A 203,671-nucleotide genomic window follows, 5' to 3' on the forward strand; every position below is an offset into this window, starting at 1 on the left:
GAGTTTGCCCACGTTATCGTAGGTTTTATATCCACCGGCTGCCGTTCCAAACTTGTTAATATAATTGATAACACCCGAATTCGTTACTGCTCCATTGTAGGAATTTGTAGCATCGTCCGGGTCAGGATTGGAAAAAAAAGTCCCATCCGTTGCTGACCATTCTTTATTCCCATTTGAAACTGAACCAGAGGCCGTCCACTTTGTGGGTGCAACGTATTTAGCTTTCGAGCGCATCACGGCATTATCAATTGAATTGTCTTTGAAGTAAGAAAAAACTCCAAAGCGCATTTTGTCACCGTTCCTTTGTATTGCTCCTATTGGCTTGTATACGGTATTTGCGCCGCTACCATAGCCAACACAATTCGATTCCAATCCACCAACTGCGGAGTCATTCACACAGACTTTGGCTCGCACTCTGTATGTCGTGGTCGTTGCTCCGACGGTCACAGCCATCGACACACCCTGCCCCTGGTTGACTATCTTGCTTATGCTCGTATGAGGAGTGTCACCAGAACCGGAGTAGCTTTTGTCCGGGAAATTATTCGTTCCTCCTTGACCGCTCTGATAGGTACGCTCCAGGACGGTCAACGTGCTGGTATCACGGTAGCGGTTGCCGCCCGTCATCGCGTATCTGAACTCGTCCAAGCCGGTCATCGAGGCCCAATTCAAGAAATTTCCGCTCCACTTCGCTGTACAAGAGTGATTCGTCGCCAACCCCGCGGGCTCAAACCACTGGTTTGTTGCGTCGTACGTGTAGCATTTCTTGTCGTCAAAGATTCCCAGGTATGTATTTGTTCGGTTGTAGTCATTCGTCCCTTGATAAGCGGCCGTATTCGCTGTCGGAAATTCGACAGACAACGGGAAAATGACATTAGACGGAACGGGCGCGATCACGGAGAGCGGAGCGTCAGCCAATACGCCGGCAAATACGGGGCATGACGCCGCAGCAAAAATGCCAAAAGAGGAAACAAACAAGAGACGTTGCTTCATAGCACACTCCAAATCGATCATGAGCGCAAATAAAATTGATTACGATCTCGGTCGGCTACGCCAACTTACCAGCGGAAAAGCTCCACAAGATTGACGCGGGTTGATGCAACGCGTCCTCTGGCCTGACCGTAAATACGAAAGCAGGACAAGCCTGCGTCCTCTGTGTTTTGACCACATTCGAGACTGTCATCCAGGAGAACAACCAGATAGCGTGGCTGACCGGCAAGACCGGGGATCTCGGGAGACGTTTTTCTATCTGCCCTTGGGTCATAGGTGCCAAGGTTCGCACCCGGCGGCGTCCCGCTGGCGTACAGATCTACAAAAGGAGAGTTGTAAACATCGGACCTGCAAGAAAACCCGGGAATAGCGCCCTCGGGATGGCAACGCTTGTAGTCCAGTACAACAGGCGGATTCGCGAGCGCCGTCGAACGATCGTAACTTCCAGTAATCAGCATTTTTGCTTCTTCGATCGCGGCTTCTGCTGCCCTGAGGGCGATCTCCTGATCACGAAAGTTTCGCGCTATGCGCTCCTCCGTGGTAGCCGAATAGAAGACTCCGATACCGAGCATTGTCAAAACGACCAAGAATACTAGCGCGATGATCAGTGCGGAGCCGTTCTGGCCTGTCAGCTCCCACAACAACGCTTCATTACGCGAGAGAACGATCGCTGTTTCTCGATTCACAATTAGGCCTCTAAATAATCTCATTCTGCCTGCCGACTAGGGGCAGAGGTTACGCAACGCGATAGTCGTGCTCGTCTGCGCTCGCAGGCGCCCATCCGCAGGGGCGGTAAACACGCTTCCGCTATCTCCCGTTGGCGCCACGTTGCTGGGCGCATACCCCTGGTTCGCGGCTCCTCCATCCCCGAAATGGTTGAACACCCTGGTGGATTGCTGCGCAGCAACAGCGTTAGGGGAACGAACAACCAAGGAGACAATGACAGACCGGACGTTGTTAGGGGCGCTAATGGAACCGATCGGAGCAAACCGATCAGTGATGAGCCCGTCCGAGTCGCTGTCGTCTCCGTACAGAAGCTGCATACGTTCAACGCCCGGCACAAGGGCCACGTTTCCCGAGGCAGGTGAGTTAGAGGTATAGCAGAACAGTGCAGGCTCATTACCATTGGTGGAGTCTGCTGCCACGAAGAAAGTGTCCTCCGTGAGTGCATTACTTGCGACCGGGTTTCCTAAGCAATCGCGCACGCTTCCATCGGCCGTAAATGGAGAGAGCGTGAGGCCGTCACCGTAATAACGAACGCGGATAACGTCGCTATCCAGAACCGCAACTTCCGAGCCTCCGGTGAAACTTGGAGTCGTGGGGTCCACGGACGTCGCGTCATTCACGCCAGCCAGACGCGGGATTGGGGGACTGCTTGAGCCCATCGGGCAAAAGCGGTCCCCAATAGCCAGTTGGTTCTGGTACCCCGATTTCCTCAAAGCGTCCGCAAGCGCCAAGAATCCAAAACGTGCAGATTCTTGAAGACGGGCTGAGTCCGCTTGCGCCCTCTGTGTCGCAGTGGCATCGACATAAGCTTTCGTTACGACTAACGCGACCAGCAAGCCAATTGCCATAGCGACGAGCAACTCGACGAGCGAAAACCCGTACTTGGGTCGTCCTTCGGCACACGTCGTCATATTTGAGCGCTCAGACATGCATTACTCCAAGCTGATGAAACATGGCTCTCGTTCCAACATATCTTCACCGTCGAGCGAGGCGACCCCGAACTGGCATCGCAGGCCCAAGCGTCAGGTATACCGTCCTCCGGTGAGCTATCCAGACAAATCACCCCCGCACCGCCTGGAAGAACTGATCCCAGATTGTCCAGCCACATCCCATATCGCGTAGCCCGGATTTCTGCCGATGTACAGCCCGCCGATCTCAGGCAGTTTTGGGTCACGGTACTGGATGAGGCTGCAACAAAATCAGCGAAACCAGTCGGGTCAGCTTTCGCAAGTTCGACCATTTCCGCCAAATGCTGCGCCGCGATACTTCGGTAATTTGAACTCGAACTCGTCCGGAGCCCGTTGACGATCAAGCCCGACATCCCCAACAAACCAAATGAAAGAACGAGGATGGCGATCAAGACCTCAAGCATCGTGCTGCCCGACTGCAACCTCATGATGTTGTGTGCGTATTTTTGGCTCATAGAAAATTACCTAACCATCTCACCTAAGAGCAAGTAGAGATTTTCGTCACAAGCGATCTCCCCGTGACGGCGAGACTCAAGCTTCGGCCGTTTGCATCACCCGGAACACAGAGCGTAAACGTGCCTGCTGAGGTCGCCGCGCCGAAGGGGCGGAAGGTCATATAGCGAGTGGAGGAAAAGCCCGCCGCAGTCAACACGCTGCCGCCGTCAAGGGCGGGGGTCGCTCGAATAACGGCTTCTCCGGTATCGACCGTACCGTTTGCGTTCGGATCAGTGAAGATAATGCGCTGCCCTGACCAATCCGAACCTCCAATAGCACACGTATTCGCCGCTGTCGCTATGCAAATCGATACATTCGTCCTTCTAGCCCCTGCTTCACTCCGAGCCAACGAAATATCCGCCACCAGGTCGTTAATCTGTCGCGTTAATCGTGTGCTACGCAACAGTTGTAAAAAGCTCGGGACAGCAATCGTCAAGAGGACCCCAAGTACCACCAAGGCCATCATGAGCTCAATGATCGTAAAACCCTTCTGTGGGCAATTACGCCGAAGTATCGGCCATCGAACGTGCATTCCCAGCTCCGGCAAAAGGCAAAAAAACCAGAAAAAAACAACTCTTTGATCCTCGGATGAAATGGTAGCCAACATTTATGTTGTGCGTGAACGAGAAACGACGTACGGCAAAATTCACCGCATGAGTGGCTCTTCAGGAGCTTGTGACGTAACCTTCTACGAAGAGATCGCGGCACCGGCTCTCACCGTCTCTAGAAGGTACTTAATAACCCTTCGCAGCCTCTCAGATAAGGCTCGCTTATTGCAGGATAAAAGCGAGACTCCCTGCGCTCACGACCTCCGCCCGTAAGCCCGTAACGAAGCCAGATGGTAACGGGTGGCGATTGGGAAATGGCAACAGGGAAAGTGAAAAAAAAGTAAGTTCGGTACGTAGCCAATAGTCGCCATGCCGCGTATAATGCGCGCTCTTCCGCCGCTGTAGCTCAGTTGGTAGAGCAGCGCATTCGTAATGCGAAGGTCGCCAGTTCGACTCCGGCCAGCGGCACCAAACTTAAAAGAGATTGCAGAATCATATATTCTGCGATCTCTTTTGCTTTATTACATTCTTCCTCTTCCGCGTCGAAAAGAACCGAGGGACAGCACGCACATCACATCATGTCCTACGGCACATAGCGGAGACGCCAGGACGCCATCAACATCAATCAAGCCTTGCCAGCTTCGACTTCGCCAGCGGTGGATTCTTGGCAAAGTACTTACGAATGCCCGAGATGATCGCTTCCGCCATCTTGTCCTGGTACGCGTCATCGTTCAGCCGCCGTTCCTCTTCTGGATTCGAGATGAAGGCGGTTTCAATAAGGATGGATGGGATATCAGGTGCTTTGAGGACCGCGAACCCAGCCTGCTCGACGCTGGCTTTGTGCAGCCGGTTGATGCCGCCGATTTCGTTTAGGACGGCTTTGCCGAGCTTGAGGCTGTCGTTGATCGTGGCGGTCTGCGAAAGGTCGAGAAGGGTCCGAGCGAGCATTGGATCTTTTACATCGAGATTCACGCCGCCGACGAGGTCCGCAGCGTTCTCCTTTTGCGCCAGATAGCGAGCGGCCGAGCTTGAAGCGCCGCTTTCGGACAAAGCAAAAACGGACGACCCGTTGGCATCGGAGCGAACAAAAGCATCAGCATGTATCGAAACAAACAGATCCGATTGAATACGCCTCGCCTTCTGAACCCGCACATGCAGGGGAACGAAGAAATCGGTGTCGCGCGTCAATACGGCGCGCATATTCGGTTCAGCATCGATCTTTGCCTTCAGCCGTTTGGCTACCGCCAGCGTCACATGCTTCTCATAACTGCCACCGCGACCCACAGCACCCGGATCCTCTCCACCGTGGCCGGGATCGAGGGTAATGGTGACGAGACGGTCGACGATCGGCTTTCCGCTTCGAGCGCGCTCTGATTTTGTCTCCTCTCCGGGTTCGACTTTCTTGCCGTTTTCCGGGACCTCCACCGCAAAAGCATCGCTCTTCGCCAGCAATTGCATCAGGGGATCCGGCGGCTCCAATGGGTAGACATCGAGCACTAGGCGATGACCGTATTCGCCTACAGGAGGGAGAACAAAGACTTGCGGCTTGACCTCGTTTTTTAGCTCGAGGACGAGACGCACAACGCCCGGCTTGAAACGCCCTGCTCGAACAAGCTTGATGTTCGGGTCGTCGGCGGCGACCTTGTCGGCTAGGCTTTCGAGAACTCCGTTGAATTCGACGCCTTCCAAGTCGACAACCAAACGTTCGGGGTTCTTGATCGTGAAATGAGTGAACTTGAGCGGCGCGCTATGTTCGATGGTGACTCGGGTGTAGTCGGCAGCTGGCCAGACTCTGACGGCGATCACCCCTGATGACCGATCGATGGCGGCACGTCCGACCGGCGTGACCAGAAGCAAAAGAGACGCGCCGGCGCACTTGACTAGCTGCCGCCGCGCCTGATCCGGTTGCTCAGTTCGCCTAGGCATGCCCGCCCTTCTTGACTTCCCGCCCGAATCTCAACCAAGCGGCCGTTATTTTGACTTTCGGTATCACTACCGAAATGAAAGGTGAGCTCGAGGTCAGGCGCGGGAACATAGCCGGCGGCCTTTGCAGGCCATTCGACCAGGCAAATCGCGTTTTTTTGAAAGTACTCGCCCAAGCCGGCATCTTCAAATTCTTCAGGCTGATTGAAACGATAAAAATCAAAGTGATAGAAGTATATGCTCGAAACTACGTAAACTTCAACCAGCGTATAGGTAGGGCTTTTCACCGGGCCTTCATGACCTAGTGCGCGCAACATCGAACGGACCAATGATGTTTTCCCGGCGCCAAGGTCCCCGTCGAGCCAAACCACCATGCCAGGGAGCAATAGCTTAGCCAGACAACGACCGAGGGTTGCTGTCGCCGATTCATTCGGCAAGCTGACAGTAAGCGCGCCTTCGCCACGGGCCGCGCCGACCACAACGGGGCTATCATCTGAAACATGCATGAGAAGGACTCCGAAAGCCGAGAGCTGCGCGTCTCCGCGCCTGACGACCCCTATTGGGCGGACTTGGCAATGCGAATCAAGCGCTGGGGGCGCGACCTCGGTTTCGCTCAGGTCGGCATCAGCACCACCGACGTTTCGGCCGCCGGACCACGATTATTGCGCTGGCTTGAACTCGACCGCCACGGGGAAATGGATTATATGGCCAAACACGCGGCCTTACGCCTGGCCCCGACTCAACTGTTGCCAAAAACGCTTTCTGTCATATCGGCGCGCATCCCCTACTGGCCCGAAGCGGACGATAGCGAGCGCGTACTCTCCGAACCGGAACTGGCTTACGTGAGCCGCTATGCGTTGGGACGTGATTATCACAAAGTCGTTCGTACGCGACTGCAGAAGCTGGCTGATGGGATTCGTAACGATCTGGAAAGCCAAGGGGAACGTGAAGCCTTCATCTGCCGGGCGTTCTCCGATTCAGCCCCGGTCATGGAAGTTGAACTTGCACGTCAAGCGGGCGTTGGCTGGCGAGGAAAACACAGCTTGACGCTAACCCGCGAAGGTTCCTGGTTTTTTCTCGGTGAGCTGTACACCAACCTCCCGCTGCCGGCAGATGAGCCAGTTCAAGACCATTGCGGGACGTGCGAGCGATGCATCTCCGCCTGCCCGACACGAGCAATCGTGGCGCCATACGAGGTAGATGCCCGCCTCTGCATCTCCTATTTGACGATCGAACTACACGGCAGCATTCCCGAGCAGCTACGCCCTCTCATCGGAAATCGCATCTACGGATGCGATGACTGCCAGCTCTGCTGCCCCTGGAATCGGTTCGCCAAGATCGGTGATCCTGCCTTCGCCGTTCGCGAACGGCTGGACGCTACCTCCCTGGTCGAACTTTTCATGTGGTCGGCGGATGAGTTCGAGCAGCGGCTTGCCGGCAGCCCCATCCGGCGTATCGGCCACGAACGGTGGTTACGCAACATTGCCGTCGCGCTTGGAAACGGCCCTGCTTCGCCAACCGCCCTGGCTGCACTCCGTTCAAGAAGCGCCCACCCATCGCCTCTCGTTCGCGAACACGTGCTTTGGGCTCTATTCCGGCTGACGAGCGATTATTCTTGATTTCCTTAAGTTTTCCGATACCATTCCGTTGACATCTTGCCGGCGTTTCATCTCGGTAGCGAGCAGCTAATCCGCCGTATTCAGTGGTACGATAACCGCGACCAGTACTATGGAATGTGCAGGTCTCTGAAACAGGGCTAACCCGCCGAAAGACGGGGACGCAAAACCACCGGTCTACCGCTTCGACAGTCCGTTGAGGCCATGGCAGCGGGGTTACCAGAAAGCGGGGCAATTCGTGGCTCATTTCCTCCACCGTAAAACAACCGACAGCGCCTCCAGCGGAGACGGCGCTCTGCGGTTTTGCATCCCCGTATCGTGCTTCACTCGACTTGCGGCGGAGATTTCATCATGAACGAATCGTCCTTGCTCGCCAGCAATCGCGTCGTCTCGCTCAACACACCAGGCCGGGCGAGAAGCCCCGGGCTCCGACTCCTCGGAGAATGCCGCGACCAACTTGTAGAAGACTTGTGTGACTGGCTGCGCAGCGTTGCCACGCCAATCGCCGAAGAGCTTTTCGTTCTCGCGGATTCAACCCGCGACCGGTTGCTGCAAACACGCTATCTCGATCTTCGAGCCGATGTTGAAAAGAACTGGCCGCATCTCGTCGAGACGTTCAGACGTGAACTGTCTGCGGAAGCCGAACGTTGCCAGAATCAGGATGCTGCGAGAGAAACCGGGCGTGACGGCCCGTTCGAGATTCCTGATTTCGAAGGGCTGCAACTCGTCGCGGACGAGGACCTTTCCGAGCATATCGTCATCCGCGAATTCTCGGCACAGCTATCCGAATCGTGCGACGAAGAGCTTTATACGTTGAATCGACGCGTCGCTGCACTGCTTGGTGTTGATGAAATCGGCGACAACAGGAATCCGCTCGCACCGTCCATTGTTTGCCGAGCCATTTCCGACGCTTGCGGTGCGTTCGGCGCCGACGCGGAGAGTCGGCTGATCCTGCTCCGGCGACTGGAGCGTCATCTGCATGCATCGCTTCCGCCAGTCTATCGACGGATCAACGCTTACCTCGTCGAACGCGGGATTCTTCCTGACCTGAAGAGGACGTATCGGCGGAGCGCCGGGGAAGCGAATGCTCCTACATCGACGCCAGCGGCTAGTTCGCAGGCAGGCTCAACGACGATGGCTCCGACGTCTTTATCAGGAGAGGGAGTCCTGGATGCGCTCCAGCGTCTTGCGCAAGCCCGCATGGCGCAGATGGCTGCCAACCCGTTATCTGCGGCGCATGTCTCCGGAACGCCCGGAACCACCCAAGCCGGCGGATTTGGTGGTGCGATCGCCATTGACCAGGCGACGGTCAACAGTCTCCTTTTGTCCTCGCTTAACGAACTGCAGCACGCTGTTCCGGCGGTCGGCGCGGGGAACGCACTCGTCAATCAAGTCCGTCAGGTTCGAGAATCCGAAAACGCACGACAAGTTGGCGCGTTGGAGGCGGTGACGATCGATATCGTTGCCATGCTCTTCGACTTCATACTGGACGACCCACATGTTCCGGTCGCGACCAAAGCCTTGATCAGCCGTTTGCAGATTCCGGTGCTCAAGGTCGCGATGCTTGACCCCGCCTTCTTCTCCGATCGGCAGCACCCGACTCGGCGGTTTCTGAGCAGCATTTCGGGTATATCGGTCCGCTGGGGCGACGGCGTTGATGAGACTGATCCGTTTTATCGCAAACTCGCCGACCTCGTGGAGCGGATCCAGGTTGAGTTCGAGAGTGACGTAGAGGTATTCGGACGTGCGCTTGCAGAACTGGAAGCTTTTGTCGCCGAACGCGAAAAGGAGGAAGACAAGGCCGCCCTGCCCGCTGCCAATGTGGTACTGCAGCGCGAACGCGAAGCAGCGGCAATGGAGCGTGCGCAGAGTGCCGTCCGCGCCTTCCGAGGCAGCCGTTCGTTACCGCTCGCCGTAGTCGATTTCCTCGGTAGCCACTGGACAAGAGTCTTGCAAGCCGTCGCGCTCGACGAAAACGACTCTGCTTGGAACACAGCCAATGCGGTGATGAGCGACTTGGCGTGGAGTATTGAACCCAAGAAGTCGCCTGACGACCGTTTCAAGTTGGTCAGTCTGCTGCCGAAAATGCTCGCGGAGTTGAACAGAGGCTTGGATCGGGCCGGTGTTGAGCAGTCCGCTCGCGCCGCTTTTTTTGACGCCCTAGTGAAATTCCATTCAGCAGCACTGAAAGGCGATCTGTCAGCAGTATCTCAGCAAGCGGCGGCAGTTCCGGCCATAGCGAGTGAAGAAACGCCGAAGCCCTCACAGGAAGGCGATCTACTGGTAACGAGTAGCGTCGGCGACGGAGTAGAGGTGAAGGAAGTCGTCCTCGTCGGCGCCAGCCCGATATGGCGCGCGGACGACCGGGAAATCTTCCGCCAAGTAGGCGACCTTTGCCGTGGCGACTGGGTGGAGTTCCGCGATGATCAGGGAGCCAGCCACCGCGAACGACTCACATGGATCAGCCCACAACGGGGAATTCTGTTGTTCAGCAATCACCGCTCGTCGAAAGCAATCTCAATTACTCCCGATGCGTTAGCGCGGCAAATTCGTGATGGAAACGCGGCCATCGTGCACGAAGAGCAAATCTTTGAGCGAGCTCTCTCCGGCGCCCTGGAATCGATGAACGCGGCGTAAGTCAGACAGGCAACCCTACCGAACTACAAGAAGACCGCCTCGGGCTTCCGTTAGGTGGTCTTTCTGCCCTCAATCCCAGGGAATCAACGTTCCACCGGCCGGGACGGATCGCTACACCATTCGCTCCACGATCCGGCATAGAGCCGCGCTCCGCGGAGGCCCGCGATCTCCATCGCCAAGAGGTTATGGCAGGCTGTCACCCCCGAGCCGCACTGCATCACGGCGCGTTCCGGCGCGAACCGATCCAAAAGGCGCGAGAAGTTTTCGCGTAACTGCGCCGCCGGCCGGAAACGGCCCTCGCTGTCCAGATTGTCCCGGAAAAACCGGTTTCGCGCCCCGGGGATGTGGCCGCCCACGGGGTCGATCGTCTCATTCTCGCCGCGGAAGCGGTCCGGCCCGCGCGCATCGACGACGAGGAAATCGTCCTTGCCGATGTTTGCCTCAACCTCATCAACGCCAACGACCCATTCGGAACGCAAAGTAACCTCGAGCGATGTCGCGGAGGCCCGTGGAACTTCGACGATCAGCGGGCGGCCTTCTCGGACCCACTGTTGAATTCCTCCGTCGAGCACCGCGACCCGATCGTGCCCGAGCCAACGCGATAACCACCACAAGCGGCCAGCCACCATAGCACCGTCATCGTCGTACGCCACGATCTGCGTTCTGTCCGATACGCCAGCTTTCCCAAGCTTATCGGCAAGGGCGCGGGGGTCCGGCAGGGGATGACGCCCATTGTGCCCATTCATCGGCCCCGAAAGATCGCGGTCGAGGTGCATGAAGAATGCGCCCGGCAAATGGCCTTGGGCATAGACCCTCTCCCCATACCCCACATCGGAGAGTTGATGCCGGCAATCGAAGATATGCCAGTCCGGGTCGCCCTCGTGGCTGGCAACTTCCGCACACGTTACAAGCGTCGTGAAGCTCATGCGGCTTCGCTTTCGCCGTCCAGCCACGTGCATGCTTCGGCCTCATCCTCGAACACTCGCATTTCCGCCTTGACAAAAATCCGTGGAAGCCAAGCACTCCAGGCCACCCACTGACTATGCGTCAAAACGGCAATGCGATTGAAATCGTTGGGGTGCGCACGGGCAAAGACGATGTCTTCCCACGCAACGTCGAGCGTGAAATCCGCCATCTCGCGCAAATCGAAGATCAGGTCGACCGGCCCTTCAAAGCGGACCTTGTAGTTAACCATGTCTTCGAATTCCTTGTAGTCAGCCAGAGTGAACTCGCCATAGACGTTCACTTCGACGCGTCCGGGCTTGTGTTGAATGACGATCATTTTTGTCTCCTCTGGTGTTGGAGCCTCGGGGCTCAGTCCTGTTCGGCCGGGTTCGCGCGCGAAAACCAGGTGGCTACGAGGCCACTCGCGACAATAAGGGCGACGGCCGCCCAAGTAGCGGCTGACAGCGTGTCCTGCCAAAACAGCATACCGAAAAGGCTCGCAAAAATCACGGTTGAGTAAGCGAGACTTGCCGAAACCAGGACATTCCCCCGTTTGTAAGCGCGAGTCATGGCCAGCTGGCCAGCTGTGCCGAAAAATGCAACACCAAGCAGCAACAGGCCACCGCGACCGTCGATCGGATGCAGGTTTGAGAAGGCCATCCATGTCCCGCTGCAGACTGTCGACAACAGCGCAAAATAGAAGACTGTGCGTTCCTCTACTTCTCCGCGCTCGCCAAGTTCTTTGACATTGTAATAAGCCAGTCCCGCGAGGACTCCGCTCGCAAGGCCAACGACCCCACCGATAACCTGGTCGCCATGAAATGTTGGCCGCAAGGCCAACACGACGCCCAAGAATCCCAGAACGAGCGAACCGATCATCGGCCCCTTCAGATTCATTTTCCCGAACAAGGCCAGGAAAAGCGCCAGGAACAGAGGCGATGTGTAGTTCAGCGTCGCAGCAAGAGCAAGCGGCAACATCGACACGGAATAGAAATAGCACAGTAACGATACGAAGCCCGCCGCGCTACGGACAAGCTGGAACCTCCAATGCGGTGTCGGAACCCGAACGTTTCGTGTCCGCATCAATCCGAGTACGATCAGGACGGAAACTAGGCTGCGATAAAAGACGATTTCGGGTGCTGAAAACATGGCCGAAGCGAGCTTCACGAACACGCCCATCAAGGCGAAAGAGAAGCTCGCCGCGATCATCCAAAGCGACTGCATGGGATTTTTTCGAGAATTGGAGTAACGAACAGCGCGAAGCCGAGGCGCCGCGAGCTAGCCAAGTATTGCGCGACACAGGCATTCTAGTTCCTTTCAATTGACCGAGCGCTGCCGTTGAGCTATTTTTCATCGTTTGATCAAAGTATTGTTCATGGATCGAAATCAATCCGTACCACCTTCCGCTGACGAACTGCCTACGCCCGAGGGGAATGCCGCGAACGCGATGAAGTTTGAGACGGCGGTTGTGGAACTCGAGCAGATCGTCCAGAAAATGGAAAGCGGTCAGTTGTCACTTGAAGAATCGATCGCCGCCTACAAGCGCGGCAGTGAATTGCTGCAGCATTGCCAGAGACAATTGAGCGATGCGGAGCGGCAGATTCAGATACTGGAAAACGGCACCCTGCGGGATTTCGATACGGCGCTGGGAGACGGCCAGTGAGCGACAAGCAAAACGCTCCGCTAATCGGTGCCTCCGGGGATTTTCAGGAATGGATGCGAGCCGTCCAGCACCGGATGGAATCGGCATTGTCGCGTTTTCTCCCGCCCGAGGAAGCCATCCCGGCCCGCCTCCACCAAGCCATGCGTTACGCCACATTGAACGGTGGCAAGCGGGTGCGGCCGCTCCTCGCCTTTGCCGCAGGGGAACTCACGGATAGCTCCGCCGAACGGTTGGAGATCGTCGCTAGTGCGGTCGAACTGATTCACGCCTATTCACTCGTTCACGACGACCTTCCTTGTATGGACGACGACGTATTGCGGCGCGGACGGCCGACGTGCCACGTCGAATACGACGAGCCGACGGCGCTGCTGGTCGGCGATAGTCTGCAGTCGCTGGCGTTCGAACTGTTGTCGCGCGAGGCCCTTGGCGATCCCGCGCGCCAGCTTGAGATGGTCCGCCAATTGGCGCATGCGAGCGGTTCCTGCGGGATGGCTGGTGGGCAGGCGATTGATCTTGCCTCCGTCGGCCATGCGTTGAATCAGCCCGAGCTCGAACTTATGCATGCCCTCAAGACCGGGGCACTGATTCGGGCAGCAATCATGTTAGGTGCGCTCTGCGGCAAGGCGTTGCCAGAAGACCAATTGGCCGCGCTGGATCGCTTCGCCAAGCGTGCCGGGCTGCTCTTCCAGGTGGTGGACGACATCCTCGACTGCACTGCAAGCACGGCTACTCTAGGCAAAACAGCAGGCAAGGATGCCGCCGCAGACAAGCCGACCTATGTCGCTCTACTTGGTGTTGAGGGCGCGCGGGAACTCGCTGAGGGTTTGCACACTCAGGCTCTACAAGCGCTCGGTGCTTTTGGCAGTCGCGCAGAACGCCTGATCAGCCTTACTGACTTCATCACTCACCGCAAGTTCTAGCGGCGAAATCCGGCGGATCTCGCCGGCCCGATTTCGAGACAGCACAACAATGACATCCTACCCATTGCTCGACACCGTCAACAACCCAGCCGAGTTGCGTGCTCTGGACCGCAAGCAACTCCCGCAATTGGCCACCGAACTGCGCAGTTTCCTCGTCGATTCGGTATCGAGAACGGGCGGGCATCTCTCGTCGAATCTTGGCACGGTCGAACTGACGATTGCCCTCCATTACGTGTTCGACACGCCCGAAGACCGTCTGGTGTGGGACGTCGGCCACCAAACCTACGCGCACAAAGTGCTCACCGGACGGCGAGAGGGAATGGCGAAGCTGCGTACTCACGGAGGCGTGTCGGGCTTCCCCAAGCGCTGCGAGAGCGCTTACGACACTTTTGGCGTCGGCCACTCATCGACATCGATCTCCGCGGCACTCGGCATGGCGCTCGCCGCCAAACAGAAAGGGGAGACGCGGCGTACGGTAGCCATCATTGGTGACGGCGCCATGTCAGCCGGACAGGCCTTCGAAGCTCTAAACAACGCCGGCGTTGCCGATGCCGACATGCTCGTCATTCTCAACGACAACGACATGTCGATTTCTCATCCCGTCGGGGCGCTCAATAAGTATTTGGCCCGCCTCTTTTCGGGAAGCGCGTTCAACGCTGCACGCAAAGCTGGAGAGAAAGTGCTGGGGGTTTCGCCTTCCCTTCTCGAGTTCGCCAACCGTATCGAAGAGCATGTCAAAGGCATGTTGACGCCCGGCACTTTGTTTGAAGAGCTTGGCTTCAACTATATCGGTCCGATCGATGGCCATGACCTCGATTCTTTGATTCCCACGCTGCAAAACATGCAGAAGCTGAAGGGCCCCCGTTTCCTGCACGTCATCACGCGCAAGGGCCAAGGCTACAAGCTTGCCGAGGCCGACCCCATTCTCTATCACGGCGTATCGAAGTTCGAGCCAGAGGTTGGGATTGACGGCAGCAAGACCTCCGGCAAAGCAACCTACACAAAAGTCTTCGGCGATTGGCTGTGCGACATGGCGGCGGAAGATCCCAACCTGATGGCCATAACGCCAGCGATGGGTGAAGGCTCGGGGATGATGCGGTTTGCCGAACTCTACCCCGAGCGCTACTTCGACGTGGGCATCGCAGAACAACATGCGGTTACATTTGCCGCCGGGATTGCCTGCGAAGGGCTGCGGCCGGTACTCGCCATTTATTCAACGTTCCTGCAACGCGGGTATGACCAGCTTCTCCACGACGTTGCCCTGCAGAAGCTGCCTGTCGTCTTTGCACTGGACCGTGGTGGCCTCGTTGGCGCAGACGGACCGACGCACCACGGTGCGTTCGACCTTTCGTACCTGACGTGCATTCCGAACATGGTGGTCATGACCCCCTCCGACGAGAACGAATGCCGGAAGATGCTGACCACGGCTTATCGGATCGATGGCCCCAGTGCCGTCCGCTATCCACGCGGCTCCGGTCCCGGCGTTCGGATCGAGCCAGAGCTGGTCGGTCTTGCCGTGGGCAAGGGCGAGATTCGCCGCCACGGCGAAAGCATCGCGCTACTCGCCTTCGGTAGCATGCTGACGCCAGCGTTGCAGGCGGCTGAAGAGTTGAATGCGACTGTTGCCAACATGCGTTTTGTCAAGCCGGTCGACCGGGAGTTGATACTCCAGCTCGCAGCGGAACATTCAGTGCTTGTAAGCGTCGAAGAGAACGCCCTGATCGGCGGCGCTGGTGCGGAAGTAGCGCGCGTATTGGAAGAGGCTGGAGTGAGCGTGCGGTTCTCGCGCATCGGTCTTCCCGACCGCTTCGTGGACCACGGAGACCAAATGCGCTTGCTCGCCGAGGTGGGGCTCGATAAGGACGGAATCATCCGTCATGTACGTGCGCTAGGCCGGGATACTTCGTCTAGCGCTTGAAGACAGCGGCGGCAATTTCCGCGTGCTGCTGCATGAACTACTGGATTACTCATGAACGCTCCACACGCGCCCAACGTCCCCGCCGCCATGGCGGACGTCCAAAACCTTACGGACACTCGACGCATCGCCATCAACCGGGTGGGGATCAAGTCGATCCGCCACCCCGTTAAGGTCCTAGACCGCTCGGGTGGTATCCAGCATACGATCGCCGTCTTCAATATGTATGTCGGACTGCCTCACAATTTCAAGGGCACCCACATGTCGCGGTTCGTGGAAATACTCAATAGCCAGGAACGCGAGATTTCGGTTGAGAACTTCCCGATGATGCTTCGCGACATGGTGCACAAGCTTGAAGCAGAAACTGGTCACATCGAGATGAGCTTCCCGTACTTCATGAACAAGGCCGCCCCTGTGTCTGGGGTGCAAAGCTTGATGGATTACGACGTAACTCTGACCGGCGAAATCTGCCACGGAGAAATTGCTTCGACGCTGAAGGTGGTCGTTCCCGTCACCAGCCTGTGCCCCTGCTCCAAGAAGATATCGGAGCACGGAGCGCACAACCAACGGTCGCACGTGACCGTAACGGCGCGACTCCGAAAACGCGTCTGGATTGAAGAAGTCGTGGAAATGGTGGAAGCAGAAGCCTCGTGCGAGCTCTATGGCCTGCTCAAACGGCCCGACGAAAAATATGTTACGGAACGCGCCTACGATAACCCGAAGTTTGTCGAGGACATGGTACGGGACGTTGCGGCCCGGCTAAACGCCGAGCAGCGCATTCATTCCTACGTCGTCGAATCAGAGAATTTCGAGTCGATTCACAACCATTCCGCCTACGCACTGATAGAAAACGTCAACGCACCGCTCCGCTGACCAATCAAACGTGGGGCATGAAAAAGCGGAGCCGTGGCTCCGCTTTTTTTGACGCTGGAGTGCGCTTACTTTAGGCGTTCGCTGCCGCCTTATGCTTGTGTGCGAGCTTTTCCTTGATCCGTGCAGACTTCCCGGAACGCTCGCGGAGGTAGTACAGCTTGGCGCGACGAACATCTCCCCGGCGCTTCACCTCAATGGCCGCAACGAGCGGAGAATAGGTCTGGAACGTACGCTCCACGCCTTCACCCGACGAAATCTTGCGGACGATAAAACTCGAATTGAGGCCGCGGTTACGCTTGGCGATGACGACGCCTTCGTACGCCTGCAGACGCTCCCGCGTGCCTTCCTTAACCTTCACCTGCACAACCACCGTATCCCCCGGAGCGAAATCCGGGATGGTCTTGCCCAGGCGGGCGATTTCTTCTTGCTCAAGTTGCGCTATCAGATTCATTGTTGAACTCCTTTTTGATTTCCTGACCGCATTGCTCCTGAAACAGCGCCAGGAGTTGCGTTTCCTCTTTCGACATAGACCGCCCTTCTAGTAAATCAGGGCGCCTCTGCCACGTACGCCCCAGCGCCTTCTGCAGACGCCAACGACGTATCCCTTCGTGATGCCCTGACAACAAAACCTCGGGCACCCGCAACCCTTTGTACTCTTCGGGCCGCGTGTAGTGGGGGCAATCAAGCAAGCCCTCCACAAACGAATCCTGTGCCGCAGAGTCCGAATCGTTTAGGACCCCCGGCAGTTGCCTGACGACAGCATCAAGCAGCGCCATAGCTGGAATCTCGCCCCCAGAAAGGACAAAATCCCCGATCGATATCTCTTCGTCGACGCAACGTTCGATCAAGCGCTCGTCGATTCCCTCGTACCTCCCACAAAGCAAGATCAAACCTTGCTCACTCGCGGTATCAACGAACCGCATTACGCGCTCGTGCGTCAAACGCTTGCCTTGTGGCGAGAGACAAACCACCCGGCTGGCTCCCATCCCCGCCACTCGTTGACGGCTTTTAGCCGCTTCGATCGCGGCTTCCAATGGGCCGGGCATCATCACCATCCCAGGACCACCACCATAGGGTCGATCATCGACCGTCCGGTGAATATCCTCCGTGAAATCCCGCGGATTCCACAACTGCAAGGACCACAACCCGCGGTCCAAAGCTCGCCGGGTTACTCCAGACTGGGAGAGCGCGGCAAACATCTCGGGAAACAACGTGACGACATCCGCCGTCAACCGCGCTCCCCTCAGCGCCTCTGCTTCGCATTGCGCCACGCCGATCGCCCTTACCAATCAGCTTCCCAATCAACCAAGATGCGGCGATTGGCAATATCCACATCGCGAACGATGGCGGCAACGAAAGGCAGCAATCGCTCCTTTTCACTTCCGTCAGCCACTCGCAGGACGTCATTGGCTGCCGTTTCGATCAAACCAACGACCCGCCCGAGCGATTCGTCGCGAGAATTTCGCACTTCCAGGCCAATCAGGTCGGCCCAGTAATACTCATCTTTCCCCGCAGGCGGCAATTCCGCCTTTGGAACCCCAACCAAAAGGCCATCAATCGCCTCGGCCGCCGTCCGGTTCGTGACATCTTCGAACTGCGCGACGAGCATGTCGGCATGTACCTTACAGCTTCGCAGCCGCTTGCACCGCCAGGATGCGGGAGCATCCGGATCTTCGCCGAGATACCATTGACGAAGTTTTGCCCAACCTGACGCGTCGTCCGCAAACGGATGGATCTTTACCGCGCCACGCAAGCCATACGGTTCGACTATCTTGCCAAGGACGACAATATCCTCGGCGGACACACACGGGTTCTGATCAGGCTGCAACCGGAGCGCCGAGCTGCTTCACCAGACGGGCCACGGTCAGCGAGACTTGGGCGCCTTGTTGTTGCCAGTAGTTCAGGCGGTCCGAAGCGATGCGCAGCCCTTCTTCCTTCTCGGTCGCGATCGGATTGTAGAAACCGATACGTTCGATGAAGCGGCCGTCACGACGGGTCCGGGAGTCGGCAACAACGACGCTGTAGAAGGGACGCTTTTTCGCGCCACCACGGGCGAGACGAATAACAACCATAGGATTTATTCCGAACTCACAAAAAGGGCGTGATTATAACAAGAAGCCGCGAAAAAACAAGCGGCTAATGAATACTGAGCGTGTCGGCTGCCTTCCGGAAGCGTTCGACCGTACAATGATTCAACGTAGTACAACGAGCGACCAAACAACAAAAAACCATCGCATCAACCACATCGGAGGGAGGGCGCAATGAGCGACTCGGCTGTAGACGAACAGCATGGCGGCATAAACACATTTCCCGAAGGGCCGGTTGAAGCCATTCTCCTTTGGCTCACAGCGCCGCCAACAAGCCCTTCCGAGGAACTGGCACTACTGCATGACCATGTGCGTGCACAGCGTGGTGCTCCGATCGCGATTTTGCCTGAAGAGATTCAACATCGTGCTTTCAAGCGCTTGCGGCGTGCGTTCGATGAGCTGCTTCCAGTCCTTACCGAAATCTCGTTGCCGATCAGTCGCAAGACCCGGCAAATGGTACGCCGCATCCTTGATATTACGGCGGCGTTTGGGTGTGGAGACTCGCTCGATTCAGAAGAAAGAAATGGAAAAGCATCATCATCAATCCACCCAGCCCCTCTCGCTCTTGTATCGCTGCAGCGTAGATTGCAGGCCCTGCACTGGCACCTTTTGGTCAGCAATCTTGCCGCTACTCCGGCCGCGCTAGGTATTTGGCGGTGCCTGCATAAAATGCACGAAGCCATTCTCGCGGAACAACTTGACGAGTCGGCAGCAGCACACGTCAAGTCGACCTATTATTCGGCCGTGCTTCTCGCTTGTGCCCAGCCAGCGTCGTTCACTGCGGCGGAAGTCGGTTTTGTCACAGCCTACCTGGACCGATACGCTAACGAAATCGAGCCGCTAGATAGCCCAACGAATGGGCCAGCCGCTTTCTGGATCGACCGTAACCAAGACTGCCCGGCAATCGCCTGTTCGCGAAAGAGCGCTCCTCAAGGCACCAATGCACACTATTTTTCTTCTAGCAAGCTCGTTGCTCTGACGAAGCAAAAGCTCGCCGAACTGGACGCCGGAACATCCCCAGAGCAGATTGCCCTGCCCGAATATGCGGGAAGTCGAGCAGGACGCGGGGTTCTGCGGCGCCTTATCGCCTATTGGGGCGAACCGGCAAAACGCCGCTTCCCTCGCCGCCGACAAAGCTACCGTGCTGTACTTTGCCCCGGACTGCCCAACCTTTGCCGTTTGCTACAACCACAAAGCCCATCAGCTGCAGACGTCTCAACGTGGATGATCATCAACGAGTCGCCCGACGGCTATGCCGCGATGCACGTATCTGGAGAGACGGGGCCGATAGGCGTCGGCGACGTTGTCGCCATGCGCACCGAGTCTAGCGATCACTGGCAAATCTGCATCGTGCGCTGGGCGGTTTCCGAGAATCAGGAACACCTTGAAATCGGGCTGCAGATCCTCTCCACGCGTGCCGTGCCTGCGATCTTGGCTCTGCCCGGGACGTCTGGGCGAAAAAAAGTGCCGGTCCTCCTCCTACCTCAGGTCCGCGTGCTCTGTCCGATTGAGCGCATTGTGGTCCCGGCCCACATGCTGGATGACGCCCCGGGAAAAATCGTCCTCGTGATCGAAAAGGACAATATCGAGATACGCGAGATCACTGGCGCCGAAATCCACGAACAAAATAGCTTCGTGGAAGTACTGTCGATCGAACCCGCTCCGCTTAGCGTCTAAGCACGGCGCTCACTCGTTCTTGTGGAATTCGTGCAGAGTCGCGGCAATCAGGGCGCCTACAAGAATCACCGCCCAAGAAAGGTATAGCCAAACGAGGAAAATCGGAATAGTTGCGAACGCACCGTAAATGAGCGTATACGAGGGAAAATTCGAGAGGTACAACCCGAATCCCTTTTGCATCACGAGGAAGCCGAGTGCCGCGAAAAGGCCCGCCCACAGCCCATCGCGAAGTTTTACCCGCTTGTTCGGGACCGCGACGTACAGCCCGGCGAAAAAGAGTGCCGTGACCGCCACGCCAGTCAGTCTCAATAGCAAGCCACGCAGCCAGGGCGGCTCGTCGATCAGGCCGAGTGATGTCGTCACCGCGACGGATACGGCGGCGATCACGCCAGCCACAGCGATCGGCCACAAGGCGAGAACGGCCCCATATACCCGTAAGCGTCGCCACCAGCGGCGGTTCTGTGAGACACCCCACACGTGATTGAAGGCGCGCTCGATGGTGCGCAGCAAGGCATACACGGTAGCCACGAGGAAGAGCAGCCCCACCACGGTGACGTTCCCAGCGTTGTGGGAAAACTCGAGTACATATTGAACGATCATTCCGGCGCTACGTTCCGGCAAGAAGTTGCGTACGAGAAACTGATCGAACTGCCCCACCATGCCAAGAAACGCGGGCATTACCGACATGATCGCAAAAACCACCGCGACCAAAGGCACGATGGACAGCAGAGTAGTAAATGCGAGGCTCGCGCTAATCTGCGCAAAATCCTCCTCGATGAAGCGGCGAACGATCCTCGTAACGAACGGGATGAACAGCGAAAGCAGGTCGGTCATGCCACTATGATAACCTGCGTTTTTGGCCTGATTCGCCTTCACTACGCACGATGACAGCGCGCACCTATTGTCTGACCGCATCCGGCTGCCTAATTGCACTGACCTTTCTCTGTTTTGCCTGGGAAGCCCGTCTCGCGCCCGTCCAGCCCGGCGGCTCGTGGCTGGTTCTCAAATGCCTGCCATTACTGGCACCGCTCTTCGGCATCCTCCACGGCAAGCGATACACCTATCAGTGGTCCTCGATGCTCATCCTTGCCTATGTGACGGAAGGCATCGTCCGCGCCACCACTGAGCAAGGGCAAGCACGATGGCTGGCCATTTCGGAGATCGCCTTGTCCCTGGTCTTTTTCGTCGCCGCGATCGGATTTGTGCGCCGGACCGCACGGCCACGGAATTGAATTACGGCAGGCCGAACTGCCCGGGTGCTTACTCGGGTAGTTCGGCAAGAACCGTACTGGTCGCCGAAACCTTGTCGCCGATCACAACCTTGACCTTGCTGCCCAGCGGCATATACACGTCGACGCGGGAGCCGAAACGGATGAACCCGTAACGCTGGCCGGCTGCCAGGGCTGTCCCCGGTTCCACGTAATTGAGAATACGACGAGCGACGAGCCCCGCGATCTGCACGCAAGTAAGGTCGTGTCCTCGCGTCGTCCTTAAATGCAAGGCGCATCGCTCATTTTCCAGCGATGCTTTGGCCAGTGCCGCGTTGAGAAAGCTTCCCGGCTTGTACCATTTTTGCTGTACGGTGCATTCGATCGGGGACCGGTTGGAATGCACGTTGAACACGTTCATAAAAACGCTGACCTTGAGCGCACGACGGCCGAGGTAGGGATCCTCGCTTTCCTCCACGACGACAATACGCCCGTCCGCCGGAGCCAAAACGCTGTCCGGCCCTCCGGCAACGACCCGTCCCGGGTCGCGGAAAAACTGGACGCAAAAGACGAAGAGTATCCAGAAGGGTATCGACCAAGCGCCCATGGAGGACAACAGCAACGCCAGGATCAAGGTTGCGGCGATGAAAGGCCAGCCTTCCTTGGCAATAATCGGGTGAGGATAGTTCATGCGCAGCCTGCCATCGGTAATGGTTTGAGGAAAAGACAGGGGCGAGGAGGGCCGCTTTGCCGGCCTTCCTCGCCCCTTGATTCAGATGCCGTCAGTTCTTGGTCTGGTCAACAAGTTTGTTCTTCTTGATCCACGGCATCATATCGCGCAGCTTGCCGCCGACGATCTCGATCGGGTGAGCAGCCATCAAACGGCGGCGGGCCGTCATCGAGGGATAGTTCGTTTTACCTTCCTGAATAAACGCCTTGGCGTAGTCGCCATTCTGGATACGCTTCAGGGCCTCGCGCATTGCGCGCCGCGACTCGTCGTTGATCACTTCAGGGCCGGTCACGTACTCACCGTATTCGGCGTTGTTCGAGATCGAATAGTTCATGTTCGCGATGCCGCCTTCGTACATCAGGTCAACGATCAGCTTGAGTTCGTGCAGGCACTCAAAATAGGCCATTTCAGGTGCATAGCCCGCCTCGACCAGCGTTTCGAAGCCCGCCTTCACCAACTCGACGGCGCCGCCGCACAGCACAGTCTGCTCGCCGAAAAGGTCGGTTTCCGTTTCTTCACGGAAATTCGTCTCGATCACGCCACCCTTCGTGCCGCCGTTAGCCGCTGCATACGACAGAGCGATGTCCTTGGCCTTCTTCGAAACGTCTTGATGGACCGCGATCAGCGATGGAACTCCACCTCCTTTGAGGTATTCCGAGCGCACGGTGTGGCCCGGCCCTTTGGGCGCGATCATAATGACATCCAAGTCGGCGCGCGGCACCACCTGGTTGTAATGAACATTGAAGCCGTGGGCAAACGCGAGGGCCGCCCCTTTCTTGATATTCGGTTCGACGTCGCTGTAGTACACGCCCGGGATGCTTTCATCCGGCAGCAGCATCATGACGACATCGGCGCCCTTCACGGCCTTGGCCACTTCCTCGACCTTGAGGCCCGCCTTTTCCGCCTTCGTCCACGAAGCACCACCCTTGCGCAAGCCGACTGTTACCTTGACGCCAGAATCGCTCAGGTTTTGCGCATGCGCATGGCCTTGGGAGCCGTATCCCACGATCGTGACCTTCTTACCCTTTATCAGAGAGAGGTCGGCGTCCTTGTCGTAATAAACTTTCATGGTGTCCCTTTCATGGAAAATAGGCTTTAGAAAAACAGCCGGTCAAACTTTTAGGATTCTGTCGCCGCGTCCGATTCCGCTGACGCCCGTGCGCACGGTTTCGAGGATCAAGTCGCGGTTGATCGCCTGGATGAACGAGTCGAGCTTGGATCCGCTGCCAGTCAATTCGATGACGTAGGTGGTTTCCGTCACGTCGATAATGTTCCCGCGGAAAATGTCCGCCATGCGCTTCATTTCTTCGCGGTCCTTGCCTGACGCGCGAACCTTGATCAGCATCAACTCCCGCTCGAGATGCGCCGCTTCGGAAAGGTCGACGACTTTGACGACGTCGATCAATTTGTTCAGCTGTTTGGTGATCTGCTCGATCACCTCGTCACTGCCGCTCGTGACGATCGTTAGTCGCGACAACGAGGGATCTTCGGTTGGCGCCACCGTAAGGGTTTCGATGTTGTAGCCACGCGCCGAGAACAACCCCGCCACGCGCGAAAGAGCGCCGGCTTCGTTTTCCAACAAAATCGATATGATGTGTCGCATCGCGCCCCCTTACAGATCTTCGTCCGCCAGTATCATTTCGGACAACCCTTTGCCTGCTGCGACCATCGGGAAGACATTGGCCTCACGGCAAGTGCGTATGTCGAGGAAAACCAAGTCATCCTTGTGCTCTACGAAGGCCTTGCGCAAGGCTGGTTCCACGTCCTCCGACTTCTCGACGCGGATGCCGACGTGGCCGTATGCCTCGGCTAGTTTTACGAAATCAGGCAGCGAATCCATGTAGGTTTGCGAATACCGCCGGCTGTAGAACATCTCTTGCCACTGCCGCACCATTCCTAGATAGCGGTTGTTCAGGTTGATGATCTTGATCGGTAGCCCGAATTGCTTCGCCGTCGAGAGCTCCTGAATACACATCTGAATCGAGCCGTCCCCGGTGACGCAGGCAACAGCCCGATCCGGGTTGGCCAAGGAAGCACCGATCGCGTACGGGAGACCAACACCCATCGTTCCCAAGCCCCCAGAGGTCAACCAACGCCTCGGCGTATCGAACTTGTAGTACTGCGCCGACCACATCTGATGTTGGCCGACATCAGTTGCGACAATCGCTTCGCCGCGAGTGACCTCCCATAGCTTCTCGATCACGTATTGCGGCATGATTTCGTCGCTGCTCCGGTACTTAAGGCACTGCTTGCTGCGCCACCCCTCGATTTCCTGCCACCAAGCCGATATATCCGCTTTAGGCTGGTTGTCTTCGAGCAGTTTGAGCATTTCCTCGAGCACATCGCGAACGTTCCCTACAATCGGCACGTCAACGCGAACCCGTTTGGAGATCGACGAAGGATCAATATCGACATGAATGATCTTGCGCGGCACCGAACTGAAGTTCTCCGGGTTGCCGATAACGCGGTCGTCGAAACGCGTTCCGATCGCCAGAAGCACGTCGCAATGCTGCATGGCTAGGTTGGCCTCTACGGTCCCGTGCATACCGAGCATACCGAGGAATTTCGGGTCGCTCGCTGGGTAGCCGCCAAGCCCCATCAGTGTGTTGGTGATCGGGAAACCCAAGCGGCGAACCAAAGCTGTTAGTTCGGGCGCAGCATCCGAAAGCACCACCCCGCCTCCCGTATAGATGACCGGTCGCTTTGCCTTCAGTAAAAGTTGAACCGCTTTTTTGATTTGGCCCGAATGCCCACGTACGACGGGGTTGTACGACCGCATGTGGATTTCCTGCGGGTAGGCAAACTCGCACTTCGCCGCCGTGACATCTTTCGGAATATCGACGACGACAGGCCCTGGACGGCCACTATTGGCAATATAGAACGCCTTCTTCATGGTGTCCGCGATATCGCGGACGTCTTTGATGAGGAAGTTGTGCTTCACGCACGGGCGGGTAATACCGACAGTATCGCACTCCTGAAACGCATCCTGACCGATATACGAGGTCGGCACCTGCCCGGAAATGACGACCAACGGAATGGAGTCCATATAGGCGGTCGCGATCCCGGTCACGGCGTTCGTCGCGCCCGGCCCAGAGGTCACCAACGCCACACCGACTTTGTTCGACGAGCGGGACATCGCATCCGCCGCGTGCACGGCCGCCTGTTCATGCCTGACTAGAACATGCTTGATTTTGTCCTGCTTGAACAATTCGTCGTAAATATGTAAGACCGATCCCCCCGGGTACCCGAATACGTATTCAACCTTTTCTTCCTGCAGGCACCTGATTACAATCTCCGCACCGGTCATCATGGACCACCCCCGTATTTCGCTGCAAAATTCTCGAAAAAGCCAGTAACGTTAAAGCCTGCACCGCGATAGGTCAAGGCTTCCACCGATACCGGCCGACTTTTGAGGGTGTCGGCCCACCCAACAAGACCAAGGATCGCAACTCTGGCCAGCCAAAGGGAATTGTCGGATTTTCTCGCCTCGTCGGAACGACGCGCTTTCAAACAAGCGATGTTCGCGGTACGCAACGAGGAGTCGGCGCTCGACATCGTGCAGGACTCCATGATGAAGCTCGCCGAGAAGTACGGCGATCGGCCGGCCGAGGAATTCCCGATGCTGTTCCAGCGGATCATTCAAAACACCATCCGCGACCATTACCGGCGGACGAAAGTCCGGTCCCTCTGGACAACGTTGTTGTCTTCGTTCTCACCGGACGACGACGAGGATCATGATCCGTTGGAAACCATCGAGGCGGAAATGGCGTCCACGGCACACAACACGCCAGACGGAGAACTGCAACAGTCACAAATCCTGTTAATCATTGAAAACGAGATAAAATCGCTCCCCCCGCGTCAACGTGAAGCGTTCCTGATGCGTTATTGGGAGGACATGGACGTTGCGGAAACCGCGTCCGCAATGGGCTGCTCAGAAGGCAGCGTAAAGACGCACTGCTCGCGTGCCACACACACGCTGGCAGCGGCATTGAAGGCAAAAGGCATCACGTTATGAACGAACTCGAATTCGGGCAGAGGATCAGGCAGCAGTTGAACAGCGGCCTGCAAGATATCCATCCGGCAACGGCTCACCGCCTTAAAACGGCAAGGGAACGTGCTCTCGCATGCCAGAAGGTGGCCGTCCACCAATCAGCGCTCGTTGCGGTGGGTACGTTCATTCAACATCGATTCGACAACTTGCGCCTGACGCAGGTTTTGGCGGCATTCGCGTTGCTCCTTGGGGTCGCCCTTTCCACGGCATGGGTGGCAGATCAGCGGGTAGCTGAGCTTGGGGATATCGACAGCGCGTTGCTGAGCAATGATTTGCCGGTCGCCGCGTTTACGGACCGGGGCTTCGACGCATGGCTAAAGCGCACCTCGCCGGAGTAATATTCGGCTGCGTTTTAACCACCCTCGGTTGGGCGGCAACGTCCAGCCCCACGCTCATTGCGACTCCTCCACAGCCGAGTTGGAGCGAGCTTTCCGTTCAGCAGAAGATCATTCTCGCTCCCCTCAGTGACGACTGGGATTCGTTAGAGTATTACCGCCAAAAGAAATGGCTGGGCATTGCGGCGCGCTTTGCCACCATGTCACCTGAAGAGCAGCGCCGGATTCAAGTCCAGATGCAGGAATGGGGCAAGCTGACTTCCGAGCAAAGACAAGAAGCCCGGGAGAAATTTATCTCTGCAAGCCGTTTATCTGAAGAGAAAAAGCGGGAACTCAAGCAAAAGTGGGAGGAATACTTGAATCTTCCCGCAGAGGAAAAGGAAAAGCTCAAGCAGCAAGCCGCACAGGCGGAAAGCAAACCAGTGCCGAAACCCGGCCGAACTCCCGCCATGGCGGCTACCGCTCCCCGGCCTACCGGATCTCCCGCGGGGAACCCGCCCGCCGCCGCGCCACAATTGGCGCCGCCGGTCACAACAGCGACGTCTGATACCGCGTCGTCACCTTCTCCGGCAATCCACCCTTCCGCTGAACCCGCTGCGGCGAAGTGAGCTTCTCTGCACTGCGGGAACAACAACCGCAACGACCAGGATTCTGGCGGCGCGTTGGTGCGCTCGGATATGAGTCACTCCTGCTCTGTGCTGTGGTCGGTGTGGCCGTGGTGGCTCCTCACGTCTTAATCGGCATCCTGACTCGACGTATCGCGGCCGGTCCCGTGCTCTGGTTGCATCTTTTTCTCGTTCTATTTGTTTACTTCGGTTGGTTCTGGAGCAGCGGAAGGCAAACACTGGCAATGAAAACCTGGGGGCTTCGCTTAAGCGACAGCCGTGGAGTTCCCATAAAGCCGACGCGAGCCGCCCTGCGTTATCTCTATGCCTGGCTGAGTTTCTTAACGTGTGGAGCCGGTTTTTTGTGGGCGATTATCGATCGTGACGGGCAGTACCTGCATGATCGGCTCGCACACACCCGGCTGCTCTATGTGCCTCGCGTACCGCGCACTGAGCAAAAATAGCATAGCCACTAAATCGGCGCAGTGATCACAAACCCGCTCGATGCTGACCGCTGAAGCACCATTTGGATCGATCTGTCAGCGTCGTTCAGCCCACCAGATCATAGTGACTGCCGCGAGCATGAAAAGCGCAGAGGGCGCCACGGCGCTGACAAACGGGGACCAGCTGTTGATCGCACCGAGGTTGGAGAAAAGCCCGTTCAGCATGTGGAAGAATACGCCGATCATCACCCCCGAGAATATCTTGAAGCTAACACCGCTCACGCGGTTATGGGTGTAGCCGAACGGCAAGGCAAGAGCAACCATCACCAACGCCGCCAACGGGTAGATAATCTTCTTCCATAGCGCGATGTCGTAGCGTTGCGTCTTCTGGCTGTTTTCGGAAAGATGTTTGATATAAGAGGAAAGATGGAGCAACGACATTCGCTCCGGAGACACCATCAATACGGCCAGAATGTCGGGGTTCAGAGCCGATTTCCAATCCATGTCCGGGAGCCGAATCACTTCCGCACGATCTCCGTGCAGCACCGTGCGAACAACGCCTGTTAACCGCCAACTCGCCGGGGACACATAAACGCCTTCCGCCGCATCGGTGACCGAGCGCAATTGGGCTGTCTGGTCGAAATCGTAAATTCGAATCCCGCGCAGGCGGGTATCCGGCAAAACGACCTGGACGTTGATAAAGCTCCTCTCGTCCTTGACCCACAGTCCACTATTCAGATCCTGGCCGACGGTCCTTCCTTTTTGGCGCAGCTTCAACTGCTGAGCAGCGCGCTCAGCTGGCGGCGCCACCGCTTCCCCAATAAAGAACGTAAGCAACGCAAACACGAGCGCTACTTGGAATAGCCCGGCAAGCAAGTCGCTCGTGGACATCCCTGACGCACGAAGAACGGTAATCTCTGAATGCCGGGCCAGCGTAGAGAGGGCATATAGTGTCCCGATGAGCACCGCAACAGGCATCAGTTCGTATACCCGGCCGGGCATGCGCAACAGTACGAAGGCCAGCGCGTGATGCAACTGATACGCCCCTTCACCGACACTTTTGACCTCGTTAATCATGTCGAAAAAGCCGAACAGGGCAAGGAAGCCGGCGAGAACAAGGGCAATTCCAGCCGCGACTTCCCGAGCTAGATAACGACGGTAGATCTTCATCGGAAAAATCGCGCGAAGGAGAGGATGGCAATGCGCCGGTAGAACAACAATGGCAGCAAACACAACATCAATAGATGGACGGTAACCAGACCGGCAATAAATGAAATGCGGCCGCTTGCCACCCAAGCCTGACTAATCGTCAGCAGGTTGCTGTAAACGAGGTACGAAAAAAGAGCCAGCAACATGTTGGCCGAACGTCCGGCTCTCGGATTGACGAATGAAAGCGGGACAGCGAGTAAGGCCAGTATCACGGCCGAAATCGGGACGCTGAGGCGTGAAAGCAGTTCCGCCCGATACCTGGGCTGATCGTTCTCCAGTAGTTCCTGCGTTGGTGTGTTCCGCGGCGTTTTTTCGATTCCGCGCGCCTCCTTGGTTTCAATGCGGATAGCGTAACGAGCATATTCGAGAACCCGGAATTCAGGAGTTCCCGGCTCAACTTCATAGCGGCGGCCATTCTCAAGTACGAGGAAGCGATCACCATTGGTCGCAATCTCCTGACGTCCTCTTGCGGCCATGGTCACCCCAAGGCGCTGATTCTGTACGGACGTCACAAATACGTTTTTTACGTAACTTTCGTCATCGGCCACTGCCTCGACGAATATGACTCGGTCTCCCGAGGAAGACTCCTGAAAAGCGCCTGGCGTTGCCTGACCTGCGTCACGGCGGGTATCGAGGTTGCCACGGTATTCCGCACTTTTCGTCAACGCCCAAGGTGAAACGACAAGCGACAAAGCGCCGATAGCGACAACCAATGGAAGAATGAAAACCAGCACGGGACGAATCCACGCTGCCAGGGAAACGCCGGACGAGAACCAGACAACCATTTCCGAATCACGATAGCTTCGCGATAGCGCCAGAAGAATCGCGATGAATGCCGATAGTGAAAGCAGGGTCGGAATGTAATGCAACGCCGAAAAACCGAGAAGCGCGACGACGGCCTCAGGAGCGATCGAGCCCTGCGCGGCTTCGCCGAGAAAGCGGATCAATTGCGTAGTCAGCAGGATCGCGAAAAGGGCAATGAAAACGCCGGCCGCCGACTGCGTGAACTCGCGCCGAATGGCACGATCGAAGATCATTTTTTGACTTTAACGAAAAACTGCAGAGATAATCAAAGTTTGCCGCGCGATCAAGCAGCGGAAGGAGTCGCCCGTGGAATTTAGCATAAAAAGCGGAAGCCCGGAAAAGCAACGTACCGCGTGCGTTGTCGTCGGCGTTTTCGAACCCCGCAAGTTGAGCCTAGCCGCTGAGCTCGTCGATAACGTTTCCGGGCATTATCTTTCCGATGTCATACGCCGGGGCGATATGGACGGCAAAGCCGGATCCACACTGTTGCTGCATAACGTCCCATCCATGTTGTGCGATCGCGTACTGCTCGTAGGGCTTGGTAAAGAGAAGGACTTCCGAGACAAGGAGTATGGCGCCGCAATCCGTACGGCCATCAAGACATTGAACGACACCGGCGCATCCGAGGCAACGCTGTTTTTGACTGAATTAGCGATCAAGAAGCGTAGCGTTCCATGGCGCATACGTCAGGCCGCCATGGCGGCCGAGGAAACCGTTTACCGGTTTGACGAATTCAAGAGCAAGAAGGGTGAAGCCCGGCGCTTGCGCAAACTGACACTTACCATTGAACGCCGAAGCGAGCTCGCCGTCGCCGAGGAAGCTTTACGGCAAGGGAAAGCCATCGCCAGCGGCGTGGAACTCGCCCGCCGGCTTGGCAATCTCCCGGGAAACGTCTGTACACCGAGCTATCTTGCGGAAACCGCGCAGCAGATGGCGGTTGAGCACGGACTTGAGTGCCAGATTCTGGACCGCACCGAGATGGAAACGCTCGGCATGAACTCGTTCCTCTCCGTGGCCAAGGGCTCCGCTCAGCCGCCAAAATTGATCGTCCTTCATTACAAAGGTGCTGGCACAGAAAACACGGACAAAGGGGCCCGGAACAAGCCGGTCGTACTCGTTGGTAAGGGCATTACGTTCGACTCGGGCGGCATCTCGCTCAAACCCGGGGCGGACATGGACGAGATGAAATTCGACATGTGCGGGGCTGCAGCTGTGTTGGGAACCTTGCAGACCGTCGCAGAAATGAAGTTGCCCCTCGATCTAGTCGCCATCGTACCAACGACCGAAAACATGCCGAGCGGCACGGCATGCAAGCCAGGCGACATCGTCACTTCGATGTCCGGGCAAACGATCGAGGTCCTGAACACGGATGCCGAGGGCCGCCTTATCCTCTGCGACGCCCTGACCTATGCGGAACGTTTCACGCCGGGAACAGTGATCGACGTAGCCACGCTAACTGGTGCCTGTGTCATCGCCCTCGGACATGTGGCCACGGGGCTTTTCGCCAACGACGAAGGACTCTCTCGCGAGCTTGCTCACGCGGGCGACGAAGCGCTCGACCGCGCATGGCCGATGCCGCTTTGGGATGATTATCAGGATCTGCTGAAGAGCAATTTCGCCGATATGGCGAATATCGGCGGTCGTGCGGCGGGGAGCGTTTCAGCGGCCTGTTTCCTTTCCCGTTTCGCGAAAAAATTCGCTTGGGCACACCTGGACATCGCCGGCACGGCATGGAAATCGGGAGCCGACAAAGGGGCCACCGGACGGCCCGTCCCCTTGCTCGCCCATTATCTTTTGAAGCGCGCCGGCAAGCTCGGTTAAGCGATCAAATTGACGCAAATATTCTTCTATCACAACGCGGCCGACCGGATCGGCGCGACCGCTGCTCTCATTAGCCGCGCGTACGCGCAACGCAAGACGCTGCTCGTCTATGCCCCCGAGGCCGAGGTCGCGGGCGCACTGGATCGCCACCTGTGGATGTATCCTCCCGGCGGATTCGTTCCGCACGTCAGAGGCGACTCGCCGCTTGCCGGCGAAACTCCCATCGTTATCGCGGATTCGATCGAAGCCATACCGCACAGTGAGCGTCTGTTCAATCTGGCCCCGCATGTTCCGCCCGGGTTTTTGCGCTTTACGAGCCTGATCGAGGTCGTCGGTCGTGAAGAGGCCGACCGGCTCGCCGGCCGCGAACGAGTAAAGTTTTATCGGGATCGCGGATACGAGATCAGGTACTTCGATTTGACGGAGAAGCATTGATGGCCAACGGCGACGGTTTCGACCGCGCAAGAGCGTTTTCCTCAGCCAGCGGGACGCCTAGCGATAACGGCGGTGGGACTCGTCGGCGCCGCAATTTCATCGCACGCGCTGTGTCACAGGAAGCCCCCGTCACGCTTCCAGGCCGTGAAGAGGACGATATCCCCGTGTTGACCGAGGTGGTGTCCGAGGAAACAGGGGGGCCCGTGCGCGACGAGTCGGTACTCGACGACGAGCGTGTGGCGTTGCTGGCCACCGAGATGGCCGAGGCGGTCGGTCGCCAACTGGCCGCCGAATTGCCGACTTTGATCGAGGCGACGCTGATCACCGCCGGCCAGGATCTGCGAGCCGGGATTGCGTCCACGATGGAAACAGCGCTGCGCGATTTCGCCGCTCGGCGCAAGCAGCTTCGCCTCCCCTTCGAAGATCCCGATTTCGGCAAGTAATAACCTGACCGGGCGAAAGGGCGGGCAGGCCCATCCGGTATAATTCCTGGTTTTCCTCATTCGCTTTGCCCGCATTCTATGGAACTCGCCAAGAGCTTTGAACCGGCCGACATCGAGCGTCGCTGGTACCCCGAGTGGGAGAACAAAGGCTATTTCGCCGCTGGGCTCGACGCCGATAAGCCCAACGCTTTCTGCATTCTGTTACCGCCGCCGAACGTCACCGGCACCCTGCACATGGGGCACGGCTTCAATCAGGCCATCATGGACGCGCTCACGCGCTACCACCGTATGCGCGGCGACAACACGCTGTGGCAGCCGGGTACAGACCACGCGGGTATCGCCACGCAGATCGTCGTCGAACGCCAGCTCGATGCGCAAGGCATTTCGCGCCACGACCTTGGTCGCGAGAGGTTCCTGGAAAAAGTCTGGGAATGGAAGGAGTACTCCGGCAACACCATCACCCGCCAGATGCGTCGCCTCGGCACGTCGCCGGATTGGTCGCGTGAGCGTTTCACGATGGACGCCGGCCTGTCCAAGATCGTCACTGAGACCTTCGTCCGCCTCTACAACGAAGGTCTCATCTACCGCGGCAAGCGGCTGGTGAACTGGGATCCGGTATTGCACACGGCGGTCTCCGACCTGGAAGTGGTGCAGGAAGAAGAAGATGGCTTCATGTGGCACATCCGTTACCCGCTGGCTGATGGCTCTGGCGAACTGACAGTCGCCACCACCCGCCCGGAAACGATGCTCGGCGACACCGCCGTGATGGTGCACCCGGAGGATGAGCGCTACAAACACCTGATCGGCAAGATGGTGAAGCTACCGCTCACCGACCGCGAAATCCCGATCATCGCCGACGCCTACGTCGATCTCGAATTCGGCACGGGCTGCGTCAAGGTCACGCCGGCGCACGATTTCAACGACTATGCGGTCAGCCAGCGGCACAAGCTGCCGATCATTTCCATTCTCACGCTCGACGCCAAGATCAACGAGAACGCGCCCGAGAAGTTTCGCGGCATGGACCGCTTCGACGCGCGCAAGGCCGTTGTCGCCGACCTCGAAGCGCTCGGCATTTTGGTCAAGACCGACAAGCATAAACTTAAGGTACCACGTGGCGACCGCACCGGCGTCGTCATCGAGCCGATGCTCACCGACCAATGGTTCGTCGCCATGTCGAAGCCTGGTGCAGATGGCACCAGCATCGTCGGCAAGGCGCTCGAATGCGTCGCCTCGGGGGAGATCAAGTTCGTCCCGGAAAACTGGGTGAACACCTACAACCAGTGGCTCAACAACATCCAGGACTGGTGCATCTCGCGCCAGTTGTGGTGGGGCCACCAGATACCGGCGTGGTACGACGAGCAAGGCAATGTCTACGTCGCCCACAACGAGGCAGAAGCCAAGGCGCAGGCGGCCGCCAAGGGCATCAGCGGCACGCTCACGCGCGACCCCGACGTGCTTGACACCTGGTATTCCTCGGCCCTGTGGCCGTTCTCGACGCTCGACTGGACACCCGAGTGGCCGGAAAAGTCGAACCCGGCGCTCGATCTCTACCTGCCGTCGACGGTACTCGTGACCGGTTTCGATATCATCTTCTTCTGGGTGGCACGCATGGTCATGATGACCAAGCACATCACCGGCAAGATTCCGTTCAAGCACGTCTACGTGCACGGTCTGATCCGCGACGCGGAAGGCCAGAAGATGAGCAAGTCCAAGGGCAACGTGCTCGACCCGATCGACCTGATCGACGGCATCGGCATCGAGGACTTGGTCAAGAAGCGCACCACCGGCCTGATGAACCCGAAGCAGGCCGAGCAGATCGAGAAGCGCACGCGCAAGGAGTTCCCGGAAGGCATTCCGTCCTTCGGCACCGACGCGCTGCGTTTCACCTTCCTCTCGCTCGCCAGCCCCGGCCGCGACATCAAGTTCGACCTGCACCGCTGCGAAGGCTATCGCAACTTTTGCAACAAGCTGTGGAACGCCACGCGCTTCGTGCTGATGAACACCGAAGGCCAGGATTGCGGCATCGATCCGCAAGCTGTGCCCGAGATGAGTCCCGACGGCCTGCACTTCTCGTTCGCCGACCGCTGGATCGTCAGCAAGCTGCAACGCACCGAAGCCGAAGTCGCGCAGCATTTCGCCGACTACCGCTTCGACCTGCTGGCCCGCGCCATTTATGAATTCGTCTGGGACGAGTTCTGCGACTGGTATCTGGAACTCGCCAAGGTTCAGATCCAATCGGGCGATGCCAATGCGGCACGCGCCACGCGGCGCACTTTGCTGCGCGTTCTGGAAACCGTGCTGCGCCTCGCGCACCCCTTGATTCCGTTCATCACGGAAGAACTGTGGCAAGCAGTGGCTCCGCTGGCACACAAGAAAGCCGCTGCCTCGGTGATGCTTTCGGCCTACCCCAAGGCGGATCCGCTGAAATTCAACGAAGCCAGCGAAATCAAGGTGCAGCAGCTCAAGGATTTGGCCTACGCGTGCCGTAATCTGCGTGGGGAAATGGGCATTTCGCCGGCGCAGAAGGTTCCCCTCATCGCGACCGGCAACGCCGAGGTTCTCGAGCGGTGCGCGCCGTATTTGAAGGCGCTGGCAAAGCTTTCGGAGGTGCAAATCGTCGACCGCATGCCGGAAGACGCCAACGCGCCGGTTGCGGTCGTCGGCGAAATGCGCCTGATGCTCAAGATCGAGATTGACGTGGCCGCGGAAACCGAGCGTCTGACAAAGGAGATCGCGCGTTTGGAAGGCGAGGTTACAAAAGCCAAGGCGAAGCTCAGCAACGAAAGCTTTGTCGCCCGCGCTCCGGCTCAGGTCGTCGAACAGGAAAAGAAGCGGCTCGCCGACTTCACGGCGACGGCGGAAAAACTACGCGAGCAACTGACACGTTTGCGTTAAGAGAGGGCCGACACCGAACGTAGCCTCCAGTACTTCTCGGACATTACCGATGCATATGCCGGCGAGCGCGTTTCCGTGGCATTCAAGGGAGAAGCTCCTTACGCGGCCCCCGACGTGATTGCGGACAACGTCCGTACTGAGTGTAATCTCCCGGCCTATCAGGGCGCGGCGTTTGAGCGGGCTGCCGAAGCTGCCGGTATTCAGATAGAGCGCAAAAGCACCAAGGACCTGCCTGGCGCACCTCGCGCCATCCGCTTGCAGATTCTCAACGCTCTTTCCGCCGGAAACGCATTTATGGGCCACCGGAAACAGGTGACCCTTACGGCCAAGCTATATCGCGATGGTGCAGAGGTTTCAACGTTCAAAGCGACGCGATAATCGATGGGAGGAATCGCCGCGGGATTCAAGGGATCATGTGCTGTCCTGGAACGCTGTGCGGACACCCTCGGCGAGGACTTGGCGCGCTGGCTGAAAGGGCAAAGCACTATCGTGGAACCGGCGGGGGACTCGAAAAAATCCCCACTTCCGGCGGTGGAAGCAAAAACGACCGCAGGAACGACCCTGTGAGGAGTCGTCGCTAAAGGCGCATCCCTCGCGATCGTTACTTGCCGAGCGTAACGACGCGTCCTTTGAGGGCGACACCCGAGACCACGGCGCCGCTACCGCACATGTACTCGATCTCGCTGCTCCGCTCGTTGTTTTTGTAGTTGCTCTTGATGTCGATGATGGCGTTGCCACCCTCCTTGACTGCACGCTCCTGCAACTCAAGTACGGCACTCAGGAAGACCCATTCGCACGCTTCCTTATCCGATTTTCCGAAGGCGTTCGTTTTCTTGTTCGTTTTCCACTCACCGAAGTCTTTCACGACGGCCGAATGCTTCTGATTTCCGAAGTAGAGTTTGATGTCCGGATTGAGTTTCTCCTTGGCCTCCGGCACGTTAAGCGCGTCTTGCAAAGGCCACATGGCTTGTTCATCTCGCGCTGCCACCGGACCAGCGCTCACGGCTAACACAGTCATCAAGACAGCCAGAACGGATAGCGGACGTCTATTCATTTTCTTCTCCTTTCGAAACTCTGCTGTTGTCAGGCGGGTAACCGCCGAAATACGAGGCTCGCGTTGGTGCCCCCGAACCCCAAGCTGTTCGACATGATCGAATCGGCCTTTCGATCGACAGACTGATACAGGAGGGGCAGGCCGGCGCAGGCATCATCCGGTTTCTCTATGTTGGAGCAACCGGCCAGAAAGCCGCGATCGAGCATGAGCACGCAGTAAATCGCTTCGTGCGCACCCGAAGCAGCGATCGGGTGCCCAGTCAAACCTTTGGTCGACGAAATGTAGGGGATGTCCCCGTCAAAAGTCTGGCGAATAGCTTGAAGCTCGCTGGTATCCCCGGCCGGTGTCGACGTTGCATGGGCGTTGATGTAGTCGATCCTGCCGCCGGCTTCAGACCACGCCAAATGCATCGCCCGCGCAGCACCTTCTGCAGACGGGGTCACCATATCGGCACCATCGCAAGAGGCACCATAACCCGCGATTTCGGCATAGATGCGCGCTTTCCGTGCGACGGCATGGTCAAGTTCCTCTAGAACGAGCACCCCAGCACCACCCGCGATGACGAAACCATCACGGTCGGCATCAAACGGGCGTGATGCGGACGCGTCGTTATATGCCGTCGACAACGCGCCCATCGCATCGAACAGCGCTGTCGAGGTCCAGCGTACCTCTTCCGCGCCGCCGACGATCATTACATCCTGCTTGCCAAATGCGATCAGCTCGGCACCTTGCCCAATGCAATGAGCCCCTGTGGAACAGGCCGAGGTTATTGAATAGCTGACGCCCTGGATTCCGAAGGCCGTCGACAGGCAAGCGGAGGTGGTGCTCCCCATCACCCGCGGGACGATGTACGGAAGCACTTTGCCAAGCCCGCCCTCACGCAACTTATCAAGGGCGGTGAGGTGTTCGTAGGGGGAGCCGACTCCTGATCCAACGACAAGGCCTGTACGCGGGTGCGACACGTCGAGCAACGTAAGCTGGGCATCGTCCAGCGCTTTTCGGGCAGCATGGTAAGCATAGAGAGACGCGTCGCCCATGAACCGCCGCACTTTGCGGTCCGGGGCCGGTTCTCCGCCAACATCCGGAATGCCGGCGACATGGCTGCACAGACCGAGTTCAACGTATTCCGGGACTCGGACGATACCGGACTTTCCGAACTGCAATGCGGTCGTGACGGCGTCTAGATCGTTTCCAATACAGGAGACGATCCCCATGCCCGTAATGACGACTCGCCGCATTGTTTCATCTGTCCTTCTGATCAATAGGCGCGTTACATTCTCATAAATTCTATTCGGATCGCCTCTTTCATCTCATTGACATAACCGTTGTAGCGAGGATGAATCGAAGGCTGGCCATCGACGGTGGCGTAGTTCAGGTTGATGCTGTCACGATACGTGAGGGAGTAACTCTGCGGCTTGTAGGCAATTTCAACAAACATCGAGTGTCTGTCGCGGTTCCAACTCAACGACGCAATCATTTTCCCATCGGGCTGCTCGGTCACCACCCATTTCCGTCGTTCGGCGACGGCGCGGATTCCCTGCTTAACCTCGTCTGTCGTCAGTACCTTGCCGCTTCCGGTGGTGATGGGAACGTCGACATAGTTCACGATGGGTTCCGGAGCTCTAGCCGCGGAAGCACCACCTGAGAAGGTGAGGACGAAGGCGAACAAAAACCAGCTTACGAACTTCATTTTTTTCTCCCCATAAAATAAACATTCACCGGCACGCGAAACGGCAAAGCGGGCTTGCCGTACTGCGCACAAGACAAGCTAATTGTTTCTAGACGCGCTTGAACACGAGCGACGTATTCAAACCGCCGAACGCAAAATTGTTGCTCATCACAAACTCGGTATCGATGGACCGGCCTTCGGCGAGGTAGTCGAGCGTCGCACACGCCGAATCGACGTTCTGCAAGTTGATCGTCGGCGCAAAGAACGCTCGGCGCATCATCTCGATGGCCCACCATGCCTCGATCGCGCCGCACGCACCGAGCGTATGGCCGAGGTAGCTTTTCATTGAACTGATCGGTTTGCCTTCGCCGAGAACGCTCGCCGTCGCCTGGCTTTCCGCGATATCGCCACGGTCCGTCGCTGTGCCGTGAGCACTCACATAGCCGATCGCCGCGGCATCGATACTCGCGTCATTGAGTGCCTGGCGCATGACAATCGCCATCGTGGCGCTTTCCGGCTGGGTAACATGTACGCCGTCCGAATTGCTGGCAAAACCAACGATTTCCGCATAGATCGTCGCGCCGCGCGCCCTCGCATGTTCATATTCCTCGAGCACAAGCGTCGCCGCCCCTTCTCCAACCACGAGTCCGTCGCGATCGCGATCGAACGGCCTGGGTGTGGTGTGCGGCGAGTCATTACGACAGCTCGTGGCAAACAAGGTGTCAAACACCGCAGCGCTCGGCGCCGACAGTTCCTCGGCCCCACCGGCCAGCATCATCGCCTGTCGCCCGAACCGGATTGACTCGTAAGCGTAGCCGATCCCCTGGCTTCCCGATGTGCATGCGCTCGAGGTCGGTATGACACGGCCCTTGAGGCCAAAGTAGAGTCCTACATTCACCGCGGTCGTATGCGGCATCATCTGGATATAGCTTGTCGACGTAACACCCTGCATCGAGCCCGATTCGAGCATGTGCCCGAAAGTACGCACAGGCTCTATGCTTCCGGACGACGACCCGTAGGCGATGCCCATCCGGCCATCACGAATCGATGGATCGTCGAGCAGGCCCGCATCACCGAGCGCCATCTCGCTGGCCCGAACGGCCATCAGCGACACGCGTCCCATCGAACGTACCATCTTGCGCGGATAGTGGGCCGGAGTCTGGAAGTCGTCGACCGGAGCCCCCAAGCGCGTATTCAGCATTTCGAAGTAATCCCACTCCGGCATGCGTCGAACACCGCTGCGACGCGCTTGTAGGTTGCCTTCAATCGCTTCCCAGTTATCACCCAAAGCTGTAATCCCGGCCATGCCGGTCACAACGACGCGCTTCATCAAATCATTCCCCCATTGACTCCGAGCACCTGTCGCGTGATGTACGACGCATCGTCGGACATCAGAAACGAAACCGCCGCAGCCACTTCCTCCGCGCGGCCGATACGACGCATCGGAATCACGCGCGCCATATCGTCTATCGGCAGGTCGTTTGTCATGTCTGTCTCGATCAACCCGGGAGCGACGCAGTTCACCGTAATGTCGCGACTTGCCAGTTCGACAGCGAGTGCTTTCGTCGCCCCGATGAGCCCCGCCTTGGCTGCACTGTAGTTGACCTGCCCGCGGTTGCCAGCGACTCCGGACACCGACGCGACAGTGACGATCCGCCCACCTTGCTTGAGCCGCACGAGAGGCATGGTCAGAGGGTGCACAACGTTGAAAAAACCGTCAAGGCTCGTATCGACCACGTCGTCCCAGTCCTCCCCCGAAAGGGCCGGGAAGGCATTGTCTCGCGTTATGCCCGCATTGCATACGACGCCGTAATAGGCCCCATGCTTCTCAATATCGCTCTCCAGCAATCGGCGCGACTCGGCCCGATCTCTCACATCGAAGGTCAGTACAGACGCCAAGCCGCCTGCGGCAGTAATCTCTTGCGCGACTCTCTCTGCTTCCGCCAACGCCTGACGGCAATGTACGGTGACGGCGAAGCCGTCGCGCCCGAGACGCAGGGCAATCGCGCGTCCGAGTCCTCGACTTGATCCCGTGATCAAAACCCGGCGTTGCTTCATTGTTTGTTACTCCGCATGAAAGTCTCGAAATCCTCGGGTTCATAGGCCTTGAGGACGGCCTCGGCCAGGGTTATGCCACCTGATTCGATGGTGCATTCGTACGCGGCAAGTCCCCCTGGGTCGCACATGATCTGAGTGGCACGTAACGTCAGGGGTGACCCAGCTACAAACGCTGCCGCCGACGACCTATAACTTCGGGTACCGAGAAGCGCTCCCATTTTTGGCGGCAGACCGGAGAGGCGCTTCTCTAGCGCGACATGGGCGGCGATCGCCTGTGCCATGAGTTCCAGGCCGATCCACGCTGGCATATTGCCGTCCGCATCGACGTACCAAGCATCGCTTCGCGGCGTGTACTCGGCCATCACTGTCGCTCCAGCAAAGTCGACAACTCGATCGAGCAGCAGGAGGCTGCCCCGGTGCGGAATCAGTTCTTCAATGACTGGAAAATCGGTCGCCATAGGCCCTCTAGCGTCGATCGCCAATCAACAGCGTCGCATTGCTGCCGCCGAACGCAAACGAGTTACTCATGCATAGGCGCCGTGATTGCCGGCGAAAGGTCCCACCCTGGCCAACAGGCATGAAGCTCGGCAGACCCGGGTCCACCTCGCCATCCCATACATGAGGCGGAAGCCGATCGGCCTGCAGGGCTAGCCAGCAGAAGGCAAGTTCTGTGGCTCCGGCAGCGCCGAGCAGGTGCCCGGTCATCGGCTTGGTACCACTGGCCGGCACGTCGCCTCCGAAAACGCGGTGCATCGCTTTGGCTTCCATTTCATCGTTCTTCACGGTCGCGGTAGCGTGCATGTTCAGGTAGTCGACGTCTGCCGGGTCCAGCCTGGCGTCTGCCAGCGCCGCGCGCATGGCCGTCTCCGCCCCGACACCTTCTGGATGAGGTGCCGACATGTGGTGTGCGTCGCTACTTTCTCCCGCTCCGATGAACTCGATATCCGCGTAATCCCGGGTCATCAAAAACAGCGCGGCACCTTCGCCGATGTTGATGCCATTGCGGTTTCTACTCATCGGGTTGCAGATTCCGATCGAGGTCGACTCCAGCGCCGCAAAACCATTGACCGTCAATTTGCACAAGGAGTCGGCGCCGCCGACGAGGACCGCGTCGCAGAGCCCGTGACGCAGCAGGTTGCGGGCCGAAACGAAAGCTTTGGCACTGGAGGTACACGCTGTAGATACCACGTAGGCCGGGCCGGTGATGCCGAGGTACGCCGACAAGAAAGCCGCCGGCGTCCCGAGTTCCTGCTGCGTGTATCGATACGCCGATGGCAATTCGCCTCCGCCTCGCCGAGCAGCCACCGCAACTTCGCCTTCGGCAATACCCGATGTGCTGGTACCAAGAACGATGCCGACGCGGTGACGCCCACAGCGCTCGATCACCGCCTCGATCTCGGCTTTGATCTGATCCGCGGTCTGCATCAAGAGGCGATTGGTACGGCACGAAAACAGCGCAAGGGTATCGGGCAAATCCGGCAGTTCACCTCGAACCATCCCTACCCTCGCCACACGATCAGGAAGCCAACCATCTTCGACCACGAGGCCCGACGTATCGCCCGCAAAGAGCCGTTCAGCCACTTCCACCGCTCCGGACCCCAGCGCGTTGACGATACCTAAAGCGGGCAGAAAGAAACGGTCGCTCATTTCAACTCCAAGTCATCGAATGGAGCGATATGCAATTCAACACCAGCTTGCGGCAAAGCAATGTCTAGTTCTCCGACCGTTGTGCGGCCGACAGTATAGCGAACGTCAACCAGTGTCTTGTCGGCAAAGGCGACGCGACGCTCCCGTTCCGCTTCTACCAACGACAGGTTCTCGCTCAGGCCGGAACGTACGGCAGATTCCGGCCACAACGCGATCTGGAAAACCGCGAGCAGCAGCGCGGGATCAAGGCGTTTGTCCGGAATCTGCTCGGCGCTGACATTACGGTTGTCATAGCTTGCCTGTACGAGTTTTTGCCCGAACGGCGTCAGCGCCGCGAAGCGCATCTGACTCGCATCAACCTCCACGGTCGCGATCATCGACTGCGGTTTGCCGTCGAACGTTACCGTGACTCGCTGTTGCACTTCGAATCGCTCGACCAACGACGTGCCTTGCAGACAGTAACGGCCGCCACCCGGCAACCGCGGGCAGGAGGAGCCGCTCTCTGCGCACCCGCCCAGAGACAATGCCACGGTGATCAGCAGCGGCATCACCACACCCACTCTACCCATGTCGCCCTCTATTGTTCCCAATCACCAGCGAGATCGGGGCAAGCAGCGTAGCCAAGGCAATGCCAAGCAGAAGCGTCATGCCGAATCCCGAGAGTGCCGGCATGGAGCTGAAGGCAAGCAGCCCAAAGGAAAGCAAGGTGGTTCCGGCAGACAAAAGGACGCCTGCTAGGGCTGCGCCGGAATCCACACCGCCCTCGCGCAAGAAGATCGCATAATTGACGCCCACGCCCAAAACCAGCATCAGCCCCATCACGTTGAAGAGCGTAAGCGGCGAACCCACATAGCCGAGCACCCCTAACGTCGCCGCCATGGCAAGAACCGTCGGCATCAGCACACCGGCTGCGCCGCGAATGCCATAACGTGGCCACAGCACGAAAAAAACGAGACACAGCGCGGCTGTGAGCCAGAGTCCGCCCCACTGTCGATAAGCGCCGAACAATTGGGTCACGCTGCCCGCTTTGTCGACAAACGTGACGCCAGGAATACCTGCCGCCGCTTCAGCCACTCGTGCGACGTCGCGAACCCCATCGAGTTGGACGATCGACGCGGTGCCATGATCGGTAGCCCCCAGCCACAAGTGCTTGAACGGGAGGGCAATGGGCGACGCCAGCCAGTCGCCGATCGTCATGACCGTTCCCGCCGAAGCACGGAAGGCATGGAAGAATTCACCGATGACGTCATCGCGCACCCCGGCGTCGCTCATCAATTGCGCTACATGCCCTTCGTCGGAAAACACGGCGGTCTGCCACAAGCCCCGGTTTTCGCTTTGCCGCGCCGCGGACGGGACGAACGCGGAAGTGGCGACGAAACGCACGAGCGCTTGTTCCTTGATTAAGGTCTGCAACATCGGTGCGAGCCGCTCCTCGGCAGCAAGCACGGCCTCAGGCATTTCTCCCTCAACAAGGAAGAATTGCCCGCCCCCGCCGAGCCCCGTCAGTTCGCGGATTCTTTCCTCCTGAGCGGACAGCTCCGCTGGTCGAGAGACCAACAGGCGGATGTCGTCATTGCCTTGTAATCTGAGCCAACCCGGTGCAGAAACGGCGAGCAGCGCAGCCGCGATCAGCCACACGGTACGTTTGGTCGCCGTCCTCGTCCAGCGTTGCAATAGGCGTCGAGGAAATGCGGCGGCGCGTGCTCCATCCCGCTTGTCCGCGGATTGCAAGAAGGCTGGCAGCAACAAGACCACGGTCAGCCACGCGGCACCCAGCCCACTGAAGGCGAATAAGGCGATTTGCGAAAGCGCCGGAAACGGCGCCAGCATCAACGCGGCATAGCCGAGCAGGCTGGTTGCCAATGCCAGCGACAACCCTGGAAGAATCCGCCGAAGCCCGGCGGCCGCATCCCAACCGGCACCGGAGCCGAGCCGTGCGGCGAAGTACTGCACCGAGTAGTCGATGGCCTCGCCGATCAGGCTGGCGCCGAACACCAGCGTGATCAAATGAAGCTCTCTGAAAGCCGCCAACGTAACCACAGCGGCAGTCGCCACGCCAAATCCCACTGAAACCAAACCGAGGACAAGCGGCCGGATCGAGCGGAAGACGAGGTACAGCAGGACAAGCATGCCGATCAGGGAGCCGGCGCCGATCAGGTCCACCTCTCGCTTGGCGCTTTCTCTCGCATCGGCAGCGTAGAAGACCGCGCCAGTGCGTAATACCTCGGCATCCGGAAACGCCTGCCGCAAGCTCTTTTCCGCCTCCGCGACAGCGGTCATCACACCGATCTGAATGTCTCCGTCGTACGCCGAGCCAGGGAGTTCTCCTGTCACCAGGACCCACGTTCTTCCGTCTCCCCTCGAAACGAGCATCCCGTTGTCCCACTCCAGTTTTCCGCTACCCAACGGCACGCGAGAAAGCCAGGAGTCGAGAAAGCCGAACGGGTCGTCGGCAACCGTTGTAGCTACGCCGACGCGAAACGGAGAATAAAGCTTGCGTTGCAGTCGCTGCTCGAGTTCCGCATCGCCGCCACGCAGGCGCGCTCTGTCCTCCTCGCTGAGCAAGGTAAAGCGATGCCGGAGATAAATGCCTAGAAGCTGCTTCGGCGCAATCGGTGGAATTTCCGCCATCACCTGCTTGAATGTCTGTTTTGCTCTCAGTTGCCCGGCAAATGCACGCGCAGCCTCCCCGCTACGCTGCGGTGATGAAGCTCCAACCATAAACACGGCCCGATTGCCCACCGCGTCGGTGAGCTGGGTCAACGCCGTCTCGGCCACCGGATTACGCTCGGTCACCGGCAACAGGGCCAGCAGGTTTGTTTGCAAGCGAATTCCGGCCGACCATTGCGCGACAGCGGCAAGACCGACGCCGAGGGCCAGGATCAGCCAGGCGGCGGCACGCAGACGCGTTTGCGTCACGGCTTTCTGTCCCCGGAACCGTTGCCCGTGAACAGGCGTAATTCATCGACCGTCAAGGTTTCTGCGGCCGCTGACTGGCGGAACTGGATTCGCGTGCTGTCCCCCCCGGCCTCCGCCAATTCGACCGTTTCAATAAATCGCCCACCGCTGATCTGCATCGAGGAGAGAAACTGCGCAATCTGAGCCTGCCTGGGCGTCAGCCGCAGGGACCATTTTGCACTATCACCCTGAGCCGATAGATCGAAGTACTCCTGCAGCGGTGCCGTGTTGGCACCGAGCATGGCGCGGAAAACCCTACCTACCTGTGCCAGGCCAGGAACGTCGCGCACGCCGCGCTCACGCCTCACGCCGTCTTCACCGATTTCAGCAATGTGCTCTTCGGCGAGGACGTAAGTCATCCGGTATGGCCGCTCGATCTGCCACAGCACCCCCTGTGGCTGCGCGTAGACGAACCGGCCCGAAATGACGAGCGGTTTCTTCATCGCCGCCATCTGTTTTGTCTGCGTAAACTCGGCGCGTACCACCGGATAACGGCTGGCTTGAGCACTGATCTCCTTCAACAGCCCCTCAGTGGCTCGTGCACCTGGTATTCCGGCTAGAACAAAGATGATTGTGGCAAGAACGACAACGTTACGCTTCATTGAACGCCCATCTTATCGAGTTTCTCGAAAACGACGGCCGGCGAAACGAAGAGCAATTCCCGCGTCTGCGCGTCGACCGCCACCTGCACGGTATAGCCCTTCGTCATGCGTTCTCCGCTGGCTACGTCGCGAATCGTGTAGCCGATCTTGAGGCGATTCTCGAACTCGAGCAATTCGGCCTCAACCCGTAACCGCTGCCCATACAGCGCCGGGCGCACATACTTCAAATGGCATTCAACGATCGGCCACAGGTATCCCGATGCCTGCATTTGCGGGTAGTCATAGTCGAATGTCCGCAGAATCGCACAACGCGCGAGTTCGAAATATTTGACGTAATGGCCATGCCACGCCACGTTCATCGCATCCACGTCGTGAAACGGAACCTCGACCTCGATGCAAGCCGAGAGCCTAGTCGTTTTCATACAACACCCACTTCCCCTCCTTGATCCATTCGCACATTCGGCGTAGCTCGAACTCCAAGGGCCGGTCCTCATCGAGGAAAGGAACAGCCGCTCGAGTTTCGGCGATGAAGTCCTCGATCTGCGGCATCAAAGTCTTACTGACCCCGCCCTCGCTTCCAATGCGCAGTTGTACGGCCTGTACGGAAGCCTGCACGAGCGCCGCCGCAACCTGCTCGGTAAGCTGCAAGACCCGCAGGCAGTCGCGTGCCGCGATCGTGCCCATGCTCACCTTGTCCTGGTTGTGGCATTCCGTCGAACGCGAGAAAACGCTCGCCGGCATGGTGAGCTTCAACGCTTCTGCGGTCCAGGCCGAAGCGCCGATCTGCACCGCCTTAAACCCGTGATTGATCGCGGCACGCGTTCCCGTGCTGCCCGACAGATTTTGCGGCAATCCGTGGTTAAACTTGCTGTCGACGAGCAAGGCGAGCTGCCGATCCATCAGGTCAGCCAGATTGGCGACCGCGTTCTTCAATGCGTCCATGGCGAAGGCGATATGCCCGCCGTAGAAGTGGCCGCCGTGGAGGACAAGCCCGTTTTCGCTGTCGATCAATGGGTTGTCGTTCGCGCTGTTCAGTTCGTTCTCGATATCGCGTCGCATCCAGCCGAGCGCGTCACGCGCGACGCCAATCACATGCGGTGCGCAGCGGATCGAGTAGCGATCCTGCAGCCGGATCGTTTCGGCTTCGTCCGCATGGAGATCGGCAAAAATCCACGCTGCCGCCTCGTTCTGCCCGGCATGGGGCTTGGCGGCAAACAGTCGCGGATCGAAGTGACCTCGATTTCCGCGCAGAGCGATCGACGACAACGCCGTCAAACGGCAGCAGAGTTGCGTCAGGTAGTCCGCGCGCTTCCATGCGATGCAAGCCAGCGCAGTCATCACGGCCGTGCCGTTCATGATCGCCAGACCTTCCTTGGGCGCTAGGCGAAGCGGCCGCAAACCAAGTTCGTCGAGAACGACGCTGGCTTCTCGCCGCCGACCAGAAAAACGGACCTCACGCTCACCGATGAGCGCCGCTGCAACATACGAGAGCGGAGTCAGGTCACCACTCGCCCCAATCGACCCTTCTGCCGGGATGAACGGCAGCACGCGATGCCGGATTAGCGCCGCAAGCTGTTCGAGCAGTTCGTACCGGACGCCCGAGTATCCCTGGGCCAGCGAATTCAACCGGCACACGAGGACGGCAAGCGTCGCCTCGTCGTCGAGGTATTCGCCGAGACCGCAACCGTGGTAACGGGTCAAGTGAAGCGGCAGTTCGGCCACGAGTTCCGGTGGAATCGCGACGGTACATGAGTCGCCATAGCCGGTGGTGACGCCATAGACGACGCCATCGTTGGCGAGCAGTTCGGCAAGGAAACTCGCGCCACGGACGATCCGATCGCGAAACGCACCGCTTTTGGACAGACTGAGGGAAGCGGTGCCCCGAGCAACACCGAGGACGTCCTCGATACGCAGTCGCCCCTCGCCGACCGTTATCGTTCGTTGCCCGCGGTGATTTTCAGTCGCCGTATCCATGTCAAGGCTTTCTGTTGTCGGGCCGGGCCCAAAAGTCGAAGAAATTGAACCACTGTTCAGGCGCCATTAGGCAGTAGTGCTCGAGCCGTTCGGCGTACTTTTCCATGTAGTGCCGCAAACGCTCGGCACGGGCCGCTCTGGGAAGCTCGATCCGCTCGGCAAAATGTTCGAGGTAGGCGTGGAAGCCATCCTTGCTGCGCAAGCAAAAGAATAGAAAAACCGGACAGTCGAGCAGGCTGGCAAGAATGAACGGTCCTTGTGCGAAAGGCGCCGTCTCGCCGAGAAAATTGACGTGGGCCACACGGCTCGCCCCACCGGCGGCAGCCGGCGTGCGGTCCCCGACGATAACGACAAACTCGCCGCGATCAACCTTGTCTTTGAGCATGATCGCGGTTTCAGGCCCGAGGTCGGCGACCTCCACAAGGTTGACGCTGAAATCGGCGTTGGCTTGGCGCAATACCTCGTTGAAACGCCTGGCATGGTGGGTATAGACAACGGCGTTGACCGGAACGCGGCGCTCCCGTACGGCGAGAGCGCGGGTCATTTCTAGATTGCCCAGATGCGAGCCAATCAGGACAGCGCCTTTGCCGGCGGCGGCCATCGCTTCGAGTTGCGCGCGTCTGGGGAACTCGACCGGGATGGATGCCGAACGCCCCGACCAGACGGCAATTTTGTCGAGCGCCGATTGGCCGAACGCCATCATGTGGGCAAAGCAATCGCCCCACGTCGGCTCGCTCCTTCCGAGACGGTGGTATACGCGGCGCAGGTAATCAAGCGACGCATGACGCGCTTTTGTTCCGGTGAGAAAAAAATAGGCGACCACCGGGTAGAGCAGACAGCGTGCAGCGCGCGCGCCAAGCAAACGATAGCAAGCGAAAACGCTACGTAGGCCGACTGCGCAGCCGCGTTCGGAGAGGCGTGACCAATGCTCACCGCCCCGGCGGGATCCAGCCACCCGACGCCAAATGAACAACGGCAGGCGAACCAACATACCGAGTGTGAGGCGCGTATGCATCCAAGAGATGCGAAGGTTGTCCGCCAGCATGTCGAAGTGAGAGATTCCGCCAGGCGGGTAAATGACCCGGGTAGGTATATCGCGGCTCGGCACTCCGGCCCAGGCGAGTCGCACGAGGATCTCAATGTCGAACTCCATACGGGTCGGGATCGACACGCGGTCGATCAGCTTGCACGTCGCAGCGAGCGGATACAGCCGAAAGCCACACATCGCATCGCTCACGCACAAACGTAAGGTTTCCACTCCAACCCAGAAATGCGTCACGTAGCGCCCGTACAGGCGTCCCTTCGGAATGGAAGCGTCATACACGGGGCGGCCGCAGATCACGTCGGACGGATGGGCGGCTCCCGCGGCAAGGAAGCGAGGCACGTCTGTGGCGTCGTGTTGGCCGTCGGCATCGATCTGCAAGGCGTGCGTGAATCCCTCCGCGCACGCGATTCGAAGGCCGTACATGACGGCCGCACCCTTGCCGCCATTTTCCGGCAAGCGAAACAGGCGTACCTGCGCAAGGTCTTTGGCAAGCGAGGAAAGCCCGATTTGCGTCGCCTCGTCGCTGCCGTCATCGACGACGAAAATGGGAACCCCATAAACGAGGAGTCGTTCGACGGTGGCCCGGATCACGCTTCCATGGTTATAGATCGGGATCAGTAGGCAGGGCCGGAACGTCATGCATGCCCACCAAAGACAACGCGGCCTTTCGAATAGGCCCGCTCGCCGCCCGTATAGGCGAACTCCAAACGGCCGTTTGCGGCATTCCAGTCGAGCGACAGCTCGACAAGCGCGCCCGGCAGAATAAGTGCGGTGAATTTCACGTTCTCAAGCGAGAGAAAGTCTCCTGAGACACCGAGGTACTCGCGGCAAAACCGGATTGCCCAATCAACCTGCACCACCCCCGGCAATATCGGCATGCCGGGAAAATGCCCCGCGAAATGTTCCAAGCTGGGCGGAATCAGCATCGCGATCCTCACGCGTGCCTCGCTCCCTGTTTCCCGTTGGACGCGCTCAACAAGAGGCGAAAACGCTTCCTTCGCGGCGGACACGAAAAGCGCCGCAAGTATCGACTGGGACGTCTTGCCCCGCTCATCAACCGGCATCCGTTCGGGAAAACGCCACCGCCGCGGCAATAGGACTGGCTCGAAGTACTGAGCGAGACAATCGCGCAGTAGGCTGACCACGTATCGCTTCCCGTGGTGAGCCATGGCCTCCCGCCCCTCTCCGTTGACTTCGACAACGACACCCAGCACCTGCCGGTGTCCCATAACAGGAACCACGGCCGCCGCAGTCACCCACGGATGCTCGGCGAGCCTGGATTCCATGTCAGGAAGCGAAAGCCGCTTCTCCTCGATCTTCACGACGCGGTCCAAACGCCCGAGCAATCGGAAACGGCCACCGGGCAACCAATCAATCGCATCGTCCATCTGCCAGTAACTATCATCCGGAAGATAGGGTGATCGCAGCGACAAGGCGCCGTTTTGTGCTCGCCGGACCTCAATACCGGGGAAAGGAGCCCAACCATCGCTCTCAGCCTCCCCTTGGCATCGCCAAGCAATCCCACCTGTTTCCGTACTTCCAAAAATTTCCAGCGGGGACTGGCCAAGTTCTTTGGCGTATGACCGTGAGGACTCCGTCGGCAAAGCGCCGCCAGAGGAGAAGATCGTCGTCAATCGATAACGGAATCGTGACAGCGAGACGAGCTCCGGCAGGCGGACAAGATGCGCCGGGCTGGAGACCAATGTCGCCGGCCCGATGAACCGCAGTCGTTCCTCGATTTCATCGGGTTGCGCACAGGTGTGTGCGTCGAATGGCCGACCGGACGCCAAGGGCCAAAGTACACGGAACAACAAACCGTAAATGTGATGGCACGGAACCGTCGCGATCACCGGCGCCCCACCGAGTCGCTCACCCCAGACGCGTTCGAGCACCTCGACTTCGGCTTCAAGGTGAGCCAGCGTTTTGCGTATGCGTTTGGGTTGGCCGGTACTCCCCGAAGTGAAGAGGTCGATCACCGCTTCATCGAGATCAATTTCAGACAAGAACACCGCTGCATCCGCTGTCGGTTTACTTTGTTCCCAACGGGCGTCATACGCGTCGGCCAATGCCTCCAGTGTCCCGGGTTGCGTATTGTGCGGGATGACGACTTGCTTTCCGGCGGCCAGCAGAGAGAAGAAGCCGAGTGCAAATTGATAGGCGTTGGCTGCGGAAAGAACCCACCGTGCTTCAGTGCGGGAGCGCAAGGCCGCCGCGGATGCGCCGACCCGGCGGCGAAACTCGCTCCAAACGATTCGGTGATCGTCGCCATAGCAGACAACGGTGTCATCCGCGCGAGCAGCAGTGAGCAGCCGGTGCAGGGAAAGGAAAGGCGCCGCCGGTATGCTCATCTCCGGTTCCCTGTGACGAAAAGGTGTCGAAAGGCCCACTCTCCTGCGAACAAGACTCCCATCAACAAGTAGGCGAGAAAACCGTTATACCAAGCCCATGTTTCGCGGCTGGCAAGGAGCGCTGTATAGGCCGCCGCGCCCCCATTGCCAACGAAAAAGACACACCACACTACCGTTACCCGGCGCGTATAAACAATGGCCGCTTCCGGCAGGTCGGGTTCGGCCAGCCGCGCAAAGCGTTCCACCATCGACGGCGGCCGGATCAAAGACAAGCCAAAGAGCACCAGCATGCCGACATTCACGGCGGCGGGATACAAGCGCAAGAGCAACTCGCTATTAGTAAGGACGACCGTTGCGGCAAGTGCTGCAAGCCCGGCAAGAATCAGCCGGTCTACGATTCGCATCCCGGACAAGAATGCGGCGGCATTTCGCCATCGCCGCAAGATGAGAACGCCGATGAGAACGGCGGCCACATATCGGGGCTCGGTTACGCGCAGGCCGAACAGTATCGCCAGTGGATATACGATCCAAAGCAGCGCTTGCCACGGTATACGGCGCACCACGCCTCGGTTCTCCACCGAGGTCAAACTATGCGGCCATCAGTTGTTTGACGGTACTCACCACGTCGTCGACGCTGCGCACCGTCTTGAAGTCCTCGGGCTTGATCCGCTTACCCGTCATCTCCTGGAGCTTGATGGCCAGATCGACGGCATCGATGCTGTCCAGATCCAACTCGTCGAAAAGCTTGGCTTGCGGGACAACCCGCTCGGGGCTGATCTCGAAGGCGTCGAAAAGAATGGCCTTCAGTCTCTCGAGAATTTGTTCGTCGCTCATACGTCCCCCCACAACTTTCTTTCTGTTTTCAGTAATTTCAATAACACGACTACGCCCTGCTGCTTACCAGTTCGGCGAGTGCGTTAACCGACCGGAAATGCTCCCGGTTTCCGGCGTCATTGGCTTCCAGCTGCAACTGGTATTTCTTGCGTAAGGCGATCCCCAACTCGAGGGCATCAATCGAGTCCAGGCCAAGGCCGTCCTCTCCGAACAGGGCAATATCGTCGCCGATATCTTCCGGCTTCGTGTCCTCCAGGTCGAGCGCCTCAATGATCAGCTTTTTTAGTTCGAGTTTTAGTGCGTCCATGCCATCAGTTCCGAAGTGAAAAAACGTTCCAGGGCCCGTGTCAGTTTCCGGGCCGCAATCGTGCGCGGTTCCCCCGTAGGCACCCATTGTTCCGCGCTCGTCGGCTCGAGTACGCGAATGCGTAGATGAAAACGACTCGGCGGTATCTGATACCAGCGCTCGCGCTTGGTCAATGTACTCGGGCGACAATCAATCAGCACGGGCAGGATAGGAATTCTGCTCTGCAGGGCGATATAGGCCGCTCCACGCTGGAAGGCGAGGGGCTGTCCAGGCCGGGAGCGGGTTCCCTCGGGGAAAATGATCAGCGGCTTGCCCCGATGCAGGTCGCGCGCGCACTCCTCGACCAGTCGGTCGGAATCCGAATTACTGATGTATCCGGCGCCGCGCACAACACCGCCCAGCAGCGGGTTCTTCCATAAGGCGTGTTTGACGACGCAGCTGGCGTCGGGCATCAGGGAAATCATTGCCACGACGTCGATCAGGGTCGGATGATTGGCAAGCACTAGCACGTTGCGGCAATTCGCCAATCGCTCACGGCCGGAGACGTCGAAGCGCATGATGCCGACGGACTCCATCAGCCACATGAACGCGGCGAAGGACTTGTGAATGACCCATCGCACCCGTTCGGCCCGGGTCTTTCCAGGCAAGGCTCGAACGACCGGAAAAACGAGCGTCCAGAGCAGAAATCCACCTACCCCGAAAACGGCGAAGCATCCTCCGGTGGCTGCCAGACGCCAGAGATAATTCATGCGCTTCAGCACGTTCCGTCCTTCGAATCGCCGCTTCGTGACCAAGACCACTGCCGTCCCGCGCCGCACCACTCCGACGCGCCTTGCTGGAGGGCGCGCAGGAAAGCATAGGATTGAATCTCGCTGCTTTCGGGCACAGGGCTGTCGGTTGTATCGCACGAGATCCGCGTCGTAGCAGACGTATCCAAAAGCAACGCGACCGCGTGGATCCGGCTTTCCGGGGGGTTGCAATCCCCATAGACCGCAGGAACCAGCTCGTCCGAATACACGTAAAGGACGGGTTGCTCGGGGTAACTCGCTAACTGCAGGCTCGCCTCCATGAGGCCGTAACCAAAGCTGGCGCAACCTGCAGAGATAGCTGTCGCCGGCTCGGTGTTCTTAAGCAGGATGGAGAACAAGCCGGTCACCGCATTGAGCACCGACAGTCCAAATACGGTTGGTGACAGCGACTCTTTGTCCGCGAGCGACTCCAGCATGGAGGTCGTCCGCGCAATCTCACCGTGGCGTGAAGCATAGACGAAGCGGAACTGTTCGACGTCCTGTACGCAATCGTGCGCAGCACATAGCGTGACGCGAGCAAGAGGACTCAAACGGCGCCGGAGCATCGGCTCCACAAAGCCGAGGTCAACTGATGCACCGCCCGCCACTCCGTCCGGTTCACAGAAAGACCATCGCTGAATCGGAGCGATGCTTGAGGCATGATTCGTCTTCAATAAAGTACCCGCGCCGATTGCCTAGCGAATAAAACCGTCCACCACTACAAGAACAGACCCTCAAACGGCCGGGAATGTCGCGTTGGTGTACGGAATAGTTGTCGCGTCCCAGTGGCCGGCGCGAGATTATACTCGTTTGGCACCCGATACAGTGGGGCAGTAATCGCGTAACAGACTGATAAGCATTATTTTTTACCGAGAGGTGCGGAGACGAAATAGCACGGGAAATTTGCTATTGTGATTCGCGCTGCGTTGCTAACCTGATGCGGCCACCAGCCACAGTGCTCTCGAAGTTTCAATCCCGCCCGAACAAAGCGTATCTCAATCGAATGGAAAGACGTTCCTCGTCAAACCGCCGCGGGATAAACGTTTTCGAGGTGAAACCATCACCCAAGATCCCTTCGCTGGGCCCCGAGCGAAGAACAGAACGATCAGATCCGCCCCCGGGCGATCAGTCGCTAGCGCGATACTTCTGGTATGGCCCTTGGCGATATTCTGCTAAAAGAAGGCGACAGTGTGGAAACGCTGACCGCGCGTGCGATCCGCCAAGCCTTCGCAGAAAGCGGATTCCGAGTTCTTGATCAGCAAGACCAGGTGACGGCCGAGACCTACTTGGTCGATGCCGATATCGACAGGTTCTGGTCGAGGACGAACCCTGGGTTCGCGGCGATCACGCTTAGCACGGAAATTTCGGCGCAGGTCTCGATTCGTTCACCGCAAGGCGTCGAAAAACAAAGCGTTTCGATAAAAGCGGCCGATAACTACCAAACGGGAATGGAAGGGAACTGGATCGAGGTTGCCGGGAAAGCTCTACGCGCCTTCATCGACAACCTGAGGAACAGAATCAAGTAGTGTTCCCCGCCGAAGAGCGCAATGGAAAGCCGGCGCTTGCCCGGCTTTCCATCGTCCTTTAGCGTAACTAGATGCGTCGAATCAATTGCCAGAGAGCAACGCCGAGCAGTGCCAGGAAACAAATGCCCGACCAGTTGGCTAGGGACAAACCAAGGAAAACCCAGTCTTTATCCGTGCAAAAACCCGTCACCATGAACATGGCCGGCCATTGCGTTCCCAACCAGTTCACCACTTGCTCCAGGAGCGTCGGGTCGCCAAAGCCGCATTCGATCGCCTCTTGCGGGGCGTATTGCATCCAGCTCTGCTGAATCGCCGCCGCAAGGCCACCGGCGGCGGTGAGCACGAGCAGGGTCGCCCAGAATCGCCGCGCGCCGGGCCACACAACACCACACACCGAAAAGAACGCCAGCAACATGTAGATCAAGCGCTGAAAGTTGCACAAATGGCAAGGTTGAAGGCGGGCGATTTCCCCAATCACTAACCCGCCGCCCAAGAGGCCGGCGGAAACGATCGCCAACAGGGCGAAAACACTACGAGCTGAAAGACGCGTCATCGTCATAAGGTCGGTTGTACCTTGTGTGTGCAGCCAAGGCAAGGCGGTGATGGTGTTGGGCTATTATTGTGACACGGTGCCGGAACAAACGTGATCGCGACCGATAAGCGGCTTGTCCCGCTGCATCGACCGCTCGCCATACCGCGTGGTCTACGAGCCATGAAGGTCGAGATGAGTGGAGCCCTGCGGAAGAACAGACCATCTCGCCGACCCGTTGCGCATCGGGTATAGTCCTTCTCGCGCGCACCCAGCGCAACCAACCCGCTGATACTGTCTCCATGAAAACACGAATTCTTCTCGTCGAAGACGACGAGCGTCTTGCCGACCTGACGGCGGTATATCTGCGCAAGAACGATTTTGAGGTAGCTACGGAAATCCGCGGCGACATTGCGGAAACAAGGATACTGAAAGAGGATCCGGACCTGGTCATCCTCGACATCATGCTTCCAGGCAAGGATGGATTCGAGGTCTGCCGCGCCGTACGCGACAAATACAAGGGCGTCATCCTGATGTTGACGGCGCGCGACGAGGATCTGGACCAGATTCTCGGGCTCGAACTGGGTGCCGACGACTATATCGCCAAACCGGTGCAACCGCGCCTCCTGCTTGCCCGCATCAAGGCCCTCCTGCGCCGTGCGCCGGGAACATCCGGTGTGGACAGCGACGAGGTACCCGGGGAAACACAAGAACTCGAGTTCGGCAGTTTCCGCATCAGCCAAGCGACACGCAGCGCCATGCTCGGAAACGAATCCGTAGACCTTACGACAGCCGAGTTTGATCTCTTGTGGCTGCTCGCGTGCCATGCGGGGTCGGTACTGTCGCGCGATGATCTTTTGCAGCAATTGCGCGGCATTGGTTTCGACGGGCTCGACCGCTCGATCGACGCCCGCATCTCGCGGTTACGGCGCAAGCTCGGGGACGATCCCGAGAATCCGACACGAATCAAAACGGTGCGAGGGAAAGGCTACCTTTTCAGCAAGCATGACTGGTAACACTCAACACAATAGCCGGCTGTTATCGATACTCGGTCGCTACAAACCGGAACCCTGGCGCGGCGGCTACAGCTTGTCGCGGTTGTTCCTGAGTTTCTACCTGTTGGTGATGGGATCGTTCGTCGCCATTGCGATCTTTGCCGACTTTGTCATCTCGACGGCCGTCAAAGGAATTACGGACGACTACACCGGTCGTTTCATGCGCGGCACAATCGTTCTCATCGAGGACGAGCTTTTTCGCCACCCGAGAACCGAATGGCCAGACACGATCAAGGCCCTCGACGTCAAGTTCGCCTACCGGCTTAATATCGTCGACCGTTGGACCCTAAAACTTCCACCCAAGCAGGCGGAGAAGCTTGATTCGGGAGAACTGGCGATCGATTCGGAAGGCGACATTCTTTACCAACGCCTGAAGCAGACTTCGCAAGTACTCGTCGTCGGCCCCCTGTCGCCGTCAGCCAACCCTGATCGACCGCGTGCCCTACCCCTTGAATTACGTATACGTCTCTTGACGTGGAGCCTCATCGGGCTCTGCTTCGCCATCGCGGTTTGGTTCTGGGTGCGTCCGGTATGGCGGGATCTTGAAGCACTGCGGAAGACGGCGCGAGCGCTTGGCGAAGGCCATTTCGAAGCCCGTGCCCCGCAAGCCCGTTCGGCCGCGTTCGAGACGTTGACTGAGACGATGAATGGCATGGCCGAGCGAATTCAGCGCCTGATCGCGACGCAAAAAGAACTGTCGAGCGCGATCTCGCACGAACTCCGTACGCCAATCGCACGCATGCGGTTCGCGCTCGAGATGCTGACCGCTGCCGATGAGCCGGCCGAGCAGGAAAGACTGTGGAAAATGATGTCCGACGATCTCGGCGAGTTGGACAACCTAATCGATTCAAGCCTTACCTACTCGCGCTTCGAGCGCGAGCAGCCGCAGCCTCATTTAAGTTCGGTGGAGTTGGCTCCCTGGCTTGAGGACGAGGTTGAATCCATGCGCATCCTCAGCGGCAAGCTTGAACTGAGCGTAGACAATAGCCGGCTGCCTCCGGGACAGCGGGCCGAGTTTGACCTCAAGAGCATGCCGTATGCAATTACCAACCTCTTGCGCAACGCGTTCAAGTACGCCAAGTCGAAGATTGTCGTCAGTGCTGAAGTGGTCGACGATCGCGTGCGGATTTATGTCGACGACGACGGCATTGGCATTCCGCCGGATGAACGGCAACGCGTGTTCTTTGCATTCACGCGGCTGGACCGGTCTCGCGACAGAGGCACCGGAGGATATGGCCTGGGGTTGGCGATTGTTCGGCTGGTCCTCGAACAGCATGGCGGTACCGTCGCCGCCGATGATTCGCCACTGGGTGGTGCCCGCTTCACTTTGAGCTGGCCTCTGTTACAGAGCGTCACCGAAAGCTGACGAAGCGACTAAAGACGCCACCAAGCCTCGTGGCTATTATCGCGAGACTTCATGACAGAATTTTGACGGAAGATTTTGCATGGTAAAGCACGGTCAGACGCGACAGCGACTCGTCGTTGCCCACGGGGAATCAAAGGTTTGACAACGATGACCCCACCCCATACCACTTTCCCTGTTGCCGAGGGGGTCGGCATTTTCGTTGGGATTGTCGCATGGGATTTGCTGACTTCCGGACACATGGACATCGTCAAGGCCCTTCTTATCGCCGGCCCTTGTTCTTTGGTCTGGTTTGCTCTTCGCTGTTGGCGAGAAAAGCACCGCGACAGACACCACTAGAAACCGGCTCCGCCCCCTTCTTCACCCCCTCCCCGTCCTCTGCACCTCCCACACTAGAGTATCAACGTTTTAGACGCCCGCCCTTCCTTGCCCAATAAAGGTGACGAAAGGTTCCTCTTCTTTCCTTGCAGCGCGTTTCTTTTCTGTTACACACGGTCACGGAAAGTTCGAAGAAGCGCAACAGACAGAAGTGGTCAGGCCACTTACACTACGTCCAATGCTTCAGCGTACTGCTGAAAACGGTTGACCCTCCCTGACCCATCGCAATGATGGGACTTTTAATCCCGTGCCAGACCGGCGCGGGATTTTTTTATTTGCTTTCCAGCGGTACCGTGTTCGCCGGGACGGAAGGATAGGTGGGAGGCAAAGACCGCAACCGAAGGTCACGCTGCGGATAGGGAATCTCGATGCCGTTCGCCCGGAAAGCCTTGAGGATTTCCAGGCTGACGTCGGAGCGAACATTGCCGGTTCCGGCCTCCGGATCGTTAACCCAGAACCCGAGTTCGAGGTTGAGGCCGCTGTCACCAAAGCCGATCAGAGCGGCACCGGGGGCGGGATCGGCAAGCACACGCGGATGCCTCTTCGCGGCTTCCATCATCAGCCCCATGGCTTGGTCGACGTCGGTGTCGTAACTCACCTGAATAGCAATTGGAACGCGTACCCGCGTATCGGTGAACGAGAGGTTGCGCACCATATTGCTGACCAGGTACTCGTTCGGGATGATGACCTCTGTTCCGGTCAGCGTGCGGACCACGGTGTACCGGGTCGTGATCTGGGTTACCGTACCGGTCGTGTTGTCCTCCAGCACTACCAGATTCCCGAGCCTAATCGACCGGTCCAGCAGGATGATGAAGCCGCTAACGTAGTTGCTGGCGATCTTCTGCAACCCAAAGCCCAGGCCCACGGCGAAGGCGCCGCTGAAAACCGACAGCGTAGTCACGTCGATTCCGACTAGCGACAGGCTGAGAAGCAAAGCGACGATCGACAACAACGCTTTCGCCAAACGCGCCAGCACCTCGCGCACATTGCCGTCCATGTGACGCGCCGCCATCAGGCGGTTTTCGATCAAGCTAGCGACCCAAAGAGCAACAAGCAACGTAACGCAGACCACGACCGTCCCATGCAGAACCATCCAGAGATCGAGCCGTTGCTTGCCCACATGGAAAGTCACGAGTTCAAGCGTTTCGAGCGCCGGGTCGAGCAGTCCTGTCACGTCGAGGACCACCGCTCCCCAGATAAGGAACGTGATGACGCGCTCGAAGCTGGTGAGAAAGCCGCCTCGGGAAAAAATGCAGCGCAGGACGTAAACCAAAAAGCGGATCAACGCCCATGACGCGAGCAATGCGCCCGCCAAATAGAGCACGCTGATATGCGGCCAGCCGAGGGATACAAGAACAACGCGCAGGAGGAGAACCAGACCGAACGCCATCAAGGGGAAGGCAACGCGCTTCAATCCTCCGGCACCGAAGGCTCGCAACGTTCCCCAGGCGCTTTTGTCACTCGCGCTGCCGCGCTTGCGCAGTCGAAACGAAACTCCCCACGAGACGACGAGAATCAGGGCCAAGGCAGCCAATACCCAATAGAACTCAGGGTACCGAATATCTCCCCAGATTTGATGGATGAGCGCGAAAACCCGTCTTTCGTTCATTGCCGTTCCATCGCGACAGCAAAGAACCCGTCGGTTTGGTGCAGATGCGGAAGCAGCTGCATTCGCTCGCCGACACCGTCCAGGTGTATTCCCTGTTTACTGAGCACGTCCGCAGCGGGCAGCACGGCAAAATCGGCGTGACGATCGAGAAATGCCGAGACGATATCGTCGTTCTCTGCACGAAGCAGGCTGCATGTGGCATAAACCAGTCGGCCGCCCTTCTTCACCATCCCTGACGCCGCCTCGAGAATGGCACCTTGCTTCACGACGAGCTCGGCGACGCTTTCCGGAGTCTGGCGCCATTTGAGATCGGGATTCCGGCGTAGCGTACCCAAACCGGAGCATGGCGCGTCGACCAGAACGCGATCGAGCTTGCCCGCCAGGCGCTTGATCTTCACGTCGTTCTCGGATTCGATACGCGCCGGGTGCACGTTGGACAGTCCCGAACGCGCCAAACGCGGCTTCAACTTGGCCAATCGTTTTTCGGCTACGTCAAACGCATACAGGCGGCCCTGCGAACGCATGAGCGCGCCGAGGAGTAGTGTTTTTCCCCCGGCACCGGCGCAAAAGTCCGCCACCATCTCACCACGCTTCGGTTGCAGCAGAAAACCAAGAAGCTGGCTTCCTTCATCCTGCACCTCCACCGAGCCGTCAAGAAACAATGGATGGCGCGCGAGCGACGGCTTGCCGGAGAGACGGATGCCCAGCGGCGAATACCGGCAAGCTTCTGCCGCAACACCGCTTGCCAGAAGTTTGGCAAACACGTCCTCGCGGTCTGCTTTGATCGGATTGACCCGCAAATCAAGCGGTGCCGGCTGATTCAGTGCCTTCGCCAGTTTCTCCAGTTCCCCCGGTTCAAACTGCGTTAGCAGCGCGTCGTAAAGCCAATCAGGCATTTCGGCACGTACAGCAGGGCTCTGGTCTTCTAATTTCAGCGCCTTCGCTTCGGCCAGCCACTTTCCATCGGGCTGTGTCAGCAGCGGCTCGAGTTCGCGACGGTTCAGGCCTTGCACACACGCGAGGTCGGCGAGCAGCAGGCGGCGGGCGCTTGTCTCGTCGAAACAGCGCGCGATCAGCGAGCGCCTATGGCGAAGCACCGAGTAAACCGCCTCCGCAATCACGCCGCGATCGGCATGCCCCAACTCGCGGTGATCGCGAAAGTACCGCGAAACGACCGCATCCGCCGGGAATGAGGAGCGCAAGAGTTCGGAGACGAGCATTTCTGCATGCCGGAACAAAACCGGAGTAAAGCGCATTGTTATTCGCCTAATTTGAGTTCGGTGGCGACCAGGACATAGCTGTCGCCCTCTTTATCGACATGACGGATTTTAACCGGCAGCAGAACGTAATCGTAAGCCAGCCACACTTCGTTGAGCTGATCGCCCGCCGTCGCCCTGAGGTGTAAGGTCCGCATCGTGCCAGCCGGGGTCTCTATCTCTTCATCACCGGCGACTTCCAGACGATAGAGTGCAAACCGTTTTCCCGTTGCCAACCAGAGCGTGGCTCCGGCCTCAATACGCGGAACAAAGCCCAGTTGGTACCCGAAAGAAAGCAAATCCTGCGCTCCGTCCACCAGCGCCTGCTCGCCTCGGCCGCCAACACGGATTCTCATGTTGTTCCAGTCGAAAAACGCCTTTCCTTTTCCGTCCCGACCGTTGAGCGTTGTGATGAACACATCCGGACGGAAGCCCTCAGGAACCATCTCACCGAGACTTTCCATCTCTGAACGCACCGATTTGAACAATCGTATGAGTCCCGTCGTCTCCATTACGGAGACCAGTCGGTAACGCCCTTCGACGATTTCCCATTCCTGACGGGCAGAACCGATCTCGAAGTTCGAGTCGCCGCGGTCGACTCGGAAACTAATCTGCCCGCGCGGCGGCAAATTCCGTTCGGCGATGGCCGTCGGTTTTTCTGGCCCCGGCGGGCTACTAATCACGCTCTGAGGCTCAGGTGGAGGCTTCGGCTCACCGGGCACGAAGGCCACAGGTGATTCGATGGGAGCAACGACTTCAGGCCCAGCCTCCGGGACGCTCATCACTCTCGGACCGCTCGACACTTCGCTTTCGGCCCGACGTGGCGCCTTGGCCGGCGCTTTTCGCGGATTGCTGGGTTTCTTCTCGCTGACAGGCGGTGGCGCGGGTTGAGCCATCGGCGCCGGTCTTAACTCGGCGAGAATCGGCGGGTTTTCCGGTTTGGCCGACAGCTTGATATCGGCTCCGAACAAGACGAGGGCGTGCAAGCCGATCGACGCGGCGAAGGCGAGAAGCAACGCTAAGGGCATGGCCCCCCTTAAGGCGCCACCTGCGCCGGCGGAGAAACCAAAACAGCGGCGCCATCCTGCGGCGTATCCAGGAAAACCCGTCCTTCAACGAGCCGCACGCGACCTTCAGCCAACCAACGGATCGCGAGCGGATAGACGCAGTGTTCCTGAGCAAGAACACGCGCGGCTAGGCTGACTTCATCGTCCCCGTCGAGCACGGGCACGGCGGCCTGCACGATGATGGGACCGTGGTCGAGGGACGGCGTCACGAAATGCACGGTGCAACCATGGATGCGGGCGCCTTCCTGCAAGGCACGTCGATGCGTGTGAAGTCCTGTGAAGGAGGGTAACAAGGACGGATGAATGTTGATGAGCCGTCCCTGGAAATGCTGCACAAAGGCATCGCTGAGTATGCGCATGAATCCCGCAAGCACCACGAAGTCCGGGCCAAGCCCGTCGATCGTCTCCGCCATCGCCGCATCGAACGCTTCCCGCGACGCGTACTCCGTGTGATCGACAACCTGTGTCGGCACGCCGTACGCAGCGGCCGTGCGGAGGCCAACCGCATCGGGGCGATTGGATAGCACAGCGGAAATACGGACAGGCAACTCCCCGGCAGCGGTAGCTTTGAGCAACGATTCCATGTTGCTGCCCCGCCCGGATATGACGATTACGATTGATTTCATCGGATTCCCAAAGCGCTGACAGGCAGGAACAGCGCCGTCGCCAAGCTTTGTGTGAAGCGCGTTACGGACCGTCCATGCTGATCGGCGACTACGCCGGACAAAAAGTCCAGCAGGCCGATCATGCGGCCGAATTCGCGCTCGAAGCTGATATTGGGGTTGTTCGGATCGAGTTCGTTGGAAAGCAGGAGAGGTTCCCCGCTACTCGCTCGGCTCGAGGACATCTTCCAGATCGCAATCTCGATGTTACGTGCGCAATTGTAAAGCTTCTGTTCGTCGAGCGCGTCGAGGACGTAAAAATCCTCCTTGTTCTCGAATGCAGACTGGATCATGCCGCGCAGCCCAGCGATGACACCAAGGACACGGTCACCGTGGTAATTCGGACTGAAGGCAAAGAGGACAGCCGCACCTTCGCGGCGCCCTTCCAGTTCAGGGAAATCGACGCTGCCCGCAAACAGCCGTTCAAGAGCCGCTTCCATGGTCGAATGGCCAGCCTTCTTCCATTCTCTGGGATTGCGTTTGTAAAGTTTCTCCGCCACCCGGCGCAGACCACTCATAACGTCGGCGCGCACCGAATCGATCACCCGGTCGACCTCGGTTTTGGCGAGATAACGCGGCTCGAAACGCGTCTCCTTTTGCCCGCCGGAACCGACGCGCGTGGCGCAAGCCGACGCGAAGAGGGTTGAGGAAAGCATGAGGACCAACGGAAAGCGCCAATTCATCATGGCCGCATCATAACCCACCCCTAAGCTCCGGTTTCATTGGCGTTTGGAGCCCTATTTTCACCCCCAAGGAACATGGGTTCTGCCGCAACAATCACTTACCGTTACTCGAACCAACGTTAACTATTAATTACGGAACGCAGCCCCTAAACTGACTTGAAACGGCTTTCTGCAGGCAGCTCGGGGGACTCTCCATTTGACGCCCCGGGATTCCGAGAACCGGCCGGTCCGGCGGGTGTCGTAAGACGGCGAGCCAGGAATCGACAGCGAGTCGGGTTGATCAAGGGCGTCATTGCTCACCTTTTGCTCGGTGCCCCGTGCCCAAGCAAGGCTCAACGACAAGAACAGGGAGGTCCCGTGGACCAATCGAAACGTTATACGAATCTCGAATTGAGGGAAGAAGACTTGATTCGGGACGGCAAGCACATCCTGGTGGCGTACACGATGCGCCCACGGAACGGTATCGCTTATCTTGCGGCGGCGGCGCACTTTGCCGCCGAATCGTCGACGGGAACCAACGTCGACGTCTTCACAACCGACGACTTCACACGTGGCATCGATGCCATCGTTTATCACGCCGACGAGGCGAGCGAGGATCTGCGTATTGCCTTTCCGCTCGAATTGTTCGACCGCAACATGACCGATGGGCGCTTTATGCTGGTCTCCTTCCTGACGCTCGTCGTCGGCAACAACCAGGGCATGTCGGACATCGAGTATGCGCGGATGGTCGACTTCTACGTCCCGGAGCGCGTCATCCAGATGTTCGACGGACCGGCAAAGGGGATCGCCGATTTCTGGCGGATACTCGGACGGCCTGTTGCAGACGGCGGCTACATCGTCGGCGCCATTGTGAAGCCGAAACTCGGCCTGCGCCCGGAACCGTTCGCCGAAGCCGCCTACCAATTCTGGCTGGGCGGAGACTTCATCAAGAACGATGAGCCGCAGGGCAACCAGCTCTTCGCGCCGATCCGCACAACGCTGCCGCTCGTCTACGACGCGCTCAAGCGTGCCGAAGACGAAACCGGCGAAGCCAAGCTCTTCTCGATGAACATCACGGCCGACGACCATTACGAGATGTGCGCCCGTGCGGATTTCGCGCTCGAAACCTTCGGCCCCGACGCCGACAAGTTGGCCTTTCTCGTCGACGGATTTGTCGGCGGCCCGGGCATGGTGACAACGGCACGCCGACAGTACCCGAACCAGTTTCTGCATTATCACCGTGCAGGCCACGGTGCCGTGACATCACCAAAATCGAAACGCGGCTATAGCGCATTCGTCCTGGCCAAGATGAGCCGTTTGCAGGGTGTTTCGGGCATTCATGTGGGAACGATGGGTCACGGCAAAATGGAAGGCGGCGACGAAGACCGGCTGAGCGCTTTTATGATCGAACGCGACGAATGCCAGGGCCCGATTTATTACCAGAAATGGCACGGCATGAAACCGACGGCACCGATCATCTCGGGGGGAATGAACGCCATTCGCCTACCCGCTTTCCTTACCGCTTTGGGACACGGCAACGTCATCAACACCGCGGGTGGCGGCTGCTACGGTCATCTCGACTCGCCGGCCGCCGGCGCCCGGTCACTGCGGCAGGCATACGAATGCTGGAAAGCCGGTGCAGACCTTTTGCAGTGGGCGCAGGAGTATCAAGAGCTTGCCCGCGCCTTCGAATCGTTCCCGGGCGACGCCGACCGCTTGTATCCCGGATGGCGGCGCAAGCTACTGTGAACGCGCAGAGAGTCACTCGAATCGCTTGAGATACTCCGGCGCCGAGCCGAGGACAAAATCCCAGAAAACGCCAAGCGCGGGAGTCAGGCGCTTGCTTTTGTGCCGGACGAGATTCCAGCGACGCATAACCGGCGTCCCTTCGACCTTGAGCACGGCGAGCCGCCCGGTAGCGAGTTCGAGGCCGAGCGTATGGCGGGAGAGAAAGCTGATACCGAGCCCCGCAACAACCGCCTGCTTGATCGCCTCGTTGCTCCCCATCTCCATCGCCACCTGCGGCTCGATTGCGTACTCGCGGAAGAAACCCTCCATCGCCGAGCGCGTCCCGGATCCGACTTCGCGCACAATCATCGTTTCATCGGCAAGATCCGCCGCCAACAGACGGGAGCGCTTGGATAGCGGATGCCCTGCCGCCGCCACCATAACGAGAGGATGTGGTGCAAAACCCACATGTTCCGCCTCCATGTCCGCCGGCGGCCGCCCCATGATCGCCATATCGGCCTCATTCGCCAGCAACAGCCGGCTGACGGCGTCGCGATTGTCGACCAGCAGGCGTACGTTCACGTCAGGTTGCACCTTGCGGAACTCGGCCAATAAACCGGGCGCAAAGTATTCAGCCGTGCTCGTGACCGCTACGGAAATACGTCCCCCTTTGAGTCCTTTTAGGGCCATCAAGGAATCGTCGGCATCTTTGAGCGACTGAAGGATCTGCCGAGCATGATCGAGCAGGATGTGGCCGGCCTCGGTCAGATAGAGGCGTTTGCCGATGCGATCGAACAGCGCCGCCCCTGACACCTCTTCCAGTTGTTTGATTTGCAGAGAAATGGCAGCATGTGTCAAATGCAGTTGCTCGGCCGCGCGAGCGAACGATAGGTGCAGCGCGGCGACCGAGAATATCTGGAGTTGACGAATGGTCGCGTTTCTCATTGGTTATTTTTTCAAAAAGGACCGGCCCGCAATCTAAAGCTTTTCCTTAAGCTTTCGTTCTTCTAGCACACAACCAGAGTCCGCTCAACGGAACGTCCCAACAGCCATCCCGGAATCCCATCATGTTATTCGGACGCACCAACGTTAACAAGTTCATGGTTGAGGAACAGCGCCGCAACCCAGAACTGGCCGGCGATTTTTCCATGTTGATCAGCGACGTGGTGCGCTCGTGCAAGGCGGTGGCTGTCGCTGTCGCGCGTGGCGCGCTGGCGGCAGACTCGTCGAGCAATGCGGCGGACCGTCGGCAGGACGCGCAGCGCACGATGTTCGCCGAGTCCAACGAGACCATCCTCCAGCACTGCGAATGGGGCGGCCACGTCGCCGCCATGTCGTCGAGCGGCATGGATGAGATTTACGCGATTCCGGCCAACGGTCGGCGCGGCAAATACCTGCTCGTTTTTGATCCGCTTGATGGTTCTGCGAATACCGACGTCAACCTGACGGACGGCAGTATCTTCTCGGTGCTCCGCTGCCCCGATCGTGAACGCGAAGCCTCCGAAGACGAGTTCCTGCAGCCGGGTTCCCAGCAAATGGCCGCGGGGTACGCGCTTTACGGTTCGTCGACCATGCTCATTCTTACGGTCGGTACGGGCACGCATGGTTTCACCCTTGATCGGGAAATCGGCGAGTTTCTCCTCACTCACCCCAATTTGCACGTACCCGAAGAAACGCAGATTTTCTCGATCAACGCTTCCAAGAGCCGCTTCTGGGAGCCACCGGTGCGCCGCTATGTCGAGGAATGCCTCGACGGTCCGGCAGGGGTTCGGGGAAAAGAGTTCAACATGCGCTGGGCCGCGGCCATGGTCGCTGACGTGCACCGTATCCTCATGCGCGGCGGCGTTTTCATTTGCCCGCGCAATACGCGCGATCCCTCGATGCTCGGCCACTTGCCTCTGTTGCATAAAGCCAACCCGATCGCGATGATTATCGAGCAGGCGGGTGGTATGGCGACGACCGGTTACGAGCGCGTTCTCGACGTCGTGCCGACGGACCTACGGCAGAAGGTACCGCTGATCCTCGGTTCCCGGGCAGAAATCGAACGTATCAGCCGCTACCACAAGGAATATTTGAACGGCGAGGACAAGCCTTTCCGTTCGCCCCTGTTCGGCACGCGTTCGCTGTTCCGTTCCGACGAGTTCGCCTAGCGAGTCCGAGCCTCGGACCAGGAGAAACCGATGTCGATCAAACACCCTATCATCGCCGTGACCGGCTCCTCAGGTGCCGGCACAACGTCGATCACGCGGGCGTTTCAACACATCTTTCGGCGCGAACAACTGAACGTCGAGATGATCGAGGGCGACAGCTTCCATCGCTACGATCGTGCGACGATGCGCGCCAAGATGGAAGAGCTGAATACCAGCCATTTCAGTCATTTCGGTCCGGAAGCCAATCTGCTTGAGGAACTCGAGAACCTGTTCCGGCAATACGGAGAATCCGGACGCGGCCAGCGCCGCCACTATATTCACGACGAAGTTGAAGCGGCCCGCTTCGGAGGCGAACCTGGAACTTTCACGCCTTGGGAAGACCTGCCTGAACACACCGACGCCCTGTTCTACGAAGGGCTGCACGGTGCATTAAAGACCGATAAGGTTGACGTCGCGGCGCATGCGGACCTGCGCGTCGGCGTCGTGCCGATCATCAACCTCGAGTGGATCCAGAAAATCCACCGGGATCGGGCGCTACGCGGCTATTCCAGCGAGGCGGTGATGGACACGATCCTGCGCCGCATGCCGGACTATGTTCATTACATCTGCCCGCAGTTTTCGCGCACGCACGTCAATTTCCAGCGCGTGCCGACTGTGGATACGTCAAACCCGCTGATTGCCAAGGACATCCCGACCCTCGACGAGAGCTTCATGGTGATTCGCTTCGACAACCCGAAGGGAATCGATTTCCCTTACCTGCTCAGCATGCTGCATGACTCGTTCATGTCGCGGCCGAATATCATCGTCTGCCCGGGCGGCAAACTCGATCTGGCCATGCAGCTCATCCTGACACCGATGATCCTGCAGTTGATGGATAAAAAACGGCGCGCTTCGTAGGGCGAATCACGCCCTTGCGCGACGCTGCTGCAGCCACCCTACGACGACCGGGACCATGGAGACCGCGATGATGCCCAGGATAACTGCCGTCAAGTTGCTTTGTACCCAAGGCAGGTTGCCGAAAAAGTAACCAGCCAGCGTCAGCGAGAATACCCAGGCGGTGGCGCCGATCAGGTTGAAGAAGGTGAAGCGGGGATAGCTCATCGCCCCGATGCCGGCGACGAAGGGTGCAAAGGTACGAAACAAGGGGAGGAAGCGGGATATGACAAGCGTCTTTCCCCCGTGTTTTTCATAGAAGGCGTGCGTCTTCTGCAACGCTTCCTTGTTGAATAGGCGCGAACCTTCCCAATGAAAAACCTTCGGCCCGAGAAAACGCCCGATCTGGTAGTTCAGCATGTTGCCGAGGGTCGCGGCCGCCGCAAGCGTTGCCAAAAGAATCGTGATATCCATGCCACCAAGAGCCGCTAGCGCCCCGGCAACAAAGAGAAGGGAATCCCCTGGCAGGAACGGCGTCACGACGAAACCCGTCTCGCTGAAGATGATGGCGAAGAGGATCGCATAGATCCAAACCCCGTATTGCTGCACGAGAAGCGCCAGATGCTTGTCGAGATGAAGGACGATGTCGATAAAGGTGGCGATGATTTCCATGGAATCGGCGGGGAAGGGGTACAAATGGGCGATTCTACCGGAAGGCGACAAGGAGCCAAGCAAACAACCAGCGAGGCAATCGACATGCCTGCGGGCTCATACCGTGAATCAAGGGTCGGAAGCTGATGTGGAGCCCGTATAGACCGACATGTAAGTAGGTGGAGACCCGTCCCACCTCCGTTGGTTCTGGCTCACGGCCGGTATAATCGGCAGATGCTAGAAAACGCCACCATCCGCCTCCTGCCCGACCTCCTGATCAGCCAGATTGCGGCAGGCGAAGTCGTCGAGCGCCCCGCTTCGGTACTCAAGGAACTGCTCGAAAACGCAATCGATGCAGGGAGCACGGTAATCCAGATTCAGCTCGAAGAAGGCGGAGTCAAACTGATCCGCGTTTCCGACGACGGACATGGCATCGCCGGGGACGAACTTGCACTTGCACTGACGCGGCATGCGACGTCGAAAATCGCCACACTGACCGACCTGGAACGGGTAGCGACGCTTGGTTTCCGTGGCGAAGCGCTAGCTTCGATCGCCGCCGTGGCGCGCGTAACGCTCACGAGCCGGCAACTTGGATCAAGCCACGCCTGGCGTCTCGCCGGCGAAGCGGCTGCCTCCGGTTCTGCGGCGTCTCCGGAACCCGCTGCCCTCGCCGGCGGCACCGTCGTCGAGATGCGCGATCTTTACTACAACACCCCCGCGCGTCGGAAATTTCTCAAGTCCGAAGCGACCGAATTTGCGCACTGCAGCGAAATCGTCAAACGAATCGCCCTGGCCCATCCATCGATCGCCTTCACCCTCGCACATAATGGGCGTGTAGGGCTGCATCTGCCGAAAAACGATGCTCGCGGACGAGCCGGCGCAATTCTCGGCGAGGACTTTCTGGCCGAGTCGCGCGCGGTACAGGCAGAGGTGACTGGGGAAAATGGCTTTTTGCTACGTTTGTCTGGGCACTGTGCGTTGCCGGCCCATTCGCGGGCACGCAACGATGCTCAGTACTGCTACGTAAACGGGCGTTTCGTTCGGGACAAGCTGCTTGGCCACGCATTGCGCGAAGCGTATCAGGACATGCTGCACGGCAGTCGCTATCCGGCGTATTGCGTCTTTCTCGAGATCGACCCGTCGACGGTGGACGTCAATGTGCATCCGGCAAAGACGGAGGTGCGTTTTCGCGACGGCCGTGCCGTGCATCAGTTCGTCTTCCATGCGGTACAACGCACATTATCCAGTCCCTTGTCTAACGTCGGGACCGCTGTTCCGGTGCCTGTTGGTAACAACGAAGCGCCGCCCACAAGAGCCCCGCTTGCAACGGTTCGCGCTGCATCCGACGACCGGTGGCCGTCACGCAGCGATGGTCCGCGGCCTGGAAAATCCGCCGAGGGGCGCCCGCTGTGGACACCGACGCAAGGATCGCTTCGCGTCGGCGAGCCTACCGCCGCGTATTTCGCCTTCGCCGAAAAGGCTCGCGATGACAACCCAGGGACTCAGAATGCCGCTGTCCTTCCAACGGCCGATACACCCGACTCGGCGCCGCTCGGTTACGCGCTCGCGCAGCTTCATGGCGTCTATATCCTGGCGCAAAACGCCCACGGGCTGGTGCTCGTCGACATGCATGCGGCGCATGAGCGGATTCTGTACGAACGGCTCAAGTCGGCGCTCGACGCGCATCGGGTCGCCACCCAGGCGCTCCTCGTGCCAGCGGTTTTCGCCGCGAACGCCATCGAAATGGCTGCGGTCGAGGAATTCGCCTCCACGCTCGCTGACCTCGGCTTCGAAGTCACGGCCGCCGGTCCGACACAGCTTGCCGTACGTGCGGTCCCGGCGTTGCTACAGGCCGCAGATCCCGCCGCGCTGGTACGTGCACTGCTCGCCGAACTGAGGGAGCATGGTGTTAGCCAACTGCTCGCGATGCGGCGCAACGAGCTCCTGGCCACGATGGCGTGTCACGGGGCTGTTCGAGCCAAAAGACTGCTCTCAATCCCGGAGATGAACGCGCTGCTGCGACAAATGGAAGAAACCGAACGTGCCGACCAATGCAACCACGGCCGGCCCACTTGGACACAGCTTTCGATGAGCGATCTGGATCGCCTCTTCCTGCGCGGCCGCTGAGTTTCGTCTGAGTTTCGTTTGACCAGCCCGCCAATGAAAAAGCCCGTCGCCATCCTGCTCATGGGGCCCACAGCAAGCGGAAAAACGGCCGTTGCCCTCGAACTTGCCCGTCGTTTCCCTGTTGAACTTGTTAGCGTGGATTCCGCGCAGGTTTTTCGCGACATGAACGTCGGCACGGCAAAACCCGACGCCGTCACCCTCTCCGAGTTTCCGCATCACCTGATCGACGTAATTACGCCAGAGGAAACCTATTCGGCCGAGCGTTTCCGGCTCGACGCGTTGCGGGCGATGACCGAGATTACCGCTCGCGGCCGCGTTCCTCTGCTCGTCGGCGGAACGATGTTGTACTTCAAGGCCTTGCTCGAAGGCCTCGCGGAGCTTCCTGAAGCCGACACGGCAACCCGCGCAGCCATAGATCGGCAAGCCGCCGAACAAGGCTGGCCGAACGTGCATTCCGAACTCGCGCAAGTCGACCCGGAAACCGCCGCCCGGCTGCACCCCACTGATGCGCAGCGCATCCAGCGCGCCCTTGAAGTCTTCCGACTAACCGGCCGCCCTTTGTCTACGTTGATTGCAGAAAATCGAAGCGAGACGCCACCCTTCGACTTCGTTTCGATCGGGTTGGCGCCGAGCGAGCGATCCATTCTTCACGAGCGGATCGCACGGCGCTTCGACGCGATGCTGCAAGCCGGACTCGAGGCGGAAGTCGAAACGCTGCGGACCAAGTACCGTTTGGACGCTGGACGCCCCTCGATGCGGTGCGTCGGCTACCGGCAGGTTTGGGAAGTGATCGAAGGCCTGGCCCCCCGTGGGGAAATGCGCGTTCGGGGCATCTTTGCCACGCGCCAACTCGCCAAGCGCCAGCTCACCTGGCTCAACAATACCCTGCGCCCCGAAGTCTTCGACTGCCTCGCGCCCGAACTTGCCAGCCGCGTAATCCGGCGGGTCGCTCCCGTCTTCAACGCGGTTGAGTGATCCGGCGACGGGTCAACAAAAAAGCCCATGCGTTTGGGCATGGGCTTTTGAGACTTCAACCCCAGCACATCCGGCCGGAGTAATCGGCTATTCACCGCAATGGTGCTACACGATCAGTTTTAAAGAGCATTTACAACAAACGATCATGAAGTCTCCAGAAAACGGCTGGTACCGCGCTTACTCACCGGATTCGCCGCAGGTCACGGTGCACTTCCACTATAGGCGCTGAAAGGGAAAACGCCAGGACAATCGTTGCATGTGCGTTTGGAACCAAGAGCGCCGCGCCGGCCACGAACAGTTTCGTGGCTGCATGGCTCAAGCCCTCTCACCGTTTTCCAACGGCGGTCCTCTCGTGCTCAAGGTATTGGAACGAAATGCCGTACACAAAGTCGTTAACAGTGCGGATGTTCCAAAGGAATTCGAGTGAAGCTCCCTCCCGCAGTCCCACCACGCTATCTCGGCGCCAGCGACCTGAAGTCGTACACGCAAGAGAGGCGCCCCGAACCTGTTGAGTCGTCCAACGGTACGAACAGCGCTTTGTACTCGACGGTCGAGCAACAACTCGAGGCTGCGCCTAGCCGTTCAGCATTGAACGGGAAAACGCGCGCCGAGCTGGCCGAACGCCCGGCGCGATTGACGATCACGCCCCAACCGGTCATGGAAGAACGGCGGCGACAGGATCGTCGCCAAGCGAAGCAGGCGGTGTTTCTTGATACCCGACAACGGCGCGGTCGACGCCGCACAGACGGGAAAGTCATCGACTACGAGATTTAGGCAAAGAGCGGTCGCACGGGGGGCACGCCGCCTCGCGAACCTAATCGGAGTTGCGCTCAGATAACGATCGTCTGCGGTTCATCACCGCTCCGCGCTTCGATGCAGCCAATCTCGATCGCCTTTTCTCCGGCCGCTTGCAGATGTTTGATCGCTTGCCCCGCGTTTTCGCGTGCAACGATGACAACCATACCAATGCCGCAATTGAAAACGCGGTGCATTTCCGCCTCGGCCACGTTGCCCTCTGCTTGCAGCCACTGGAAAAGCTTCGGACGGACCCAAGTCCCCTGCTCGATGACGGCCTTCACGTTCGACGGCAAGACGCGCGGCACGTTTTCGGTGAGACCGCCACCTGTGATGTGCGCCATGCCTTTGACGGGCAGCACCGTCATCAGGGCGAGCATGGGTTTCACATAAATGCGCGTCGGCTCCATTACCGCGTCAGCCAGCGTACGGCCAGCATCGAACTCCGCATTCATATCCGGTTTGGCGCGGGCGAGGATCTTGCGCACAAGCGAATACCCGTTCGAATGGGCTCCCGACGACGGCAAGCCGATAACCACGTCACCCGGAACGATCGTTTCGCCGGTGATGATCTTCGACTTCTCCACCGCGCCCACGGCGAAGCCAGCGAGGTCGTACTCACCTTCCGGATACATCCCCGGCATTTCGGCTGTTTCGCCGCCGATCAGAGCGCATCCGGCGTATTCGCAGCCCTTCGCGATCCCTTTGACGACGCTCGCCGCCGTATCGACGTTGAGCTTGCCACAGGCAAAATAGTCGAGGAAAAACAAAGGTTCGGCGCCTTGGACGAGGACATCATTGACGCTCATGGCGACCAGGTCTATACCCACCGTGTCGTGGCGTTGCAGATCGAATGCCAGCTTGAGCTTCGTGCCGACGCCATCGGTACCGGAAACCAGAACGGGCTCCTTGTAGCGTTTCGGCACTTCGAACAGTGCCCCAAATCCGCCGAGGCCGCTCAGCACGCCTTCGCGCACCGTTCTCTTGGCAAAGGGCTTGATGCGCTCGACAAGTTCATCGCCCGCGCTGATATCCACCCCGGCGTCGCTGTAGGAAAGGGCTTGCTTCGATTGCTCGGTCATCGTGTCGATCATCCGCGAAAGATTGTGCGAGGTTGGGCCAGTCGTCGAAGTGGTAAAATCGCCGACTTCGTTCGCAAAGGTCGGAATTTTATCCGAAACAGGCGCTTCGCGTGCTCCGCGCCGCGCCCCGCGGCACTTTTCCAATGCGCCAACTGATTCTCGATTTATTGCCGGAAACCCCGCCGACACTCGACAATTTCGTCTGTGGCGGCAACGGCGAAGCAATCACCGGACTCGCCGCCTGGCTAGGCGACGACAACCGCGAGCCGGCGCTATTGCTGTGGGGCGAACCGGGTTCCGGCAAGACGCACCTGCTGCGTGCGAGCGGGGCTCGCTATTGCGACGCGGCAATCGATCCTGGACTGATTTGTGTTGCCGATGAAGAGCAATTTCTCGCTGTGGACAACGTCCAAACGCTCGATGATGCCGGCCAGATCGCTTTGTTCAACGTTTTCAATCGCATCCGCGCCAACGGCGGCCGATTGCTGACCGCCGCCGATCAGCCACCGCAGCAACTCGCTCTGCGCGAGGATTTGCGCACTCGCCTGGGTTCATCGCTGATCTACCGGCTGCAACCCCTGACCGATGAGGAGAAACGCGACGCCCTGGGGACGCAGGCCTCGGCCCGGGGGCTGCGGTTGCCGGCGGACGCTCTTGATTATCTTCTCGCACGCGCACCGCGAGATATGCGTAGCCTGTCGGCGCTCGTCGTGGCGCTCGATCGATACTCACTCGAACAGAAACGGGCGATCACACTGCCTTTGCTGCGCGAAGTGCTACAGAACGCAGCGTCCTAGCCATTCTTCGGAAGACTTCCATGCATCTCGCTTTATTTGACCTCGACAACACGCTGATCGCTGGCGACAGCGACTTCGAGTGGGCACAGTTCCTGATCGACAAGGGCGTACTCGACCCGGAGGTGCATGCGGCAAAGAACGAGGCGTTTTACGAGCAATACAAAGCAGGAACCCTCGATATCGATGAGTTTTTGGATTTCCAATTGCATCCGCTGTCCCGCCATCCACGCGCGCAACTCGACGCCTGGCGCATGGAGTTCGTAAATAATCGCATCAAACCGTTGATTGGCGAACGAGCGCGGCAATTGGTTCGAAACCACCAGAAGAATGGCGACACCTGCGTCATCGTCACGGCGACCAACAGTTTCGTTACACAGCCGGTCGCAGCCGAATTTGGCATTGCCCACTTGATTGCCACGATTCCCGCGCAGGAAAATGGGCAATTCACGGGAAAAACGCGGGGAACTCCCTCATTCCGCGAAGGAAAAATCGCTCGTGTCGAAGCCTGGCTCGAGTCACTCGGCCTCTGGTGGAGCAACTTTGGCCGCAGCTGGTTCTACAGCGACTCGCTCAACGACCTGCCACTACTGGCACGCGTCACCGATCCCGTCGCCGTCGATCCTGACGCGACCTTGCGCGCGCACGCCGAGAAGGCCGGTTGGCCGATCCTTGCGCTGAACACCTGATCCCATGCGCAGCTCAACTGCGGCCATTGGCAACGACAAGCCGCCTTTCCAATCGCAACACAACAGCAGCACCAAAAGAAATCCGCGATGATCCGCAAACTCATTTCCCGCGTCTTTGGACGCAAGACTTCGGGCGCCGCCGGCGACCGAGCCGTCATCAGCCCCAGCAAGCACGGCATTCGCCGCGACCAACTGAGCTCCGGCAGCCGGCGCACGGTCGAAACGTTGCAGCAGCATGGTTACAAGGCCTACGTCGTGGGTGGCGCCGTGCGCGATCTGCTCGCCGGCATCGCGCCGAAGGACTACGACGTCGCCACCAACGCGACGCCCGAACAAGTGCGGCAGTGTTTTCGCCGATCACGCATCATAGGCCGCCGTTTCCAGATCGTGCACGTATTGATGGGCAGCGAGACGGTTGAGGTCACCACGTTCCGCGGCCCGCATGGCGACGAAGGCCAGCCCGGGCGGGCACACACCGACGCGCATGGCCGGGTCTTGCGCGACAACGTTTTCGGCAGCGAGCAGGACGACGCTGCACGGCGCGACTTCACGGTAAACGCGCTATATTTCGACCCGGCCACCGAGACGATCGTCGACTATCACCATGGCGTAGCCGACCTGCAGCAAAAAACGTTGCGCATGATCGGCGACCCGAAGATGCGCTATCGCGAAGACCCGGTGCGCATGCTGCGCGCCGTTCGTCTTGCCGCCAAGCTCGGGCTCACAATCGACCCAGAAGCGCGGCGGCCGATCCGCGAACTGGCGACATTGATCGAGAATGTTCCCGCGTCGCGCCTCTTCGACGAGATGCTCAAGCTCCTCACCTCGGGCAGTGCCGTCAAATGCGTGCAGCAGCTCCGCGAGGAAGGTTTGCATCACGGGCTGCTGCCGTTGCTCGACGTTATCCTGGAACAGCCGCTTGGCGAGCGCTTCGTCATGCTTTCGCTGGAAAACACGGACCGCCGCGTACGTGAAGGCAAGCCGACGTCGCCCGGGTTTCTATTCGCGACGCTGCTCTGGCATGAGGTGCTCGCCAAGTGGGAGGCGATCAAGGCCGCCGGCGAGCGCGCGATCCCGGCTCTCTTCCTGGCCATGGACGAGGTGCTCGAGGTGCAGTCGGAAAAGCTCGCGATCACACGTCGTATCGCCGGCGACATCAAGGACATCTGGGCTCTCCAGCCGCGCTTCGAGCAGCGTTCCGGGAAACGCCCGTACGGCGTTCTCGAGCAACCACGTTTCAAGGCCGGTTACGACTTCCTGCTTCTGCGCGTCGCTTCCGGCGAGGTCGAGGCCGAACTCGGCGAGTGGTGGACCAACTTCCTGAATGGCGACGCCGAAACCCGGGCCACCTTGCTGCTGCCGCCAAAACCCGACGAAACCCGCAAGCGCCGTCGCCGTAAACGGCGAGCTCCAGCAAGCTCCGCCCAGGCGATACCGGAGTAGCACGGCCGATGCATCTGGCGTATGTGGCCCTGGGGGCCAACCTTGCCGATCCGGTCGTACAGATCCGGGCCGCGATCCAAGCCCTTGAAAAGCTCCCGGAATCGCGTCTGCTCAAGGCGTCTTCCCTATATCGCACTGCGCCGGTAGGGATTCACGGCCAGCCCGATTTCATCAACGCGGTCGCGGCCTTGCACACCCGCCTGTCGCCACAGGAACTTCTGACGGCGCTCTTCGAAATAGAAGCTGCCTTCGGGCGACGCCGGGACTTCTATCACGCGCCCCGCACGCTCGACCTTGACCTCTTGCTTTACGACGATCGACTGATCGATAGTGCCTTCCTGCGATTACCGCACCCGCGCATGCACCTGCGCGCTTTCGTCATCGCGCCGTTGCTGGAAATTGCCCCGGAGTGCCGCATTCCGGGCCGAGGAAAAGCAGCCGCCTGGCAGCCTGCCGTCAGTCGACAGCGTATCGAAAAACTTGTCCCATGAAAGCATGCACCAGGACACCTGCACGTCGGACACGCCCATCCCCCGGCTCAGGTATATTGCGTGTTTGCTGACCCACATCCCCGACCTCTGACGATGGGAGTAGCCATGTTCACCAATCGCAAACGGCTTCTGGAGCTTGAACAACGTGTGGCCGATTTGGAGCGGCGCAACGAAACATTGCGCACACAATTGGCAACCGCCGAGGCAGAGAGCGCACGCCACGTCGAGGAAAAAACCCTCGCCACGAATCGCCTGACGGGGCTTGAGCGTTTAGCCACCGCATTTCACTCCTATCGAGATTCTCTATCCTCGTCCCAAGCCGCGCTTGCCGGATTGGCGGAGCATCTTCAGGAGCGGCGGCGCGATTCCGCGCAGGCCGGTTCGCTCGCTGACGACAGCCGCTCGTCGGTGGAACGCGTAACAAGCGAACTCGAACATCTGGCGACGAACTCGCGTCAGGTGATGGACAACGTGGTCAACCTGCAGAACAGCGCACAGCAAATCGGCGGCATCGTCGACCTGATCAAGGACATCGCGAACCAGACCAACCTGCTCGCACTCAACGCCGCGATCGAAGCCGCCCGGGCCGGCGAATCCGGCCGCGGCTTCGCCGTCGTCGCCGACGAGGTGCGCAAGCTGGCCGACCGTACAACCCATGCGACGGCCGACATCTCGAAATTGGTCACGGGCATCCAGGCGGAAACGGCTTCCGCCCATACGTGCATTGGTGACCTCGACAAACAGTCGGCGTCCTTCAAGGTCCACGGCGACCACGCCGCGTCGGCGATCGGCCAAATCGCCACACTCACGCGTGGCATGGGAACAACGATCGCGGCTACGTCGCTGCGCAGCTTCGTCGAACTCGTGAAGATCGATCATCTGCTCTACAAGCTCGACGTTTATCACGTACTCACCGGCGCCTCGGAGCGCACGCACAGCCATTTCGCGGAAGCCACCGAATGCCGTCTCGGCAAGTGGTACTACGAGGGTGAAGGCCGCGAACAGTATTCGCAGCTCGACGGATTCCGTGCCATCGAGGCGCCGCACACCGAGTTTCATCGTCAAGGCCGAGCAGCGGTCGACGCCTATCATGCCGGCGATACCGCGGCAGGGAGTTCTGCGATCGAGCAAATGGAAAAAGCAAGCGCCGCGGTGCTTGAGAGCCTTGAGCGCGTTGCCCGCAGCGGCGAACAAGCGGCCGGTCATCTGGTTTCCTAGTACGCCATACCGTTCGATATGCCAAATCGTACGTCCTTATCCTCCGCGCGCCATATCGTCGTCGAAGGCCCGATCGGTGTCGGCAAGACAAGCCTTGCTCGCCGCCTCGGTGAGCATCTCGACGCCGAACTCCTGCTCGAACAGCCGGAAACCAACCCCTTCCTGCAGCGCTTCTATACCGACCAGGCACGCTACGCGATGCAAACGCAGCTTTTCTTTCTCTTTCAACGGCTCGACCAGCTGCGCGACCTTTCTCAGCCAGACCTCTTCCCGCGCACGGTAATCTGCGACTACCTGCTAGACAAGGATCCGCTGTTCGCCCGCCTGACTTTGAGCGATGACGAATATCGGCTCTATCGGCAGATTTACGACCGAGTCTCGGCGCATGCGGCGGCCACGCCGGATCTCGTGATTTACTTGCAAGCCAAGCCGGAAACGCTCATTGCGCGCGTGCGCAAGCGGGGCGTCGAGGCCGAGCGCAAGATCAGCGACGATTACCTGACGCTGCTCGGTGAGAGCTACACGCGCTTCTTCCACACCTATGACGCTGCGCCCGTCATGGTGGTCAATTCGGAGAATCTCAACTTCGTCGACAACGAAGACGATTTCCAACTTTTGGTGCAGCGCATCGAAGGCATGCGCAGTCACCGCGAATACTTCAACAGAGGTGAATAAGAATATGTCCAGTCATATCGAAACCCGCCGGCTGACGCACGTCGATCTTGCCAAGCTGCGCGCCAGCGGCGAAAAGATCGCCATGCTGACGTGCTACGACGCGAGCTTCGCGCAGCTCTGCGAGAAAGCGGGCGTTGAATCATTGCTCGTCGGCGATTCGCTCGGCATGGTCGTGCAAGGTCATGATTCGACACTGCCGGTCACCGTTGACGAGATTGCCTACCATACGCGCACGGTCGTTCGTGGCTGCCGCCGGCCGCAGATCATCGCCGACATGCCATTCGGAAGCTACCAGGAGAGCCCCGAGTCGGCCTTCCGTAACGCCGTAACGCTGATGCGTGCCGGCGCGCAAATGGTCAAGCTCGAAGGCGGCGTCGAGATGGCCCAAACCACGCGCTTCCTGACATCGCGCGGCATCCCCGTCTGTGCCCACGTCGGGCTGACGCCGCAGTCGGTACATCAGCTCGGCGGCTATCGCGTGCAGGGCAAGGATGAGGAGTCGGCCAAACGCGTTATCGCGGGAGCCATTGCACAGCAGGAGGCAGGCGCAACGTTGATCGTGCTCGAGGCCATGCCGTCGACCGTAGCCGAAGAGACCACCCGACAACTGTCGATTCCGACCATCGGCATCGGGGCCGGCGTGCAGTGTTCCGGCCAGGTGCTCGTCCTGCACGACATGCTCGATGTATCGGCAGGACGGAAGGCGCGCTTCGTACGCAACTTCATGGCCGGGCAAACATCGATCGCCGAGGCCTTGGCGGCGTACGTGGCGGCCGTCAAGGACGGCAGTTTCCCCGGACCAGAGCATTGCTACTGACCGCTGTGACCTGGCGGCGACGGCTGACTTGAATCATCGCCGAACGACAAGCGAAACCGACGCCAACGACACCGCAGGTCACACTTTCCACCGAACGGCTTTCACCGGAGCCTCTCGCGCCTCACACAGGGACGGCCCCACATAATCAGCTCATTCATACGCCATGAGAATCCACGCCACCATCAACGACACCCGGACCGCGCTACGTAACAGCGGCCGCATAGTCTTCGTGCCGACCATGGGGAACCTGCATGCCGGCCACATCGCCCTCATGACGCAGGCCCGCAAACTAGGCGACACCGTAGTCGCGAGCATTTTCGTCAACCCACTGCAATTCGGACCGAACGAGGATTTCGAAAAATATCCGAGGACCTTCGAGGCCGATTGCGAGAAACTGACCGCCGCGGGTGTGGACGTTCTGTTTGCTCCTACCGTGAAAGATTTCTACCCCGAACCGCAGCAATACCAGGTCGATCCGCCCGAAATCCAGAACCAGCTGGAAGGCAAGTTCAGACCCGGGCATTTTCGCGGCGTCGCCACCGTGGTGCTCAAGCTCTTCAATGTCGTCCAGCCGCAGGTCGCCGTCTTCGGCAAGAAGGACTATCAACAACTTATGGTCCTGCGCAACATGACGCGCCAACTCGCCCTTCCCATCGAGATTGTCGGCGGTGAAACCGTTCGGGCCGAGGACGGCCTCGCTCTTTCGTCGCGCAACGGCTATCTGACAGCCGCGGAGCGTGCCGAAGCGCCGCGCTTGCACCGCATCCTCGTCGGAATTCGTAACGCCGTGCTCGCTGGCGAGCGCGACTTCACGAAGCTCGAGCAGGCCGGTCGACAAGAGCTCGACGGCCATGGCTGGAAGACCGATTACGTCGCCATCCGTCGCCAAGCGGATCTGCAGCTACCGGGTACGAACGACAGCGAACTCGTGGTGCTCGCCGCCAGTCGACTCGGCACCCCTCGCCTCATCGACAACATCGAGATTGTCTGAGTCCTGCGGGCGGCCGCAAGTCCGCCCCCACCTTTTGCGCGCAGCCCGCGAGCATGGGCGCCCGTCCCCGGCACAGGGCACCAGGCACGGCGGTCGGTTTCCGGCTTTGCCCTTTAAGCGTGCAATTTCGCTAGAATTGGTGATTCCCACGGCTTAGGGACCACGAGATCACCGCCCTCGTCCCCGCACAGAAATTCTCCAACATCAAGAAAGGACTACGTTCCATGGATCGGATCTTCAATTTCAGCGCAGGACCGGCCGCCCTTCCGCTGGCCGTTCTCGAACAAGCTCGCGACGAACTGGTGAACTGGCATGGTTGCGGGATTTCCGTCATGGAGATGTCGCACCGCGGCAAAGAGTACATGGGCATACACGCCGAAGCCGAAGCCGACCTGCGCGAACTGATGGGCATCCCGGCGAACTACAAGGTGCTCTTCATGCAAGGTGGCGCCGCGGCTGAATTTGCCATCGTGCCGATGAACCTGTACGGCGACAAGACGTCGGCGGATTACATCAACACCGGCGAATGGTCGAAAAAAGCAATCAAGGAAGCGAAGAAGTACGGCAACGTCAACGTAGCCGCGTCTTCGGAAGATAAGAACTTCACGTACGCACCGGCTCAATCGACCTGGAAGCTCGACCCGAACGCCGCCTACGTGCACTACACAGCCAACGAGACGATCGGCGGCGTCGAGTTTTTCTGGACACCGGAAACCGGCAACGTGCCGTTGGTGTGCGACATGTCCTCCAACGTACTGTCGCGTCCGATCGACGTCTCGAAGTTCGGATTGATCTACTTCGGCGCGCAGAAGAACGTCGGCCCGGCCGGCCTGACGATCGTCATCGTGCGCGAAGATTTGCTCGGCAAGGCGCAGAAGTGCACGCCGACGGTTTTCGATTTCAAGACGCAGGCCGAAAACGACTCGATGTACAACACGCCGCCAACCTACGCGATCTACATGGCCGGGCTCGTATTCAAGTGGCTCAAGGCGAAGGGCGGTCTCGTCGAGATGGAGAAGATCAACCGCGCCAAGGCCAACCTGCTCTACGACGTGTTGGATTCCTCTAGCTTCTTCCAGTCCCCGGTAGCGCGTGAAAACCGCTCGCTGATGAATATTCCGTTCACGTTGAAAGACGCGTCGCTTGACGAGGAATTCCTCAAGGCCGCGAAAGCCCGCGGGCTGGTGCAGCTCAAGGGTCACCGTTCGGTAGGCGGCATGCGAGCCTCGATCTACAACGCGATGCCGATCGAAGGCGTGCAAGCGTTGGTTGAGCTGATGAAGGACTTCGAGAAACAACACGGCTGACCCGTCGAGACGACAACGCGCGCGCCGGAGACCTCCGGCGCGCGCGTTTTGTTCTCCAGCCCCCCATGACACCGACCCGAGGAAACAGCATGACGCGTAAGATCCAGACGCTAAACGCGATCTCCAAAAAAGGCCTGGCCCACCTGCCCGCCACCTACGCCGTAAGCAACGACGCGACCCATCCCGACGCGATTCTGGTCCGCTCGCAGGTGATGCACGACATGCCGATCCCGGCCAGCGTACTGGCCATCGGCCGTGCCGGCGCGGGCACCAACAATATCCCGGTTCCGGCGATGAGCCAACGCGGCGTCGTTGTATTCAATACGCCGGGCGCCAATGCAAATGCCGTCAAGGAATTGGTCATCGCGGGCATGCTGATGGGCACGCGCAATATCGCCGCCGCCCTGAACTTCGTCGAGAGCCTGCGCGGCGACGACGAGTCGCTGCACAAGCAGGTGGAAGCGGGCAAGAAGCATTTCGTCGGCCACGAACTGCGGGGCAGTACGCTCGGTATCGTCGGCCTCGGTGCCATTGGTTCGATGCTTGCCGATGCAGCAATCAACCTCGGCATGAATGTCATCGGTTTCGACCCGGAAATCACCGTAGACGCCGCGTGGCGCCTGCCCTCGCAGGTGAAGAAGGCGCTCAGCGTCGATGAACTTGTCAAACGAGCCGACTTCGTCAGCCTGCACGTTCCCCTGCTGCCAGCGACGAAGAACCTGATCAACGCCGATCGCGTCAAACTGATGAAGAAGGGCGCCATCCTGCTCAACTTTGCACGCGACGGGATCGTGAACGAACAGGCCGTGCTCGATGGTCTGAATGAAAACCGGCTGCATGCCTACGTCTGCGACTTTCCGAGCAACCTGCTGCGGCAACATCCGCGCTTCGTGGCTTTGCCGCACCTCGGTGCCTCCACGGAGGAAGCGGAGGAAAACTGCGCAGTGATGGTCGCCGAACAGGTCACGGACTACCTTGAGAACGGCAACATTCTCAACTCGGTGAACTACCCGAATATCAGCATGCCGCGCGAATCAAAGTACCGGCTGGCCATTGCGAATGCCAACGTGCCGAACATGCTCGGGCAAATTTCGACCGCGCTCGCCGAAGCGGGCCTGAACATCCCGAACATGGTCAACAAGTCGCGCGGCGATTTCGCTTTCACGCTCGTTGATGTCGACAGCGAGGTTCCGCAAGCGGTCATTGATCGTTTGACGGCGATCAGCGGCGTCCTGCGCGTTCGCTACTTGCCGTCCTGATCCAGACCTCTTTCTCGGGGGCGCGGGGGTCTTCTCCGCGCCCTTTTTCGTTTACAGATCACCGACGGTCGCTCACATCGGGCGCACGGCAAGAAAACCCGCTCCTACTCCTCTACGATGGCGATCGCGGGACTCCGCTAGGCAGGAGTTTCGGGCGTCGTTGCCTTCGGTTTGCGCGGCCGGCGACTACGTGAAGCGGCTCGCTTGGGTGGAGTTTTTTCCGTCGCCGCAGATGGCGGAGCATCGCTGGCTGGCGCGGGGGCATCGTTCTCGCTCGGCATCGCTATGGTCGCCGCGGACACTGCGGACGTTACAGGCACACTCGCTGTTTCGACTCGCGGTTCGCCAACGGTCGGTTCCACGGCAGACGCTCTCGCTTCGCCAGCCGTTATGATTTCTTTGGCCGATTGCGGCACGGCGGTTCCATTCTCCTTGCCCGCCCTCGCGCTTTCCTTGCGCGGCGCCCGGCGGCCGCCGCGACGTTTGGGAACCGCTGGCATCGTCGGCTCGTTGCTCGACACAGATTCGCCCTCAGGCGCCGGGAGTCCCGGTTCCGCTGTTTGCGGTTCGGTGGGCGCCGTCTCTGCGGCCGCTGCTTCGACTGAAACGAGCTCGGGGGTTTGGCCAGAGCTCTCGGCACGCGCCTGACCCGCACCGCGGCTGACGAACGCTCCGGATTTTTCATCACGGCCAATCTCGAGCAAGCCGCGCGCTTGCGCCTCTTCAAGCAAATTACCGAAGCTGCGGAAGCCGTAGTACCCCTCGTTGAAATCCGGCTTGCGCCGCTTGATCGCCTCCTTGAGCATCGATGCCCAGATCTTGCCGCTATCGCCGCGCTCAACGACCAGCGCCTCGAAGGTCTCCACGGCCAGGTCGACCGCCTGGCTCTTGCGCGCTTCGTTCTCCTCCTTGCGCCGTTTATCCTCCTCCGGACTCCGTTTCGTGACCGGCTGGCTGGCCTTTGAGTCGCGGCGCGCCGCCCGATGCATCTCGCGTACGAGGTCGTCGTAGAAAATGAACTCGTCGCAATTGGCAATCAGCAGGTCCGAGGTCGACTGCTTGACGCCGACGCCGATTACATACTTCGCGTTCTCACGCAGCTTGGAGACGAGCGGGGAAAAGTCGGAGTCCCCGCTGATGATGACGAACGCGTTGACGTGCGACTTCGTGTAGCAGAGGTCGAGCGCGTCGACCACCATCCGGATATCTGCGGAATTCTTGCCCGACTGCCGTACGTGGGGAATTTCGATCAATTCGAAGTTCGCCTCGTGCATCGTCGCCTTGAAGTTCTTGTAGCGATCCCAGTCGCAATAGGCTTTCTTCAACACGATGCTGCCCTTGAGCAACAAGCGTTCGAGCACCGGCTTGATATCGAACTTCTCGTAATTGGCATCGCGCACGCCAAGAGCAACGTTCTCGAAGTCGCAGAACACCGCCATGCTGATGGTATCTTGGGGTGCAGCCATGGGTTTCTCCATTGGAATTGTCAGCAGATCAGTATACCGCTGCCACAAGGGCAGCTACATGCGAAGCCCCGTCGACATTTCGCCCGATGACCCGCCTTAGCCCTCCGGCATAGGTACCGGGGTCGATCGAAGGCGCAAGCCCCTTCATCTACCAAGGTCTTACGCCTGATCGCTGATACGACGTTTCGCTGTCATTACGAGGAACCTTCACTGATCCCGATGTCTACATACCGTTCGGGAACATCCCTTGCCCCCGCTGTCCGCCCTGCCTCGCGCAGGCAATGCTCCGGAGAATTCCATGACGATGTACAGACTTCCGTCACCGCAGGCTGGTTTTGGCTTTGGTTCATATCTCCGGCCGGGTGCCCGAAAAGCCGTCGGCATGCGCGTCTGGCCGTTGGCCGGACTCATCGCAGTGGCTCTCGTCCTCTCGGCCTGCAGCAAACCTCAGGCCCAACAGGCCGGAATGGGCGGCGGTCCCGCCCCCGTGTCCGCAATTACCGTGCAACCGGAAGCGCTGCCGATTACCCTTGATTACACTGCGCAAACGCTCGGTTCGCGGGAAGTCGAGGTCCGAGCCCGCGTCACCGGACTGATCGTCAAGCGCAACTACGTCGAAGGCAGCAAGGTGAAAGCCGGGCAGTCGCTGTTCACGATCGACCCCGTGCCCTACCAGACGGCTGTTGCACGCGCCGAAGCGGACGTCGCCGCCGCCGAAGCGCGCCGGGCGCAGGCCGCGCGCGATGCCGCCCGGCTCGCCCCGCTGATCGAAGCCAAAGCGGTCAGCCGCAAGGACTATGACGATGCGGTGTCGGCGGAAGCCATCGCGGGTGCTGATCTGCTGGCCGCAAAGGCCCGGCTGCGCGAGGCGCGGCTCAATCTGGACTGGACCCGCGTCGAATCACCGATCAGCGGCATCGCCAGCCGGGCTTTGAAATCCGAAGGTTCTCTGGTATCGGGGCCAGATGTGCTGTTAACCACCGTGACGCAATCCGATCCGATGCAAATCATCTTCGGCATCCCGGACAATGAACGCCTGCGGCTGCGTCAGGACGTCGAAGCCAACCGGCTGCAGTGGCCCAAGGACGGCCGCTTCAAGGTGACGCTCAAGCTCGCCGACGGAACGACGTACAGCAAGACCGGCTATACCGACTTCACCGATCTGCGCGTTTCACGCGAGACGGGAACCAGCGAGGCGCGGGCCGAAGTGGCAAACGCCGACGGGCTATTGCAACCCGGGCAGTTCGTCCGCGTCCAGCTATCCGGCGCCGTGCGTTCCGGCGTCTTCCGCATCCCGCAACGTGCTGTTATGGAAGGGCCACAAGGCAAGTTCGTCTATGTCGTCGGCAAAGAGAACAAGGCTGAGATGCGCCCCGTGCAGACCGGCGATTGGCGCGACGGTGACATTGTCGTGAGCCAAGGGCTCACCCCGGGCGAGCAGGTAATCGTCGATGGCGTTCTGAAACTCGGCCCTGGCGCTCCGGTGCAGGTCAGCGCAGCGAACGCCGCACCCGGCGCAGCCCAAGGTGCCCCCGCCCCCGCCAACGCAAGCAAGGGGGGCTGATCGATGTTTTCCCGCTTCTTCATCGACCGGCCGATCTTCGCGATGGTGATTTCGATCTTCATCATCATCGCCGGCCTGGCCTCGATGCGCACGCTGCCGATCGCTCAGTACCCGGAGATCGCGCCGCCGCAAGTACTCGTTGCCGCCACCTACCCCGGCGCCTCCGCGGACGTGCTCGAAAAAACCGTGGCGGCACCGCTCGAGACGCAGATCAACGGCGTCGAAGGCATGATCTACATGAGTTCGACCTCCGCCTCGAACGGCCGTGTCGAAATCAACGTCACCTTCGACATCGGCACCGATATCGACCAGGCGGTGATCAACGTCAACAACCGTGTCAAGCAGGCGGAAGCCCGCTTGCCGCAGGAAGTGCGCCGGCAGGGCATTCAGGTCGAGAAGAACTCGAGCTCGTTCCTGCAGGTGCTGGCGTTCACCTCGCCGGACGGCCGCTACGACGATCTGTACACGAGCAACTTCGTGACGCTGAACGTCCTCGATGTGCTGAAGCGCGTTCCGGGTACAACGAACGTGCAGATCTTCGGCGCCAAGGACTATGCAATGCGCATCTGGCTGCAGCCCGACCGGCTCGCGCAACTGCGGTTGGCCACCTCGGACGTGGTGCGTGCGATCAACGAGCAGAACGCACAATACGCGGTAGGGCGTATCGGTCAGCCGCCGACGGCCAAAGGCCAGGAACTCGCACTGACCATCAACACTAAGGGGCGGCTCGCCGACGTAGCCGAGTTCGAGAACATCGTCGTGCGCGCCGGCGACGACGGCTCGGTCCTGCGATTAAAGGACGTTGCTCGTGTCGAATTGGGGTCGAAAGACTACGACTTCATCGGCCGGCAGAACGGCCAGCCCGCAACGCTCGTCGGCATCTTTCTGAAACCAGGTGCGAACGCGCTCGATACGGCACAGGCGGTGAAGAGCACGTTGCAGGAACTTTCCGGCCGCTTCCCGGATGGGCTGACCTACACGGTCCCGTACGATACGACGGACTTCGTGCAGGTGTCGATCCGCGAGGTGGTCAAGACGCTTGGCGAGGCGATGGTCCTCGTCTTCCTCGTCGTCTACCTCTTCCTGCAGAACTGGCGGGCGACGCTGATCCCAACGCTGGCCGTGCCCGTCTCGCTGATTGGCACCTTCGCCGGCCTGCTGATGCTCGGGTATTCGATCAACACGCTGACGCTGTTCGGCATGGTGTTGGCGATCGGCATCGTCGTGGACGATGCCATCGTCGTCCTCGAGAACGTCGAACGGATCATGCACGAAGAAGGCCTGCCGGCGAAGGCGGCCGCGATCCAGGCGATGCGCGAAGTCACCGGGCCGGTGATCGCCATCGTCCTCGTGCTGTGCGCGGTGTTCGTGCCGATCGCCTTCCTCGGCGGACTCTCCGGCGAACTCTACCGTCAGTTCGCGGTGACAATCGCCATCGCGGTCGTCATCTCCGGCATCGTCGCCCTGACGCTCACTCCGTCGCTGTGCGTGCTTATCCTGCGCCACGAGCACAAGGCGAGCAACCGCTTCTTCGATGCCTTCAACCGCGGTTTCACACGTATCACCGGCCGTTATACCGGAGGCGTCGCCTGGCTGATCCGGCGCGGCGCACTGGGGCTCCTGCTCTTCGCCGGGATGGTGGTGATCACGGCGGGTCTATGGAAACTCACGCCGGGCAGCCTTGTTCCGGATGAGGACCAGGGCTACTACATCAGTGCCGTTTACCTGCCCGACGGCGCATCGCTCGAACGTACCGACCGCATCGTGCAGCAGGTGGACGAAATCATCCGCAGCAACCCGAACGTCGCGCGGACGATCGTATTCACCGGTTTCGACTTCATCGGCGGCAGCTTCAAAAACAATGCGGCCACCTTCTTTGTGACGCTCAAGCATTGGGACGAGCGCGAGGTGCCCGCGAACGCCTTGGTCGGCGAGCTGTTCATGAAGACGGCGCACATCAAGGAGGCGCTCGTCCTGGCTTTCGGCCCGCCGGCCATCTTCGGTCTGGGCAATTCCGGCGGATTCGAACTGTACCTGCAGAATCGCGGCGAAGGCGACGCCAAGCGCCTCGGCGAAGTGAGTCAGCAATTCATCGGCAAGCTGCACCAGGATAAAACGTTCGGCATGGTGTCGTCGCTCTGGCGCTCCAACGTGCCGCAACTTGACGTCGATGTCGACCGCGAAAAGGCCAAGACGCTCGGCGTGCCGATCGACGGCTTGTTCGACACGCTGGCGGCGACGCTCGGCACCTACTACGTGAACGACTTCAACAAGTTCGGCCGCACTTGGCAGGTGCTGATGTCGGCGGAGCAGAGTTTCCGCAACAACCCCAGCGACATCGGCGGCATCTACGTGCGCTCCGAGCGCGGGCAGATGGTGCCGCTCTCGGCGCTGGCACAGGTTAAGCAGACGACCGGCCCGGAAACACTGGAGCGCTTCAACAACCTGCCGTCCGTGAAGATCATCGGCAACGGCGCTCCCGGCATGTCGTCCGGACAGGTCATCACTCAGGTCGAACGCATTGCGCGCGAATCGTTGCCGCCGGATTTCAGTTACGACTGGGGCGGCGCCTCGTTCCAGGAGAAAAAATCGAGCGGCTCGTCGAGCTACGCGCTGATCCTTGGGGCCATCATGGTTTTCCTGATCCTGGCCGCACAGTACGAACGCTGGTCGTTGCCGCTGGCCGTCCTGCTCGCGTTACCCTTCGGCACCTTCGGTGCTCTCGCGGCGGTATGGCTGCGCAACATGGACAACGACGTGTACTTTCAGATCGGTCTCGTCACCCTGCTCGGCCTTGCCGCCAAGAACGCCATTCTGATCGTCGAATACGCGGTCTACAAGAACGGCGAAGGCATGAGCGCCGCCGCCGCCGCGATCGAGGCGGCCCGGCTGCGCTTCCGACCGATCCTGATGACCTCGCTGGCGTTCATTCTCGGCGTCGTTCCGCTTGCCTTCTCGCACGGTGCGGGTGCTGGCGCACGGCGCGCCGTCGGTACCGGCGTCATGGGCGGCATGCTCGCCGCGACGTTCCTCGCGGTGTTCTTCGTGCCGCTCTTCTATCGGGTGATTACCGACCGGCGGCTGAGCGAAAAACGCAGCACCGCCGATATGTTCGAAGAAGTGAGGGAAACCCATGCCAAGACGCACGAGCGCCTGGTCAAACGGGCGCAACGCGACGAATACGTCGGAGACGAAGATGCGTAAGCTCCCCTGCTCAAGCCACCCCGGTGACCGAACTAAAAGCCTTTCGGTGGCCGTTCTCACCGCACTCGCGTTGGCCGGTTGCGCCATTGGCCCTGATTACCAGCGTCCAGACATCGACCTGCCAGCGCAATGGCGCTCGACACCGGCGGCCGACGCCGATGTTGCCCGGCCGGTGTCGGAAACCGGTGAGCGCTGGTGGTCAGTGTATGGTGATCCCGTGCTCGAACGTTTGGTCGACGAGGCGTTGAGCAACAACGCCGACGCGGCGATCGCCACCGCGCGGGTTCTGGAAGCGCGAGCAATCGCCAGCCAGACCGACGCCAACCTCTACCCGGACGTTTCCGCCAACTTCTCCGGCAGTCGCACTCGCAATACGCAGCGCGGCACCATGCCGGCGGGAGCGACGCCGCGCATGCAGAACTACTACAGCGCAACCTTGGACGTCAGCTACGAGATCGATTTGTGGGGCAAGTACCGGCGTGCAAGCGAGGCGGCGCGTGCCGACATCTTTGCGGCCGAATCGGCCCGCGAAGCGGTGCGCCTGTCGCTTGTAGCACAAGTCGCCCAGCAATACTTCGCCCTCCTCGCCGCCGACGCCCAAGTCGAAGTGGCCCGCCGTACGCTGACTTCGCGCGGCGAAACGCTGAATCTCTTTACCCGGCGCGTGGAGGCCGGAACGCTTTCGGAATACGAATTGCACCAGGCCGTAGCCGAGCGCGAGGCGACCCGGTCGCAGCTTGCCAGCTTGATGCAAACGCAGGACCGTGCCGAGAGCGCGTTGTCGGTACTGCTCGGCCGATCGCCGCGCGAGGTGATGAGCGGAGCGATGGAACGCGGCACACCAGCGCCTGTCAGGGACGTCGTGATTCCCGCCGGGCTCCCGTCCGAACTGCTCCTGCGCCGCCCCGATCTGCGCGAAGCGGAGGAAGCGCTGATCGCCGCCAATGCCCGTATCGGCAGCGCCCGCGCGCAGTTCTTCCCGTCGATCGGACTGACCGCCTTCCTCGGCAGCGAAAGCACGCAGTTTTCCGATCTCTTCAGTGGACCGGCCCAGGTCTTCCAGTTCGCCGCCGCCATCACACAGCCGATCTGGAACGCCGGTCGCATCCGGGCCGGGGTCTTCATCACCGAGGCGCGGCGCGATCAAGCCCTTGCACGCTATCGCAACGCCGTGGCGAGCGCCTTCAAGGACGTGCGCGACGCGCTGGCAGCGCAAAGCGCGGCTCGCGAAACCCTGACGGCGGAAACGGCCCGCACCGCGGCCCTGGAAAAGGCGCTTGCCCAGGCGCAGTTACGCTTCGACGCCGGCGTTTCAAGCCGCATCGAAGTACTCGACGTCGAGCGCAACCTGCTCTCCTCGGAACTGGCGCGTATCGATAGCGAACGCCAACGCAAATCGGCGCTCGCCGACATGTTCAAGGCGCTGGGCGGAGGCTGGCCCGAGCCAGCGCCGGTCGGCGCCCTATCAAGATAGGGCAGGAAAGACCGCGGGCGCTCGAATGCCGGTCGACTAGCCAGGCAAAAAAGGAACCCCAACGGGTTCTGGCAACAAACCGTGCGTTATTTGGTGCCGAGCAAGCTCAGCGTCAGGCGGTCGCGCTGTCCGGAGTAGTACTTCTCGATGGCATCCGCGAACGGCCGGGCCGCAGCGGTACCTAACCCGGCGGCGGCTTCGAACAGCGTCACCGACGAGCAGAATTTCAAATCATCCGGTTCGCCAAAGATTTCAAGCGCGCTTCGCCCGCTTACGGCATTGACGCATTGGGTACATTCAACAAGACGAGCCCCGAGAACGGGATGCGCCAGGTAGGCGCTTGCTTCCTCCAAACCCTTTATCGCGTAGTAGCGGGCCGTGGAACTGCGCCCCAAGCCATCGAGTTGCGGAAAGATGAACCAGATCCAGTGGGTGCGCTTGCGGCCGGCCGCCAGCTCAGCCAAGGCTTCGCCATACACCGTACGCTGGGCCGAAATGAAGCGTTCTAGGTCGAATTCGTCGCGCGCGGGGCCTTGGCCCGCCTCAGCCATTCGCGCCACCTTGTCGCCCCTCTGGCCGGGCGTTTTCCGCGTTGGCGGCCCGGAATTGCGCTGGGGCCACCTTTTCCAGCGGTATCGCCAACGTTCGTGCGCGCAACTGGCCGCAACCGCCGTCGATATCTTGTCCGGCGGAATCACGCAGGCTCGCCACGATGCCGCGCTCGCGCAACCGGCGCGCCAAGTCGACCGCACGCTCCCACGCCGGACGCTTGAACCCCAGCCCATCCACGGTGTTGAAGGGAATGAAGTTCATCATCGCGTACTTGCCGGCGAGCAACTCGGCCGCTCGGTCGACGTCGGCCTCGTTGTCGTTCACCCCTTCGAGCAAGGTCCACTGGTATTGGATCGGGTATCCCGTCGTCCGCGCATAGCGTTCGCCGTGCTCGATGAGTTCTTCGGGCGGCACGTGCGGCGCACGGGGCAGCAGCCGGGCACGCAATTCGCTGTTCGTTGTATGCAGCGAAATAGCCAGCGCCGGTTTCACGCGGCCTTGCATCAGCCGATCGAACACGCGACGGTCGCCGACAGTCGAAAACACGAGGTTCTTGTGCCCGATCGCACCCTCCGTACCGAGCAGATCGATGGCTTCGAGCACATTGCCCATGTTGTGCGCCGGTTCACCCATGCCCATGAAAACCACTTTGCCAACCTTGCGGCGATGACGCGCAAGCACCACCTGGGCGACGATTTCGGCGCTGCCCAATTGGCGCCGGAGCCCTTCCCGGCCGGTCATGCAGAAGGCGCAGCCGACCGCACAGCCGACCTGTGTCGACACACAGACGCCGTCGCGCGGCAGCAGGACGCTCTCGACAGTCTGCCCGTCAGCCAAACGGACCAGCAATCGCGCCGAACCGTCCTGCCCCGGGTGTTCCGAGTACACTTGCGCCATGCGCTCGAGTTCGGAGGCCACCGCTGGGAGAACACCGCGCACACCGAGCGGCAGGAAGTCTTCGGAGCGCTGCCGTCGCGTGCCCTCGTCGAGCGATCGGGCATGCACCCACGCGCGCAGGACGCGCTGCTCATGACACGGCTTGGCACCATGATCGCGCAGGCTTTGGCGGATTTGTTCGATACGCATGGGGAAGGCCCAATGTTAACACTCGAACGCCACCCCGCGGTAGCGGACGCGGCAAAGAAAAGGTAAATTCCCGGGCCGCCCTCGATTGCGCGCCCCAAGGCAAGACTAAATGGCAATTGCGCGGCAACTGTGCGGCCATTGCGACGCTCAGGGCGTCGCGGTTATTGGTACTTGGGCCCATCGGGCTGAAATAACGGTCTATAAATCGCGGTTTATAAATCGGAGCGGTTCGTAAATCGGGGCCCGTAAATCGAAATCGGTAAGGCCGGCAGCGTAGAGCGCCAGGTCGTAACACGCTGGACACGGGGCCATCAGAATTGTATCGGCCCGGGGACTTTTCAGGATATACATTATCCTGGCATATTCAAGGAGAATGCAATGCGCATTGAACAAGACATGAAGCTCGATTTCAAGGACGTTCTGCTGCGTCCAAAACGCTCGACGTTGACGTCGCGTTCGGAAGTCGACATCTCGCGGGAATTCGTCTTCCTGCACTCGAAACGCAAGTACCACGGCATACCGATCATCGCCGCCAATATGGACGCCACCGGTACCTTCCAGATGGCACGGGCGCTCGCCAAGCATCAGCTGTCGGTGGCGCTGCACAAGCACTACGGCGACCAGGAGCTGCTCGACTTCTTTGCCGAGCAGCCTGAATCGCCGCCCATGTTCTACTCGATGGGAATCACGGCACCGGACTACGAGAAATTTTCGCGCGTCATGAAAGGGGCGCGCGGCACAATCCAGAACGTGTGCGTAGACGTGGCCAACGGCTACACGAAAGCCTTCATCAACTTCATCGTCAAGCTGCGCACGGCGCATCCTGAACTCACCATCATGGCGGGCAACGTCGTTACCGGCGAGATGACCGAGCAGTTGATCCTGGACGGCGTCGATATCGTCAAGGTCGGCATCGGTCCGGGCTCCGTGTGCACAACGCGGCGCATGTCGGGAGTCGGCTATCCGCAACTGTCGGCAATCATCGAATGCGCCGACGCGGCCCACGGCCTGCACGGCCTGATCTGTGCCGACGGCGGCTGCACGTCGCCAGGCGATCTGGCCAAGGCGTTCGGCGCCGGTGCCGACTTCGTGATGCTCGGCGGCATGCTCGCCGGTCACGACGAGTGCGGCATGGATGTAGTTGAGGAGAACGGCGTGCGCAAGATGCGCTTCTACGGCATGAGTTCGCGCGAGGCGATGAACAAATATGCCGGCGGCGTAGCCGATTATCGCGCATCAGAGGGCAAGGAGGTGCTTCTTGAATGCCGCGGCCCGGTCGAGAACACGCTGCAAGACATTCTCGGCGGCGTGCGCTCCGCCTGCACTTACGTCGGCGCCCGGCGCCTCAAGGAGCTTTCGAAACGCACGACCTTTATCCGGGTGTCGCAGCAACTGAACGAAGTATTCGGCTCGGTCGGCTGACCGGCAGATCGGACGCCCTCGGAGCGACAAACGCGCGTCGCTCTCAGGCGGCGCGCAGCGCATCGACAATGTTCATCCGCGCCGCGCGAGCGGCCGGAAGGACACCGCCTACCAACCCCATCGCCAGCGCAAAGGCGAGGCTCTTTCCCACGATACCGGGCGTCAGCGTGAACGAGAAGGCCAGTTCGGAGAACGACTGCCAATTCATCGTCGAAATCGTCAGGAGTTGCATGGTGGACGCGAGGCCAAGCCCGATCGCGCCACCAAGCAGCGACAGGAAGAGCGATTCGAGCAGAAAAGCCGCCAGCACGCTGCCCTTGCGAAAACCCAGCGCACGCAGCGTCCCTATCTCGCCGGTACGGTTCGACACGGCGGCGTACATGGTGATCATGGCGCCGATCACGGCACCGATCGAGAAGATCACCGAGAGCGAAAGCCCGAGAATGCGTATGAAGGTCGACAGCGCTTGCGACTGGTCGGCATAGAACTGCGTCTCGCGCTTCGCCTCCAGCGTCAGGCGCTGGTCGCTCTCGATGGCCCCCTTGACCGCGTCGAAGGCCGCCGAATCGCTGAGCCGGAAAACGAGCGCCGAATACACGGGCCGGCGGAACGCCTGCATCAACTGGTCGACGTCACCCCAGATTTCGGAGTCGAATCCTGACTTGTTCGCGTCGAAGAGGCCGACGATGACCCACTCGCGCCCGCCGAAGCGCAACGACTCGCCGAGGCCGGCATTGGCGAAACGCTCGGCGATCGCGCGGCCGGCAACGATCTCATTGCTGCCGGGCCGGAACAGGCGTCCGTTCACGACTTGTATCTGCGGCCGCAAAGCGAGCCCCATTGGCGACACGCCGCGAATGACGACGTTCGACGGCTTTTGCGGCGCGGCGCCAACCTGCCGCTTGTTGAGCGAGATCAAGACGACGGTTTCCTTCGACACCTGGCGCTCACCATCGGCACCGAGCGCGATTTGTGGCAGGCTCTCGACGATCGCCGCCTGCGCGCGTTCCATCGCGCTTTGAACCTCCGTCCCCGACGCACGGCGGGTCACGACCACGTTCTCGGGTGAGCCAGTTTCAACGAGCGTCCGGCGCAGACCTTCGTCGAGCATCAGTACGGCGGCGAAGACGAAAACGACAAGCGCCAGACCGCCGGCCGTAAGCGCCGTCGTCAGCTTGCGCGTCCAGAGATTGCGCAGGGAGTAAGCGATCGGTAGACGCATGCCGTCAGTCACCCGATGCTGCGTAAACCGTCGACGATCTTCACCCTCGAGGCATTGAACGCGGGCAGCGCGGCGGCCACCAAGCCGACAGCTGCCGCGCAGGCGATCTGCCAACAGAGCGTCGCTTTCGAAACGACGAAGACTGGAAAGAGCGTTCCCATTGCCTTGGCGAAGGCGTCGGCAACCGGGAACGTAAGCGCGATACCTACAGCCCCGCCAATGCCGGCGATGGCCAGCGACTCGCCGTAGATCAAAGCCATCACGAACGCCGGTCCAAAACCCAGTGCTTTCAACGTGGCGTATTCGGCCGTGCGCTCGCGCGCGGTCATCGCCATCGTGTTGGCCATGACCGCGAGGATAATGAAGATGACGAGATACGAGACGACTCGGATCGCGACCACGATCGCTTCCGTCATCGACACGAAGCCGAGTTGGAAAGCCTTCTCCGTCTCGGTCAGCGTTTCGGCATTGCTGTTCCTGAACTCGGCGTCGATCGCGCGGCTCACTTCAGCAGCCCGCGCAGGATCGCCGACCTCGACGATATACACGCCCACCTGATTCCCGCGCCGGGGTACGCGGACCTTCATCGTCTCGTTGAGATAATCCCAATGGAACAGCATTTGTGCCACATCGGTGCGGGCATCGCGCCCCGTGTAGATTGCGCGCACGACGAAGTCCCATTCGCCCGGATAGATCGTTCCCTTGAGCGTTACCGTATCGCCGCGTTTGAAACCATAGGTCGCCGCGAGTTTCTCGCCGACCATCACGCCCTTGCGGTCGCGCAGGAAGTCGCGGCGGTCCACGTCGCTGAGGACGAATTCGGGGTAGAGGTCGAGGTAGGTCGACGGGTCGATGGCGAACTGAACGAAGAAATTCTTCGGGTCCTTGTAGATGCCGCCGAACCAGTTGGCGAGCGACACCGCCTTCACGCCATCGATCTGATGGATTTTCTGTTCGTACGTGAGCGGTAGCGGGAACACGAGTGAAATCGAGTTGCGCACGATCAGCCGCGCGTTCGATGCACCCTCCGCGCCGGCGTACCACGCTTCGATCACGGTCGACAGCAGGCCGAAGGCGAGCACGGCGACGGTCAGCCCGACGACGGTCAGCGCTGTGCGCAGCTTGTGGCGGAAGGCGTTGCGGAAGACCAGCGCGAGGATCATCGTTCTCAGCGCACCTGTTCGCGCGCCGACAATTCGCCCTTTTCAAGGTGCATGATGGCGTGGGCGTACGCCGCGGCGCGGCTATCGTGCGTGACCATGATGATCGCCTTGCCGATCTCGTCGTTCAGGCGCTGCATCAAATTGAGGATCTCGTTCGCCGACTCCCGGTCGAGGTCGCCGGTCGGCTCGTCTGCGACGATCACCGTCGGGTCGGTAATAAGCGCCCGCGCGATGGCCACCCGTTGCTGCTGCCCACCTGAAAGTTCGGAAGGAACATGCGCCATGCGGTCGGCCAAGCCGACCATCTCCAGCGCAAGCTCGGCCCGCTCGCGCCGCTCAGTCCGTGGCATGTCCTTCAGCAGCAGCGGCAGAGCGACGTTCTCCACCGCTGAAAGCACCGGCATCAGGTTGTAGAACTGAAAGATGAAACCGACATGTTGCGCCCGCCAGTCGGCGAGTTCCGCTTCGCTCAGCCCGCCGATGTCTTCGCCCGCGACGATCAGTTCCCCGGAGTCCGGACGATCGATGCCGGCGATGAGGTTGAGCAACGTGCTCTTGCCCGAACCGGAAGGCCCCATCAACGCCAGGAACTCGCCCGCGGCGATATCGAAGCTGATCCCCGCCAGCACGGGAACTGTCTGCTGGCCGCGTCGATAGCTCTTGACAATGCGGCGCAACGAAACCAGTGGCGGCACGTCCGCCACGTCGCCGACCGTCGCATCGACCTCGCTCGGCTGATTCATCACGGCTTGGCCGCGACACTGACCTTGTCGCCGTCGCGCAGGTTATCCGCAGGGCGCGCAACCACCTTTTCGCCCGCATGCAACGCCGTCTCGGCTTGCAGGGCGACGAGGTCGTTGATCTTCTGACCCGTTTGAACGGGAATCATGCGCGCTCGCCCATCGGCGACGGCGAAAACCACAGCCTTTCCATCCCGTTCAGCGAGCGCATCCCGATGCACGGCAGTCAGGGAGCGGCGTTCGGCGGCCGGAATCTCTTTTTCGAGGAAGGCGACCTTGGCGCTCATCTCGGGCAGTACCGCACGGTCGCGATCGACGAAGCGCACCTTGACGAGCACCGTAGCCTTGGCGCGATCGACCGTGGGCACGGTGCGGCTGACGACACCGCGCAGCCGTTTTTCAGGGAAGGCGTCGAGCTGGATTTCGCACGGCTGGCCGACGCGGATTTTGGCGACGTTGGCTTCGGACACATCGGCCTCGACCTCCAGCGTCTCCATGTCGGCCATTGTCACTACGGCGCCTTTGCTTTCCAACGCCGACGAGAACGGCGTAATGACATCCCCGACGTTGGCCGTCTTGGTCAGCACGACGCCGTCGAACGGCGCGCGGATTTGCGTCTGGTCGGCGGCCACCTGCGCCGCACGACGGTTCGCCTGCGCCACGCCGACGCCCGCCTTGGCCTTGTCGAAACGCGCCTGTGCCGTATCGAGTGCCGATACGGAGATGAATTTCTGCCGGGCAAGATCACGCGCCCGCGTCAGTGCCTGCTCGGCGTCCATGAGCTCGGCCTTTGCGGCATTAACGCTCGCGTTGGCCTGCTCAACTTGCGCCTGTGCGTCGCGATTCTCCAAACGCGCGATCACCTGCCCGGCCTTCACCTGGCTGCCTTCCGCCACGCCGAGCCACTCCAGCCGCCCCGTGGCCTTCGACGCCACTGAGGCCTTGCGCTGAGCGACCACATAGCCCGCCGCGTTGAGTTGCGTCGCCGCTTGATACGGATAGGCGGTCGTCACCGCAACCGTTTCGACGGGTTTGGCGCCGTTGAACTTCGCCCATCCGAGCCCCGCAGCGCCTACAAGGATGAGGGCGCCGATCCATAACCAGCGTTTGCGGCCGCCATACCGCCGGGGCGCAGCGCTCGGCGTACGGTCTATCGTGAGGCGCGACAAATCCTGGTTTGGCATGGCTCTCGCTGAAGAAGGATGCCCGGCAAGCCGGGGAAAGCGGTCGCTTTAATGGAGTTCCACGGCGACACTGCGTACGCGGACGGCAAGAACGGAGCCCTGCTTGGCAAGACGTTCCGCTCCCAGGCCCGAGAAACCCTCGGGCTTCCCGCTCGGTTTCGAGTCCGAACAGCGGCGCAGGTTCCGGACGCTTAGACCTTGGAAGTTTCCGGCGCGCGCTTCTGGCACGCGCCCGCCGTCGTTTCGCGCACAATCTCGGCGAGACGGCGCACGCCCGGCCCGGCAAGGTCGGGCGCGGCAACGATCAGATACAGCGGGACAAGACGCTCCTTCTCGTCGCGCAACGGTAGCGGTTTGAGGAGACCGCTTTCGAGTTCGCTGCGTATGTGCTCGCGGGGTAGCCAGGCGAAACCGTGCCCCGAAGCGACGGCCTCGATGGAGGTGGAGAGCTGGCTGACCGTCCAGCGTTGATCAACGTCGACAGTGCCCGTCTTCCGGTCGCGTCGGCCCCCGGTGTCCCGCACGACGATATGGCGGTGCACGCGCAAATCGCGGACCGTCACCTCCCGTCCCAACTGATGCAGCGCGTGATCGCGATGTGCGACGGCGAACAGCGGCAGCGTCATCAAAAGCTCGCCGAAGAAGCCCGGCGGAATCCGCGGCGAGATCGCCAAGTCGACCTGCCCCTGCAACAGGGCCTCCGATGTGCCGCCAAGGACGGATTCGATGACCTCGACCCGCGTGTGCGGGCTTTCTGCGCCAAAGCGGCCAAGGCAGCCGATCAGCAGCCATGGAGGAAAGAGGATTTCAGCGACGACGTGGATCTCGGCCTCCCAGCCCGCTGACAGAGCCCGCGCCGCACGTTCCAGTTCGCCGGCCTCGGCAACCAACGCACGCGCTCGCCGATAGAGCATTTGCCCTTCCCGCGTCAGCACGGCCTTGCGCCCTTCGATCGAGAACAGCTTCACGTCAAGCAAGGCCTCGATCTTCTGCACGGCGTACGTAACGGCCGACTGGCTCTTGAAGAGGGCCTCGGCCGCCTGCGCGTAACCGCCCGCGTCGACAACGGCGATCAGGGCCCGCCATTGTTCCAGCGTGATGTGCGGCGCACTTTGCGGGGCGGATTCCAGCCCATCGGATTCCGTCGCCATTGTTTTGTTATCTAATTTTTCGACCATATCAAACAATATTCTCTACTTTTCTATCGTATCAACAAATCGTTTAATACGGCCATACCCTCTCACCCAAGGAGATGTGCCATGAAAACCTTGCTTCAACTGAACACCAGCCTCTTCTCCACCGGCGGACAATCGAGCCAGCTCGCGGATGCCTTCGTTGCCGAATGGCGGCGCCGCCATCCTGATGCACACGTGGTTTCCCGCGACCTCGCCGCCGCCCCGCTGCCTCACCTCGATGCCGAGCGCTTCCTGTCGTTTCTCGCCAAGCCGGAGGAGCGTACGCCCCGCCAAGAGGCTATCGTGGCCGAATCCGACGCGCTCATCGAGGAACTGAAGTCGGCCGATACGCTGGTGATCGGTTTACCGATGTACAACTTCGGCATCCCTTCCACGCTCAAGGCCTACTTCGACCATATTGCCCGCGCGGGGGTCACATTCCGCTACACCGCCGAAGGTCCGGTCGGTCTGCTCACTGGCAAGAAAGCCTACGTTTTCGCCGCGCGCGGCGGGCTCTATGCAGGAACCCCGCGCGACACGCAGACCGGGTACGTGCGCGACTTCCTCGCGTTCATCGGCATCACCGACGTCGAGTTCGTCTATGCGGAAGGACTGAATATGGGCGAGGCAGGGAAACAGGTGGCTCTGGCCAATGCCCGGGAACGTCTTGCTCAGTTGGCGGCCTGAGCCTCTTTGCCCCGCGAGGACGCCATGACGACACGCCGCCTGCAGCAAATCATCCGCGCCGCACCAACCTCAGACGGCGCGGGGGTCAAGCTGCGTCGCAGCCTCGGGCAAGCCCCGGGACTGCGTCTCGACCCCTTTCTCATGCTCGACGAGTTTTCGTCCGAGAACGCGGAGGACTACATCGCCGGCTTTCCCAGTCACCCGCATCGCGGCTTTGAGACCGTGACGTATATGCTCGAAGGCCATATGCTGCATGAGGACCATCTCGGGCATCGCGGCGAGCTGAAAAGCGGCGGCGCGCAGTGGATGACGGCCGGCCGCGGCATCATCCACTCCGAAATGCCGCAACAGCAGAGCGGGCGTTTGCATGGCTTTCAGCTCTGGATCAATCTGCCAGCGCGCGAGAAGATGAAACCGGCGTCGTACCGCGACATCGCACCCGAGGAGATTCCCACGGTCGAACTCGACAGCGGCGGAACGGCGCGTGTCGTTGCCGGAATATTGCGCTTAGACACTGGCGCCACGACCGGACCAATCACCGGCATCAGCACCGATCCGTTGTTCCTGCATGTGGAATTGCCTGCCGGCTCACGTTTTGAACATGAGCTTCCCGACGGACACAACGCTTTTATCTATGTTTACGACGGTCGCGTGGCAATCGAAGACGCTGGCGAGAATCGCTCGCTCGCAGCGCACGAGGCCGGTCTTCTCGGCAAAGGTAACCGCCTGCAGGTCGCGGCCAGCGAAGATGGTCCCGCCGCCTTCCTGCTGCTCGCCGCCCGCCCGCTCAACGAACCGGTCGTGCAATACGGTCCGTTCGTGATGAACACCCGCGAAGAAATCGAGCAGGCGATCAACGATTATCAGAACGGCGTGCTGGCGTAGGCCAACACAGGCTTCCCGCTTGGCGGGTTAAAAACGAACTACGTGACTGTTCGACCTGCGCCGGGTTTGCGGGCGCCCACAGTGGCGTCTCCAAGGCTCGGCGATAGACGCCGGACCGGTCGCTCTCTCCACGGAGGAAACAAGGAGAAGGTGCCTCCTAGAGGAGGTCTAGCGGACAAGCGCTCGGGGTCGGCGGACAGCCTATCTTCAGACTGACCGAGGGTTCCGTATCGTCGCCCCTTGAGGCTCGTTACGACAAGGTTTATTGGGGTAGATTCAGGAGCACATTTGCAGCCAGGTTGCCTTAGAAAGCGAGTGCCCGCTTAGCACGGAACTCAACGACAGCGACTGCCCCTTGCCCGGGCGAAGGTCAGATGCGACGATGGGGCCTCATCCCTAGACGATCCTCAGCGTTTCGACATGACGGAAAACTCCACGATCGACATCGGCACCGAACTCTCGCACGTCGCCCTTTTCAGCAGCCTCGCCCCGGACGAAATTGCTCGCGTGGCACACGGCACCCGCGAAGTGAAAGCGGCGCGCGGCGAAGTCCTCTTTCACAAGGGCGACCCGTCGACCGGATTTCACCTCGTCGTCGACGGTCAGATCAAGCTCGCCTTCACATCGCCGCAAGGCACCGAAAAGGTCATTGACATTGTTGGCCCCGGCCACACCTTCGGCGAAGCAGCGATGTTCATGGACAAACCGTACATGGTCTATGCGCAAGCGCTCGCGGACGCCCGCCTGCTGCACATCGGTAAAGCGGCCATCCTCGGCGAACTCGAGCGCGACCCGAAACTTGCCCGCAAAATGCTCGCCAGCCTCTCAATGCGCCTTCACCACCTCGTCACCGACGTGGAGTCATACTCGCTGCACTCCGGCCGCCAACGCATTATCGGCTACCTCCTGCGCGAGAACCCCGACAGCGGCACCCGCTCGCTCGCGGTAACGCTCCCCACCAGCAAAGGCGTCATCGCCTCCCGCCTCAACCTCACCCAAGAACACTTCTCGCGCATCCTCCACCAGCTTTCGGAAGAAGGGCTAATCGAGGTGGCTGGGAGAAGGATCGCTATTCCAGATGTGGAGAAGTTGCGAGGTTATGATTTATAAGGCCTCTGATAACGGTGGCTTACTAATGGGATTTTCCGCCGCGCTGGCTAGCACTGTTCGAAAAAACGGCCTCTTAACAAGCAGTTCGACGTCGCATTGCGCGACGAAGTGCTGACGGGCGGTAACCAAGCAGGGGATTGAATTCAGGGCTGGCTCGGCACGGCTTCAGCAAGGGTTCGTTGACTACTTAGGTTGACTACTTAGGTATTTCTGCTTAATGCCTGTGGGAAAATCCAAGATGCGTAGCCGATAGGAACAGTGCCAGCCGCCGAAAGGTCTCTGGACGCGAGCATGCAGCGAAATCGTGTCTTGATGGAGATGTGAGAAAAATCGTTGCCGGCAAGATTGCCGTGAGTAGCCCCTAGTCCCTCTCCTCACCGAGCTTCGGAAAACGGCGACAACGTTACCGAGGTCCCACCGAAATCCGGTGGTTCAACGCGGCTCAATTGCGGATAACGTTCTTGGAGGGCAAACCAACTCTCGCGTGCCTCCTTGCAACGTGCAGGTAGATGAATATGGCAAATAAGCTGCAACGTGTGCGCGGCGGTTTCTGTCTGCCCGCTCAACCCGGCCGCTAACGCAAATCGCAACAAGATCGGAGGGTAGGGATAACGTGTTGCGACTTTCCTCATCCATTCCAACTTGTCCGGTGCTGTGTCCGTAGTGGCTTCTGTGCGGTAGTAACGCATTAAGGATTCGAGTTGCGTTAGCAGTTTTCCTTCCTGCCAAGGAGCCCTCTGGAGGTGAATGCCGATTCGCGCCATTTCGAAGCGCAAATCGCGATACCGTTCCTCGACGCTAATGTATTCGTTAGCAACCCATAAAAATAGGGCGATCAATATAGCCGCGAATGAGAACGCCACTTTTCTGTTCATGACGAGTTCGCGTCTCTTCGGCTCCCCGTTGGCTTCCACAATGCCCATGGAAAGTCCGATTGGGATAAGGAAATACGCGTATGCGAGCGGGTACTCCAGCATTCCATGCGAAAAAATGCCGCCAACCACGGCCAAGAAACATGCAGAGTAAGGATCCCCGCATAGCCGAAGGTGCCGGAAACCCCACGCGGTGACCAACGCTACAATGAGGCCTCCGGCAAGCACTCCGTTCCATAGAAGAATATCCAGGAAGAAGTTGTGACTGTGGTCAAATAACGCGCCAAGTGGCGCGTTATCAAGCGCGACACGCAGTTGCGCCGCCCCAATTTGCTGCCATCCATACCCAAATAGCGGCGCTTTTCCAAGGGCGCCCAGCATTACCCACCACAGACGAAAACGCACCCCTTCCTGAAATTGATCTTCGACCGAACGTTCGACTCCCAACAAAAGCAAGTTCCCGAAAGCGGGCCATAGTAATACGCCCAACGAAAAGGCCACACCGATGAAGCACAAGACCCGTTTCCCTATGCGTAGGCGGGATTTTCTGCGGGCGATACTCAACCAAGCGACAAGTAACCCAATCTGGGCCCACCCCGTACGTGACTGCGCAGCCACCATGCCTAGCAAAAGGATAAAAGTACCGAGGTAAAGGACGGGTTCGCCTACCTTTCGGCTCTCATACAAGAAAAGCAGACCGCATAACCCTATGTAACACAGTGTGCAGAGATGATTTGGTTGCGCCACGTTTCCAAAAGGGCGTGTTCCGGGCAACAGATCCGCTCCGTAAATGTTCAACGCCAAGGACTGAGTCCATTGCGCCATTGCTATGCCGACCGACACGAGCGCTGCAAGGCACCATCCGGCCGCAAGAGCCGAAAGCAAACCATCCCCGTCTGGCGACGTCACCATGGCGCGCCCCACATGGACTGCAGCCAGCCAGAAGCAAACATACATAACCGCCATAACGGCGTCACCAAGAAACAGGATCGTCCCCGTGGCAAGTTGGATCAGTATGGTGGCGCAGCAAATGCCCGCAATAGCGACGGCTGTCCTCGACACGCTGCACTTTCCTCGGGCCAGAACCAACGCGAGTCCCAACAAGCAAACGATGACTTCACCGTCGTTCCATGCCGAAAGCCACGGCTGATAGTGATTGGGGACGAGCCAAGCCCCACTAGCAAGAACCGCAAGCGCAATGGCACACGCTCTTGAAAGATTAACAGCGCGCATCGACTAGAAATCGAATTTGTACGCGGCGTATCACGCCTGAAACCTCTTTGTGAAAAAGAAGAGCCGCCCGAAGGCGGCTCCCCTGACTTTAGCGCATCAAATAGGATTACTTGCAGCTAGCGGGACGGTACTGGGCAGGAATATCGCCAGCGCAGACCCAAGAGCGGACCGGGACATTGGTCCCCGTTACGTAGTTAGCCGCAACAGCTGCCGTTGCGTTGCCAGCGTCCGTGTAAGGCGTGAGTGTGATGGTGTGGGCATTGACGGCGGGCGTAATGTTCTGAGCCGTAACCGTAATAACACCGGCTGCGGTCGTTGTCACGGATGCGACATATTTAGAGACAGCAGACTGGCTTTCACAACTAAATCCGTTCGCTGCTGGCGTCGAAGCCAAACCGGTCTGTGATGCCTCGACAATGGCCGTCTTGCACATATCCGCCGCCAGGATCACCTCGGACACTTTCGCGCGCACTGTATAGTCCTGATACGCTGGCAAGGCCACAGCAGCCAGGATGCCGATGATCGCGACCACGATCATCAGTTCGATCAACGTAAAGCCTCTTTGCACTTTCTTCATCATGATGAACCCCTCTTGAGTAAGCAACGGAAAACCCGTTGGTTATCTTTATTCAAGGATCGTGCCAGACGAGAGCTCTCGGCGGGACCAAGCTTCACCGCTAGGTCCGGGACGGATATGTGTCGATTTACGGCGCTTCATGACAAAAAACGTCAGCTCCGATAATCCGCATTGATCTTCACGTAGTCGTACGAAAAGTCGCAGCTATAAACCTTGGCGCTTACACTGCCCCGCCCAAGATCGATGCGCACCCCGATCTCCGCCGATTTCATGATCCGCGCCCCATCCTCTTCGCGGTAGGTTTCGGCGCGACCGCCTTTTTCGGCGACGAGCACTTCCTCGCCTTCGCTTCCGAGCCAGACGCGTACGGCGTCGACGTTAAGCGCCGGGATGTCGGCGTAGCCGATGGCGGCGAGAATGCGCCCTAGGTTGGGGTCGGACGCGAAGAAGGCGGTTTTGACGAGCGGGGAGTGACCGACGGCGTAGCCGACGCGTTTGCACTCGTCTCGGTTTTTCCCGCCCTCGACGGCGATCGTGATGAACTTCGTGGCGCCTTCAGCATCGCGGATAATAGCTTGGGCGAGTTCGAGCGCAACGGCGATGACGGCCGCGCGCAGAGCCGCGTAACCGGGAGCGTTTTCGTCGGCGAAAGCTACGCCGGACTGCCCGGTGGCGATGAGGATAAAGGAATCGTTCGTCGAGGTATCACCATCAACGGTGATGCAGTTGAACGATTCGTCGGCAGCTTCGCGTACCAGTTGGCGGAGCAACGGCTCCGCGATCCCGGCGTCAGTGGCGACAAAACCGAGCATGGTCGCCATATTCGGCTTGATCATGCCGGCGCCCTTGGACATGCCGGTGATGCTCACCGTCTTGCCGTTGATTTCGACGCGCCGAGAAGCGGCCTTGGCGACGGTGTCGGTAGTCATGATGCCGTGCGCCGCCGCATGCCAGTTGTCGGCCTTGAGATCACCGACGCAGCGGGGAAGCCCGGCCACGAGGCGATCAATCGGCAGCGGTTCGAGAATCACGCCGGTCGAAAACGGCAGCACTTGCTCGGGCTGGATACCAAGCAGCTGGCCAAGTGCCGCGCACGTTTTCTCCGCAGCACGCAGGCCGGGCTCGCCGGTTCCGGCGTTGGCAATGCCGGTATTGATGACCAGCGCGCGAATCTCGCTGCCGGAGTCAAGGTGGCGGTGGCAAAGATGGACGGGGGCCGCGCAGAAGCGGTTCTGCGTAAACACGCCAGCGACCGTGCATCCGGGGTCGAGCGCCAGCAGCGTCAGGTCGCGTCGGTCCGCCTTGCGAATCCCGGCCTCGGCAAGCCCGAGACGAACACCAGGAACGGGAAACAACGCTTCAGGGGCGGGCGTGGCGTAGTTGACCGGCATGTGCTTGACCTCTGTTGATACGCAAGATTGTCTGGGATAAACAGATCACCGAGATACGTCGCTGGAAACGCCGAGCAAACCGCCGCCCTATTCGCGTTATCCAGCCGCGGTCTTCCTCCGCTTCAGCTCAATTTTCCGTGGCACTGTTTGTATTTCTTGCCCGAACCGCACGGGCACGGATCATTCCGGCCAATCTTTGGTCCCGCGTGGATCGGCGACACTCCAGCCGCCGCCTCGTCAGATGGTCCCGCCAACGCCGTGTCGTAATCCGTGTGTTGGTATTGCACATTCTGCATTTCGGCGGGCGGTGGCGTTTCCTGTACTTCTTCGGCACGGATCTGCACCGTCATCAGCAGACGATTGACGTCGGTACGCACCGCGTCGAGCAGCAGTTCGAACAGTTCGAACGCCTCGCGCTTGTATTCCTGCTTCGGATTCTTCTGCGCGTACCCACGAAGGTGAATACCTTGACGCAAATGGTCAAGCGCGGCCAGATGTTCGCGCCAATGGGTATCCACGCTCTGCAGCATTACATTGCGCTCGAACTGGTGGAACGGCTCGGCGCCGACGAGTTCGACCTTTTCAGTGTACGCCTTGTCGGCGTGCTCGATGATGCGCTGCAGGATGGCCTCATCGCCCAGCGTCGGCTCGTTCTTGAACCACTCGACGATCGGCAACGACAGGAGCAGTTCGGTCGCCAGCTCTTTCTCGAGGGGAGAAAGCTCCCATTGCTCTTCGACACTATCCGCCGGTACGTACTTGCGGAAAATGTCGGTCAGAACACCGTGGCGCATCGCGGTGACGGTCTCGGAGATGTCGTCGCTCTCAAGCAGTTCATTGCGCTGCGCATAGATGACTTTGCGCTGGTCATTGGCGACGTCGTCGTATTCCAGCAGCTGCTTACGGATGTCGAAGTTGCGGCCCTCGACCTTGCGCTGCGCAGATTCCAGCGAACGCGAAACGAGAGGATGCTCGATCGCCTCTCCCTCGGGCATCTTCAGGCGTTCCATGATCGCCTTCAGCCGGTCGCCAGCAAAGATACGCAATAGCGGGTCTTCCAGCGAAAGATAGAAACGCGACGACCCTGGGTCCCCTTGGCGGCCGGAACGGCCCCGCAGCTGGTTGTCGATACGACGCGACTCATGCCGCTCGGAGCCGATGATATGCAGACCGCCGGCCGCGACCACCTGATTGTGCAACAGCTGCCATTCGGCACGCAAAGCGGCGATACGCGCTTCTTTGTCGGCCGCCTCGATCGATTCGTCGTCGCGGATGGCCGCGATCTGCTTCTCGATGCTGCCGCCAAGGACGATGTCGGTACCACGGCCCGCCATGTTCGTGGCAATGGTGATCACGCCCGGACGGCCGGCCTGCATGACGATTTCCGCTTCCCGCGCGTGCTGTTTCGCATTCAGCACCTGGTGCGGAAGTTTCTCGCGGTTGAGCAGGTCGGACAGCAGTTCCGAATTCTCGATCGACGTCGTACCGACAAGGACCGGTTGCCCGCGGTCCCGGCAATCGCGAATGTCGGCGATGATCGCTTCGTGCTTCTCTTTCGCCGTGCGGAAGATCTGGTCGTTGTTGTCGACACGGATCATCGGCAAATTCGTCGGGATGACGACAGTCTCCAGACCGTAGATCTGCTGGAACTCATAGGCCTCGGTATCGGCCGTTCCCGTCATGCCAGCGAGTTTGCCGTACATGCGGAAATAGTTCTGGAAGGTGATCGAGGCCAGCGTCTGGTTTTCATTCTGAATCTGCACGCCCTCCTTGGCCTCAACGGCCTGGTGCAGTCCGTCCGACCAGCGGCGCCCGGCCATCAAGCGGCCCGTGAATTCATCGACGATGATCACTTCACCGTTCTGCACGACGTACTGCTGGTCGCGCAAGAACAACGTGTGGGCGCGCAAGGCGGCGTAGAGGTGGTGGATCAGAACGATGTTCGACGCGTCGTAGAGACTGCGGCCTTCGGGCAGCAGCCCAACCTGGGTCAGGACTTGCTCGGCGTGCTCATGACCTGCTTCGGTCAGCAGTACTTGATGGCCCTTTTCGTCGACCCAGTAATCGCCGGGACCATTTTCCTCCTGGCAACGGGTCAGCATTGGTGCGACCTTGTCCATGCGCACATACAGATCAGTGCGATCTTCCGCCTGACCCGAAATGATCAGCGGCGTGCGCGCCTCGTCGATAAGGATGGAGTCCACTTCGTCGACGATGGCGTAAGCAAGCTTGCGCTGGACGCGCTCCGACGCGCTATACACCATGTTGTCACGCAAGTAGTCGAAACCAAACTCGTTGTTGGTTCCGTAGGTGATATCCGCCGCGTACGCTTCCTGCTTCGCCGCGTGTTCCATCTGCGTGAGGTTGACACCGACCGTGAGACCAAGGAATCGGTGCAGGCGCCCCATCCACTCTGCGTCACGGCTCGCCAGGTAGTCGTTGACGGTCACGATATGGACACCGTTGCCTGCCAGCGCATTCAGGTACGCCGGTAACGTGGCGACGAGCGTCTTGCCCTCGCCTGTACGCATTTCGGCAATCTTGCCGTTGTGCAGGACCATGCCACCGATCAACTGCACGTCGAAATGCCGCATCCCCAGCGCACGCTTTCCCGCCTCGCGTACGACCGCGAACGCCTCCGGCAATAACGCGTCGAGCGTTTCGCCGCTGGCTACACGCGCCTTGAACTCCGCCGTCTTTCCGCGCAGCTCATCGTCCGAAAGCGCGCTGATGGCCGGCTCCAGCGCATTGATCTGGCGGACGGTGGACGAGTACTGTTTGATCAGCCGATCATTGCGGCTGCCAAAAATCTTCTTGAGGATGCCCGAAATCATTCTGACGGTATTGGAGCGCGTAAAAAGAAGGCATTCTACCACCGCCACTCCACGGAAAGTCGGAGCGGCGATTGGCTTGCCTGGGAATGGATTCGGTCAGCGCGTCGGCTTGAAGGAAGCGGAGACACGGGGCCCCGACGCAACGCTGCGCGTTTGCCCGTTCTTCGAAGATGATGGTTCTGGATTGTAGAGGGCAAACTGCGTGTCCTGCTGCAGGAACCGTGCTGGATTTTGTGCCACGCCCTTGAACCGAACTTCGAAATGCAAATGAGGGCCGGTGGAGCGCCCCGTATTGCCACTAAACGCGATCTGCTGTCCGCGCTTGACGATCTGTCCGAGCTTGACACCAATCTTCGACAAATGGGCATAGCGAGAGGTGAACTCATTTCCGTGATCGACCTCGATCATGTTTCCATATTGCGGATGGTATTCCGCAGTAATGATCACACCGCCTGCGGAGGCAGTGACCGGCGTTCCAACGTCGGCGACGAAATCAATGCCCTCGTGCATCGCCCCTACCCCGGCGATGGGGTCGATGCGACGGCCAAACGTGGAGCCGATGTGATCGGCCTTGATCGGCGCCAACGTCGGCAGCAAGACGCTCTTGATCCGCCGTTCCATCAACTGGGATTCGAGGGCGGTCAGGTGATCGTTGCGGTCCTCAACGACCTCCGCGAGCCGGTCGATCTCGCGTTTCAGTTCATCGACACCAAGTGGCTGCAGCGAAAGGACGAGCGGACCGCCAGACGCACCAACGGGCCCTTTGCCCGCACTTTCGTCCTTGGACGCATTGACGCCGGAAAGCTTGGAAATCCGGTCGCCGAGAGAGTCAAGCCGCATGACTTGAGCCTGCATTTCGCCCAGCTTCACGGCCATCGCGGAAATGTTGTCGCGGACGTAGGCTTCGGTCTTGCGGTTCTGCGACTCTTGGGCCGTCGCCGCTAATTCGGCTGCAATCGGCAGATTAAGGCGCATGCCGATCCACGACAAGGCGAAGGCCAGCGCCACACAGAGCGCAAGCACGGCACCGGCCAAGGCCAATGCAAGGCGCGGCGACACATTCACCGTTTTCGCGGTTGCTAGGTGATTGGAGACGAGAATAATATGCACGTTGCTTCTCCTCGAAGTTCCCGATGCAAAAATCCCTCGAAAACTACCTCGAAGCAGCCGATGGCGCCGGAAAGGTGCTCACCCACGCGCGACTGCTGATCAAACTGGCGCGCCTCTATCAGCAAGTGGCGCCGCCACACCTGGCTCAGTCGAGCCGGTTGGTCAATTTAAAGTCCGGAACGTTGGTCATTCACGCCGCCAGCGGCGCGGTTGCTGCCAAGTTGCGCCAGTTGGCGCCGACCTTGGTCGACATTTTTCTTAACCGGGGGATCGAGTGTAACGACGTCCAAGTCAAAGTGCAAGCTCGCGATTACCGAGAGCAATCAAGCACTTCCACATTGAAGCCGCTTAGCTCGCGTGCCAGCGGCGAACTAACGACGTTGCGCGACTCGCTGCCGAACTCCTCGCTGCGGTCAGCGATAGAGACGTTGCTCGAGCGTTCTGCTAGACGGGAATGACGGCAACCCGCTCGAGAATCAGCAGGCCAAAGACCACCAAGGCGACAATGACGGCGTAACGGAAAAGCCGCCAGGTAAATCGCAGATAGCGCACATCACGGGTAACAAAAAACAGGGCAACGCCGCTTCCGACGGCAATCGCAACAAGGACTCCGAGCAGCCGGAGCACCCACATGTCGCAGTCCTCAGATGGCCGGCTGAGCCAGCCAACGGGTCACGGCTTGCGGAGCCGCGGCCTGATCAGCGAAAGTCACGTACTCCCATGCATCCGGGTTGGCGAGGAGTTCGCGTGCGAGTAGATTATTCAAGGCGTGGCCGGATTTATGAGCGGTAAAAGCAGCCAGCAGCGGGGAGCCGAGCAGGTAGAGGTCGCCGATGGCGTCAAGCACCTTGTGCTTGACGAATTCGTCGCTGTAACGAAGGCCATCGGAGTTGAGCACCCGGAATTCGTCGAGAACCACCGCATTATCCAGGCCACCACCTTGTGCAAGGCCGTTCTCGCGCAGCCATTCGACCTCTTGCATGAAACCGAACGTGCGGGCGCGCGCAACTTCCCGCACGTAGGAATGCTGGGCGAAATCGACGGTCACTTCCTGCCCGGTGCGGTCGATCGCGGGATGATTAAAGACGATCGAGAATGTAAGCTTGAAGCCATCATGGGGTTCAAAACGAGCCCATTTGTCGCCCGTACGGTCCGCCTCGCGGACTTCGATCGGGCGCTTGACACGAATAAACTTCTTGGCCGCCGGCTGTTCCTCGATGCCTGCCGATTGAATCAGGAAAACAAAAGGCGACGCCGACCCGTCGAGTATCGGTAGTTCCGGCGCGTCCAGATCGACGTAAGCGTTGTCGATGCCCAGTCCGGCGAAAGCCGACATCAAATGTTCGATGGTGCCCACCTTGGCACCGTCACGTTCGAGACACGAGCACATGCGCGTGTCGCCAACCATAAGCGCAGAGGCCGGGAGATCAACGACCGGATCGAGATCGATGCGGCGAAACACGATTCCCGTATCCGGAGCGGCCGGCCGCAAGGCCATGTTGACCTTGATGCCCGAATGAAGGCCTACGCCCGAGGCGCGGATGAGGGATTTGAGGCTGCGCTGTCTCAGCATGTCACTGAAAAAGTTGGGAAATCGGCGAATTGTAACACAGCGGTGACATGCTCCGCAGGCTGCAATCCGCCGATCCCTTTGCGAAGAGAGTAAATCTACGTCAGTCGGCCTGCTTCCTCAGGAAAGCGGGGATGTCGTAACGATCGACGCCACTGTTGGCGAGCGCTTCCACCGTCGAGCTGCGCCCCTTGCGCACGACAGCCGGCACGTCGAGCTGGCTATAGTCGATCGCCGACCCGTTGGCGAAGACGCCGTCGGTTCCCGTACCCTGCATCACCGGTGTGTTGATCACCTCAAAACTCTGCCGCTTGGCTTGTGCCTGCCCGAGGCCGGTGGCAACGACGGTAACGCGGATTTCCTCGCCCATCGATTCGTCGTAGACCGCACCGAAGATGATATGTGCGTCTTCGGCCGCGAACTCGCGCACCGTGCTCATCACCTCATTGACTTCCTTCATCTTGAGGCTGCGGGTTGCGGTGATGTTGACCAGGACGCCCTTGGCGCCGGAGAGATTGATGCCTTCCAGCAACGGCGAAGCGACCGCCTGCTCGGCCGCAATGCGCGCGCGGTCCACGCCGGAGGCGTTCGCCGAGCCCATCATGGCCATGCCCATTTCCCCCATTACCGTGCGCACGTCTTCGAAGTCGACGTTGACCAGACCCGGGAAGTTGATGATTTCGGCGATACCGCCGACAGCGTTGCGCAGAACGTTGTCGGCCGCCTTGAAGGCTTCGTCCATCGAGACGTCGTCGCCGAGCACATCCATCAACTTGTCGTTCAGAATGACGATCAGCGAGTCCACGTTCTTCTGGAGTTCGGCGATCCCCTCTTCCGCGACTTTCAGACGTTTGCCTTCGAAGGCAAACGGCTTGGTGACAACAGCGACCGTCAATACGCCGAGCTCGCGTGCAACTTCAGCGACGATCGGGCCGGCGCCGGTTCCGGTACCACCGCCCATGCCGGCGGTAATAAACACCATGTGCGCGCCCTTGAGCGCCTCGGCAATCTGGTCGCGTTCTTCGATCGCTGCGGAACGTCCCATCTCGGGCTTGGCCCCGGCGCCGAGGCCCGTGCGGCCCAGGCGAATCTTTTTGTGCGCAACGCTGCGCTTGAGCGCTTGTGCATCAGTATTGGCGGCAATGAACTCCACCCCCATGACGCCATCCTGGATCATGTGATCCACGGCGTTGCCGCCCGCACCGCCGACCCCGATGACCTTGATCACGGTGTCGGATTCGGCGCCAACGTCTTCCTTCTCGATGATTTCAAACATGGCTCTCTCCTTCGCAAAAAACTCAAAAAATCAAAAACTGGTCAGAAGTTCTTTTCGAACCAGGCCCTCATACGTCCGAAGACCTGCTTCATATCGCGTGTCTCGCGTACCTTGAGTCCGCGCTTGCGCTGCGTTTGCGCTTCGAGCAGCAGCCCATACGACGTAGCGAACCGCGGCGTCTGAATAACGTCGGCCAGTGCTCCCTGATAACGCGGAATACCCAGACGCACGGGCATGTGAAAGACTTCTTCGCCGAGTTCGATCATGCCCGGCATGACTGCCGAACCGCCGGTGAGCACGATGCCGGACGAGAGCACCTCCTCGAAGCCGGACCGGCGCAACTCGGCCTGCACAAGCTCGAACAATTCCTCGACGCGCGGCTGGATCACGTCGGCCAATGCTCGACGCGACAACTTGCGCGACGGACGATCATCGACGCCGGCGACATCGAGCACGTCCTCGGGATCGGCGAGCTCGGAAAGCGCACAGCCGTAGTTGCGCTTGATTTCCTCCGCCTCGCGTGTCGGTGTACGTAATGCCATGGCGATGTCGTTGGTGATCTGGTCGCCGGCGATCGGAATCACCGACGTATGGCGGATGGCCCCTTGCGTCCACACCGCGATATCCGTCGTACCTCCGCCAATGTCCACGAGGCAGATGCCGAGATCCTTTTCATCCTCGGAGAGCACCGCGTAGCTCGACGCGAGCGGTTGCAGAACGAGATCGTTCACCTCAAGGCCACAGCGACGCACACACTTGACGATGTTCTGTGCCGCGGAAACGGCACCGGTGACGATGTGCACCTTCACCTCCAGGCGGAAGCCGCTCATCCCGATCGGCTCGCGGATGCCGTCCTGATCGTCGATGATGAATTCCTGCGTCAGGATGTGCAGAATCTCCTGGTCGGCGGGGATCGGCATGGCGCGCGCCGTCTCGATGACCCGCTCGACGTCCATCGGAGTGACTTCCTTTTCCTTGATGGCTACCATGCCATTCGAGTTGAAACTCTTGATATGGCTGCCCGCGATGCCGGTATAGACATCCTTGACCTTGCAGTCGGCCATCAGCTCGACTTCCTGCAGAACGCGGGAGATCGTCGCCACCGTGTCTTCGATATTGACGACAACGCCTTTCTTCAGGCCCCGCGAGTCTTGCGACCCCATGCCGATGATGTTCAAGCGGCCCTCGGGCGTGATTTCGGCGACCAGCGCGACGATCTTGGTCGTTCCGATATCGAGGCCGACGATGATTTCCTTGTTGTCCCTGCTCATGGTTTCCCTTTGTTCTCAGTGGCCGCCGCAGCCGCCAGACGCAATGCAAAGCCGTTCGGATAGCGCATGTCGACCGTGGTTGGCTTTTGCCGGGCGATGGTCAACAAGCTCGCGTAATGCTCGACAAAGCGCTCTAGCCGCTGGTGAACGGGCGCCTTCGTCTGCTCGCGCCCCAGTTCCACAACCATGCCGTCGTCCAACCGGATTTGCAGCGCTAGCCGGGGTGACAACACGAGGTGCTGCGGTGAGCGGCCGGTCGGTTTCAGCATCTCTTCGGCCTCGCGCAGGTAACCCAACAATTCGGGCGCCAGATCGGCCGGCCCGGTCAGAGTCGGCATCGGTTTCTCTTCCGGCGTGCTCATCGTTGCGGCAAACACCTCGCCGTGCGAATTCACCAATTGCCCGCCGTTCTGCCCCCAGTGCGCGACCGGCACGTGTTCCTCCAGCGTAATCTCGATGCGCGAAGGCCATTGCCGCCGGACCTCTGCGTGGCGAATCCACGGCAACTCCTCCAGCGATTGGCGCACCGCATCCAGATTGACGCTGAAAAAGTTGCCGCGCAGCCGTCCGGCCAACGCATCCTCCAGCTCGCTGCGACGCACTTCCCGCAATTCGTGCATCACAACAATGTCGCGTACCGGAAACCACGGCAGACGTGCGCCCCAGAGCACCGCGGCCACAAGCAGACCCGCCGCGCCTGCTACAAAGAGCAGGTCGGCAACGGCGGTCATCAGTTGCGGCTTGTTCCACATTGATCATCCCAGGGAGGCGAGCGCCAAGATGCGCACGACGAGCTCGTCATACGAAATACCGGCTGCCCGCGCCGCCATCGGCACGAGCGAGTGATCGGTCATTCCCGGCGCGGTGTTGACCTCCAGGAAGTAGGCGTGGCCGGCGCCGTCCATCAAGAAATCGACGCGCCCCCAGCCACGGCATCCAAGTACGCGAAATGCCTCAAGCGCCGTCGCGCGCAGTTCGAGCTCACGGGACTCCGGGAGACCGCAAGGGCAGCGATAGGTGGTGTCGTCGCGCAAGTACTTCGCTTCGTAATCGTAGAAATCGGTCGCCGGCTCGATCTTGACAATCGGCAACGCCTCGTCGCCAAGAATGCCGACGGTGTATTCGCCACCGAGAATCCCTTGCTCGGCAATGACGGCTCGGTCGTAATTCGCGGCTTCGACATACGCTTTGGAAAGTTCGCCCGGCAACCGCACCTTGGAAACGCCGATCGACGACCCTTCGCATGCCGGCTTCACGAAGAGCGGCAAGCCGAGTTGGCCTTCGATGGCGGCGAAATCACTGTTCGCGTTGAGCATCGCGAACGCTGGGACATCGATGCCGACTGCATTCCACAAGAGCTTGGTACGCCATTTGTCCATGCCGACGGCAGAGGCCATGACGCCGCTCCCGGTGTACGGAATGCCCATGAGTTCGAGCGCCCCCTGGATGGTCCCGTCTTCGCCGTACCGACCATGCAACGCGATGAACACGCGATCGAATGCGGTCAGTTCGTCGAGTTTTCGCTCAGCCGGATCGAAGGCGTGCGCGTCCACGCCCTGCCTCTGCAGCGCCGCCAGCACGCGACCACCACTATTGAGCGATACTTCGCGCTCGGTGGAACGACCTCCAAGCAGAACTGCCACTCTTCCGAAATCCTTAACGTTCATCGCTTTGCCCTGATTCCTCATTCGCCCGTCCGTACCCTTTTTCCATCCACCGTACCTGTCGGCAATCCCTCAATTTCCAGCCAGCTTGCCGGGGACGCCACCGATCGACCCGGCACCCATCGTGATCACCACGTCGCCGTCACGCGCAACGCCAAGAACGGCTTCCGGCATACCTGCAATGTCCTCGACAAACACGGGTTCCACTTTCCCCGCGACACGTAGCGCGCGCGCCAGCGTCCGTCCATCGGCCGCAACAATGGGCGTCTCACCGGCCGCGTAGACTTCCGCAAGCACCAGCGCGTCGACCGAACTCAAGACGGAAACGAAGTCCTCGAAACAGTCGCGTGTACGCGTATAGCGATGAGGCTGGAATGCGAGCAGCAACCGTCGTCCCGGGAAAGCACCGCGTGCGGCCGCGATGGTGGCGCGCATTTCAGCCGGGTGATGGCCGTAGTCGTCGATCAGCGTGAAATGCCCGCCACCCGGAACGGCGACTTCACCGTAGCGCTGGAATCGGCGGCCAACGCCCCGGAACTCACCGAGCGCCTTGACGATTGCCTCGTCCGAAATACCGACCTCGCTGGCAACCGCGATAGCCGCCAGCGAGTTGAGCACGTTATGCATACCGGGAAGATTGACGGTCACCGGGAAGCGCGTGACCGCACCGTTGACGCGCACACAGTCGAATGTCATTTGGCCGTCGTGGGCCACCACGTTCTCGGCACGAACGTTGGCCGTCGGCGACAAGCCGTAGCTCACGATCTGTTTCGTCACCTGCGGCATGATGGCCGCAACGTTGGGATCGTCAGCACAGAGAACTGCGACGCCGTAGAACGGCAAGCGCTGGAGGAAGTCGACGAAGGCTTGTTTGAGCCGGCCGAAATCGTGTCCGTAAGTCTCCATATGGTCGGCGTCAATGTTCGTGACTACCGAGACCACCGGCGAGAGAAAGAGAAAGGAGGCGTCCGACTCATCGGCCTCTGCCACGATAAAGTCTCCGGACCCCAAACGCGCGTTTGCTCCGGCCGCATTGAGTCGGCCGCCTATAACGAACGTCGGATCAAGCCCGCCCTCGGCAAGAATTGAGGCGACGAGGCTGGTCGTGGTGGTCTTTCCATGCGTACCGGCGATAGCGATGCCGTGCTTGAGGCGCATCAACTCGGCCAGCATTTGTGCGCGCGGGACGATTGGAAGCTTGCGTTCGCGCGCGGCAATGACTTCCGGGTTGTCTTCCTTGACCGCCGTCGACACGACAACCGCGTCGGCATTTCCTACATTGAGCGCTGCATGCCCGGTCGCGATGCGGATGCCAAGGCCAGCAAGACGACGCGTCGTCGCGTTGTCGGCCAAATCAGAACCGCTCACGCCGAAGCCGAGGTTTGCCAGCACTTCTGCGATACCGCTCATACCGGAGCCGCCGATGCCGACGAAATGGATGTTTTTGACTTTGTGCTTCATCTCAAAACTCGATCTGCGCTCCGAGGCGCAAAGAAAAAGGTTGTATCGGCGACAGCGCGCCTTCTGGCCAGCGGTTGATCGCGCTATCGGCGTTCATCGCGCAAGCTCCTCGCATACCTGGGCCACTTCGGCCACTGCGTCTGGCTTGGCAAGCGCGCGCGCCTTTTCCGCCATCTGCAATAATTGGCCACGGGTGTAGTTGCGGATCAGGCTCACCGACTCCGGCGTCATTTCGTTCTGCGGCAACAGAAACGCACCGCCCGCGGAGACGAGGAACTTGGCATTCGACGTCTGGTGGTCATCCACGGCGTGCGGAAAGGGAACCAAGGTGCTGGCCACCCCAGCGGCTGCGATCTCCGCGACGGTTAAGGCGCCGGCTCGGCACAACACAAGATCGGCCCACTCGTAAGCCCCCGCCATATCGTCGATAAACGCCACGCAATTGGCGCGCACGCCAGCGGCCGCGTAGTTCTCCTTCAGCGTCTCGAGGTGGCGGGCTCCCGCCTGGTGCACTACCCGTGGCCGGATTTCCTCTGGAATGAGACTCAGCCCCTTGGGCACGATGTCGTTGATGGCGGCCGCGCCGAGGCTGCCGCCGAGTACGAGCAGATGCAAGGGCTCATCGCCCTCAGCCTCCCGGTCGCCATAGCGCTCGGCAGGTAATCGCATCTGCGCGATTTCAGGCCGCACCGGGTTGCCGACCCAGCGGCTCTTCGACAACACGTCGGGAAAACCCGCGACAACGCGCGAGGCCACCATGGCGAGCACCCGATTCGCCAAACCGGCGATCGAGTTCTGTTCGTGGACCACCAGCGGCCGCCCGAGCAGAACGGCCATCATTCCCCCCGGAAAAGTGATGTAGCCGCCCATACCAAGCACCACGTCCGGTTGGATATGTCGTATCTCACGCAACGCCTGCCAGAAACCGGCAAGCAGTGCATAAGGGAGCAGCAGCTTGCGCAGCAGGCCCTTGCCGCGGAGCGCACCGAAACGCACCCAGGACATCTCGTAGCCGCGGGATGGAACAAGCTTGGCTTCCATACCATCCGGATTGCCCATCCAGACCACGCGCCAACCACGACTGCGCAACAGGTCGGCCACGGCAAGCCCCGGGAAGACGTGCCCCCCGGTTCCCCCCGCCATGACGAGAAGCGTCTTAGCCACGGTTATTCCCCCATGACTGGCCGGCATCATAGCTTCGCAGCACAGCGCTCACCGCTCTCACAGCTTGGCTCCCCGCATCAATTGCCGGTTCTCCCAATCGACACGCAGGAGAATGGCAAGGGCGACGCAGTTAGCGACAATGCCGGCCCCGCCATAGCTCATCAATGGCAACGTCAGGCCCTTCGTGGGCAAGAGCCCCATGTTGACACCCATGTTGATGAAGCTCTGGATACCGATCCAGATGCCAACCCCTTGAGCAACGAGTGATGGGTACACGCGCTCGAGCGCCACCGCTTGCCGGCCGATCGCGAAGGCACGCTGGATCAGGAGCCCGAAGAGGACGACGACGAGGATCACTCCCGAAAAACCGAGTTCCTCGGCGATCACCGCGAGTAGGAAATCGGTGTGCGCCTCGGGCAGGTAGAAGAGCTTCTCGACGCTCGCGCCGAGACCGACGCCAAACAGCTCGCCCCGACCGAATGCGATCAGCGCATGGGAAAGCTGATAGCCGCGCCCGAACGCGTCCGACCATGGATCCATAAAACCGAAGATGCGGTCGCGCCGGTACGGGGAGACGATAATCAGCACAGCGAATGCGACGACGAGCACAACAATCAGGATCGCGAACAGCCGCGCCCGCATGCCACCGAGGAAGAGGATACCGATCGCGATCGAGGTAATCACAACGAAAGCCCCGAAGTCGGGTTCCTTGAGCAACAGCACACCGACGGCGACCATTGCTCCGGCCATCGGCAGGAAGGCTTTCTTCAGATCGTGCATGTGCGGCATCTTGCGCACCGTGTAATCGGCGGCATAGAGCACAGCGAACAGTTTCATGAGTTCCGACGGCTGCGGGTTCACGAAACCGAGCGTGATCCAGCGACGCGCGCCATTGACCTCGCGGCCGATGCCCGGGATCAGAACAATGGCGAGCAGTACGAAACCAGCGACAAAAAGCCATGGCGCCGCCTTCTGCCACGCCGACAGGGGCACTTGGAATGCAACGGCGGCGGCGACGAGTCCTACAGCGAGGAAGACGCCGTGCCGAACGAGGAAGTAGGCCGGCTGGTTGCCAGTCATGCGCCCACCCTCGGCGATCGCCACCGAAGCGGAATAGACCATGATCAGGCCGATCATGAGCAGGATCAGGCTGCTCCACAGGAGCGCCAAGTCCACTTCGGCAGGCATCCGCCGCGGAGCGTCGATCGCCGGCACCATCAGCGCTTGCTCCTTTGCAGTGACCGCACGGCTTCAACGAACACCTGCGCGCGATGCGCGTAGTTGCGGAACATATCGAAGCTCGCACACGCCGGGGACAGCAGTACGGCGTCGCCCGGTAACGCTTGTGCGGCACACCAGCGGACCGCCGACTCCATGTCGGAGCAGCGCTCCATCGGCGCCCCCCAACCGGTGATGGCCGAGCCGATAATCCCCGCATCGCGGCCGATCAGCGCGACGGCCCGTGCGTACTCGGCCAATGCGGGCTTCAGCGGCGAGAAATCCTGCTCCTTGCCCTCGCCCCCGAGGATAATCGCCACCTTGCGGCCCATGCCTTGCACGGCCGCCAAGGTCGAACCGACGTTCGTTCCTTTCGAGTCGTCGTAATACGAAACGCCATCGATTTCCGCGACGAGTTCAACGCGGTGCGGCAAGCCGGCGAATTCGGCAAGCCCCGGCAACATGGTGCGCGGCATCGCACCAACGGCTTCGCACAGCGCCAGCGCGGCCATGGCGTTGGCCGCGTTGTGCAGACCCACGAGTTTCATGGAGTCAAGCGCGATCAAGCGCTCGGTACCGCGCGTGATCCAGCCGCTCTCGATACCGTAATCACCCATTCCAGGCGCTGCTTGCAAACCGAAGCTCACTAGGCGCCGGCCAGAGCCCGCTCGTGCGGCAAAGCCTGCGTTATAGGCATCGTCCCGATTGATGACCAGCGTCCCATGCCCTTGAAACACGCGTTCCTTGGCCGCCGCGTACTCAGGCATGCCGGCATAGCGGTCGAGGTGGTCTTCGCTGATGTTAAGCACCGTCGCGGCGTCCGCGCTCAGCGTGTACGTCGTTTCGAGTTGAAAACTCGAAAGCTCAAGAACCCAAACGGCCGGAGCCTGAGCTTCGCCGTCGACGACGCTCATCAATGCGTCAAGAACCGACGGCGAGATGTTGCCGCAGGCAATCGCCGGCATTCCCGCGGAGTTGAGCAGATGCGCGGCCAGAGCCGTAGTCGTCGTCTTGCCGTTGCTGCCGGTAATCGCGATGACCTTTGCCTGAGGAGTCAGTACGCGGATCGCCCAAGCAAACAGCTCGACCTCCGAAACCACCGGAACGCCGCGTGCCGCTGCTGCCTGCAGCGCCGGCGTCTGTACCGGCACACCGGGTGAAACGGCGATGAGGTCGACACTTTCGAAACTCGCCTTGACAAACGGTCCGGCCACCAGTTCGGCGTTCGGCACCGCTTTATGCAGCGCGTCGACGTTAGGCGGGCGTTCGCGGCTGTCGACGACACGCACAGCGGCGCCTTGGCGCGCCACCCAGCGTGCCATGGCGAGACCGCTTTCCCCGAGACCGACGACGAGTACGCGCTTTCCTGCGAGTTCCATATCAGCGCAACTTCAAGGTGGAGAGGCCGACCAGCACCAACATGATGGTGATGATCCAGAAGCGGACGACAACCTGGGTTTCCTTCCATCCGCCGAGTTCGTAGTGGTGGTGCAACGGCGCCATGCGGAAGATCCGCTTGCCGCCGGTGAACCGGAAATAGAGCACCTGCGCGGCGACCGACAACGTCTCGGCAACGAACACGCCCCCCATGACGGCGAGAACGATCTCCTGACGGACGATCACCGCAACCGTTCCGAGCGCCGCGCCGAGCGCGAGCGCGCCCACGTCGCCCATAAAGACTTCGGCGGGATAGGCGTTGAACCACAGAAAGCCAAGGCCTGCGCCGGCCATGGCGCCGAGAAAAACGGCCAGTTCTCCGGCACCAGCGATATATGGCAGAAGCAGGTATTTGGAAAACACCGCGCTACCGGCGACGTAGGAAAAGATGGCCAATGCGCCGGCGATCATCACGGTCGGCATGATGGCCAGCCCATCCAACCCGTCCGTCAGGTTGACGGCGTTACTGGTCCCGACGATGACGATGTAAGTCAGGATGATGAAGCCAATCGCACCGAGCGGATACGCCACGGTCTTAAAGAACGGCACAATAAGCTCGAGTTGGGCCGGCACGGTTGCCGAGATGGAGAGATAGACAGCGACCGTCAGGCCGAGCACCGACTGCCAGAAGAATTTCCAGCGGCTGGCGAGGCCCTTGGGATCGCGGTAAACGACCTTACGCCAATCGTCATACCAGCCGATCGCTCCGAAACCGAGGGTGACGATGAGCACGACCCAGACGTAGCGGTTAGTGAGGTCGCCCCAAAGCAGGGTGGTGATGCCGATGGCGATCAGGATCAGCGCGCCACCCATCGTCGGTGTTCCCGATTTGACGAGGTGCGTCTGCGGTCCTTCCGTGCGCACGGCCTGCCCGATCTTCTTCTCCGCCAGCCAGCGGATCACGCGTGGGCCAGCCATGAACGAAATGATCAGCGCCGTCATCGCGGCAAGCACCGTACGCAACGTGATGTAGTTGAAAACGTTGAAACCGCGTATGTCCTGCGCCAACCATTGTGCGAGCGTCAATAACATTATTTTTCTCCCCCCGCCGCCGGCGCGGCGAGAGCATCAGCGACACGCTCCATGCGCATGAAGCGCGATCCTTTGACGAGGACCGTCGTTTCCGCGGCGAGCTCGGCCGTTGCCGCTTCAATGAGTTCTTCGATCTTCTTGAAGTGCCGCCCACCGGCGCCAAAGTTATGCGCCGCCAGCGCGCTGGATTCCCCGAAGGCGAGCAGCATGTCGATACCCTGGCTCTTGGCGTATCCGCCAATTTCATCGTGAAACTGGCCCGTCATGTCACCGATCTCGCCCATATCGCCGAGGACCAGAATCTTCCTGCCCACAGTAGCCGCCAGCACGTCGATGCCTGCACGCACCGAGTCGGGATTAGCGTTATACGTGTCGTCGAGCACCATCGAGCCATTGAGGCCGACGCGCCGTTGCAGGCGCCCCTTGACGCCGCGGAAGGCGGCAAGCCCTTCGCGCACGTTGTCGAGCGAAGCGCCCGCGGCAAGCGCCGCGGTAGCTGAGCCGAGCGCATTGCGCGCGTTATGAGCCCCCGGCAATGCCAATGAAACTTCGATCTCCTTGCCCTGCCGGATGATCGTCAGGCGGTTATCGAGGCCGTGAGAGCGATAGCGTCCATTGACTTCCGCGGGCCGCTCGAAGGCGAACGACATCACCCGGCGATTGACGCTTTGCACGCGCCAAAGCGCGGCCCATTGATCGTCGGCATTGAAGACCGCCACCCCCTGCTCGTCGAGGCATTTGAAAACACTGCCCTTCTCGGAAGCAATTGTTTCGATCGTTCCCATCCCGGCCAGGTGCGCGCGTTGCGCGTTGGTCACCAGGGCAACGGTCGGCCGGGCAATGCGCGCGAGGTAGGCGATCTCGCCCGGGTGGTTCATTCCCATCTCGATAATCGCCGCGTGGTGCGCGGTGTCGAGTTGCATCAACGTCAAAGGTAAACCGATGTCGTTGTTGAGATTGCCCTGGGTCGCAAGGATGGTGTCGCCGAACGCCGCCTTCATGATGCTGGCGATCATCTCCTTACTGGTGGTTTTGCCGTTGCTGCCGGTAACGGCGATGATCGGGATGGAGAAGCGCTGCCGCCACAAAGCGGCCAGAGAACCGAGTGCCAATCGCGTGTCGTCAACCACGAGCAATGGCAATCCAAGGCCCGCGAGACGGCTGGCGGCCGCTGTATCTACAACGGCCGCTGCGGCACCGCGCGTCTTCGCCACGTCAACGAATTCGTGCCCGTCGAACGTTTCTCCGCGCAGCGCGAAGAAGAGCTCGCTGGGGGCGATTTTTCGACTGTCAGTCGATACGCCGACGAACTCCACGGCGGCCGGTGAATTGCTGATCAACCGCCCTGCCAGGCCCGAGGCTGCTTCCTGCAATGTCATTCTTATGGTCATTGTGCCCCCTCTCTACGGGCGGCTAGGGCAGCGGCGGCTTCTGTCAAGTCTGAGAATGGCCGTCGTACGCCGGATATTTCTTGATAGGGTTCGTGCCCTTTGCCTGCGAGCAGAACCACGTCGAGCGGGTGCGCCGAAATGATCGTGCGTCGTATGGCAACGGCCCGATCCGCTTCGACCTCGGCCGTCGGCGCGGCTTGGCGAATTTCGTCGATGATCGCCTGCGGCTGCTCGCTACGCGGGTTGTCGCTAGTGAGGACTACGGTGTCTGCCAGGCGAGTAGCGATTTCGCCCATCAAGGGACGTTTCCCATGATCGCGATCGCCTCCGCAACCGAAAGCAACGACCAGCCGTCCGCCTCGCACCGCCGCCACGGGGCGCAGCGCCTTGAGCGCGCTCTCCAAGGCATCCGGCGTGTGCGCGTAATCAACGACCACCAGCGGCTCTCCATCGCCCCCGATCTTTTCCAAACGCCCCGGGGGTGACGACAGAGCGGCAAAGCGGTCGGCGATTTGCGACGCACTCAGCCCGGCGTCGACCAATACGGCGGCGACCGCAAGCAGGTTGGACACGTTGTAACGGCCGAGCAATCCCGTCTCGACAATCGCACGGCCATTCGGCGTCGAAAGCCCGAACCGCAATCCGTTTACCGTCTCCTGAACGTTCTCCGCACACACCGCGCCGGTATGCTCAACCGGATCGTCGGAAATCGTATAAGGCAAAACACGCGTGGCCGTCGTCCGTTGCATGAGTTCGCGACCGAACGGATCATCCAGATTGATGACGGCAAGGCGAAGCCGAGGCCACGTAAACAGGCGCTCCTTGGCGCGCGCGTAGTCCTCCATCGAGCCGTGGTAATCGAGGTGGTCTCGCGTGAGGTTGGTAAAGACGGCGGTATCGATACGCGCCCCGTCCAGACGCCCCTCTTCGATGCCGATCGACGACGCCTCAAGCGCGCATGCCTGTGCGCCCGCTGCAGCGAATTCGGAAAGATAACGGGTAAGCGTCGTCGCCTCGGGTGTTGTGAGCCCGGTTGCTGTCATGCCGTCCGGAAAACCGGCGCCGAGCGTTCCGACCACCGCACACGGCCGCGGATGCGTGCGCCCGGTCCATTGAGTAATGGTCGTTTTTCCGTTGGTCCCCGTCACGGCGATCAGCGACAAGCGCTCGCTCGGCCGGCCAAACACGGTGTGAGCGAGCGGTCCGCAGAGTTGCCGAAGACCGTTTGTCGACACGTTGGCGACCTGCCATTCCGGATTCCACGCAAAGTCGCCACCCGGCTCCCAAAGTACGGCACAGGCTCCACGGGTGAGTGCATCCGGAATATAACGACGACCGTCGGCCAAGTCTCCAGGATAAGCAATGAACAAGTCGCCGCGCCTTACCTGGCGGCTGTCGTCAGCGACCCCCGCCGGCTGGACGCCGCGCAGCGCGAACTCCTGCAAAATGGCCGAAACGGTGGAATCAACAGACACGGGGCGCAAACTCACAGCGCCTCCCTTTCAGCCCGAGCGACTGTCAAGTTCTTGGGCGTAGGGAACGGCGTATCGGGTGGTATGCCCAGCGTGCGCAACGCACCGCCCATCAGGCTGGCGAACGTGGGACCGGCAACGTCGCCGCCGTAGTGCTGCAGGCCGCCCGGCTCGTCGATCATGATCGCAACGACCAAGCGCGGATCCGACGCTGGTGCAAAGCCAACGAAGGAAGCGACATACTTCTTCGCGTACTGCCCACCCTCCAACTTATAGGCCGTTCCCGTCTTGCCAGCGACGCGATAGCCGGGAATCTGGGCGCGCGGGGCCGTACCTCCCGGCTGCACCGCCATTTCGAGCATGGCTCGCATCTCGCGGGCCGTCTGCTGACTGAACACCGGCGTGGATGGCGGAGTGGCGTCAACGCGGGTCAGCGACAGAGGAATCAGGTCGCCTTCGCGGGCGAACACGGTATAAGCGCGGGCGAGTTGGAGCAGCGACACGGATATCCCGTGCCCGTACGACATCGTGGCTTGCTCGATCGGCCGCCAACTCTTCCAAGGCCTTACCCGGCCGCCAACTTCGCCGGGAAATCCGAGCCGTGATATTTGGCCGAAACCCACCGCATCGAACATTTCCCACATCTGTTGCGGCGTAAGCGTGGCGGCGATTTTCGCAGCCCCGACGTTGGAGGACTTTTGGATGACCTGCGCGACGGTGAGCGGCCCATGTGGGTGGGCATCCGAAATTGTCGCCGTCCCGATGGTGAGGCGCCCCGGCGCGCAGTCGATGATCGAGTCAAAGCGAACCTTGCCGTCTTCGAGCGCCAGGGCGACCGAGAACGGCTTGAGCGTCGAGCCGGGTTCAAACGTGTCGGTCACTGCCCGGTTTCGCAGTTGCGCTCCAGACAACCGTTCGCGGTTGTTCGGGTTGTACGTCGGCCAGTTGGCGAGAGCCAGGATTTCGCCGGTCTTCACATCAATGACGACCGCGCCGCCTGCCTTAGCCTTGTTGTCGGCAACTGCCTGCTTCAGATGCGTATAGGCGAGGTACTGAATCTTCGAATCAAGCGCCAGACGAATGTCCTTGCCGTCCTGCGGCGGTTTGATAGATCCCACGTCCTCGACGATCTGGCCGCGGCGATCCTTGATCACGCTGCGGCTCCCGGGGTGTCCAAGCAACTGGCTCTGAAAAGCGAGTTCCACGCCTTCCAGTCCCTTGTCGTCGACTCCGGTGAAGCCGACCATGTGCGCCGTCATCTCGCCCGCCGGATAGTAGCGGCGGTATTCGCGGTCCTGACCGATACCGGGCAGTTTGAGCGCCGCCACCTTGTCACCGATTTCCGGAGGCAACTGCCGCTGCAGGAAAACGAAGGACTTGTCGCTGGCCAAGCGCCGCGCCAGTTCCTTAGCGTCCATTTCAAGCAGAGCGGCGAGCTGCTTGGTCTGTTCGGGTGTTAGCCGCGCCTCCGCGGGAATTGCCCAAACCGATTTCATCGGAGTCGAAATCGCCAGCACATCGCCGTGCCGATCCGCGATTCGTCCGCGCGACGCGGAAATCTCAAGATCCCGGCGATAACGCGACTCGCCCTTTTCCTGGAGGAATTCGTTGTGCAAGACCTGCAGGTAGAACGAACGCCCGATCAGAATGGCGAAGCCGCCGAGGATCAACATGCCGATCATGCGCGACCGCCAGGCGGGCAAGCGCAACTTCAAAAGCGGGCTCTCGGCGAATTTGTGCGCGCGCGCTCCCTTGAAATTGATCATTGGGTCACTCCCGCCGCCGGAATCGTCAGCGTCTTGCCCGGTTCCGGCGTACGCATCTTGAGTTTCTCGCGCGCGATTTTCTCGATGCGCGGCGAAGTCGCCCACGTCGACAACTCGAGTTGCAATTGCCCGTACTCGACATCGAGTTGGCGCGCCCGTTCCTGCTCATGCTCCAACGCCTGGAACAAACGACGTGCTTTGTGCTGCGACGTAACAACGCCCAGCGCGCAAACGACAACGGCGATAAGGAGCAGAAGGTTGAAGCGGACCATTTCAGGCACGCCCCCCGCCGACTCTTTCGGCGACACGCATGACAGCGCTGCGCGCCCGTGGATTGGCAACGATCTCCTCGGGCGTCGCCTTGACCGGCTTGCCAACCAGCCGCAGTTTTGGCGTCGGTAGATCAACGGAACGCAGAGGAAGATTCTTCGGCAGCGTGTCAGGCGACGCCGCCTCGCGCATATAGCGCTTGACGATGCGATCTTCCAGCGAATGAAAACTGATGACCACGAGCCTTCCGCCGTCAGTCAGTGCGTCGGTTGCCTGCGGAAGAACTAGCGCAAGTTGCTCGAGTTCTTGATTGACGTGAATCCGTAAAGCCTGAAACGTACGCGTCGCCGGATCCTGGCCGGGCTCGCGGGTCCGCACGGCCTCGCGTACGAGCGCGGCGAGCTGCCCCGTGGTTGCAAGAGGCCGCTCGCCCCGAGCAGCCACAATCTTCTTTGCAATCTGGAAAGCAAACCGTTCTTCGCCATAGTTTTTTATTACCTCCGTTATTTCCTTCACCTCGGCGCGTGCCAGAAACTCGGCGGCCGTTTCTCCCTGCGTGGTGTCCATCCGCATGTCGAGCGGCGCATCGAATCGGAAGCTGAAACCGCGCTCGCCCTTGTCGAGCTGCGGCGACGAGACCCCGATATCGAGCAGCACGCCGTTCACGGCAGCCAGGCCAAGTTCGCGCAGAACGTGCGCCAACTGACCGAAGTTGGCGTGAACGACTTTCAGCCGCTTATCGTCGATGGCGCGTGCCGCCGCCAGGGCTTCCGGATCGCGATCAAGGGCGACGAGGCGCCCGTCCCGACCTAACGCACTCAAAACGGCGCGCGCGTGGCCACCGCGGCCAAAAGTGCCGTCGACGTAGATGCCGGAGGGATTGATTCGCAACGCCTCGACCGCCTCCTTCAGCAGCACCGTGCGGTGCGGCAAAAGAGCGGTCACAGCGCCAGGTCCTCAAGGTCGGGCGGCAGCGCTTGATCGCCCATGGCGAAGAAGATTTCCTGCTGTTTCTGCCAGCCGATGTCGGACCAGATTTCAAAGTGGCTTCCCTGCCCGACGAGCCAAACCTGCTTATCGAGTTGAGCGAATTGGCGCAACTCCGGGGCGACGAGCAAACGCCCGGCCGAATCCATTGCCTCGTCCCTGGCGTTACCAACAAGCAGCCGCTTGATCGCGGCCGACTGGGGATTGAGGCTGGACGCCGCGAGCACCTTGTCTCGAATCGGTTCCCAGGCCGGTGCCGGATAGAGCAGAAGGCAGCGATGGGGATGCGCGGTAAGCACCAACTGGCCATCCGACGCGGCGACGAGCGCCTCCCGGTGGCGAGCCGGAATGGCCAGCCGACCTTTGACGTCGAGACTCAACGCTGCCGCACCTTGGAACATCGAACCGCACCCTCTCCTGCTGGCGAACTGGAAATCCCCGATTTCCCACTTTTCGCCACTAACTCCCACTTTAAGGCAAAGAATCGGCTAACGCAAGCGGTTTTCGTGATGTTTTTTCAATCGCAACAAAGACTTACCGTCGCTTTTGCATGCAGAAGCGTAAGAAATTTTTCCTTAATAAACAAGAAGGAAAAAACACAACTTAAAGTGGTTTGTGATCAGAGAAGAGTGGCGACCGCGAAATAGACACGGAAAGAGAAGCACGACATGCCGAAGGGGTACCGTTAGACCTTGAAAACCGCAATTTGAGCCGGGTCAACGGAGGAAAGCGCACCCTTCTCGCTCCAGGGAATCCACGGAATGAAGGGGGAAGTCGGCCGATAAGCCGGGTTCTGTCGAGGGCAACCATTCCTCTAGGCGCACCGTTACCGGTGCACTCAAGCAGCCTACCCGGAAGCAGCGCGAGCCACGCCTATGCTTCCCTATTTGGCCTTGCTTCGGATGGGGTTTACCGTGCCGTCCGTGTTACCACGTCCGCGGTGAGCTCTTACCTCGCCGTTTCACCCTTGCCTGAGCCGGCGGAGCCGGTTTCCCTGCCCCACATGAAGAACTTCTTGGCCTTGCGGCGACGAAGTCCTTGCGGCCATCGGCGGTCTACTCTCTGTTGCACTTTCCGTCACCTTACGGTGCCCGGCCGTTAGCCGGCATCCTGCTCTGCGAAGCCCGGACTTTCCTCTCGGCTTGGGCTTGCGCCCTTGCCCAGCGATTGCCTGGCCGACTTCCCGGCCTGGATTATACGGGCGATTGCACGGGCTCAGTTGGTCGGCGCCGGATTCGGCGCCTCAGACGGGGCTGCCGCTCGGTTGAAAACGAGTTTGCCATCGGTCATCTCGAACGTCCCCATCAAGCGACCGAGACCACCCTCCGGAACACCTTCCAGCGGGGCGAAGCCTTCGCAGGTTCTCGTTTCGACGACGAACATTCGCCCTGCCTGACGGAGAATCCACGCGTTGTTGCCGGGAGAGAACACTTCAACCTTGGCCCTAGCATCAACCTCCGACATCGCATGACGTCGCATGCAATCAGGCATCCGCGCCGCCACCACCGAGAATTTGGCCGTCTTGTCCCATGGCCAGGAAACGACTCGGATCAGGCTGAGCGCATGCGCGCTGCCCTGGATCTCGAATGTCGCTCGCTCGTCGGAACATCCCACCAGAAATGGCAGAGCAAACAATGGCAAGAAACGCTTCAGCAACACGGCACCCCCTCGGCCTATCGGACCATTCTCAGTCGACCTGTTTCCAGTGTAGCCGTTCACCGGCACGCAAGGGCACAAGCCCCTCCCCTCCGGCATAAGGAAGCTCTTCCGGTACAGTCCACTCCTCTTGCTGCAACGTCACTTTCGCGGCGTTCCGCGGCAGACCGTAGAAGTCCGGGCCGTTGAAACTGGCAAACGCCTCCAGTTTGTCCAGGGCTTGAGCCGCTGCGAACGCCTCGGCATAGAGTTCAAGGGCCGCATGAGCCGTATAGCAGCCGGCGCAACCGCAGGCAGCTTCCTTAGTGTGTCGGGCATGCGGTGCAGAATCGGTTCCAAGAAAGAACTTTCCGCTATCCGACGTGGCCGCCCGCACCAGTGCCAGCCTGTGCGTTTCGCGCTTGAGCACCGGCAGACAGTAATAGTGCGGGCGCACACCGCCGACGAGCAGGGCGTTACGGTTATAGAGCAAATGATGCGCGGTGATCGTCGCCGCTATATTCGCCCCTGACTCGGCAACAAACTCCACGGCATCGCGAGTTGTAACGTGTTCAAACACCACACGTAATCCGGGATAGCGGTTCAGCAGCGGACGCAACACGCGTTCGATGAAAACGGACTCGCGATCAAAGATATCGATTCCGGGATCGGTGACTTCACCGTGTACGAGCAGTGGTAATCCGCATTTTTCCATCTCCGCAAGCGCCAGGGCGCAGCGCGCGAGATCGGTGACCCCGGCGGTGGAGTTCGTCGTCGCTCCAGCCGGGTAGAGTTTTACGGCTTTCACGAAACCGCTATCGGCCGCCCGCCGAATCTCGTCCGCCGTAGTCACGTCCGTCAAATACAGGGTCATGAGGGGCTCGAACGAAGCATCGGGCGGTAATGCCGCGAGAATTCTGGCGCGATAAGCAGCCGCCAAGGCGACTGTCGTCACGGGCGGCCGCAGGTTCGGCATAACGATCGCGCGAGCGAACTGGCGCGCGCTATGCGGCAGCACAGCGGCCAAGGCTTCTCCATCACGCAGATGCAGATGCCAATCATCGGGACGGGTAATGGTCAGGCGCATAAATCACCACCGGGTCAGGAATGCGGAATTCTAAAGCAAAGCTCACATTCCCGAGCCGAACGAACAGTTCGTCGGCATTGAAAACCCTGCTCAAATGGCCGTGTTATTCCACTTCTCCCGACGAACGCCGTCGCTTACAAATGAACACACCAAGGAAAACGGACGAGCCCCTCCGCGTTCAGCGTTCGCCAAGCAGATTTAGGCGGTGCATACGGCCACCGCCCACATTCCGGGACATGGCTAGAACACTCTTAGGGGGCGGCGTTTGCTATGACCATAGTCATGTCGGGGGTTTTTACAACAACCCATTGATAGAAAGTCACCGAGACCCTCCAACCCCTGGCCATACAACCGATTCAGGCGAGTGGCTCGATTTTCGCTTACCACCGCAATGGAGGAACTGGCCTTCGTAAATTGGAGAAAATCAATGAAACAGAACAGGACAGAACAGAGGGGACAATCCGCAAAAAGCTTGCGTAAAATAATCGGCGGAGTCGCCACCGCGCTATGCCTCGGACTTGCGGGCTCGGCCAACGCGATGCTCAGCCCTTCAATCACCAACACGGGCGGCGCCGAGTATGACACGGCCGGCGTCTACTTCTTTGGCGATATCACGTTTACCGGCTCGGTCAACGATGCGGGCGGCTACGATCAAGCATTGTTCCGCATTTGGGACGATGGCGTGAAGAAATTCGAGAAACTGCTCCAGGTACTCGTCGGCACCACGATGACCTTCCATGTCGAAACGCAATACCCAGGACTGATCGGCAGCAGCGCACCCGGTCTGGGACTGGACCTTTACGACATGCCATCCGGCCAGAACGTTCTGAGCATCGATCCGTTCTATCTCCCCCACTACGCAGATCCGAGCCAATGCCAAGTCAATTGCGGCCCGCAAGGCGTTCCTGAGCCAGGAAGCCTGCTGCTAACGGCGCTTGGTCTGGGCGCTCTTGGACTACGTCGTCGGACGAAGGCAGATTAAGCTACCCTGATGCTGTCGGGGCGCGACACCGAATAAGCGCCTCGGTATCTCTAGTCCCGACGAAAAGCGCGCGATCTACGCGCGCTTTTTCTTTCCGATCGTTTCGTCACACCAACGCTACTCCCGTAGGGCCTAAAACGTATGAAGCCCTGCACTTGCCGCTCGTTTTCTCGACCACACCACGTGGCGCGGCGAAAGCGCAGCCCCGTCGTTTATTCCGTCCGTTTCTTCAGTTCCAGCGCAGCCTCGTACATCGCGTTCTTTCCTGCCCCGGTGATCGCATGCGCAAGCTTCGCCGCCTGCTTGACCGGCAGGCCTTCGTCAAGCAACAGCCCAAGAACACGCAGGCCGTCATCATCGTCATCGTTGGGGCCAGGCCCGGAGACGAGAAGAACGAATTCCCCTCGTTGCCGGTTCGGATCATCTTCCAGCCATCGCACAGCGTCCTTCAAAGAAACGCTGTGAATCGTCTCGAAGAGTTTTGTCAGTTCCCGTGCAAGCACGACAGTACGGTCGCCGCCGAGCACTGTCGCCAGGGCGGCGACAGTTTCCAGGATGCGATGCGGAGCTTCATAAAAGACGAGCGTGTAAGGAAACGCTGCGAGCAACTGAAGCTCCGCCTCGCGCTGCTTGGCTTTGGCAGGCAGAAACCCGTAGAAAAGGAAGTGCGGATCGACGAGGCCCGAGGCAGACAGCGCCGTCACGGCCGCGCAGGCGCCCGGCAGGGGAATGACACGAAAGCCGGCCTCTCGTACACGAGCCACCACGCGGGCGCCGGGATCTGAAACGGCCGGCGTCCCCGCGTCGGATACGAAGGCAACGGATTCTCCAGCATGCAGCCTGTCGATGATCTGATGTGCGGCGGCCTCCTCGTTATGCTGATGCGCTGCCATGAGGCGGGCGGAAACACCGTAGTGCTTGAGCAGCGGGGCCGTATGCCGGGTGTCTTCAGCGGCCACCCAGGGGACCGACCGCAAGACCTCGATGGCACGCAGCGTCATGTCGCCAAGATTCCCGAGCGGAGTGGGCACTACATATAATGTGGCAGATTCGTGTGTCATGGCGAAGACGCAAACAATGGGCAACAAAGATACCACGATGACCAATTCCAACACGGCCAGGTCGGCTACCGCATCGGCCGGCCGACAAGCGGAAGAACAAGCCGCGCGATTCCTCGCTCAACGAGGATTGAAGATCCTCGCCCGCAATGTGCATTGCCGGGGTGGCGAGTTGGACATTGTCTGCCAGGAAGGCAAGACAATTGTCTTCGTCGAGGTTCGCCTGCGCCGCAACGTATCTTTTGGTGGCGCCGCGGCGAGCATTACTCAAACCAAGCAGCGTAGAGTGGTCCTCGCCGCGCAACATTTTCTCGTCACACAAGGAAAGACGAACGCCGACTGCCGTTTCGATTGCGTTTTGCTCGACGGAGAAACCATTGACTGGGTGCGCGATGCCTTTGCTGCGGATTAGTTTCTTTTTCGTTTGGCTCTTCGCTGCCTCGCTGGCCGCTCCCGTGTACGGCGAATCGGTCAAGCTGCTAGTACAAAGCTCACCGCTCGCCGGCAGTCAATACTATGCTTTGGAACAGCTCCAACAGGAAATCAAGGTTGGGGACAGGCTGGTACTGGTGCGGGAACCGGGCAACCGTCACGATCGCCATGCCGTGCGGGTCGACTGGAATGGGCACAAACTCGGCTACGTACCGCGCGTCGAGAATCGTGCCGTAGCAGCTGCGCTCGATGCTGGCGAAAGATTGGATGCCCGGGTTTCGCAGCTCCGGGAAGGCCCAGATCCTTGGCGCCGCCTCGAGTTTGAAATCTATCTGATTCTCTAATGATAGACTTAGGCCCGTTCAAAGCTCCCCATACTCCAATCATGGATCTGATTTCCCGTATCGGACAGCACTTCACGGACAGCGCTCAAACCAAGCTCGCGGCTATTGAGATGCTCGCCGCTCCGATTGCGCAAGCCGCCGAATTGATGGTTGCCTGCCTAGTCGGCAACGGCAAGATTCTTGCATGTGGCAATGGAGGATCCGCCGCCGACGCGCAGCATTTTGCCGCCGAACTGGTCGGCCGCTTCGAAATGGAACGCCAGGGGCTGGCCGCCATTGCGCTGACCACCGATAGCTCGATCATGACCGCCGTGTCGAACGACTACGGCTACAAGCTCGTTTTCGACAAACAGGTGCGCGCCCTCGGGCAGCCGGGCGATGTCCTGCTCGCCATCTCGACATCGGGCAATTCGGAAAACGTCGTCGAAGCGGTTCACGCGGCGCATGACAACGATCTACGGGTTGTCGCGTTAACCGGGAAAGGTGGCGGCGAGATCGGCGAACTTCTGCTCGACACCGACATCCACATCTGCGTGCCGTCGGACCGCACGGCACGCATCCAGGAGGTTCATGCGCTTACCGTGCATTGCCTCTGCGACGGCATCGACTGCCTGCTACTCGGAGTTGAAGAATGAAAAAACAACTGATCGCCACGCTTATCGTCGGCGCCACCATTATTCCCGCCCTTCAGGGGTGTTTCCCGGTCGTTGCGGCGGGTGTAACAACAGGGGTTCTGGCCACCTTCGACCGGCGCACGCTCGGCGTGCAAACCGATGACGAAACCATCGAATGGAAGGCTGCTTCCCGCGCCAGTGAGAAATTCGGAGACAAGGCCCATCTCAATTTCACGAGTTTCAATCGGAGAGTCCTCATCACTGGCGAAGTCCCGACCGAACAAGCGAAAGCGGACGTAGAAAGCCTCACCGGCACCATTCCAAACGTGCAGCACGTGATGAACGAAGCGACGGTCGGCCCGGTTTCATCGTTCTCCAACCGGAGCAACGACTCGTTCATTACATCGAAGATCAAGAGCCGTTCGGTCGATACCGGAAGATTCAACCCGGTGCACGTCAAAGTAGTGACCGAGGCCGGCGTAGCTTACCTGCTGGGCTTGGTCACGCAGGCTGAAGCCGATGCGGCAATCAACGTTGCACGGACGACCTCGGGCGTAAGGAAAGTGGTTAACCTGTTCGAGATCATCAGCCCGGCCGCTGCACGCGAACTCGACGTTGCGCAATCCAAGAATTCCGGCAACAAGACGCAGCCACCGCCCGTTGAAGCGCGCTAGCGAGAACACCTACCGCTAGTAGTAGGCGAAAGAAAGCGGTCCCGCCGCCGTACCCTGCCCAACGGCAGATGCGCGGCGTGAGTCCGTCTGGCGGGAGACAACGAAGCGGATTTCAGAGGCGGTTGTGGGCTCAGTTCACGCGTTCCGATCGCGAGGTCCGTCGCGGCAACTCAATGGCCGCGCAAAGCCCGCCTTCCGTACGGTTGGTCAGCCGAATATCACCGCCGTGGGCTCGAATCAAGTTGCGCGCAATGGTGAGGCCGAGCCCGCTCCCGCCGGTTTCCCGATTGCGGGAGGTCTCCGCACGAAAGAACGGGTCGAACACTTTTTCCAGCAAGTCCTGCGCAATCCCCGGCCCTTCGTCGAGAACGCGAATCACGAGGCGTTCTGCTGAATCTTCAATCTCGATCCGAGCGCTCCCACCGAACTTCAGCGCATTGTCGACGAGGTTTTGCGTTGCGCGAGTGAGCGCTCTCAGAGCACCCCGATAAGGCTGCTGAGCCGTTCCCGACAGTGTGCAGTCCCCTCCGGCATCTGTCGCGTCGTCGACCATTCCTTCGAGCCAGTGATTGACTTCGATCGCACTGTGCGGCTCAGAGGGATGAGCACTGCGCGCATAATCCAGCCCTTCTCTCACAAGACCGGCCATGAGATCGACATCGGCCACCATACGCTCGCGATGCGAGTCGCACTCGATCGCTTCTGCCCGCAAGCGGAGTCGGGTCAACGGCGTTTGAAGGTCATGTGAAATAGCCGCCAGGATCTGCGTGCGCTCGTCGAGTTGACGCAGAATGCGCTCGCGCATCCCGTTGAATACGGCGGCCGCACGTTTGAGTTCTATGAGCCCGGTTTCCGGCAGCGGCGGCGAGGCAATGTTACGACCGAAACGTTCGAGGGCGTCGAGCATGATCGTGATTCGCCGCATCGTGAGACGTACCGCCCACCACACAAAGGGAGTCACGGCGACGAGGACGGCGAGTAGGTAGAGTGCGAGCGTGCCGCCGCTCGGTCGGGCAAACGGGTCGACCAGATGCAAAACCATCGTTTGCTGTACGTCCAGCGGGAGCAGGATCTGCACGTACGTTTCATCGAGGTCGCGGCACATCGACCACGTCATGCAATAAAGCGGCAATAGAAGCCGCTGAAGTTTCGACGCGTTGGCCGTCACTTCGGCAGCCTGAGGATGCAGGAAAACGGGCTTTACGTCGGCGGGAAGGTGCTGCTCGAGCAATCTCAGGAGGCCGGCGACACGTCGATCTTCTTCGAAGCCAACGGTCGCCCCTGGAGCGGATTTCCGGTCCAGAAGGGAGAAAGTGTAATAGCCGCGGTCCAACCGGGGCAGCCATGCGATTCGCTCCTCAGGCGGCAAGGAACGCATGAACTCGAACACGAAGGCCACGTCAGCCCCCATGAACCGCTCCATCTGCAGGCGGCTTTCATTGCCGCGAAAAGCAAGAAAGGCCCCGAAGCTGCCAACCTGAACGACCACCAAGCCGATGGCCAGGATGGCAAAGACACGTGCGGATAACGACTGGAACATGGCTACCCCTCGTAGCGCACGGTCTGCGCGAAGACGTAGCCCTCGTTGCGTACCGTGCGAATGTACTGGGGATCGCGCGCGTCGTCGGCGAGACGCCGGCGAAGGCGGCTAACGCGCAAATCGATCGATCGGTCAAATACATCCGACTCTCTGCGAACCAGTTGTGCCAGCAACTGGTCGCGGCTGAGAACGCGTTGCGGATGATCGAGGAATAGCCGAAGCAATGCATACTCCGCGCTGCCGAGGGGCGTCACGACGTTGTCGGCATCAACGAGATTGCGCTGAGCCAAGTCGAGGCGCCATGCGCCGAAATGCGCGACGCGTGCCGGCGCCTCCACCATAGCGCCCGGTGGGAGCATGCGCGTGCGCCTAAGCACCGCGCGGACCCGTGCCACGAGTTCCCGGGGGACAAACGGCTTGGTGAGGTAATCGTCAGCCCCCAGCTCGAGCCCGATGATGCGGTCCACGTCATCCGAGCGCGCCGTCAGCATGAGTACCGGGACGGCATCCCGACGTCGCGTTCTCAAATCCCTGAACAGAGTCAATCCGTCTTCGCCGGGCAGCATGAGGTCAAGCACGATGAGATCCACTGGAACCCCCTCGGCCAGCGTCTCGCGCATCTGCTTTCCGTCGCGGGCGAGCGATACGCGGAAACCATTGCGTTCGAGATAGTCGCCAACCAGTTCCCGGATGCCGCGGTCGTCGTCCACCACAAGAATGTGGTCGAGCCGTTCCTCCATCTGTTCGCAAGCCTCCCAATCGTCTTGGCGGCGGGCATGCCACGCACCTTCTTGGGCAGCATTACACGCGTTTCGCACAGGGTTGCCAAGCGGGAGCGCCGCGCGATTTGTATCCCAATGTATCGAGCTCGTCGACGACAAGAAACGATACAAGTCCCACGCGCATCGACAAATGAGCGATACATCGACGGCTTCAAATGCTAACTAACGCCGGTGGCATTTCGAAAACGCGATCTCTTTCCATCAGCTCTGCGCTGAAGGGCACCGGCCAAACGCTCCACAGGAGACAGACAATGGTTTCAGCCACAGCAACACCCGCCGCGCAGTTACGCGGTATTCATAAACACTACCGACTCGGAGAGGTGGATGTCCCGGCGTTATGCGGAATCGATCTCGATCTTCCCCGCGGCGTGTTCTCGGTCATCGGCGGCCCGTCGGGGAGCGGCAAAAGCACGTTGCTCAACCTGCTTGGTTGCATCGACGCGCCCGATGCAGGCAGCGTAGACGTCGATGGCCAAGCCGTGGCCGCGCTGGGCGACACGCAGCGGACACGTTTCCGGGCCCGCCATGTCGGTTTCGTGTTCCAGAATTTCAATCTGATCCCCGTACTCACGGCGATCGAAAACGTCGAATATCCTTTACGTCTGCTCGAGGACAACGCGCCCCGTCGGCGCGATATGGCGCGCTCGGCCTTGATCGAGGTAGGACTGGAAGGCCTGGAGGACCGGCTCCCCTCCGCGCTCTCCGGTGGGCAGCGTCAACGCGTCGCGGTCGCTCGGGCGCTGGCCAAACGGCCCGCGCTCGTCCTTGCCGATGAGCCGACAGCCAACCTCGATCAGGCCACCGGCCGCGGGCTGATCGACCTGATGCGGCGCATTCAGAGCGCGACGGGCGCCACGTTCGTTTTCTCTTCACACGATCCGCAGTTAATCGCGGAAGCCGATTTGCGCGTCCATCTCGTCGACGGGAGGGTAACGGCCATCGATACGCGGGGAGGAAACGCATGAACTCCCTCAATCTTGCGTGGCGCAACATTCTGCGTAATCGTCGGCGTTCGCTGCTCACCCTTGCGGCGATCGGGGTCGGCAGTTTCGCGATCATCCTCTTCGGAGGGCAAGTCGTCTCGACGATCCGCGGCCTCTACACGGAGACGATCCGTGCGGCCGGACACCTGCAAATCCAGCAGAAAGGCCACCTCGAATTCGGGCGGGCGAATCCCGGCCGTTTTGCGATTTACAACTATGAGGCCCTTGTCGATCAGCTCCGCAATGACGAGTACCTGGCACCTCGCCTGGCCGTCGTCACTCCGATCCTCCATGTACAAGGGGTGGCCGGGAACTTTGATGCCGGCATGTCCAGCGCCTTCTCGGGACAAGGCGTCGTTCCCGCCGATCAGAAAACGATGCTGGCCTGGGACGGCCTTCGCCTGGGGCAGGCGCCGACCGCATCGCCTCTCCTCCCCGACGACCCGAACGGCGGCGTTATCGGGCGCGGATTGGCGCAACTTCTCGGGCTGTGCCCTGCGCTGGCTCTCACCGATTGCGCCCAAATGCCTCCGGAAACGATTGCCGACGCAGCGCCCTTGCCCACCGATGTCGCCGCGCTGGCCGAAAAAACCGCGTCGCCAACGGCGCCTGAAAAACACAACGGCCGGGTAGGCATCGAACTGCTTGCCGCTTCGCCCAGCGGTGCCCCCAATGTCGTGCGCATGGATGTGCTGGCCGCGGAAAGGCAAGGTGTGCGCGAACTCGACAATGTACTCATCGGGCTGCCACTGCCGCTGGCACAGAAAATGGTATTCGGCGCCGCTACGCCGGCCGTTTCATCGATCGTCGTTCAACTCAAGCACGCCGGCGACCTGGAACCCGCCCGTACCCGTATTCAAGAGATCGTTGCACGCAACGGAGCCCCTCTCGAAGTGCTCGACTTCCACGTCATCAACCCGACGTTCGACCAGATCATCGGCATGTTCGGCGCCATCTTCCGCTTCATCGCCCTGCTCATGAGTATCGTCGCCTTGTTCTCGGTCGCCAACGCCGTAAATATGGCAGTCAGCGAGCGTGTGGGAGAGATCGGCACGTTACGCGCGCTCGGTTTTGAGCGACGCCACATTCGAGCCATTTTCGTTACCGAGGGAGCCCTGCTTGGGCTGGTCGGCTCGATCGCCGGTTCTCTCGCAGCCGTCGCGCTCGCCACCTGGATAAACCGCGTCGGGGTAACGTGGACGCCACCGGGAAGAACCGCCCCCGTCGCGCTTGGGGTCGACGTTTTTGGTGACTCCCGCCTGCTTTTGCTCACGGTTGCCGTTACGATCGGTCTGGCCTGTGTGTCCGCATGGCTTCCATCCCGGCGCGCGGCCCGCATGGAAATCGTGGAGGCGCTGCGCCATGCGTGATATACCTTTTGCCACAGTCTTCCGGCGCGCTTTCGTATTGGTTTCCTGCACGCTGTTTGCCGGCTTTGCTTACGGAGCCGACGACCTGCCGCCGCGCTCTCCGAATCCCGCACGCAAAGGGGAAGCGCAGGCGCTGATCGCCGCCACCGACGCCGTACGAAATCCCGAGGGGAGCTTTGCGGTCGACGTATTGCTCAATGAATACCGCAATGGCCGGCTCAATGCGTCGTCGTCCCTGATCGTCTATTCCCGCCCCAACCCGAATTCCGGTCAATACCGGAATCTGGTGCGCTTCGCCGCACCCGCCCGAGACGCCGGAAAGTTGATGTTACGCAACGGCGTCGACCTCTGGTTCTACGATCCGGCAAACCGCGCCAGTGTCCGCATCTCGCCACAACAAAGGCTACTCGGGCAGGCGTCGAACGGCGATGTCATGACCACGAATCTCTCGCGCGACTTCGACGCGGAGTGGATGGGAGAAGAAACAATCAGCGACGGCGAGAAGCGGGAGCGGCACTCCGTGGTTCTGAGGTTGCGCGCGACCCGAGACGACGTCGCCTATCCGCTCGTCGATTATTGGGTCGACCCGGTAAACAAGCAGCCGATCAAGGCGGCCTATTACACGGATCAAGGGCGGCTGCTGAAAACCGCGTGGTTCCGGCGCTTCGAAGAAGAACTGGGTACCGTGCGCCCGACCGAAACAATCATTGTGGACGGACTCAACAACCAGTGGGTCACGATCATGCGCAATTCAAACTATCGCTACCGCGACGTACCGGAAGCATGGCTGCAGCGCGACTACCTTGCCCGCTTCACGGGGGATTAGGCCGTGTATCGCGCGCCACGACTCTGGGGCGGACGTCGTTTTCTGGGCGGCGTGGCAACCTTGGCCTCACTCGCGGCGTATCAACTCAGTGGCACAGCGGTGGCGGCGGCGATCAACCCCCTCGATCTCTCGATTGAACCGGTGCCATCGTCGCCAGTACCTGCAGAAACAAGGAGTAGCGACCAGACAAGCCTTGAGGCCTGGCTACAGGGATATACCTGGCGCAACGCGGACCGTTCTGCCTCGGAACCCGCGCCGGATCGCCAGGCACGCGTCGCGCTCGACTACCGGCGCGACTGGCGGCTTTCATCGCAGTGGCGCGCCAGCGTTTCAGACCGTCTCGAAAGCGCGCGCGGGCTGAACGATTCATGGCGCGAGACGCACCACATGCTGCGCGAGGCGTATCTCACCTGGAATAACGACAGTGGCGGCAAGAACGACACGAGTGACGGCGCAGCGGGCGGACGTACCGAATTGTTCGTCGACGTTGGCCGCATCAACCAGCGTCTAGGCGTAGCCACCGGCTATAACCCCACCGATTATTTTCGTGGGGGGGCTGTCGTCAGCACGACTTCACAGAACCCGGCGACGCTTCGGCAGAACCGCCTCGGTACCGTGGCAACCCGCGCGCAATGGGTGACCGCAGGCCAATCTTTATCGTTTTCCTGGGTCCCGCGCCTTTCCCATCGCGACACCCCGGACGATGGCGACTTCGCGCTTGGACTGGAACGGACGAATCGCGAAGAAGCGTTTTTGTTCCGCTGGTCGCCGCGGGTGGATGAGAGGTTCTCGCTCGACGTCCCGCTGCTCATGCGCGGTTCGCGACTTGAGACCGGAACCAACGCCACGCTCCTTGTCGGCGACGCTTTGGTTTTCGCTTTCGAAGCGAGTGTAGCCAAACGCGAAAGCCTGCCGGAAGTCAGGCAAGCCATGGCTGGACTGTCGAGTGGCGAACAGCGTTACACCCGCGCGGCGTTCGGCGCGACGTGGACCGCCGAATCAGGAATCTCGCTCACTCTAGAGCGGCATCACGCTGGAGACGCGTTGTCGCGCGACGCCTGGGCCTCCTGGCGGAGTACATTACGGGGACCGGAAAGAAGTGCCGCGGCCGCGCATCTGGGTGAGCTCATGGCGGGAGTGGGTTACCGCCGCGATCTGCTGGTACGCGACATGTGGTTTGCGCGCGTCGCGTGGGATGACGCCTTCCAGAAAAAAGGGCTCGACTTGAGCGTCTTCACTCGCGTCAACGCCTATGACCACAGTCGTTCCTGGCAGGCCGAGGGAACCTGGAACGACGTCCGCGACTGGTCGCTACGCCTGATCGTCGGTGGCAACGAAGGCAGCCAGCTGAGCGAGTATGGAAGCAGCCGGCAGCGCCGTTACGGTGCCGTGTCGCTGATCTTCTACTGGTAACTGAAAGGGTCGCGCCCCGCCCCCGGGAACCCGACCCTTTTCCGTCAGGGCATCGGTAACACGGCGCAGAGCGCCCGCGTTTCGCTCGCAACCTCCGCGATGACTTCATCATCCAGCCCCGAATCGACGACGCGGCCGATCCATTCGGACACCTTACGAAATTCCGCTTCGCGAAAGCCGCGGGTGGTCATCGACGGGGAACCGAGACGCAAGCCGGACGGGTTTTGGGGTGGGTGGTCATCCCACGGCACTGCGTTGTAGTTGGTTACCAACCCGGCGCGGTCAAGCGCCGCGGCTACCGGTTTGCCGCCAATCCCCTTGTTGCGCAGATCGACAAGAACCAGATGGTTGTCGGTACCGCCCGTTACAAGCTCGAAGCCGCGGTCGATCAATCCCGCCGCCAGCGCCCGCGCATTCGCCACGCACTGGGCCGCATAGGCCGCAAACTCGGGCTGCAACGCTTCCTGCAAGGTGGTCGCAATCGCGGCCGTGATCGCGTTGTGCGGCCCCCCCTGCAACCCGGGGAAGACCGCCTTGTCGATTTTTGCCGCATGTTCCGCACGACAGAGAATCATTGCGCCACGCGGGCCGCGCAATGATTTGTGCGTGGTCGTCGTCACAACGTCGGCATATGGAACAGGCGACGGGTGGGCGCCGCCAGCCACCAGCCCCGCGAAGTGCGCCATGTCGACGAGTAGGATCGCGCCCACCTCGTCGGCAATCGAACGGAAAGCAGCGAAGTCGAGCTGACGGGGATACGCCGAGTGCCCCGCAATGACGAGCTTCGGATTATGTTCGCGCGCGAGGCGCCGGATCTGATCGTAGTCGAGCCGCTTGGTCTGCGGATCGAGTCCGTAAGAGACAATGTTCCAGTACTTTCCGGTGATCGAGGCTTTCGACCCGTGTGTCAGGTGTCCGCCATGGGAGAGTTGCATGCCAAGCACGGTATCGCCGGGTTTCAGGAAGGCGAGGTAAACGGCAAGGTTCGCTGGCGACCCCGAATGGGGCTGCACATTGGCATGTTCGGCCCCAAAGAGTTGTTTTGCCCGCTCGATTGCCAGTCGCTCTACCTGATCGACGATCTGCTGCCCCTCGTAGTAACGCGCCCCCGGATACCCTTCGGAATACTGATTGGTGATGATCGAGGAACCGGCCTCGCGAACCGCGCTCGAGACGTAGTTCTCTGACGCGATCAAACGCACCTTTAAGCGCTGGCGCTCTTCTTCCTGAGCGAGCAGTGTCGCGAGTTGCGGATCGGTCTGCGCCAGAGAGGCAGAGGAAGAACCACGAGGTTTCGGAAACGATTGGGATAATTTGATTGCGGCTTGTTGCATGGCGACCTCCAAGGACAAAGCAACCGGTCGCAACAAGCCGCCACGCATTTGCAGGCGCCCGCCGCCAACCGGCAGATAAGCGCCCAGACGCGCGGCTTCTCCGGGCATAGCCCGTATCCGCACTCCCTCGGGGTGTCGCCTCCCCTTAATCGCGTCAGTCATGCAGACCGGACAAGTGTGCCCCAGCCGCCCCGGAATAACAAGCGGGGTGGGTGTTAGAATCGGCCCTCGATCAAACCCCAGCGCAGGCTATGTCTACGAGTTACCCGTCCCCAACGTTCGAGAACAAGATCGTCGCACCCGGCGACCTCGTCGCGCGACTCGCCGCGTTGCCAAGGCCGCTCGTATTTACCAACGGCTGCTTCGATATCCTGCACCGGGGACACGTGACGCTTTTGGGGCAAGCACGGGCGCTCGGCGCATCGATGGTCGTCGCATTGAATACCGACGCGTCCGTAAAGCGTTTGGGCAAGGGCGACGACCGGCCGGTGAATACGCTCGCGGATCGTCTGGCCGTCATGGCGGCACTGGAGTGCGCTTCGCTCGTCACATGGTTCGACGAAGATACGCCGCTGCAGCGCATCCTCGAATGCCGTCCCGACGTGCTGGTGAAAGGCGGCGATTGGCCCGTCGAGAAGATCGTCGGGAACGGCGAAGTACAGCGCTGGGGAGGCCGGACCGTCTCGATTCCCTTCATTCACCAGAAATCGACGACGGCGCTGCTGGAGAAGATTCGACGGTTGTAGGCGACGCTCGGCCGCCGAGAAGCTACCCAGCGCGAGTGGCGAGGAGCGGCCCGCCTGGAACCGCTCCACCAGCATTTCAGGAAACGGCAGCGGCGTCTTTGCGCATCGCCTCGATATCCGACGGCTCAAGCACCAAATCGCCCCCCTTGGCGTTGTCTTCGATCTGGTAGATCTTGCGTGCCCCGCAGAGGACGTTGACGTTGCGGCCGTTCCCCTGCGCGGCAGTCCAAGCGATCACGAGTTGCGTCATCGTGCATCCGTACTTGGTACATAGCGGCGCCCATTTTTCCATCAGCGCATTGATCGTCGGCAGGTTCTCGGGCAGGAACCACTTGATCCGCGTTCTCGCCACACCAGGTCCAACGTCCGCCGCCGTCCGGACCTTGCCGCTCAGGATGCCGCGTTCAAGCGGCGAGTAGGCCTGAAAAGTGACGCCATGCTCATCGCAAAGATCGAAGAAGGTGTCGCCGAGCCGACGATCCAGGAGGCTGAATTTCTCCTGGATGAGGTCGAGTTGCCCGGCACGGGTGTATTCGATGAACTGCTCGCGGCTGAGGTTGGAAGCTCCGATGGCGCGAATCTTCCCCTGCCGCTTCAAGTCCATCAGGAAACCCATCGTGTCGGCGATCGGGCAGGGAAACTCGGGTAGTTCCTGCCAATGTACGATGTAGATGTCGATGTAATCGGTTTTCAGGCGGCGTAAGCTGATTTCAACTTCTTCGGCTAGGCTCGACGGCCGCGTGTTGCGCAGGATCCGAACGCCGTCGCGCTCCATCAGCAAGGCACCTTCCTTAATATCCCAGCGAATGCCGCACTTGGTCGACAGCACATAATCGCTGCGCCGTCCGGCGATGGCCTTGCCGACCACTTCCTCGCTATGGCCGAGCCCGTACGCCGGCGCCGTGTCGAGCAGCGTAACCCCGAGTTCGCGCGCCCGATGTATCGTCCGGATCGACTCGGCGTCGTCACTGGCGCCCCACATGCTGTCGCCACCAATCGCCCAGGCACCAATGCCCACAACCGATGTTTCGATGCCCGACTTGCCGATCTTCATCATCCGCATGTTGCACCTCCGAGTGTTGAATTCTGTATTATCACCCAGGCTCGCTTGTGGCAAAACGCCGAGGAATATAGAAATCGACTAGGGAGACAACATGATCTTCAGGCACTACGACGACTTGAAAACCCAGCAGCAAAACAACATGCGCGGGGGTAATGGCACCGTCACCATGCGGCACCTGCTGGCTGGCGAGGAAATGCTCGGAAAGGGAAGACTCTTCGCCGAAGTGACGATTCCGCCGGGCGCTTCCATTGGCCCTCACCGGCACGAAGGCGAGGCCGAAGCCTATTACATTCTGCAAGGAACCGGTCGCTATCGGGACAATGACGACGTGCTCAGCATCGGCCCCGGCGATCTGGCACTCGTCGAAGACCAGAACTCGCATGCAATAGAGAATATCGGCGACGTCCCCATGAAATTGATCGCCCTGATTCTCTTCACCGGCAACCGGGCATAGGGCGCCGCTCGCCGTATCACCGTCGAGGAGATAGAACACGCGGTAAGCAGCCGAAGGCAAAGGACTCCTCGCCAACGGCTGTGACCTATTCTTGGCGAAGCCGCTGGTTTCCTGAACACCTCTCCATACCGGCCGCGCAACGACTGCAAAGCGCCGTATATGAGGGCGACTCGAATTAGTCAAAAAACTTTACAAAGTCCTGTCAAACCGGCCACGGCTGGTTGCCACTAATAACCCCCTCACCAGAGCGGTATTGGGTTTCGGAGCCGTGGCCTGAGTATTGCTTCTGGGGGCGTCACATTACTTTTCTGCCCGTTTGACGCCCTATGAAATCGATCCTTCATACCTCCGTATTGGCTTTAGCCGCCCTCACCTTGGGCTCCGCCCACGCCGCGCCCATCACCGCCCAAGAAGCGCTCAATCAGTTCAATTTGGTTGTTTTTGGGGATTCCGTTTCGTCTTCGCATGTCGACGGACGCACCTACGTCCGTGGCAATCTGACCGGCGGAGATTACGTTCAACACCCCGCGGACACGCCCGCCTCGGGCTACTCCGGCGTCACCGTGGGTGGCAATGCTTCGAGCCTGAACGTTAACGGACTCGGTATCGTCACCGGAGGCAATTTGACCAATACAAACGTCAACAGCGGATCGGCGGTCATCTTGGGAAATGCCAGCAACGTGAATTTCAACGGTGCCGCCTACGTCGGCGGAACGGCAAGCAACAGCAACTTCAATGGCGGACACCTCACCGGTAGCACTGCGGTGGCCGCGCAACAGAATGCCGCGGGCGCTCTCGACTCATCGTTCCTGCAAGTGCAATTGAATGGACTCTCTCAGCAGCTCAGCCAGCTTGCAAGTACGGGAAGCAACGTAACGATCAACGGAGGTCGCGCGGTATTCAACGCCGTGGCGGACGCGAACGGTTTAGCCGTCTTCGATCTCACACTGATCGACACGCTATTGTTTACGTTGAACGAGTTCGAATTCAATCTGAATGGCGCCACAACGTTGATTTTCAATTCCGACAACGCGGCTTATGACATCCATGCCAACTTCCTTGGCGGAAGCGCTCGGACGATCGGAAAATATGCAATCTGGAATTTCTATAACGCGGCGAATATTGCTCTCGAAAGCGAGTTCGGGGGAGCGGTCCTCGGAATCAGCGCAGCGCTCCGCAATGAAAACAACATCGAAGGAACCGTCGTCGTCGCCTCGTTGCAGCAGCACGGCGAAATTCATCTTCAGCCGTTCACAGGAGATGTCCCCGACAACAACGTGCCCGAACCCGAAAGCCTCGGTCTGCTGATCGCTGGTCTTGCGGCAATGGCCTACCCGCGTCTGCGCCGCCCCGCGTCAAGTAGCCGACGCGACGCAGCAAGCAACGTGTAGCCTGCGCACATCAACGCGATTTGGCCGCACGCCATTCCGCGCAGGCGGCATCGATCAGCCTGCGCGCTATGCTCACCTGATCGGGCAACGGCGGCAGTTCGTCTATCCGGAACCAATCAGCCGCTTCGATTTCACCCGGCTGCGGCGTGATCGAGCCACCAGCGTAATCGGCAAAAAACGCGATCATCAGCGAGTCAGGGAACGGCCAGGGCTGACTCTGGAAGTAGCGCAGGTTGGTGATCGCGAGACCGACTTCCTCATGAACTTCGCGAGCCGCGCACTGCTCAAGCGTCTCGCCCGCCTCGACGAAACCGGCCAGCGCACTAAACATGCCAGGCCGGAAATGCGGGCTGCGCGCGAGCAGGAAGTAGTCACCGCGGCGCACCAGGACCATCACGGCCGGCGATATCCGCGGGTACGCCAGGAGTCCGCACGCAGGGCATTCCATCGCGTATTCCGTGGTACGCGGCCGGGTTGGTGTGGCGCAACGGCCGCAATAGCGATGGTTCTTCTGCCAATCGAGCAACAGCGTGGCACGGCCGGCGATCGAAAAAGCCTCGGCGCCAGCCAAGCCGAACAGGGGACGCAGTTGTGTCAATTCGCCGCGTATACCGTCTGGCAAGCGGTCGACGTCCGCTGCGAAGCAAGGCAGCCCGCGCCACTCGCCGACGCGTACCGCGTTTCCGGGGTTGCCGATATCTTCGGCTCGGCCGCAGGGGAAAACGGTCTCCGGCGAGTCTTCAAGAATAGTGAAGAGCTGGCTTTCGTGGCGCAGCACCCAATAGCCTTTTCCGTCGATTGTCATGATTTCCAATCCGATCTCGGTGTTTTTTTGCTTTAAGGCGGAATGTAGAACGGCCCGCCTCTCCTCAACACGCGCCGCTCAGCGCACCATGGCTCCCTCGGCCGCCGATGCGGCACGCTCGCGATAGAGATTAAGGAAGCCGCGCGGGAACGATTTCTCGACGGGTTTCCAGGCAGCGCGTCGGGTCTCCAGCCGGCTTGCCTCCACGCGAAGTTCGAGCAGGCGCTGCGGGATATCGATCAGGATCTCGTCACCATCCTCGATTAGTGCCAGCGCACTGCCCTCATAGGCCTCGGGTGATATGTGACCGACGAACAGACCGCGGTTCGAACCCGAGAAACGGCCATCGGTAATCAGAGCACATGACGACGACAAGCTCATGCCTTCGAGAACCTTCATGGGTCGGAACATTTCGGGCATGCCGGGTCCGCCTTTCGGTCCCTCATAGCGCAGCACGAGCGCTGAACCTGCCGCGACCTCGCCACCGAGGATCGCGGCCACTGCAGCGTCTTCCGAATCAAAAACCCGGGCCGGCCCTTGGAACCGGAACAGGTTTGGAGGCACGGCCGCCGGCTTCACGATACTGCCGAGCGGCGCGAGATTGCCGTGCAGGACGGCCAGCCCGGCCTCCGGGCTTACCGGGTTATCGAGCGTACGAATAACCTCAGGCCGTGGCGTGACTGGGCAGTCCCGCCACTCCTCTCCCTTTGTTCTGCCGGTTACCGTGAGTGCGCTGCCTTCCATGAGCGGGGCCAACGACTTCTCTACAGGCGCGGGGCCACCAGCCTCGAAGAAGTCGATCATGTCGTACTCGGACGCCGGGTACAGAGCCGCGAGCAACGGAACAATCCGGCTCAGGCGATCGAACTCGGAGAGCGGCAAGGGGCCGAGGCCGGCTTCCTCATGAATGGCTTGCAGGTGCATGACGGCGTTGGTCGAGCCCCCAGTCGCAAGTAATAGGCAGATGGCATTATGGAACGCCGCGGGCGTCAGGATACGGCGTGCGCCGATGCCCTGTCGGACGAGCTCGACGGCTTGCCGACCGCTGGCCTCCGCGACAGCGAGACGGCCGGAACCGACGGCCGGAACCATCGCGGAGCCAGGCAAGCTCATGCCGAGCGCTTCGGCCAGCGCGCACATCGTGTTGGCAGTGCCGTACATCGTGCACGAGCCCGGCCCGGGCTCCGCAAGGTCCTCGATGCGCCGGAACTCGGCCATGTCGATTTCGCCACGCTGCTTCCAGCCGATCGCCTCGACGACGATGTTGCCGTCCCAATGCTTGCCCTTGTACTCGGCCGGCGCCATGGGCCCGCCATTGACGAAGATCGCCGGCATGTCGAGCCGGGCAGCAGCCATCAATTGCGCCGGAACGATCTTGTCGCACGAGCCGAGCAGCACCATGCCGTCGAAGCGATGTGCACGCATCATGACCTCGATCGACGCCGCAATCACATCGCGTGACGCCAAGGCGTAGCGCATGCCGAGGTGCCCTTCGGCAATCCCGTCGCATGGGGCGATGGTCCCGAACGACATGGCGTGGCCGCCTGCGGCCGTCACACCCTGGACGACTCGCTCGGCCACGGCGTTCAGATTGAAGTGTCCCGGCGTAGCATCGGTGTAGGTGTTGACGATAGCGATGAGCGGCTTGCGCAATTGGGCGTCGCTATGCCCCATTGACTTGTAGAGCGCGCGCTTTAGGGCGCCGCTATCGCCGCGCAGGATCGGATTGAAATGCTCGTCGCCGGAGGCGCCGCAATCGGTGCATCGAGACATGTGAAGCTGGCTTTCCTGCAAAAGCGTTAACAATGACCCAAACACGGCGCGCCGCCAAGTCTCGGCTGTTTCCGAAGAACACACCAGCCGAGTTCGTTCGTCTTATTCAGGCAAAGAAAAACCGCCCCGAAGGGCGGTTTTTCTTGTCGTCCAGCCTTGGTCTCAGAGACGCTGTTCGACCCAGGCGCGAACCGAAGCCAGCGCCTCGGGCAACTTCTCCGGTTCAGTACCGCCCGCCTGCGCCATATCCGGTCGTCCGCCGCCTTTGCCACCGACTTGCTGGGCGACCATATTGACGAGTTCACCGGCCTTCACCTTCGACGTGAGGTCAGGCGTAACGCCCGCGATCAGGGTCACCTTGCCGCCACCCACCGAGGCAAGCACGACGACGGCGCTCTTGAGCCGATCGCGCAGCTTGTCCATCGTGGCGCGCAGTGCGTTGACGTCGGCATCCTCCAGCGTTGCCGCGAGGACCTTGGCGCCTTTAGCTGCCTCCGCCTTGTCGATCAGGCTGTCGCCTTGCGACGCAACCTGCTTGCTCTTGAGAAGGGCAATTTCACGCTCAAGTTGCCGAACCTGATCGAGAATCGAGTAAACCCGGGCATGCACGTCGCTCGGCTGAACCTTCAGCGTGCCCGCAACTCCGCCGAGCGCCGTCTCCATGCCCTGCATATACGCCACGGCGACATCGCCGGTGATCGCCTCGACACGGCGAACGCCAGCCGCCACGCCGCCCTCGGCGACGATCGTGAACAGGCCGATGTCTCCCGTGCGACGCACGTGTGTACCGCCGCACAACTCGCGCGACGAGCCGATGTCGATCACGCGAACCTCCTCGCCGTACTTTTCCCCGAAGAGCATTACAGCACCGAGTTTTTGTGCCTCGGCAATCGGCATTACCCGATGGACGCAATCGACGTTGTCCAGGATCTCCGCGTTGACGATCTTCTCGACACGCCGGATTTCCTCGTCGGAGAGCGGTTGATTGTGCACAAAGTCGAAGCGGGTCTTGTCCGGGTCGACCTGCGACCCCTTCTGCTGCACGTGATCACCCAACACCTCGCGCAATGCCTTGTGCATCAAGTGCGTTGCCGAGTGATTGCGCATCGTCCGTTTGCGCGCCACGACGTCCACCTTCGCCGTCACCGCGTCACCGACCTTCAGCGTCCCGGTCTTGAGTACACCCTGGTGACCGAACACCGTTGCTTGAATCTTCTGCGTATCGTCGACTTCGAAAATGCCTTGCGCCGATTGCAGCACCCCGCGGTCGCCGACTTGGCCACCCGATTCGGCGTAAAACGGCGTCTCGTCGAGCACGACGACGCCCTGGTCGCCCTCGGCGAGTTGCTGAACCTGCGAACCCTCCTTGTAGAGCGCCAGCACCTTGCCCTTGTATTCCAGTTTCTCGTAACCGTGGAACGTCGTCGCCGGCCCCTCATACTCCAGCGCCGCCGACATCTTGAACTTGCCAGCCGCTCGGGCTTGTTCCTTTTGGCGATTCATCGCCACCTCGAAACCTGCCGTGTCGACGGTCACTCCGCGCTCACGGCAGATATCTGCCGTCAAGTCGAGCGGGAAGCCGTACGTGTCGTGCAACCGGAAAGCCGTCTCTCCATTGAAAACCCCTTTTCCGCGCATCGCGGCGAGTTCCCCCTCAAGAATCGCCATCCCGTGTTCGATCGTGGCAAAGAAGCGGTCTTCTTCCTGCTTCAGCGTCTCGACCACACGGTTCTGCCCGCTGACAATCTCGGGATAAGCGCTTCCCATTTCTGTCACGAGGTCCGGCACCATGCGGTGAAAGAACGCCGCTCGCGCACCTAACTTATAACCGTGACGAATAGCGCGCCGGATGATGCGGCGGAGAACGTAGCCGCGACCCTCGTTGCCCGGGATGACGCCGTCCGCGATCAGGAACGAGCAGGCGCGGATGTGATCGGCCAACACGCGCAGAGAGGGGCTGCTCATGTCGGCCGAGTTCGTCTCGCGTGCCGCGGCCTTCACGAGATTCTGCAGCAGGTCGATATCGTAGTTGCTGTTCACATGCTGCAGGACCGCGGTGATGCGCTCGAGTCCCATGCCAGTATCGACCGAAGGCTTGGGAAGCGGATGCATGGTGCCGTTTTCGTCGCGATTGAACTGCATGAAAACGTTGTTCCAGATCTCGATGTAGCGGTCGCCGTCCTCGTCGGGCGATCCGGGAGGACCGCCCGGAACGTGCTCGCCGTGGTCATAGAAGATTTCGGTGCATGGCCCACAGGGGCCCGTGTCGCCCATCATCCAAAAGTTGTCAGAGGCATAGCGCGCGCCCTTGTTGTCGCCAATGCGCACAATGCGGTCAGCCGGCATGCCGATTACCTTGTGCCAGATGTCGTACGCCTCGTCGTCCTCGGCATAAACCGTTACCCAAAGCCGATCCGACGGCAACTTGTACACCTCGGTCAGCAGTTCCCACGCGTACTTGATGGCGTCGAGCTTGAAGTAGTCACCGAACGAAAAATTACCCAGCATTTCGAAAAACGTGTGGTGACGTGCCGTATAGCCGACGTTCTCGAGGTCGTTGTGCTTGCCGCCCGCGCGGACGCATTTTTGGGCAGTGGTGGCCCGGCTGTAGGGCCGCTTGTCGAAGCCGAGGAAGACGTCCTTGAACTGGTTCATCCCGGCGTTCGTGAACAGCAGGGTCGGGTCGTCATGCGGAACGAGCGAACTCGACGCCACGATCTGATGGCCCTTGGATTCGAAGAACTTGAGGAACTTCTCGCGGATTTCGGCGCTATTCATCGGCATTGTCCCTGCTGGTGCGGTTTCAAAAAGGGTTCGATTTTACCACCTATCCCCCACCCTCTGAGGCGAGAGAGACTAGCCGGACCCCCGCCCTGACAACATGGCGGCCTCTCGCCGGAGGGGTAACAAAAAAACCCGCCGTAGCGGGTTTTTCACTCGGTCGCCGTGCGGCTTCTGATGGCTTGCCTGCGCTGCCTCCGATTTAGCGATAGTCGGCCATCACGTCGAGGCGGTCGCTGAACACGGCCGTCACGTCCCGATCGAACAGGAATTGCGCTTGTCGCGGATCGTTCACCGTGTAACACAAGACCGGTATCTTGCGCGCCTTCGCTTGGGCCAACACCGCATCATCCACGTCCTTCGCACAATGGAGACTGTACCCGGCGAGATCGTCGAACCGTTGCAGCCAGTCAGCAGGCGCCTTTGAATAAAGAAAACCGAGCGGCAACGACGGGGCAACTTTGCGCGCCGCCTGCAACGCCGCGAACGAAAACGACGACACGAGCGGCAGCGGCCGCCCTTCCCAGAGCGAAAGGATGCGGCGCGCCACGACGTCCCCGGTCTCCACTTCGTGGCCTTCGGCCGGCTTGATTTCGACGTTCGCTTGCAAACCAAGCTCGTGGCAACGCAAAGTCATCGCCTCGAACGTCGCCATCGGTTCACCTGCGAAAGCCTTGTGCAACCGGCTGCCGATATCGATACGGCGCAAGACTTCGTCGGATGTTTCGCATACGCGGCCAGAGCCCGTCGTCGTCCGTTCCAACGTTTCGTCGTGGATTACCCACGGCGTTCCGTCGGCGGACAGCATGACGTCGAACTCGACGGCCCGAAAACCGAGGGCCGCGGCGACGCGCAATCCAGCAAGCGAATTCTCGGGAGTCAGCGCGCCGCCGCAACGATGTGCGACAGCACGAGGCAACGGCCAATTGAGCGTCGGCGTAGCCATCAGTCACCCTTGCCTTTAGCGAGTGTTTTGATGCCCGAAGAAGCATGGAGAACCGCGTTGCCACGCTGCACAGCCGTGTCGAGCGCCTCCTTCGCGGGCTTTTTGTTGGCCCAGACGGTTTCGAGTTCTTCCTCCACGATCGTACGTACCGGGCCCAATTGGGAGACACGTACCGTCGGCGCCGTACCTTTGCCCTGAAGCTGGGAGTAGGCCACCTGCAGGCTGGCAAGATCAGCTTCCAGAACCTTGGTGTTCGCTGCGGCGCGCGCGACCGGGGTCATTGGCAGGAAGCCGCCGGCAAGCGTCAGCTGAATCTGCACTTCCGGCCCGAGCAGGTAGTTGACGAACTTCGCGACCCCTTTGGTTTCCGCCGGCTTCATTCCGCCAGCAACCCACAGGGATGCGCCATCGGCCAAGGTATTTTGCGGCGCGTTGGGAACATCGTCGTGATACGGCAGCGGCGCGACGCCGACGTCGAGCGACTTGTCCTCGGCGAGGGAGCGGAACAGCGACGAAGAGCTGGTCAACATGCCGCATTCGCCCTTGGCAAACCGGTGATCCGCTTCGTCCCGCGGGCCGAAATAGGCGAAATACTTGCTCTTGTACCAGGTCGCCATCATGGCGATGTGCTTGATCTGCACGAGCCCGTTGAAGTTCAGGTTTCCTTTGGCGTCGCTCACGTCCGCGCCATTACGCGAACTCATGTTGTCGATGAACACCCATGCCGGCCACGAGGTGGTGAAGGGACAACGCATGCCGGAGTCGGCAAGTTTACCGGCGACCTCTTGAGTCTCGGCCCAACTTCTGGGTGGCGTATCGGGGTTCAGGCCCGCCTTGCGAAACGCCGCCTTGTTGATATACAGGACGGGAGTCGAGTACGCGAGAGGCAATGCGAAGAGTTGCCCCTTGGCATCGGAAAGTCCGTAGCGGAGTTCACGGGAAAGCTTGTTCGCATCCAGCGGCTGCTTCGCTTCGCGCATCACTTCGTAGAGCGGCTTGAACTTTGCCTTGTTCGCCACAAAGCGGGAGTACTCCTCCGGAGTGACGAGGTTGAGCTGCTTCGGCGGCGTTCCTTCGACACGCCGCACGAGGGTGACTTTGACGTCTTTTTGCTGGCTGTTGAAGCGGTCGATCAACGGCTCCAGACGCGCTGCGCTGCCTTCATCCAGTTGATGCGACAACTCGAGGTTCGCCGGCTCGGCCGGCGCGGCACTTGCCTGCGGCGCTTTGGCCGGGGCGCGGGCCGCGATCGCCGGGGCCGCGAGGGCCACGCTCAGCATGGCCACCGCGATTCGTGGGAATTGCATTGCTGCTCCTTGACTGACGACAAAGCGGGAATTATAGGACGATTCTTTTTCACCGGATGCCGCTTCTCCGGACGAAGAAGGTTGGCTCATTGCCTTCGGTTCCGCTCGGCGAGCCCGGCAGGCAGCCGTTGGCGGGCATGGTTTTGCGAGTAAAATGCGATCCATTACAAACCAAGATCAGGGGTGACCGTGCCACATCAGCCGCGCGTTTCGCGAACGCTCCTGACCGTCGCCGTTGTGCTCGTCGGGTTGGCCGGCTGCGATGCCATCCAACAGCAGCTTGGACTCGAAAACCCGGCCGAGAAGGCAGCTCGCGCTGAGGCGGACGGGCGCGCTGTCGGTGGAGCCTGCAGACAATCCGGACGCGCCATCGAGGACTGCTACGCCATTTATTCATGGTTACCGAAATCGTCAATCTACGAAGGCTGGCGCGACATGGATGCCTACATGCGCGACAACAAGCTGGAAACGGTAGAGCCGCAATTGCCGCCCGTTGGCCCTCCGGGTGCCAAGAAGAAAACTGCCTCGGACGATTCGGCAACAGCGAAGGCCGTCAAGAAAGCCGCCGAGAAGTGAATCTACGTCGAGAAGGCGACCGCGCAATAGATCCCTGCACCGGTCCAAGGGGCTTGGCCGGCGCGAAGTTCGCATAGAGGGGAAAGCATGTCCGAGCGCGTCAATGGCCCGAACGCCGATTCCGGTGCCGATGAGGCCTTTTTCATCCTGCGCGACAGCCGCGATTTCTTTCGCGACCGGCTCGTGGAGATCCTGCGCGACTCCGGTGCCGCGCCTGCTCATGCGATCAAGGCATTCGCCACTGAGATCGAAGAAGCGCACGACGAACTCGCGTCGACGGCACGCCAGGGGAAGTTCGGCGAGACGGCCGGGCTCACCGCGTCGCGCATCTCACTCGTGGGCAACGATGATCTGGAACTCGAAATCCGCATCGGCGACCTGATCAATCGTCTCAAGGACAACGAGAGGATCGACTGCTGGCGGGTACAGCTTCGGTATATGAACCTGTTGCAGCGACCGGGGCTGGACGCAGCGCATACCCCGGTGGGACTGGAACCGATCAATACCGGGCTCTGGGTGCTATGCAAAAATACCGGCTACGGTCTGGAAAGGAATCTCGAGATCCTCGCGCGGATCGAAGAATGGTTGCAGCTGCGCCTTCCCGATCTCTACGCCGATCTCAATACGATGCTTGAGCAGCGGAGCGTCGAGCCGGCGCAAGCCCGTATCGTGCAACGCCCGGGAACCCCGACTTCACCCACGTCGGCGAGCGTTGCCGCAGAACGTTTCGGCACGGTAGAAAGCCCTTTCGCACAGCCGCCGACCGGTTCCCATGCCACAGTCAACCGCGCCGCCTTGCCCGACGATCCGCTGGCCGCGTTGCGCCAAAACGTTCTGCAGGGAACGAGCGGTCGGGAGGTGCTGGGTGCTGACTTCATTCTCGATGACAGCTTCCTCGCGCCGTCATCGCGGCGTTCGGACAATCCGCTGATGAACGCGTCGGCCGCCGTGATGCTCAGTCACATCGGCCAACGTCTGGCGCACCTTGAGCAGCAAAAGACAGCCGGCAAACCGACACCAGAGGCGCCCGGCGAGCCGCCAAAGGCGATCAAGGCCAAGGATCTCGATCTGCCTTTGGGGCGCCCGGCCGCGATTGCCGTAGATACGCTGGCGCTGGTGTTCGAAGCGATCTTTGCCCATCCGGACCTGCCGGGTGCAATAAAGCAGATCATCGGCCGCCTTCAGCCAGTTCTGCTCAAGGCATCGATCGCCGATCCCGCCCTGTTTACGGACACGGGACATCCTTTACGGCGACTGATCAATGGCCTCGCGCGCGCCGCTATCGGGCTGGGGAAAGACGCCGCACCTGAGCACCCGGTTTGCCAGCGCTTGGCGACGCTCGTTGAGAACGTCCGCCAAGATACCGCCGGCGGAAGCGTCGACATCACCGTACGCCTTGATGAGCTAACGTCTTTCATCGCCGAGCGTGACCACTCGGTGCGGGCCGCGGCAAAACCCTATGCGCAGCTTGTCGTCGCACACGAGGCGCCTCTGGCCGCAGAGGCGTTCGCGCAGGACTGGCTTGACCGCCTGCTCGTGCGACCCATGCCCGACGCCGTCCGGGAGTTCCTCTCGACACACTGGCTACGCGCGATGCGGCGCGCCTATCTGGAGGGCGGCCGATCGGGCCAGCGCTGGAAAGACAACGATCTGTCAATTCGAGAACTGCTCTGGAGCATCGAACCGAAGGCGACCGCGGAAGAACGCACACGCTTGATGAGCCTGATACCGGCATTGATCAAGCGAATCAACACCGCACTGGACGATGCCCAAGTGTCGGCAGCGGAGCGGAAGCCTTTCCTTGATGCCTGCTTTGAACTGCAAACGGCGGCGATGCGTAATCGCCCGCTGGACCTTTCGCCGCTCTTCCCGGAGCGCACAAGAGCGGTTGGGGCTGCTGGGCCGGGAGAGCGGACGGATGCGGAAGTCCTCGAGCGCGGCGGCACGCTAGTGCAATATCTCGGCGCCGCCCGCACCGCGGCGCCCAATTGGCAAGGTAGCGGGAAGTCCGAAAAAGACGGAGTCTGGATCGAGTTCTCATTGGACGGCGATCGCCTCTGCGGCTGCCGTTGCTGGCAAGGACCGCCATGGGGAACCGTGCTGTTGTTCAACCCCGACTGGGGATTTGCGGTGGCGCTGGCTCCAGCGGCCCTGGACAAGCAGTTGGGAGCGGGAAATGCACGCGCCGTTTCAGGAATTGCCCTATTCGATGTCGCGGCGGAATCCGCACTCAGTGGACGCATCCCGCATTGAGCCGGTGGTCTTTGCTTCCTGCATCGGCGGTTGACCGGCTTAAGCGGCGCGTCAGCCCTTTCCCAAACACCTCCTTCCGCTACGCCTCCCACATAGCGTGTATAATTCGCCCTCTATGCCATTGATTCACAATTTATTTGCAGGCGACGCCGATGCGTTTTGATGAACTCGGGCTCGCCCCCGAGCTGCTCCGAGCTGTTTCCGACCAGGGCTACCTGGAACCCACCCCGATTCAGGCGCAAGCCATTCCCATCGTTCTCGCCGGCCAGGATTTAATGGGCGGTGCTCAGACCGGCACCGGGAAGACCGCTGCCTTCACCTTGCCCCTGCTTCAGCGCATTCTGCCGCTGGCGAGCCCCAGCCCGTCGCCGGCGCGGCACCCGGTACGCGTCTTGATGCTCGCGCCGACGCGCGAACTTGCGATCCAGGTGTACGAATCGGTCAAGGCCTACAGCAAGTACGTTCCCATCCGTTCGCTTTGCGCTTACGGCGGCGTCGACATCAAACCGCAAATCGATGAAATCCGCCTGGGCGTCGAAGTGTTGGTCGCCACACCGGGCCGGCTGCTCGACCTCGTCGAGCAAAAGTGCCTCAACTTCGGCAGCGTGCAGGCGCTGGTACTTGACGAAGCCGACCGCATGCTCGACATGGGGTTCATGCCCGATGTCACCCGCATCATCAACTTGCTCCCAAAGCAGCGGCAGAGCCTCCTGTTCTCAGCTACTTTTTCGGACGAAATCAAGCGTCTGGCCGATCGCATGCTCCAGTCGCCCGTGCTGATCGAGGTCGCGAAACGCAACACGGTGTCCGAGACGATCACTCACCGTGTGCATCCAGTCTCTGCGGACGCCAAGAAAGCGCTGCTTGTCCGCCTGCTCAAATCATCCGAGTTCAACCAAGTGTTGGTCTTCACGCGCACGAAGATCGAAACAAACCGCTTGGCACGCGAACTGCAGCGAGCAGGGGTCGCAGCGGACTCGATTCATGGCGACAAGAGCCAACTCGACCGCTTGAAGGCGTTGGAGGCATTCAAAGACGGCAGCGTGCTCGTCCTCGTCGCGACCGACGTCGCTGCGCGCGGTCTAGACATCGACGACCTGCCGCACGTGATCAACTTCGAGCTTCCGCATACGCCCGAAGACTACATTCACCGTATTGGCCGAACGGGTCGCGCCGGAAAACACGGGACGGCGATTTCGCTGGTTTCAGCGGCCGAGATCCCCTACCTGGTCGAAATCGAGAAGCTGATCAAGAAGCCGATTGAGCAGGTGGCGATTCCGGGTTTTGAACCCGAGTACGACTACGAATACCCGCCAAGCGGCCGTCGCGGCCATCATCGCCGCCCGCCCAGCGCCCCAGTTTCGGTGGCCGTCGCCGCGAAGCCTCGACGGGAACGTGTGCCGGGAAGCAAGAGTACCGGTAGCGGCCGTGCCAGCCACATCGCGCCAGACGGCTTCGATTTCAATAAACCGTACGAAAGCCCTGAGCCGCATCCGGTGGCGTCACCGGTGGATGCGGAAAAAGCGCAAGTGATGGCACACCTGGAGCATCCGCACAAACCGCGGCGAGTCGTCGCGGCTCTTCTCGGCGGACTCGGGCGGAAGCCTGCGTAGGCGAGGGGTCACCCGCGAGAACGCCCGGGGTTGAGGCGACATTCGTGTAAGCTGACTCAACGAAAAAAACGCTTCAGCCAGGTGGCTGCTGAGAGTCAGTACCCTAACGCGCAACAGCGGGATGCGCTTTTTTCTCCGGCACGTCGACGAACTTCAGGATCGCCAGCGAAAGGTTATCGCCCTCGCCTTGAGCGCGCGTCCGCGCGCGCTCAATCAGTATCTCCGACGCTTCCCTGGCCGACGACGCCGCGATGATGGCGGCTAGCTCGGAGGCATCGAAGTAGGCCCAAAGTCCGTCAGAACACAGCAGAAAAGCGTCGCCTGCGCGTAGCTCTTCGGCTTCCGCAAAATCGATGCGCGGCGCGTCGACACCGCCGAGCGACGTCAGCAGGATATTGCGGTTGGGATGCACCAGCGCCTGCTCGGGGGTGATCTTCTTTTTTGCGACGAGTTGCTCGACGTAAGAGTGGTCGGCCGTACGCGAGAGTAGCTGATCACCCCGGAAATGATAAAGCCGGCTATCGCCACAGTGCGCCCAGGTGACCCGCCCCGGCTGCAGGAGCAGCATGACCGCCGTGCTGTGCGGGTCCTTTTCATTGATAAAGCGCGATGCCTTGATGAGGATATGCGCCTCGGTCAGGCTGGACTGGAGCATTTCGTGCGGCGACTCAGTGCGCGCCGAAAATTGTCCAAGACAAGTACGCGCCGTGTGGATGACCTGCTCTGCAGCAAGCGCCCCCCCTTCGTGCCCCCCCATACCGTCGGCGACCACCGCCAGAGCAACGCCACCGCCTCTGGGATGAGGCATCAAGGCGACGCGGTCCTGCTGTTCCTTGCGATCCCCCTGATGCTGGGCAACGCAGGCGTCTATCATGATCGACATTATGCTGACTCTCCCCGGAAGAGGAGGATACCATGTTTGTTTTACGGTTATGCCGGCTGCTTGCCCGGCGAATCAGACGCCAGCGGCTGCCGGCGCAGCGTTGTGGTAACGGTCAAGTACGATATCGGTGAGCTCCGGCAAGGTATCTTCCCCTAGCCCTAACTCGTCCAGCACGTCCTCCTGCACACCGGTCCAGTCCGGGGTGTCCATATGCTGGTCGATGTAGTAGAAGCGGATCGCTAACTGGAGAATCGCCACCATGGTACGCGCCGCATGGTGCCCGATGCCGGCAATGTCGTGGTGGTAGCGGATCGCATCGCAAATGAAATCGGGAAGTCGCCAGTGCTTGCCCACCAGATAGCCCACCACGCAATGGTCGGCATTGAACCTTGCGTCCTCTTCCGCGAGGTCAATCCAGCGACCGGGTTCTTCAAGGCGCATATCCTTGCAGTACGTGGAGAACCGCTGCATCAACACCGGCACGCCGCAGTCGTGAAAAATGCCAGCAAGGCATGCCTGATCGGGAAAGATATTACATACGGCGACACGCTCCTCGGCGATCAGCATCGCGAGTTCCGATATTGCCTGCGAACGTACCCAGAAGGCCTCGAACGCCTTGCGGTTTTGCTTCGGCGGCAACGCCGAGGAAAGCGCAATGGCACGTACCAGATTCCCCGTCTGGTGCAACCCGACGGCCTGAACGATATGTTCCAGCGACACAAAGGGCTGGAAGCGCTTGAATACAGCGCTCTGCACGATCTTGAAGAGCATCGCAACAATGCCCGGATCCTGCGAAATGATGCGCGCGATGGCGCGTACGTCGGAAACGCCTGCAGCGAGGGCTTCCTGAAGTTGGGTCAACACGCGCCGCTGTGCCGGGATCGTGACGCCCTTTTCGATGAGGCGTTTGATCTTCTTGCACTCCTCATCGTCGAGGTGTGACAGCAACGACTTGTCGAATGCCATTTTCCGTCCGGCTGATAGTTGCGGGCTCCACCTGGACCCTATCCGGCGGGCGACCTTCCTTCCGATATAATCGTCCGCTCGCCGGTTATTTTGTCAGGAATTCACGCATGGGAAATCGTCTATCCAAGATCGTCACACGCACCGGCGATGCCGGCACCACTGGACTCGGCGACGGCTCGCGCGTAGCCAAGGATTGCTCCCGTATCGAGGCGATCGGCGAGGTCGATGAGCTGAATTCAAGCCTTGGCGTCGTGCTTGCCGAAAGTATCCCGGACGATGTTCGAGATGCGTTGACCGAGATTCAGCACGACCTTTTCGATTTGGGTGGCGAGCTTTGTATCCCGGGCGCAACGGCCATCCTCGAGGCGCATATCCAGCGTATCGAGGAGCGGGTTAATCACTTCAACGACCAATTGACGCCGCTCAAGGAGTTCATCCTGCCGGGAGGTACGCGCGCCGCGGCGCTGGCCCACATGTCGCGCGCGATCTGTCGGCGAGTCGAGCGGCAGGTGATCCGGCTGGCGAACGAGGAGGCTGTTTCAGAGCATGTGCGCAAATATCTCAACCGACTGTCGGACCTGCTCTTCGTTCTCGGACGCACATTGAACACCGCGGGTGGCGGCGGTGATGTCTTATGGAAGCCACGTCGCAACGAAGCGAAATCGTGATCGACGGAGGGGAGACGGCACCGCGTCGCCTCCCAATGCACAACTCGAAACACAGAGCACCAAAGGAGCCCTTTCAGGACACGGTCAGGCGGTAACGGCAGGAACATCGCTGGCTCGCGGCTCAACCACCGCCACAACCGCCGACCGGCAAGAACGAAAGCGACTCGCTTACTGCTCGGCTCTCGTAAGTCGCCGCGCCCGAACGCCCTCGGCGAGGATTTCGAGGACGGTCAGCGAATCTTCCCAGCCCAGGCAAGCGTCGGTGATGCTCTTGCCATACTCAAGCGGTTTTCCGGGCACCAGATTCTGCCGTCCTTCGACGAGGTGCGATTCCACCATCACACCGACGATGCGGTCTTCGCCTGCCGTGAGCTGAGCCGAGACATCACGAGCGACTTCGATTTGACGTTTGAATTCCTTGCTGCTGTTGGCATGCGAAAGATCGATCATCAGGCGCGCCGCGAGCGCCGCGTCCGCAATCTCGCGTGCCGCCGCGGCGACGTGTGCGGCATCATAGTTGGGTCCGCGCCCGCCACGCAGGATCACGTGACAATCCTCGTTGCCCGCCGTGGACACGATCGCCGAATGGCCGGCTTTGGTAACGGAAAGGAAGTGGTGCGGAGACTGCGCCGCGCGGATCGCGTCGATCGCAATCCGTACGTTGCCGTCTGTGCCGTTCTTGAACCCGACGGGACAGGACAAGCCGGAAGCCAACTCGCGGTGGACCTGCGACTCCGTCGTCCGAGCGCCGATCGCTCCCCAGGCGATAAGGTCCGCCGTGTATTGCGGGGTGATCGTATCGAGGAACTCGGTCGCGCACGGCAAGCCGATTTCGTTGATCTCAAGCAACAAGCCACGCGCCAGCCGCAGCCCTTCGTTGATGCGATAGCTGCTGTCCAGGCGCGGATCGTTGATCAGCCCTTTCCATCCGACAGTCGTACGCGGCTTCTCGAAATAGACCCGCATGACGAGCAGAAGATCCTTCTCGAATCGCGCCGTTTCCTCTCGCAGGCGCTTTGCATAATCCAGCGCGACATCCACGTCGTGAATCGAGCACGGCCCGATGACTACAAGCAACCGGTCGTCGGCACCATGAAGAATCCGGTGTATCGCCTGCCGTGCGTTGAATGTCGTCTGCGCGGCTTGCGGACTCGCCGGAAACTCGCGAAACACATGCACGGGAGGTACGACTTCCTTGATCTCCTTGATGCGAACGTCGTCGGTATTCGGCTTGTTTAGCAACGTCATAATCCTTCCGGAACTCTTATCAATCGGCTTGGACAAAGAAATCGATTCTACTTGAAACCTATCCATACGTACGTCACCCTTCACGCCACCTCTTTGTGCCAGACGAAACCGTGGAAGTTCATCGATTCGCCTGATAGCGGTGGTTCGGCCGAGCGGAGCGCCGGGTCGCTATCGCCTCCCTCTGGCAGGCTACACTGAGCGGAGATAAGAGTATCCGTGCCAGGAGTTTCCGGCCCGAAGCAACTTGGGTCGCCGCACTGGCACTTACTTGGAGAAAACCATGACTGTGCTGATCCTCGGTTTGTTGGTCTTTCTAGGAACACATTCCGTGCGCATGGTGGCAGGCGAGTGGCGCGACCGACAGCTCGCCAGGCGCGGAGAAGGCCCATGGAAAGGGATCTACAGCGTGCTTTCTATCGCCGGCCTGGCGCTCATTGTATGGGGCTACGGCCAGACGCGGTCCGCCCCGATCGACCTATGGTATCCGCCGCTATGGACGCGGCACTTTGCGCTCTTGATCATGGTTTTCGCATTCATCATGCTCGTCGCGGCGTACGTTCCCGGCAACAGCATCAAGCGGGCGCTCGGCCATCCCATGCTTGCCGGCGTCGTTCTGTGGTCACTGGCACACCTGCTCGCCAACGGGCGCACTGCCGACATCATCCTGTTTGGCGCATTCCTCATCTGGTCCGTCGCGGACTACACGGTGTCCCGGGCGCGGGATCGCCGCGCAGGAGTTACCTATCCGGCAGTGAGCGTGGGCCGCAATGCCGCCGTCGTGTTGGTCGGCTTGACCGCGTGGGGTCTATTCGTCGGCTTCGCACATCGGTGGCTCGTCGGCGTATCGCCGATGTAAGGCTCGGGCCAGGCATGGCCCCGCCCTACGCCGTGCCCCCCACGGTAAGACCGTCGATGCGTAAGGTCGGCTGACCGACGCCGACAGGAACACTCTGACCATCCTTGCCACAGGTTCCGACACCCGGATCGAGGCGCACATCGTCGCCGATCATCGAAACGCGCGTCATCGCCTCGGGACCGCTGCCGATCAAGGTGGCCCCCTTGACCGGATAGGTGAGCTTGCCGTTCTCGATCATGTACGCCTCGGACATCGAGAACACGAATTTGCCGTTCGTTATGTCCACCTGGCCGCCGCCGAAGTTCACCGCGTAGATGCCTTTCTTGACGGACCGTATGATTTCGTCCGGGCTCTTGTCGCCGGCCAGCATCGTTGTATTCGTCATACGCGGCAAGGGTAAGTGGGCGAACGATTCGCGCCGCGCATTGCCCGTGGGCGCAACCCCCATCAGCCGGGCATTCAAGCTGTCCTGCATGTACCCGCGCAGAACGCCGTCCTCGATCAGAACGGTCCGCTGCGTCGGGTTGCCTTCGTCATCGATATTCAGCGAGCCGCGCCGATGCGCGATCGTGCCGTCGTCCACGACCGTCACACCTCGCGCCGCCACGCGCTGGCCGACGCGCCCTGCAAAAGTTGAACTGCCCTTGCGATTGAAATCGCCTTCAAGCCCGTGGCCGACCGCTTCATGCAGGAGTATGCCGGGCCATCCCGGCCCGAGCACGACCGTCATCGTACCTGCCGGCGCAGGCTTGGCCGCCAGGTTGGTCACCGCTTGGTGCACGGCCTCCTTGGCGTACTGACGCAGGATGTCGTCGGTGAAATAGCTGTAATCGGTTCGCCCGCCGCCCCCCGCCGATCCCTGCTCGCGCAAACCACCTTCGCTCTCCACTATGACGGTGATCGAAATCCGTACGAGAGGCCGAACGTCCGCCGCCAGACGACCATCGCTACCCGCGACGAGAACGACTTCATACTCGCCCGAAATATGCGCCATCACCTGTGTCACTCGCGAGTCCTCGGCCCGCGCATAGCTCTCGAGCCGCTCGAGGACTTTCACTTTCGCCGTCGCATCGAGCGACGCGAGTGGATCGTTCGGAACGTAGAGTGCATGGCCTTTCCGTTGCTGCAGCGCTTTCGCGCGAGTGCGTCGGCGCTGCCCCGCGGCGGCGATCGCGCGCACCGCGGAAGCGGCATCGGCGAGCGCCGGTCGGCTGATATCGTCCGAGTAGGCGAACGCCGTTTTCTCCCCCGAGATAGCGCGCACTCCGACACCTTCGTCAATATTGAAACTGCCCGACTTGACGATGCCCTCCTCAAGGCTCCAGGCCTCGGAACGGCTGTACTGAAAATAGAGGTCGGCATAATCGACATCATGAGCCATGATCGTTCCGAACACTTTATTGAGATCGGCCACGTCGAGACCGTAGGGCGTCAGGAGCGTTTTCTTGGCCTGTAGAAGCAGGGATTGCGATTTGGTGTCCATTGTATTTCCGGTATCTGGATATCCAGGTATTGGCTAACGGGAAGGAGGCGGGAGGCGAGGAAATCCTCCTCGTGGTTGCGCTGACCGGCTACATGACGCGATGCGCGAGTGCCGGCAGGCTAGCGCGCACTTCGGCGATGCGGGCATGGTCGATCTCGCCGATCACCACCCCAGCCCCCTTCGGCAAGCGATCCACAACCTCGCCCCAAGGATCGATCAACATACTATTGCCGTGCGTTTCCCGGCCGTTCTCGTGCTTGCCGCCTTGTGCGCTGGCGAGGACATAACACTGGTTCTCGATCGCCCGGGCGCGCAGCAGGATTTCCCAATGCGATCGTCCGGTGACTTCGGTGAAGGCGGCAGGAACGACGACAAGGTCTACGACACCCAAGGCGCGATAAAGCTCCGGGAAGCGCACGTCGTAGCAGATCGAAAGGCCAACGCGGGCAAACGGCGTGTCGATCACCACCGGCGAGGAGCCGGGTTCGATCGTGGCGCTCTCGTTGTAGCGTTCGGTTCCCTTCTGGAAGCCGAACAGATGGATCTTGTCGTAACGCGCTACACGCCGGCCGTCTGGGTTGAACACTAGGGTCGTGTTGAGAACCTTTCCAGGATCACGACTGACCAGAGGCATCGACCCGCCGATTAACCAGATCCCGTGCTCGCGTGCCGCGTTGGACAGAAAGTCCTGGATCGGACCAGTCCCTTCTTGTTCACGCACGCGCACCTTGTCCGAGTCGCGCATCCCCATGATCGGGAAGTATTCGGGCAACACGACCAGACGGGCGCCATGGGTGGCTGCGTCTGCAATCAGCGCGGCCGCCGTGGCGAGGTTTTCCTCGACGCGCGGCGTCGACACCATCTGCACCGCGGCCACGCGAGCGTTGGCGAGGGGATGTTCGAAATCACTTGGCTGAGGATTCATCGCTGTTTCCAGAAGTATTGGGAATCGTCGGCAGGCGAGGCAACAACGTCGGCTCGGTGCGCGCAACGCGTTCGACTTTCGGGTCATCCCACGTACCGGTAACGAGGTACTCGTAACCGAACATATGATTGAGCGGGTTTTGCAGAATCTTGTGGGCAAGCAGCGTAGCCACGCCAGCGACCGGGTTGACGAGGGCGACCCCGAGTGCCGCCGTCCCACCGAGTTCCGGCTGCACGTTCACGTTAAGGTGTTGTGTCTCGCGCTGCAGATCCACTTCGCCACGCATGACTACACGGGCCGACGTGCTGTCGATCTGCAATCGCTCCGTTCGCATAACACCGCTGCGCACGGCCACCTTACTCGTGATGCTATCGAAAGCCAGCCCTTCACTGAATACGTCCTTGAAGTCCAGGGATATCCGGCGCGGTAGCCCCTGCAGGCTGATCAAACCAAGCAATTTTCCGGCCGCTCCCGGGTCAAGCTTGACGAACTGGCCCTTGCTCGCCTCGAGCTTGATGTCGCCGTTCAGCGATGGATAGTCGAAGTCCGTCGGCGCGCCATTCCAGCCGATTCGCCCCTCGAGTTGGGCGCTTCCGGAACGCACGGTCTCTGGATAGCCGACACGGTCGAGCAGCTTGCCCACATCGTCGCTTTCGATCCGGAACGCCAGTTGCGTCCGGCTGGTACCGTTTCCTGATTGCCACTGCCCGCTACCGGTGAGGCGGCCATTCGGGTTCGTCATCTCGACCTTGTCCAGGCGCCAGATTCGGGCTTCGTTACGTGCTTGCAGTTCCAGACGGCCGAAACGCTTTTTTCCGAGAACGAAATCGTCGGCGACGATGTCAAGCGCCGGCAAGCGTTCCGTCTGTTCGGCGTTGGTCGTCGGCGTCGAAGTGGCCTGCGAAGCGCCGGAGTCGGAGAGCGTCAGATGACGCAAACGAGCCGTGACTCGGCCATTGCCGGCGCTATCCCATTCCAGGTCTCCGGCGGCTTGGCGGGCGTTCAGGCGGATTTTCCAATCCCCTCCGCGCACCGCGCTCGCCGTCATATCCACGTCGTCCAGTTGATGACCGAAGACGATGAATTCGTTCGCCTTGAGGTTGACGGCATTAAGCCCGAAGCCGCCGCGCTCGTCGCCGCCACTGCCACTCCCGGATGGCGTGGAAAGCGCCCGACGCCAGGCATCGGTATCGAGACGCGACACGGTGATACCCGCAACAACCCCGCTTTCCGGCAGTTGCAGCGGCCGCCCCACGGCAATCGCCCCTCGTTCCGGGACGAACCCTTCGGCTTGCTTGCGTCGATTGAGCCGGATCGCCATCTTGTCGCCGAGGGCGACATCAATCTGGTCACGGGCGACGGCTGCCGCGGAGTCCGTTGCGGACGGTTTCTCATCGCCTACCAACGAGCGCTTTTCGAAACGCAACGGCAGCAGCGTTTCGGCGGCCTTGGACAGAGGCTCCGGGAAAGTCGATGCGATCCCGACGAGCGACGATTCGATGACGAGGTCGGCGTTACGCTTGTTGACGCGGACCTCCCCGCGGTAAGGCGTCGCGCCAGAAAGCCTAGCAAGCAAAGGCGAATTAACCTGGCGACGCAACTGCGCGATATCGGCAGTGCCATTGGCCGTTATCAGCACGCGGCCATCTTTTTGGGTACCGCCCCGGATCTTGAGCGGACCGCCGAGGAAATTGGCGTTGATGTCAGGAATCCGCAGATCGCGACCGGAGAACTGCAAGCTGCCGTTCACTTGCCCGATCGCCGGCAAACCGGGATCGACCGTCACCTCGTTGTTGGCGAAGCGGAAAGTCCCATCAATCTTCGAATCATCGAGTTTTGCTTCGTCGAGCGGAATTGATAGGCGCAGATCGAGACTCCCATTGCCTGACGCCCGCATGTCCTCGGTAAAGTGATCGATACGCTCGCCGACGGGGCTCTGCTCGACGAACTTGAGAAACTCGGCCGTCGGCCCATCCGCCTTACCCTTGATGTGGAGAACGGAGGTTGGCGCGTCGAAATCGGGGATTTCCGCGCGCGTGTTCGAAAGTTTCGCGCCGAGAATCGTTCCCCGGTGGGCATCGACCACCATCCCGGCGCCTTCAAAGCGCAGATCGCCTTCGATCCCCTCGATACGCGGCCATCCCTTGGCATAGTCCAGGACAACGTCGCGCGCTTTCACCGTAACCAGGAAGACGCCTTTGCGTTTGTCAAGGAAAGGGAAGTCGCGCAGATCGCCCTTGAGCGTCAAATGGGCTTCCGGCGCATATCCGGAAACCAGGGATTCATGCAACCACTTGCGCGCACCCGCACCGACCACGTGCGGCATGTACCGCCACACGGCTCGCGCATCACCGCGCGTAAGCTCCGCCGTCATGTCGATACGCCCGGGGCCTTCGCCGGTCGTACGGTATGTTCCTTGGGCCGATCCTGCCGCTTCAGGCCCAGCGAACTCGGCGTGCGGCAGTTCAACCGTCAGTTCGCCGCTCTCAAGCCGCCAGCGCGCTTGCGCCTTGAGCGTATCGAGAGCAATCAACGGTACCGGGAAAACGGTCGGTAGATCCAGCGTTGACGCCTTGGCGTCGAGCACCGCAGTACCGCCTTTTTCCGTTGCCTCCAACGTCCCCGACAGCCCGGAAAACCCTGGGAAATAACCGTTCGCTTTCAGTTCCAGTTGTTCGAACCCGGCTTTCCCCGAGTAGGTATACAAACGATCGGCGTCGCCTTCCCACTTCACGTTGAGATCGCGCACTCTGCCACTCGGGGCATACTCGCTCAACAGTTGGCGCGACTGGGCGTCCAACGGCAAGTACCCCGCCAACCGGGCCAGCGCCTCCAGATCCAACCGGCTCGCATTCGCGGCACCTGCGACGCGTTTGCCGTCGGCCAGCGGTTGCCACTTGACGTGAAAATCGGTGGGCTCGATGACGATCGCTTCTCGCCTTTCGGCTCCGCTTTCGGCCGCCCGGGTACGCAATTCGACGCGCCGCCCATCGGCTTCAAAACCAGTATCCGAAAACCGGGCGCCGATCCGCCCCGACATGCGATCAAGATCTATTGGTGGAAGATCTTTCGCCAGGCGCAGATTGACGTCTTCCAGCGAAACGTCAGCCGTGATCTCGCGCAACTCGCCGCGGACGATCGCCAGCCAGGCACGCAAAGCCCCGCGTCCATAAGGCAGAGCAAAGGGGTAGTCGACCCATTGCCGCCACACAGCAAGGTCCGCGTACCCGATCTCGGCATAGGCCTGTCCCGACCCAAGCTCCATTTCTCCGATATCCGTGCCGCGAAAATCGCCACGCACGTCGATCCGCGAGGCCAATTCCGCCGGAGGCATGGCCGTAAGGCCGAAACGATGATGGCCGCTCTCGTTGTCCAACGCGAAGTTGAGGTCCTCGAGTACGAGCGCCGGCGCACCGCGCAGGTCATCTTCCCAGACGACCGTCGCACCGAGAATGCGGATGTGTTTCTGCGCGAATATCCACTTCGAGACGCCGCCGCCCTCCCGCTCTTCGTTGCTGACCGGGATGCCGGCAACCGAAAAGCGCCCGTCCTTATCGCGGCGGATATTCAGCGTCGGCTCCTCGATACGCAGCAGGCGCAAACGGAACTGCCCGGTAGGAACGGACCACCACGACAAGACGGCCTCGACTCGCGAAAAGGCAATGGCCGGCCGCCCCTCGCGATCATCCACGCGGACATCGAGCAAGGTGAGATCGGGATTGATACCCGCCCAACTGGCTTCGATACGCCCGATACTGACCGTCTGCTGCATGACCTCGCCCGCCATGCGCTCGATCGCCGAACGGTAATGCTCGATGTTCGGGAGGATGCTGTAGCGGAGGATCAGGACAAGCGCGACGAACCCGAAGTAGATGCCCGTAGCCGTCCACAGCAACGCACGCGCTACGCGGCGCACCGCCGACCTACGGACGAATGCAACCGGCGCGCGCTGAACATCCGGCGTCATGGACAAACGACCCGCTGAAGACTTAGCCTACGATGAATGCACGTCACTGGAATAGCGAATTTCCGAAAATCCTGATAAACGCGCATTGTAAACGCTTTGGCGGCGCCAACGAGGCCGCCCGCTCCCGGGCCTTTGGCCGTGCAAACGGCGTGCCCCAACAAATCTGACCCGCGCACTGCATACACGATGGACGAACGGTTCGAAACCAGCCCCGATGCCTTCCCGGCCGAATGGCAGCCGGCGTTATCCCACAGCCGCTATCTACTCCACCTGCTGACGGCTCGGCCCGAGATTGTCGAGTGGCTCAAGGCTCATGCCGGCCAGCCCATCGATGCCGGCTTGATGCGCGAATTCCTGGTTAACGGCACTCCCCAAGATGAAGTCGGACTCAAACGCATCCTCCGGCAGCTGCGTCAGCGCGTCCTCGCGGCATTGATCGTGCGCGACCTCTGTGGGGTGGCACCGTTGGCCGAGGTCGTCGAGACGATGACCTGCCTCGCCGACGTGACAACCAATTTTGCCCTTAACCATCTCCATCGCCAGTTGGCCGTACAGTTCGGCGAGCCGCTGGACAAGAAGGGAGAGCCGCAGCGTCTGATCGTCGTCGGCATGGGTAAGCTTGGCGGACGTGAACTCAACGTTTCGTCCGACGTCGATTACATCTTCATCTACCCGGAGGACGGCGAAACGGCAGGAAACCAGGAAACCGGTCGCAAGATCGAGGTGTATGAATTTTTCGTCCGGCTCGGCAAGCGCCTCATCGCCGCTCTCGACGAGATCACCGAGGACGGGCAAGTCTTCCGCGTCGATATGCGCTTGCGTCCGAACGGCGACTCCGGGCCGCTCGTCTGTTCGATTGTCTCACTTGAGAATTACCTGATCACCCAAGGGCGCGAGTGGGAGCGTTATGCGTGGATCAAGGCACGCGTAATGAACGAAGGCAGCAACAGCCAACCCGAATGGACGACGATGCTCGAACACGTCGCACGCCCGTTCATCTTCCGAAAGTACCTGGACTTCGGCGCCATCAACGCGATGCGCGATCTGCACGCCCAGATCCGGCGCGAGGTGGCGCGCAAGGATATGGCGGATCACATCAAGCTCGGCCCGGGCGGCATCCGTGAGATCGAATTCATCGCCCAGGTGTTCCAACTGATCCGCGGCGGCCGCGACCCGTCACTGCAAATCCGGCCGACGCTAAAAGTTCTGGGCTTGCTCGTTGAGCGGCGCCTCCTGCCGGCAGAAAGCGAACGCGAACTGGTCGCGGCTTACGAGTTTCTACGTCGCCTTGAACACCGCTTGCAGTACGTGGCCGACGCGCAGACGCACATGCTGCCGACCGGTGACGCTGAACGCCACATCATCGCCGCCTCCATGGGGTTCGCAGACTGGAGCAAATTGCGCGCGGTGCTCGACGCACATCGTCATCGCGTGGCTGGCCATTTCGAACAGGTTTTCTCGGACCCTGAGAACGGAACGCACCCGCTGGCCGGGCTGTGGCACGAACAACACGAAGGTGACGACGCGCTCGAAGCCGCGGCCAACCTCGGTTTCCGGCAGCCGAAAGCCATGCTTGAGCGCCTGCATCGCTTCCGCCAGAGCGCCAAATACCAACAACTCGCGGCACCGATCCGAGAACGTCTAGACCTGCTCGGGCCGCGTTTGATCGCCGCGGCGGCGGCGACCCCGGTACCCGACGCCACCTGGCAACGCGGACTCGATTTCTTCGAGACGATCAGCCGGCGAGGTGCCTATCTCGCGCTACTGCAACAGTATCCGCAAGCCCTGACCAAACTCGCTGAAATCATCGGCAGCTCGGCCTGGGCTGCCACTTACCTGACGCGGCACCCGATTCTCCTGGATGAAGTACTCGATCCGCGCCTCTACGAAGTCGCCACCGATTGGGAGAGCTTCCGTCAGGATCTCGACGCACGCCTGGCCGAACAAGCCGGCGACACCGAGCGAGAGATGGATATTCTGCGGGAAGCCCACCACGCCCAGGTTTTCCGCCTCCTGGCGCAGGACATCGCGGGTCTGCAGACGGTCGAGCGGCTCGCCGATCACCTCACCGAACTTGCTGACATCGTCGTCAAAACCACGCTGCGCCTTTGTTGGGAAAAACTCAAAGACCGTCACCCGTACCCGGATCGGCCACCGAAGTTTGCGGTCATCGCCTACGGCAAGCTGGGCGGCAAGGAACTCGGTTACGGGTCTGACCTCGACCTCGTTTTCCTGCATAACGATCCGGAACCCGACGTTGGTGCCCTCTACGCCCGGTTGGGTCAGCGAATGAGTACGTGGATGTCGAGCCAGACCTCGGCCGGCATCCTCTTCGAGACCGATTTCCGTCTGCGTCCCAATGGCGACTCCGGCATGCTCGTCAATTCGCTCGAGGCATTCCGCGAATACGAACTGCAAAAAGCGTGGGCGTGGGAGCACCAAGCGCTGACCCGGGCGCGGTTCTGCGCCGGAGACGTCGAACTCGGCGCACAGTTCGAAGCGCTGCGCATCGAGATACTGCGTCAGCCGCGCGACCTCACAAAGTTGAGAGAAGACGTTCTCGCGATGCGTCAGCGAATGCTCGACGCACATGCCTCAAACAGCGAGGAGATCTTCGACCTGAAGCAGGATCCCGGCGGGCTCATCGACGTCGAGTTCATCGTGCAATACCTGATTCTCGGACATGCTCATGCGCACCCGCGCTTGTGCGGAAACCTGGGCAACATCGCGCTGCTCGGCATTGCGGCCGAACTCGGGCTGATTCCCGCTGAGCTTGCGAACCCGGTACGCGATGTCTATCGCGACTTCCGCCGCCTCCAGCACGCCTTCCGCCTTGACGGCATCAGCAAGTCACGCATCGAGCGAGCCGCACACACTCGGGAAATCGAAGCGGTCCGCCGGCTTTGGGACTTTGTATTCGGCTGAGCAACGGTCCGCAGCCGTCAGTCGAACATGCAATAGACGACGCACATGCCGTCAGAACCGGCTCGCCACATGACGAGCCGAAGATCGGACGAGTGAAAGAATCAGCCCTGCTCGGCTGGATTCTTGAGACTGTCGCGGATTTCGCGCAGCAACAGGATGTCTTCGGGAGTCGCCGGCGGCGGGGGCGGCGGTTCCGAGCGCTTGAGGCGGTTCATCTGCTTCACCATCATGAAAATGATGAAGGCTAGGATGACGAAGTTGACGAAGATGGTGAGGAAGCTGCCATAGGCAAAAACGGGCACCTGCGCTTTCTTCAGTGCGTCGAGCGTCATCGCCGTTCCCGGCGGCACACTGCCGAGCACGAAGAACATGCCGGAAAAATCGAGTCGCCCGCCCATGATCCAGGCGATGACGGGCATGATGAGATCGCCCACGACCGAATCGACGATCTTTCCAAACGCGCCGCCGATGATCACGCCAACGGCAAGGTCGATGACGTTGCCGCGCATCGCGAACTGCTTGAACTCCTGGAGGATACTCATGGTTTCTCCTTTATCGCGAGTGGAGGAAATGCAACTGTACTACCTGTGCGGTGAAGCGCCTAGACGCGGCAGTTACCGCGGCCGCCCCGGTGCCTCTTCACGCGCGGCGCAACCTCTCGGCAGCGGCCGCTAGCGTCGCCTCTTCCTTGGCAAAACAGAATCGGACAACCCGGTCGTCGTGCCCATCGGGCTGGAAGGCCGACACCGGGATCGCAGCCACTCCGATCTCGCGTGTGAGCCATGCGGCGAATTCGCGATCGGCAAGGGGCGACACAGCGTCGTAACGCGCCAATTGAAAGTAAGTTCCCCGGCAGGGCAGTAACTCAAAGCGCGAACCACGGAGCAGCGAGTGGAAATAGTCGCGCTTGCGTTGATAAAAGGCGGCCAACTGCAGGTAGCGCGAGGCGTCGCGCATGTACTCGGCAATACCCAATTGGCACGGCGTGTTGACCGAGAAGACATTGAACTGATGGACCTTGCGGAACTCGGCCATCAGCTCGGCCTCCGCGAGCAGGTAGCCAATCTTCCAGCCCGTGATGTGGTAGGTCTTGCCAAACGAGGAGACGACGCACGTGCGAGCCGCGAGTTCCCGATGTGCTGCCAGACTGGCATGCCGGACCCCGTCGAAGACAATGTGCTCGTAGACCTCGTCGGCCAAAACGACGATATCGGTGTTGCACGTCAAATCGGCCAGCGCGTCGAGATCCGCCGCGTCAAGAGAGCCGCCCGTCGGGTTATGCGGCGAGTTGACGATAATCATCCGAGTGCGCGACGTGATGAGGCCGCGTACTTCGTTCCAATCGGGCCGGTACTCCGGGAAGCGGAGATGCGCATACACCGCCTTGCCACCAACGGCTTCAATCGCAGGCACGTAGCTGTCATACACCGGGGCAAAGACCACGACCTCATCGCCGCTTCTGACGAAGGCCGCGATGGCAGTGAAGATTGCCTGGGTCGCCCCGGCGGTGACTGTGATTTCGTCGTCCGAGTCATAGCGTTTGCCGTAGAGGACTTCGACCTTGTCGGCAATCGCGCGCCGCAACTCCGGCACGCCGGTCATCGGCGCGTACTGGTTGCGCCCCTCACGCATCGCCCGGGCCGCCGCATCAAACAGTGCCGCATCGGCCTGGAAATCCGGAAACCCCTGCGAGAGATTGATCGCACCGACTTCGGCGGCGAGCCGTGACATCACGGTAAAGATCGTCGTTCCTACCCACGGCAGTTTCGAATCGACAGCGATCGATGCAGTCATCAGTTCCCCGGCGACAAACGTTTAATCAGGAATGGAGTCTAGAAGCAGGAAATTCGCGAAGCAAGCGGTACCAAGCCATCGCGAGGGACACTGAACTTCCGACGTCCGCCGCAGCCCTAGCGCGGAAGCCGCTTCGCCATTAGTATGGCGGGCAAACTGGGAACCGAGCCACGCACGACCGCCATGGAAAACCACTATTCCGAAGAGGAAATAGAGCGCTGCACGATCACCGACCGACGCGAGATCGTGTTCCTTTTGCGTGGGCTGATCAAGCAGGGCCATCGGTTTTCGGTGCTCTTTCAGGAAGGTCGGCAGAGCTTTCTGACCGTACTTATCGAAGTATCGGAGGCGAACGAACGGATCTACTTCGACATCGGCGGCAGTCCCGAAACCAACCGTGCCTTCCTCAACGCGGAACACAGCACGTTCACCACCTACGTCGAAGGCATACGCATCCAGTTCTCGGTCAAGAAAGGCGAGGAAACGTCATTGCGCGGGGAACGTGTATTCGCTGTCCCCTTGCCGCGCAGCTTGCTTCGCCTGCAGCGACGGGAGCTCTTTCGTGTCGAATTGCCGACGGCAAACCCCTATCTCTGCCGAATCCGCCGCGGATCTCCCCAAGAGGAGGTAGTGCCTCTGCATGACATTTCAATCGGCGGCATCGGCGTTCGGTCGACGAAGCCGCTCAACTATGAACAACTCGAGGTCCTCGAAAACTGCTGGATCGACTTGCACGAAGCGGGGATGCTGCAAGCACGCTTGGAGGTGCGTTACGTCGCCTCGCTTACCGGCCGTACAGGCAAGCCGCTATGGCACATCGGCTGCAAATTCCTTGCCCTCACGCCGGCCAATGAGGTCCTCATCCAGCGCTTCATGGCCCGTATCGAGGCCGAACGGAGAGCGCTCTCGGCAGGGTGAACGCGCGGAAGCCATTGTGAGGCGCGGAAGCGACCCGGCACGGCTGATAGAATGTCCGCCATGAAAGTAAATACCGTCCCTACGCGCACCATCTGGCCCGTCGAAAACTGCGCGGTCCGCATTATTGATCAAACCGCCCTGCCGCACGCCTTCCGCACGCTGGAACTGAAAACGCTTGCCGACGCCGCGCACGCCATCCGGTCGATGCAGGTACGCGGTGCTCCGCTGATCGGAGTAACGGCCGCTTACGGCGTGGCCCTTGCGCTCGCCGACAGCGACAATTCCGAAGCGTTGGCGGACGCGATCGCCACCCTCGCCGTCACTCGACCCACAGCGGTCAATTTACGCTGGGCGCTTGACCGCATGCAGCGGCTGCTCTCCGCCCTTCCCGCCGGCATGCGTACTGACGCGGCATGGCGCGAAGCGGCGGCGATTGCCGAAGAGGACTTCGAACAGTGTCGGAAGATCGGGGAGCACGGCTTGGCTCTGCTTCAAGAGCTGGCGGAGAAAAGTGGCCGGCTCGATGTCATGACCCACTGCAATGCGGGCTGGCTCGCCACCGTCGATTACGGAACGGCGTTGGCCCCGATCTATGCCGCATTCGATGGCGGAATCGACATTCATGTCTGGGTATCCGAAACCCGGCCACGCAATCAAGGGCTTCTCACGGCTTGGGAACTCGCGCAGCACGGGGTTCCTCACACGGTCATCGCCGATAACGCGGCGGGCTGGTTGATTGCGCGCGAGGAAGTGGACGCGGTAATCGTCGGCGCGGACCGGGTGGCCGCGAACGGTGATGTGGCCAATAAAGTCGGCACGTACCTGAAAGCGCTTGCCGCGAAGGCGTCAGGGGTTCCGTTCTACGTAGCGGCTCCGCGTTCGACGATCGATTTTGCGTGCGCGAGCGGAGCAGGCATTCCAATCGAGGAACGCGATGGCGATGAGTTGCGTGTGATTCACGGCGTTGATAACGACGGCAGCCCAAGCAACGTGCGCCAGTTGGCAGCCGCCGAGCCCGTGGCCAACCCGGCCTTCGACGTAACGCCGGCCGAACTGGTCACGGCGTTGATCACCGAGCGAGGTCCCTGCCCGGCCACTCACGAAGCGCTGAATACTCTTTACCGCGAAAACATGTGAGGCTAGCGATGGATGTACGTCAGGAATTGATCGAAACGGCACGGCGAATGGAGAGCGTCGGCCTCAATCGCGGGACGGCGGGCAACCTGAGTGTGCGCGCGCTTCACCAAGAGCGCGAAGGCTTCTTCATCACACCGACCGGGATGCCATACGATACGTTGACGGTCGACGACATCGTGTTCGTGTGCACAGACGGCAGTTGCATCGGCAAGCGCCAACCGTCGTCGGAATGGCGATTCCACCTTGACATCTACCTGGCGCGCGCGGAAGCCGGTGCCATCCTGCACGCCCACTCGCCATTTGCCACCAGCGTCGCCTGCCTGCGACAGAACATCCCTGCGTTTCATTACATGATCGCCCGTTTTGGAGGCGATAGCGTGCGTTGCGCTGACTATGCGACGTTCGGCACCCAGTCGCTGTCGGACGCGGCGTTGGCGGCGCTCGCTGGTCGCAACGCTTGCCTGCTTGCAAATCACGGCATGCTCGTTTTCGGGCGGAGCATCGCGGAATCCTTGGCTCTCGGCATCGAACTCGAAGGATTGTGCGAACAATTCTGGCGCGCGTCCCTGCTCGGTAAACCGGCCCTGCTCGACGCGCAGGAGATGGCCACAGTACTCGCCAAGTTCAAGACCTACGGACAGCAGAAAGCCGACCGGTGATCCGTATCCGCGAGTTGCGCCTTCCGCTCGCGCACGCACCTGAAGCACTTCCGGCGGCAGTGGCAGAACAGTTGCGGGTTTCGCCGAGCGCACTCCGTAACGTCGCGATATTCAAGCGCAGTCATGACGCGCGCAAGAAAAACGCACCGGCCTTCATCTATACCGTCGACGTCGAGGTCGATGACGAGTCCGCGGTGCTCGCGGGGCTTCAGGACGAAAAGATCGGCTTGGCGCCAGACACCCGGTATCAATTCGTCACCTGCGCGCCGGAACACCTGGCGTCGCGCCCGGTGATCGTCGGTTTCGGACCGGCCGGAATCTTTGCCGCACTTGTCCTCGCCCAAATGGGTTTTCGACCGATCGTTCTCGAACGCGGCAAGCCGGTACGCGAGCGTACCAAGGACACCTGGCGCCTCTGGCGCAACAACCAACTCGACCCCGAATCCAATGTCCAGTTCGGCGAAGGCGGAGCGGGTACCTTTTCCGACGGAAAGCTGTACAGCCAGATCAAGGATCCGCGGCATCTCGGGCGAAAAGTGCTCACCGAATTCGTCAAGGCCGGCGCCCCCGAGGAAATCCTTTATCTGGCGCATCCGCACATCGGTACGTTTCGCCTGGTCAGCATGGTCGAACGGATGCGCGCCGAGATCGAATCGCTCGGCGGGGAAATCCGTTTCCACAGCCGGGTTGCAGGGGTCGATATCCACCAAGGGAGTATCCGTGGCGTTCGGTTGGCTGGCGGCGAAGTTGTTGCTGCCGAACACGTTGTACTCGCTCTCGGGCATAGCGCCCGCGATACCTTCATTATGCTCCGCGAGGCCGGCGTATTCATGGAGGCGAAACCGTTCGCCATTGGTTTCCGCATCGAGCACCCTCAGTCATTGATCGATCGTGCACGATTGGGCGCAAATGCCGGCAATCCTCTGCTTGGTGCCGCGGACTACAAACTCGTTTATCACGCCAACAACGGACGCGCGGTTTACAGCTTCTGCATGTGTCCGGGGGGTCAGGTCGTGGCCGCGACTTCCGAGCCGAACTGCGTCGTCACCAACGGCATGAGCCAGTACTCGCGTGCGGAGCGCAACGCCAACGCCGGCATCGTGGTCAACGTGACGCCGGAGGATTTCGGCGGCGAAAACGACCCGCTGGCGGGCATTGCCTTCCAGCGGAAGCTCGAGGCCCATGCCTTCGAACTCGGCGGTGGCAACTACGAAGCGCCCGGGCAGCTGGTCGGCGACTTCCTGGCCGGGCGGCCATCGACGCAACTCGGGACGGTGGTGCCTTCGTACCAACCGGGCGTTCGTCTGACAGATCTTTCGTCAGCCCTCCCCGATTTCGCGATCGCCGCCATCCGCGAAGCCATCCCGGCGTTCGACCGGCAGATAAGAGGCTTCGCCCTCGCGGACGCTGTCCTTACCGGGGTCGAAACCCGGACTTCTTCCCCGCTCCGTCTCAGTCGCAACGAGGATTTACAGAGCACGAATGTGCGTGGACTTTACCCGGCCGGTGAAGGCGCTGGCTACGCGGGAGGCATCCTTTCGGCAGCAATTGATGGAATCAAGGTTGCAGAGGCGATAGCATTAGCCATGCGGCGTGAAGTTTGTCCTCGGTGAACGCCCCTCTTCGGCGTAGAGTCCGGGGTGCAACTTTGAAGAAGATGACTTGAGACAAAGCAGCGACGCTTTATCCCGGAGATTTTCGTGACACCATCCTCGGACTTGGTCCAAGCCGTCCGGACCGGCCAGCTTTCCAACGTGATCGCTGTGCTCAACGCCGGCAAGGATACGCTGCTCAACGACGCGGCGGGAGAACCTGGGCTTCCTTTGGCAATGGCTTGTTTTCTCGGTTACGCAGAGATCGCACGGGAGTTGATCCTGCGCGGCGCGACGGTCAACGCCAAAGACAATCAATTGCCGATGTCGCCATTAGCGATGGCTGTCCGTGGCGCTCGCAGAGAGGTCGTCAAGGTTCTCATTGAGCATGGGGCCGTCGTCCCGGAAGGGATGGATGTGGGGCTCACGGAGAACGAAATGATGCTGGCAAAATGGAAAGCCCGCAGTTTCAATACGAGCACGGGTAGCGACAGCCCGACGGAAAGCCAGCTCGATATCGAGGAAATTCAAGTCAAAAGTTGCTACGGGACCGACACCGACTTGCTGGATGCGGAGATGCGCCGCGCCGCGTCGGACACCTGAATCGCTTGGGTTGATGAACGTCGAAAACGCCGCCCTCGAAGCACTCGTCACCCGGACCATGCCGTTCGGCAAGTACAAGGGACGCCTGCTCGCTGACCTGCCTGGAAACTATCTGAACTGGTTCGCACGCGAAGGATTTCCGCCGGGGGATTTGGGCCGGCTGCTGGCACTGATGCATGAGCTGGACCACAACGGATTGTCGTCTCTCCTTGCGCCTTTACGACAAATATCCGGTTCGAAGCGCACCTAGCGCTTGTCTTGCCGCGGCATCCTCAATCCAAGGGTCGTTCCGACACACCATGACGACCGGCTCGCGGTATCGGCGGCTTTAGCTCTCGACGAAGTAAGGTGCCAAATCAACTCGTATACTATGGACGGCATTGGCGGTATCGCACACAATAAGCCTGAAACAACTATCCAGCCGAGATAACAAAGAAAGGCGCCGTCGATGGAAAAACCAAAGAACGAGAAGCGCAGGTTCCCGCGCAAATCGATCGCCGCTACAGGGGAATTGGTGGACGCAATTGCCGGAGGTGCCTCGACAATCGCGATGCTGGACATCTCCTTGGGAGGCATCTCGTTTCTCAGTCCGTTTCCGCTGCTGCGCGGAAGTTCATGGTTGATCCGCTTCCCGATTGGGAAAGAAGTCGTGGAGGGGCCAATTCAGGTCGTGTACTGCGTAAAGCACAGCTTGACGGACGCCTACCGGCTGGGCGCCGAATTGGTCGGTTGGGAAGACGGCCCGATGACGGCTGTTGAGGACTATCTCGGCGATTGATACGCCGTTCATGACAGCGCGGCTCGGCGAAGGGCTCTGCCGAACCGAGACGCATTGGCGAAGCTAACTACCTAGCTCCGCTCTGCGCGCCTGGTTTGGTAGCGCTCAACGCGCGGATCATTCGCGTGCGATTCGCATCGTCGTTGAGAAACTGAAACCCGAGGCGTACGCCTCCGTGACTCGCGAACACGCAGTAAATCAATTTCCCTGTAGCCGTTACGACGTTATTGCGCCCGTTGACGAACAATTCGAAGCAGAGAGGAAAAGTGCCGCCAGCAGGCAGTTGCTCGTCGAGAAGAACGCAGATGCCGTCCTCTCCAATATCGTGCGTTCTTCCCAGGAGCACCCGACGATCCGCCAATGCCACCTGAATTCGGCCATGGACCGGATAGCGAGTCTTGCGCGGGATTTCCATAATGGGCCGTTCCTCGGCCGTTCTCCATCACTTCACCGCCATCCGGGACGGCCAGTTAGCACCGGCGCCCGGAACAGCGGATTGAAACACGGGATTAGCGATATTCGTCCCAGTTGATGTTGCGCATGTCGCCATGGCGCAGGAACTGACGATGCATCGCGTACCCCGCGGATAACGACATTGGCTCATGGCTGCCCGGCTCGACGAGTTTCAGATAAGCCTGTAGCTGCTCGCGGTAGTCCGGGTGTGCGCAGTTGTTGATGATCGCCTGCGCGCGCTCGTACGGGTCCTTGCCCCGCAGATCTGCCACGCCCTGCTCGGTGACGATGATGTTAACCGAATGCTCGCTATGGTCCATGTGCGAAGCCACCGGGACGATCGCCGAAATCATGCCGCCCTTCGCCGTGGACGGGCACGAGAAGATCGAGAGATAGGCGTTGCGGGTGAAGTCGCCCGAACCGCCGATCCCGTTCATCATCGTCTTGCCCATCACGTGCGTCGAATTCACGTTGCCAGAAATATCGACCTCGATCGCCGTGTTCATCGACACGATACCAAGGCGACGGACGATTTCGGGGTTATTGGAGATTTCCTGCGGGCGCAGAATGATGTGCTTGCGGAAGAAATCGATGTTGCTCGTCACCTTGCGCATCATTTCCGGGCTCAGGGTCAACGCACAGGTTGATGCGAACTTGCAACGGCCGTTCTCGATCAACGGCACCACCGAGTCCTGCAGTACTTCGGTGTACATTTCGAAGGCCGGGATATCCTTGCTCGTTCCGAGCGCCGCCAGAACCGCATTCGCGATGTTGCCAACGCCCGATTGCAAGGGAAGGAATCGCGGCGGGATACGACCGCTACGCATTTCGGCGGCGAGGAAATCGGCAACGTTCTGGCCGATCTTGTCGGTTACCGGCGTCGCTTCGTCAAATCCGCGGCTCTCGTCTTCGAGGTTCGTCAATACCACCCCGGCGATCTTCTTCGGATCGATAACGCAGATCGGCGAACCGGCCCGATCCGAAACGCTGAAGATCGGGAGCTCGTTGCGCATCGGCGGATCCTGCGGCTCGAAGATGTCGTGCATGCCGAGCAAGGTTGCCGGGTGGTTGGCGTTCAGCTCGATGATGACCTTGTCCGCGAGGCGCATATAAGTGTTCGACGCGCCAACCGACGTCGTCAGGACGACACCACCGCCGGCGGTCAAATCGCAAGCTTCGACGACCGCCCAGTTGATCTTGCCGAGCGCGCCATAGCGGGCGCTCTGCGGAACCATTGACAGATGCATGTCGAAGAACTTCACGTTGCCCGCATTGATCTGCTTACGCAATGTGGGATTGCCCTGATAAGGCGTACGGAAGCTGATCGCCTCGGCCTCGGCCAGCGCGCCATCGAGCGACTTGCCTGTCGAAGCGCCGGTCAGCACGCCAACCTTGAACGGCCGCCCGGCTTCGTGTTCGCGACGTGCCTTCTTCGCCAGCGCGGCGGGGACCGCTTTAGCGGCACCGGCGGCCGTAAAGCCGCTAAAGCCGATGTTGTGGCCGTTCTGAATCAGCTCGGCCGCTTCTTCGGCGGTGAGAATCGGAAAAGGTAATGGCATTTGATTAACTCCTGGTTACAAGCGATTGGAAAAACGGCGAACGCCGACCATGCGCAATGGTCGGCGTCGAATATTCGGTATGCGGGAGGAGAGGGGCAGCGTAAGCGGGTGGAATCCTATCCCCTCGCCAACGGTCATTTGCCGTGCCGGTACTGAATAGGTCGAGACCAACGCGAATAAGCTCCCGCTGCTTTTTGGAAACCCAACCAGAGTCCCGGCCCCGGCACAGCGCTTTCTTTCGCGGGCGCATTCTCGGGCGCGGGGCGCAACCCCGGCAGAGCAAATATTTTCTCTCGCGGCAGATAGCCTAAAGTGGCCCCGAAACACAGCAACGAGAGACCGTTCATTATAGCGCCGACTCAGGGGCAGGCAAACCGCAAGCGACCGCGCACGAAGCAACGCGCGCCCACCGGACCGCTTGGCATCACTCGGGATTGCGCGAATCGACGACGATCGTTACCGGTCCATCGTTAGTCAGATGGACAGCCATTTCTGCGCCGAAAACCCCGGTCGGAACCGTCCGGCCGAGCTCGCTCTCAAGTTGGCGGACGAAGCGGTCGAACAACGGCCGTGACACTTCTGGACGCGCCGCACGGCTCCACGATGGACGGTTTCCCTTTTTCACCGACGCATAGAGCGTGAATTGGCTTACAGCGAGGGCTTCCCCTCCGACTTCGCCGATGTTCCGGTTCATAACCCCTACGTCGTCGGGAAAGATGCGCAAGCGCGAGAGCTTGGCGGCCAACCAGCGGATATCGTCGTCGCCGTCGTCATCCTCGACTCCGACGAGAAGCAACAGCCCCCGGCCAATCGCACCAACCGTTTCTCCCCCCACCTCGACGTACGCTGACGCAACCCGCTGCGCGACGACTCTCATCCCGGCCCCTGTTTCTTGTTTTCCGATTCGACTTCGCGGTCACCCCGCGATACCCATTGCACCGCTTGCGCGGCAAGTTCGGGTTGCAAGGTTACATGAGCGATGTCTTCGTGCGCTAGAACATGCCGTGCTTCTGCGAGCGCCGTCGGCCACTGTGCGAACGACTCGATGACGATATGTGCCGATAGCGCCACCCGGTTCGACGACAAGGTCCAGATGTGGAGGTCGTGCACCGATTTCACGCCGGGAACGGCCGCCAGGGTCCGACCAATGCGTTCAGTAGACAGATGCGCCGGAACGCCTTCAAGCAGCGCCTGCAGCACTTCGCGCAGCAAACGCAGGCTGGACGCAAGAATGAGCGCGCAAATCAGCAACGACAAGAGAGGGTCGATCGGCGTCCAACCCGTGAAGTAGATCACGGCTCCGGCAATGAGAGCGGCCACTGACCCGAGTAGATCGCCAAAGACATGAAGCAAAGCGGCTCGAGTATTCATCGTTTGCTCACCATGCATGAGCAGCCACGCGACGCCGACGTTGATCAGAAGGCCGATGATCGCGACCAAGGTCACCGTCGCCCCGTCGACCGCGACGGGTTCGAGGATGCGCCGAATCGCGGCTACCGATATGCCGACCACGACCAAGATCATGAGGACGACGTTGCCCAGCGCGGCCAGCGTTTCCACCCGCCCTAAACCATAAGTGTGGCGGCGCGAAGGGGGACGCTGCGAAAGCCAGGCGGCGGCCGCTGCCAGCGCTAGCGAGGCACTGTCGGACAGCATATGTCCGGCATCGCCGAGCAAGGCCAGCGACCCCGACAGAAACCCGGTTACCGCCTCAATACCGGCGAAGCCGAGTGTCAGGATCAGCGCGGCGGCAAGACGCCGACCGGGGGCGTGGTGATGTCCGTGGCCCCCGGCCTGGTGATGATGCGAGTGCGAGTGATCATGTGCGCTCATGTGTCCCCCTGGGAACAGCAAGCACTGCGATGTCATTTGGCTCGGCCGACCGAACAAAATGCTTTCGCTATTCTATCGACCCGCCGCGCGCCGATCAGTTTCCGACTCCGTTCAGAGTCGGCGATTTAGCACCGCCCCCAGAGCAGTTCTTCGAACGCCTTCGCCGGCAAGGCTGGGCTGCAAAGAAAGCCCTGAAAAACGTCGCAACCTTTCTCTTTCAGGTAGCGCAGTTGCTCCTGCGTTTCCACCCCTTCAGCAACGACGCGAAAGCCTAAGGTATGTCCCAGTTGCACGATCGCCGCGACGATCTCTTGGTCATCCTTGCGCAACCCGACGTGCTCGATAAATGTGCGATCGATCTTCAGAGCGTCGAGAGGAAACCGCTTGAGATAGACAAGCGACGAGTACCCCGTCCCGAAGTCATCGATGGCAACCCGAACGCCATTCTCCCGCAACATCTGCAATTGAGGAGTGACGACTTCGTGGCTCGCCATAAGCGACGATTCGGTCAGTTCGAGTTCCAGTAACTCCGCAGGGAAACCGGTTTCCGCGACAATGCGCAGCACTTCCGCGGCAAAATCCACCCGACGCAACTGCACCGCGGAGACATTTACCGCGAGCGTGAGCCGAGGACGGTCTCGATCAAGCCAAGCTCGGCCAGCGCGACAGGTTTCCCGCAGAACCCAGCGCCCGAGCGCAAGAATCAGCCCCGTCTCTTCTGCTGTGGGAATGAACTGTAGCGGAGGGATCGGGGCCCCCTGCGGGGTACGCCACCGGACAAGAGCCTCGGCCCCTATCGTCAGGCCGCTCCGAACGTCCGCTTGGGGCTGGAAATGAATCTCCAACTCCTCACGCTCGATCGCGCGCCTTAGGCGATTTTCCAGTTCGAGGCGCGCGCGCGCATCGCGTGTCAGATCGTCGGAGAAATACTGGAACCTCCCGCGTCCTTCGAGTTTGGCTCGATACATGGCAGCATCCGCTTGCTGGAGCAGTTCCTCCGCGCTCTCCGCCAACCCGGGATACAAGGCGATTCCGATGCTCGCGGCGACGCGTAGCTCCGCATCGTTGGGAAGCATCCAAGGCTCACCGAGCGCCTGCAACACCTCCCCCGCGACCCGCCCGGCCTCGTCCGGGCGCTCAATGTCTTCGAGCAGGATGGCGAACTCGTCGCCTCCCAGACGAGCCAGGGTATCGGAAGACCGTAACCTCGCTTTCAGGCGTTCCGCAACGAGTTGCAGAAGATGGTCACCCGTGAGATGGCCATAGCTATCATTGACATCCTTGAACCGATCGAGATCGACCATCAGCAGGGCCGCGAATTGGCCGCTCTCCCGCGGCGAACGCATTAGGTATTCGATGCGCGAGAACAGCAATAGCCGGTTAGGCAGACGCGTCAGCGAATCGTGGTGCGCGATGTATTCGAGATTAGCTTCCGAGGCCTTGATGGCGGAGGTATCAGTGAATACCGCGACGTAGTTACAGACGCAACCGCCATCGTCCATAACAGCGTTGATCGTCGTGAACTGCGGAAAAATTTCCCCATTCTTCCGCCTGCACCACAACTCGCCCTGCCAACAACCGTTGGCTTGAATCTGTCGACCCACTTCACGGCGGAAATCAACATCGTGGCGGCCCGAATCCAGGAATGCAGGAGTTCTGCCCAAAGCCTCGTGACTCTCGAAGCCGGTCAGACGCGCGAAGGCACGATTGACAATGAGGATCCGTCCACCAGCATCGCTAATGAGGACGCCCTCTTGCGTGTTTTCGAACACCGTTGCGGCTTGTCGCAAGGCGAGCTCCGTCGTCTTCTTCTCGGTGATGTCCGTATGCACGCCTGACATCATCGTCGGTCTGCCGTCGGCATCGCGCTCGACAATAACCCCGTGCGACAATATCCAAAGCCATTCACCCGACTTGGCGCGGCAGCGGATTTCCACCTCGTGCACCGACGACTTACCCGACAGGTGATTGGCTATCGACTTACGCGCCCGAACGAGATCGTCGGGATGGACATAGTGGTCCCAGTTTTCCGGCGCCAGATCCATTTCACCGGGCCGATATCCGAGCATCGACTCGAAACGCCCGCAGACGGTAAAAACGTTCGTTGCCAGGTTCCAGTCCCAGAATCCTTGATTCGATCCGGCAATAACACGCAGCAACCGTTGCTCGCTAGCTCGGGAGGCGGCCTCCGCTTGCTTGCGCTCGGTAATCACTTCGAAGAGGGCAACAACGTGTTCCCGGGCGGGGCTATATACGGATACCGAGAACCAGCTATTGAGGCGGGAGGCAAAGTGTTCGAAGCGCTCTGGGTCACCATCTCGAGCAACTCGTCCAAAGGTACCAAGCAGGGAATGGTCCGAAGAGGAAAAGTCGAGCGCGGCTTCTGAAGCGCGCCGCCCTACCACATCCGCCAGCCCCATTTGTTCCAGAAAGGCCGGGTTGGCATCGAGATAGACGAAGTCGACGGGCAGGCCATCTTCATAGATGACGCGGCAGTAGGCAACACCGCTGAGCAGGCGGCCGAAAAGGTCGCGGTAAGCTGCGCCTACGGCGCCTTCTCCGCGCGCCGCAGTTTCTACACTCAACATCCACCCCCCAAGAAGTTAAACGCGCAAAGGGAAAACGAACGGCTCGCTTGCCAGTCTCGTTCCCCGCCCAAGAAAGGTCCGGCTTGCGTCAAGGACCAATGAGGACTGGAGACGGCGGCTACCCACGTCGCGCGTTGATCATACGTGAAGGGCCCACGGGTAAATGCGTAAGTTCGCACGGATTTGGAGTGCGCCGCGCACTACCAACGACTAGGCACCCCGATACGATGGTTTATTTCAAGGCGGGTAACTGGAGGCTAGACGACGTTCACCGGGCATCCCTCAGCGAACGCTTCAAGATTACGCGTGACCTGGTCTGCCAGAACCTGCATCGCTTCGGCGCTGGCCCACGCGACGTGCGGTGTTACGAGGAAATTGGGCAATGAGAGAAGGTCTGGTTCAAGCAGCACATTACCTGTTCGCGGCGGTTCGGAACTCAACACGTCGAAACCCGCACCGGCGATCCACCCTTCGCGCAACGCCTGTGCCAAAGCCTTCTCGTTCACCACGCCCCCGCGCGCGGTGTTGATCAGGAGAGCTGAACATTTCATGGCTTTCAGTTCGCTGCTTCCTATCAGGCCCTGCGTTTCCGGAGTGAGCGGGCAATGCAGCGTTAAGGCATCCGCCTCGCGCAGCACATTCAGAAACGCCGTGCGGCCGGGTCGAATCACGTCCACACCTCGGCGTTCTGCCAGCAATACGCGCATACCAAAGGCATTGGCAAGGCGAACAACACCTTCGCCAAGCGCACCGCCCCCGACGATGCCAAGCGTTGCTCCGTGCAGGTCGCGAATCGGATAATCGAAAAAACAAAATTGGTCAGAGCGTTGCCAACGCCCCGCGGCAACCGCTTCCCGATAAGCGAAAATGTTGCGCGACAAGGCAAGAAGCATCGCAAAGACGTGCTCGGGGACGGTGTGAACCGCATAGCCGCGGACGTTGCTGACCGTGATCCCCTTCTTTCGGCAGCTATCCAAATCAACGTTATTGGTACCCGTAGCAGCGACGGCGATCATTTTCAAAGCGGGAAGCGCCATCAGAGCTTTCGCATCAAGAATGCTTTTGTTCACGATCGCAATCGTCGCGTTCGCCAATCGAGGCACAATCTCGTGGGCCAATGTCCGCCCGTATTCAGCCCATTCGTGAGCAAAAGAAGGCCGCCGCACGTGAGCGAGGACGGAATCACGTTCGAGATAAACAATGCGGTGCATCTTGCGCTACTCCCGCTCGACTTTTCCCGTATCCCCGACGCTAGTCGCTGAAGGGGGTTGGGCAGCCGTGACAACGGTGATCCCGGGATGGGCACGAAGTGCGGCGAGAGTCTGAGCATCTCCCTGCAACACATTAAATACGCCCGCGGGCAAGCCAGCACGGGCGGTGAGTTCGGCGAACGCAACAGTGACGGAGGGCGCACGCGGATCAGGCTTTACGATAACCGACGCACCAGCTAGCAAAGGTCCAACGACCTGCGGTAACCAGTCGTGCAACAGCGGTGAGGAATCGATTCCGATAGCGACCACCCCGATTTGCCCCGAGGGCCGCGCTTCCCGTAGGCATGTAGCCGCCTCGCTCACGTCGGCCCGTGCGCCTTCCTCGGTCCAGCCGCTTTCTTCGACGAGTAAACCCGCAAGATGCTCGGCATACGTGTCCAAAGAGTCGGCTAACTGCTTGAGCATGGCGATGCGGTCCGTCATCGCCACAACCGCCCAATCCGTAAGCGCTTTTTGCGCCGACTCGACCGCACGAGCCGCCTCATGTGCTCCCCCCAATGGGGAACGGCGCAGCACCTGACCCCCCCCCCGCTCTCGTACTTCGGTAAAACGAGAAGGGACGGCCAGGTAAGCGCGGCCGTCGATCCAAGAGGGAACGGCGGGTGGAACGTCTGGTGAACGGATCATGGGCGGAAGGGAAAATGGACTGGGAACGGTCGCAGCTTGTCTAACGAGGCGACCCGCATGATGGTAAGATACCCCGGCATATGCAACGGGCGCGTGCGCTATGGTAGGGTGCCCGATAATAAAAAGGAAGGTTACGGTACACGGTAATGGCCGAGCAGCAAGCTGAAAAGGGTTCAATCCAGGTCATCGAGCGCATGATGTCGCTACTCGACGTACTGGCGGATACAGCGGAACCAGCGTCGCTGAAAATGCTCTCGCAAGCGACGGGACTTCACCCCTCGACGGCTCATCGCATCCTGGCGATGATGACCCATTCGCGTCTTGTGGAGCGCCACGAAGGCAGTACGTATGTCTTGGGTATTCGTCTGCTGGAACTAGGCAGCATCGTCAAATCGCGAATCGACATTCGAGCCATCGCCCTTCCGCACATGCAGCAACTCCACGAAGCGCTTGGAGAAGCCATCAACCTCGGAATTCGCGACGGTGACGAAATCGTATACCTGGAGAGAACGTCGAGCGGGCGCTCGCTCGTGCGCGTGGTCTACCTCGTGGGCGGTCGTGCTCCGCTGCACCTGACGTCCCTGGGCAAACTTTTCCTCGCATCGCAGAACGCAGCAGAGATTCGAGGCTACGCGGAGCGGACCGGATTGCCCGGAAAGACTCCACACTCCCTGACGCGCATCGAAGACCTGGAAAAGGAACTCGAGAAAGTTCGCAAGGACGACTTGGCCTACGACAATGAGGAAGCCGAGATTGGTCTGCGTTGCGTCGCCTCACCGATCCGTGACGAACAAGGAACGATCGTGGCAGCGCTATCGATCTCTGCGCCGACCGAACGGCATAACGCCGAGTGGGTCCCGAGCCTGAAGGCAACAACCGGGGATATCTCACGGGCCCTTGGTTACCGTCCCGCGACTCCCCGGTAACTCAATTCGCGTTCCAGTCGAGTCGCCTCCCGCAAAGCCCTGGCCACAGCACTCGAGGCCCTCAAGCGCTGGACTTACCCTGGGTTACGCAACGCAGCGGGGGATAGGATGGCGTGGGTCGATAGCTTGCGCGTGATCGGGTTGTTTTCCATCCAGCGCTTGATGCGGTTGGCGTCCCCCACGCGAGTGAGCTTGCCAGCAGAATCGAGCAAGACGATGACAACCGGCCGGTCTGCAACGCGAGCCTGCATCACCAGACATTTGCCGGCCTCGTGAATGTAGCCGGTCTTGGAGAGACCGACGTCCCAGGACGTACTTTTTACCAACGGATTGGTGTTGCGGTATACGAGGTCACGCCCACCGACATCGACCGTCGCCTCCGCCGTGGTCGAAAACTCGCGGATCAGGGGATAGCGATGTGCGGCCGCGACCATTTTTGCAAGATCCGTCGCCGTCGAAACGTTATTACTCGTTAGCCCGGTCGGGTCCTCAAAATGAGTATCGTGCATTCCTAGCGACAGAGCCTTCGCATTCATTGCAGCGATGAATGCCGACATGCCGCCTGGGTAATGACGCGCCAGCGCATTAGCCGCCCGGTTCTCAGACGACATCAGCGCGAGGAGGAGAGCCGTCTCGCGGCTCATCACCGCGCCGACATGAAGCCGCGACCGGCTACCTCGCAGGTAGTCGATATCCTCTTCAGTAATGGTAATCGGAGCCTTCAAGTCGGGGGCCCCATCCAGGACGACCATGGCCGTCATCAACTTCGAAATGGACGCAATCGGCGCTACGACATTCGCGTTTTTCTGGAACAGCGCCTCGACCCCTCCTTGCTCGATCACAAGCGCCGCCCCGGATTGCAGGGCCAACGCGCGCGCCTCTTCCAGTGTTGACTCGGCACTGGCCGGCGCACGGCGCACCGACGTTTTGGTCACCGACAAGACCTCTTTTCGGCTCCGAACCACCGGTTTTCGCTCGCTTTTCTTCACACTGGCCGTCGTGATTTTTTGCGTTGCCGGCTTGGATTTCACCCGCTCCTTTTCGGCTGCCGACACAGGTGCAAGCGCCGAACAGGCGACGAAAAATGCAATAAACATCGACGCATTGAGCCGGGTAATCATCGGTGGAGCCTCATGCAAAAGACAGTTTCAACAGCCATGCCAAAAGAAATTCCCACGCAGTCTATCACCGAATTAAATAAAATCAATAAAAATAAGCATATACGATAAGCATTTGAGAAAAAACATCAAACAAACCCAAATGTCAAACAACACGACAGCGCTGCTTGCACATAGGGCCTCGACCGCCTTCGAGGCTCCATTGGCACGCCAGCAACGCGTTTTTTTGAACTCCGCTCGGCGTGCAAACCGCGAACTCTCTTCTGCTTCCAACGCCTGCCCGTCGTTGGGGAACTATGTTAGACTTTTGTGCGCACTTAGTCCCGCATAGATAAAAACAAGCATGACTTCATTGCCGAATGAGAGCTGGTCGAGTAACCAGCCCCCTGCGATCGTTGTTGTTTTTCGATCGAGGCGCAGCCATTTGAGGTGCGAAAGGCAACCGCATTGAGCGCACCATTCATAAGAATTTCTGCATGCCGGGTTACCACCGGCAACCCCTGTTTTTTAACCGTCCTATGAAGAGAGTGTATTACCATGAGTCAAACTGTGTCCTCTAATGCACCTGAGTACGTCAAGCACGAAGGGCTCAAGAAGTGGGTCGCCGAAATCGCGGCTTTGACGACGCCGGAACGTGTCGTCTGGTGCGACGGGTCCCAAGAAGAATACGACCGGCTTTGCCAAGAACTCGTTGACGCCGGCACTTTCACCAAGCTGAAGAAGCGCAAGAATTCCTTCCTGGCTTTCTCCGATCCATCGGACGTCGCCCGCGTCGAAGATCGTACCTACATCTGCTCCGAGAAGAAGGAAGACGCCGGCCCCACCAACAACTGGGAAGATCCGGCCAAGATGCGCGCCACCCTCGCAGGTCTCTTCAAGGGTTGCATGAAGGGCCGCACGATGTACGTCATCCCGTTCTCAATGGGTCCGATCGGCTCGCCTATCGCCCAAATCGGCGTTGAGATCAGCGACTCCGCTTATGTCGTTGTCAATATGCGAATCATGACCCGCATGGGCAAGGCCGTTTTCCCGGTGCTGGGCACGAATGGCGATTTCGTCCCCTGCGTCCACTCGATCGGTGCACCGAAGGAGCCGGGTCAGAAAGATCCGCGGTGGCCGTGCAACCCGACGACCAAGTACATCGTTCACTACCCGGAAACGCGCGAAATCTGGTCGTACGGTTCGGGCTACGGCGGCAACGCGCTGCTGGGCAAGAAGTGCCTCGCGCTGCGCATCGCTTCCAACATGGCGCGCGACGGCGGCTGGATGGCCGAGCACATGCTGATCCTGGGCGTCGAGTCGCCTGCTGGTGAAAAACACTATGTCTGCGCCGCCTTCCCCTCCGCCTGCGGCAAGACGAACTTTGCGATGCTGATCCCGCCGAAGGCCATGAACGGCTGGAAGATCACGACGATCGGTGACGACATCGCGTGGATCAAACCCCGCGTCGACAAGGACGGCGTCACCCGCTTCTACGCGATCAATCCGGAAGCCGGTTTCTTCGGCGTCGCTCCCGGCACGAACGAGAAGACCAACTTCAACGCCATGGCCTCGCTCGCCGAGAACACCATCTTCACGAACGTCGCGCTGACCGACGACGGCGATGTGTGGTGGGAAGGCATGGGCCCCGCCCCTGCTCACGCGATCGATTGGCAAGGCAACGACTGGACGCCTGAAATCGGTAAGGAAAAGGGCGTCAAGGCCGCTCACCCGAACTCCCGCTTCACGGCACCGGCGTCTCAGTGCCCGTGCATCGATGCCAAGTGGCAAGATCCGGAAGGCGTGCCGATCTCGGCGTTCCTGTTCGGTGGCCGTCGCGCTTCGACCGTGCCGCTGGTCTGCCAGTCCTTCAACTGGGACTTCGGGGTTTACTCGGCCGCTACGCTGGGCTCGGAAACCACCGCCGCCGCGTTTGGCGCCCAGGGCGTTGTCCGTCGCGATCCGTTTGCCATGTTGCCGTTCTGCGGTTACCACATGGCCGATTACTACAAGCACTGGCTGCAGATGTCCAAGTCTGTCGACAAGGCCCCGCTGATCTTCATGGTGAACTGGTTCCGCATGAACGAGAAGGGCGAGTTTGCTTGGCCTGGCTTCGGTGACAACGCACGCGTTCTGGAGTGGATCATCGATCGCTGCGCTGGCCGTGTCGGCGCGAAGGAAACCGCTCTCGGCTGGATGCCCAACTACGAGGACATCAACTGGGCTGGCCTCGAATTCTCGAAGGAACAGTTCGAAGCGGTCACCAGGCTCGACAAGGAAGTCTGGAAGGCCGAACTGGCCGGCGTCAAGGAATGGTTCGAGAAGATGGGCGACAAGATGCCCAAGAAACTCGCGCTCATCCGCGACTTGCTGGAACAGAGCTTCCAAGCCTAAGCGGTAGATAATGGGCTCTGCCCATGCAAGCCAAGAAAGCCGCCCTCGGGCGGCTTTCTTCCTTTCTCGGCTGGAATGCCGTGTTGAATACGCCAACAGTGAGAATCAAACGATCTGTAATCCCCGAGCAGAAGCGATTCAACTAGAAATCCCATCTGTATTCCTGCCGCGTTACCGTTACTATTCACATCATGCATAGCCACCCCGCAAGCCGTTTGGCCAACATCGCCCCTTTCCATGTGATGGAATTGCTCGCGCGGGCCAAGGCCCTCGAATCTCAAGGCCGAGACATCATCCACATGGAGGTCGGGGAGCCCGACTTTCCGACCCCTCCGCCGATCGTCGCCGCCGCTCAAGCCCATATTGCATCAGGTCGTGTTTTCTATACGCCAGCGTTAGGGCTTCCGGAACTACGGGAATCGATTTCCGCCTTCTATCAAACCCGCTATGGTGTTTCTGTCCCGGCTTCGCGCATCGCGATTACGGCGGGCGCCTCAGGGGCCCTGCTGCTTGCGCTTGCCTGCCTCGCGGAACCGGCGAGTGAATGGTTGCTCACCGATCCGGGCTATCCGTGCAACAGCAACTTCGTCAGGAGTTTCGAAGGTGTTCCGGTATGCATCCCAGTCGAGACGAACAACAACTATCAACCGACGCTTTCCGACATCAAGCGATATTGGACCAACAGGACCGCTGGCGCCCTTTTCGCATCCCCAGCCAATCCTACGGGAACGCTGCTCGATGACCCAACGTTGCGCGACATTGTTGGATATATTCGCCAGCGGGGTGGACAACTAATCGTCGACGAGATCTACCACGGGCTGACTTATAAACGAGACGCGATGACCGCGCTTCAATTCGGTGATGATATTTTTGTCGTACAGAGCTTTTCCAAATACTTCAACATGACCGGCTGGCGCCTCGGCTGGCTCGTCGTGCCTGAACGCTTTACGCGCGACGTGGAAAAGCTCGCCCAGAATCTGTTCATCTCACCATCTACGCCTGCACAACACGCCGCACTGGCAGCGTTCCGGCCGGAGACGATCGAGATACTGGAGCAACGGCGCCATGAATTTTGTCGGCGGCGTGATTACCTGTTACCGGAACTCGAAAAACTTGGCTTTATCGTTCGTGCCAAGCCGGAGGGAGCGTTCTACATCTACGCCGACTGCAGCGCCATCGCCCGTGATAGCCAGGAACTTGCTCACCGCTTGCTCGAAACAGTAGGAGTTGCGCTCACCCCGGGGCTCGACTTCGGGGCTCAAGCACCCCAGTCGCATGTCCGCCTCGCCTATACGAGCAGCATCGGAACACTCTCCGAGGCTGTCTCACGGATGCGTGTAGCCCTCGGTAAGGGGTAAAGCATTCCTTGGAAGAAGGAAAAGAAAATCGAGGCGTAACACCCGTTACGCCTCGAATCGGTGCGGGACCTGATGCTCGCTTACTTTGGACGTGACCCGGTCGGGAATGGCCAGGCGCCCGTGGGGTTGAGGGCTGATTTGATGCCGGGCGTGGCAGCGGTAGACGGGGCAGCGGCCGCCGTGGCGGACGGTTGAGGAGCTGGGGCCGCCTTTTTCTCCACCGGTTTTTTGGCGACCGGCTTTGCTGCTGGCTTTGCCGCCGCCTTCGCTGCAGGCTTAGCCGCCGGCTTCTTCGCTACGGCCTTGGCGGCGGGCTTCGCTGCGGGTTTCTTCGCTACGGCCTTGGCGGCGGGCTTCGCTGCGGGCTTCTTCGCTATGGCCTTGGCGGCAGGCTTCTTTGCTACGGCCTTGGCGGCGGGCTTCGCTGCCGGCTTCTTCGCTACGGCCTTGGCGGCGGGTTTCGCTGCCGGCTTCTTTGCTACGGCCTTGGCGGCGGGCTTCGCTGCTGGCTTCTTCGCCACGGCCTTGGCGGCGGGTTTCGCTGCCGGCTTCTTCGCTACAGCCTTGGCGGCGGGTTTTTTCGCCGCAGGCTTAGCAACCGATTTGGCGGCTGGCTTCTTCGCTGCCGGCTTGGCCGGAGCCTTCGCAGCCGTCTTTACTGCAGGTTTCTTCGCGGCTGCCTTGGCCGCGGGCTTAGCAGTCGCCTTGGGGGCGGCGCTCTTCACTGCGGGCTTGGCGGCTGCGGCTTTAGGTGCCGCTTTTTTTGCGGCGGGCTTTGCAGCCGCCGCTGGTTTTTTCGCACTTGTTGCCATGTCAACCTCCTTCATTGATTTCGAGGAATACGTCCAACTGGAGCACTGCGAGAAAAACGATCCGTGGAAGCGGATCATTCAATAAGCGCTCCGAAGAGGCGCCGATTGAATACTTAAGCGGGCTGCCGACCCATCCGACTGCCCGCCGAAATACGCTCGGGATCGCCAAGGAGATGGCTCCGAGACACGATTGAACGGTGTTTCTCAATGCATGAAGCATATGACCTCCGCCTTGCCGAGAGGCACGAAACCTCATCGCGCAAGGCGAAAAAAGGGACCAATGGAGAGAAAAGGCGGAGGGATTCGACGCGAAACCGGGGCCGTTTGACATCGGCCATGTCAGACACTGAGCAGTCAACGTGTGATCGTGCAATCCGCGTACGTCCATCACAGTTAGCATCCGGGAGATCGCTAGCCCTTTGTGGCTACCTCAAACCGATGCGCGCGCCTCGAGGGCAAATCTAGCTACTACATATTGTGTTGCCCACCATATTCGCAACTAATTCTAGTAGCGCCCTCTACTTGACGCAAGCGTTTTTTTGTGGTCCGTCATTTTTGAATAGAATCTGTCGTATTCAAGCCACGCATATATGACGACCGCATACGACATGTGCAAGACAGAAGCACTTGTTGCGACGGATGACAGGCCTAGAGAAATGCGCAGGTGTCGCCGGTTAGCGCGAGGCGTTGTTTCCACCGGACAAGTGCGCCCCGGGAAGCGACACCCTCTGCCATTCGAACCAGGGCCCCGGGTCGGTCTTGCGTCCCGGAGCGACGTCAGAGTGTCCGGCAATGTCTCGAAGCGGATAAGCCGCACTTAACGCACGCAGAAGATCTGCCAAGCAATCATACTGGGCCTCGTCGAAAGGCGTTTGGTCATCGCCCTCTAGCTCAACGCCAATCGAGAAATCGTTGCACCGGTCGCGACCGCTCCACGACGAACGCCCTGCATGCCAGGCGCGTTTGTCGCACGAAACGAACTGCAGCAGATCACCGTTCCGCCGAATAAGGAAATGGGCAGACACCCTCATTGAGCTGATCTGCGCAAAGTACGGATGTTCGGTCGGATCGAGCTTATTGGTAAAGAGGTCCTCGATGCCACGCCCACCAAACTGCCCCGGTGGAAGACTGATTGCGTGGATTACCACCAGCGAGACGAGTGTTCCTGCTGGTCGATCGTCGAAGTTCGGCGAATCAATACGGCACGCGCCGTCCATCCACCCATCATGAAAATTCGCGGGTTTTTCACGGGCAGGCGCCGCATCCGTCATTCTTCGATACCTAGGCGCTCGATCCGATAACGCAAGGAGCGGAAAGTGACTCCGAGAGCCCTGGCAGCAGCCGTTCGGTTGAAGCCGGTCTTCGCCAGAGCGTCGAGAATGATTTGACGCTCGACGCGATTCATGTGATCGTCAAGCGTCTCTCCCGCTCTGCAAATACCTTCGTCATTTGGGGTGGAAGCGAGGAGTTGGAGATCGTCAACCTCGATGCGTTTCCCCGCGCAAAGGGCGGTCGCGCGTTCCAGTATGTTCTCGAGTTCGCGGACGTTTCCAGGATACGAATACGCGCATAGGGCGCGCTCCGCTTCCTCGGCAAGCACCGGGGCAGATCCCTCGCAAATGCGGGCAAGTATGGACTCGACGAGAGGGGGGATATCCTCTTGGCGCTCACGCAAAGGCGGCATTCTTAGTTCGATGACATTGAGGCGATAATACAAATCCTGCCGAAACGTTCCTGCATCTACACAATCCTTCAGGTTGCGATGCGTCGCTGAAACGATGCGAACGTCCACAGGCTCTTCGGTCGCCGACCCGACTTTTCGCACTCTCTTTTCCTGAATCGCCCGCAGTAGTTTCACCTGCATCGCAAGAGGCAGATCAGCGACTTCGTCGAGAAACAAAGTTCCTCCTTTAGCCGCCTGGAAGAAGCCTTCCCGATCTGCGTCCGCTCCGGTGAAAGCGCCTTTTCTGTAGCCAAAAAATTCGCTTTCCATCAAGTTTTCGGGAATCGCCCCACAATTGACGGGAACGAATGGGGCCGCGTAGCGAGAGCTTTGCGAGTGAATGAGCCGAGCCGCAAGTTCTTTGCCACTTCCGGACTCGCCAGAAATGTAAACGGGAGCTTGACTACGCGCGAGCTTCTCGATCGTCTCCTGCACGTGCGTAATAGCGGCGGAAGAGCCGATCAGTTGAGCACGACTGTCCCCCACATTGCGGAGGTCTAAATCGCGAGCAGGTAGGTTTATCGCCGACTTGATGAGGGTGCGCAGTTGATCGAGTGCAACCGGTTTTGAAAGGTAATCGAATGCGCCGGCCTTGAGCGCAGCCACGGCATTGTCCGCGCTGCCAAACGCGGTGATTACCGCGACCGGAGTCTCACCATACTCCGCTCCAATCAAGCGCACGATATCGAGCCCGGTTCCGTCGGGCAGCCGCATATCGGTCAGACACAAGCCATAGCGTTCACGAGCAAGAAACACTTTGGCTTCCGCAACCGTCGCGGCGCAATCCGCCGACAGCCCCATGCGGGCCAGCGTCAGATCAAGCAGTTCCCTGATATCCGCTTCGTCGTCGACGACTAGAACCCTTGCCGGTTCTCCCCGCGCCCTGCGCTCTGGCCTGCTCGTCCCTGTCAACTGACCGCCCCCCCGGCAATTCGAAAATCGGCTCCCTGGCCGACATCGCTCTGTACCAAATCCAACTGTGCACCGTTGGCCTCGCAGAGCTCGCGCGCAATATACAAGCCCAAGCCCGTCCCACGGTTATGTGTGGTAAAGAATGGCTCGAAGATCTGCTCGGCATACTTTTCGTCGACACCCTCGCCGTCGTCGACCACATGGATATCGACGACCCCGTGTCGCGTGCCGTCACGTACCTTCACCGTCACACTTCCCTCGAGTCCGCGCGAATGACGCAACGCGTTCCCAATCAGGTTCCAGGTCACCTGATAGAAGTGGGAACGATCGAAAAGGATCGCCCCCTCTCCTTCGATATCCAGCTTGATGATGCCCGAGGATATCGTTTCCTTGAGCGCGTACTCTTCGACGATCGACGGTAACGCCTCTCGCAAATCGACCCGTTCCAGCACGGCCCGATCACGGCGGCCCAACTCGAGGACTTCGCTCACGATGCGTTCGACCCGGCGCGCATTGTCAAGGATGATGCGCAGCAATCGCTCGCTCGTCGGGTCACTCATTTCTTCTTGCAGTAACTCGCCCGCGTGGTTGATGGCGGACAAGGGATTACGTATCTCGTGCGCAATATTCGCGGTAAGACGCCCGAGGGCAGCGAGCTTGAGTTGCCGTGCCTGTTCCTGCACCTGGCTCATGTCCTCGAGAAAAACGAGAACGTCTCGCTCGGAGCTCTCCGTCGCCACGAACCGCGCGCGCAGATGCATTCCACTGGCAGGCGCCCGGACCAACACCTGCTCGTCGCTTTCACGTTCGCACCAATCCGAAAATCCTTGGGCAAGCTCCGTGGAACAATAGACGAGCTTGCGATTCGAAGGATTGGACAGCCCAAGCAACTGCTCTGCGCACGGGTTATGCTGCTTAACCAAGCCGTCGCGGCCAATTACGAGGACGCCATCTTGCATACCCTCGATAACACGCTGTCCAATGACAGTCTGGTTGCGTAAAGCGACTCCCCGCCTACGAGCCAGCTCTTCGTTCGCCACGACGCGTCGTGCCAAAAGGCTGGCCGAACCAGCGACACCAAAGAATCCCGCGCTCAGCAATCCGGCCTGGAAGAAATCGCTGATGTCCGCTTCGCCGATAAGAGCGCGCACGGAATGTTCGAGGAGCACGGCGAGGGTCGCCGTGGCCGCATAAAAAAGCACCAATCGCCCCTGCCCGACAAGCCCGGCACCCGCCAACGTCACGAGCAGCATGGCAGCGAGCCCCGCCCGGATTCCTCCACCGACGTGGCTCAATATAACGAACACCGCGATGTCCACGAGCACGTGGAAGCTGAGCTGCACATTGAAATGACGACGGTAGTAGTGCAACCCAATGAGCGAGAAAGTTGTCGCGAGTAGATAGAGGGTCGTTACCGCCAAATGCAGTAAGCCGCCCGATGGGGTGAAGATGGAGAACGTAGACGGGTGAAGAATGGACGACGTAAAAAGCAGACCTGCGATGCAGAACCGGTACAAGTTGAAGTACCGCAGTGACTTCCAGTACGCATCAGTAAACACGCCAGATCTCATATCGATGCCCGGCATGACGAGTCAGCGAGCACGCCTCACACCAGCTTCGCGCTGATGATTTTCGCAGCAATAGTAGCGACCATCTACCAAGAGGCTTTCGCTGATCGGCTGGTTCACACCGCAGTAAGAGCACTTAACCATCGACTCTGGCGGCCGCGCACCCTTTTCTTGTTCTTGCTTATGGCCGCCTCTCACTGCACGCCGCACAAAGCTGACGGCGACGTAAACCAGGATCAGGAGGATAAGGTATTTCATCGCTGCAGCGATTTGCTAGTAATCGCCACAGCATAGCAGAACTGGGATACGGAGACGTGAAGCAGTCAGGAAGCGGAGAAGTTGGTCAAGCCGAGGAAGCACCTACAGGTTTCCAAGAGGAGCCGAGCCGAAGATGGGCAATAAAAAACCAGCGCAAAGGCTGGCATCGTTCCCTTCCCTACTCTTCGAACCTAACCGACGTTGTTCTTGTGGTCGGGGCGAGAGGATTCGAACCTCCGACTCCTGCGTCCCGAACGCAGTACTCTACCAGGCTGAGCTACGCCCCGACCGAAGCAACGACAGCGCTAGAAGGACCTAGCAACAGCGAAGACGCATAATTCTAGCAAAGAATCTTTATATGGGGAAGCGGGTAAGGCGTTCAACGCATCTGATGCCTTCGCTGCCTCCAGCTCCGCTTGTCTGCGAGTATGGTCAAGTGCCCCCGTCTCACGAATGGCGGCCAATACGGCGGGAAAGTCATCGCGCCCACCGTTCTCGATCGCTCGCCGCACGCTACCCGCCTGCTCCGCAGAACCGTTCTGCATCACGTAAATCAGCGGCAACGTCGGCTTACCTTCGGCCAAGTCGTCCCCAAGGTGCTTGCCCGTCTCGACTTCGGCTCCGGAATAGTCGAGCACGTCGTCTATCAATTGAAAGGCCGTACCCAGATGCATCCCGTACTTGGCCATAGCGATTTCGATCTCGCCCGAACCGTTCCCGACGATGGCGCCCAACTGCGCCGCCGCCTCGAACAGCTTGGCCGTTTTGTATTGAATGACCTGCAGGTAGCGCGCTTCATCGACGTCCGCGTCATGGCAGTTCATCAGTTGGAGGACTTCGCCCTCGGCGATGATGTTTGTAGCGTCGGACAACACTCGCATGACGCGCATGTCGCCAACTTCGACCATCATCTGGAAAGAACGCGAGTACAGGAAATCGCCGACAAGTACGCTGGCGGCGTTGCCAAAAAGGGCATTTGCCGTTTCCCGACCCCGCCTTAGCTCCGATTCGTCGACTACGTCATCGTGCAATAGCGATGCCGTGTGAATGAACTCGATCACCGCCGCTAGCTGATGGTGGTTTTTCCCCCGGTAACCCAGCGCTCCGGCTACGAGCAGGACAAGCGCCGGCCGCAGACGCTTGCCGCCGCTTTGCACGATATACTCGGCCACCTGTCGCACCAATGCGACGTCGGAATCAAGACGTCTGCGGATAACGGCATCGACTGCCGCCATATCAGGGCGAATCAGGTTGTAGAGCTGTTCTAGCTTCACGAAAGTGCCCGCGGCAAAAAAACTTATGAATCTTAGGGGGCGGCCACAGGCCAGTCAAGCTACGAACGATTAACAGTTGATGCGTTCGGGCACGGTGCCGCGGCACGTTTTCTGCCTTTAGTGAAGGGAGAAACACAGCGGCGGCTAATGCCTTCGGTGCCCCATTGACACCATTTCTTCAGAGCCGCGTCACCAAAATACAGGGCACGCCGGCAAATCCTAACCATGACGAACTCTTTGACTATGAATGGGAAATACGTATAATGCACGGTTCTTCGTTTCACTTTAACTTGTTCTTTGGAGTCCAACATGTACGCGGTCATAAAAACCGGTGGCAAGCAGTATCGTGTCGTCGCTGGCGAAAAATTGAAAATAGAACAGATACCGGCAGAGGTTGGCGCAGAAGTGACGCTTGATGAAGTGCTGATGGTTGGCGAAGGAGAGTCCGTGCAAATCGGCGCTCCGCTCGTTGCCGGCGCGACTGTCAAGGCTACTGTGCTCTCGCAAGGCCGTCATGACAAGGTCAAGATCTTCAAGATGCGTCGTCGCAAGCACTATCAGAAGCATCAGGGCCACCGTCAGAATTACACGGAAATCCGCATCGACGGTATTTCGGCCTAACGGAAAGGATACTGAAACATGGCACACAAAAAGGCAGGCGGCAGTTCTCGCAACGGCCGCGAATCGGAATCGAAACGGCTTGGCGTCAAGCGTTACGGTGGTGAAGCTGTTTTGGCCGGCAACATTATCGTTCGCCAGCGCGGTACGGAATTCCACCCAGGCGAAAACGTCGGCGTGGGCAAGGACCATACGCTGTTCGCTCTCGTGGACGGGCAAGTGCAGTTCACGCTGAAAGGCGCGAAGCAGCGCCGCACCGTGAGCATCGTCCCGGCAGCCTAGGCTACGACACGGCAAGATTGCGGTTCCGCTCCGCCATGGCGGCAGAAAGCCCTATCCTTGCGATAGGGCTTTTTCGTTTTTAGTCCTGACAAACCACGAGACAGCGCAATGAAGTTCATCGACGAGGCAAAGATTCACGTCGCGGCCGGCGATGGGGGCAACGGCGTCGCCTCGTTCCGGCGTGAAAAGTACGAGCCCGAAGGCGGCCCCGATGGCGGCGATGGAGGCCGGGGCGGAAGTGTTTATGCGGTGGCCGACCGCAACCTGAACACGCTGATCGAGTTCCGCTATACGCGCAAGTACCTCGCGCAACGCGGCGAGAATGGCGCATCGAGCGACCGTTACGGCAAGGGCGGCAAGGATATCGTCCTCCACGTGCCGGTGGGCACGGTCATCACTGACGTCAACAGCACCGAGATCGTAGCGGACCTCAACACCGACGGGAAAAAGGTCACGCTCGCCAAGGGAGGACGAGGCGGCCTGGGCAATATCCACTTCAAGTCGAGCGTCAACCGCGCACCCAGGCAGTTTACAAAAGGAGACCCGGGCGAAGAGCGCGATCTGCAGCTCGAATTGCGCGTTCTTGCAGACGTCGGGTTGCTTGGTCTTCCCAATGCCGGCAAGAGCACGTTCATCCGCGCCGTATCCGCAGCACGACCAAAGGTCGCCGACTATCCGTTTACGACGATGCACCCGAACCTCGGCGTGGTCCGCGTCAGCGAGAACAAGAGCTTTGTCATCGCCGACATCCCCGGCCTGATCGAAGGCGCGGCCGAGGGGGCTGGGCTCGGGATACGGTTCCTGAAACACCTTGCTCGCACACGCATCCTGCTGCACATCGTCGACCTCGCGCCTCCGGACCCGGAAGCCGACCCGGTCCGCGACGCGAAAGCGATCATCCGTGAGTTGGAGAAGTACAGCCCGGAACTTGCGGCAAAACCGCGCTGGCTGATACTCAACAAACTCGATTTGATTCCCGAGGAGGAAAGGAAAACGCGCGTGGATGCTTTTCTTGCCGCTTACGGCAAGGGCGAGAACGCGCCGCATTTCCTCATCAGCGCGATCAGCGGCGACGGCTGCCGCCCCGTGATTTACGCGCTTCAGGACGCTCTCGATAAGCTGCCACAACACAACGCAGAAGCGATGCCGGACAACGACGACCAGTTTCCTGAATTCCCCGAAGAAGATACAAGCGAATAGCGATGACTACTACATGCATTGCAGAGGCAAAGAGATTCGTCATCAAGGTGGGATCGGCCCTCGTCACTAATAACGGAGAGGGGCTGGACCACGAAGCCATCAACGAATGGGCGAAGCAAATCGCCCGACTCAGGGAACAAGGCCGGCAGGTCGTACTCGTCTCGTCGGGCGCCATCGCTTGCGGAATGCAACGACTGGGTTGGAAGGCGCGGCCCAAAGCCGTCCACGAATTGCAAGCATGCGCCGCGGTAGGGCAGATGGGATTGGTCGAAGTATATGAACGCGCCTTTAGCGACCACGGATTGCACACGGCGCAGATTCTGCTCACTCACGAGGACTTGGCCGACCGCAAGCGCTACCTGAATGCCCGCTCAACCCTGGCAACGTTACTCGATTTAGGCGTCGTTCCAATCATCAACGAGAACGACACGGTGGTTACCGACGAAATCAAGTTCGGCGATAACGACACGCTGGGCGCTCTCGTCGCTAATCTGATCGACGCCGACTGTCTCGTGATCCTGACGGATCAGCAGGGTCTGTTCACTGCCGATCCGCGCAAAGACCCCACGGCAACTTTGGTCAGCGAAGGCCGTGCTGGCGATCCGGCGCTGGAGGCAATGGCCGGTGGCGCAGGAACACAGTACGGCAAAGGCGGCATGATCACCAAGATCATCGCTGCGAAACGCGCCGCGAACAGCGGTGCCCACACGATCATCGCCAGCGGACGGGAGCCGGACGTGATGCCCCGGTTGGCTGTGGGGGAATCGATTGGAACGCTGTTAGTCTCGGCCACGCAGCCCTTGAATGCACGCAAACAATGGCTTGCGGATCACCTGCAATTGAGTGGAAAGCTTGTGCTCGATGGTGGCGCGGTCAAAGCACTGCACGAAGGGAAAAGCCTGTTGCCGATTGGCGTGATTGAAGTCCAGGGAGAATTCGAGCGTGGCGCGGCCGTCGCTTGCGTCTCAGAAGAAGGAACGGAGATTGCCCGCGGCCTCGCCAATTATGGCAGCAGCGACTCACGGCGCATCGCGCGGCACTCGAGCCAAGATATCGAGAAAGTTCTAGGCTACTCCGAAGAGCCGGAGCTCGTTCACCGCGACAATCTCGTGCTTTGCTGAGACGAAAAGGGCGGACGGCGTCCTTATCGTCCTTCAGTTTCGTGGGCGCATTCTCCACCGCTCACTGAATTTTTCCCGTCTTTGCTGCAGGTATAGATAACGGCAGGCTTTAAGCCTGCCGTTGGTTCTTACGATCTCAGCTCATCCACTTGAGCGGACCCATGACGATCTGGGGGAAGACGACGAGGAGGAACATGACGATCGTCTGGGCGATCATGAAGGGGACGACGCCGCGGATGGCACCGCTCATGGGGATGCGCGCCACGCC

General features: G+C 60.1%; 190 protein-coding genes, 2 tRNA genes, 1 other RNA gene, 1 pseudogene and 1 riboswitch (1 of these 195 cut by a window edge). Of the genes and pseudogenes, 79 read left to right on the forward strand and 115 right to left on the reverse strand.

What is annotated here, in order from left to right:
• From NZ453_RS02790 to NZ453_RS22115, 5 genes are all read right to left on the reverse strand, one after another.
• Positions 1-990 carry the beginning of a pilus assembly protein gene (locus NZ453_RS02790; RefSeq protein WP_263768797.1) on the reverse strand. 3,030 nt of this gene lie to the left of the window's left edge, so 990 of the gene's 4,020 nt are visible here — the first part of the coding sequence; it begins with the start codon at positions 988-990; the stop codon falls past the left edge of the window.
• 65 nt (positions 991-1,055) lie between these two features.
• Positions 1,056-1,673 carry a pilus assembly PilX family protein gene (locus NZ453_RS02795; RefSeq protein WP_263768799.1) on the reverse strand — a complete coding sequence of 206 codons (618 nt, stop codon included), beginning with the start codon at positions 1,671-1,673 and terminating at the stop codon, positions 1,056-1,058.
• Between the two features lie 36 nt (positions 1,674-1,709).
• Positions 1,710-2,642, reverse strand: a complete 933-nt coding sequence (locus NZ453_RS22105; RefSeq protein WP_420851588.1) for a PilW family protein — start codon at positions 2,640-2,642, stop codon at positions 1,710-1,712.
• Positions 2,621-3,136 (reverse strand): type IV pilus modification protein PilV, encoded by a 516-nt coding sequence (gene pilV, locus NZ453_RS22110; protein WP_420851589.1) that lies wholly within the window; start codon positions 3,134-3,136, stop codon positions 2,621-2,623. Before pilV ends, NZ453_RS22105 begins: the two co-directional genes overlap by 22 nt.
• Positions 3,137-3,159: 23 nt before the next feature.
• Positions 3,160-3,783 carry a GspH/FimT family pseudopilin gene (locus NZ453_RS22115; protein WP_420851590.1) on the reverse strand — a complete coding sequence of 208 codons (624 nt, stop codon included), beginning with the start codon at positions 3,781-3,783 and terminating at the stop codon, positions 3,160-3,162.
• 336 nt (positions 3,784-4,119) lie between these two features.
• Between NZ453_RS22115 and NZ453_RS02800 the strand changes: the two genes are divergently transcribed.
• Positions 4,120-4,195: transfer RNA gene (locus NZ453_RS02800), tRNA-Thr, on the forward strand.
• A gap of 150 nt (positions 4,196-4,345) precedes the next feature.
• On the opposite strand, the gene NZ453_RS02805 is transcribed toward NZ453_RS02800, so the two are convergent.
• Complete coding sequence (locus NZ453_RS02805; RefSeq protein ID WP_263768800.1) at positions 4,346-5,650, reverse strand: N-acetylmuramoyl-L-alanine amidase; 1,305 nt, start codon at positions 5,648-5,650, stop codon at positions 4,346-4,348.
• Positions 5,605-6,153 (reverse strand): tRNA (adenosine(37)-N6)-threonylcarbamoyltransferase complex ATPase subunit type 1 TsaE, encoded by a 549-nt coding sequence (gene tsaE / locus NZ453_RS02810; protein WP_263768801.1) that lies wholly within the window; start codon positions 6,151-6,153, stop codon positions 5,605-5,607. The genes NZ453_RS02805 and tsaE overlap by 46 nt, the downstream gene beginning before the upstream one ends.
• A gap of 69 nt (positions 6,154-6,222) precedes the next feature.
• On the opposite strand from tsaE, the gene queG reads away from it, so the two are divergent.
• Positions 6,223-7,266 (forward strand): tRNA epoxyqueuosine(34) reductase QueG, encoded by a 1,044-nt coding sequence (gene queG / locus NZ453_RS02815; protein WP_263768802.1) that lies wholly within the window; start codon positions 6,223-6,225, stop codon positions 7,264-7,266.
• Between the two features lie 125 nt (positions 7,267-7,391).
• A riboswitch (cyclic di-GMP riboswitch) is annotated at positions 7,392-7,487 on the forward strand.
• 127 nt (positions 7,488-7,614) lie between these two features.
• Complete coding sequence (locus NZ453_RS02820; protein ID WP_263768803.1) at positions 7,615-9,900, forward strand: DUF1631 domain-containing protein; 2,286 nt, start codon at positions 7,615-7,617, stop codon at positions 9,898-9,900.
• 83 nt (positions 9,901-9,983) lie between these two features.
• Here NZ453_RS02820 and NZ453_RS02825 read toward each other — a convergent pair whose 3' ends face one another.
• The 3 genes from NZ453_RS02825 to NZ453_RS02835 are packed head-to-tail and all read right to left on the reverse strand — an operon-like array spanning position 9,984 to position 12,069.
• Positions 9,984-10,826, reverse strand: coding sequence for a sulfurtransferase (locus NZ453_RS02825; protein ID WP_263768804.1), 843 nt, complete (start codon positions 10,824-10,826; stop codon positions 9,984-9,986).
• On the reverse strand, positions 10,823-11,182 hold the full coding sequence (locus tag NZ453_RS02830) for a SpoIIAA family protein (RefSeq protein ID WP_263768805.1): 360 nt from the start codon (positions 11,180-11,182) through the stop codon (positions 10,823-10,825). Before NZ453_RS02830 ends, NZ453_RS02825 begins: the two co-directional genes overlap by 4 nt.
• Before the next feature lie 32 nt (positions 11,183-11,214).
• The gene (locus NZ453_RS02835) at positions 11,215-12,069 is read right to left on the reverse strand and encodes a DMT family transporter (RefSeq protein WP_263768806.1); all 855 of its coding nucleotides are present in this window, start codon (positions 12,067-12,069) and stop codon (positions 11,215-11,217) included.
• A gap of 151 nt (positions 12,070-12,220) precedes the next feature.
• Between NZ453_RS02835 and NZ453_RS02840 the strand changes: the two genes are divergently transcribed.
• The 4 genes from NZ453_RS02840 to folE2 are packed head-to-tail and all read left to right on the forward strand — an operon-like array spanning position 12,221 to position 16,216.
• Entirely contained in the window at positions 12,221-12,508 is a 288-nt protein-coding gene (locus NZ453_RS02840; RefSeq protein WP_263768807.1) for an exodeoxyribonuclease VII small subunit, read from the forward strand.
• Between the two features lie 53 nt (positions 12,509-12,561).
• The gene (locus NZ453_RS02845) at positions 12,562-13,428 is read left to right on the forward strand and encodes a polyprenyl synthetase family protein (protein WP_263769012.1); all 867 of its coding nucleotides are present in this window, start codon (positions 12,562-12,564) and stop codon (positions 13,426-13,428) included.
• A gap of 49 nt (positions 13,429-13,477) precedes the next feature.
• Positions 13,478-15,346, forward strand: coding sequence for a 1-deoxy-D-xylulose-5-phosphate synthase (gene dxs, locus NZ453_RS02850; RefSeq protein WP_263768808.1), 1,869 nt, complete (start codon positions 13,478-13,480; stop codon positions 15,344-15,346).
• Between the two features lie 51 nt (positions 15,347-15,397).
• Positions 15,398-16,216, forward strand: a complete 819-nt coding sequence (gene folE2, locus NZ453_RS02855) for a GTP cyclohydrolase FolE2 (protein ID WP_263768809.1) — start codon at positions 15,398-15,400, stop codon at positions 16,214-16,216.
• A 70-nt stretch (positions 16,217-16,286) separates the two neighbouring features.
• Here folE2 and rplS read toward each other — a convergent pair whose 3' ends face one another.
• The 4 genes from rplS to rpsP are packed head-to-tail and all read right to left on the reverse strand — an operon-like array spanning position 16,287 to position 18,288.
• Positions 16,287-16,667, reverse strand: a complete 381-nt coding sequence (rplS, locus tag NZ453_RS02860) for a 50S ribosomal protein L19 (RefSeq protein ID WP_263768810.1) — start codon at positions 16,665-16,667, stop codon at positions 16,287-16,289.
• Positions 16,645-17,448, reverse strand: a complete 804-nt coding sequence (gene trmD, locus NZ453_RS02865; protein ID WP_263768812.1) for a tRNA (guanosine(37)-N1)-methyltransferase TrmD — start codon at positions 17,446-17,448, stop codon at positions 16,645-16,647. The genes rplS and trmD overlap by 23 nt, the downstream gene beginning before the upstream one ends.
• Before the next feature lie 50 nt (positions 17,449-17,498).
• Complete coding sequence (rimM, locus tag NZ453_RS02870; protein WP_263768814.1) at positions 17,499-18,020, reverse strand: ribosome maturation factor RimM; 522 nt, start codon at positions 18,018-18,020, stop codon at positions 17,499-17,501.
• Positions 18,021-18,033: 13 nt separating this feature from the next.
• Positions 18,034-18,288 (reverse strand): 30S ribosomal protein S16, encoded by a 255-nt coding sequence (gene rpsP / locus NZ453_RS02875; RefSeq protein WP_263768815.1) that lies wholly within the window; start codon positions 18,286-18,288, stop codon positions 18,034-18,036.
• 189 nt (positions 18,289-18,477) lie between these two features.
• Here rpsP and NZ453_RS02880 point away from each other — a divergent pair, with 189 nt between their 5' ends.
• Positions 18,478-19,980 (forward strand): hypothetical protein, encoded by a 1,503-nt coding sequence (locus NZ453_RS02880; protein WP_263768816.1) that lies wholly within the window; start codon positions 18,478-18,480, stop codon positions 19,978-19,980.
• Positions 19,981-19,989: 9 nt separating this feature from the next.
• Here NZ453_RS02880 and NZ453_RS02885 read toward each other — a convergent pair whose 3' ends face one another.
• On the reverse strand, positions 19,990-20,814 hold the full coding sequence (locus NZ453_RS02885) for a YihY family inner membrane protein (protein WP_263768817.1): 825 nt from the start codon (positions 20,812-20,814) through the stop codon (positions 19,990-19,992).
• Between the two features lie 50 nt (positions 20,815-20,864).
• Between NZ453_RS02885 and NZ453_RS02890 the strand changes: the two genes are divergently transcribed.
• Positions 20,865-21,212, forward strand: a complete 348-nt coding sequence (locus NZ453_RS02890) for a DUF2069 domain-containing protein (protein WP_263768818.1) — start codon at positions 20,865-20,867, stop codon at positions 21,210-21,212.
• A gap of 28 nt (positions 21,213-21,240) precedes the next feature.
• Here NZ453_RS02890 and NZ453_RS02895 read toward each other — a convergent pair whose 3' ends face one another.
• From NZ453_RS02895 to NZ453_RS02915, 5 genes are all read right to left on the reverse strand, one after another.
• Positions 21,241-21,879 carry a phosphatidylserine decarboxylase gene (locus NZ453_RS02895; RefSeq protein ID WP_263768819.1) on the reverse strand — a complete coding sequence of 213 codons (639 nt, stop codon included), beginning with the start codon at positions 21,877-21,879 and terminating at the stop codon, positions 21,241-21,243.
• A gap of 91 nt (positions 21,880-21,970) precedes the next feature.
• Entirely contained in the window at positions 21,971-22,987 is a 1,017-nt protein-coding gene (gene ilvC / locus NZ453_RS02900; RefSeq protein ID WP_263768820.1) for a ketol-acid reductoisomerase, read from the reverse strand.
• A gap of 42 nt (positions 22,988-23,029) precedes the next feature.
• Positions 23,030-23,521, reverse strand: coding sequence for an acetolactate synthase small subunit (ilvN, locus tag NZ453_RS02905; protein ID WP_263768821.1), 492 nt, complete (start codon positions 23,519-23,521; stop codon positions 23,030-23,032).
• 9 nt (positions 23,522-23,530) lie between these two features.
• The gene (ilvB, locus tag NZ453_RS02910; protein WP_263768822.1) at positions 23,531-25,228 is read right to left on the reverse strand and encodes a biosynthetic-type acetolactate synthase large subunit; all 1,698 of its coding nucleotides are present in this window, start codon (positions 25,226-25,228) and stop codon (positions 23,531-23,533) included.
• Positions 25,225-25,473 (reverse strand): hypothetical protein, encoded by a 249-nt coding sequence (locus NZ453_RS02915; RefSeq protein WP_263769025.1) that lies wholly within the window; start codon positions 25,471-25,473, stop codon positions 25,225-25,227. Before NZ453_RS02915 ends, ilvB begins: the two co-directional genes overlap by 4 nt.
• On the opposite strand from NZ453_RS02915, the gene NZ453_RS02920 reads away from it, so the two are divergent.
• The 4 genes from NZ453_RS02920 to NZ453_RS02935 are packed head-to-tail and all read left to right on the forward strand — an operon-like array spanning position 25,388 to position 27,373.
• The gene (locus NZ453_RS02920; protein WP_263768823.1) at positions 25,388-25,933 is read left to right on the forward strand and encodes an RNA polymerase sigma factor; all 546 of its coding nucleotides are present in this window, start codon (positions 25,388-25,390) and stop codon (positions 25,931-25,933) included. The genes NZ453_RS02915 and NZ453_RS02920 overlap by 86 nt on opposite strands.
• Positions 25,930-26,307: a DUF3619 family protein gene (locus NZ453_RS02925; protein ID WP_263768824.1), complete on the forward strand. Its 378-nt coding sequence runs from the start codon at positions 25,930-25,932 to the stop codon at positions 26,305-26,307. Before NZ453_RS02920 ends, NZ453_RS02925 begins: the two co-directional genes overlap by 4 nt.
• Positions 26,280-26,912 carry a DUF3106 domain-containing protein gene (locus tag NZ453_RS02930; RefSeq protein WP_263768825.1) on the forward strand — a complete coding sequence of 211 codons (633 nt, stop codon included), beginning with the start codon at positions 26,280-26,282 and terminating at the stop codon, positions 26,910-26,912. Before NZ453_RS02925 ends, NZ453_RS02930 begins: the two co-directional genes overlap by 28 nt.
• A complete protein-coding gene (locus NZ453_RS02935) occupies positions 26,909-27,373 on the forward strand; it encodes an RDD family protein (RefSeq protein WP_263768826.1) in 465 nt (154 codons plus the stop codon). The genes NZ453_RS02930 and NZ453_RS02935 overlap by 4 nt, the downstream gene beginning before the upstream one ends.
• A 75-nt stretch (positions 27,374-27,448) precedes the next feature.
• Here the strand turns inward: NZ453_RS02935 and lptG are convergent, their stop codons facing one another.
• On the reverse strand, positions 27,449-28,522 hold the full coding sequence (gene lptG, locus NZ453_RS02940) for an LPS export ABC transporter permease LptG (protein WP_263768827.1): 1,074 nt from the start codon (positions 28,520-28,522) through the stop codon (positions 27,449-27,451).
• Entirely contained in the window at positions 28,519-29,598 is a 1,080-nt protein-coding gene (gene lptF, locus NZ453_RS02945; RefSeq protein ID WP_263768829.1) for an LPS export ABC transporter permease LptF, read from the reverse strand. Before lptF ends, lptG begins: the two co-directional genes overlap by 4 nt.
• A 73-nt stretch (positions 29,599-29,671) precedes the next feature.
• On the opposite strand from lptF, the gene NZ453_RS02950 reads away from it, so the two are divergent.
• The 5 genes from NZ453_RS02950 to NZ453_RS02970 all read left to right on the forward strand — a co-directional run bounded on the left by NZ453_RS02950 (position 29,672) and on the right by NZ453_RS02970 (position 35,337).
• Entirely contained in the window at positions 29,672-31,186 is a 1,515-nt protein-coding gene (locus NZ453_RS02950) for a leucyl aminopeptidase (RefSeq protein WP_263768830.1), read from the forward strand.
• A gap of 9 nt (positions 31,187-31,195) precedes the next feature.
• On the forward strand, positions 31,196-31,621 hold the full coding sequence (locus tag NZ453_RS02955) for a DNA polymerase III subunit chi (RefSeq protein ID WP_263768831.1): 426 nt from the start codon (positions 31,196-31,198) through the stop codon (positions 31,619-31,621).
• A complete protein-coding gene (locus NZ453_RS02960) occupies positions 31,621-32,064 on the forward strand; it encodes a hypothetical protein (RefSeq protein ID WP_263768832.1) in 444 nt (147 codons plus the stop codon). The genes NZ453_RS02955 and NZ453_RS02960 overlap by 1 nt, the downstream gene beginning before the upstream one ends.
• Positions 32,065-32,142: 78 nt before the next feature.
• Complete coding sequence (locus NZ453_RS02965) at positions 32,143-34,959, forward strand: valine--tRNA ligase (protein WP_263768833.1); 2,817 nt, start codon at positions 32,143-32,145, stop codon at positions 34,957-34,959.
• Positions 34,960-35,034: 75 nt separating this feature from the next.
• Positions 35,035-35,337, forward strand: coding sequence for a hypothetical protein (locus NZ453_RS02970; RefSeq protein WP_263768834.1), 303 nt, complete (start codon positions 35,035-35,037; stop codon positions 35,335-35,337).
• A gap of 223 nt (positions 35,338-35,560) precedes the next feature.
• Here NZ453_RS02970 and NZ453_RS02975 read toward each other — a convergent pair whose 3' ends face one another.
• From NZ453_RS02975 to NZ453_RS03065, 19 genes are all read right to left on the reverse strand, one after another.
• Positions 35,561-36,013: an excinuclease ATPase subunit gene (locus tag NZ453_RS02975; protein WP_263768835.1), complete on the reverse strand. Its 453-nt coding sequence runs from the start codon at positions 36,011-36,013 to the stop codon at positions 35,561-35,563.
• A 29-nt stretch (positions 36,014-36,042) separates the two neighbouring features.
• The gene (locus NZ453_RS02980) at positions 36,043-37,251 is read right to left on the reverse strand and encodes a beta-ketoacyl synthase N-terminal-like domain-containing protein (RefSeq protein ID WP_263768836.1); all 1,209 of its coding nucleotides are present in this window, start codon (positions 37,249-37,251) and stop codon (positions 36,043-36,045) included.
• A gap of 32 nt (positions 37,252-37,283) precedes the next feature.
• A complete protein-coding gene (locus NZ453_RS02985; protein ID WP_263768837.1) occupies positions 37,284-37,703 on the reverse strand; it encodes a hypothetical protein in 420 nt (139 codons plus the stop codon).
• Positions 37,704-37,791: 88 nt separating this feature from the next.
• On the reverse strand, positions 37,792-39,012 hold the full coding sequence (locus NZ453_RS02990; protein ID WP_263768838.1) for a beta-ketoacyl-ACP synthase: 1,221 nt from the start codon (positions 39,010-39,012) through the stop codon (positions 37,792-37,794).
• Positions 39,012-39,740, reverse strand: coding sequence for a 3-ketoacyl-ACP reductase FabG2 (locus NZ453_RS02995; protein ID WP_263768839.1), 729 nt, complete (start codon positions 39,738-39,740; stop codon positions 39,012-39,014). The genes NZ453_RS02990 and NZ453_RS02995 overlap by 1 nt, the downstream gene beginning before the upstream one ends.
• Positions 39,737-40,198: a hotdog family protein gene (locus tag NZ453_RS03000; protein WP_263768840.1), complete on the reverse strand. Its 462-nt coding sequence runs from the start codon at positions 40,196-40,198 to the stop codon at positions 39,737-39,739. The genes NZ453_RS02995 and NZ453_RS03000 overlap by 4 nt, the downstream gene beginning before the upstream one ends.
• A gap of 7 nt (positions 40,199-40,205) precedes the next feature.
• The gene (locus NZ453_RS03005) at positions 40,206-41,387 is read right to left on the reverse strand and encodes a beta-ketoacyl-[acyl-carrier-protein] synthase family protein (protein WP_263768841.1); all 1,182 of its coding nucleotides are present in this window, start codon (positions 41,385-41,387) and stop codon (positions 40,206-40,208) included.
• Positions 41,384-41,956 carry a DUF3261 domain-containing protein gene (locus NZ453_RS03010; protein WP_263768842.1) on the reverse strand — a complete coding sequence of 191 codons (573 nt, stop codon included), beginning with the start codon at positions 41,954-41,956 and terminating at the stop codon, positions 41,384-41,386. The genes NZ453_RS03005 and NZ453_RS03010 overlap by 4 nt, the downstream gene beginning before the upstream one ends.
• The gene (locus tag NZ453_RS03015; RefSeq protein ID WP_263768843.1) at positions 41,949-44,306 is read right to left on the reverse strand and encodes an MMPL family transporter; all 2,358 of its coding nucleotides are present in this window, start codon (positions 44,304-44,306) and stop codon (positions 41,949-41,951) included. Before NZ453_RS03015 ends, NZ453_RS03010 begins: the two co-directional genes overlap by 8 nt.
• On the reverse strand, positions 44,303-44,947 hold the full coding sequence (locus NZ453_RS03020; RefSeq protein ID WP_263768844.1) for a LolA family protein: 645 nt from the start codon (positions 44,945-44,947) through the stop codon (positions 44,303-44,305). Before NZ453_RS03020 ends, NZ453_RS03015 begins: the two co-directional genes overlap by 4 nt.
• A complete protein-coding gene (locus tag NZ453_RS03025; RefSeq protein WP_263768845.1) occupies positions 44,944-45,369 on the reverse strand; it encodes an acyl-CoA thioesterase in 426 nt (141 codons plus the stop codon). The genes NZ453_RS03020 and NZ453_RS03025 overlap by 4 nt, the downstream gene beginning before the upstream one ends.
• Entirely contained in the window at positions 45,356-46,921 is a 1,566-nt protein-coding gene (locus tag NZ453_RS03030) for an HAL/PAL/TAL family ammonia-lyase (protein ID WP_263768846.1), read from the reverse strand. Before NZ453_RS03030 ends, NZ453_RS03025 begins: the two co-directional genes overlap by 14 nt.
• A 1-nt stretch (position 46,922) precedes the next feature.
• A complete protein-coding gene (locus tag NZ453_RS03035; protein ID WP_263768847.1) occupies positions 46,923-48,605 on the reverse strand; it encodes a glycosyltransferase family 2 protein in 1,683 nt (560 codons plus the stop codon).
• Positions 48,602-50,314, reverse strand: coding sequence for an ApeI family dehydratase (locus NZ453_RS03040; RefSeq protein ID WP_263768849.1), 1,713 nt, complete (start codon positions 50,312-50,314; stop codon positions 48,602-48,604). The genes NZ453_RS03035 and NZ453_RS03040 overlap by 4 nt, the downstream gene beginning before the upstream one ends.
• Positions 50,311-50,877, reverse strand: coding sequence for a COG4648 family protein (locus NZ453_RS03045; protein ID WP_263768850.1), 567 nt, complete (start codon positions 50,875-50,877; stop codon positions 50,311-50,313). Before NZ453_RS03045 ends, NZ453_RS03040 begins: the two co-directional genes overlap by 4 nt.
• A gap of 25 nt (positions 50,878-50,902) precedes the next feature.
• On the reverse strand, positions 50,903-51,148 hold the full coding sequence (locus NZ453_RS03050; protein ID WP_263768851.1) for an acyl carrier protein: 246 nt from the start codon (positions 51,146-51,148) through the stop codon (positions 50,903-50,905).
• A gap of 49 nt (positions 51,149-51,197) precedes the next feature.
• Positions 51,198-51,455, reverse strand: a complete 258-nt coding sequence (locus NZ453_RS03055) for a phosphopantetheine-binding protein (RefSeq protein WP_263768852.1) — start codon at positions 51,453-51,455, stop codon at positions 51,198-51,200.
• Positions 51,443-52,216, reverse strand: coding sequence for a lysophospholipid acyltransferase family protein (locus tag NZ453_RS03060; protein WP_263768853.1), 774 nt, complete (start codon positions 52,214-52,216; stop codon positions 51,443-51,445). The genes NZ453_RS03055 and NZ453_RS03060 overlap by 13 nt, the downstream gene beginning before the upstream one ends.
• On the reverse strand, positions 52,210-52,851 hold the full coding sequence (locus NZ453_RS03065; RefSeq protein ID WP_263768854.1) for a beta-ketoacyl synthase chain length factor: 642 nt from the start codon (positions 52,849-52,851) through the stop codon (positions 52,210-52,212). The genes NZ453_RS03060 and NZ453_RS03065 overlap by 7 nt, the downstream gene beginning before the upstream one ends.
• Positions 52,852-53,433: 582 nt before the next feature.
• On the opposite strand from NZ453_RS03065, the gene NZ453_RS03070 reads away from it, so the two are divergent.
• Positions 53,434-53,769 carry a hypothetical protein gene (locus NZ453_RS03070; protein WP_263768855.1) on the forward strand — a complete coding sequence of 112 codons (336 nt, stop codon included), beginning with the start codon at positions 53,434-53,436 and terminating at the stop codon, positions 53,767-53,769.
• Positions 53,770-53,836: 67 nt separating this feature from the next.
• Here the strand turns inward: NZ453_RS03070 and NZ453_RS03075 are convergent, their stop codons facing one another.
• Positions 53,837-54,322, reverse strand: a complete 486-nt coding sequence (locus NZ453_RS03075; protein ID WP_263768856.1) for a disulfide bond formation protein B — start codon at positions 54,320-54,322, stop codon at positions 53,837-53,839.
• 278 nt (positions 54,323-54,600) lie between these two features.
• Here NZ453_RS03075 and NZ453_RS03080 point away from each other — a divergent pair, with 278 nt between their 5' ends.
• Positions 54,601-55,314: a winged helix-turn-helix domain-containing protein gene (locus NZ453_RS03080; protein ID WP_263768857.1), complete on the forward strand. Its 714-nt coding sequence runs from the start codon at positions 54,601-54,603 to the stop codon at positions 55,312-55,314.
• Positions 55,304-56,719 (forward strand): ATP-binding protein, encoded by a 1,416-nt coding sequence (locus NZ453_RS03085; protein WP_263768858.1) that lies wholly within the window; start codon positions 55,304-55,306, stop codon positions 56,717-56,719. The genes NZ453_RS03080 and NZ453_RS03085 overlap by 11 nt, the downstream gene beginning before the upstream one ends.
• 646 nt (positions 56,720-57,365) lie before the next feature.
• Here the strand turns inward: NZ453_RS03085 and NZ453_RS03090 are convergent.
• The 5 genes from NZ453_RS03090 to NZ453_RS03110 are packed head-to-tail and all read right to left on the reverse strand — an operon-like array spanning position 57,366 to position 62,374.
• Positions 57,366-58,703, reverse strand: a complete 1,338-nt coding sequence (locus tag NZ453_RS03090; RefSeq protein ID WP_263768859.1) for a mechanosensitive ion channel family protein — start codon at positions 58,701-58,703, stop codon at positions 57,366-57,368.
• Complete coding sequence (locus NZ453_RS03095) at positions 58,700-59,959, reverse strand: RsmB/NOP family class I SAM-dependent RNA methyltransferase (RefSeq protein ID WP_420851591.1); 1,260 nt, start codon at positions 59,957-59,959, stop codon at positions 58,700-58,702. The genes NZ453_RS03090 and NZ453_RS03095 overlap by 4 nt, the downstream gene beginning before the upstream one ends.
• A gap of 2 nt (positions 59,960-59,961) precedes the next feature.
• Positions 59,962-60,987 (reverse strand): DUF3108 domain-containing protein, encoded by a 1,026-nt coding sequence (locus tag NZ453_RS03100; RefSeq protein ID WP_263768860.1) that lies wholly within the window; start codon positions 60,985-60,987, stop codon positions 59,962-59,964.
• Positions 60,988-60,995: 8 nt separating this feature from the next.
• On the reverse strand, positions 60,996-61,652 hold the full coding sequence (gene purN / locus NZ453_RS03105) for a phosphoribosylglycinamide formyltransferase (RefSeq protein ID WP_263768861.1): 657 nt from the start codon (positions 61,650-61,652) through the stop codon (positions 60,996-60,998).
• Positions 61,649-62,374, reverse strand: coding sequence for a hypothetical protein (locus tag NZ453_RS03110; RefSeq protein ID WP_263768862.1), 726 nt, complete (start codon positions 62,372-62,374; stop codon positions 61,649-61,651). Before NZ453_RS03110 ends, purN begins: the two co-directional genes overlap by 4 nt.
• 354 nt (positions 62,375-62,728) lie before the next feature.
• Between NZ453_RS03110 and NZ453_RS03115 the strand changes: the two genes are divergently transcribed.
• Complete coding sequence (locus NZ453_RS03115) at positions 62,729-64,099, forward strand: ribulose-bisphosphate carboxylase (RefSeq protein WP_263768863.1); 1,371 nt, start codon at positions 62,729-62,731, stop codon at positions 64,097-64,099.
• Between the two features lie 12 nt (positions 64,100-64,111).
• Here NZ453_RS03115 and NZ453_RS03120 read toward each other — a convergent pair whose 3' ends face one another.
• Positions 64,112-65,023, reverse strand: coding sequence for a LysR family transcriptional regulator (locus NZ453_RS03120; RefSeq protein WP_263768864.1), 912 nt, complete (start codon positions 65,021-65,023; stop codon positions 64,112-64,114).
• Positions 65,024-65,145: 122 nt separating this feature from the next.
• Between NZ453_RS03120 and NZ453_RS03125 the strand changes: the two genes are divergently transcribed.
• Together NZ453_RS03125 and NZ453_RS03130 are read left to right on the forward strand one after the other, a co-directional pair.
• A complete protein-coding gene (locus tag NZ453_RS03125; RefSeq protein WP_263768865.1) occupies positions 65,146-66,228 on the forward strand; it encodes a class 1 fructose-bisphosphatase in 1,083 nt (360 codons plus the stop codon).
• Between the two features lie 30 nt (positions 66,229-66,258).
• Positions 66,259-67,125 carry a phosphoribulokinase gene (locus tag NZ453_RS03130; RefSeq protein ID WP_263768866.1) on the forward strand — a complete coding sequence of 289 codons (867 nt, stop codon included), beginning with the start codon at positions 66,259-66,261 and terminating at the stop codon, positions 67,123-67,125.
• Between the two features lie 6 nt (positions 67,126-67,131).
• Here the strand turns inward: NZ453_RS03130 and NZ453_RS03135 are convergent, their stop codons facing one another.
• The gene (locus NZ453_RS03135) at positions 67,132-67,773 is read right to left on the reverse strand and encodes a DedA family protein (RefSeq protein ID WP_263768867.1); all 642 of its coding nucleotides are present in this window, start codon (positions 67,771-67,773) and stop codon (positions 67,132-67,134) included.
• A gap of 213 nt (positions 67,774-67,986) precedes the next feature.
• Here NZ453_RS03135 and mutL point away from each other — a divergent pair, with 213 nt between their 5' ends.
• From mutL to NZ453_RS03150, 3 genes are all read left to right on the forward strand, one after another.
• Entirely contained in the window at positions 67,987-69,879 is a 1,893-nt protein-coding gene (gene mutL, locus NZ453_RS03140; RefSeq protein WP_263768868.1) for a DNA mismatch repair endonuclease MutL, read from the forward strand.
• A 33-nt stretch (positions 69,880-69,912) separates the two neighbouring features.
• Positions 69,913-70,854 (forward strand): tRNA (adenosine(37)-N6)-dimethylallyltransferase MiaA, encoded by a 942-nt coding sequence (gene miaA / locus NZ453_RS03145; RefSeq protein WP_263768869.1) that lies wholly within the window; start codon positions 69,913-69,915, stop codon positions 70,852-70,854.
• Positions 70,855-71,277: 423 nt separating this feature from the next.
• Positions 71,278-71,628 (forward strand): hypothetical protein, encoded by a 351-nt coding sequence (locus NZ453_RS03150; RefSeq protein WP_263768870.1) that lies wholly within the window; start codon positions 71,278-71,280, stop codon positions 71,626-71,628.
• A 56-nt stretch (positions 71,629-71,684) separates the two neighbouring features.
• On the opposite strand, the gene purM is transcribed toward NZ453_RS03150, so the two are convergent.
• Positions 71,685-72,731 carry a phosphoribosylformylglycinamidine cyclo-ligase gene (gene purM, locus NZ453_RS03155; RefSeq protein ID WP_263768872.1) on the reverse strand — a complete coding sequence of 349 codons (1,047 nt, stop codon included), beginning with the start codon at positions 72,729-72,731 and terminating at the stop codon, positions 71,685-71,687.
• Between the two features lie 143 nt (positions 72,732-72,874).
• Between purM and hda the strand changes: the two genes are divergently transcribed.
• From hda to NZ453_RS03210, 11 genes and pseudogenes are all read left to right on the forward strand, one after another.
• The gene (gene hda, locus NZ453_RS03160) at positions 72,875-73,528 is read left to right on the forward strand and encodes a DnaA regulatory inactivator Hda (protein WP_263768874.1); all 654 of its coding nucleotides are present in this window, start codon (positions 72,875-72,877) and stop codon (positions 73,526-73,528) included.
• A 20-nt stretch (positions 73,529-73,548) separates the two neighbouring features.
• On the forward strand, positions 73,549-74,214 hold the full coding sequence (locus NZ453_RS03165; RefSeq protein ID WP_263768875.1) for a histidinol-phosphatase: 666 nt from the start codon (positions 73,549-73,551) through the stop codon (positions 74,212-74,214).
• Between the two features lie 87 nt (positions 74,215-74,301).
• Positions 74,302-75,657, forward strand: coding sequence for a polynucleotide adenylyltransferase PcnB (gene pcnB, locus NZ453_RS03170; RefSeq protein WP_263768876.1), 1,356 nt, complete (start codon positions 74,302-74,304; stop codon positions 75,655-75,657).
• A gap of 8 nt (positions 75,658-75,665) precedes the next feature.
• Complete coding sequence (folK, locus tag NZ453_RS03175; protein ID WP_263768877.1) at positions 75,666-76,148, forward strand: 2-amino-4-hydroxy-6-hydroxymethyldihydropteridine diphosphokinase; 483 nt, start codon at positions 75,666-75,668, stop codon at positions 76,146-76,148.
• 105 nt (positions 76,149-76,253) lie between these two features.
• Positions 76,254-76,904, forward strand: a pseudogene (locus tag NZ453_RS22120) (methyl-accepting chemotaxis protein); the annotation flags it as partial.
• 60 nt (positions 76,905-76,964) lie between these two features.
• Complete coding sequence (locus NZ453_RS22125) at positions 76,965-77,366, forward strand: CZB domain-containing protein (protein ID WP_263769015.1); 402 nt, start codon at positions 76,965-76,967, stop codon at positions 77,364-77,366.
• An 18-nt stretch (positions 77,367-77,384) separates the two neighbouring features.
• Complete coding sequence (locus tag NZ453_RS03190; protein WP_263768878.1) at positions 77,385-78,041, forward strand: deoxynucleoside kinase; 657 nt, start codon at positions 77,385-77,387, stop codon at positions 78,039-78,041.
• Positions 78,042-78,045: 4 nt separating this feature from the next.
• Positions 78,046-78,858: a 3-methyl-2-oxobutanoate hydroxymethyltransferase gene (panB, locus tag NZ453_RS03195; protein ID WP_263768879.1), complete on the forward strand. Its 813-nt coding sequence runs from the start codon at positions 78,046-78,048 to the stop codon at positions 78,856-78,858.
• Positions 78,859-79,021: 163 nt separating this feature from the next.
• Entirely contained in the window at positions 79,022-79,849 is an 828-nt protein-coding gene (panC, locus tag NZ453_RS03200; protein ID WP_263768880.1) for a pantoate--beta-alanine ligase, read from the forward strand.
• 224 nt (positions 79,850-80,073) lie between these two features.
• Complete coding sequence (gene serC / locus NZ453_RS03205) at positions 80,074-81,156, forward strand: 3-phosphoserine/phosphohydroxythreonine transaminase (RefSeq protein ID WP_263768881.1); 1,083 nt, start codon at positions 80,074-80,076, stop codon at positions 81,154-81,156.
• Positions 81,157-81,245: 89 nt separating this feature from the next.
• Positions 81,246-82,415, forward strand: a complete 1,170-nt coding sequence (locus NZ453_RS03210) for a phosphoglycerate dehydrogenase (RefSeq protein ID WP_263768882.1) — start codon at positions 81,246-81,248, stop codon at positions 82,413-82,415.
• Between the two features lie 137 nt (positions 82,416-82,552).
• Here NZ453_RS03210 and NZ453_RS03215 read toward each other — a convergent pair whose 3' ends face one another.
• Positions 82,553-83,881, reverse strand: a complete 1,329-nt coding sequence (locus NZ453_RS03215) for an NYN domain-containing protein (protein ID WP_263768883.1) — start codon at positions 83,879-83,881, stop codon at positions 82,553-82,555.
• Positions 83,882-84,179: 298 nt separating this feature from the next.
• Between NZ453_RS03215 and NZ453_RS03220 the strand changes: the two genes are divergently transcribed.
• From NZ453_RS03220 to NZ453_RS03230, 3 genes are read left to right on the forward strand one after another with little or no spacing between them, the layout of a single operon-like run.
• Positions 84,180-85,445 (forward strand): efflux RND transporter periplasmic adaptor subunit, encoded by a 1,266-nt coding sequence (locus tag NZ453_RS03220; RefSeq protein WP_263768884.1) that lies wholly within the window; start codon positions 84,180-84,182, stop codon positions 85,443-85,445.
• A 3-nt stretch (positions 85,446-85,448) separates the two neighbouring features.
• Positions 85,449-88,649, forward strand: a complete 3,201-nt coding sequence (locus NZ453_RS03225; RefSeq protein ID WP_263768885.1) for an efflux RND transporter permease subunit — start codon at positions 85,449-85,451, stop codon at positions 88,647-88,649.
• Positions 88,642-90,123 (forward strand): efflux transporter outer membrane subunit, encoded by a 1,482-nt coding sequence (locus NZ453_RS03230; protein WP_263768887.1) that lies wholly within the window; start codon positions 88,642-88,644, stop codon positions 90,121-90,123. The genes NZ453_RS03225 and NZ453_RS03230 overlap by 8 nt, the downstream gene beginning before the upstream one ends.
• An 86-nt stretch (positions 90,124-90,209) precedes the next feature.
• Here NZ453_RS03230 and NZ453_RS03235 read toward each other — a convergent pair whose 3' ends face one another.
• Positions 90,210-90,674 carry a DUF1810 domain-containing protein gene (locus NZ453_RS03235; protein WP_263768888.1) on the reverse strand — a complete coding sequence of 155 codons (465 nt, stop codon included), beginning with the start codon at positions 90,672-90,674 and terminating at the stop codon, positions 90,210-90,212.
• A complete protein-coding gene (locus tag NZ453_RS03240) occupies positions 90,667-91,761 on the reverse strand; it encodes an RNA methyltransferase (RefSeq protein WP_263768889.1) in 1,095 nt (364 codons plus the stop codon). Before NZ453_RS03240 ends, NZ453_RS03235 begins: the two co-directional genes overlap by 8 nt.
• Before the next feature lie 378 nt (positions 91,762-92,139).
• Here NZ453_RS03240 and NZ453_RS03245 point away from each other — a divergent pair, with 378 nt between their 5' ends.
• Positions 92,140-93,183, forward strand: coding sequence for a GMP reductase (locus tag NZ453_RS03245; protein WP_263768891.1), 1,044 nt, complete (start codon positions 92,140-92,142; stop codon positions 93,181-93,183).
• 43 nt (positions 93,184-93,226) lie between these two features.
• On the opposite strand, the gene NZ453_RS03250 is transcribed toward NZ453_RS03245, so the two are convergent.
• The 5 genes from NZ453_RS03250 to NZ453_RS03270 form a co-directional block, all read right to left on the reverse strand.
• A complete protein-coding gene (locus tag NZ453_RS03250) occupies positions 93,227-94,405 on the reverse strand; it encodes an ABC transporter permease (protein ID WP_263768894.1) in 1,179 nt (392 codons plus the stop codon).
• A gap of 8 nt (positions 94,406-94,413) precedes the next feature.
• A complete protein-coding gene (locus NZ453_RS03255; RefSeq protein WP_263768896.1) occupies positions 94,414-95,568 on the reverse strand; it encodes an ABC transporter permease in 1,155 nt (384 codons plus the stop codon).
• Between the two features lie 5 nt (positions 95,569-95,573).
• Positions 95,574-96,311 (reverse strand): ABC transporter ATP-binding protein, encoded by a 738-nt coding sequence (locus tag NZ453_RS03260; protein ID WP_263768897.1) that lies wholly within the window; start codon positions 96,309-96,311, stop codon positions 95,574-95,576.
• Positions 96,311-97,492 carry an efflux RND transporter periplasmic adaptor subunit gene (locus tag NZ453_RS03265; RefSeq protein ID WP_263768898.1) on the reverse strand — a complete coding sequence of 394 codons (1,182 nt, stop codon included), beginning with the start codon at positions 97,490-97,492 and terminating at the stop codon, positions 96,311-96,313. The genes NZ453_RS03260 and NZ453_RS03265 overlap by 1 nt, the downstream gene beginning before the upstream one ends.
• Before the next feature lie 191 nt (positions 97,493-97,683).
• Positions 97,684-98,643 (reverse strand): LysR family transcriptional regulator, encoded by a 960-nt coding sequence (locus NZ453_RS03270; RefSeq protein ID WP_263768899.1) that lies wholly within the window; start codon positions 98,641-98,643, stop codon positions 97,684-97,686.
• 108 nt (positions 98,644-98,751) lie between these two features.
• On the opposite strand from NZ453_RS03270, the gene NZ453_RS03275 reads away from it, so the two are divergent.
• The 3 genes from NZ453_RS03275 to NZ453_RS03285 all read left to right on the forward strand — a co-directional run bounded on the left by NZ453_RS03275 (position 98,752) and on the right by NZ453_RS03285 (position 101,349).
• Positions 98,752-99,354, forward strand: a complete 603-nt coding sequence (locus NZ453_RS03275; RefSeq protein ID WP_263768900.1) for an FMN-dependent NADH-azoreductase — start codon at positions 98,752-98,754, stop codon at positions 99,352-99,354.
• A gap of 24 nt (positions 99,355-99,378) precedes the next feature.
• A complete protein-coding gene (locus NZ453_RS03280) occupies positions 99,379-100,239 on the forward strand; it encodes a pirin family protein (RefSeq protein ID WP_263768901.1) in 861 nt (286 codons plus the stop codon).
• A gap of 420 nt (positions 100,240-100,659) precedes the next feature.
• Positions 100,660-101,349 carry a Crp/Fnr family transcriptional regulator gene (locus NZ453_RS03285; RefSeq protein ID WP_263768902.1) on the forward strand — a complete coding sequence of 230 codons (690 nt, stop codon included), beginning with the start codon at positions 100,660-100,662 and terminating at the stop codon, positions 101,347-101,349.
• Between the two features lie 374 nt (positions 101,350-101,723).
• Here the strand turns inward: NZ453_RS03285 and NZ453_RS03290 are convergent, their stop codons facing one another.
• From NZ453_RS03290 to NZ453_RS22020, 5 genes are all read right to left on the reverse strand, one after another.
• A complete protein-coding gene (locus NZ453_RS03290; protein ID WP_263768903.1) occupies positions 101,724-103,283 on the reverse strand; it encodes a PglL family O-oligosaccharyltransferase in 1,560 nt (519 codons plus the stop codon).
• A 277-nt stretch (positions 103,284-103,560) separates the two neighbouring features.
• The gene (locus tag NZ453_RS03295) at positions 103,561-104,034 is read right to left on the reverse strand and encodes a pilin (protein WP_338051138.1); all 474 of its coding nucleotides are present in this window, start codon (positions 104,032-104,034) and stop codon (positions 103,561-103,563) included.
• A 149-nt stretch (positions 104,035-104,183) separates the two neighbouring features.
• A complete protein-coding gene (gene argJ / locus NZ453_RS03300) occupies positions 104,184-105,422 on the reverse strand; it encodes a bifunctional glutamate N-acetyltransferase/amino-acid acetyltransferase ArgJ (RefSeq protein ID WP_263768904.1) in 1,239 nt (412 codons plus the stop codon).
• 122 nt (positions 105,423-105,544) lie between these two features.
• Positions 105,545-108,256, reverse strand: a complete 2,712-nt coding sequence (secA, locus tag NZ453_RS03305) for a preprotein translocase subunit SecA (protein WP_263769019.1) — start codon at positions 108,254-108,256, stop codon at positions 105,545-105,547.
• A gap of 96 nt (positions 108,257-108,352) precedes the next feature.
• Positions 108,353-109,366, reverse strand: coding sequence for a M23 family metallopeptidase (locus tag NZ453_RS22020; protein ID WP_263768905.1), 1,014 nt, complete (start codon positions 109,364-109,366; stop codon positions 108,353-108,355).
• A gap of 23 nt (positions 109,367-109,389) precedes the next feature.
• On the opposite strand from NZ453_RS22020, the gene NZ453_RS03315 reads away from it, so the two are divergent.
• Positions 109,390-109,824 carry a DciA family protein gene (locus tag NZ453_RS03315; RefSeq protein ID WP_263768906.1) on the forward strand — a complete coding sequence of 145 codons (435 nt, stop codon included), beginning with the start codon at positions 109,390-109,392 and terminating at the stop codon, positions 109,822-109,824.
• Here the strand turns inward: NZ453_RS03315 and NZ453_RS03320 are convergent.
• The 20 genes from NZ453_RS03320 to pyrC form a co-directional block, all read right to left on the reverse strand.
• Positions 109,811-109,999, reverse strand: a complete 189-nt coding sequence (locus tag NZ453_RS03320; protein WP_263768907.1) for a hypothetical protein — start codon at positions 109,997-109,999, stop codon at positions 109,811-109,813. The genes NZ453_RS03315 and NZ453_RS03320 overlap by 14 nt on opposite strands.
• Before the next feature lie 10 nt (positions 110,000-110,009).
• Positions 110,010-110,939: a UDP-3-O-acyl-N-acetylglucosamine deacetylase gene (gene lpxC / locus NZ453_RS03325; RefSeq protein WP_263768908.1), complete on the reverse strand. Its 930-nt coding sequence runs from the start codon at positions 110,937-110,939 to the stop codon at positions 110,010-110,012.
• A 100-nt stretch (positions 110,940-111,039) separates the two neighbouring features.
• Positions 111,040-112,212, reverse strand: coding sequence for a cell division protein FtsZ (ftsZ, locus tag NZ453_RS03330; RefSeq protein WP_263768909.1), 1,173 nt, complete (start codon positions 112,210-112,212; stop codon positions 111,040-111,042).
• A gap of 41 nt (positions 112,213-112,253) precedes the next feature.
• Positions 112,254-113,483: a cell division protein FtsA gene (ftsA, locus tag NZ453_RS03335; RefSeq protein ID WP_263768910.1), complete on the reverse strand. Its 1,230-nt coding sequence runs from the start codon at positions 113,481-113,483 to the stop codon at positions 112,254-112,256.
• Positions 113,480-114,235 (reverse strand): cell division protein FtsQ/DivIB, encoded by a 756-nt coding sequence (locus NZ453_RS03340; protein WP_263768911.1) that lies wholly within the window; start codon positions 114,233-114,235, stop codon positions 113,480-113,482. Before NZ453_RS03340 ends, ftsA begins: the two co-directional genes overlap by 4 nt.
• A 3-nt stretch (positions 114,236-114,238) precedes the next feature.
• The gene (locus NZ453_RS03345; RefSeq protein ID WP_263769020.1) at positions 114,239-115,150 is read right to left on the reverse strand and encodes a D-alanine--D-alanine ligase; all 912 of its coding nucleotides are present in this window, start codon (positions 115,148-115,150) and stop codon (positions 114,239-114,241) included.
• Positions 115,151-115,219: 69 nt separating this feature from the next.
• The gene (gene murC / locus NZ453_RS03350; RefSeq protein WP_263768912.1) at positions 115,220-116,608 is read right to left on the reverse strand and encodes a UDP-N-acetylmuramate--L-alanine ligase; all 1,389 of its coding nucleotides are present in this window, start codon (positions 116,606-116,608) and stop codon (positions 115,220-115,222) included.
• A 93-nt stretch (positions 116,609-116,701) separates the two neighbouring features.
• On the reverse strand, positions 116,702-117,772 hold the full coding sequence (gene murG, locus NZ453_RS03355; protein ID WP_263768913.1) for an undecaprenyldiphospho-muramoylpentapeptide beta-N-acetylglucosaminyltransferase: 1,071 nt from the start codon (positions 117,770-117,772) through the stop codon (positions 116,702-116,704).
• A 57-nt stretch (positions 117,773-117,829) separates the two neighbouring features.
• A complete protein-coding gene (ftsW, locus tag NZ453_RS03360) occupies positions 117,830-118,990 on the reverse strand; it encodes a putative lipid II flippase FtsW (RefSeq protein ID WP_263768914.1) in 1,161 nt (386 codons plus the stop codon).
• A complete protein-coding gene (murD, locus tag NZ453_RS03365; protein ID WP_263768915.1) occupies positions 118,990-120,369 on the reverse strand; it encodes a UDP-N-acetylmuramoyl-L-alanine--D-glutamate ligase in 1,380 nt (459 codons plus the stop codon). Before murD ends, ftsW begins: the two co-directional genes overlap by 1 nt.
• A 1-nt stretch (position 120,370) precedes the next feature.
• Positions 120,371-121,459: a phospho-N-acetylmuramoyl-pentapeptide-transferase gene (gene mraY, locus NZ453_RS03370; protein WP_263768916.1), complete on the reverse strand. Its 1,089-nt coding sequence runs from the start codon at positions 121,457-121,459 to the stop codon at positions 120,371-120,373.
• Positions 121,459-122,850 carry a UDP-N-acetylmuramoyl-tripeptide--D-alanyl-D-alanine ligase gene (locus NZ453_RS03375; RefSeq protein WP_263768917.1) on the reverse strand — a complete coding sequence of 464 codons (1,392 nt, stop codon included), beginning with the start codon at positions 122,848-122,850 and terminating at the stop codon, positions 121,459-121,461. Before NZ453_RS03375 ends, mraY begins: the two co-directional genes overlap by 1 nt.
• Positions 122,847-124,340 carry a UDP-N-acetylmuramoyl-L-alanyl-D-glutamate--2,6-diaminopimelate ligase gene (locus tag NZ453_RS03380; RefSeq protein WP_338051139.1) on the reverse strand — a complete coding sequence of 498 codons (1,494 nt, stop codon included), beginning with the start codon at positions 124,338-124,340 and terminating at the stop codon, positions 122,847-122,849. The genes NZ453_RS03375 and NZ453_RS03380 overlap by 4 nt, the downstream gene beginning before the upstream one ends.
• The gene (locus NZ453_RS03385) at positions 124,337-126,088 is read right to left on the reverse strand and encodes a peptidoglycan D,D-transpeptidase FtsI family protein (RefSeq protein ID WP_263768918.1); all 1,752 of its coding nucleotides are present in this window, start codon (positions 126,086-126,088) and stop codon (positions 124,337-124,339) included. Before NZ453_RS03385 ends, NZ453_RS03380 begins: the two co-directional genes overlap by 4 nt.
• Positions 126,085-126,360: a cell division protein FtsL gene (gene ftsL / locus NZ453_RS03390; RefSeq protein WP_263769022.1), complete on the reverse strand. Its 276-nt coding sequence runs from the start codon at positions 126,358-126,360 to the stop codon at positions 126,085-126,087. Before ftsL ends, NZ453_RS03385 begins: the two co-directional genes overlap by 4 nt.
• 1 nt (position 126,361) lies before the next feature.
• Positions 126,362-127,303, reverse strand: coding sequence for a 16S rRNA (cytosine(1402)-N(4))-methyltransferase RsmH (gene rsmH, locus NZ453_RS03395; protein WP_263768920.1), 942 nt, complete (start codon positions 127,301-127,303; stop codon positions 126,362-126,364).
• Complete coding sequence (gene mraZ / locus NZ453_RS03400) at positions 127,300-127,746, reverse strand: division/cell wall cluster transcriptional repressor MraZ (RefSeq protein ID WP_263768921.1); 447 nt, start codon at positions 127,744-127,746, stop codon at positions 127,300-127,302. The genes rsmH and mraZ overlap by 4 nt, the downstream gene beginning before the upstream one ends.
• A gap of 365 nt (positions 127,747-128,111) precedes the next feature.
• An RNA gene (rnpB, locus tag NZ453_RS03405) (RNase P RNA component class A) lies at positions 128,112-128,528 on the reverse strand.
• Positions 128,529-128,560: 32 nt separating this feature from the next.
• Positions 128,561-129,004: a hypothetical protein gene (locus tag NZ453_RS03410; RefSeq protein WP_263768922.1), complete on the reverse strand. Its 444-nt coding sequence runs from the start codon at positions 129,002-129,004 to the stop codon at positions 128,561-128,563.
• Between the two features lie 28 nt (positions 129,005-129,032).
• A complete protein-coding gene (gene pyrC / locus NZ453_RS03415; protein WP_263768923.1) occupies positions 129,033-130,067 on the reverse strand; it encodes a dihydroorotase in 1,035 nt (344 codons plus the stop codon).
• A gap of 472 nt (positions 130,068-130,539) precedes the next feature.
• Here pyrC and NZ453_RS03420 point away from each other — a divergent pair, with 472 nt between their 5' ends.
• Positions 130,540-131,049, forward strand: a complete 510-nt coding sequence (locus tag NZ453_RS03420) for a PEP-CTERM sorting domain-containing protein (protein ID WP_263768925.1) — start codon at positions 130,540-130,542, stop codon at positions 131,047-131,049.
• 212 nt (positions 131,050-131,261) lie between these two features.
• Here the strand turns inward: NZ453_RS03420 and rsmI are convergent, their stop codons facing one another.
• Positions 131,262-132,110 (reverse strand): 16S rRNA (cytidine(1402)-2'-O)-methyltransferase, encoded by an 849-nt coding sequence (gene rsmI, locus NZ453_RS03425; protein ID WP_263768933.1) that lies wholly within the window; start codon positions 132,108-132,110, stop codon positions 131,262-131,264.
• Between the two features lie 37 nt (positions 132,111-132,147).
• Here rsmI and NZ453_RS03430 point away from each other — a divergent pair, with 37 nt between their 5' ends.
• Genes NZ453_RS03430 through NZ453_RS03445 form a run of 4 tightly spaced genes read left to right on the forward strand, consistent with a single transcriptional unit; the run spans position 132,148 to position 134,171 of the window.
• Positions 132,148-132,519, forward strand: a complete 372-nt coding sequence (locus NZ453_RS03430) for a YraN family protein (protein ID WP_263768934.1) — start codon at positions 132,148-132,150, stop codon at positions 132,517-132,519.
• Positions 132,500-132,883 carry an HIRAN domain-containing protein gene (locus NZ453_RS03435; RefSeq protein WP_263768936.1) on the forward strand — a complete coding sequence of 128 codons (384 nt, stop codon included), beginning with the start codon at positions 132,500-132,502 and terminating at the stop codon, positions 132,881-132,883. Before NZ453_RS03430 ends, NZ453_RS03435 begins: the two co-directional genes overlap by 20 nt.
• 41 nt (positions 132,884-132,924) lie before the next feature.
• The gene (locus tag NZ453_RS03440; RefSeq protein WP_263768938.1) at positions 132,925-133,518 is read left to right on the forward strand and encodes a phosphoheptose isomerase; all 594 of its coding nucleotides are present in this window, start codon (positions 132,925-132,927) and stop codon (positions 133,516-133,518) included.
• A complete protein-coding gene (locus NZ453_RS03445) occupies positions 133,515-134,171 on the forward strand; it encodes a BON domain-containing protein (protein WP_263768939.1) in 657 nt (218 codons plus the stop codon). The genes NZ453_RS03440 and NZ453_RS03445 overlap by 4 nt, the downstream gene beginning before the upstream one ends.
• Positions 134,172-134,301: 130 nt before the next feature.
• Here NZ453_RS03445 and NZ453_RS03450 read toward each other — a convergent pair whose 3' ends face one another.
• Positions 134,302-135,711 carry an ATP-binding protein gene (locus NZ453_RS03450; RefSeq protein ID WP_263768940.1) on the reverse strand — a complete coding sequence of 470 codons (1,410 nt, stop codon included), beginning with the start codon at positions 135,709-135,711 and terminating at the stop codon, positions 134,302-134,304.
• A gap of 2 nt (positions 135,712-135,713) precedes the next feature.
• Positions 135,714-136,451, reverse strand: a complete 738-nt coding sequence (locus tag NZ453_RS03455) for a response regulator (RefSeq protein WP_263768941.1) — start codon at positions 136,449-136,451, stop codon at positions 135,714-135,716.
• Between the two features lie 293 nt (positions 136,452-136,744).
• Here NZ453_RS03455 and NZ453_RS03460 point away from each other — a divergent pair, with 293 nt between their 5' ends.
• From NZ453_RS03460 to NZ453_RS03475, 4 genes are read left to right on the forward strand one after another with little or no spacing between them, the layout of a single operon-like run.
• Positions 136,745-137,458, forward strand: coding sequence for an ABC transporter ATP-binding protein (locus NZ453_RS03460; RefSeq protein ID WP_263768942.1), 714 nt, complete (start codon positions 136,745-136,747; stop codon positions 137,456-137,458).
• Positions 137,455-138,846, forward strand: a complete 1,392-nt coding sequence (locus NZ453_RS03465; RefSeq protein ID WP_263768943.1) for an ABC transporter permease — start codon at positions 137,455-137,457, stop codon at positions 138,844-138,846. The genes NZ453_RS03460 and NZ453_RS03465 overlap by 4 nt, the downstream gene beginning before the upstream one ends.
• Positions 138,839-139,672 carry an outer membrane lipoprotein-sorting protein gene (locus tag NZ453_RS03470; RefSeq protein ID WP_263768944.1) on the forward strand — a complete coding sequence of 278 codons (834 nt, stop codon included), beginning with the start codon at positions 138,839-138,841 and terminating at the stop codon, positions 139,670-139,672. The genes NZ453_RS03465 and NZ453_RS03470 overlap by 8 nt, the downstream gene beginning before the upstream one ends.
• 3 nt (positions 139,673-139,675) lie before the next feature.
• Positions 139,676-141,085, forward strand: a complete 1,410-nt coding sequence (locus NZ453_RS03475; RefSeq protein WP_263768945.1) for a hypothetical protein — start codon at positions 139,676-139,678, stop codon at positions 141,083-141,085.
• A gap of 44 nt (positions 141,086-141,129) precedes the next feature.
• On the opposite strand, the gene NZ453_RS03480 is transcribed toward NZ453_RS03475, so the two are convergent.
• Complete coding sequence (locus NZ453_RS03480; RefSeq protein ID WP_263769024.1) at positions 141,130-142,419, reverse strand: serine hydroxymethyltransferase; 1,290 nt, start codon at positions 142,417-142,419, stop codon at positions 141,130-141,132.
• A gap of 251 nt (positions 142,420-142,670) precedes the next feature.
• Between NZ453_RS03480 and NZ453_RS03485 the strand changes: the two genes are divergently transcribed.
• On the forward strand, positions 142,671-143,165 hold the full coding sequence (locus tag NZ453_RS03485) for an adenylyltransferase/cytidyltransferase family protein (protein ID WP_263768946.1): 495 nt from the start codon (positions 142,671-142,673) through the stop codon (positions 143,163-143,165).
• A gap of 76 nt (positions 143,166-143,241) precedes the next feature.
• Here the strand turns inward: NZ453_RS03485 and NZ453_RS03490 are convergent, their stop codons facing one another.
• Positions 143,242-144,228, reverse strand: a complete 987-nt coding sequence (locus NZ453_RS03490; protein WP_263768947.1) for an aldo/keto reductase — start codon at positions 144,226-144,228, stop codon at positions 143,242-143,244.
• Between the two features lie 91 nt (positions 144,229-144,319).
• Between NZ453_RS03490 and NZ453_RS03495 the strand changes: the two genes are divergently transcribed.
• On the forward strand, positions 144,320-144,682 hold the full coding sequence (locus NZ453_RS03495) for a cupin domain-containing protein (RefSeq protein WP_263768950.1): 363 nt from the start codon (positions 144,320-144,322) through the stop codon (positions 144,680-144,682).
• A gap of 326 nt (positions 144,683-145,008) precedes the next feature.
• Positions 145,009-146,073: a collagen-binding domain-containing protein gene (locus tag NZ453_RS03500; RefSeq protein WP_263768951.1), complete on the forward strand. Its 1,065-nt coding sequence runs from the start codon at positions 145,009-145,011 to the stop codon at positions 146,071-146,073.
• A 10-nt stretch (positions 146,074-146,083) separates the two neighbouring features.
• On the opposite strand, the gene nudC is transcribed toward NZ453_RS03500, so the two are convergent.
• The 5 genes from nudC to NZ453_RS03525 all read right to left on the reverse strand — a co-directional run bounded on the left by nudC (position 146,084) and on the right by NZ453_RS03525 (position 153,685).
• A complete protein-coding gene (nudC, locus tag NZ453_RS03505; protein WP_263768952.1) occupies positions 146,084-146,878 on the reverse strand; it encodes an NAD(+) diphosphatase in 795 nt (264 codons plus the stop codon).
• 78 nt (positions 146,879-146,956) lie between these two features.
• A complete protein-coding gene (ilvD, locus tag NZ453_RS03510) occupies positions 146,957-148,651 on the reverse strand; it encodes a dihydroxy-acid dehydratase (protein WP_263768953.1) in 1,695 nt (564 codons plus the stop codon).
• Between the two features lie 162 nt (positions 148,652-148,813).
• Positions 148,814-151,429 carry an alanine--tRNA ligase gene (gene alaS / locus NZ453_RS03515; RefSeq protein ID WP_263768954.1) on the reverse strand — a complete coding sequence of 872 codons (2,616 nt, stop codon included), beginning with the start codon at positions 151,427-151,429 and terminating at the stop codon, positions 148,814-148,816.
• A gap of 205 nt (positions 151,430-151,634) precedes the next feature.
• Positions 151,635-152,378, reverse strand: coding sequence for a glycerophosphodiester phosphodiesterase (gene ugpQ / locus NZ453_RS03520; RefSeq protein ID WP_263768955.1), 744 nt, complete (start codon positions 152,376-152,378; stop codon positions 151,635-151,637).
• A complete protein-coding gene (locus NZ453_RS03525) occupies positions 152,378-153,685 on the reverse strand; it encodes an extracellular solute-binding protein (protein ID WP_263768956.1) in 1,308 nt (435 codons plus the stop codon). Before NZ453_RS03525 ends, ugpQ begins: the two co-directional genes overlap by 1 nt.
• Before the next feature lie 189 nt (positions 153,686-153,874).
• Here NZ453_RS03525 and NZ453_RS03530 point away from each other — a divergent pair, with 189 nt between their 5' ends.
• The 3 genes from NZ453_RS03530 to NZ453_RS03540 all read left to right on the forward strand — a co-directional run bounded on the left by NZ453_RS03530 (position 153,875) and on the right by NZ453_RS03540 (position 158,127).
• Entirely contained in the window at positions 153,875-154,261 is a 387-nt protein-coding gene (locus NZ453_RS03530; protein ID WP_263768957.1) for a hypothetical protein, read from the forward strand.
• 87 nt (positions 154,262-154,348) lie between these two features.
• The gene (locus NZ453_RS03535; RefSeq protein WP_263768959.1) at positions 154,349-156,514 is read left to right on the forward strand and encodes a DUF1631 domain-containing protein; all 2,166 of its coding nucleotides are present in this window, start codon (positions 154,349-154,351) and stop codon (positions 156,512-156,514) included.
• A 152-nt stretch (positions 156,515-156,666) separates the two neighbouring features.
• Positions 156,667-158,127: a DEAD/DEAH box helicase gene (locus NZ453_RS03540; protein WP_263768961.1), complete on the forward strand. Its 1,461-nt coding sequence runs from the start codon at positions 156,667-156,669 to the stop codon at positions 158,125-158,127.
• Positions 158,128-158,230: 103 nt separating this feature from the next.
• On the opposite strand, the gene NZ453_RS03545 is transcribed toward NZ453_RS03540, so the two are convergent.
• Both NZ453_RS03545 and NZ453_RS03550 read right to left on the reverse strand, forming a co-directional pair.
• Complete coding sequence (locus NZ453_RS03545; protein ID WP_263768963.1) at positions 158,231-159,010, reverse strand: PP2C family protein-serine/threonine phosphatase; 780 nt, start codon at positions 159,008-159,010, stop codon at positions 158,231-158,233.
• Between the two features lie 72 nt (positions 159,011-159,082).
• A complete protein-coding gene (locus NZ453_RS03550) occupies positions 159,083-159,976 on the reverse strand; it encodes an HDOD domain-containing protein (protein WP_263768965.1) in 894 nt (297 codons plus the stop codon).
• Between the two features lie 107 nt (positions 159,977-160,083).
• Here NZ453_RS03550 and NZ453_RS03555 point away from each other — a divergent pair, with 107 nt between their 5' ends.
• Entirely contained in the window at positions 160,084-160,644 is a 561-nt protein-coding gene (locus NZ453_RS03555; protein WP_263768966.1) for a cob(I)yrinic acid a,c-diamide adenosyltransferase, read from the forward strand.
• A gap of 168 nt (positions 160,645-160,812) precedes the next feature.
• On the opposite strand, the gene aroG is transcribed toward NZ453_RS03555, so the two are convergent.
• Positions 160,813-161,892, reverse strand: a complete 1,080-nt coding sequence (gene aroG, locus NZ453_RS03560) for a 3-deoxy-7-phosphoheptulonate synthase AroG (protein ID WP_263768967.1) — start codon at positions 161,890-161,892, stop codon at positions 160,813-160,815.
• Between the two features lie 280 nt (positions 161,893-162,172).
• Here aroG and NZ453_RS03565 point away from each other — a divergent pair, with 280 nt between their 5' ends.
• Complete coding sequence (locus NZ453_RS03565) at positions 162,173-162,748, forward strand: NnrU family protein (protein ID WP_263768968.1); 576 nt, start codon at positions 162,173-162,175, stop codon at positions 162,746-162,748.
• Positions 162,749-162,773: 25 nt separating this feature from the next.
• Here NZ453_RS03565 and tldD read toward each other — a convergent pair whose 3' ends face one another.
• From tldD to NZ453_RS03580, 3 genes are all read right to left on the reverse strand, one after another.
• Positions 162,774-164,231 carry a metalloprotease TldD gene (gene tldD, locus NZ453_RS03570; protein WP_263768969.1) on the reverse strand — a complete coding sequence of 486 codons (1,458 nt, stop codon included), beginning with the start codon at positions 164,229-164,231 and terminating at the stop codon, positions 162,774-162,776.
• 88 nt (positions 164,232-164,319) lie between these two features.
• Positions 164,320-165,156, reverse strand: coding sequence for a carbon-nitrogen hydrolase family protein (locus NZ453_RS03575; RefSeq protein ID WP_263768970.1), 837 nt, complete (start codon positions 165,154-165,156; stop codon positions 164,320-164,322).
• Positions 165,137-169,123 (reverse strand): YhdP family protein, encoded by a 3,987-nt coding sequence (locus NZ453_RS03580; RefSeq protein WP_263768971.1) that lies wholly within the window; start codon positions 169,121-169,123, stop codon positions 165,137-165,139. The genes NZ453_RS03575 and NZ453_RS03580 overlap by 20 nt, the downstream gene beginning before the upstream one ends.
• A 186-nt stretch (positions 169,124-169,309) precedes the next feature.
• On the opposite strand from NZ453_RS03580, the gene glnE reads away from it, so the two are divergent.
• Positions 169,310-172,048 (forward strand): bifunctional [glutamate--ammonia ligase]-adenylyl-L-tyrosine phosphorylase/[glutamate--ammonia-ligase] adenylyltransferase, encoded by a 2,739-nt coding sequence (glnE, locus tag NZ453_RS03585; protein WP_263768972.1) that lies wholly within the window; start codon positions 169,310-169,312, stop codon positions 172,046-172,048.
• Positions 172,049-172,149: 101 nt separating this feature from the next.
• On the opposite strand, the gene mscL is transcribed toward glnE, so the two are convergent.
• Together mscL and NZ453_RS03595 are read right to left on the reverse strand one after the other, a co-directional pair.
• On the reverse strand, positions 172,150-172,590 hold the full coding sequence (mscL, locus tag NZ453_RS03590; RefSeq protein WP_263768973.1) for a large conductance mechanosensitive channel protein MscL: 441 nt from the start codon (positions 172,588-172,590) through the stop codon (positions 172,150-172,152).
• 97 nt (positions 172,591-172,687) lie between these two features.
• Positions 172,688-173,842 carry a methionine aminotransferase gene (locus NZ453_RS03595; RefSeq protein ID WP_263768974.1) on the reverse strand — a complete coding sequence of 385 codons (1,155 nt, stop codon included), beginning with the start codon at positions 173,840-173,842 and terminating at the stop codon, positions 172,688-172,690.
• A gap of 183 nt (positions 173,843-174,025) precedes the next feature.
• On the opposite strand from NZ453_RS03595, the gene NZ453_RS03600 reads away from it, so the two are divergent.
• The 7 genes from NZ453_RS03600 to NZ453_RS03630 all read left to right on the forward strand — a co-directional run bounded on the left by NZ453_RS03600 (position 174,026) and on the right by NZ453_RS03630 (position 179,529).
• Positions 174,026-174,760, forward strand: coding sequence for a flagellar brake protein (locus NZ453_RS03600; RefSeq protein ID WP_263768975.1), 735 nt, complete (start codon positions 174,026-174,028; stop codon positions 174,758-174,760).
• A 60-nt stretch (positions 174,761-174,820) separates the two neighbouring features.
• Complete coding sequence (gene mtnA / locus NZ453_RS03605; RefSeq protein ID WP_263768976.1) at positions 174,821-175,897, forward strand: S-methyl-5-thioribose-1-phosphate isomerase; 1,077 nt, start codon at positions 174,821-174,823, stop codon at positions 175,895-175,897.
• Positions 175,898-175,905: 8 nt separating this feature from the next.
• Entirely contained in the window at positions 175,906-176,556 is a 651-nt protein-coding gene (locus NZ453_RS03610) for a class II aldolase/adducin family protein (RefSeq protein ID WP_263768977.1), read from the forward strand.
• Positions 176,553-178,169: an NAD(P)/FAD-dependent oxidoreductase gene (locus tag NZ453_RS03615; protein WP_263768978.1), complete on the forward strand. Its 1,617-nt coding sequence runs from the start codon at positions 176,553-176,555 to the stop codon at positions 178,167-178,169. Before NZ453_RS03610 ends, NZ453_RS03615 begins: the two co-directional genes overlap by 4 nt.
• Before the next feature lie 87 nt (positions 178,170-178,256).
• Positions 178,257-178,751 carry an ankyrin repeat domain-containing protein gene (locus NZ453_RS03620; RefSeq protein WP_263768979.1) on the forward strand — a complete coding sequence of 165 codons (495 nt, stop codon included), beginning with the start codon at positions 178,257-178,259 and terminating at the stop codon, positions 178,749-178,751.
• A gap of 13 nt (positions 178,752-178,764) precedes the next feature.
• Positions 178,765-179,001, forward strand: a complete 237-nt coding sequence (locus NZ453_RS03625; RefSeq protein ID WP_263768980.1) for a DUF3820 family protein — start codon at positions 178,765-178,767, stop codon at positions 178,999-179,001.
• A gap of 198 nt (positions 179,002-179,199) precedes the next feature.
• Complete coding sequence (locus tag NZ453_RS03630) at positions 179,200-179,529, forward strand: PilZ domain-containing protein (RefSeq protein ID WP_263768981.1); 330 nt, start codon at positions 179,200-179,202, stop codon at positions 179,527-179,529.
• A 67-nt stretch (positions 179,530-179,596) separates the two neighbouring features.
• Here the strand turns inward: NZ453_RS03630 and NZ453_RS03635 are convergent, their stop codons facing one another.
• The 7 genes from NZ453_RS03635 to NZ453_RS03665 form a co-directional block, all read right to left on the reverse strand.
• Positions 179,597-179,944: a PilZ domain-containing protein gene (locus NZ453_RS03635; protein ID WP_263768982.1), complete on the reverse strand. Its 348-nt coding sequence runs from the start codon at positions 179,942-179,944 to the stop codon at positions 179,597-179,599.
• Positions 179,945-180,038: 94 nt separating this feature from the next.
• Positions 180,039-181,541 (reverse strand): butyryl-CoA:acetate CoA transferase, encoded by a 1,503-nt coding sequence (locus tag NZ453_RS03640; protein ID WP_263768984.1) that lies wholly within the window; start codon positions 181,539-181,541, stop codon positions 180,039-180,041.
• A 424-nt stretch (positions 181,542-181,965) separates the two neighbouring features.
• Positions 181,966-182,418, reverse strand: coding sequence for a D-aminoacyl-tRNA deacylase (gene dtd / locus NZ453_RS03645; protein ID WP_263768985.1), 453 nt, complete (start codon positions 182,416-182,418; stop codon positions 181,966-181,968).
• Complete coding sequence (locus NZ453_RS03650) at positions 182,415-183,374, reverse strand: cation diffusion facilitator family transporter (protein ID WP_263768986.1); 960 nt, start codon at positions 183,372-183,374, stop codon at positions 182,415-182,417. The genes dtd and NZ453_RS03650 overlap by 4 nt, the downstream gene beginning before the upstream one ends.
• A gap of 125 nt (positions 183,375-183,499) precedes the next feature.
• A complete protein-coding gene (locus NZ453_RS03655) occupies positions 183,500-185,962 on the reverse strand; it encodes a sensor domain-containing protein (RefSeq protein WP_263768987.1) in 2,463 nt (820 codons plus the stop codon).
• Positions 185,963-186,219: 257 nt separating this feature from the next.
• Positions 186,220-187,173 (reverse strand): D-2-hydroxyacid dehydrogenase, encoded by a 954-nt coding sequence (locus tag NZ453_RS03660; RefSeq protein WP_263768988.1) that lies wholly within the window; start codon positions 187,171-187,173, stop codon positions 186,220-186,222.
• A gap of 6 nt (positions 187,174-187,179) precedes the next feature.
• Positions 187,180-187,860, reverse strand: coding sequence for an aldehyde dehydrogenase family protein (locus tag NZ453_RS03665; RefSeq protein ID WP_263768989.1), 681 nt, complete (start codon positions 187,858-187,860; stop codon positions 187,180-187,182).
• A gap of 146 nt (positions 187,861-188,006) precedes the next feature.
• Here NZ453_RS03665 and NZ453_RS03670 point away from each other — a divergent pair, with 146 nt between their 5' ends.
• Positions 188,007-188,786, forward strand: a complete 780-nt coding sequence (locus NZ453_RS03670) for an IclR family transcriptional regulator (RefSeq protein ID WP_263768991.1) — start codon at positions 188,007-188,009, stop codon at positions 188,784-188,786.
• A gap of 74 nt (positions 188,787-188,860) precedes the next feature.
• Here the strand turns inward: NZ453_RS03670 and pbpG are convergent, their stop codons facing one another.
• Positions 188,861-189,907, reverse strand: coding sequence for a D-alanyl-D-alanine endopeptidase (pbpG, locus tag NZ453_RS03675; RefSeq protein ID WP_263768992.1), 1,047 nt, complete (start codon positions 189,905-189,907; stop codon positions 188,861-188,863).
• A 534-nt stretch (positions 189,908-190,441) separates the two neighbouring features.
• On the opposite strand from pbpG, the gene NZ453_RS03680 reads away from it, so the two are divergent.
• The 3 genes from NZ453_RS03680 to NZ453_RS03690 all read left to right on the forward strand — a co-directional run bounded on the left by NZ453_RS03680 (position 190,442) and on the right by NZ453_RS03690 (position 194,532).
• Positions 190,442-192,277: a phosphoenolpyruvate carboxykinase (GTP) gene (locus NZ453_RS03680; RefSeq protein ID WP_263768994.1), complete on the forward strand. Its 1,836-nt coding sequence runs from the start codon at positions 190,442-190,444 to the stop codon at positions 192,275-192,277.
• Between the two features lie 191 nt (positions 192,278-192,468).
• Positions 192,469-193,635 (forward strand): pyridoxal phosphate-dependent aminotransferase, encoded by a 1,167-nt coding sequence (locus NZ453_RS03685; RefSeq protein ID WP_263768996.1) that lies wholly within the window; start codon positions 192,469-192,471, stop codon positions 193,633-193,635.
• Positions 193,636-193,863: 228 nt separating this feature from the next.
• Positions 193,864-194,532: a hypothetical protein gene (locus NZ453_RS03690; RefSeq protein ID WP_263768997.1), complete on the forward strand. Its 669-nt coding sequence runs from the start codon at positions 193,864-193,866 to the stop codon at positions 194,530-194,532.
• A gap of 589 nt (positions 194,533-195,121) precedes the next feature.
• On the opposite strand, the gene ampD is transcribed toward NZ453_RS03690, so the two are convergent.
• From ampD to NZ453_RS03715, 6 genes are all read right to left on the reverse strand, one after another.
• Positions 195,122-195,718 (reverse strand): 1,6-anhydro-N-acetylmuramyl-L-alanine amidase AmpD, encoded by a 597-nt coding sequence (ampD, locus tag NZ453_RS03695; protein WP_263768998.1) that lies wholly within the window; start codon positions 195,716-195,718, stop codon positions 195,122-195,124.
• Entirely contained in the window at positions 195,715-197,082 is a 1,368-nt protein-coding gene (locus tag NZ453_RS03700; protein ID WP_263769000.1) for a sigma-54-dependent transcriptional regulator, read from the reverse strand. Before NZ453_RS03700 ends, ampD begins: the two co-directional genes overlap by 4 nt.
• Positions 197,079-198,641, reverse strand: a complete 1,563-nt coding sequence (locus NZ453_RS03705; protein WP_263769001.1) for a two-component system sensor histidine kinase NtrB — start codon at positions 198,639-198,641, stop codon at positions 197,079-197,081. Before NZ453_RS03705 ends, NZ453_RS03700 begins: the two co-directional genes overlap by 4 nt.
• Positions 198,642-198,674: 33 nt before the next feature.
• On the reverse strand, positions 198,675-198,908 hold the full coding sequence (locus NZ453_RS22130) for a PP0621 family protein (protein ID WP_420851596.1): 234 nt from the start codon (positions 198,906-198,908) through the stop codon (positions 198,675-198,677).
• A gap of 210 nt (positions 198,909-199,118) precedes the next feature.
• A tRNA-Pro gene (locus NZ453_RS03710) sits at positions 199,119-199,195 on the reverse strand.
• An 18-nt stretch (positions 199,196-199,213) separates the two neighbouring features.
• On the reverse strand, positions 199,214-200,143 hold the full coding sequence (locus NZ453_RS03715; protein WP_275983054.1) for a polyprenyl synthetase family protein: 930 nt from the start codon (positions 200,141-200,143) through the stop codon (positions 199,214-199,216).
• 348 nt (positions 200,144-200,491) lie between these two features.
• Between NZ453_RS03715 and rplU the strand changes: the two genes are divergently transcribed.
• The 4 genes from rplU (at position 200,492) to proB (ending at position 203,403) form a co-directional block, all read left to right on the forward strand.
• The gene (rplU, locus tag NZ453_RS03720) at positions 200,492-200,803 is read left to right on the forward strand and encodes a 50S ribosomal protein L21 (protein ID WP_263769003.1); all 312 of its coding nucleotides are present in this window, start codon (positions 200,492-200,494) and stop codon (positions 200,801-200,803) included.
• A gap of 18 nt (positions 200,804-200,821) precedes the next feature.
• A complete protein-coding gene (gene rpmA / locus NZ453_RS03725; RefSeq protein WP_263769004.1) occupies positions 200,822-201,082 on the forward strand; it encodes a 50S ribosomal protein L27 in 261 nt (86 codons plus the stop codon).
• Between the two features lie 108 nt (positions 201,083-201,190).
• The gene (gene cgtA, locus NZ453_RS03730; RefSeq protein WP_263769005.1) at positions 201,191-202,282 is read left to right on the forward strand and encodes an Obg family GTPase CgtA; all 1,092 of its coding nucleotides are present in this window, start codon (positions 201,191-201,193) and stop codon (positions 202,280-202,282) included.
• A gap of 2 nt (positions 202,283-202,284) precedes the next feature.
• The gene (proB, locus tag NZ453_RS03735) at positions 202,285-203,403 is read left to right on the forward strand and encodes a glutamate 5-kinase (RefSeq protein WP_263769006.1); all 1,119 of its coding nucleotides are present in this window, start codon (positions 202,285-202,287) and stop codon (positions 203,401-203,403) included.
• The last annotated feature ends 268 nt before the right edge of the window (positions 203,404-203,671 follow it).

The organism is Propionivibrio soli, from assembly GCF_025770765.1.
GTDB classification, from domain to species: domain Bacteria; phylum Pseudomonadota; class Gammaproteobacteria; order Burkholderiales; family Rhodocyclaceae; genus Propionivibrio; species Propionivibrio soli.

Coding starts and splice junctions, on each gene's coding strand:
- NZ453_RS22105 (WP_420851588.1), bottom strand. CDS start 2,642: ATGTCTGAGCGCTCAAATATGACGACGTGTGCCGAAGGACGACCCAAG.
- pilV (WP_420851589.1), bottom strand. CDS start 3,136: ATGAGCCAAAAATACGCACACAACATCATGAGGTTGCAGTCGGGCAGC.
- NZ453_RS22115 (WP_420851590.1), bottom strand. CDS start 3,783: ATGTTGGCTACCATTTCATCCGAGGATCAAAGAGTTGTTTTTTTCTGG.
- NZ453_RS02805 (WP_263768800.1), bottom strand. CDS start 5,650: ATGCCTAGGCGAACTGAGCAACCGGATCAGGCGCGGCGGCAGCTAGTC.
- tsaE (WP_263768801.1), bottom strand. CDS start 6,153: ATGCATGTTTCAGATGATAGCCCCGTTGTGGTCGGCGCGGCCCGTGGC.
- queG (WP_263768802.1), top strand. CDS start 6,223: ATGCGAATCAAGCGCTGGGGGCGCGACCTCGGTTTCGCTCAGGTCGGC.
- NZ453_RS02820 (WP_263768803.1), top strand. CDS start 7,615: ATGAACGAATCGTCCTTGCTCGCCAGCAATCGCGTCGTCTCGCTCAAC.
- NZ453_RS02825 (WP_263768804.1), bottom strand. CDS start 10,826: ATGAGCTTCACGACGCTTGTAACGTGTGCGGAAGTTGCCAGCCACGAG.
- NZ453_RS02830 (WP_263768805.1), bottom strand. CDS start 11,182: ATGATCGTCATTCAACACAAGCCCGGACGCGTCGAAGTGAACGTCTAT.
- NZ453_RS02835 (WP_263768806.1), bottom strand. CDS start 12,069: ATGCAGTCGCTTTGGATGATCGCGGCGAGCTTCTCTTTCGCCTTGATG.
- NZ453_RS02840 (WP_263768807.1), top strand. CDS start 12,221: ATGGATCGAAATCAATCCGTACCACCTTCCGCTGACGAACTGCCTACG.
- NZ453_RS02845 (WP_263769012.1), top strand. CDS start 12,562: ATGCGAGCCGTCCAGCACCGGATGGAATCGGCATTGTCGCGTTTTCTC.
- dxs (WP_263768808.1), top strand. CDS start 13,478: ATGACATCCTACCCATTGCTCGACACCGTCAACAACCCAGCCGAGTTG.
- folE2 (WP_263768809.1), top strand. CDS start 15,398: ATGAACGCTCCACACGCGCCCAACGTCCCCGCCGCCATGGCGGACGTC.
- rplS (WP_263768810.1), bottom strand. CDS start 16,667: ATGAATCTGATAGCGCAACTTGAGCAAGAAGAAATCGCCCGCCTGGGC.
- rpsP (WP_263768815.1), bottom strand. CDS start 18,288: ATGGTTGTTATTCGTCTCGCCCGTGGTGGCGCGAAAAAGCGTCCCTTC.
- NZ453_RS02880 (WP_263768816.1), top strand. CDS start 18,478: ATGAGCGACTCGGCTGTAGACGAACAGCATGGCGGCATAAACACATTT.
- NZ453_RS02885 (WP_263768817.1), bottom strand. CDS start 20,814: ATGACCGACCTGCTTTCGCTGTTCATCCCGTTCGTTACGAGGATCGTT.
- NZ453_RS02890 (WP_263768818.1), top strand. CDS start 20,865: ATGACAGCGCGCACCTATTGTCTGACCGCATCCGGCTGCCTAATTGCA.
- NZ453_RS02895 (WP_263768819.1), bottom strand. CDS start 21,879: ATGAACTATCCTCACCCGATTATTGCCAAGGAAGGCTGGCCTTTCATC.
- ilvC (WP_263768820.1), bottom strand. CDS start 22,987: ATGAAAGTTTATTACGACAAGGACGCCGACCTCTCTCTGATAAAGGGT.
- ilvN (WP_263768821.1), bottom strand. CDS start 23,521: ATGCGACACATCATATCGATTTTGTTGGAAAACGAAGCCGGCGCTCTT.
- ilvB (WP_263768822.1), bottom strand. CDS start 25,228: ATGATGACCGGTGCGGAGATTGTAATCAGGTGCCTGCAGGAAGAAAAG.
- NZ453_RS02915 (WP_263769025.1), bottom strand. CDS start 25,473: ATGTCGAGCGCCGACTCCTCGTTGCGTACCGCGAACATCGCTTGTTTG.
- NZ453_RS02925 (WP_263768824.1), top strand. CDS start 25,930: ATGAACGAACTCGAATTCGGGCAGAGGATCAGGCAGCAGTTGAACAGC.
- NZ453_RS02930 (WP_263768825.1), top strand. CDS start 26,280: ATGGCTAAAGCGCACCTCGCCGGAGTAATATTCGGCTGCGTTTTAACC.
- lptG (WP_263768827.1), bottom strand. CDS start 28,522: ATGAAGATCTACCGTCGTTATCTAGCTCGGGAAGTCGCGGCTGGAATT.
- lptF (WP_263768829.1), bottom strand. CDS start 29,598: ATGATCTTCGATCGTGCCATTCGGCGCGAGTTCACGCAGTCGGCGGCC.
- NZ453_RS02960 (WP_263768832.1), top strand. CDS start 31,621: ATGGCCAACGGCGACGGTTTCGACCGCGCAAGAGCGTTTTCCTCAGCC.
- NZ453_RS02965 (WP_263768833.1), top strand. CDS start 32,143: ATGGAACTCGCCAAGAGCTTTGAACCGGCCGACATCGAGCGTCGCTGG.
- NZ453_RS02975 (WP_263768835.1), bottom strand. CDS start 36,013: ATGAATAGACGTCCGCTATCCGTTCTGGCTGTCTTGATGACTGTGTTA.
- NZ453_RS02980 (WP_263768836.1), bottom strand. CDS start 37,251: ATGCGGCGAGTCGTCATTACGGGCATGGGGATCGTCTCCTGTATTGGA.
- NZ453_RS02985 (WP_263768837.1), bottom strand. CDS start 37,703: ATGAAGTTCGTAAGCTGGTTTTTGTTCGCCTTCGTCCTCACCTTCTCA.
- NZ453_RS02990 (WP_263768838.1), bottom strand. CDS start 39,012: ATGAAGCGCGTCGTTGTGACCGGCATGGCCGGGATTACAGCTTTGGGT.
- NZ453_RS02995 (WP_263768839.1), bottom strand. CDS start 39,740: ATGAAGCAACGCCGGGTTTTGATCACGGGATCAAGTCGAGGACTCGGA.
- NZ453_RS03000 (WP_263768840.1), bottom strand. CDS start 40,198: ATGGCGACCGATTTTCCAGTCATTGAAGAACTGATTCCGCACCGGGGC.
- NZ453_RS03005 (WP_263768841.1), bottom strand. CDS start 41,387: ATGAGCGACCGTTTCTTTCTGCCCGCTTTAGGTATCGTCAACGCGCTG.
- NZ453_RS03010 (WP_263768842.1), bottom strand. CDS start 41,956: ATGGGTAGAGTGGGTGTGGTGATGCCGCTGCTGATCACCGTGGCATTG.
- NZ453_RS03020 (WP_263768844.1), bottom strand. CDS start 44,947: ATGAAGCGTAACGTTGTCGTTCTTGCCACAATCATCTTTGTTCTAGCC.
- NZ453_RS03025 (WP_263768845.1), bottom strand. CDS start 45,369: ATGAAAACGACTAGGCTCTCGGCTTGCATCGAGGTCGAGGTTCCGTTT.
- NZ453_RS03030 (WP_263768846.1), bottom strand. CDS start 46,921: ATGGATACGGCGACTGAAAATCACCGCGGGCAACGAACGATAACGGTC.
- NZ453_RS03035 (WP_263768847.1), bottom strand. CDS start 48,605: ATGACGTTCCGGCCCTGCCTACTGATCCCGATCTATAACCATGGAAGC.
- NZ453_RS03040 (WP_263768849.1), bottom strand. CDS start 50,314: ATGAGCATACCGGCGGCGCCTTTCCTTTCCCTGCACCGGCTGCTCACT.
- NZ453_RS03050 (WP_263768851.1), bottom strand. CDS start 51,148: ATGAGCGACGAACAAATTCTCGAGAGACTGAAGGCCATTCTTTTCGAC.
- NZ453_RS03055 (WP_263768852.1), bottom strand. CDS start 51,455: ATGGACGCACTAAAACTCGAACTAAAAAAGCTGATCATTGAGGCGCTC.
- NZ453_RS03075 (WP_263768856.1), bottom strand. CDS start 54,322: ATGACGCGTCTTTCAGCTCGTAGTGTTTTCGCCCTGTTGGCGATCGTT.
- NZ453_RS03080 (WP_263768857.1), top strand. CDS start 54,601: ATGAAAACACGAATTCTTCTCGTCGAAGACGACGAGCGTCTTGCCGAC.
- NZ453_RS03085 (WP_263768858.1), top strand. CDS start 55,304: ATGACTGGTAACACTCAACACAATAGCCGGCTGTTATCGATACTCGGT.
- NZ453_RS03090 (WP_263768859.1), bottom strand. CDS start 58,703: ATGAACGAAAGACGGGTTTTCGCGCTCATCCATCAAATCTGGGGAGAT.
- NZ453_RS03095 (WP_420851591.1), bottom strand. CDS start 59,959: ATGCGCTTTACTCCGGTTTTGTTCCGGCATGCAGAAATGCTCGTCTCC.
- NZ453_RS03100 (WP_263768860.1), bottom strand. CDS start 60,987: ATGCCCTTAGCGTTGCTTCTCGCCTTCGCCGCGTCGATCGGCTTGCAC.
- purN (WP_263768861.1), bottom strand. CDS start 61,652: ATGAAATCAATCGTAATCGTCATATCCGGGCGGGGCAGCAACATGGAA.
- NZ453_RS03110 (WP_263768862.1), bottom strand. CDS start 62,374: ATGATGAATTGGCGCTTTCCGTTGGTCCTCATGCTTTCCTCAACCCTC.
- NZ453_RS03120 (WP_263768864.1), bottom strand. CDS start 65,023: ATGAGAAACGCGACCATTCGTCAACTCCAGATATTCTCGGTCGCCGCG.
- NZ453_RS03125 (WP_263768865.1), top strand. CDS start 65,146: ATGTTATTCGGACGCACCAACGTTAACAAGTTCATGGTTGAGGAACAG.
- NZ453_RS03130 (WP_263768866.1), top strand. CDS start 66,259: ATGTCGATCAAACACCCTATCATCGCCGTGACCGGCTCCTCAGGTGCC.
- NZ453_RS03135 (WP_263768867.1), bottom strand. CDS start 67,773: ATGGAAATCATCGCCACCTTTATCGACATCGTCCTTCATCTCGACAAG.
- mutL (WP_263768868.1), top strand. CDS start 67,987: ATGCTAGAAAACGCCACCATCCGCCTCCTGCCCGACCTCCTGATCAGC.
- miaA (WP_263768869.1), top strand. CDS start 69,913: ATGAAAAAGCCCGTCGCCATCCTGCTCATGGGGCCCACAGCAAGCGGA.
- purM (WP_263768872.1), bottom strand. CDS start 72,731: ATGACCGAGCAATCGAAGCAAGCCCTTTCCTACAGCGACGCCGGGGTG.
- hda (WP_263768874.1), top strand. CDS start 72,875: ATGCGCCAACTGATTCTCGATTTATTGCCGGAAACCCCGCCGACACTC.
- NZ453_RS03165 (WP_263768875.1), top strand. CDS start 73,549: ATGCATCTCGCTTTATTTGACCTCGACAACACGCTGATCGCTGGCGAC.
- pcnB (WP_263768876.1), top strand. CDS start 74,302: ATGATCCGCAAACTCATTTCCCGCGTCTTTGGACGCAAGACTTCGGGC.
- folK (WP_263768877.1), top strand. CDS start 75,666: ATGCATCTGGCGTATGTGGCCCTGGGGGCCAACCTTGCCGATCCGGTC.
- NZ453_RS22125 (WP_263769015.1), top strand. CDS start 76,965: ATGGGAACAACGATCGCGGCTACGTCGCTGCGCAGCTTCGTCGAACTC.
- NZ453_RS03190 (WP_263768878.1), top strand. CDS start 77,385: ATGCCAAATCGTACGTCCTTATCCTCCGCGCGCCATATCGTCGTCGAA.
- panB (WP_263768879.1), top strand. CDS start 78,046: ATGTCCAGTCATATCGAAACCCGCCGGCTGACGCACGTCGATCTTGCC.
- panC (WP_263768880.1), top strand. CDS start 79,022: ATGAGAATCCACGCCACCATCAACGACACCCGGACCGCGCTACGTAAC.
- serC (WP_263768881.1), top strand. CDS start 80,074: ATGGATCGGATCTTCAATTTCAGCGCAGGACCGGCCGCCCTTCCGCTG.
- NZ453_RS03210 (WP_263768882.1), top strand. CDS start 81,246: ATGACGCGTAAGATCCAGACGCTAAACGCGATCTCCAAAAAAGGCCTG.
- NZ453_RS03215 (WP_263768883.1), bottom strand. CDS start 83,881: ATGGCTGCACCCCAAGATACCATCAGCATGGCGGTGTTCTGCGACTTC.
- NZ453_RS03220 (WP_263768884.1), top strand. CDS start 84,180: ATGACGATGTACAGACTTCCGTCACCGCAGGCTGGTTTTGGCTTTGGT.
- NZ453_RS03225 (WP_263768885.1), top strand. CDS start 85,449: ATGTTTTCCCGCTTCTTCATCGACCGGCCGATCTTCGCGATGGTGATT.
- NZ453_RS03230 (WP_263768887.1), top strand. CDS start 88,642: ATGCGTAAGCTCCCCTGCTCAAGCCACCCCGGTGACCGAACTAAAAGC.
- NZ453_RS03235 (WP_263768888.1), bottom strand. CDS start 90,674: ATGGCTGAGGCGGGCCAAGGCCCCGCGCGCGACGAATTCGACCTAGAA.
- NZ453_RS03240 (WP_263768889.1), bottom strand. CDS start 91,761: ATGCGTATCGAACAAATCCGCCAAAGCCTGCGCGATCATGGTGCCAAG.
- NZ453_RS03245 (WP_263768891.1), top strand. CDS start 92,140: ATGCGCATTGAACAAGACATGAAGCTCGATTTCAAGGACGTTCTGCTG.
- NZ453_RS03250 (WP_263768894.1), bottom strand. CDS start 94,405: ATGCGTCTACCGATCGCTTACTCCCTGCGCAATCTCTGGACGCGCAAG.
- NZ453_RS03255 (WP_263768896.1), bottom strand. CDS start 95,568: ATGATCCTCGCGCTGGTCTTCCGCAACGCCTTCCGCCACAAGCTGCGC.
- NZ453_RS03260 (WP_263768897.1), bottom strand. CDS start 96,311: ATGAATCAGCCGAGCGAGGTCGATGCGACGGTCGGCGACGTGGCGGAC.
- NZ453_RS03265 (WP_263768898.1), bottom strand. CDS start 97,492: ATGCCAAACCAGGATTTGTCGCGCCTCACGATAGACCGTACGCCGAGC.
- NZ453_RS03270 (WP_263768899.1), bottom strand. CDS start 98,643: ATGGCGACGGAATCCGATGGGCTGGAATCCGCCCCGCAAAGTGCGCCG.
- NZ453_RS03275 (WP_263768900.1), top strand. CDS start 98,752: ATGAAAACCTTGCTTCAACTGAACACCAGCCTCTTCTCCACCGGCGGA.
- NZ453_RS03280 (WP_263768901.1), top strand. CDS start 99,379: ATGACGACACGCCGCCTGCAGCAAATCATCCGCGCCGCACCAACCTCA.
- NZ453_RS03285 (WP_263768902.1), top strand. CDS start 100,660: ATGACGGAAAACTCCACGATCGACATCGGCACCGAACTCTCGCACGTC.
- NZ453_RS03295 (WP_338051138.1), bottom strand. CDS start 104,034: ATGATGAAGAAAGTGCAAAGAGGCTTTACGTTGATCGAACTGATGATC.
- argJ (WP_263768904.1), bottom strand. CDS start 105,422: ATGCCGGTCAACTACGCCACGCCCGCCCCTGAAGCGTTGTTTCCCGTT.
- secA (WP_263769019.1), bottom strand. CDS start 108,256: ATGATTTCGGGCATCCTCAAGAAGATTTTTGGCAGCCGCAATGATCGG.
- NZ453_RS03315 (WP_263768906.1), top strand. CDS start 109,390: ATGCAAAAATCCCTCGAAAACTACCTCGAAGCAGCCGATGGCGCCGGA.
- NZ453_RS03320 (WP_263768907.1), bottom strand. CDS start 109,999: ATGTGGGTGCTCCGGCTGCTCGGAGTCCTTGTTGCGATTGCCGTCGGA.
- lpxC (WP_263768908.1), bottom strand. CDS start 110,939: ATGCTGAGACAGCGCAGCCTCAAATCCCTCATCCGCGCCTCGGGCGTA.
- ftsZ (WP_263768909.1), bottom strand. CDS start 112,212: ATGTTTGAAATCATCGAGAAGGAAGACGTTGGCGCCGAATCCGACACC.
- ftsA (WP_263768910.1), bottom strand. CDS start 113,483: ATGAGCAGGGACAACAAGGAAATCATCGTCGGCCTCGATATCGGAACG.
- NZ453_RS03340 (WP_263768911.1), bottom strand. CDS start 114,235: ATGTGGAACAAGCCGCAACTGATGACCGCCGTTGCCGACCTGCTCTTT.
- NZ453_RS03345 (WP_263769020.1), bottom strand. CDS start 115,150: ATGAACGTTAAGGATTTCGGAAGAGTGGCAGTTCTGCTTGGAGGTCGT.
- murC (WP_263768912.1), bottom strand. CDS start 116,608: ATGAAGCACAAAGTCAAAAACATCCATTTCGTCGGCATCGGCGGCTCC.
- ftsW (WP_263768914.1), bottom strand. CDS start 118,990: ATGGTGCCGGCGATCGACGCTCCGCGGCGGATGCCTGCCGAAGTGGAC.
- murD (WP_263768915.1), bottom strand. CDS start 120,369: ATGGAACTCGCAGGAAAGCGCGTACTCGTCGTCGGTCTCGGGGAAAGC.
- mraY (WP_263768916.1), bottom strand. CDS start 121,459: ATGTTATTGACGCTCGCACAATGGTTGGCGCAGGACATACGCGGTTTC.
- NZ453_RS03375 (WP_263768917.1), bottom strand. CDS start 122,850: ATGACCATAAGAATGACATTGCAGGAAGCAGCCTCGGGCCTGGCAGGG.
- NZ453_RS03385 (WP_263768918.1), bottom strand. CDS start 126,088: ATGATCAATTTCAAGGGAGCGCGCGCGCACAAATTCGCCGAGAGCCCG.
- ftsL (WP_263769022.1), bottom strand. CDS start 126,360: ATGGTCCGCTTCAACCTTCTGCTCCTTATCGCCGTTGTCGTTTGCGCG.
- mraZ (WP_263768921.1), bottom strand. CDS start 127,746: ATGTTCCAAGGTGCGGCAGCGTTGAGTCTCGACGTCAAAGGTCGGCTG.
- pyrC (WP_263768923.1), bottom strand. CDS start 130,067: ATGCGCCTGACCATTACCCGTCCCGATGATTGGCATCTGCATCTGCGT.
- rsmI (WP_263768933.1), bottom strand. CDS start 132,110: ATGACACACGAATCTGCCACATTATATGTAGTGCCCACTCCGCTCGGG.
- NZ453_RS03430 (WP_263768934.1), top strand. CDS start 132,148: ATGACCAATTCCAACACGGCCAGGTCGGCTACCGCATCGGCCGGCCGA.
- NZ453_RS03435 (WP_263768936.1), top strand. CDS start 132,500: ATGCCTTTGCTGCGGATTAGTTTCTTTTTCGTTTGGCTCTTCGCTGCC.
- NZ453_RS03440 (WP_263768938.1), top strand. CDS start 132,925: ATGGATCTGATTTCCCGTATCGGACAGCACTTCACGGACAGCGCTCAA.
- NZ453_RS03445 (WP_263768939.1), top strand. CDS start 133,515: ATGAAAAAACAACTGATCGCCACGCTTATCGTCGGCGCCACCATTATT.
- NZ453_RS03450 (WP_263768940.1), bottom strand. CDS start 135,711: ATGTTCCAGTCGTTATCCGCACGTGTCTTTGCCATCCTGGCCATCGGC.
- NZ453_RS03455 (WP_263768941.1), bottom strand. CDS start 136,451: ATGGAGGAACGGCTCGACCACATTCTTGTGGTGGACGACGACCGCGGC.
- NZ453_RS03460 (WP_263768942.1), top strand. CDS start 136,745: ATGGTTTCAGCCACAGCAACACCCGCCGCGCAGTTACGCGGTATTCAT.
- NZ453_RS03465 (WP_263768943.1), top strand. CDS start 137,455: ATGAACTCCCTCAATCTTGCGTGGCGCAACATTCTGCGTAATCGTCGG.
- NZ453_RS03470 (WP_263768944.1), top strand. CDS start 138,839: ATGCGTGATATACCTTTTGCCACAGTCTTCCGGCGCGCTTTCGTATTG.
- NZ453_RS03480 (WP_263769024.1), bottom strand. CDS start 142,419: ATGCAACAAGCCGCAATCAAATTATCCCAATCGTTTCCGAAACCTCGT.
- NZ453_RS03485 (WP_263768946.1), top strand. CDS start 142,671: ATGTCTACGAGTTACCCGTCCCCAACGTTCGAGAACAAGATCGTCGCA.
- NZ453_RS03490 (WP_263768947.1), bottom strand. CDS start 144,228: ATGCGGATGATGAAGATCGGCAAGTCGGGCATCGAAACATCGGTTGTG.
- NZ453_RS03495 (WP_263768950.1), top strand. CDS start 144,320: ATGATCTTCAGGCACTACGACGACTTGAAAACCCAGCAGCAAAACAAC.
- NZ453_RS03500 (WP_263768951.1), top strand. CDS start 145,009: ATGAAATCGATCCTTCATACCTCCGTATTGGCTTTAGCCGCCCTCACC.
- nudC (WP_263768952.1), bottom strand. CDS start 146,878: ATGACAATCGACGGAAAAGGCTATTGGGTGCTGCGCCACGAAAGCCAG.
- ilvD (WP_263768953.1), bottom strand. CDS start 148,651: ATGTCTCGATGCACCGATTGCGGCGCCTCCGGCGACGAGCATTTCAAT.
- alaS (WP_263768954.1), bottom strand. CDS start 151,429: ATGAATAGCGCCGAAATCCGCGAGAAGTTCCTCAAGTTCTTCGAATCC.
- ugpQ (WP_263768955.1), bottom strand. CDS start 152,378: ATGGCTACGCCGACGCTCAATTGGCCGTTGCCTCGTGCTGTCGCACAT.
- NZ453_RS03525 (WP_263768956.1), bottom strand. CDS start 153,685: ATGCAATTCCCACGAATCGCGGTGGCCATGCTGAGCGTGGCCCTCGCG.
- NZ453_RS03535 (WP_263768959.1), top strand. CDS start 154,349: ATGTCCGAGCGCGTCAATGGCCCGAACGCCGATTCCGGTGCCGATGAG.
- NZ453_RS03540 (WP_263768961.1), top strand. CDS start 156,667: ATGCGTTTTGATGAACTCGGGCTCGCCCCCGAGCTGCTCCGAGCTGTT.
- NZ453_RS03545 (WP_263768963.1), bottom strand. CDS start 159,010: ATGTCGATCATGATAGACGCCTGCGTTGCCCAGCATCAGGGGGATCGC.
- NZ453_RS03550 (WP_263768965.1), bottom strand. CDS start 159,976: ATGGCATTCGACAAGTCGTTGCTGTCACACCTCGACGATGAGGAGTGC.
- NZ453_RS03555 (WP_263768966.1), top strand. CDS start 160,084: ATGGGAAATCGTCTATCCAAGATCGTCACACGCACCGGCGATGCCGGC.
- aroG (WP_263768967.1), bottom strand. CDS start 161,892: ATGACGTTGCTAAACAAGCCGAATACCGACGACGTTCGCATCAAGGAG.
- NZ453_RS03565 (WP_263768968.1), top strand. CDS start 162,173: ATGACTGTGCTGATCCTCGGTTTGTTGGTCTTTCTAGGAACACATTCC.
- tldD (WP_263768969.1), bottom strand. CDS start 164,231: ATGGACACCAAATCGCAATCCCTGCTTCTACAGGCCAAGAAAACGCTC.
- NZ453_RS03575 (WP_263768970.1), bottom strand. CDS start 165,156: ATGAATCCTCAGCCAAGTGATTTCGAACATCCCCTCGCCAACGCTCGC.
- NZ453_RS03580 (WP_263768971.1), bottom strand. CDS start 169,123: ATGACGCCGGATGTTCAGCGCGCGCCGGTTGCATTCGTCCGTAGGTCG.
- glnE (WP_263768972.1), top strand. CDS start 169,310: ATGGACGAACGGTTCGAAACCAGCCCCGATGCCTTCCCGGCCGAATGG.
- mscL (WP_263768973.1), bottom strand. CDS start 172,590: ATGAGTATCCTCCAGGAGTTCAAGCAGTTCGCGATGCGCGGCAACGTC.
- NZ453_RS03595 (WP_263768974.1), bottom strand. CDS start 173,842: ATGACTGCATCGATCGCTGTCGATTCGAAACTGCCGTGGGTAGGAACG.
- NZ453_RS03600 (WP_263768975.1), top strand. CDS start 174,026: ATGGAAAACCACTATTCCGAAGAGGAAATAGAGCGCTGCACGATCACC.
- mtnA (WP_263768976.1), top strand. CDS start 174,821: ATGAAAGTAAATACCGTCCCTACGCGCACCATCTGGCCCGTCGAAAAC.
- NZ453_RS03610 (WP_263768977.1), top strand. CDS start 175,906: ATGGATGTACGTCAGGAATTGATCGAAACGGCACGGCGAATGGAGAGC.
- NZ453_RS03625 (WP_263768980.1), top strand. CDS start 178,765: ATGAACGTCGAAAACGCCGCCCTCGAAGCACTCGTCACCCGGACCATG.
- NZ453_RS03630 (WP_263768981.1), top strand. CDS start 179,200: ATGGAAAAACCAAAGAACGAGAAGCGCAGGTTCCCGCGCAAATCGATC.
- NZ453_RS03635 (WP_263768982.1), bottom strand. CDS start 179,944: ATGGAAATCCCGCGCAAGACTCGCTATCCGGTCCATGGCCGAATTCAG.
- NZ453_RS03640 (WP_263768984.1), bottom strand. CDS start 181,541: ATGCCATTACCTTTTCCGATTCTCACCGCCGAAGAAGCGGCCGAGCTG.
- dtd (WP_263768985.1), bottom strand. CDS start 182,418: ATGAGAGTCGTCGCGCAGCGGGTTGCGTCAGCGTACGTCGAGGTGGGG.
- NZ453_RS03650 (WP_263768986.1), bottom strand. CDS start 183,374: ATGAGCGCACATGATCACTCGCACTCGCATCATCACCAGGCCGGGGGC.
- NZ453_RS03655 (WP_263768987.1), bottom strand. CDS start 185,962: ATGTTGAGTGTAGAAACTGCGGCGCGCGGAGAAGGCGCCGTAGGCGCA.
- NZ453_RS03660 (WP_263768988.1), bottom strand. CDS start 187,173: ATGCACCGCATTGTTTATCTCGAACGTGATTCCGTCCTCGCTCACGTG.
- NZ453_RS03665 (WP_263768989.1), bottom strand. CDS start 187,860: ATGATCCGTTCACCAGACGTTCCACCCGCCGTTCCCTCTTGGATCGAC.
- NZ453_RS03670 (WP_263768991.1), top strand. CDS start 188,007: ATGGCCGAGCAGCAAGCTGAAAAGGGTTCAATCCAGGTCATCGAGCGC.
- pbpG (WP_263768992.1), bottom strand. CDS start 189,907: ATGATTACCCGGCTCAATGCGTCGATGTTTATTGCATTTTTCGTCGCC.
- NZ453_RS03680 (WP_263768994.1), top strand. CDS start 190,442: ATGAGTCAAACTGTGTCCTCTAATGCACCTGAGTACGTCAAGCACGAA.
- NZ453_RS03685 (WP_263768996.1), top strand. CDS start 192,469: ATGCATAGCCACCCCGCAAGCCGTTTGGCCAACATCGCCCCTTTCCAT.
- ampD (WP_263768998.1), bottom strand. CDS start 195,718: ATGACGGATGCGGCGCCTGCCCGTGAAAAACCCGCGAATTTTCATGAT.
- NZ453_RS22130 (WP_420851596.1), bottom strand. CDS start 198,908: ATGAAATACCTTATCCTCCTGATCCTGGTTTACGTCGCCGTCAGCTTT.
- NZ453_RS03715 (WP_275983054.1), bottom strand. CDS start 200,143: ATGGCGGCAGTCGATGCCGTTATCCGCAGACGTCTTGATTCCGACGTC.
- rplU (WP_263769003.1), top strand. CDS start 200,492: ATGTACGCGGTCATAAAAACCGGTGGCAAGCAGTATCGTGTCGTCGCT.
- rpmA (WP_263769004.1), top strand. CDS start 200,822: ATGGCACACAAAAAGGCAGGCGGCAGTTCTCGCAACGGCCGCGAATCG.
- cgtA (WP_263769005.1), top strand. CDS start 201,191: ATGAAGTTCATCGACGAGGCAAAGATTCACGTCGCGGCCGGCGATGGG.
- proB (WP_263769006.1), top strand. CDS start 202,285: ATGACTACTACATGCATTGCAGAGGCAAAGAGATTCGTCATCAAGGTG.